Consider the following 176,870-nt stretch of genomic DNA (forward strand, 5'->3'; position numbering starts at 1 on the left):
GATTTGGTGTCGCGCAGCGTATCGCCATCTTTCAGCATCGCCGAACCGAGCTCAGGGTCGTCAAAGCCTAAATTAAGCGCCAGGAACTGCTCACCCAGCAGACCCTGGGTGCGAATCGCCAGCGAACTGGTATCTGAAATTTTATTCGCGTACTGATCGCTAATCTCCATCGTGACGCGCGGCAGCAGGGTCTTCGGTTCAAGCTCGATATCCGTCACCCGGCCAATCACTACGCCGCCGATTTTGACCGGTGAACTGGCTTTGAGGCCGCCAATATTGTCAAAGGTCGCGTAGAGTTTCCACGTCGGCTCCGTGCCCATCGACTTCAGGTCGGCGACGCGCAGACAGAGGAACAGCGCGGCGATCAGCGCCATAATCATAAAAATGCCAACCCAGATTTCGCTTTTTTTGCTTTGCATTGCATCAATTCCCAAACATCAGTGCTGTCAGCACAAAATCCAACCCGAGTACCGCCAGAGAGGCGTGTACGACGGTACGCGTTGTCGCGCGACTGATCCCTTCGGAAGTGGGAATCGCGTCATAGCCATTAAAAAGAGCAATCCAGGTCACCGTCACGGCAAAGACGGCACTTTTGATCAGGCAGTTCACCACGTCGGTGCGGAAATCGACCGCGTTCTGCATCGCCGACCAGAAGAAGCCGGGATCGATCCCCTTCCAGCTCACACCCACCAGCGCACCTCCCGCGATCCCGACCGCCGTGAAGATGAGTGCCAGCAGCGGCATGCTGATGAAGCCCGCCCAGAAACGGGGCGACACCACCCGGCGTAACGGATCGACCGCCATCATCTCCATACTGGAGAGCTGCTCGGTAGCTTTCATCAGGCCGATTTCCGCCGTCAGCGCCGAGCCCGCCCGGCCGGCAAACAGCAGTGCGGTTACCACCGGTCCCAGCTCTCGCAACAACGACAGGGCCACCAGCATACCCAGACTGGTTTCGGCGCCATAGGTGGTCAGCACCAGATAGCCCTGCAGCCCGAGAACCATGCCAATGAAGAGACCCGATACCACAATAATCAGGAGCGACAGCACGCCAACGCTGTAGAGCTGTTTGATCAGTAGTGGCGTGTGTCTGCGAAACGCCGGTTTTCCTACCAGCGCGTGAAACAGCATTAATCCTGCGCGTCCAAAACTGGCGCACGTTTCAATTCCCTGACGACCAAACGACGCCAGCGCCTTCAAGACCATCTGTTTAGTTACTCCGTGAGCCGGTTAAATCAGCGAGATAATCGCCGGCAGGAAAACGGAATGGAACCGGACCATCCGCATCGCCATCAATAAACTGGCGCACGCGCGGGTCGTTATTCTCTCGCAGTTCCGGCGTGGTGCCGTGTGCGATAATTTTTTGTCCGGCCACAATATAGGCATAGTCCGCAATGCTCAGTACTTCCGGTACGTCATGCGAGACCACGATGCAGGTCAGGCCCAGCGCATGGTTCAGTTCATCAATGAGTTTGACCAGCACGCCCATGGTAATCGGATCCTGACCGACGAAGGGCTCATCAAACATGATGAGTTCCGGCTCCAGCGCAATAGCGCGCGCCAGGGCCACACGTCGCGCCATCCCGCCTGAGAGCTCTGCGGGCTTCAGCTGGGCCGCGCCCCGCAGGCCCACCGCCTCCAGCTTCATCAGCACCGTGCTGTGTAGCAGCGGCTCAGGCAGTCGCGTATGTTCACGCAGCGGCCACGCAACGTTTTCATAAACCGTTAAGTCTGTAAACAGCGCACCCGACTGGAACAGCATGCTCATCTTTTTACGCGCTTCATACAGTCTGGCGCGCGATAATGACGGAATGTTTTCGCCACGGAAAAAAATCTCGCCGCGGGTCGGCTGAAGTTGCCCCCCAATCAAGCGTAGCAGAGTGGTTTTTCCGATCCCCGATGGCCCCATAATCGCGGTCACTTTGCCTTTCGGCACGGTCAGCGAGATGTCATCAAAGATGGTGCGATCTCCACGCGAAAAACTCACGCCACGAACCTCAACCAGATTCGTTTGCTGCTGGGTCATTATTACCTCTTGTAAGGATCGGGCGTAAACATGGGGTACGATGGTAGCCTGTTCGGTCCTGATTCACGATAGCTTTACAGAAACTTACCGCTAAGATTTGGCGAAAATGGTCATTAAATTTACTTTTGCCCCTGAGGCGGTCAAAATCAGCGCCTGTCTCGCCAAACAGAATTTTAAACCGGCCGGGAACGCATTGCCGGCCTGAGTTTTTACGCAAGGATTTTTCATGTTCGTAGCTTCTGCACTGTTGATTATCGGTTTGCTTTTACTGGCTTATGGTGCCGATCGACTGGTGTTTAGCGCCTCAATATTATGCCGCTCTCTGGGCATTCCGCCGCTGATTATCGGCATGACCGTGGTCAGCATCGGCACCTCGCTGCCGGAGATGATCCTCTCCTTTTCGGCAGCGCAGCATGGCCAGATGGATCTCGCTGTGGGCACCGCCCTCGGCTCGAATATTACGAACATTTTACTGATTCTGGGTGCCGCTGCGCTTATGCACCCGCTGAGTGTGCATTCTAATCTGATTCGCCGCGAACTGCCGCTGATGTTGCTGGTCACCCTGCTCAGCGGTTTTATGCTGTTTGACAATCAGCTTAGTCGACTGGATGGAATTGGCCTGATCGCGATTGCCGCGATTTATCTTCTGGTGGTGATTCGCATCGCACGCAAGGCCGAACGGGACAATAACGACACCCTGACCCGCGAGCAGCTGGCCGAGCTGCCCCGTGAAGAGAGCGGCAACACGGTGGCCTTTCTCTGGCTCGCCGTTGCGCTGATCATCCTGCCGATGTCGACCCGTATGGTGATCGACAACGCCACGGCCTTTGCCGACTACTTTGGCGTCAGTGAGCTGGTGATGGGCCTGACGCTGATTGCCGTGGGCACCAGCCTGCCTGAGCTGGCAACGGTCATCGCCGGTGCACTGAAAGGCGAAGATGATATCGCGATCGGTAATCTGGTCGGCGCCAACATTTATAATATTGCCATCGTGCTTGGCCTGCCGGCGCTGATCCATCCCGGCAGCATTGACTATCACGCTTTCGCCCGAGACTACTGGGTGATGCTCGGCGTGAGTGCGCTCTTTGCCCTGCTCTGCCTGCTACGGCGTCGCCGTGTTGGCAGGACGGCAGGCCTGATTTTACTCTGTGGTTTCTTCGTCTGGGTGACGCTGCTGTGGATGCAGCCGGCGTTCATGGACGGCTAACAAGGACAGACTCACTATGTCACATCAGCAACCAACAGCATTCGACTTCCAGCAGGTGGGAAAAACCGTCCTGCGCATTGAGCGTGAAGGGCTGGAACAGCTCGATCAATATATCAATGAGGACTTTGCCCGCGCCTGCGCCCTGATCTATGCCTGCCAGGGTAAGGTGGTGGTAATGGGCATGGGGAAGTCAGGTCACGTCGGCAAGAAAATGGCGGCGACCTTTGCCAGCACCGGCACGCCCGCCTTCTTTGTGCATCCGGGCGAAGCCAGCCACGGCGATCTGGGCATGGTGAGCAAAAATGATGTGGTCATCGCCATCTCTAACAGCGGGGAGTCGAACGAGATTCTCGCCCTGATTCCGGTGCTGAAGCGCCAGCACATTACGCTGATCTGCATGACCGGACGGCCTGACAGCGCGATGGGACGGGCCGCCGACGTGCATCTCTGCGTCCACGTTCCTCAGGAAGCCTGTCCGCTGGGCCTGGCCCCGACCAGCAGTACCACCGCCACGCTGGTGATGGGTGATGCTCTGGCGGTTTCGCTGCTGGAAGCGCGGGGATTTACAGCCGAGGATTTCGCCCTCTCCCACCCCGGCGGTGCGCTGGGCCGGAAACTGCTGCTGCATGTGGCCGATATCATGCACAGTGGCGATGCGCTGCCGCACGTTACCCGTGACGCCTCACTGCGCGATGCGCTGCTGGAGATTACCCGCAAAAACCTCGGTCTGACGGTGATCGTCGACGACCTGATGAAAATCGAAGGGATTTTTACTGATGGTGACCTGCGCCGCATCTTTGATATGGGCATCGATTTTCAGCGAGCCACCATCGGGGAAGTGATGACGCCAGGAGGCATCCGCGTCCGGCCAAACATGCTGGCGGTGGATGCCCTGAACCTGATGCAGACCAAAAACATTACGTCGATTCTGGTGGCCGATGACGACCATCTGCTCGGTGTGGTACATATGCATGACATGCTGCGCGCTGGCGTAGTCTGAACAGGAAGAGAAAATGCAACAGGCAACTCCCCCGATTGACACCTGCTACGGCCCGGTCAGTGCTGAGGTTATGGCGCGCGCCAGTCGCATTCGTCTGCTGATCTGCGACGTGGACGGCGTGATGTCCGACGGGGTGATCTACATGGGAAATAACGGCGAAGAGCTTAAGGCGTTCAACGTGCGGGATGGCTATGGCGTGCGTTGCCTGCTGACCTCAGATGTGGAAGTGGCTATTATTACCGGCCGCAATGCCCGTCTGATGGAGGATCGCTGTAAAACGCTCGGCATCCGTCATCTTTATCAGGGACAATCGGATAAGCTTTTGGCCTATCGCGAACTTCTGGATAAACTGTCCCTTTCCGACGACCAGGTCGCCTATATCGGCGATGACCTGATCGACTGGCCGGTCATGGCGAAGGTGGGATTCAGCGTGGCGGTGGCGGATGCACATCCCATCCTGTTGCCGCGCGCAGACTATGTTACCCGTATCGCCGGTGGACGCGGTGCGGTTCGTGAAGTCTGCGATCTGATCTTAATGGCGCAGAACAAATTTGAGGATGCCAAAGGGCAATCAGTATGAGTAAAAGCAGGCGTTGGATAACGCTGATTCTGACCTTGATTGCACTGGTTTTGATCGGCTGGAATCTTACCAATAAGGATGACGATGGGATGCCCGTCGGGACAGACAGTCAGTCTCCGACCTACACCAGTGCGGATTCGCACACGGTGGTTTATAACCCGCAGGGCGCGCTGTCCTATAAACTGGTCTCAGACAAAGTGACCTATTTCTCGGATGACGAACTGAGCTGGTTCGAGCATCCGGTGATGACCACCTATGATGAGAACAAAATCCCGACCTGGACGTTACGCGCGGATAAGGCAAAGCTCACCAAAGATCGTATGCTTTATCTTTATGGCCATGTTGAGCTCAACACGCTGACGCAGGATTCTCAACTGGAGCGGATCAAAACAGATAACGCGCAGATCAATCTGGTGACCCAGGATGTTACCTCGGATGACCAGGTGACATTGTATGGCCGCAGCTTTAACTCCACCGGCATGAAAATGCGCGGCAATTTACGGACAAAAAACGCCGAGTTAATCGAGAAGGTCAAAACCTCTTATGAAATTCAAAATGAACAAAAATAGCCTGAAGCTTTTACTGGCCAGCGTGCTGCTGGCGACCAGCGTTCCGGCGCTGGCCCTGACCGGTGACTCGGACAAACCCGTTAATATTGACTCGCAGAATCAGGCGCTGGATTTACAGGGCAATGTCGCGACCTTTACCGGTAACGTCATTGTGACGCAGGGCACCATCAAAATTACGGCAGATAAAGTCGTGGTCACCCGTCCGGGCGGCGACAGTAAGAAAACCATCGTCGACGCCTACGGTAATCCTGCCACCTTCTATCAGATGCAGGACAGCGGCAAACCGGTTCAGGGCCATGCCGCAAAACTGCATTACGAACTGGCCAACGATTTCGTTGAACTGACCGGCAATGCGTTTATTGAGCAGCAGGACAGCAACATCAAAGGCGATCGCATCACCTACCTGGTGAAAGAGCAGAAGATGCAGGCTTTCAGCCAGGGCCAGAACAAGCGCGTCACCACCGTACTGGTGCCGTCGCAACTTCAGGATAAAGCGTCGTCCAACAGCGAGAAGAAGAGTAACTGATAGCTATGGCCACATTAATCGCAGAAAACCTGGCGAAGGCCTATAAAGGCCGTCGCGTGGTAGAAGATGTCAGTCTGCAGGTGAAATCCGGCGAGATTGTCGGCCTGCTGGGCCCGAACGGTGCCGGTAAAACCACCACGTTCTACATGGTGGTCGGCATCGTGCCGCGTGACGCGGGCCGTATCGTGATTGACGATGAAGATATCAGCATCCTGCCGCTGCATGCGCGTGCGCGTCGGGGTATCGGCTATCTGCCGCAGGAGGCTTCCATTTTCCGTCGCCTCAGCGTTTACGACAACCTGATGGCGGTGCTGCAGATCCGTGACGACCTGACCGAAGAGCAACGCCAGGATCGCGCCCGCGAGCTGATGGAAGAGTTCCACATTGAGCACCTGCGCGACAGCATGGGCCAGGCCCTCTCCGGCGGCGAACGCCGCCGTGTTGAGATCGCGCGTGCGCTGGCCGCCAATCCGAAGTTCATTCTGCTGGATGAGCCTTTTGCCGGTGTTGACCCTATCTCCGTTATCGACATTAAGAAGATCATTGAGCATCTGCGTGACAGCGGCCTCGGCGTGCTGATTACCGACCACAACGTGCGTGAAACGTTAGCGGTCTGTGAGCGGGCCTATATCGTCAGCCAGGGCCACCTGATCGCGCACGGCACACCCAATGAAATTCTTGCGGATGAGCAGGTTAAGCGGGTTTATTTGGGTGAAGAGTTCAGACTCTGATAAGGTGTCGTTAAGACCGCTATTTACCTGGGAACTATCATCCTGTCTATGAAGCAAGGCTTACAACTCAGGTTCAGCCAACAGCTGGCAATGACTCCCCAACTGCAGCAGGCGATTCGTCTGCTGCAGCTCTCTACGCTTGAACTCCAGCAGGAGCTACAGCTGGCGCTGGAAAGTAATCCCCTGCTTGAGCAGACGGACCCGCACGACGAGATCGACTCCCGGGACGCTGCAGAAGCGGAGGCGCTGGATACCCGCGAAGCGCTTGAGCAAAAAGAGATGCCCGATGAACTGCCGCTGGATGCCACCTGGGATGAGATCTACACCGCTGGCACACCTTCCGGCACCGGAACGGACTATCAGGATGATGAGCTACCGGTCTACCAGGGTGAAACGACGCAGTCCCTGCAGGATTATCTGATGTGGCAGGTCGGCCTGACGCCGTTCAGTGATACCGATCGCGCGATTGCTACCTCTATCGTCGATGCTATCGATGACACCGGATATCTCACCGTTTCGCTTGAGGAGATCCTCGACAGTATCGGCAATGACGAGCTGGAGGTGGATGAGGTTGAAGCGGTGCTGAAACGCATCCAGCGCTTTGACCCGATTGGCGTGGGTGCGCGCGATCTGCGCGACTGCCTGCTGGTTCAGCTGTCACAATATGCACCCGACACGCCCATGCTGACCGAAGCACGTCTGATTGTCAGTGAGCATCTCGACCTGCTGGCCAACCACGACTTCCGTAGCCTGATGCGGGTAACGCGCCTCAAAGAAGAGGTGCTGAAAGAGGCGATGCTGCTGATTCAGTCGCTGGACCCGCGTCCCGGCCAGTCGATCAACACCGGCGAACCGGAATATGTGATTCCCGATGTGCTGGTGCGCAAGGTTGGCAGCCGCTGGACGGTTGAACTCAACGCCGACAGCCTGCCCCGCCTGAAGATCAATCAGCACTATGCGGCGATGGGCGGCACCACGCGTAACGACAGCGACACGCAGTTTATCCGCAGCAACCTGCAGGAAGCACGCTGGCTGATTAAGAGTCTGGAAAGCCGCAATGATACACTGCTGAAAGTGACGCGCTGTATCGTTGAGCAGCAGCAGGCGTTTTTCGAGCAGGGGGAAGAGTTTATGCGCCCGATGGTCCTGGCTGATATCGCTCAGGCCGTTGAGATGCACGAATCAACTATCTCCCGCGTGACCACGCAGAAGTATCTGCACAGTCCGCGCGGTATTTTTGAACTGAAGTACTTTTTCTCCAGCCACGTCAACACGGAAGGGGGCGGCGAAGCCTCCTCTACCGCGATTCGTGCGCTGGTGAAAAAATTAATTTCGGCGGAAAATCCAGCCAAACCCTTGAGCGACAGTAAACTGACCTCCATGTTGTCCGATCAGGGGATCATGGTGGCACGGCGTACCGTCGCAAAATATCGTGAGTCTTTATCCATCCCGCCATCGAACCAGCGTAAACAGCTGGTTTGACAGAAATGAGAAGGAAGACCTATGCAGCTGAACCTGACCGGGCAACACGTTGAAATTACGCCACCACTGCGTGAATTCGTCAGTGCTAAATTTGCCAAACTGGAACACTATTTTGAGCACATCAATCAGGTCTATATTGTCCTGAAAGTTGAGAAAGTCATGCAGGTGGCTGACGCAACACTCCACGTTAACGGTGGCGAGCTGCACGCCACGTCGGAAGCGGAAGATATGTACGCGGCGATTGACGGGCTGATCGACAAGCTCGCCCGTCAGCTGACTAAACATAAAGATAAACTGAAAAAACACTAACCTTCATGCTGGCTACGCGCGCCTGGCGCACTGAGCCGACAGGATGGGGCGGATAATCCGCCCCGTTTTGTCATCTGGCAGGCGTCATTTCCGTCACGTCAGAAGACGCCGGCGGTGAATGGCCTGGTGAACCCGCAAGTGAAACGATAATGAACAACGATCTTACACTGGAATTGAGCACGGTGCTTTCGCCTGACTGCACACGCAGTGGCGTACACTGCCAGAGCAAAAAACGTGCGCTGGAAATCATCAGCGAACTGGCCGCTAAGCAGCTCAACCTGCCGCACCAGACGCTTTTCGAAGCGATCCTGACGCGTGAGCGTATGGGCAGTACCGGTATCGGCAACGGGATAGCAATCCCGCACGGCAAGCTGGAAGAGGATACGCTGCGCGCGGTCGGGGTCTTTATCAGCCTCGAACAGCCGATTGCGTTTGATGCCGTCGATAACCAGCCGGTCGATCTGCTGTTTGCCTTACTGGTTCCGGCTGACCAGTGCAAAACACACCTGCACACCCTTTCACTGGTGGCAAAGCGTCTGGCCGATAAAACGGTCTGCCGCCGGCTGCGCGCTGCGCAGAGTGATGAAGAGCTTTATGCCATTATTACGGAAAACCAGACAGAGCTGTAACGCGTCTTTACCGGCCGGGTGCCGGTTTTAAAACGGGAGAGAAGGTCATGGTGCTGATGATCGTTAGCGGTCGTTCAGGCTCGGGGAAGTCAGTGGCACTCCGTGCGCTGGAGGATATGGGGTTCTACTGTGTTGATAACCTGCCGGTGGTGCTGCTGCCGGAGTTAGCGAACTCACTGGCAGAGCGGAATATTTCGGCGGCGGTCAGCATCGACGTGCGCAATATGCCTGAATCCCCCGAAATTTTTGAAACCGCACTGAATAATCTGCCCGACTCCTTTTCACCTCAGCTGCTGTTTCTCGACGCCGACCGCAACACGCTGATTCGCCGCTACAGCGATACGCGTCGTCTGCACCCCCTCTCCAGCAAAAATCTGTCGCTGGAGAGCGCCATTGATGAAGAGAGCGATCTGCTGGAGCCGCTGCGTTCGCGCGCCGATCTGATCATTGATACGTCAGAGATGTCGGTGCATGAACTGGCCGAGATGCTGCGCACCCGCCTGCTGGGCAAGCGTGAACGCGAGCTGACCATGGTATTTGAATCCTTTGGTTTCAAACATGGCATCCCTATCGACGCGGACTACGTGTTTGACGTGCGCTTTCTGCCCAATCCCCACTGGGATCCGAAACTGCGCCCGATGACCGGCCTCGATCGCCCGGTCGCCGCCTTCCTCGACCGCCACACGGAAGTGCATAATTTTATCTACCAGACACGCAGCTATCTTGAACTCTGGCTGCCGATGCTGGAGACCAACAACCGTAGCTATCTTACCGTGGCGATTGGCTGTACCGGCGGTAAACACCGCTCAGTCTATATCGCCGAGCAGCTGGCGGACTATTTCCGCTCGCGCGGTAAGAATGTACAGTCACGCCATCGCACGCTGGAAAAGCGCAAATCATGACCGTCAGACAAACTGTAGAAATCAAAAATAAGCTGGGCATGCATGCCCGTCCGGCGATGAAGTTGTTTGAGCTGGTGCAGAGCTTCGATGCCGAAGTGTTACTGCGCAACGAGGCAGGCACCGAAGCCGAGGCCAGCAGCGTGATCGCCCTGCTGATGCTCGACTCGGCAAAAGGGGGACACATTGAGATTGAAGCCAGCGGGCCGGAAGAGGTCCCGGCGCTGGCTGCGGTCATTGAGTTATTTGAAGCGGGCTTTGATGAAGAGTAAGGTCAGTTAAGCTGATTACGCTGTAAAAAGCCCTCTCCGCCCAGCTGACGCATCTGGCGCAGTATCCACTGCTGCCGCGACCTGACATAGCCTGAAGGCGCGGCGGCACGGTAACGAATCGGATTCGGCAGCACCGCCGCCAGCAAAGCAGCATCGGCCGCAGTGAGCCGGCTGGCAGGTTTGTGGAAGTAGTGCTGTGACGCGGCCTCCACACCAAAGATGCCCGGCCCGAACTCCGCGATATTGAGATAGACGGTCAGAATACGCCGCTTCGTCCAGACCGTCTCAATCCCCACCGTCAGACCCGCTTCCAGCCCCTTACGGATCCAGCTGCGACCATCCCAGAGAAAGAGATTCTTCGCGGTCTGTTGTGACAGCGTGGACGCTCCGCGCATCCGGCTGTCGCTGTTATCCAGCACCGATTCAATCGCCGCCACATCAAAGCCCCAGTGCGTGGGAAACTTTTGATCTTCAGAAGCGATAACGGCCAGCCCCATCCACGGCGAGATCTCATCATGTCCGACCCAGTCTGAGTGCGCCACATAACTGAAATCACCGCGCAACCACGCCCCCACCTGTCGCTCCACCATCACTGCGGAGAAGGGCACCGGTAAAAACGAAAAGAGTAAAATACCGGCCAGCCACACGCCCAGCCAGACCAGCAGGAGACGGCCGGCAATCCGTCTGATACGCTGTCCGGCGCTTCCTTTATGCTTGTTCATGCAATCTTCCCATACCTGTTTCAGACGTTAATCAATTACTCATGTAATCACTGCCAGAAAAATCGCCTTTTTGCGATTTTCGGTGAAAATGAACGGTGCGTTTCCAGACTTCATGCACCTATTTTGCATCAACATGCGGCAACAGATCGAAATAGTTCAAGGACTTCCGAAAAAAGGAATCGGTTCCATTCATTGCCACTGCTTAGCATCTTTCCAGATAAACACTTAATAATGGGTAATAACCGCCGGTTTAAATCATTCGCCACCCTTAACTGTTATTTTTTTCTGTTGTCGCAATGGTTCAACTCTTAACCAGAACTATTCTTATAACGTCTAAATAAACAGCAGCGGCCAGCGTAAATCCTGTCAGAAGTGGCCCTGATTTCGACCCCTGTCCCGCTGCCTGGCAGACGCAGAAAAGTACAAAGGTTGAGATTCATTTCTGCCATTCCGAATCGTTTTGGATGATTCGGTTCATTTCAGGCTGCTGGCTTGCAATATCAGCGCGTTACACTGACTGTCAGGGCAAATGAACCTGCCGGTTCGCTTTTACGCTGTACGGTCTCCGCGACACGGCGCAGCCGCGTTAAAAGTACACGAAAACCGGCAAATCTGGTTAAAATAGCAGCAACGCAACGCGGAAATTGATTCCTTGCTTGACTGTGTTGCCAAATTAATGTTTTCTGTGTTTAAACGCTGCTCAACATCACACATTTTAATGAATCTTGTCACATGAGAAGATGAATTTGCTAAGGTGATGACAGTGTTAACCAATACCCTGCGGCTGCATTAATTATTCAAATCATAGCGGCCGCAACATTTTCCCTGGTGTTGGCGCAGTATTCGCGCACCCCGGCCTCGGCTGGGGTCATTTTTTTCTGCCGTTTCACTTCTCCTGTCCGGCAACCCAGTCGCGCAGAACCTGCACATCGTGTCGCCATTCATGTTTCAGCTCTTCAATCCATTCAACCACGTTGTCCCACCACGCCGGCAGCTCCGGACTCTGGATCTGTTTCGCCAGCATCTGTAAACGCTGCAGCCCGACGGACCCGGCCGCGCCTTTGATTTTGTGCCCCTCTTCCGCAATTCCTTTCTGGTCGCGCGCCATCAGATTCGATTCCAGTACCGCAAGATAGTCCGGCATCATCTTCTCAAACATCGTCAGGCTCTGCGTAATCAGCCCCGGGCCCACCAGCTCGATATACTGTTCGAGCATGGCGACATCCAGCAACATCCGGGTTTTGTCATCGCTGACGGCGGGCGTTTCATCCTCCGTTTCTGCCTGATAGTCCCAGTACTTTTTGATCATTGCGGTCAGGGCAGGCACGGCCAGCGGTTTACTGAGCACATCATCCATCCCGGCGTCGAAATACTCTTTTTTATCTTTCAGCACGTTGGCCGTGAGCGCCACCAGCGGAGGCAGATGCGCGCCCTGATACTGCTGGCGAATCGCACGGGAGACATCCAGCCCGGTCATATCGGGCAGCTGAATATCCAGCAGCACCAGATCGAACTCAAGCGGGTCAAACATCGCCAGAGCCTCGCTGCCGGTCATGGCGACCTCCACGCTGCATCCCAGCTTCTCCAGAACGGAGCGCGCCACAATCACATTCAGTTCAATATCCTCAACCAGCAGCACATGCAGCGCAGGCAGAGGCAGGCTGTCGTCGACGCCTTCGTCAATCACTTCTTCTGCGATGCGTGGTGCTTTAATTTCGACGGTGAAGCATGAGCCCTGGCCGGGCGCACTCTGTACGCGGATATCTCCCCCCATCGCCTGGGCCAGTCGACGTGAAACCGCCAGCCCGATGCCGGTTCCGGTCGCCGGTTTCCCGCCATGCTGATCTTTAACCTGATAGTACATCGCAAAAATCTTGTCCTGCTCCTCCTGGCGGATACCCATGCCGGAGTCCTGCACCTCAAAGCGCAGTGTTTCATCCTGCTCATACGCGACGCGCACCACGATCTCGCCCTGTTGGGTGAACTTCACGGCGTTACCAATCAGGTTCCAGAGAATCTGACGCAGACGCGTTCCGTCGGTGGAGATCATGTGAGGCAGCGGCAGTTGCGGCGCGAGCACAAACTTCAGCCCTTTTGGCTGCGCCAGCAGGCCGGAGAGATTCTCTAAATCGGCAAGGAAACCGGTGAAGTCGAGCGGCTGATTATCCAGCTGAACTTTACGACGCTCGATTTTGTCCACCTCAATCACATCGTTGAAGATGTTGCCCAGCGTAATGGCCGAGACGTGGATGGTTTTCAGGTATTTCAGCTGTTCCTGATTCAGATCGGTATCCAGCAGGATGCGGCTCAGGCCGACAATGCCATTAAGCGGCGTACGCAGCTCGTGGCTGATGGTGGAGATAAAGGTGGTCTTTTCCCGGCTGGCGTTCTCTAACGCGTCCTGATAGCGCTTACGCTCGGTGATATCGCGGCCAAAGCCCATCAGCCCGCTGCGTTTGCCGACACGATCGTAATAGGGCACCTTGCGGATCTCAAAACAGGCTTTGCGCCCGTCAGGATATTGCAGCCACTGCTCATAGGTCAGGGAGACGTTATGGCGGAACACTTTTTCGTCCGTTTCCAGCACCTTGGTCGCGGCTTCATCATCGTAGATATCGCGCGGCGTCAGGCCAATCAGCTGCTTTTCGCTTTTGCCGGTCAGCAGCTCCATGGCGCGATTGCAGCCGGAGAACTGCTTGTCGATATTGCGATAGAACACCAGGTCAGGTGACGCATCCAGGAAGGAGCGCAGGAAGGATGATTGCTGCTCCAGCTCAATCTGAGCCTGTTCGCGGCGGGTGACCTCTTCGCGCAGCTTGTCCATCACCTGTTCGCGCGCCAGCTCCGCTTTTTTACGATCGCTGATCTCCTGATTCAGCTGGGTGATGGTTTCCTTCATCTGCTGATTGAGTTCCAGGTCGCGGGTGCGCATCTCTTCCAGCTTATCCACCAGCCTTGCCAGCCGCTGCCGCGACTCCTCAAGCTGATCGACCACCACCGACAGAAAATAGACGGCCCAGGGCGTAATCAGCAGCCCAAAGAAAACCGAGCGCACCACATCGATACTCTCGACGTGCCCCCGCAATACCATCGTGACCGCCATCTGGACAATCATCGCCAGCACCACCAGCGCAGAGGCCAGCAGCAGCGAGAACCTGACCAGGCCAAGTTTGACCATTAAATCGACATAGTACTGCGCCAGCAGACGAATCTGTTTCATAACGACTCCCTGGAAAAGAAACAGCCCCATGATAGCGCAGTTAGCCTGCGGACGTCGCAGCACGTCACGCGAAGATGAGGGATTGAATGCGCTTTTATGGTGCATCCGGCCTGCCGTTCGGCGACGTTTGGCACAAACCGGTTAAATCCCTTGACTGATTGTGCCAAATGAATAATCTGTAAGGCCGCCTGTGAATCGCAGATTTCACCCGACGGCCTTTTTTCAATATCCTGGCAGCGTCCTGTTGCGCAGGCTCTCTCCTTTATATGAATACTCATTCAACTTTAGTGCTGTTTTAAGCATTCCCTGCCTGATTAATTTTTCTTATAACCAACCGCTGTTTCATTCAAATAGGCCGACATAAGAAAAACAGATACATGCTATGTATCAGGGGTGCCGGACAGCATTTAATGCTGCCAGACACCCTGTCACCAGCATGGTGCAGAGATATGACGCCTGCACTACAGTGAGTCAGTTCACATTTATCGGCCGATCACCAGGTGGCAGAGTGAGACATTTTAAACCATAAAAATCAATACTTTCATATATTTATACAAGAAAAGCGCCTGATAAGCCCGCCTGGCCGCCCTATTTGACCTGATTACGCTTTCCCGATAAGTTGGAAATCCGCTGAAAGCTTTCCTGACGGGCCATTGTCTCGGCATATCTATGCAACAAGAAGACTCCCGCGTGGTTTAAGTCATCTCCTTTACGAGACCGGAAATCGAAGAGCAGCTCAATAAAGGACGTTTTACGGATGTCTGGAGAGAAATGCTCAGGGCTATGACGCGCGCTCGACAGAGCATGGCGATGAAAATGAAGCTGCGCCTCAGTTGCGCCCAGACCCTGAAACAGTGCAGGTAATGTCAAAGCAGTTTAAGGAGACCCTCAATGTCCACTAAAAAACCTCAATCCTATGGCTTGTATGATCCGACAGCAGGCAGTGACAGCTGTGGTGTAGGTTTCATTACGCGTAAGGACGGCGAGCAGACCCATGAGATTCTGCAGATGGCGCACAGCGCCCTGTGCACAGTGCCGCATCGCGGAGGTATGTCAGCAGAAGGTGTCGGCGATGGCGCAGGCGTCAACGTTGACCTTTCACTGCATTTCTTCCGCAAGATTACCGGCCAGCCACTGGAAGCGGGTCGCTTTGGCGTCGGCAACTTCTTTGTGCCGAAAGATGCTGAGCTGCGCGCGAATGCCGAACGTCTGGTGGATGAGACCCTCAGCAGTTTCGGCCTGCCGGTGATCATGAAGCGCGACATGCCGCTCGACAGCAGCGTGACGCGTCCGGCTGCCATTCAGTTTCAGTTACCGATTCTGCAGTGGATCTTCACTGCGCCTCAGGACGTGGCCGATCAGAACGACTTCGAACAACGTATCTACCGCGCCCTGTTAACTATCGAAGCACGCGCCTTTACCGAAAGCGAATTTGGCGGGCTCTATCCGCTGTCGCTGTCGTCGCGCACGCAGGTATTTAAAGCGCGCCTGAACTCCAATGAAGTGATTCCTTACTTCAAAGATCTGACCGATCCCGATCATCAGGTGCGCGGGCTCTTTTTCCACACCCGTTTCTCGACCAACACCGATCCGCATACCACTATGGCGCAGCCATTCCGCCTGATGGCGCACAACGGCGAGCTGAACACGGATCGGAAAAACCGCATCGCCGAATCGGCCCTGGCACTGGCGCGCGGCAAGAAGATCGTGCGGCCTAAAGGGCAGTCCGACAGTTCGCGTCTGGATCAGAGTATCCACAGCCGTCTGATGGAAGATAATCTCGATCTGATCACCGCCGTGGTTTCCATGATGCCGCCCGCCTGGGAAAACGACAGCTCGCTGTCAACCGAGGTACGCGACATGCTGGAGTATTTCTCTCTGTATGAAGAGAAGAACGACGGCCCTGCCGCCTTAATCTTTGGCAATGGCGAAGTCATTGGCGCACGCCTTGACCGTCTGGGCCTGCGCCCGCTGCGCTCGGTCGAAACCGCAGACTATATCGGTGCGATGTCCGAAGCGGGTCAGATCGCCTTTCCTCCTGAAAGCGTCCTGCGTCGTGGCCGTATCGAAGCGGGCGGCATGCTCTACTTCGATCACCGTGAAAAACGCAGCTACACCACGCTGCAGGCGCTGGAAAAACTGGCCGCAGAGAAAGATTACTCCGCCCTGCTGCGTGAAGCGCGCGTCGGTCTGGACGATCTGCCGGAGATCCCGGCTGAGCAACAGGGTTCACCGCTGCGCTATCGCGGCGATCTGAAAACCTATCAGCGCTTTGTCGCCTACTACTACAACCAGGAAAGCTTCAAGTTCATGATGGACCCGATGCTTAACACCGGCGCAGAGAAGATCTCCGCAATGGGTTACGGCAACGCCATCAACGGCTTATCCGATCATGAAGGCGGCATGGCGCACTACTTCTCTCAGCGCTTTGCGCAGGTTACCAACCCGCCGCTGGACTCTATCCGCGAAGTGGATGGCATGACGCTGCGTGTGGCGCTGGGGGCGAAACCGCACCTGGGCCGCAGCAAAGGCCGTCAGATTGTGGTGCCGACACCAATTCTCAGCCATCTCGATATGCTGCGTTTGCGTGAGCAGACCGTTGCCCCTTACGCCCGCTTCGAGATGCTCTATGAGCCGGTCATCGGCAAAGATCTGCTGAGCACGACCGCCAACGCGAACGCTCTGGAAAAAGCGATTGATGACCTGGCGCAGCAGGTAGTGGATTTTGCCCGGACGCAGGGCGGCATCGCCGTTCTGACCGACCGCCACATCTCCTCGAAGCACGCCGCGATCCCGATGCTGCTGGTGGTTTCCGCCATCAACCAGCGTCTGGTGCAGGAAGGTCTGCGCCTTGATGTGTCACTGGTGGTGGAAAGCGGCCAGAGCATCTCCTCGCACCACATTGCCGCGACGCTGGGCTTCGGCGCATCAGCAATCTATCCGCTGGGCGTACAGATGCGCGCAGAGGAGAAATTTGGTGAGGGTGAAGAAGGCAATAAAGCCTTTAAGCGCTATGCCAAAGCTGCGGAAAAAGCCCTGATGAAAACCATGGGCAAAGTGGGCCTCTGTACCGTTGAAAGCTACAGCAGCGGCGAGTTCTTTGAGCCTAACTTCCTCAACACCGATGACCCGGTGCTGAAAAAGTACTTCCCGAATATCAAAACGCCGGTGGGTGGCGCAGGCTTCGCGGCTATCGCGCAGATGGCCGTTGACTGGCATCAGAGTGCCCTGAAGATTCAGGGTGAATCGGACGTACCGTTGCTGGGTCTGTTTAAAGAGCGCGCAGAGGGTGCCGGTCACTCCTACGGCACGATTGCCGTACGCACCTTTATCGATATGACCGAAGAGCCGATTCGCTTTGCTGATAAAGCGCGCGAAGAGGATAACTTTATCCGTCTGATGACGCTGGCAAAACTGGATAACGCTTTTGGCATCAAGCCAGAAACCTTTAAAGACAGCAGCTTCGAGCGTATTCCGGATGAGGTGATCAACAACTTCGCAATCACGGCCGACTATCGTCAGTTCTCCAGCCTGATGTATGAGGAGCGTAAGCGTCGCCCGGCGGCCCTGCGTGACATCCTGACATTCCCGGCCGATCTGACCCATATCGACAGCGAAGCGGAGTTCCGCCGCAAACTGGGACGCTACTCACTGACCAACAACGGCTTTGCCATTCGTGGTCTGGTGTGTGAAGCGGTGGATGGCAGCCTGAATCACTTTATGCTGCGTCTGACCGATGCGATCGAAGGCCTGAAGCCAGAGAACGAGCGTCTGCAGAATCTCTCTAACGCCCTGAAGTTCCGCTTCGGCGATGATATCGAGAGCAGCGAAGTGGTGACCGGCGGTCTGAAAATAACCGCTTACGGTAAAGCGGCAGATTACCTGTCACGTATTTTCACCACTCTGCCCTCCCTGCCACTGAGCGACGTGCAGCCGGCGTGCGAAATCACCCGCACCTTTGCCTCCGGTGCGATGAGCCACGGTGCGCTGGTCGCCCCCGCGCATGAAGCGGTGGCGCACGGCACCAACATGGTCGGCGGCATGAGTAACTGCGGTGAAGGCGGCGAGCACTACTCCCGTCACGGCACCATCCGTGCCTCACGCATCAAGCAGCTGGCGTCCGGCCGTTTTGGCGTCTGGGCCGCCTATCTGGCGGATCCAATGCTGGAAGAGCTGGAAATCAAGATTGGTCAGGGTGCGAAGCCTGGCGAAGGCGGCCAGCTACCGGCGGCGAAAGTCACGGTTGAGATTGCGGCAGCACGTGGCGGTACGCCAGGCGTCGAGCTGGTCTCGCCGCCGCCGCATCACGACACCTACTCCATCGAAGATCTGGCGCAGCTGATCCATGACTGTAAAGCCGCGCGGGTGCGCGTGATTGTCAAACTGGTCTCCTCAGAAGGGATCGGCACCATCGCGGTCGGCGTGGCCAAAGCGGGCGCAGACGTCATTAACGTGGCGGGTAACACCGGTGGTACCGGCGCTGCGTCGGTGACCAGCCTGAAATACACCGGACGCGTGGCGGAAATCGGCATCGCTGAAGTTCATCAGGCGCTCTGCGCCAACGGCCTGCGTGAGAAAGTGCAGCTGCGCTGCTCGGGCGCGCAGCAGACCGGCAGCGACGTGGTGAAATCCGCGCTGCTGGGCGGCGACAGCTTCGAATTCGGTACCACTGCGCTGATGATGCTCAAGTGCGTGATGGCGAAAAACTGTAACGTCAAATGCCCGGCGGGCCTGACGACCAACGCCGAAGCCTTTGATGGCGATCCGCGTCAGCTGGCGCAGTATTTCCTCAACGTCGCCCATGAAGTGCGTGAGATCCTGGCGCGTATGGGCCTGCGTTCCCTGCGTGAAGCGCGCGGCCGGGCCGACCTGCTGCACCTGATGGATCACCCACTGGAAGTGGGCAAGCTCGACTTACGCGCCATGCTCACCGTGGTGCCGGAGCTGAAGATCGAGAAGCCGGTCTATCTGGAGAAAGATTTTGAGCTGGATGATGGCTGGGTTGAGCAGCTGAAATCAGCGCTGGTCGATCAGGGCAATACCGACGTCGCACTGGGCAACAGCATCGTGCTGAACAACCGCAACAAAAGTGTGGGGGGCCAGCTGGCGATCGACATTGAACGCATGCTGAACCATCAGCTGAGTGCGGCGCAGTTGCAGGCGATGCCTGCGGTTCTGAGCGATGACCGCGGTCGCCATTATCTGGCCCCTGCAACCGTAAAAATTTCAACTACCGGTTCAGCCGGTCAGTCATTTGGCGCCTTCTGCAACGATGGCATGCAGCTGACCCACTACGGCACCTGTAACGACGGCGTCGGCAAGGGACAGTGTGGCGGTGAGCTGTTTATCATGTCGCCGGGCGGCGGCGCGCAGGATGGCGATGGTAACGTGCTGATCGGTAACTTTGCGCTGTTTGGCGCGACCGGTGGACGCCTGTTCGTGCAGGGCCAGGCCGGTGACCGCTTCGCGGTGCGTAACTCCGGTGCCACAGCCGTGGTCGAAGGCGTAGGGGATTTTTGCTGCGAATATATGACCAATGGTGCCATCCTCAACCTGGGCACCTTCGGTAAAGGCTTTGGTAACGGCATGAGCGGCGGCTTCGCCTATCAGTATGACCCGTATGGAACACTCGCCAGCCATGCAGCCGGTGATTCAGTGCGCTTCGGTTCGATTGCCGATCAGGATGAGATGGCGCAGGTGCATAAGCAGGCCGTGCTGACCATGCTGAACTGGCATCTGGAGGCCACAAACTCACCGCGTGCCGCCTGGCTGCTGGAGAACTGGGAAACGGAGTGTCACCACTTTGTCTATGTGATGCCGCGCTCGCTGCTGCTCTATCAGGATGGCGGTGAGATCCTGAAAGCCAGAAGCCGTAAAGATCTGCTCGAAGAGCTGTCGACCGCGCTGGCCGGCCATCAGGTTGCGAAGTTCAAAGCGGCCTGGCGTCAGGGCAAGACCATTGCTGACGGTGCGGTACCCGCCTACGGCGCGACCGATACGCTGGAGATGTTTGTTCTGCTTAACAACTACACCGTTCTGAGCTTTGCTCAGCAGCTGGCCCTGAGTAAATTACCGAAAGGGACAGCGGTTGAAGATCCGGCGGTAGAAAAAGCCGTACGCAATCTGCTGATGACGGAAGACTTTTCGCTGATCAGCAAACTGCAGCGCCATGCCCGTTCCGCCATCGAAGCGTATAACGATGACGAACTGGCCAGTCTGATTGGTTCCAAACGCATGTCAGATTACAAAGCGGCGCTGACGCAGCGTAACATCCGCTCCATGGACAGCCTGGCCACCTATGGCTGGATCATGTATCAGGATGCCTGTAACCGGGAAGTGCTGGGCCATCTGCCTGATTTTGAAGAGCTGTTTGCACGTGCGGCCTTGCCTGAAATCGCCGCGGCGGTGGGCAAACTCTCCTGACAGTCACACTGTTCAGGCTGAACTGAATGTTATTCATTGATCATTGCCCGGAGTCGTCGTTGTACCGGACAGATGCAGAACCGCTCTCCCCAGCCGCACACCGCGGTGCGGGAAAGCGGAACCGCTTAAACCGGCCAGCGTTACTGATGACGGGGAAGAACGGGATTGAGTAAAAGTACCCATGAAAATTCCTTATATTCCAGAAGATGCACCTTTTAATGGCGATCAGAAATACTGGCTGGCTGGCTTTCTCGCGGGTCTTCACTCCCGTCTGCTGGTATTAGAAGACAAGCAGCAACCCGCTGCGGGCACAGGCGCAGCCGCGACCACGCAACTGCACATTCTCTACGGCTCACAGACCGGCAATGCCGAAGCGCTGGCGCAGACCGCCGCGAAATCGGCGCGTGCTAAAGGGCTGGTGCCGGTGGTTCAGGCGCTGGGCGATGTCGACCTCGACGTCTTTGCCACCATGCGCCATGTGCTGATCGTCACCTCAACCTACGGCGAAGGCGAGATGCCGGATAACGCGCAGCTCTTCTGGGATGCGATCTCTGCCAGTACCGCACCGCGCCTGGAGCAGATGCATTTTGCCGTGCTGGCAATCGGTGATACCGGCTATGACGGCTTCTGTCAGGCAGGCAAGTTCATCGATATGCGCCTTGAGCAGCTGGGAGCAAAACGCGTGGTGGATCGCATCGACTGCGATATCGACTATGAAGAGCCATCCAGCGAGTGGCTGAACAGCTCCATGCCTCAGTTTGCGGCCAGCGCAGGCAGCAGCGGCACCGTGCTGGAGAGCGCGCCTGAAGCACCGGTCATCCCGGGCAGCAACAAATCGAACCCTTACGCCGCGGCGCTAATCACCAACAAGCGCCTCTCTGGCGAGCAGTCTGCCAAAGATATCCGACATTTTGAGTTTGACCTGACCGACAGCGGCCTGAAGTATGAAGCGGGTGATGCGCTCGGCGTCATTCCGGTCAACGAGCCATCGCTGGTCAGCCTGCTGCTGACCCAGCTTAATGCCGACTACGAGACGCCGGTGCCCGGCTTTGACCGCAGCCTCGGCGACCTGCTGACCTACCAGTTTGAGATCTCTGAACCGTCGCGCAAGCTCATCGAATGGGTCGGGCAGAACACCACCAACCAGGAACTGCGTCATGTGTTACAGCACGATGACAAAGATGCGCTGGGTGTCTGGCTGTGGGGCAAAGATAGCCTTGACCTGCTGCAGCTTGACCTGACGCGCACGCTGGCGGTGCCTGAGTTTGTTGCCCTGCTGCGTCCGCTGCAGCATCGCGCTTACTCAATTTCATCCAGCTCTAAAGCCCATCCGAATCAGGTGCACCTGACCGTTGCCTCAGTGCGTTATCACAGCGGCGGCCGTAATCGTGGTGGCGTCTGCTCAACCTACCTAGCTGAGCGCGTACGTCGTGGCGAAAAGCCAGCCATCTTTATTTCGCCGAACAAAGCGTTCCGCGTCCCAGCCAATAACAGCGCTCCGCTGATCATGGTGGGGCCTGGCACCGGCATCGCGCCCTTCCGGGCTTTCCTGCAGGAGCGTCAGGCAACCGGCGCGCAGGGCAAAAACTGGCTGTTCTTCGGCGATCAGCATCAGGAACATGACTTCATCTATCAGGATGAACTGCTCGCCTGGCGGGATAATGGCTTGCTGACGCGGCTTGACCTGGCGTTCTCCCGCGATCAGGAGAAGAAGATCTACGTGCAGAGCCGGATGCTTGAGCAGGGTGCAGAACTCTATGCCTGGCTGCAGGAAGGCGCTTACTTCTATGTCTGTGGCGATGCATCACGCATGGCGAAGGATGTGGATAATGCGCTGTATGAAGTGGTTCGCCAGTTCGGTGGCCTCTCCAGCGAGCGCGCAGCGGACTATGTCGACCAGCTGAAGAAAGAGAAGCGTTACCTGCGCGACGTCTATTGATAGCGAAGGTGTGATAAAAAATCCGGTTTGCGCAGGCAGCCGGATTTTTTTATGGCTGACAGGCAAAAAAATACCCGCCGGAGAGGCGGGTATCTGTTTTAAGAATGCTGCGGTTATTTCACGACGCGCAGTGAAGGTCGTCCGCCCCGCGGCGGTGGATCGTCATCAGGCGGTGTCTCATCATCGCTGGCATCGTCGGGACGATCGCCATCAATCACGGACATCATGGTCTCTTCCTGACCTTCTGACGCCTCCTGAATATCCAGCTCGTAAGCCGGTTCCGGTTCAAACATCGTTCCGGCACCGTTTTCCCGGGCATAGATTGCCAGAATTGCCGCCATCGGCACGTTAACCTGACGAGGAACACCCCCAAAGCGGGCGTTAAACGACACCTGGTCATTCGCCAGATCGAGGTTACCGACAGCACGGGGCGCGATGTTCAGGACAATCTGACCATCACGCGCGTACTCCAGCGGCACCTGTACACCTGGCTGATTGATGTCGACCACCAGATGCGGCGTCAGCTGGTTGTCGAGCAACCAGTCATAGAAGGCGCGCAGCAGATAGGGACGACGTGCAGTAAGTTGCGACATTTCCATACGTTAAGCCCGTGCTTGCAGGCGCATTTCACGTTCAGCTTCAGTTAATGAAGCGAGGAAAGAGTCACGCTCAAATACGCGGTTCATGTAACCTTTCAGCTCTTTTGAACCAGAGCCGATCAAATCGATGCCCATTGAAGGCAGACGCCATAACAGCGGTGCCAGGTAGCAATCCACCAGGCTGAACTCTTCGCTCATGAAGTAAGGCGTGCGGCCAAACAGTGGCGCGATCGCCAGCAGCTCTTCACGCAGCTGTTTGCGTGCGGCTTCGGCTTCCTGACCACTGCTGTTCTCAACCTTCCTCATCAGGCTGTACCAGTCCTGCTCGATGCGGTGCATCATCAGGCGGCTGTCACCACGGGCAACCGGATAAACCGGCATCAGTGGCGGATGCGGGAAGCGCTCATCTAAATATTCCATGATGATGCGGGATTCATACAGCGTCAGCTCACGATCTACCAGTGTCGGTACCGTGCGATACGGATTGAGGTCAATCAGATCCTGCGGCAGGTTATCCATTTCGACCTGCTCGATCTCTACGCTGACACCCTTCTCCGCCAGAACGATGCGTACCTGATGGCTGAAAATGTCAGTAGGACCAGAAAACAGCGTCATTACCGAACGTTTGTTGGCAGCGACAGCCATGAAAACCTCCAAGTTTGTTCACAAAAAGATACTGCGAATAGCCAACCACACGGCGACTCACTTGCTTGTCGAACTCGCACGCAACCTGGTCAGCTGCGCCGTAAAACTGACGCCCCGACAGCGGGAAGGCGCATAACGCACCGGCCTGCGGGCGCAAAGTGACACAGAGTTTACCAGATTTTAGGCTGCTTGTGGGCGTGGAATGAATCTTTGCAGGTAAATTGAGCGCGGGCTTACGGTTTTCACCGTTATCAGACGGGAAGGCAGAAAATAAAAAACCCGCCGAAGCGGGTTTTTTGAGCCAATTGCCGCAGCCGGAGCTGCAAACAATTAACGCTTGGAGAACTGAGGACGACGACGTGCTTTACGCAGGCCGACTTTCTTACGTTCAACCTGACGCGCGTCACGCGTTACGAAGCCAGCTTTACGCAGCTCGCCACGCAGTGATTCGTCGTATTCCATCAGAGCGCGGGTGATACCGTGACGGATCGCACCAGCCTGACCAGAAATACCGCCACCTTTAACAGTGACGTACAGATCGAATTTACCAACCAGATCCAGCAGTTCCAGCGGCTGACGAACGACCATGCGGGCAGTTTCGCGACCGAAGTACTGTTCCAGAGAACGTTGGTTAATTACGATGTTACCGCTACCCGGCTTAATGAATACGCGAGCGGTAGAGCTTTTGCGGCGACCAGTGCCGTAGTTTTGAGTTTCAGCCATTGCCTTTAATCCCGATTAAATGTCAAGAACTTGCGGTTGCTGTGCCGCATGGGTGTGCTCGTTGCCTGCGTAAACTTTCAGCTTACGGTACATAGCACGACCCAGCGGGCCCTTCGGCAGCATGCCTTTAACCGCGATCTCAATCACACGCTCAGGACGGCGAGCAATCATCTCTTCAAAGGTCGCCTGTTTGATACCACCGATGTGGCCGGTGTGGTGATAGTAGATCTTGTCAGTACGCTTGTTGCCGGTAACAGCAATTTTTTCTGCGTTCAGAACGATGATGTAATCACCCGTATCAACGTGCGGAGTGTATTCCGCTTTATGCTTACCACGCAGACGGCGCGCCAGTTCAGTCGCCAGGCGACCCAAAGTTTTGCCCGTTGCGTCAACTACAAACCAGTCACGTTGGACGGTTTCTGGTTTAGCTGTAAAAGTTTTCATCGAAAAGCTTACCCAAATTAAGTTACACGTTGGTGAAATCCCAAACGCTTAAGTAAACGAATGAGGCTCACACGACCATTTTGACCAGCAAGCCACCCCTTCGGATAGAGTTACTGGAACACAGAGGATTTGGGAAAAAAATCCTTTGCTGTAACGTGGGGTCGCAAGATTATAGAGAAGTCGATTGCAAAAATCGAACCCTATTTCGGTATTTATCCTGATTATTCTCACGGCAGATGCGGCAGGCGCAGATACTCTTCGCTCTGCATCTCCTGAAGCCGCGATAAACAGCGCTGGTATTCAAACTTCAGCCGCGTCCCCTGATAGATCTCGGTCAGCGAGGTTTCTGCGGCCACGACCAGCTTCACGTGACGCTCATAAAATTCGTCAACCAGGGCCAGGAAACGGCGCGCCTGATCTTCAGTTTTATAGATCATTACCGGCACGTCATAGAGCAGCACGCTGTGAAAACGGCGGGAAAGCGCGATGTAGTCATGCTGGCTGCGCCCTTCCCCGCACAGCGTCGTGAAGTTGATGGCCAGCACGCCGTCGCTGACGCCCAGCGTCGGCATCTTGCGATGGTTGATTTCCAGCACCGGCGCCTCCTCCGGCTGGCTGCCCGACAGCGCCTTAAACATGCGCGCCATCTCCGTGTGGGTGGCCTCGTTGAGTGGATAGTTCCACAGATGCGCCGAGGTCAGTGTCCGCAGCCGGTAGTCGATGCCGGCATCCACATTCATCACATCACAGTGCCGTTTTATCTGCTCAATAGCCGGCAGAAAACGCGCGCGCTGCAGGCCATTGCGGTAGAGGTCATCCGGCGGAATGTTCGAGGTTGCCACCAGGGCGATGCCGCGCTCAAACAGCGCTTCCATCAGCGTGCCCAGCAGCATCGCGTCGGTGATATCGGAGACAAAAAATTCATCGAAACAGAGGATGTCAGTTTCAGCTTTGAATTTGTCCGCGATAATCAGCAGCGGGTCGCTCTGCCCCTGCAGTTGCGTCAGTTCTTCATGCACCCGCAGCATGAAACGGTGGAAGTGCAGGCGCAGTTTGCGTTCGCCAGGAATAGACTGAAAAAAGAGATCCATGACCCAGGTTTTGCCGCGCCCGACGCCGCCCCACATGTAGAGTCCGCGAACAGGCTGGGGCGCCGCATTTTTCTCTTTACCGATCAATTTCGACAGGCGACCCAGCAGGCCGGATGAGGCGGGCGCGGCAGCCTGTTGCCGGGCAACCAGCGCCTGCTGCAGGGCGTCTAAACGGGTAATCGCTTCACGTTGTACGTCATCGGGCCTGAATTCGCCCTGCGACAGCGCCTGCTCATAACGTGCAAGCGGAGATGAGGTTTGCATTGTTGTTTCAAAGTCCCTGAATAGTGTCTGATTCATACCACGGTTGCTGAAAAAAAGGCCGTTCTACACTAAGCCATGCTGCTCCGGAGTTCCACATCCATAAGATTAACGGGTATAGTGACTATTATTGAAATGGTGCAACGCCCTACGGAACAATGGAAAAAACACGGGAGTCATTATGACCTGGGAATACGGGCTAATTGGTTTAGTGGTAGGTATTATTGTCGGCGCAGTCGCCATGCGTTTCGGCAATAAAAAGCTGCGTGAGCAGCGCAGCATGCAGTATGAACTGGAAAAATCGAAGGCCGAGCTGGCCGATTACCGCGAAGAGCTGACTAACCACTTCGCCCAGAGCGCCGAGCTGCTGGACAACATGGCGCGTGACTATCGTCAGCTTTATCAGCACATGGCGAAAGGCTCTAACGATCTGCTGCCGAATCTGCCGGGTCAGCAGAATCCTTTTGCCTATCAGCTGACTGAAGCGGAAGCTGACAACGATCAGGTGCCGGTGCAGATGCCGCGCGACTACTCTGAAGGCGCATCCGGTTTACTGCGTGGCGAGCGCCCTGCCCGCGACTAATCTTTTTGGGGCGCAGCCTGTCTGCGCCCACTGTTTTTGCGAACCCTGACCACAAACGACTGTCACACTCATTAAATCCTCCCACTTTGCAGCGAGAGCGTTGTAGCAATGAAAAAACAAGCACGCCTGTTTAGCGCATTAGCCTTGAGTATCGGGATGAGCCTTGCCGCCGCGCCAGACGCGATGGCAACGCTGCCAGCACAAATTGCGGGCCAGCCGCTGCCGAGCCTGGCACCGATGCTGGAAAAAGTGTTGCCTGCCGTGGTCAGCGTTCACGTGGAAGGCACCGACTCCGGCGAACAGGCTCAGGATATCCCTGAGCCTCTGAAACGTTTTTTCGGTCAGATGCCTGGCGGGAATAATCAGCCACAGCCGTTTGAAGGGTTGGGCTCGGGCGTGATCATTGATGCCGCGAAAGGCTACGTGCTGACCAACAATCATGTGGTGAACGGTGCCGACAAAATCAACGTGCAGCTTGGCGACGGCAGTGAGTATGAAGCCAAACTGATCGGTCATGATGAGCAGACGGATATCGCCCTGATTCAGATCCAGGGCGCGAAAAACCTCACGCAGATTAAAGTGGCGGACTCCGACCAGCTGAAAGTGGGTGATTTTGCGGTCGCAATCGGGAACCCGTTTGGTCTGGGCCAGACCGCCACCTCCGGTATCATCTCTGCGCTGGGCCGCAGCGGCCTTAACCTGGAGGGGCTGGAAAACTTTATTCAGACCGATGCCGCGATTAACCGCGGCAACTCCGGCGGTGCGCTGGTCAACCTGAACGGCGAGCTGATTGGGATCAATACCGCCATTCTGGCCTCCAGCGGCGGCAATATCGGCATCGGCTTTGCTATCCCGAGTGATATGGCGATGAACCTCGCGCAGCAGCTGATCAAATTTGGCGAAGTGAAGCGCGGTCAGCTGGGTATTAAAGGCACCGAAATGACGGCCGATATGGCGAAGGCGTTCAATGTCGACGCGCAGCGCGGCGCCTTCGTTTCGGAAGTGTTGCCGCAGTCTGCCGCGCAGAAGGCGGGCATCAAGTCCGGCGACATCATTACCTCAATCAACGACAAGCCGATTACCAGCTTCGCTGAGTTGCGGGTAAAGGTAGGCACGACCCCACCAGGCGAACAGGTTAAGCTTGGCCTGCTGCGCGAAGGCAAACCGGTGACGGTCACCGTTACGCTGGAGCAGAGCGCTCAGACCACCGCCAGCGCCCAGCTGATGTCTCCGGCCCTGCAGGGTGCCACCCTGAGTGATGGACAGACCAAAACCGGCGACAAAGGCGTGAAGGTCGACACCATCGAAAAAGGGACACCGGCTGAACAGGTTGGCCTGCAGAAAGATGATGTGATCATCGGCGTAAACCGCAACCGGGTTCAGACCCTGGCTGAGATGCGCAAGATACTGGAAGGCAAACCGCCGGTTCTGGCACTGAACGTGGTGCGCGGCGATGAAAGTATCTATCTGTTGTTGAGATAAACCTCGCATTATGGCGGACACAAGCGCGTGTGTGTCCGCCGCTCTCATGTTATTCTGCCCAGCGATCTCCCCTGGCGTGATTTAACACCATGTTTCTTAAACTTTTGCGTGCCGTAGTGCTGGGCCTGATTGTGGCGGGTATTCTACTCGCAGCACTGCCTGCACTGCGTATGGGCAGCGACGCCCTCTATAACCACGACGATATCAACGACGAAACGCCCTTCAGCTTCAATCAGGGGGTGCGCCGCGCCGTGCCTGCCGTTGTAAACGTTTATAACCGGAGCGCCCACGGCAACAACAACCGTGGCATCACCACCCTGGGCTCGGGGGTGATTATGAATGCCAAAGGCTACATCCTGACCAACAAGCACGTCATCAATAATGCCGATCAGATTATCGTGGCATTGCAGGATGGCCGCTTCTTTGAGGCCACGCTGGTCGGTTCCGACGGCATGACCGATCTTGCCGTGCTGAAGATCACCGCCTCCGGCCTGCCTGTCATCCCGATCAATCCCAATCGCCAGGCGCATATCGGTGATGTCGTGATGGCGATAGGCAACCCCTATAACCTGGGGCAGACGGTGACGCAGGGCATTATCAGCGCCACGGGCCGGGTTGGACTGAGTTCATCAGGCCGCCAGAACTTCCTGCAGACCGATGCGTCAATTAATCAGGGTAACTCCGGTGGCGCGCTGATTAACTCGCTTGGCGAGCTGATGGGTATCAACACCCTGACCTTTGATAAAAGTAACGATGGCGAAACGCCGGAAGGCATTGGTTTCGCCATCCCCACCGTTTTAGCCTCGAAGATCATGGATAAGCTGATTCGTGATGGTCGGGTGATCCGCGGCTATATCGGTATTACCGGTCGTGAGCTGCCGCCGCTGCATGGACAGGGCAGCAATCTGGATCGGGTTCAGGGCATTATCGTCAGCGTGGTGACGCCGGATGGACCGGCAGACAAGGCCGGGATTCAGGCCAACGATGTACTGCTCAGCGTAAACGGTAAGCCAGCCATCTCGGCGCAGGAGACCATGGATCAGGTGGCAGAGATTCGTCCCGGTTCCGTGATTGATGTGCAGGTGCTGCGCAACGATCAGAAACTGACGCTGCCGGTCACCATTCAGGAATTTCCTGATAACAGCAACTAATCAGCGGTCCTGTACCAACAGCAATGACATAGCCGGAGGGGCGGGGATGGCCCATCTGAAGAGCAAAGCGTCCGAGCCAGGATGGCGAGGCAGACCTACAGGGATGTAGGTTTCCTTTGCGATCAGATGGGCCATCCCTGCCCTTTTCGCCCGGGCTCTTAGCAGCGATCAACCGGAAAGGCGATCACCTCACTCAGTGACTCTGCTTTTAACGCCAGCATAATCAGCCGATCAATACCCAGCGCAACCCCGGAACAGGCGGGCATACCGTGCGCCAGCGCATCCAGCAGATAAGTGTCAATTGGATGGACCGGCAGACCGCGCGCCGCACGGCGACGGTTATCCTGCTCAAACCGCTGACGCTGCTCGCGGCTGTCGGTCAGCTCACGGAAACCGTTCGCCAGCTCAATGCCTTTGTAATAGACCTCAAAACGTTCAGCTACGCGGTGATCTTCGGTGCTGATCTCCGCCAGTGCCGCCTGACTGGCCGGGAAATGATAAACGAAGCAGGGTTTGTCCTGGCCGATCTTCGGCTCCACGCCCAGCATAAACAGCAGCATCAGCAGCGTATCGCGATCCTCTTCTGCACGCGCCAGCTCGCCTTCGCCCAGCTTCTCTGCCGCTTCACGCAGCTGCGCTTTATCTGCCGACAGCGGGTCCAGATCCAGGTGACGGATAAAGGCCTGCTGATAGGAGAGCGACTCTGCGCTGTCACACTCCAGCACCTGCTGCAGCAGATCGTCCACCTCATTCATCAGGCGGTACATGTCGTAGTGCGGCCGGTACCACTCCAGCATGGTGAATTCCGGATTATGATGACGTCCCGCCTCTTCATTGCGGAAACTGCGCCCCATCTGATAGATCGGACCACTGCCCGCTGCCAGCAGGCGTTTCATATGATATTCCGGGCTGGTCATCAGCCAGAGATCGCGCCCCTGCGACGCACCAGGCCCGACAAAACGCGTCTGGAAAGGCACCAGATGGATATCGGTAATAGTGGCCTGGCTCATCGCCGGCGTATCCACTTCCAGTACGCCGCGATCGGCAAAGAAACGACGCACTTCCGCTAAAATCGCGGCGCGTTTTAACAAATTGGCGATGGATGCGCTTGGTTGCCAGCTTGCCGTTTCGCTCATGGTGATGACTCCTGATACAAATAAGGGGTGGAAGTCTACCTGCAATGCCTGCGGCAAACAATCTCATGCCGGCGATGCCAAAAACAGCGCTTCGGCTTCTATACTTAAGCAGTTAAATCACAAAGGAATCCCGCTATGTCTCTATGGAAAACCCTTGTCGCCAGCCTCAGCGCTTTTCTCTCCGTTGCCTGTAGCACCACGCCACCCAAAAACGTCACGGTTGTTGAGAACTTTGACAGCCAGCGCTATCTCGGCCAGTGGTATGAGATTGCCCGCCTCAATCATCCGTTTGAACGCGGTCTGGAGCAGGTCACGGCTAACTACAGCCCGCGTGAAGATGGCGGCCTGAAAGTGATCAATCGTGGCTATAACGTGAAAAAACAGCGCTGGCAGGAGAGCGTCGGCAAGGCCTACTTCACCGGTGAACCGCAGCGCGCCGCTCTGAAAGTCTCGTTCTTTGGCCCCTTCTATGGCGGCTACAACGTTATCGCCCTGGATCCCGACTACCGCTATGCCCTGGTGTGTGGCCCGAATCGCCACTACCTGTGGATACTGTCGCGCACACCGCAGCTGGAGCCGGGCGTCAAAGAGAAGCTGGTTGATCAGGCGCGCCGGGATGGCTTCCCGGTTGATGAGTTAATCTGGGTGAAACAGAAATAGTGCAGAGGGAATAAGCCGGTACAAAACCGTTTTCGTACCGGCTGTAATAACAGGTTACTTCGTGCTGTTCTGAATCGCCTGGCCACCCGCTTCGACGTCTTCACCCACGCCACGCGTGGTGTTGCAAGCCGTCAGCAGTGAAGAGAGCACCAGTACAGAGAAGATCGCGGCAATACTTTTCTTTAACATGACAATGTCCTTTTTGATGGATGTAAAGTACAGCGCTTTAAGCATAGCCGGATTTCCGGCGGATGCTGCCGCGGAACTTTAAAAAGGAGAAGCCGTTAAGGTCATTTTGCCGCACGCGAAATGGCACCACCTAAGTGGGAGACATCTTCGCCAAAACCGTGGAATGTGTTGCAGGCACTTAATGCAGAGGAGACCAGCAACGCGAATGCGATTAATTTTGCCAGCTTTTTCATTTTTTCTCTCAGACAAGAAAAAGGCGCATCCGGAGATGCGCCTGCGAATCTTACTTCACGCGTGACACGTATTCGCCAGAGCGGGTGTCAACTTTCACCACTTCGCCTTCCTGAACGAACAGTGGCACTTTTACAACCGCGCCGGTAGAGAGCTTGGCAGGTTTACCGCCGGTACCGGCAGTGTCACCTTTCAGGCCTGGATCGGTTTCCACGATTTCAGCTTCGATAAAGTTCGGCGGCTGAACGGCGATAGGACGACCGTTCCACAGCGTAACGATACATTCTGCGTTGTCCTGCAGCCATTTCGCTGCTTCGCCCACAGTCTTCTCTTCAACCGGGAACTGCTCAAAGCTTTCCTGGTGCATGAAGTGGTAGAACTCACCGTCGTTGTACAGGTAGCTCAGGTTGGTATCCATTACGTCTGCGCCTTCGGCGGAGTCGGTGGATTTGAAAGTTTTCTCAACGCGAGAACCCGTCAGCAGGCGACGCATTTTAACGCGTGCGAATGCCTGACCTTTACCCGGTTTAACGAACTCACTGGATTCGATGGCATACGGCTCGCCTTCGAACATGATTTTAAGACCGGGACGGAAATCGTTGCTAGAATAAGTCGCCATGAAGGCCCTCTACGAAAATTGATACTGGTACTAAGCCAAAAAAATGGCACACATTGTAACCCTAAAAATACCTTCCAGAGAAGATTGGTTGCAGCAACTTGCTGATGTTGTCACTGAACCTGATGAATTACTGCGTATTTTAGCCCTGGAACAGCATCCTGAGCTGGCCGCTGGCGCGGATGCGCGGCGGCTTTTCGCCCTGCGCGTTCCGCATGCCTTCATCAGCCGGATGAAAAAAGGCGATGCGCACGACCCGTTGCTGCTTCAGGTTCTGACGCAGCGTCAGGAATTCATCGATACGCCTGGTTATAGCACCGATCCGCTCGATGAACAAAGTAACGCGGTGCCCGGACTGCTGCATAAATACCGCAACCGGGCGTTATTGCTGGTCAAAGGCGGCTGTGCCGTCAACTGCCGCTACTGCTTCCGCCGTCACTTCCCCTATCAGGATAATCCCGGTAATAAGCGAAGCTGGCAGGCGGCGCTGGACTATATCGCCGATCATCCGGAACTGGATGAGATTATCTTCTCCGGCGGCGATCCATTAATGGCGAAAGATCATGAACTCGCGTGGCTGATTGCCGCGCTGGAAAAGATCCCGCACCTGAAGCGGTTGCGCATCCACAGTCGTTTACCGGTGGTGATTCCGGCACGCATTACCGATCAGCTCTGTGAGATGCTTCGCGCGACCCGCCTGCAGGTGGTAATGGTGACGCACATCAACCATGCGCAGGAGATTGATGATGCGCTGCGTGAGGCGATGAGCAGCCTGAAGCGGGCCGGTGTCACCCTGCTGAATCAGAGCGTGTTGCTGCGGGGCGTGAACGATAATGCGCAGACGCTGGCCACCCTGAGCAATGCCCTGTTTGATGCGGGCATTCTGCCCTACTATCTGCATGTGCTGGATAAGGTGCAGGGTGCCGCACATTTCTTTGTGTCTGACGATGAGGCGCGCCAGCTGGTGCGGGCATTACTGTCACAGGTTTCCGGCTATCTGGTGCCGAAACTGGCGCGGGAAATTGGCGGAGAGCCGAGTAAAACGCCGCTGGATTTACAGCTGCGACAGGAATAAAAACGGCCAGCACAAGGCTGGCCGCTGAGATTCGCTGTACTACCTATGCCACATTATGGGCACTTGTAGACCTGACCGGTCATTTTGCTGTCCAGAGGCGCGAACGCAGACAGCAGATTCTGTGTCGGGCTGGTGGCACCATAAATCACGTTGCCGCCCATCTCCGCGGCGCGATTGCGCAGGTCATTGGCTGCACCGCGCAGTGCGCTGGTTTCGCCGCCTGCACCGCTCAGCCAGTTGCTCTGTGAGCCGGTAAGGTTGCCCAGAAGCTGGCAGGAACTGGCAGGCTGCTGATCGGTAAACGTCACGCGCTCGCCTGCTGAAGAGAGTTGCGTAGAGCTGCTGCAGCCCGCCAGCAATAACACGCCAGCCGTCAGTCCGGGCAAGAGGTTAATCCGCATTGTAATCCCCATTTATTATCATCAGAGTCGGGTGGCAGCGTAGCAGAAAAAAAGCACTTTTTTCTGCACATTCATTGCCTTAATCCCGTTATATCCCCTCAATATTTCATGTTACGTCTCGGCGACTCTGCCTGCCTGAAGAATGAACTGAACATCAGTGAATTCAGCCGGACAACTGCAGACAGCGTGCAGACAACGGGAAATATCAGGAGGAAAGACGTACGATTGCGCCACTACTTATACTATTTTCCTGCCCAAAAGAAAAACCCCCGGCCGTTTCCGGTCGGGGGTTCTTTTGTGACTCAGGCAGTCAACGGCAATTACATCATGCCGCCCATACCGCCCATGCCACCCATACCGCCAGCGCCAGCGCCTAAATCAGGTGCGTCGCCTTTTGGCAGGTCAGTAACCATGCACTCGGTAGTGATCATCAGACCCGCAACAGAGGCCGCGTACTGCAGCGCAGAACGGGTCACTTTGGTTGGGTCCAGGATACCGAAGTCGATCATGTTGCCGTACTCTTCAGTCTGCGCGTTGTAACCGTAGTTACCGTCGCCCGCTTTCACGTTGTTCGCCACAACAGAAGGCTCTTCACCGGCGTTAGAGACGATCTGACGCAGTGGTGCTTCCATCGCGCGCAGCGCAACTTTAATACCGACGTTCTGGTCTTCGTTCTGACCACGCAGCTCTGACAGCTGTGCTGCAACGCGAACCAGCGCCACACCACCACCTGCAACCACGCCTTCTTCGACAGCAGCACGGGTTGCGTGCAGTGCATCTTCAACGCGCGCTTTCTTCTCTTTCATTTCAACTTCAGTGGCTGCGCCCACTTTCAGAACGGCTACGCCGCCTGCCAGTTTCGCGACGCGCTCCTGCAGTTTTTCTTTGTCGTAGTCAGAGGTCGCTTCTTCGATCTGCTGACGAATCTGGGTAACACGGCCCTGAATGGTGGTCTCTTCACCCACACCGTCGATGATGGTGGTGGTGTCTTTGTTGATCACAACACGTTTTGCCTGACCCAGATCTTCCAGCGCAGCTTTTTCCAGCTCCATACCGATCTCTTCAGAGATGACGGTACCGCCGGTCAGGATAGCGATATCCTGCAGCATGGCTTTACGACGGTCGCCGAAGCCTGGTGCTTTAACCGCAGCCACTTTAACGATGCCGCGCATGGTGTTGACCACCAGCGTTGCCAGAGCTTCGCCTTCAACATCTTCCGCGATGATCAGCAGAGGTTTACCGGCTTTCGCAACGGCTTCCAGCACGGGCAGCATTTCACGGATGTTAGAGATTTTCTTGTCAGCCAGCAGGATGAACGGCGATTCCAGTTCAACCGCACCAGTTTCTGGCTTGTTGATGAAGTACGGTGACAGGTAGCCACGATCAAACTGCATACCTTCAACCACATCCAGCTCGTCCTGCAGGCCGGTGCCTTCTTCAACGGTGATCACGCCTTCTTTACCCACTTTCTCCATCGCCTGAGCAATCAGCTGGCCCACGGTTTCATCGGAGTTAGCAGAGATAGTACCTACCTGCGCAATCGCTTTAGAGTCTGAGCAAGGTACAGACAGCGCTTTCAGTTTCTCAACGGCAGACACAACGGCCTGGTCGATACCGCGCTTCAGGTCCATCGGGTTCATACCCGCGGCAACGGCTTTCAGACCTTCGGTGATGATAGCCTGCGCCAGTACGGTCGCGGTGGTGGTGCCGTCGCCTGCAGCGTCGTTCGCTTTAGAGGCCACTTCTTTCACCATCTGCGCGCCCATGTTCTCGAACTTGTCTTCCAGTTCGATTTCACGCGCAACGGACACGCCATCTTTAGTGATGGTCGGTGCACCAAAAGATTTATCCAGAACCACGTTACGGCCTTTAGGGCCCAGGGTAACTTTTACTGCATCTGCCAGTACGTTCACGCCACGCAGCATTTTTACGCGAGCGTCATTACCGAATTTTACGTCTTTAGCTGCCATTTCAATTGTCCCTTAAATTCGTTTCGTTCAGTGAGTTACGCGAAAAAATTACGCTTCGACAATCGCCAGAATGTCGCTTTCAGAGATGATCAGCACTTCTTCGTTGTCGATCTTTTCGGTTTTAGCGCCGTAACCTTCGTTGAAGATCACCACGTCGCCAACCTTCACGTCCAGCGGCTTAACGTCGCCACTCTCAAGGATGCGGCCATTGCCGACAGCCAGAACTTCACCACGGGTAGATTTACCGGCTGCAGAACCGGTCAGCACGATGCCGCCAGCTGATTTAGCTTCAACTTCTTTACGCTTGACGATGACGCGATCGTGCAATGGACGAATTTTCATGTGATAGCTCTCCTTTGAGAAGTCCAATCATTCAGTTTTGGGGTTGAACACCGGGCTGCATGGCTTCCGGCCTCGTGACCTGTGAGATAGGGCCATCCCCACCCGCTTTCAAGGGGGCTAACAACAAATTTTTTCTATGGAAGCCATAAGTGATGCTTTTTTAAACAGACGACGGCACAAATAAAAAACGCAACCCGGAGGTTGCGCTTTCAGTGGTGACAATGGCGGTTAACGATCCTGGTGATCGTCGTGATGCTCAAGGCGATCGCTGTTTTTACGCTCAAACTCGCCGTCCATCGTGTAGCCGCTGTCCGGTCCGGCTCCCGGCCCGCGCCAGACGCGCAGATGGGGCATCAGCTTCAGCGTGAGATGCTTCTGAACCGGGGGCAGCAGCAGCAGCAGGCCCAGCAGATCGGTAAAGAAGCCCGGCAGCAGCAGCAGGAAACCGGCGATGATCAGCGAGACGCTTTTGATCATCTCCGTGGCCGGGCTTTCGTTACGCGCCAGCTTCTCCTGCATCAGCATGAAGTTTTTCATGCCCTGATTTTTTACCAGCGAGACCCCGATGCAGGAGGTGAACACCACCAGCAGCATGGTCAGCAGCACGCCCATGACGTGCGCGACCTGGATGAACAGTGAAATCTCAATCCAGGCCAGAACAAAAAAGACTAATAACGGTATCCAGCGCACCGTACTCTCCTGTAAGTAGAGGCTGAACGGCAGCGTGCCGGTCAGCAGAAAGCGTTCATCCTGAGGAGGATAAGAAAAGAGATGGGCACCCGCGCCGCCCTTTTCAACCGATCCTGTCAAATTTATCCTGCGGGGTTAATTTTGTAACCAACTTCACATATCGTTAACCCGGCAGCAGCATTAGCGATCTGCATGCGTGCTTTTCCCGGGCATCAGAATATGATCGCACACGCCTCTATGAAGACGGATAATATGTCGGCACGGGCACACCACGACAAAATAAACACATCCTTTGTGATGGTTAGCGGCAACAACAAGAAGGTTATCATGGCGAACAACATTCGTATCGAAGAAGACCTGTTAGGTATGCGCGAAGTTCCGGCGGATGCCTATTATGGCGTTCATACTCTGCGTGCGATTGAAAATTTTTATATCAGCAACAGCAAAATCAGTGACATACCTGAATTTGTCCGCGGTATGGTGATGGTAAAAAAAGCAGCAGCGATGGCTAACAAAGAGCTGCAGACCATCCCGCGTAACATTGCCGATACCATCATTCAGGCCTGCGACGAAGTGCTGAACAAGGGCCGCTGTATGGATCAGTTCCCCGTGGATGTCTATCAGGGCGGCGCCGGGACCTCGGTCAACATGAACACCAATGAGGTGCTGGCAAACATCGGTCTTGAGCTGATGGGCCACCAGAAAGGGGAATACCAGTATCTCAACCCCAACGACCATGTAAACAAGTGCCAGTCCACCAACGACGCCTACCCGACCGGTTTCCGCATCGCGGTTTACAGTTCGCTGCTGAAACTGCTTGATGGCATCAGCCAGTTGTCTGAAGGCTTCCAGCGCAAAGCCGATGAATTCCAGACCATCCTGAAAATGGGCCGAACCCAGCTGCAGGATGCGGTGCCGATGACTCTGGGGCAGGAGTTTCACGCCTTCAGCGTGCTGCTGAACGAAGAGACCAAAAGCATTCTGCGCACCGCCGAACTGCTGCTGGAGGTTAACCTTGGCGCGACCGCCATCGGTACCCGTCTTAACACGCCGGATGGCTATCAGCATCTGGCCGTGCAGCGTCTGGCGGAAGTCAGCAACCTGCCGGTCATTCCGGCGGAAGATCTGATTGAAGCGACCTCCGACTGCGGTGCCTATGTGATGGTTCACTCGTCGCTGAAACGCCTGGCGGTGAAGCTCTCTAAAATCTGTAACGACCTGCGCCTGCTCTCCTCGGGTCCGCGCGCCGGCCTGAATGAAATCAACCTGCCTGAGCTGCAGGCGGGCTCCTCCATCATGCCAGCCAAAGTGAACCCGGTGGTGCCGGAAGTGGTTAACCAGGTCTGCTTCAAGGTGATTGGCAACGACACCACCGTGACCATGGCTTCCGAAGCGGGTCAGCTGCAGCTTAACGTCATGGAGCCGGTGATTGGCCAGGCGCTGTTTGAGTCGATCAGCATCCTGACCAACGCCTGCTACAACCTGCTGGAGAAGTGCGTCAACGGCATCACCGCTAACCGCGCGGTGTGCGAAGCCTACGTCTTCAACTCAATTGGCATCGTGACCTACCTCAACCCCTACATCGGCCACCACAACGGCGACATCGTCGGCAAAATCTGTGCCGAAACCGGGAAAAGTGTGCGTGAGGTGGTGCTGGAGCGCGGCCTGCTGACGGAGAGTGAGCTGGACGATATCTTCTCGGTGCAGAACCTGATGTATCCGGTTTATAAAGCAAAACGCTACACCGATGAAAACGAGCAATAGGGTTTAACCCACGCGGGTTAACCAAAGGCACACCGCGATCAACATGGTGTGCCTTTTTTTTTGGTACACAGCATTCCCGGAGTTCACCGGTTAACTTTGCAGGAGTGATTCATGTTTGTGGTTGAGCTGCTTGTCGTCCTGATGGCGATCTGGCTGGGCGCACGTCTTGGCGGCATTGGTATCGGATTCGCCGGCGGGATGGGGGTACTGATCCTGACGCTGGGCTTTGGCATGGCACCCGGCGCTATCCCGTTCGACGTGATAGAGATCATCATGGCGGTGATCGCCGCCATCGCGGCGATGCAGGTGGCGGGCGGCATGGACTATCTGGTGAGCCTGGCGGAACGCCTGCTGCGCCGACATCCGCGCCACGTCACGCTGCTGGCCCCGCTGGTAACCTACCTGATGACGCTGCTGGCAGGTACCGGTCACACCGCTTTCTCGACGCTGCCGGTGATCGCGGAAGTGGCCAAAGAGCAGGGCGTGCGCCCTTCCCGTCCGCTGTCGATTGCGGTGGTGGCGTCGCAGATCGCGATTACCGCCTCTCCCATCTCCGCCGCCGTGGTCTTTTTTGCCACGCTGCTGGAACCGCGCGGCGTCAGCTACATCACGCTGCTGGCGATTGCGATCCCCGCCACGATGGTGGGCCTCTTCCTGGCCGCGCTGGTCACTAACTTCCTCGGCAAAGAGCTTAAAGATGATGAGGTTTATCAGGCGCGTCTCGCCAAAGGGGAAGTTACCCTGCGGGGTGCCAGCGTCTACCAGCCGAAGCCGGGGGCGAAACGCTCGGTGCTGCTGTTTCTGACGGGTATTATTGCTGTGGTGCTCTATGCCACCGCCACCAGCGCCAGCGTCGGGCTGATCGCCGATCCGCCGCTGCCACGTAACGAAGCGATTGTGGTGTTTATGCTGACCATCGCGACGCTGATCAGCCTGACCTGCAAACTCGACACCAGCGAAATCCTCAGCGCCAGCACCTTTAAGTCCGGCATGAGTGCCTGTATCTGTGTGATGGGTGTCGCCTGGCTGGGCGACACCTTTGTCAAAGCGCATCTGGCAGAGATTCAGACACTGGCGGGCGACACGCTGAAAACCTATCCGTGGATGCTGGCGCTGGTGCTCTTCTTTGCCTCCATGCTGCTCTACTCACAGGCGGCGACCACCAAGGCACTGATGCCGGCCGCCCTGCTGCTGGGCGTCACCCCGCTCACCGCGATTGCTTCCTTTGCGGCGGTATCGGCACTGTTTGTGCTGCCCACCTACCCCACACTGCTGGCCGCCGTTGAGATGGACGATACCGGCTCCACCCGGATTGGTAAGTTTGTATTCAACCACGCCTTTATCATTCCCGGCGTTATCGCTATCGCGCTGTCGGTGCTTTCCGGCTTCATCTTTGGCGGACTGCTCTTGTAGCACCGCCATCGTGTTATGAAGGGAGCGTGCTATCATCGGCGCTCTTTTCATCACACAGGAGTCACAGGATGAATGCCGTCGTTATCCTCTGTACTGCCCCCGATCAGGCCACGGCGCAACAGCTTGCGACCCTGGCGCTGGAAGCCAGGCTGGCGGCCTGCGTTACCCTGCTGCCCGGCGCGACCTCCTGCTATCTCTGGCAGGGCCGGATTGAGCAGAGCAGTGAAGTGCAGATGCTGCTGAAGTGCGACAGCGATCACCAGCAGGCGCTGTGCGATCTGCTTAAAGCCGCGCACCCTTACGACGTGCCCGAACTGCTGGCACTGCCGGTTCAACATGGAGACAGTGAATACTTGTCATGGCTGCACGCATCTCTCGCTTAATAACGCTTCTGCTGACGCTGTTTGTCTGTCTGCAGGCGCACGCTTCCCTCTTTTCCAGTCCGGTGACCGGCCGCTTTGTGCCCGTCGACCAGGCCTTTACGTTTGATTTCGACCAGCAGGGCGCGCAGCTCAACCTGCACTGGAAAGTGAAGTCAGGCTATTACCTCTATCGCCAGCAGATTCACATCACGCCACAGAATGCGACCCTCGCGCCGCTGACGCTGCCTGCCGGCGAGCCGCATGAAGATGAATTTTTCGGCAAGAGTGAGATCTATCCGCAGGATCTGACGCTGCCGGTGACGCTGCAACAGGCAGGCCCGGGTGCCACGCTCAGCGTGACTTATCAGGGCTGTGCTGCTGCCGGCTTCTGCTATCCGCCGGAGACGCGATCCGTGCCGCTGAATGCGGTAGCCGCAGACAGCCCGCCAGCGTCCGCCAGCCCTACGGCTGAGGTTCAGCCCGCCTCCGCCAGTCCGCTGCCCTTTTCGCCACTGTGGGCGTTGCTGATCGGCATCGGCGTCGCCTTTACGCCCTGCGTGCTGCCGATGTACCCGCTGATCGCCGGCATTATCCTGGGCGGCCAGCGCCATTATTCGCTGGGACGCCTGTTTGCCCTGGCGATGGTCTACGTGCAGGGGATGGCGCTGACCTACACGCTGCTGGGCGTGGTGGTCGCCGCAGCCGGTCTGCGTTTTCAGGCCGCCCTGCAGCATCCCTGGGTGCTCATCACGCTCTCGCTGCTGTTTATCGTGCTGGCTCTCTCCATGTTTGGCCTGTTTACCCTGCAACTGCCCGCCAGTCTGCAAACCCGCCTGACCCTGTGGAGCAATCGCCAGCGGGGCGGATCGCTGCCCGGCGTCTTTCTGATGGGAGCGCTGGCGGGATTGATCTGCTCGCCCTGCACTACGGCTCCGCTCAGCGCCATTCTGCTCTACATCGCGCAGAGCGGAAATCTGTGGGCCGGCGCCGGTACGCTGTGGCTCTATGCCGTCGGGATGGGGCTGCCACTGATCGCCGTGACCCTGTTTGGTAACCGCCTGCTGCCGAAAAGCGGCCCGTGGATGCAGACCGTCAAGGAGGGCTTCGGGTTTGTCATCCTGGCGCTGCCGGTGTTCCTGCTGGAGCGCATCGTGGGCGAGGCCTGGGGATGGCGGCTCTGGAGCCTGCTCGGCGTGGCGTTCTTCGGCTGGGCGTTCAGCCTCAGCCTGCGCGCCAGCAGCGGTAAGTGGCGCGTGGTGCAGATTGTCATGCTGGCCGCTGCGCTGATCAGTGCGCGACCATTGCAGGACTGGGCCTTTGGCGAACCGGCCACGCAGCAGGCGGTAACCCCTCTGCCGTTCCAGACCCTTCAGACGCCGCAGCAGCTCGACAGTGCGCTGCAGCAGGCCCGCGGACGCATCACGATGGTCGATCTCTATGCTGACTGGTGCGTCGCCTGTAAAGAGTTTGAAAAATATACCTTCAGTGACCGCGCCGTGCGCGATAGCCTGCGTCAGGTGCAGCTAATGCAGGCCAACGTCACCGACAACAACGCTCGCGACAACGCACTGTTACAGCATCTTCAGGTGCTGGGCTTACCCACAATTCTGTTCTTTGATGCGCAGGGCCGGGAAATCCCCGGTTCGCGTATCACCGGGTTTCTGGATGCCGCTGACTTCCGCGCGCATTTGCAGAAACTTACCCCGTAAACAACACTGGAGTCAGGTCTTTGCCCGGTAAAACAGCCGGGCCTGCATACCAGAGGAGAGTCACTTGCAGCGTGAACAGATACTCGAGCATGCATTGAATGTGCTTGAACAGAACGGCCTCGCCGCCACCCTCTCATTGGAAAACCTGGCGGGTTCCGGATTACCTTCAGAGCAGCTCCGGCTGTTCTGGCCCGACCGCGACGCCCTGCTCTACGATGCGCTGCGCTATCACGGGCAGCAGATTGAAACCTGGCGTCGCCAGATCCTGCTGGATGCGTCGCTGTCGGCAGATCAGAAGCTGATGGCACGCTACGAAGTCCTGAGTGAACAGGTCAGCAAAGGGCGTTTTCCGGGCTGCCTGTTTATCGCCGCCTGCAGCTTCTACCCGCAGCCCGATCAGCCCATTCACCAGCTGGCCGAGCAGCAGAAACGCGGCTCCTGGCAGTTTACCCATGAGATTCTGGTGGAACAGGGTCTGGATAACCCCAGCATGGTCGCCGACCAGATGGAGCTGATTCTTGAGGGCTGCCTGAGCAAGCTGCTGGTGAAGCGTAACGTGCAGGATGTCGCCACCGCTCAGCGCCTGGCGGAAGATGTTTACAACATCGCGCTGTGCCGCAAAAACGGGGCGCTGGCCTGAGGTTTTACCCCTTTTGACTGAAAAGCAGGCAATCAGTCACGTTTCCCGGGGTTTTTTAGTGAAAGCCGTTGACGGCCTGCGGCCTTTACGGTTTAATGCGCCCCGTTGCCCGAATAGCTCAGTCGGTAGAGCAGGGGATTGAAAATCCCCGTGTCCCTGGTTCGATTCCGGGTTCGGGCACCAAAATTAAAGAACCCAGCCTATGGCTGGGTTTTTGCTTTTCAGAGCGAACCCGTTATCGAAGGTTCAATAGACTCGCCACTTCCTGTGGCTCGCCCATCCCCTTCAATTCACGCTTCGTCAGGCCCACTCAGCGTCTGACTGCCGATGTTCGTAAAATAGTTCCCCTGAACCAGTTCGCTGCTGACAAAATCCACAAATGCTCTGACCTTCGAGGATAAATGGCGGTTAGAAGGCCAGATTAGCGACATCGATCCTAATGGCAGCATGTATTCAGTCAGTAAAGGGACGAGTAATTCTTTTTCAAATGCTTCTTCAGCAACATAGACCGGCAGATGAGCTACGCCTGATCCATCAATGGCTGCCCGCAACCCAGCGTGAGTATTGTTGAATATAAGATCCCTGGGAAGGTCCAGGTTTTCAAAATCGGCAGAGAAAGCCCAACTGGCGATTCGACCACTTGAGGGATATTTGAAATGTATGCAGCGATGGTGGACCAGATCAGCAGGGTTCAAAGGGATGCCATGCGTTTTTAGATACTCTCTGCTGGCACAGACGACAAAATACTGCTCTCCCAGCTTTCTGCTCACAAGGCGGTTATCTGCCAACTCACCACTTCTCACCGCGACATCTATTCCTTCCGCAATCAGATCCACCACGCGATCTTCAAAATCGATATCAAGCTGTATATCAGGGTACTTTTCAATAAAACGTGGAAGTATGGGCATCAAAAGGGAATGCCCGAAAATTTGCGGCACGCTGATATGTAATCTGCCGCAGGGCGTGATGCGCGTTTCGGCAATCAGAGCTCTGGCATCGCGAATCTCATTCAGGATGAACTTACACCGTTCATAGAAGACATTCCCTTCTTCAGTCAGACCGATGCTGCGCGTTGTCCGATGAAAAAGCCTTACCCCGAGTTCGTCTTCAAGTTTCGCCACGCTCTTTGCAATCGCTGAAGAAGAGATGCCTGACACCCTTGCCGCTGCAACATAGCTGCCCAGTTCAGCTGTATAAACAAACGCCCTGAGACCTCGCAGACTTTCCATCCCCCCCTCCAATTGTGGAATTTTTTTCCTTAGTGTAAGTACCTTTACTTATATTTACAATGATGTCACTGCATTTTAGTCTTGATGAAAATGAATTGTTAAATTACCTGAAAGGCACTGTCGCTTGTCAAATTTTCAAAATAGTAAGAGTACCTCCCCGGCTTTATTAATTCCGTTAATAAACCGGATGAAACTCTTTTTATAGCCTTCAAAAAACTGAAAGCTTGACTGTTATTTTTTGGTCAAAGGAAACCCTTATATGGAGAAGCATCGTGAGTGAATTAGTACATACCCTTTCGCCTGAAACTGTTATTGACAATGGATTGGTTATCTATTTTGCTGGTTCAATCAGAGCCGGACGGGATGATGTTCCTGTTTACGCGAAACTGATTAATAAGCTCAAGGGCTACGGTAAAGTTATTACCGAACACGTGGGTGATTACAGTTTATCTGATGGTGGTCAGTCTTTCCTGGGTGACAAATTTATTCATGACCGTGATTTGCACTGGCTGCGCCATTCCCAGGTAGTTGTCGCTGAAGTCACAACTCCAAGTCTGGGAGTAGGTTATGAAATTGCGACGGCAATCAGCTGGCGTATTCCTGTTATCACGCTCTACAGAAAAAATGAAAAAAACGTTTCAGCCATGATATCTGGCAGTGATGGATGTCGCCATTATGATTATCAGCAGGTTGAAGATGCCTTTCAGATTATCGAAAGTGAAATGGCGAAGTTAGGTTATGAGGTCGCCCATGAATCGTAATATTACGCATGCGCTGGTTAATACCGTAAATAACATCATGATGAATGGTAACGATGTTGGCTCACGCGATCAGGAGCAACGGGAAGTTCTCTCTACATTAACCAAAATCAGCCATCCCACAGAGCGATTCCTGGTATTACCCCACAGAAATAATAACGTCTTTGCGCAGGTTGCAGAAACGATGTGGGTACTCGCTGGACGGGATGATCTGCACTTCCTTAAACATTATCTTCCTCGCGCAGAAGACTATTCCGATGACTCACTGACCTGGCGAGCAGCCTACGGACCCCGGTTACGCAAATGGAAAGGGAAAGTAGACCAGTTGCAGGGAGTAGTGAATCGCCTTAGAGAAGATCCGCTGACAAAACGTGCAGTAATGAATATCTTTGATCCTGAAACGGATTATCAGGAAACAAAAGATGTTCCCTGTAATAACTGGCTGCACTTCATCCAGCGAGGCGGTTATCTTGATTTACATGTTACCGTCCGCGCGAATGATGCCATCTGGGGATTCAGCGGCATTAATTTTTTTGAGTGGAGCGTTTTACACGAAATTATTGCTAATACGCTTGGGTGGAAAGTCGGAAAGTTATCCTGGTATGTAGGCACATTCCATATCTATAACCGTCATTACTCGACTGCAGAGAAAATCAGCAGCATGAAGAACCCGGTAAGCATGTACGAATGCCAGATTAACCCGACCAAAATAACCACGTGTGCAGAAAATATTGATGAAGTGTTGGCAATGGTTTTTCAGGCTGAAGAGGCTTCACGAAACGGCAACTTTAAAAATTCGTCTGAGATCGAGAAGAATATAGCCGATCCTTTTTTCAGAAAGGCCGCGACCTTGTTGAAAATTTATAATGCGCTGCAGCTAAATGTCGATCGGGACATTATCAATAATTACCTCAAAGAGCTGGGCAATAGTGATTTCCACATTGCCGCACTTGAATATCTGAGCAGGAAATGGAAATCCCAGGAAACATTGGCAGCAGTCAGCACAATTTCAGATGAATTTTATCAGGCATTTACCTCAATGAAGAACCCGGTAAATAGCAGTCTAATCACTTAGTTTTAAAGGTCTCTGCGTGAAAACTACATTAAAAATTTCAGTGCCAAACCTAAAACGTTCCAGACTATTTGTTGCATCGACAATATTAAATGCAACGGGTGGTGGATTGATCATGGCGTTTATGATGATCTACTTTGACAGAACGACAACGCTTACGCTCTCAATAATAGGCGTAGCTATTGCCACAGGCCGTGCCCTTTCCTCTTTAGTACCTGTCCTGATAGGAAGGTTACTGGACAGACTCGGTCCTAAAAAACTGTCGATATGGGGCGATTTTATCAGCGGCGCGGGTTTTGTCATGTGTCTTTTTGCCAGAGACCCTTTTACCATAATGCTGACGCAGTTTTTTACCCAGGCAGGATCTCATATTTTCTGGACGAGCAACCGAGGGCTGGTTTCACTGGCTTCAGGTGGGAAAGGGACTCAAACCTGGTTCGGACTTATTGCGTCTATCAGGAATATTGGTCTGGGACTGGGCACCATCTTTACTTCACTGGCTTTTTCTGTTGATTCTGACAGCAGTCTGCATTTTATTGTTATTGCGTCGGCATCACTTTACTTTCTATCCTGCCTGGCACTTTTGATGTGGCATCCTGTAGCCGTGCAGACGGTAAAGAATAGCCACAAAAAAGCAGAAAGTCATAATATTAGAAAAGTGTTGAGCGATCCCAGCTATCGCCAGCTTCTGATTGTCAACTTTGGCTTAGTCATTGCTGCAATGGTTATTCCGCTCGTAATTGTTATTTATGCAACCAAACAACTTGGCCTTCCTGCTTTTTTCTCAGGCGGACTGGTCATTTTAAACACGGCCATCGTGGCGCTAATCAGCACCCATATTGCATCATGGACAAAAGAGAACGATCCCGTCCAGAACATAAAACACGCTTATTACCTGAATATTCTTTCATTCATTATTTTCTGGTGTGCCAGCATAACTTTAAATAACCAGATAGTTACTGGTGGGCTGTTAATTGTTGCGATGCTTATTTACAGCCTTGCAGAAATGTTATCTACGCCGTCGGTTAATATGCTAAGTATAAAACTAGCCCCGGAAGTAAATAATGGAAATTACATGGCTGCCTTTCAGATGACCTGGTCGGCAGGAATGACGTTGTCTCCGGCAATTTTTGGCTGGCTGCTGGATATGAATACGCATTCCACCTGGATAGTCCTGCTCTTACTGACCGCAGTCACTTTTAGTCTGGGATTCAAAAATTTAAAAGGAGGAGTTAATGAATACAACTATTAATGGAAATAAAAGCATACTGGTTATTGAGCCGATCGGTATGGGAGGAGAGCTGCTTCTTAAGGCAATACGCGCACTGGGTTATCATTCAGTCGTCGCCACAACAGAAGAAGTCTATGACTCCATGCTGCAAGAAGTCTCAGGCATGATTGATGACCTCATTTTTCTGGACTTTTCAGTGCGCCAGCTGGCCATTGAGACGCTGGTCAGCGAAGCGAAGAAGAAAGGCGTTTCCGGGGTAGTTGTCGCCTGGGAGTTCCTGACAGATATCGCAGCAGAAGTCGCACAAAGGCTCGATCTTTGCGGTCCGGATGCCTCGCTTTCCAGAGCCAGAAGAAACAAATATGACATGTACCGCACGCTGTCGAAGGCAGAGTGTCCGTTACCGGCACTGCTGGCGGTATTAACCGACAAGGATGATGTGCATCAACTTCCTCTGGAAGAGCTGGCGTTTCCTCTGGTGGTCAAACCGGCTGAAAATGCAGCCTCCTTTGGCGTTTCAGTGCTGATGGAGTGCAACGAGTTTCCTCAGGCATGTAAAGACGCATCACAATGGACACATGAATATCCACACGGTATTCCTTTCAGCAAAGAAATTCTGGTTCAGGAATATATTCCTGGACAGGAGTTTAGTGTTGAAGGCCTTTCCGTCTCAGGTCGATATGCGCCCTGGGGTGTGACAATGAAGTTCACCACGCCCGGCAAAGCTCGTGCAGAAACCGGACACATTTTCCCGGCGCCTGTTCCTGACGCCTTACGCGATGAGATTCTGAACGTTGCCACTCAGGCGGTTATTGCCCTGGGCATCACGAATGGCATAAGCCATACCGAAATCAAATTAGACAAAGAAGGAAAGCCACGCGTTATTGAGAGCTGTTCACGGCCAGCAGGTGACTATATTCCTCGCCTTGTCGCCCTTTCCACCGATCAGGACCCGCTTGAAATCTATGCCCGCCAGGCCGTCGGTATGCTGGATAGTGACTTTAAACCTGCCGTGCCTAAACGCTATTGTGCCATTCAGTTTGTCCGGCCTGACGCCGAAGGCGTTTTAAAGCAGCTTGAAATTCCTTCCAGGCTGGAAAATGCCTCCGTCATTGAAACCCGCTCTACCGTTAGTGAAAATTCACCGGTAAAACCGGGCTCAACAAATATTGAACGTCTGGGATGGGCCATTTTTACCGCTGATTCTGAGCAGTCAATACTTTTGGCTATGGATGAATTTTCACAAAGCACCAGGGTCTCTATCGTATGAGTGATTTTCCCGTACTCTGCATCCGCTCGCTGGATATAAGCCAGGCATCACCTTTTCTCGAAATGGCATGGGAAACGATCAAAAGCAGGCACAGTGATTCAAGACTGCTGCTCAAAGATCAGCCTCACTTTTCGTCTCCGATGGGGCCTGATGCCGCAATTGACGATGCCCAAAGTGAGCGTCAACCGGCTTACGTCAGCCATGTTATTTCCTGGTCTATTCCCAATGAAAGGACCATTGAAGACATCACTTTGTCAGAAGGCGTCAGCGCGGTCCCTGGCCCAATTAATGCTGTATATAAGCTCGCCGATAAAAGAGCAACCAAAATGCTTTTTGAGCAATTCGCCCTTCCTACGCCGCGCTGGGAACTTCTGGACCGAGAATTTACACATGGCGAGCTTTTAAAACCGGGCTGCAGAGACAAACTTGAGCAGGAACTGGTCAGCCATATTGCTTTTCCCGTCATTCTGAAACCTCTGTGGGATTGTATGGGGCATGGTATTGAGATAATCAGTAACAAAGACCAGCTGATCAAGACGCTGAGTCAGAATCAGCGCAAGAATATTTTAATTGAGTCCTTTATTGATGGTGCGCTTGGTTGCATAGAAATTGCTGGTACGCCGGGGAATTACTTTTTCCAGCCTCCCTGTTATACCGGCCAGAGTTCACTGGGAGTTCGCTCTGATTTTGATACGATACGCGTCTGTCATCCTGGTCTTTTCAGCAAACAGTTAACCGGTGAGGTCCAGACAAAACTGATTCTCCTATTAAATCACCTGGGGTTCAATGGTGTCTGCTGCGTCGATTTTATTGTTACGGAAAACAGCCTTTATCTTCTGGAAATTAACCCACGTATTAGCGGAATCAGTTGCCTGAGCTCAGCAGCAAGCGGCATCAATTCATTTGAGTCAACGTACCTTATTTCTTCGGGTCAATGGCAGGCACCGCTTCCTTATCAAAGTCGTCAGGGAGCCGCTCTGCAACTGGGCGGGAAATATGCAGATGAAATCAGTTCTGTTATTCGCGACGAAGGCAATAACGTCACAGTTTACCGTGACAACATCATTACGGTAGACGGAAAAGACTCACGAAATATGATTGCCGGCGGAACGATCAGCAGCATTGAGAATGTGTTGCAGTCTGTTCAGCATAGCTCGCTTAGCTTTATCGCTTCAACGCTACGCATAGCTTAGTCCCGCACAGTATTGCCTGACGTAATCAGGAGCAGGTCTGCCTGGCGTCCCGCTTTACAGGCTGATACATCCGGGATAAAAAGTTGATAATGTCGTGTGGATGCAATTATCTGGTCAGGATGTTTTTTGTCCTGCCTGTTACGGCCCTTTTCAACGGGTGATAATTAAAATGTCAGCGGCAGTGCGGTGTACTCACAGATGACGCCGCTTTCCTCAACCCGTCTCTGGCGGGTTGAGGTTTTGTTTATCACGCCCTTACCCTTCCACCCACACCGCGCCCGCCTCTGCTGATTTCACGCACTGGGCTACCCAGCGTACGCCCGCTAATCCGGCATGCACATCGGGATACCAGAAATCCTGCAGGAAAGCGGTGTCACGACGATCGGTGGCATCCATCGCCAGCGCGAAGCGGCGGTAGAGATTTGACCAGGCTTCGAATAATCCCTCGGTATGGCCTCCACCAATGCGATCCTCTTCCAGCGCGCGCGGGCTGAGATAGCCCATGCCGCGCTCCAGAATGCGAACCGGCTCGCCCTGCACTTCGTAGCGCAGCTGATTTGGCTGCTCATCCCACCACTCCAGACTGGCTTTCGATCCGACTACACGAATCTTCTGCCCGTGCATGGAACCGGCATTGACCGCCGAGGCCCAGAGCGTGCCGACCGCGCCGTTGTCATACTCCATCATCACAAAAGCGTTATCCTCCAGCGGCGCGCGCGAGGCAACAAAGCTCTGGCGCGCACAGAGCAGCCGCGTCATCTTCAGCTGCGGCAGCATGGTTTCGGCGATAAACAGCGGATGCGTGGCCAGATCGCCTAATACATAGCTCGGCCCGACAAAACGCGGGTCTACCCGCCAGCGGGTACTTTCACTCTGCAGCTCCACCGCCTCATTATGGAAACCGTGAGCAAACTGCATGTTCACAATGCGAATCTCGCCCAGCGCCCCTGCCGCAATCATCTCTCTGGCCTGATGGATCAGCTGATGTCCGGCGTAGCCGTAGGTGACGCCAATAATCTTCTGCTTCTCCCGGCTGAGCTGCTCCAGCTCATCGGCCTCGTCGACCGTAAAACAGAGCGGCTTCTCACACACCACATGCAGTCCGGCATTCAGCGCTGCCCGACAGATGGCAAAGTGGGTGTTGTTTGGCGTGGCGATGGACACCGCTTCAATCCCCTCTTCCCGCGCAGCCTCGCCGGCGAAGAGGCTGGCGTAATCGGGATAGCAGCGATCGGGCGCCACACCCAGCGCCTGACCAAACTCGCGTCCGCGCCCGGCATCAATATCAAAGGCGCCCGCCAGCAGCGTGAAGTTACCGTCACGCTGCGCCGCCGAACGGTGGATGTAGCCGATCTGGCTGGTGCCGCCGCCGCCGATCATCCCCCAGCGCAGTGAGCGATCAGCCGCTTTTTTTCCGTTAATCATGCTGTTGCCCTCAGAATCCTGTTGATCGGAGATAGTCCAGGCTGGCTTTCACATCGCGCAGGCTGGTGTCGGCATGGCGTGGGTCACGCTCCTGTTCAATGGTGATCCAGCCGCGGTAATGGCGTTCCGTCAGCAGCGCATGCACGGCCGGATAGTCGATTGCGCCCTGGCCCAGCGGGCACATGACGCCCTCCGCGCAGGCGGTGAAGAAGTCGACTCCGCGCGTGACGGCGTCCTGCCAGACCCGCAGATTCACATCTTTAAAATGGAGATAGTCGATGCGCGTCCAGTACTTTTGCAGCGCCGCCACCGGGTCCATCCCGGCGTAACAGAGGTGGCCGGTATCCAGGCACAGCCCCGCGACCTGATGCGGAATATCCCTGACCAGCTGCGCCAGCTCGTCGGCGAATTCGATGCAGCCACCCGCATGCGGATGGATCACCGGCCGCACGCCATACTCCCGCCAGGCAATGTCGCTCAGAATGGTGATGTGCTGCATCATGCGCTGCCACGCATCCGCGGAGAGCCGGGGGGCCTTCGCTGACTGACCGGCATATTTCGCCCGTTCCGGATTGCCGAAGTCGATAATCACCAGATAGGGCGCACTGGCTCCCGGGGTTTTCGCTGCTGTCGGGACACGGGCGAGCGTGCGGCAGAGGTTGTGGGTCAGCGTCACCAGCGTGGGGAAATGAGCCTCACTGACCAGATCGTCAAAGATCGTGCCCGCCACCAGCGAAAGCTGATGCGCATCGAGCTGCCGGGTCAGCTCAGCCGGATCGGTGGGCAGGTAGCCCCACGGCCCCAGTTCGATGGCCGGATAGCCCGCCTGCACGGCCTCGGTCAGGACTTTCTGCCAGGGTGGCAGCCAGGGATTGGCGGGATCGTCCACGCCCCAGCTACAGGGCGCATTAGCAATGTGAAAGGTCATCGTGTCTGCCTCTGCAGTAAGAACTGCCGGCAGTATCAAACAAACGTTTCATCTCAGACAACGATGAAAGTTTCATTTTTTGATAGAGATCGCTTTTAAAAATTGCATTAAATGATAGCTTTCTATCATTAAAAAGCTAACACCTTCTTTCTACAGGTTTTCCCGCGTCACGATCTCAAAGGGCACGGTAATCTGCGCAAAATGAGCCCGCGGCTCCATCCGCCCGTTCAGACAGGCCGAGACCACCGCTTCGGCCATCGCCTCAATACGATGGCGCAGCATCAGCGTGATGGTGCCGTCAATCAGCGCCAGCTCGTCGCCAGGCAGCGGGCCGTGGCACACCAGGTCGATCTGCGTGCGTCCGCTCTCCCGCAACGCCTGCACCACGCCCTCAATGCCGCCGCAGGGGGCATAAATCATGACCAGGTCATCATGACTCTTTAGCAGCGCCCGGGTGGCCTGGTAGCCCCCCTCTGCCGTCTCGTGCGTTTTCAGCGGCTCCAGCACGCGCTGGCTGATGCCCGACTCCCGCAGGGAGGAGCGAAAACTGATTTCGCTGCTCTCCTGACAGGTAAAGCGATGGTCGCCGATCAGCACGCCGACGCACCCTGCCCGGCGCAACAGGTGGCGGGCCATCCAGGCGGCAGTGCGTCCCGCCTTCTGGCTGTCGATGCCGATAAAGCCTGCATGTTCACAGACGGAGAAGTCGGAGAACAGGGCGTAAACCCGCACGCCGAGCCGCGAAACATCCTGAATCGCGTGACGAATCAGCGGATGATCCAGCGCCACCAGCGCGATCACGTCGCAGCACTGCGCCAGCTGCCGCACTGAACGGGCAACCGCCTCCACGTCATGAATATCATGCCAGCAGAAGACCGGTTCACTGCCCGCAGGCTGCTGCTGTTTCGCCTGCTGTTTCAGCGCCTCGCCCAGCTGCTGATAGAGCGAATAGCGCGCGGGCAGCAGGATAAAGCCAAAGCGTAAGACCTGCGCGGCGGGCGACGCGATATGCTGGCTGTGGGCCTGTGTCAGCTGATAGCCCAGCGATCTGGCGGCCGCCATCACCTTCTGCTCTGTGGCGCTGCGCACTGGTGCGCGACGGTTCAGCACCCGATCCACCGTGGCTACCCCCACTCCCGCCGCCTGGGCAACGGCGGTCATCGTCACTTTTGGCATCCTGTTTCTCCCTCTTCACGCTCTGTTGTGGTTATTGACGGTAACACTCTATCCCGGCACGCCCTTTTTCTCTCATTTATTTGATAGAAAATCTCACGCAAAGTTGATCGCTTTCGCAAAAATGAAACATCCGTTTCTTTCTGCGTTCTCTTTAAAACAGTCATTTGCTAAAACCGTTGAAAGGCTTGTGCGAAAGCGGCGCGCAGACAGGCGTCCTCTTCACTCAGGAACCGTTCCTTCAACCTTGCCGGAGCAGAGAGATGAAAATCGCTTTTGATGTGGATGTGATTAAAGAGCTGGGCATCACCCGTATGGTTCATCAGGTCGCCGACTGGGGATATCAATATATCGAACAGTCGCCGCATCCGCAGATCAACCCGTTTTATAAACATCCCAAAGCCAGCCGCGAAATCATCACCGAATATAAAAATGCGCTGCGTGCGACCGGCCTGGCGATCTCCTCGTTTATCGTCGTCTATCGCTGGTCCGGCCCGGATGAGCTGCGTCGTCAGGCGGCGGTGAAGAACTGGAAGCGGATGATTGAGATCGCGGTTGAGATGGGGGTACCGGTGATCAATACCGAACTCTCCGGCACGCCAAACGAGCCGGAAATCTGCGAAGAGATGTTCTATCGCTCAATGGAGGAGCTGCTGCCGATCCTCGAACGTGAAGGAATACGCGTCGAAATTCAGGCACATCCGTGGGATTTCTGCGAAGAGAACAACGAAACCGTGGATATCGTGAAGTCGTTCCGCAGCGATAACGTGAAGTATATCTACAGTGCGCCGCACACCTTCTTCTATGACAAAGGCAAAGGCGATGTGAAACCGATGCTGGAGTACGCCGGAGACGATCTCTCCCATATGCTGATTGCCGACACCATGAACCACACCCGCCACTGCCGCTACATCGTCAATCCGCCAGGCGTCGACGCCACTATTCATCAGCACGTCGGCGTTGGTGAAGGTGAGGTCGATTTCGACACTCTCTTCCAGACCCTGCGCGACACCGGCTTTGCCACACGCCGTTACAAAGTTGGCGGAGAGCCAATCATCGCGGCCTCGCTGTTTGGCTACCCGGAAAAGATGTCGGTTCAGGCCATTGAAACCCGCGAACGGATTGAGCGCGAACTGCTCTGATCCCCGCAGCCATGCAGCCCGGCAGTGATCCTCCGGGGCGATGCCCGCCCCGCTTTTCCTTTTTTCATCTTCCCGATCGCCCGGACATCAGCGGATTGCCGCGCGTCCTCACGCAGCCAGCAGAGTTAAACCGCCTTTTCAGCACCTGCTACACTCCAGACAAACATCACACCACGAGGCGAACGTTTATTATGTCGGAAAATGCATATCAGCCTGCAACAGTCTGGAACTGGGATCCTGAAGCCAAAGGCAACGGCGCGAAAACCAATCGTCCGTTCGCGGGTCCTACCCATGAAAAAGCGCTGCCGGTCGGTAAACACCCTTTACAGCTCTACTCACTCGGCACGCCGAACGGTCAGAAAGTGACGATCCTGCTGGAAGAGCTGCTGGCGCTGAACGTTAACGACGCAGAATATGATGCCTGGCTGATCCGTATTGGCGACGGGGATCAGTTCTCCAGCGGGTTTGTGGACGTGAATCCGAACTCAAAAATCCCGGCGCTGAGCGATCACTCCGTCACCCCGCCGCTGCGGGTGTTCGAGTCGGGCAATATCCTGCTTTATCTGGCGGAAAAGTATGGCTACTTCCTGCCAAAAGATATCGCCGGCCGCACTGAAACCCTCAACTGGCTCTTCTGGCTGCAGGGCTCTGCGCCTTACCTCGGTGGCGGTTTTGGTCATTTCTATCACTATGCGCCGGAAAAAATTGAGTACGCCATCAACCGCTTCACGCTGGAAGCGAAGCGTCAGCTCGACGTGCTGGACCGCCAGCTGGCAGATCATCGCTATCTGGCCGGTGAGGATTACACCATCGCTGACATCGCCACCTGGCCGTGGTACGGCAACATGGTGCTGAATGATCAGTATGGCGCGGCGGAATTCCTGGATGTGCAGTCCTATAAAAATGTGGTGCGCTGGGCGAAAGAGATCGCGCAGCGTCCCGCCGTTATTCGTGGCCGCAAGGTCAATCGTGTCATGGGCGACCCGGCCGATCAGCTGCATGAGCGTCATGATGCCGCTGACTTCGATACCCAGACCCAGGATAAAAAAGCGTAAGGAGCTAACCTGTGAGTGCATACGTCGTATTTATTCGTGATAACACCCTGAACCAGGACGAAATGAACACCTATTCTGAGAAAGCGGGCCAGGCACGCGGCGATCATCCGATCAATCCGCTCGCCTTTTATGGCGCGCTGGAAACGCTGGAAGGTCCGGAAGCGGAAGGCGTGGTGATTCTGGAATTCCCGACCCGCGAAGCGGCGCACGCCTGGTATGACAGCCCGGAATATCAGGCTGCCAAAGCGCACCGTCTGAAAGGGGCGAACTATCGCGTGGTGCTGGTGCAGGGCATCGACAAATAACACGCAGGGCGGCAGCGATGCCGCCTTTTTTACGCCTCCACCTTCTGCAGCGTCTGCTGCAGAAACGCCACGAACGCCGTCACGCGTGCCGGAAGCTGACGCTGCGCCTGCCAGACCGCAAAAATGTCGCCATCGGGTGCCTGCCATTCAGGCAACACCGGCAGCAGATCCCCCGCCGCGAGGCTGTGCTGCGCATCCCACCAGGAACGCAGCAGAATGCCATGCCCATCCATCGCCAGCCGCATCGCCACTTCGCCATCGTTGGTCATCAGGCTGCCGCGCACCTTCTGGCTGATGCTCTGCTCACCGCGGGTCAGTCGCCACAGGGTAAAATCGCTGTCGTGCTGACGCAGTAAAATGCAGTTGTGTTCCGCCAGCTCGCTGACCGTCGCAGGCAGGCCGTGCCGGGCAGCATAAGCGGGCGAACAGCAGAGAATACGCGGATTGGTTCGCAGCTTACGCGCCACCAGCCGCGAGTCAGGCGGCTCACCGACGCGAATATCGATATCAATGTGCGCATCGAGAAAATTCAGCGGCTGGCTGCTGAGGTGCAGAGACAGCGCAAGCTGCGGATGCAGCGCGGCAAAGGCGGAGACGCACGGCGCGATATGGCGACGGCCAAACCCGAATGAAGCGTTGATATTCAGCGAGCCGCGCAGCTGAGCGGTTTCACCGCTGACCGCTTCTTCCAGCGCCACCAGCTGATCGAGCAGCGGGCGGGCACCTGCCAGATAACGGTGGCCTTCCGGCGTCAGCTCCAGCCGTCGCGTGGTGCGGCGCAGCAGCTGCACGCCCAGACGCTGCTCCAGCTGGCTCAGACGTTTGCTGACGGCCGCCAGCGACAGACCCAGCTCACGTGCCGCTGCGGTCAGGCTCTCCAGCCCGGCCAGGCGAACAAAGAAGGCCAGGTCATCGGTGGAGGTGCGGGATTCTCTACTTTTATTCAACACTGGTTTGCGTTTCAGACTCATTATTTCCCCGGAAGCGACAGTTATACTGCGGTCACAATTCGAACATCAACCGGAAAGGTGCCCTGTGACTGAGAAAATCCATCGTATTGCCGTGATCCCCGGCGACGGTATCGGTAAAGAAGTGATGCCGGAAGGCGTCCGCGTGATGAATGCCGCCGCCGAAAAATTTAACATTCCGCTGCGCTGGGAGTGGTTTGATTACGCCAGCGCTGAGTACTGGCAGCAGCACGGCAAAATGCTGCCTGACGACTGGTTCCCGCAGCTGAAAACCTTCGATGCCATCTACTTTGGCGCCGTAGGCTGGCCGGAGGTGGTGCCTGACCACGTCTCCCTGTGGGGGTCGCTGTTACAGTTCCGCCGCGAGTTCGACCAGTACGTCAACCTGCGTCCGGTGCGCCTGATGCCCGGCGTCAAAGCGCCGCTGGCCAATCGCCAGCCGGGCGATATCGACTTCTATGTGGTGCGTGAAAACACCGAGGGCGAGTACTCCAGCGTGGGGGGCACCATGTTCCCCGGCACCGATCGGGAAGTGGTGATTCAGGAGACGGTGATGACGCGCACCGGCGTCGATCGCATTCTGAAGTTTGCCTATCAGCTGGCGCAGAGCCGGCCGAAGAAACATCTGACCTCGGCCACCAAATCCAACGGCATCGCCATCACCATGCCTTACTGGGACAGCCGTGTCGACGCGATGTCCGGCCAGTTTCCGGAGGTTCGCGTCGATAAGTATCACATTGATATTCTCACCGCCAACTTCGTGCTGCACCCGGACTGGTTCGATGTGGTCGTCGCCAGCAACCTGTTTGGCGATATCCTCTCTGACCTTGGCCCGGCCTGTACCGGTACCATCGGCATTGCCCCCTCCGCCAACATCAACCCGGAGGGTCTCTTTCCCAGCCTGTTTGAGCCGGTTCACGGCTCCGCGCCCGACATCGCCGGTAAAGGCATTGCCAATCCCATCGGCCAGATCTGGTGCGGTGCGATGATGCTGGAGCATCTCGGCTACAAGGCGGCAGGCGAAGCGGTTCTGGACGCCATTGAACGCACGCTGGCGGCGGGTGAGCACCTGACGCGTGACCTCGGTGGCTGCGCCAGTACAGAAGAGCTGGGGGCGGCCATCGCCGCCGCACTGTAAGTGAATCACGCTGCCGCCCGCCCCCGGCGGCAGCCCTCTCACCACCGCGCCACTTATTCCGGTAACCGGACGACCATCGCCGGATGCCACCCTGCGGGTAAGGGATCCGGCCGCACGATGTTCAGGTTATGCAGGTGCAGGTTCTCTACGCCGCGCGCAAACAGCCCTGGCAGCCCGCCGGGATAGGGCTCAACCCCAAATGCTTCTCCGGATGCCGGGTCAACCCGGTAGGCGTTATCCAGGCCCATGCCGGTCGGGGCGTCCGGGTTGCAGGGCGGCCGTATGTCGTAGTGCCCCTGGGGCAATGACGCCACCGCCTGCTGCATCTGAAGCTGGCTGATAACCACATCGCGTATCCAGCCCGGTTCTGCCGCATGCAGGTTAATCGCCCCCTCGGCCACGCCGGTTATGGTACTGAACTGCACCTGCTCCACGACGCCGGGTGTGATGGCGGGATCGCGGCGGCGTACCGAAATATGCAGCGGATCGGCTTTGCCCCAGTGACAGGGCGGCGCGTGGTGACAGGCAAACGTCAGATTGCTGAACAGCAGACGCCGCATGGCGCCGCCGTCGCGCGACAGAATGCCAATCCCCCGGTTCGAATCAAAAATAGTGCAGCCGGTTACCGTGACATCTTCCACATCGTCCCAGGTTTCGGTGCCAATCTTCAGGGCGCAGCTGTAGCTGCGCAGCAGGCAGTTGGTGATCATAATCTGCCGCGCCGGCCGCCGCAGCGCGGCGGGTTTATGGGTGGTTTTGATACAGATGGCATCGTCGGCGGCGCTGAAATAGCTGTTGCTGACAAACACCGCTTCGCAGCTGTCGATATCCAGCGCATCGGTGTTGGGCATCGTCATAGCGTTGTCGATGGTGAGGTGATCGATATGCACATGGCGGCAGCTCACCAGATGGACCGTCCACATCGGTGCCTGCACCAGCGTAAAGCCGGTCAGCGTCACCTGCTCACAATCTTCAAACACAATCAGGCGTGGCCGGTCAGCGTGCGGCAGGCGATAGCCCTGTGCATCACGCTCAGCGGCAAACCAGGCGTCACCCTCACCATCAATGCAGCCGGTGCCGCTGAGGGTGATATTGCGCTGGCCCAGCGCGTAGAGCAGCACGTTGTGGGATTTCTCCGCGCAGCTCAGCGCCTGCACCGCCTGATAGTCAGCCAGCTGCTGGCTGGCGATCAGCACCGCACCCGCGTCGAGATGCAGCTCAATGTCTGAGGGCAGATTCAGGCAGCCGCTGCGATAGCGTCCGGCAGGCAGGGTCAGACGGCCGCCGCCCGCCGCCGCAATCTGGTCAAGGGCGCGCTGCAGCACGGCGGTGTCCGGGGTTTCGCCGTCGGCGGCAGGATGAAAATCAGCCAGGGAAAGGTGCATGGTGCGTCTCCCGCAGGTTTGAGGAGGAAAAATTGCAGCACGAAACGGCGCAGCAAACCTTTGTCTGGTCGCCAGTTCGCCGTTTCGTGCGGGCTGTCACAGATTACTTCACGGCCCCTTCCGTCACGCCGCTGATAAATTTGCGCTGGAAAATCAGGAACACCAGGATCAGCGGCATGATCACAATCATCGCCCCCGCCATCAGCACCGGAATGTCGATGGTATTTTTATTCTGGAAAAACATCATGCCAATCGGCAGCGTCCGCAGCTCATCTTTGTTCACCAGAATCAGCGGGATCAGGAACTCATTCCAGGTCCAGATAAACAGCAGCAGCCCCAGCGTGGAGAGGGTTGGCCAGATAGCGGGTACCAGAATGCCCCACAGGATTTTCACCCGCGACGCGCCATCCATCACCGCCGCCTCCACCAGCTCTTTCGGCACCTGCTGAAAGGCGCTGGCGATCATCAGCGTGGTAAAGGGCAGCGACAGGGCAATCTGCGGCAGGATCAGCGCCAGGTAGGTGTTGGTCAGCCCCATCCAGCGCAGCTCGTGATAGAGCGGAATGATAAAAGCCTCACTCGGCAGCACCATCCCCAGCGCCAGCATCGCGGCTATCACCTTTTTGCCGGGGATCTTCAGCCAGGCAAAGCCAAATCCGGCCAGAATGCCCAGCAGCACGCTGAACAGCACCACCGGGATCACCACCAGCACAGAGTTAAGGAAGTAGACGTTGAAGTGTCCCTGCTGCCACGCGGTCAGGTAATTTTTAAAATTAAGCGAGGCGGGCAGCGTAAAGACGCCCTGAAACAGCTCCATCTGGGTTTTGAATGAGGTCATCAGCGCCATCAGAAACGGCAGAATCGTCATCAGCGCCACGATCCAGATCAGCGCGCGTGAAATGACCGGCGTGCTTCGCATCAGTAACGCTCCCTTAAGGCCAGATGGATCAGGTAGTTAATCCCCAGAACGATGATCATGCTGAACACCGCCACTGACGAGGCATAGCCAAAGTAGTGCAGATCAAAGCCCTGCTTATACATAAAGATGTTGGTGACCATGGTGGAGGTGCCCGGCCCGCCCTGGGTCATGACATAGACCAGGTCGAAGGCTTTGAGGCTGGCGATCACCGTCAGCAGCAGGGCAATCCGCAGCTCGGGTCGCAGACCCGGCAGCGTGATGCGCATAAACTTCTGGCGGCGCGACGACCCATCCAGGTCGGCCGCCTCCAGCAGGGAGGGGTCCATACGCTGCAGGCCCGCCATAAACAGCACCAGACAGAAGCCGAAGAAGTACCAGGTGGCGACCAGACCGACCGCGGGCAGCGCCCAGGTAAAATCGCCCAGCCACGACAGCGCCAGCTGGGGCAGGCCGACGGCGCGCAGTATCTGATCGATCGGGCCAAACGCCGGGTTATAGAGCCAGCGCCACACGACCCCCAGCACGGCCATCGGCATGATGTAGGGCAGGAAAAAGAGAATGCGCAGCACGCTGCGTTCCTTGTTGTTGCGCGTCTCATAGAGAAAACTGCACAGCAGCAGGCCAACGCCGATAGGCAACAGGGTATAGAACAGCATCAGGATGGCGTTATTGCCCAGCGCAATCCAGAAGACGGGATCGCTGAACATCCGCATATAGTTACTGATGCCGCTGAACACCGGCAGTGAGGTGCCGTCCCATTCGGTAAAACTGATGCCCAGCGAGGCCAGCAGCGGAAAGAGCAGAAATACCGCATAGACCAGCACCGCAGGCAGCACATAGAGAAAATTACGCCAGCCGCTTAAATTCAACATAACCCTACTCGTGACTCAGAACAGTGCTCAGGCCCGGCGCTTCGCCGGGCCTCCGGCTTAGTGTTTCAGGGTTTTCAGGTAACGCTGATAGTTGTTATCAAAGTTGACCACCATCTGATCGGCGGTCTGACGGCCCGCCAGCAGCAGCTGGACATTCTGATTCAGCTCGGCATTCATGGTCGGGGTCGCCCAGTCCACGTAATGACCTAAACCGTCATACTCATTGAGCGTCAGCCAGACCTGATACGCCTCGGCCAGCAGCGGATTGTCCGCTGGTATGGTGGCCGCTTTGTTGGTGCTGGCGGGCAGGAAACCGACCTTCAGCCAGCGGTTCGCCATGGCATCAGAGACCATATAGTTGATGAACTTCGCCGCCCCCTCCTGCTGATCTTTGCCTTTGGCGGTGCTGGTGATGGAGAACGCCAGATCGGTGCCACCCACCATCAGCGGCTGCTTCACACCTTCACCGGCAGGCATCGCCGCGAAGTGGATATCTTTGTTGTCTTTGAACTGGCCGAGGTACCAGGTACCACTGACCAGAAACGCCGCCTGACCGTTCTGGAACAGGGTGGCGGCATCGTCATGGCCAATGCCCTGGAAGCCGGGGAAGAAGTAGCCTTTATCGGTCCAGCTCTTCATCATGGTGGCGGCGTTGACCAGCTTGCTGTCCCTGAAGGTGCCGCCCACATCGTAAATCAGGTTATCCAGCGTCTTGCGGTCACGGCTCTCGATCTGGGCCTGCCACAGGGTGCTGAGCAGCTGCTGGCCCATGTTGCCGTCCAGCAGCCCCAGCATCATCGGCGCGGTGCCCTGCGCTTTGAGCTTCGCCATGGCGCTTTCCAGCTCTGCCAGCGTTTTCGGCACCGGAATGCCCGCTTTATCCAGCAGCGCTTTGTTGTAATAGAGCCCGACCATCTCCCCCAGGCTGGCAATGCCGTAGAGTTTGCCGCTGCCAAATTCACCGCTGTCTGACCAGCGGTTACGTTTCAGAATCGAGTCCGGAAAACGGGTCGTCCAGCCATAACTGGCTGCGTAGCTGTCGAGCGGCAGTAGCAGCTTATCTTTAACCAGCGAGCCCATATCCCCGCCGCCCTGGTTGACCTGCGCAATCTGCGGGCCGTCACCGGCGGTCAGCGCCAGCTTAAGCGGGATGCGGGTATCTTCAAAGGAGTGCACCGAGCGGTTGATAACAATGCCGGGATTCTGCTGAGAGAACTCTTTGATCCCCTCATCCACCGCGGCGGTCTGCTGCGGATAGTTGTAGATATCCCACTCATTAAGGGTCACGGCGGCGTGGGCGGCCTGCGAGACGCTGCCTGCCAGCAGGCCCGCTGCCAGCAGCCGACCCACATTGCGAATTCGGAACGAACGAACGGAGGAAACAGACATTATGCTCACCTTCTTCAGACCAGAATCGGCATCCCTGCATCTCACCGCCTGACATCCTGCAGGCTGAAGCCGCACACAAACACACTGATTCATACTTACTTTAATAAAAAAATAAAGTCAAACAACCTGCCGCGGGAATTGCAACGCTGTGAGCGCGCGCAAATAAACAGCAATCCGGCGTGAATATCAGCACATCACGCTGGTCTGACGCCTGTTAACCGCGGCGGCAGCGTGCCCCGCGCGCTTTTCACAGCAGGAGATCGCCAGGCTATAATGACAAAATAACACCCTGATAAACCATACGAAAATCCTATCACGCTCACACTTTTCTCTTTTTACCGGCGCTGAATCTGCCGCCAGCCGCCGCCCTGCGGGCGTGCTGGCGATCACAGTTGTGCATCATGACGCCACGAAAGATTGCTTAACCGTCAGTGTTAGTGCGATAAGGGAATTATTCTATCTTGAAAACTAAGTCCACTTTCATTAACGTAACTTTATCCTGTGGATCTGTTTACTCCCTGACCGTTTCACTCACTCATGAGAATTCACCATGGCGAATCAAGGTGTCATTCGTCCGGCCACGCCGGCGGACTTCCCGGCGCTCTACCGTATCTGCCTGGAAACAGCGGATGCCGGTGGCGATGCCCGCGCGCTCTACTCCGATCCCGACTATCCCGGCCAGCGTTTTGCCGTGCCCTACGCGCGGTTTGCGCCTGACTTCGCCTTTGTGCTGGAGCGTGACGGTGAGGTGCAGGGTTACGTTGTGGCCGTGCCTGACACCCGCGCGTTTGAGGATCAGCTCGACGCCGAATGGTGGCCGCAACTGCAGGAGAAATATCGCGACCGCAGCGCCAGCGCCCCGCTCGACAGTAAAGTGCTCGACGCCATCCGCCAGCCCGACCAGGCCGCGGAGACGCTGGTGACCCGCTGGCCCGCGCATCTGCATATCAACCTGCTGCCAGCCGCCCAGAAAGGGGGCTGGGGCCGCCGGATGATTGAGCATGAGCTGGCGGCGCTGCGGGCCGCCGGGGTCAGCGGTGTCCATCTTGGCGTCAGCCTGCAGAACGAGCAGGTGTGCGCCTTCTATACGCGTATGGGGTTCACCCCTATCCTGCGCAGTAATGCCATCTACATGGGCCAGTTACTCTGAGTGAGGTAGCCGATGACCAGCCTGCGCTTGCAGAATGTGAAGAAGTCGTATGAGCACGTCAATGTCATTCATGGCATCGATCTGACGATCAACAGCGGCGAATTTGTGGTGTTTGTCGGCCCTTCCGGCTGCGGCAAATCGACGCTGTTACGGATGATCGCCGGGCTGGAGGAGATCAGCAGCGGTCAGCTGCTGATTGAGGGGCAGGATATGACGCAGCAGCCCGCCACCGAGCGCGGCATCGCGATGGTGTTTCAGTCCTATGCGCTCTACCCCAACATGACGGTGCGCGGCAATCTGGCCTATCCGCTGGAGGTCATGAAAAAGTCGAAAGCGGAGATCAACCAGGCTATTGCGCAGACGGCAGCACGGCTGCACCTGACGGAACTGCTCGACCGCCTGCCGCGTGCGCTTTCTGGTGGACAGCGGCAGCGCGTGGCGATTGGCCGCGCCATCATTCGCCATCCGCGTATTTTCCTGTTCGATGAGCCGCTCTCCAACCTGGATGCCGAACTGCGTCTGCAGATGCGGATCGAGATCGCCCGCCTGCACGCTTCACTCGGTAACACCATGATTTATGTCACCCACGATCAGCTGGAGGCGATGACTCTGGCTGACCGCATCGTGGTGCTGCGTCAGGGCCGGATTGAGCAGGTCGGCGCGCCGCTGACGCTCTATCACGACCCGGATAATCTGTTTGTCGCCGGGTTTATCGGATCGCCGAAGATGAACTTTCTGCGCGCCGAGATCAGCGCGACGGGCGAAGGTGAAGTGCAGCTGCGGGTGCCAGAGCTGAAGATTGAGGGGCTGGTCATGCCCCTTGCGACTGCCTGCCGCGAGGGCCAGACCGTCACGCTGGGCATCCGTCCCGAGCATTTCCAGCCTGCCGCGCAGACGCCGGACGCCCTGCGTTTTCACGGCGAGCTGGCCTATGGCGAGATGCTGGGTCACACCAACTATCTCTACCTGGATATCGGACGTGAACAGATGCTGGTGGTGGAAGAGCGCGAGGCCACCCCGCGCGATCTCGGTGCGCAGGTGGAACTGGGCATCTCTGCCGCGCACTGCCTGCTGTTTGATGAGCAGGGTCTGCGCCTGCGCTAGGAGAAGCGCGGAAACAAAAACGGGCGCTTAGCGCCCGTTTTTATTCGAGTGTTAACTCAGGTGACCGGCTCTTCGTCAGCCTGGGCTGCCAGCAGATCGAGCAAGCGGTTAACGGCAAATCCCGCCGCGCCCAGCGCCCACATCCGGTTCGATTCCGTCAGAAACTGCAGCGGCGTCATCTGTGGCGTCAGTTTCAGCCGGTAGGCCTGAAAACTCTGGGTGATGTGATCGAGCAGAATGCGTGACGCCATGTGCGGCTCCATCGCCAGATAGACCACATCCGGATCGTAGGCCACCGACAGGTTCGCCAGCGAAATGCCCAGTTCACGTCCCGCCTCTTCCAGCGCCGCCAGCACCTCTGGCGTGGGCCGCTGATCCAGCGCCTGCAGCGTCACGCCCTCCGCATCCTGCTCCGCCACCCGCTGCAGAATGGCGCGCGAGGAGGCGACATCTTCCAGCAGGCGCAGCGAACCGTCACCCACCAGCCCGTTACCAATCTCGCCCGCCTTGCCGTGACGACCGCGATAGAGCTGACGATTAAGGATGATCCCCGCGCCAATCCCTTTGCCGTAGGTGGCGATTACCGCCGACTGCGCATTGCCGAGCTGACCAAACACCAGCGCGGCCATGGCCATGGCGTTGGCGTCGTTTTCGATAAAGACCGGCAGCGAGAAGCGCTCTTCAAGCAGGCGCGCAATCGGAACGTTATCCCAGCCCAGCACCTTGGAGCGGATGCAGTAGCCGTTTTCAGCATCGACCAGCCCCGACAGCGCCAGGCCAATGGCCCCCACCCGCTTCTCCTCCACGCCGCGCAGAAACTTCGCCAGCGCATCGCCAAGCTGGCGCGGCGTCAGCGTGCCTTTCGGCATCTGCTGTTCGCCCAGCAGGTTGCCGCTGAGATCGGTCATGACGATCAGGTTGCGTTCCGCATTGAGCTGAATCCCAATCACGCTGGCGCGGTCGGGGTTGAGCCCCAGCAGGGTTTTTGGCCGTCCCATCGACACGCGACGCAGTCCCAACTCCTGCACAATCTCCTGCGTCAGCAGGCGGTTGGTTGCCTGTGAGACGGTCGACATGCTCAGTCCGCTGCGAACTTTCAGATCTGACTGGCTGATTGGCGCATTTTCGACAATCAACCGCAGAATGCGCGCGGTTACGTTGGGAGCGGTCATAGATTCCTCGGGTTATCGGGCTGAGGCAGCTCAGCCCGCTTGAGATCGGTAATCGGCAGGCGTCAGCTGCTGCGCCAGGGTCAGCGCCCCGCTCAGGGCATCGCCCTGCGGCACCACCAGCCGGGCCTGAATATCTTCATCCAGCCAGCGCTGGATCGGTGCGGCCACGCCGCCCATCAGCGCCACCGGCCCGCTGCTCAGGGCGATCAGGCGTCGCACCATCAGGCCGATATCGGCGGCGGTCTGTTGCAGCAGCTCCTGAGCGTGGCTGTCACCCGCGTCGGCGGCTGCAAAAATCTTTGGCACCACGCGGGCCCAGTCAGCAGGCACCGCCGTGCGCGTCCAGAGCAGCATGGTTTCCGGGCTGTCGCCGAACTGCGCCATCAGCTGGCGGGTCAGGGAGCCGTGCGGAATGATCGACTCATGCGCCAGCAGCGCCAGACGCAGCGCGCGACGGCCCAGCTCCGCCCCCGATCCCTGATCGGAGAGGGCAAAGCCCCAGCCGCCAAGCAGCGTAAAGCGTTCGCCATCCCAGGCGGCGCCCTGACTGCCGGTGCCGATGATAAAGACCGCCCCAGGCTCGCCACCGTGCGCGCCCGCGCAGGCGATCTCCACATCGCTGACCACCTGCAACGCCGCGCAGGCGGGCTGCCAGCTGGCGAGGCGCGCCTGCACTGAGGCGACGTTAGCGCCCGCCAGCCCCGCCACCAGCGCGGTCTGTGCCAGCGCCTCTGCGGTAAGTCCCGCCTGGATAAATACCTGTTCAGTCAGCTGCCCGACGCAGGTCAGGGCCGCATCATAATCTGACCAGACGTTAGCGGGTCCCCCGATGCTTTCTGCCAGCAGGCGGCCCTGCCGATCGGTTAAGCGCGCGCGACACTGCGTTCCGCCGCCATCGATGCCAAGAAGATAGTGTGGTTGCACGCGCTTCCTTCCCTGATTAAGGGTTATAGCCATAATGAGCGAACGATAGGATAAAAAAACTTAAATCGCAATAACAAATAAATATGGTAAAAACTTCCTGAGTATTTTTCCTTAATTTACATAAATATAACAAAAACCCACCCCGCAAAACGTGCAGTGCGATGTTGACATTACTTTTTCTGCCGTAATAAGTTGATGGTCAGATTATCAGCAGCCGCGCCCGACCGCTGGCAGGCTTTGCATCATCCGATCTCAGGAGCAGGGGTTTACCATGAAAGTAGGCATTATCGGTCTCGGCTTTCGTCTGTCCCACGTCATGAAAGAGTTCAGCAAGGCTGACGACAGCTTTTCCGTCGTGGGCTATTACGATCCGGCCCCCGCCGGATTGCCGAATCTGCACAGCTTTGGTATTGCGCCCGGCCAGGCTTTTGCGTCTGTGGACGCCCTGCTGGCTCACGGCGGAATGGATGTGGTGCTGGTGGGTTCACCCAACTTTCTGCATCTGGAGCATGTGGGTCAGGCGCTGGCGGCAGGCTATACCGTCTTTACCGAAAAGCCGGTGGTAATTAATGAAGAGCAGACCATGGCGATGGCAAAGCTGGTGCGTCAGTATGGCGAGGCGCGCATTCTGGTCGGGCTGGTGCTGCGCTATTCACCGCTTTATCACGATCTGCTGGCTGCGCGCGATGCGGGCCAGCTGGGCGAAATCACCTCGATTGAGGCAACCGAACACATCAAGCCTTATCACGGTGCTTTCTTCCAGCGCGACTGGCGACGTCTGGAGAAGTATGCCGGTCCCTATATTCTGGAGAAGTGCTGCCACGACATCGATCTCTATCAGGGCCTGCTGCAGCGGCGTCCGACTCACGTCGCCAGCTTTGGTGGCCGGAAATCCTTTACCCCGGCTCACGCCCCGCAGGGGGCGATCACCCCTGAGTCGGAGCTCTATCACGTCAAACCCAGCGGCTGGTCCAGCACAGATGCGGTCTTCGACAGCGATGCCGACATTGTCGACTACCAGACCGCGCTGATTGAGTATGAGGGGGGAGCCACCCTCGCCTTCCACGCCAACCTGAACGTGCCGGATGAGTTCCGCCGTTTCTGCGTCATGGGCACTGACGGCATGGCGGAAGGCGACTTTGTGCGTAACTACTTCCGGGTGCACAACGCCCGCAGCGGTGAGAAAGAGGTCGATACCGCCTACAGCGGCAACGCTTATGATGGCCATTACGGCGCGGATGCGCTGATGGCTGAAGAGATCGTCAAACATATTAAACAGGGAACACCGCTGAAAGTCTCAGTGGTGGACGCGCTGGAAGCGGGCCTCACCGCCATCAAAATCGATGAGGCACGCAAAACCCGCAGCGTAGTGGACATGCGTGAAAGCTGGCTGACATTTGACGCCAACCTGGGAAAATCCGGGGCCTGACGGCCCCAGCCTCAGGGGCGGCCTCCCCCGCCGTCCCCGGCTTGTTACTGGCACTCTGACTGGTACTCTGCTGAACTGGCCTCCGGGCCAGTTACTTCTCAGGTGTTACGTTCGCTCAGTAAAACTGCCTTAGCGCTGACTCAATAGCCGTAACAATATCTCTTCTCTCTCAGCAGCCTGCCAGGGAGGGCGTTTTTGCGTTTTTGCGTTTTTGCGGAGGACATATGCTCCCTGAAGCCTGCGCTCAATTTATCAGCGATAACCTTCCTGACATCACAAGCGCATACAGCTGCCCTGGGTCAGACCGCATCACCCTCATTCTCCAGCTTCTGCCGCCGCCGCAGATGCGGAAACAACTTCATCCACAGCGCCACCACCACCAGCGTACCGATCCCACCAATCGCCGCCGCCGGGGCTGCGCCCATCCATGCTGCCAGCATCCCCGACTCAAACTCACCCAGCTGATTCGACGTATTGATGAAAATGGCGTTCACTGCATTCACCCGCCCGCGCATCGCATCCGGCGTATCCAGCTGCACCAGCGCACCGCGAATCACCATACTGACCATATCGAAACCGCCCAGCGCACACAGCGCAAGCAGCGACAGCCACAGCTGCGTCGAGAGCGCGAACACCAGCGTGGCAACACCAAAGCCCGCCACCGAACCAAACATAATCATCCCGACATGCTTATCCAGCTTATGCCGGCTCAGCCAGATGCCGACCAGCAGCGCCCCCACAGAGGGCGCGCCCCGCAGCATCCCCAATCCCCACGGCCCGGTATGCAGAATATCTTTGGCAAAAATGGGCAGCAGCGCGGTCGCGCCACCCAGCAGGACGGCAAAGAGATCGAGCGAAATCACGCCCAGCACATCTTTGCGTGCGCGGATAAAGTGAATCCCGGCAAACAGATTCTTCATGTTCATCGGCAGGCGCGGCTGCAACGGGCGCTCATAGCGCAGCAGACTCACCAGCGTCAGCGAAATCAGATAGAACAGTGCAGACACGCCATACACCACATGCGGTCCCGCGACATAAAGCAGCCCGCCCAGCGTCGGTCCGACGATAACCGCCGCCTCGCCGCCCACCGAGTTCATCGCCATCGCCCGCGCCAGAATCGCGGGCGGCACCAGCGACGGCAGCATTGAGGACATCGAAGGCCACTCCAGCGCTTTCGCCACCGCAATCATAAATACCAGACCCCAGAGCGTAACCCGATCGGCGGTAGAGAATAAGGTAAGCACCACTAATGCCAGCAGCGCAGCAAATTCCACCAGCTGACCGAACAGCACGATACGCCGCCGGTCATACTGATCCGCCAGATGCCCTGCAGGCAGCGCCAGCAACACCGACGGCAGAAACTGCATTAAGCCGATCATCCCTAACGCCATCGCGCTGTCGGTCAGCGCATAGATCTGCCAGCTGATGGCCACCGAAAACATCTGAAAACCAAATGATGAACAGGTTCGTGCCAGCCAGAAGGCGACGAATGCCCGATGTCGCCACAGCGGCTCTTCCGCTGCCGATGCCATAAATCCCATGTCTTATCCCAAATTTGATGAGCCGTCCCGCGTCGTTGCGCGGTGTTATTTGTGCGGTCGATGAGGAACGTCAGATAACAGAGCGGATGAAGTATAATCGCGATGGTTTCCCCTCTGCTGCTCCCGGCGATAAATCGCCTTCCTGTCCATGCAGGGCCTGAAAAATCTCTCCTGATTATTACCAGCCTATTGGTCCCGACTATTGAATATATTCCACGTCATCATCAGACGCCAAAGGAATTATTGCTTCTGTGCCGAAGCGTTTATTTACGCTCCGCGACAATAAAAGGATGATTTGGATTAAGCAGATGATCTATATTTATTCACGCGTTTGGAAAATGCGACCGTTTATATGATTGATTATCAATAAATCCTTTTTTATTGCACGCCAAAGAGATAATGAAAAACAGTTTATATAACCCTTATGTTACTGAACCTATCCATCACGTTACGCGTAATGTCACGGGCATTTGCTATAGCGTGCCATATCTTCAGCAAAATCAGGACAGCCGCAATATACTTAATACAAACAACATTATTTCATTACACAACCAAATCGCTACTGAAGCAGCATTAATGATTGTTCCGGTAGAAGACTTTCGGCTGCAGGGAATGATTGCGGTTCCGGATGCTTATTCTCATTTACAGGATGGGCGAATCAGAATTGGTATTAATTATACCAGTTTAGCCGCACACCACGCCTCACTGCTTGAATTAACAGAGAAATTTGATTTCTGGCTTTATGATTTTGCTCCGCCCGGTGCAGACTGGCGACTGCTGGAATCCTTTCCTTTTTCCGGGATTGTTTTAACCGAAGCGTTCTTTAATGACAATTATGAAAAGTTTACCTTTCCTTTTTTCATGGCGACATTCCGTGAGAAAGGGGCCGAGGTGATCGTGCGAAGTCATACGCCGCCTTTAAGCGCTGAACAGTTTGCTGAGATAAATATTAGCGGCTGGCAACAGCAACGCTCGGACGGCGACCTGATTAGCTGCTGAACCACAAATCCTGCCCTCCGGCGTTAAGGGCACACGGCGGTGCGCTTAACGTCCATTAATCCCCCATAAAATGTCGCATTACTTCATTTGTTAAGCGCTTTGAGCTAAAAAAATCAAACCTTGATCTAATTTTGCTATAACATTTAACACAAAGGGAGCGTCTGTCTTAGCGGAAGAGATTCTCAAGAACACCCTTAATCATTTGTACTTGATAACTGGAAACAGCCTATCTGGTTGTTTTCGTATGTTTTATGGCAACAAAACGAGGTCGATATCATGGGGAAAAACTCCTCATCGTTTAGCGTAATTCGTTTCCTGACGATACTGTTCGCAGTACTGACGGGCGCGTTTATGCTGATTGGCGGTGGCTGGTTAGCCGCTATTGGTGGTTCCTGGTATTACGTTTTCGGCGGTGTGGTTATGCTCATCACCGCTTATCTGCTTTCCCGCCGTAAAAGCACCGCGCTGGTTCTCTATGCGCTGCTGCTGATCGGCACCCTGATCTGGGGCGTGTGGGAAGTCGGGACGGACTTCTGGGCGCTGGCGCCACGCACCGATGTGCTGGTGATTTTTGGTGTCTGGCTGATCCTGCCGTTTGTCTATCGCAGTGTGAACGCCGGTAGCAAAGCAGCACTGGGTACCATGGCTGTGGCGCTGATTGCCAGTGCGGCCGTGCTGGCCTACGCGGTATTCAACGATCCGCAGGTCATTAACGGTTCTGTGCCGGAAACCGCTGACAATGCACAGCAGGCTGCACCGCTGAGCAACATTCCGGATGCTGACTGGCCCGCTTATGCGCGCGATCAGCAGGGAACCCGTTTCTCGCCGCTGAAGCAGATTAACCACGAGAACGTGAAAGAGTTGCAGGTTGCCTGGCAGTTCCAGACCGGCGACATGAAAACCCCTAACGATCCGGGCGAAATCACCGACGAAGTGACCCCGATTAAAATCCGCGACACCCTTTACCTCTGTTCGCCACACCAGATCCTGTTTGCGCTGGATGCGGCTACAGGTAAACAGAAGTGGAAGTTTGATCCGGCCATGAAGGTGAATCCGACCTTCCAGCACGTGACCTGCCGCGGCGTATCCTACCACGAAGTGCCGGCAGCCGCTGATGCAGCAAACAGCCAGCCTGCGCTCTGCTCACGTCGTATCTATTTACCGGTTAATGATGGTCGTCTGTTTGCACTGGACGCCGAAACCGGCGAACGCTGCCCGACATTTGGCGTTAACGGCGAGCTGGATCTGCAGCACAAGCAGCCCGTCACCACGCCGGGTCAGTATGAGCCGACCTCACCGCCGATCATTACCAACACCACCATCATCATGGCGGGTGCAGTCACCGATAACTACTCAACCCGCGAGCCTTCCGGCGTGATTCGTGGCTTTGATGTGAATACCGGTAAACTGCTGTGGGTCTTTGATCCGGGTGCTAAAGATCCGAATGCCATTCCGGCTGATGAACACACCTTTACCCTGAATTCACCGAACTCATGGGCACCGGCGGTTTACGATCCGAAACTGGATACCGTTTACCTGCCAATGGGCGTGAGCACACCGGACATCTGGGGCGGTAACCGCACACCAGAGCAGGAGCGCTACGCGAGCAGCGTGCTGGCGCTGAACGCCACCACCGGTAAGCTGGTCTGGTCTTATCAGACGGTGCATCACGACCTGTGGGATATGGATCTGCCGTCGCAGCCGACCCTGGCTGACATCACCGATAAAGATGGCAACACCGTCCCGGTGATCTACGCGCCGGCTAAAACCGGTAACATCTTCGTTCTGGATCGCCGCACCGGCAAGCCAGTGGTTCCGGCGCCAGAAACGCCAGTGCCACAGGGTGCCGCGAAAGGCGACCACGTTGCCGCCACGCAGCCCTACTCTGAGCTGACCTTCCGTCCGAAACAGAACCTGACGGACAAGGATATGTGGGGCGCGACGATGTTTGACCAGCTGGTGTGTCGCGTTATCTTCAAGCGTCTGCGCTATGAAGGTCCGTTCACGCCGCCATCTGAGCAGGGTACGCTGGTGTTCCCGGGCAACCTGGGTATGTTCGAATGGGGCGGTATCGCGGTCGATCCACATCGTCAGATTGCGATTGCTAACCCGATGGCGCTGCCGTTTGTCTCGAAACTGGTTCCGCGCGGTCCGGGTAACCCGATTGAGCCGCCGAAAGGTGCAGAGGGTGGTTCAGGGACTGAAACCGGTATTCAGCCGCAGTATGGCGTGCCGTTTGGCGTCGAACTGAATCCGTTCCTCTCTCCGTTTGGTCTGCCATGCAAACAGCCAGCCTGGGGTTACATCTCCGCGGTGGATCTGAAGACCAACGACGTCGTGTGGAAACAGCGTATCGGTACCGTTCGTGACAGCTCACCGGTTCCGCTGCCGTTCAAAATGGGTATGCCGATGCTGGGTGGTCCAATCACCACCGCAGGTAAGGTATTCTTCATTGGTGCGACCGCCGATAACTACCTGCGCGCGTTCAGCACCGACACCGGCGAACTGCTGTGGCAGGCACGTCTGCCAGCAGGCGGCCAGGCGACCCCAATGACCTATGAAGTGAATGGCAAGCAGTACGTTGTCATCGCAGCAGGCGGTCACGGTTCGTTTGGTACCAAGCTGGGCGACTATGTGATTGCCTACGCGCTGCCAGACCAGAAGTAATTCCTGCTTCGGTCAGTAACAAAAGGCGGACTCCGGTCCGCCTTTTTTGATCGCGTTACTTTTTCATTTCGCGCCAGTTGAGCCATGCGCAGAAGAGCATCACCGCGCAGGTCGCCAGAAATACCGGCCGCATCCCGAACGTCCCGCCGACCACTCCACCGAACAGCGGGCCGCTGACCTGACCCACGTATTGTGCCGAAGTAGAATAACCGAGCATCCGTCCGACCTGTGAGCCCGGTACGTTATGACGGATAATCGCCGTGATGCATGGCATCAGGCCGCCCAGCGCCATCCCCATCAGAAAGCGCAGCAGCACCAGCTGCCAGGCCGCCGTGATAAACGCCTGCGGGATCAGCAGCACGCCGCTCAGCAGTAACCCCCCTGTCAGAACCCGCCAGTGTCCGATGCGATCGGCCAGGCGACCGAGCCGCGGTGCTGCCAGCACCGTGCCCAGCGCGGCGGCGGACATCACGATTCCGGCCATCAGGGTGATCTGATGTTCACCCTGAACAAACTCGCCGACGTAGAGCGTAATAATCGGTTCAATCGACATGCTGGCAAAAATCAGCAACATGCCGGAAAGCCACATCAGCCGCACCAGGCGGTGATTGACCGGCGGCTCTGCCGGCATCGGTGAAGGACGATCGCGGGCGGTGATGCAGGCTCGCGGCTGCTCTCTGAGTAAAAAGGTGGTGGCGAGGAAGGCGAGAAAAATCACCGCGCCGGTCAGCCAGAAGGTCTGCCGGATGCCAATCAGCGGCGGCAGCAGGCCACCCAGCAGCGGCCCGACCACGTTGCCGGCCATAATGCCGGAGGAGAGGACGCCCAGCGCCCAGCCTGTCTGCGCTTTGGGCGTCTGCGCCGCCACCAGAATGGTCGACCCCGACGCGTAGCCACCCAGCAGCCCCGCCAGCAGACGCAGCGCCACCAGCTGCCACGGCGCCGTCGCCATACCAATCAGCGACATCGCAATCGCCATGCCGAGGCTGGCCCGAATCAGCATCAGCTTGCGACCGTAACGATCAGCCAGCCGACCCCACAGCGGTGCCGTCAGCGCGGCACTGAAAAAGGTCGCCCCATAGGCCAGGCCGGACCAGCGCGCAATGGCGGCGGGCTGCTCAACGCCAAGCTGCTGAACATAGAGCGGCAGAAAAGGCAGCAGCAGCGTCATCGCCACGATAGTGGTAAAAGATCCGACGACGCAGACCGCTAAATTACGTTTCCAGTGGTGAAACACTGCCGTTTCGGGTGAGTGTTGCATAGCCATATCCCTTGATTGATCAGGGATACAGGCTAACCAGGGCGGCGGGTTAACAACAGTCACGCCGCGATAGTTACTCTGTGGCGATGATTGTTGTCAGCAGGCAACAATCAGCCTGTGCTCAGCGCCGCAACCAGCGCATCGCTCAGCAGCGTGACGGGCGACGCCGTTTCCGGGGTGTCGTGCAGCAGCAGATAGCTTTGCAGACGGTCCATCTGCCACTCCGGCAACAGCTGCTGAATATCACCCCGCCCGACCGCCTCCTGCGCCATGTAGGCGGGCAGATAGGCGATACCGCTGCCGGCCAGGGCCGCATTCAGCAGCGCCATGCTGTTATTGGCGCGAAAGCGACTGCGTACATCCAGCGCCAGCCGCTGCTTATCGCGGCGGAACGGCAGCGCAGCGGTGTGGGCCGGGCCATGAAACAGCAGAAGGTCGTGACGCGGCAGCATCCCGGGGTGAGTGATGGCCGGTCGCTGTGCCAGATAAGCAGGCGCGGCATAGAGCCCCCAGTCGATATCACTCAGCAGCCGGAAGTTGCCCTGACGCGGTGCCCGGGATCGGATCACAATCGCCAGATCATCCTGATCGTCCAGCCGATCCTGGCTGCGATCGGTGAGATCGAGATCAACGTTGATATGCAGATGGCGGCGCAGAAAGCGATTAACGACAGGCACTACGCACTGACAGCCGAACGTGACGGGCGCCTGCAGCCTGACATGACCGGCGGCCTGCTGATGCAACTGCTGAACGAACGCCTCGGCGCGCTGCGCTTCCGCCAGCATACGGACACAATAGGGGTAGTACGCCTGCCCAAGCTCGGTCAGCGCCAGCCGCCGGGTGGTGCGCTGCAGCAGCCGGATACCGAGCCTGAGTTCCAGCCGGGCGATCTCCCGGCTGACATGCGATTTGGACCAGCCCAGTGCGCGAGCGGCCTCGCTGAAACTCTGTAACTCCACCACCCGTGCGAATACCAGCATGGCGGTTAAATTCGCGCCATTTTCCATGTTTCCCGACTCCGACAGTAAGGGGATGCAGGCAACAAACTAGCATGTTCAGGCGGGATGACTGTGGGGAGGAGGCAAAAAAAACAGGGCGATAACAGCCGAAGCGAGGGTAATGCGCGGAGTGACCTTTCCGTCTGCCTGCCGTGACGGAAAGGCCTTGTCAGGCATCAGCTGGCCATCGCCAGCGGGAACAGCAGTCGATCTGGCTCGACGCGACGCTGGCGGCGCAACTGGCCCGGCGTCACCATAAAGTAATTTTTGAAGGTCCGGGTGTAGGCCTGCTGGGTATCAAAGCCGTAGTTCATCGCCACCTGCAGAATCGCTTCGTTGCTGCTCAGCAGCGTGAGCGCCGACTCCGTCAGGCGACGCTGACGGATATATTCTGCCAGGGAAAAGCCGGTATGCTGGCGAAACAGGCGTTGCAGATGCCAGCGCGAATAGCCTGAGCGGCGCGCCACCTCATCCAGATGCAGATCGTGTCCTAAGTTGTTCTCTATCCAGTCCAGCAGACTCCGAATAAACTCGCGCTGATTCATGGTTCCTCCTGTTCAAGCTGATGTGCAGTGGAACCACTCTACCCGCTAAAATTTATCCCTTAATTAGCAGAAAATTAGCGCAGAATTAGCAAGGGGTGAAACGGAGGTGAGAGGGTGCGGCCAGCGGGGGCTTTGAGTAAAAATCTGTCGTGAGATTACTGTTAGAAAAGAGAGGCATTTAAAACTCATTTAGTCAGCAGCTTTTATTACATTCCTGTTTTATTAATTTTTTATATCAAAACAGGAGCCGAAGCCCCTGCACATCTAATCTCTACACTTAAGTTTTTTTACAGCTGCCAGATGCACTGAAAAACCTTGAGCACAAAAAAATAGTCAGTTTAACAAACGTAGTCAGTGTAGCGATTGTAACGACCATTTTTGATGCATTTTCTGGCATAGCATACCAGCCTTCATACGAAACGCCTGCGCCACTCAAAAACATTGCGCCCACTAATATGCTAACCAATATAGATAGATAGCGTACTATTTTTTGCATAAAACCCTCAGCCATCATTTATCATGAAGACTAATTTCACCAGGTGCATTGACCACCAATACTGTTACCAGCATTGTAGTTTCCAGAATTATTAAAACACGAACCAATACCACCACCAATCGCACTTGCCACAGCTGAGCCCGGACCACCTACTGAACCACTAATCATCCCACCGAGGATGCCATTGAGACAGCCCACCATTTCAGGATGTGCAGCCACAACCTGAATTACGCCATTACTTGGACCAAACAGATTACCGGATTGACTGGACTTATTACCATGCTGACTGGCATAAGCTGATGCCCCAGCATAGGCAGGGTCGTATGCACCGCTTGCACCAGTAACCAAAAGCAAATGACTATTTTCTAAGATCTTCATTTAACAAACTCCTTCTTTTTTTTATTAATGGCAAACCCTGTTGCCAGAAATTTATATCAATTAAATATTCCATGTGCAAAGAGTTATTACCCTTATTAAAATTTATAAAATAAATTTCCTTATCAAAGAGATGGGTGAAAAAAGATGTCATTTCTTGTTATTTCTTCCCAGATCATCCTGATAAAATATTAATATTTATCTCTTTATGTGACATAAGGCACAATTAATTTTCAGAGTTAATTTCTATTGCATAATTTTAACATCTATCTACTCAGGAATAACCTTACTAACATAGAGCCCGTATCTGATAAAAATCATTTCTATCCTGAATTAGTCATACAACAGTTAAATAGCATTATTCACGTCTGAAAAGGGTAGTATTGACCTAATGATAAAAGCGTCAAAATTTTCGTCCTCAGGCCAGTAGTTTTACTCTCGTTTACTATGAAAAATGCGGATAGAGTTCTGATGAAGCACTGCAGATGCAGCCAGCGCGGCGACAGCGGGAAGTGTGAAGGCGGATAATTCTGGCCTAACAATTGATGAGTAAACTCTCTCCCATCTTTGCAGAGGAGATCAGCCATGCGCGTGTTACTGGTTGAAGATGATGAAATGATCGGCGCAAACCTGCAGCAGGCACTGGAGGGCGCGGGCTGGTCGGTGGACTGGGTGCGCGATGGCGTCTTTGCCCACAATGCCTGGAGCGAAGGCGGCTACAGCTGCGTGCTGCTCGATCTCGGCTTACCCCGCGATGACGGGTTACAGGTGCTGCGCCGGGCGCGCGGGCGCGGCGACTCCACGCCCGTGCTGATTCTGACTGCCCGCGACACGGTGGCGCAGCGCATTCAGGGGCTCGACAGCGGCGCTGACGACTACCTGCTTAAACCGTTCGACCTCCAGGAAGTGATGGCCCGGATGCGCGCCATTACCCGACGCCGCCACGGCGCGGCAGATTCGGTGCTGGGCAGCGGGGATGTTCAGCTGGATATGATGACCCGCGAAGTGCTCTATAAGGGTCAGCGCGAGCAGCTGACCGCGCGCGAGTATGCCCTGCTCTACGCTCTGCTGGAGCGGCCCGGTGCCATTCTGTCGCGCGAGCAGCTGGAAAACCGCATCTATGGCTGGGGCGATGAAGTCAGCAGCAATGCGGTGGATGTCCTGATTCACGGCATGCGCCGCAAGCTGGATAACGACGTGATCCGCAACGTGCGTGGCCTGGGCTGGCGGGTTCCGGCCATATGAAACCCTTCACCTTTATGCGCTCGCTGCGTAATAAACTGCTCTCTACGCTGCTGATTATTCATCTGCTGATGATTGGCGGCGTCACCTGGTATTTCTTCAGCTGCTACGGCGATATGGTCGGCACGATGAAGGACGATCAGCTGGCAAAAATCGCGGACGCCTGGTCCACTAATAAGCAGATGCCCGCCCTGATGCCGATGCTGATTGCGCCGGATAAAGCGAAAAGCGCGTTTGTGGTTCAGCTGTGGGACGATCGCGGACAGCTGCGTGCCAGCTCCTGGCCGGAGCTGGCGGCCCCGTTACAGAACCAGCGGGGTTACCGCGACGTGCATGTCGGCCAGTGCGGCGACTGTGAATGGCGGATCTACACCCGGCCCGGTTTGCCCGGCAGCGCGATCAAAACCATTCAGGTCATGCACAACCTCAGCTACATGAAGTCCACGATGGTCAAGCGGGCGCTGGCGGCGATTATCCCGATGATCCTGATGATGCCGCTGTCGCTGCTGGTGATCTGGCTGGTGGTTCGCAAGATCACCCGCGATCTGCAGGTGGCTTCGCGTCAGATCGCGGCGCAGGAGACCCATCATCCGCACAACGTCTCGCCGGAGGGGCTGCCGGATGAGATTCTGCCGCTGGTGGCTGCCTATAATTCATTGCTGAGTAAACTGCGCGAGGCCTGGTCCTCTCAGCGTCAGTTCCTGGAGGACGCCGCCCATGAACTGCGCACCCCGGTAACGGCGGTGACCTTACAGCTGGAGAATCTGCGGCAGTATATCCAGCCGGGCGAAGCGAGCCGGCAGTTCAGCCAGCTGGAAGCGGGCGTCACGCGCACCCGTCATCTGGTCACACAGCTACTCAATGTGTCGCGCCAGGATGACCAGAGTGTGGTCGCCAGCGTCGAGCATATTGACCTGGAAGATCTGCTCAAGGAGAGCATTGAGCAGCTGATGGTGGTGGCAGACAAGCGCGGCATCGATATCGGCTTTAACGGCTCTGCCCAGTATCGTCTGCAGGCCAGTCGTTCTGAGCTGCGCAGCCTGTTTGACAACCTGATTGGTAACGCCATGTTGCACACGCCGGAAGGGAGTCTGGTCGATGTGCTGCTGCATCGGGTCGCGGGCAAAACGGTGGTCGATATTGTCGATAACGGGCCAGGCATGCCGGAATCCTTTATCGAGCGCGCGTTTGATCGTTTTACCCGCTCGCCTGACGTGAAAGCCCAGGGCAGCGGGCTGGGATTATCCATCGTGCGTAACGTCGCTCAGAAACATCAGATTCACGTCGCCCTTTCCAACTGTCTGACCCCACAGGGTGCCATCTGTGGTTTGCAGGTTCGCGTCACTTTTCCCTGATCCCGCCTTTTTGATCACGAACCAGACAACGTAAACGGTTGCCTGGTTCCGTTCGATCATGGTCTTAATTGTGAAGTGCATCACATTTTAGCTGAATTGTAATGCAACACTTTTTGACAAACGTGAGCAAAATCTATTTTCTATCGATCTGTTACAGGCACCCTACGCGGGCTGAATAACCGGCTGTTTTTTGCTGACATCCTCATTCCCTCCAGGGACCGATTTCTCTCTGACTGCGTCTGCTGTGCGGCGGTCAAAAGCATGTGGCTGATGATAATGAAATATAAAACGTTGATAGCAGGTGCCGTGCTGGCATGTTCACTGAGTGGTGCTGCGCAGGCCGCAGAAAGCGATCCGCAGTATCTCTCTGACTGGTGGCATCAGAGCGTTAACGTGGTAGGCAGCTACCACACCCGTTTCGGACCGCAGTTCAATAACGACGTCTATCTGGAATATGAAGCGTTTGCGAAAAAAGAGTGGTTCGACTTTTACGGCTATCTCGACGTACCTAATTTCTTCGGCGTCGGCAACAGCAACGCCAACGGCGTATTCGACCACGGTTCACCGATGTTCATGGAAATTGAGCCGCGCTTCTCGATCGACAAGCTGACCGGCACCAGTCTGGCATTTGGTCCGTTCAAAGAGTGGTATTTTGCTAACAACTACATCTACGATATGGGCCGTAACAGCGATAACCGCCAGAACACCTGGTATATGGGTCTCGGCACCGATATCGATACGCACAGCGATGTCGGCCTGTCGCTGAACGTCTATGCCAAATATCAGTGGGAAAACTACGGTGCGGCGAACGAGAACAGCTGGGATGGCTATCGCTTCAAGGTGAAATACTTCGTCCCGATCACGACGCTGTGGGGCGGTAATCTGGGCTATGTCAGCTTCACTAACTTCGACTGGGGTTCCGATCTGCGCGATAAAGGCGGCGCATCACGTACCAGCAACTCCATCGCCTCCAGCCACATTCTGTCACTGGGCTACGATCACTGGCACATCTCTGCGGTGGCGCGTTACTTCCACAACGGCGGCCAGTGGGCAGATGGTCAGGAGCTGAACTTCGGCAACGGTCCGTTTGAAGTCAAATCGACCGGCTGGGGTTACTACCTGGTGGCGGGTTACAACTTCTGATGTGAAGCGGCGGCGCTTTATCGCGTCGCCGCCTTGTGTTTCTGCTGGTATGGCGTCACGTCCTGTGACGTCCGTCAGCCGATTAATCCTGCGACTTCTCCACATTGATGCGCCACGGAATGTTGAACTTATCGATAAACATGGCGAAGCCGTTCGACCAGAAAGTCTCCTGCCACTCCGTTGTCACCTTGCCGCCTGCCGACAGTTTTTCAAACCACGCTTTACCCTCTTCGACATCGGTGGTGGAAAGGCTGACCGCATAACCGGCATGTTCCGACGCCGGTGGCTGATCGGTGTTACCGTCGCTGAGCATCAGCTCGCCGTCGCCAATACGCAGTTGCGCATGCATGATCTTCTCGGGTGGCTGCGGCGCTGCGGACTGATCGCCAACCTGCTCTCCCTGATCCGGCATATCACCAAACTTCATTTTCGCGAGCAACTCGCCCCCGGTCGCCTGCAGGTAAAAGTCGATAGCCTCTTCACAACGGCCATAGAGAAACAGATAAGGACTGACTTGCATCTTCACCTCTATATTGTCGGTTGGATTTTTACAGTACCTTAAGAGTGTAGACGATCGACTTTACTCGCTGATTTTACTGGCAATAACGGCGAAACAGCTGCGCCATATAGCTGCTCATGGGCGTCAGCGCGGTCTCCTTACGCTGAATCAGATAAAAAATCGCTTTCGGCAGGGGTTCGTCAAGCGTCAGCGCGACCAGCGACCGTCCCAGAACCGGATCGTCAATCACATCGGCTGACAGAATGCTGATGAAATCGCTTTGCGCCACCAGGCTGGTGCAGGCCATAAAGGTTTCACAGGTCACCACGATTTTGGGTGCCATGCCGCGCTCGCCAAAGAGGTCGTGCAGCAGGCGGTAATAGCTGCCTTTCGGCGTCGGCATGGTCCAGTCCGCCTGCTGCAACGCCGCCAGTGAACGGGCTTTTTCCAGCGGATGGCCTTTGCGAACCACCACCTTATATTCCCGCTCCATCACCCGCTCATACATCAGCTCCTGATCGAGATGACTCTGGTCATAGGTATTGATAGTGAAATCGAGCGTTCCCTGACGCAGCTCATGCACCATCGACACCAGCTGGCCTTCGACGATGCGCACCTTGACCAGCGGATATTCCCGATGAAACTGGTTGATCACCTGTGGCATAACGGTACGCGCCACGCTGCTGCCGATGCCGATATTCACCTGCCCCCCGCCCCGCCCCAGCCGCTGCTGGATATCCTCTTCAGCGACCCGCAGCTCCGCCAGCACCAGGCTGGCATGACGGAAAAAGTTATCACCGATATCGGTTAACACGACGCCCTGCTGGCGGCGGATAAACAGCTTTGCCCCCAGCTCACGCTCCAGTTCCTGAATCGCTTTGGTCAGCGCCGGTTGCGACAGCCCCGAAACACGGCTTGCCGCACGGATACTGCCCTGCCGCGCCACGTCAACAAACGCACGCAGTTGATGAAGTTTGAGATTAGCGGACATAACTTTTGTGATAACCGTTGTTTATCAGTCACAAGATATTCGCATCTTATGCCCGGCAATTCCATTGTGTAGATTCGAAGCAGTGCATAAAAAACCAACAACGAGGACAGAGCCGATGAAAACCCTTTCCGACCACGTCAGTGCAAGGCTGCCGCAGCTTCAGCAGTGGCGTCGTGACTTCCATCACTACGCCGAATCGGGCTGGCTGGAGTTTCGCACCGCCACGCTGGTCGCTGAAGAGCTGCATCAGCTCGGTTATCAGCTAAAGCTGGGGCGTGAGGTGATCGACGCAGAGGCGCGGATGGGCCTGCCCGACGCCGCCGTGCTGAAACAGCAGGAGGCGCGGGCGTTACAACAGGGCGCGCTGCCGCAGTGGATCAGCCACTTTTCCGGCGGATTCTGCGGCATCGTGGCGACGCTGGAAACCGGCCGTCCCGGCCCGGTGATGGGCTTCCGCGTGGATATGGACGCACTGGATCTCAATGAGAGCCAGGCCAGCGATCATCTGCCGCAGCGGGAAGGGTTCGCCTCCTGCAATGCGGGCATGATGCACGCCTGCGGTCATGATGGCCACACCACCATCGGGCTGGGGCTTGCCTCAGTGCTGATGGCGATGAAAGAGCGGCTCAGCGGCACCATCAAACTGATTTTTCAGCCTGCTGAAGAGGGTGTACGCGGCGCGAAAGCGATGGTAGCGGCGGGCGTGGTCGATGATGTGGATCGCTTCACGGCGATTCACATTGGCACCGGCGTGCCGGCGGGCGAAGTGGTGTGCGGCAGCGACAGCTTTCTCGCCACCACCAAGCTGGATGTCCACTTCACCGGCGTCGGTGCCCATGCGGGTGGCCGCCCGGAAGAGGGACGCAATGCCCTGCTGGCGGCGGCTCAGGCAACGCTGGCCCTGCATGGCCTGGCCCAGCACAGCGGCGGCGTGGCGCGTGTGAATGTCGGCGTGCTGCAGGCCGGAACCGGCCGCAACGTGGTCGCCGACTGCGCCCTGCTGAAGGTCGAAACCCGCGGCATCACCAATCAGGTTAACGACGATATTTATCAGCAGGCGCTGCGGGTAATTGCCGGTGCGGCGGCGATGTATGGTGTTGAGCAGCAGGTGACGCTGATGGGTGCGGCGCGCAGCTGCACCCCGACGCAGCCGTGGGTCGACTTCATCCACCAGCAGGCAGACGCGCTCGGTATCTTTGATTCCGTGGTCGATCGCAAAGCGCAGGCGGCAGGATCAGAAGATGCGACCTATATGATGGAGCGCGTCAGGCAGCGTGGCGGTCAGGCCTCATACGTCATTTTCGGCTGTGACCTGGCGGCGGGCCACCATAATGCCCGATTCGACTTTGATGAGCGGGTCATGCCGGACGCCATCACGCTGCTGGCGACGCTGGCGCTCAATCAGGCGCAGTATGGTGAAACACGATGATGGAAGCCTTTATTGCCGACTATATCGACCGCCATCAGCACCGTTTCAGCACGCTCAGCGACGCCATCTGGGATACGCCAGAAACCCGCTTTGCCGAAACCCGCTCCTCGGCCCTGCTGGCCGATGCGCTGGCCGAAACCGGGTTCATCGTGGAGCGCGGCGTGGGCGGCATTGACACCGCCTTTATCGCCAGCGCCGGCAGCGGCAAACCGGTGATTGCCATCCTCGGGGAGTTTGATGCGCTGGCCGGTCTCAGCCAGCAGGCCGGATGCGCCCGGCCAGAACCGCTGGAGGTGAACGGCAACGGACACGGCTGCGGTCACAACCTGCTCGGCACCGCCGGCGTGGCGGCGGCCTGTGCGGTTAAAGCCTGGATGGAGCAGCATCACGCTGGCGGAACCGTGCGTTTTTATGGCTGCCCCGGCGAAGAAGGGGGATCGGGCAAGACCTTTATGGTACGTGAAGGCCTGTTTGACGATGTGGATGCCGCCGTGACCTGGCATCCGGAAGGTTTCAGCGGCATGTTCAATCTGCGCACGCTCGCCAATATTCAGGCCGCGTTCAGCTTCAAAGGGATCGCGGCTCATGCCGCTAATTCTCCCCATCTGGGCCGCAGCGCACTGGATGCCGTCACGCTGATGAATACCGGGGCCAACTTTCTGCGCGAGCACATCGAACAGGAGGCACGTCTGCACTACGCCATCACCAACAGCGGCGGTGTCTCGCCAAATGTGGTGCAGGCCGATGCGGAGGTGCTCTACCTGATCCGCGCGCCATCGCTGCCACAGGCGCAGGCGATCTATCAGCGGGTGATCAATATTGCCCGGGGTGCCGCCCTGATGACGGACACGACCCTGACCGTGCGTTTTGACAAAGCCTGCTCTGACTATGTGCCTAATCGCGCGCTGGAAGCGGTCATGGAGCGCTATTTGCATCACTTTGGTTTGCCCGACTACAGCGACGAAGAGCGCGCGTTCGCGGCTGAACTGCGTGCCACTCTGACCGATGATGATCTGCGTAATGCCCGCCTGAACGCCGCCCGTATCGGTGGCGAAGCCGGTCACGCCTGGGCGGAGCAGCTGGGGGAGAGGCTGTTTATGGATCAGGTCGCGCCCTATGCCGTCACCCGCGACCTGCTCTATGGCTCCACCGATGTCGGCGATGTCAGCTGGGTCACGCCGACGGCACAGTGTTTTGCGCCCTGCTTTACCTTCGGCACGCCGCTGCACACCTGGCAACTGGTGGCGCAGGGCCGCACCACGATCGCGCATAAGGGCATGTTGCTGGCGGGCAAAGTGATGGCGGCGACGGTGACCACGCTCCTGCAGGATGAGCAGGCGCTGGCGGAATGCCAGGCCGAATTTCAGAAGGCACGCGCCGGGCAGCCCTATCACTGCCCGATCCCTGCGGGGATCACACCCACAAAACTGGCCGGATGAGCCAGCGGCCGCGTCGCTGACGCGGACCAGAATAAAAAGAGTGCAAACACTTCCCTGATTCTGCGGGGCCGGAACTGAACTCACCGCCTGTTGCCTGTCGCGACCGGCGTCAGCCCGCGCCGCCATCGATAAGGGGGTCACAAGACGACAAGAAGAGAACCCATACCATGGAAGCAACCTCCGAGAACCGTAGTCCTGGCCGGCTCTTCAGCTGGATCGAGCGCGCAGGCAATAAAGTGCCTAACCCGTTTTTACTGTTTGTCTATCTGATTGTGGTACTGATGGTCGCAACCGCCATTATCAGTGCGCTGGATCTGGCGGTGAAGAACCCCGGTAATGGCGAAATCGTCCGGGTCAACAACCTGCTGAGCGTCGCGGGTCTGCAGTGGATCCTGCCCAACATCATCAAAAACTTCAGCAGCTTTACCCCGCTGGGGTCGATTCTGGCGCTGGTCATTGGTGCCGGGCTGGCGGAAAAGGTCGGCCTGCTGCAGTCGCTGATGGTTAAGATGGCGTCACGCGTCAGCCGCCGTTACGCCAGCTACATGGTGCTGTTTATCGCCTTTTTCAGCCATATCTCCTCGGACGCGGCGCTGGTGGTGATGCCGCCGCTGGGTGCGCTGATCTTTCTGGCGGTGGGCCGTCATCCGGTCGCGGGCCTGCTGGCCGCCATCGCCGGTGTCGCCTCGGGTTTTACCGCTAACCTGCTGATCGTCACCACCGATGTGCTGCTTTCAGGTATCAGCACCGAAGCCGCTAAAGCGGTCAGCGATACGGTGCATGTCAGCGTCATCGATAACTGGTTCTTTATGGCCACCTCGGTGATTGTGCTGACGATTGTGGGTGCGTTACTGACCGACAAATTTGTTGAGCCGCGCCTGCCGCAGTGGCAGGGCAACGGCGAAAAGCTGGCGGGGCTGACGCCGCTGGAGAACCGCGGCCTGCGGGCCGCCGGGATCGCCGCGCTGCTGTTTATCGCCGTCATGGCGCTGCTGGTTGTGCCGGAACATGCGCCGCTGCGCAATCCCGCCAGCGGTGCCATTATCCCCTCGCCATTTATTCAGGGCATTGTGCCGATCATCATTCTGTTCTTCTTTGTGGTGGCGATTGCCTATGGTGTCGCCACCCGGCAGATCCGCCGTCCGGATGATATCCCGCAGCTGCTGGTCGATCCGATGAAAGGCATGGCGGGTTTTATCGTGATGGTCTTTCCGCTGTCGCAGTTCGTGGCGTTCTTTAACTGGAGCAACATGGGCAAATTCATGGCGATAGGACTGACCGACGTGCTGGAGAGCGCAGGCGTCAGCGGCGCGCCCGCATTTCTCGGCCTGATGTTTCTGTCGGCATTTCTCTGCATGTTTATCGCCAGCGGCTCAGCCATCTGGTCGATTCTGGCGCCGGTGTTCGTGCCGATGTTTATGCTGCTCGGCTTCCATCCCGCCTTTGCCCAGATGATTTTTCGCATCGCTGACTCGGCGGTGCTGCCGCTGGCACCGATGTCGCCCTTTCTGCCGCTGTTCCTCGCCTTTTTGCAGCGATACCAGAAGGATGCGCAGCTCGGCACCTACTATGTGCTGATCTTCCCCTATCCGCTGGTGTTCTTTATCAGCTGGATCGCGCTGCTGGTCGCCTGGTACTGGCTGGGACTGCCGATTGGGCCGGGCGTCTGGCCGCAACTGCCTTAAGGCACCGTGCCAGCGATACAGCATAAACGCTGGCACGTTTTCTGCGGCACTGCAGTTATGTCAGTGCGCAGCCAGTTCCTGAAAGAAGGCGGGATTCTTCTGGATAGTCGCCAGTACTTTAGCTGCCAGTCCGGTCGGATTGCGGCGTCCGCTTTCCCAGCTCTTTATCGTATCAAGGCTGGTTCCCAGTGCAGCCGCCATTTCACTCTGGGAGACGTTAAGCTGCGCCCGGATAGCCTTCACATCAGCCAGCGCGTAATGGGTAACACGGGCGGGTTCTCTGACACCGTTTTTTATCTCCACCGCCTCTTCCAGCGATGCTTTCAGTTCATCAAAAAAACTCATGTCATATCTCCTCTTTCAGTCTTTGTGTCAGCTTTTTCAGCACGGCTTTTTCCGCATCCGTGAGGTTCTCTTTGAGATTCTTTGGATAAGCCATGATCAGGTAAATCACCTCAGCGGTAGCCAGAAAGTAAATTACCCTTGCGCTGCTGCTTTTACCCTGATTGCCCGTCGCCATCCTGATTTTTCGCAGTCCGCCGGTTTTCTGAATAAGATCGCCTTTCTCCGGTGACTCGATAAGCTCCCTCTGAAGCTCCCGAAGCTCTTCATCCGTGGCGATTTGCTTTATCTGTCGGGTAAACATCGGGGTTTCGATAAACTCAATTGCCTGACTCATCGCTCACTCCTGCCTCTTCCATGAGGAGTACATAGTACACCCAGCCTGCTTCATGAAAAAGCCCACGGATGGCAAAACCTGCAACGTATGTTGCTAAATCGTCAGCAACGCCCCTCTCGGCAACGGCAGATGAATTGATTATTCTGCTATTTCTTCGCCTGCTAACGGTTGATGTTCTGAATAACCGCCTGCGGGTGTTTCCCACACTGCCTGAGGTTGACGCTGATATGACCACTCACTCCACCCGCCTGCCGCCGACGCACGCGTCATCGGCGGCCCGCAACAGCGTAGCCGGGCGCATTGATGCGCTGCCCGCGTCCGCTGGCTTATGGCGCTTTATCACCCTGCTGGCGCTGGGCGGCTTTTTTGAACTTTACGACCTGTTTGAAACCGGCTATATCAGCACCGGCCTGCTGGCGGCAGGCGTCTTCCACACCGGTGAGGCGGGCGTGCTCGGCTTCTCCGATCAGGCTGCGTTTGCCTCAGCCACCTTTCTCGGCCTCTTTTTCGGCGCCAGCCTGCTGGCCCCCTACGCTGACCGATTTGGCCGCCGCCTGACCTTTATGTGTGCGCTGCTCTGGTATGGGCTCTTTTCCCTGCTGATGGCCTTTCAGCAGAGCGCGGAGATGATCATTCTGTTCCGCTTTCTGGTGGGAATCGGGCTGGGCGTCGAGCTGGTGACCATTGATACCTATCTGTCGGAATGGGTGCCGAGCCACCTGCGCAGCCGCGCCTTTGCTTATGCCTTTTTCGTGCAGTTTTTATCGGTGCCTGCCGTCGCGCTGATGTCGTGGTGGCTGGTGCCGCAGACCGTGTTCGGTCTGGAAGGCTGGCGCTGGGTCGTGATCGCAGGCGCGCTCTGTTCACTGGTGATCTGGCTGGTGCGCAGAAATCTGCCGGAATCGGCACGCTGGCTGGCGCAGCAGGGGCGCTATCAGGCGGCGCATGAGGTGTTATCGGCGATGGAGCAGCGCTGCGGCATTCCGGCCGGGCCTGCTATCCTGCCCGATGACGCGGCTGCACAGCTGCCCAAACGCGGGCGCTTTCGTGAGATCTGGGCTCCCGCTTATCGCCAGCGCACCCTGATGCTGGTGGTGATGAACTTTTTCCAGGCGATCGGCTTTTTTGGCTTTGGTAACTGGCTGCCTGCGCTGCTGTCAGGCCGCGGTGCCACGGTGACGCACAGCCTGCTCTATGCCTTCTTTATCACGCTGGCCTATCCGCTGGGATCGCTGATCTGCAGCCGCTATGCCGACAAGCTGGAGAATAAGTGGCAGATTGTTCTGTCATCGCTGATGACGGTGGTATTCGGCACGCTGTTCGCCTTTCAGACGCAGCCGGTGCTGCTGATCCTCTGCGGCTTCCTGATTACCTGGTCCAACGCCTGGCTGACTTTCAGCTTCCACGCCTATCAGACCGAGATTTTCCCGACCCACATCCGGGCGCGGGCAGTCGGCTTCTGCTACTCCTTCAGCCGCCTCTCTACGGTATTCAGCAGTATTTTAATCGGGGTGATCCTGCAATACGCCGGCACACCGGGCGTGATTACGTTCATCGTGCTGAGCATGCTGATGGTGATGCTGTCGGTAGGGATTTACGGGCCGAAAACCCGCGGAATCGATCTGGAGAATATTTAAAAGAAAAGGCCGCCATCCTGATGATGACGGCCTTTTTTACGGGTTATTTGCCTTCCAGCACCCGGATGTCTGCACTGCCCAGACGATCCTTCTCATCTTTACGCAGCGACGCGACCTGTTTCGCGGTCACCGGTTCTGACGCCTTATTGCCCCAGCTGTTACGCACGAAGTTCACCACATCGGCAACCTGCTGGTCGTTCAGCCGCCAGCCAAATGCCGGCATGGTAATGGTCGATGGCGCACCGTTCACGCCAGGCAGTTGCCCGCCCACCAGCACGATGTGAATCAGCGAGGTCGGATCGTCCGCCAGTACCACCGGGTTGCCGCGCAGCGCCGGATAAAAACGCTTATAGCCGCTGCCATCAGTTTTATGGCATGCCGCACAGCTGTCGACATAGGCCGCCGCGCCGGTCTGGCTGTCATCGCCGCGCCAGAGAGCTTTGGCGGTGGCATCATCCACGCTGAAGGCCGCCTGATGCGGGTCTTTCGCGCCCAGTGACTTCAGATAGCGCGCAATCGCGGTGATATCGGCTTCGCTCAGGTGCTGCAGGCTGTGTTCCACCACATCGGTCATCCCACCAAACGCGGCAGTCTGATCGTTACGGCCATAACGCAGGAACTGACGCAGGTCATCTTCGCTCCAGCGCCCCAGCCCATCGCGGTTATCGCCACGCAGGTTGCTGGCCGTCCAGCCGTCAATCGGCGCGCTGCTGCCCGCCAGATAGTCGTTGCCTTCGGCGTTGCTCAGCACCTTCTCCTGCATGGTGAAACTGCGCGGCGTGTGACAGGCACCGCAGTGGCCCAGCCCCTCAACCAGATAGCGACCGCGCGCCAGCACCGGATCTTCCTGAGCGGCAGGCTGGAACGCTTTCACATCGGGCGCAAAAATTCCGCGCCAGATCGCCAGCGGCCAGCGCATCGACAGCGGCCACGGAATGTCGCTGTCGCGATTTGGCTGCTTCACCGCCGTCACGCCATGCATGAAGTAGGCGTAAAGCGCCTTCATATCCTCATCGCTGACGACCGCGTAAGAGGGATAAGGCATGGCGGGATAGAGGGTATCGCCATTTTTCGCCACACCATGACGCACCGCTTTCTGGAAGTCGTCGTAGCTGTACTCACCAATACCGGTCGTGCGATCGGGGGTGATGTTGGTGGAGTAGATGGTGCCAATCGGGGTGGCCATCGGCAGACCACCGGCAAAGGTCGCGCCCCCTTTGCTGGTGTGGCAGGCCACACAGTCACCGGCGCGCGCCAGATACTCTCCCCGCTTAACCAGATTGTCCTGGCTCTCATCCGCCAGCGCGGCAAAGGTCAGGGTGCCCAGAATCAGGGCCAGAATGCCATTTTTCATCGCCATATTCCTTATGCCTGCACCAGTGGACCGGGGTTCTTCAGGTAGTTTTCGCGAATCGCTTTAGCTGACCAGTAGGTCAGCGCCGCCACCATGCCGGTCGGGTTGTAGCCCAGTCCCTGCGGGAAGGCAGAGGCACCTGGCACAAACACATTCGGCACGTCCCAGCTTTGCAGATAGCGGTTAACCGCACTGGTTTTCGGATCGTCGCCCATGATCGCACCGCCACTGATGTGGGTAGTCTGATACACCGTGGAGTCAAAATGGGTACCCGGCTTTTTCGCGCCACCCAGAATCATCTTCGGATTCATCGCTTCAGCGATGTTGCGCATTTTTCCGACCATAAACTGCGCCATTTTGATGTCGTTCTCCTGCCAGTCAAAGGTCATGCGCAGCAGTGGCTGCCCATAAGCATCTTTGTAGTTGGGATCGAGATCGAGATAGTTAGCGCGGTAGGACTGATGCGCGCCGTGCGCATCCATCGACAGGTGATGGGTATAAGTATCCGCCACCGCCGCTTTCCATTTGCTGCCCCAGTTTGGCGTACCGGCAGGCACTGGCATGCCGGAGATCGGCTTGGTCCCCGCCTGGTTGACCCAGAATGGCGACCCGCCCACAAAGCCCAGCGGTCCGTGGTCGAAGTTATCGGCGTTGAAATCATCAACCGCAACGCCCGCGCCACCTGCGCCGATAAACGGGTTAGTGGTGGTGTTTTTATCAAACAGCGCCTTCAGGGTAGAGAGGTTCTGATAGGCGAAGTTACGGCCGACGGTGCCTTCGTTGGTAATCGGGTTGTAAGGCTTGCCGATGCCTGACAGCAGCATCAGATGCACATTGTGGAACTGGAAAGCGGAGAGGATCACCAGGTCAGCGGGCTGCACCTGCTCGCGCCCCTGCCCGTCCACATAGGTCACGCCGGTTGCGCGCGTTTTGTCATCGCTGAGATTGACCCGCAGGACATACGAGTTGTTACGCAGTTCAAACTTTGGCTCCTGGCGCAGGGCAGGCAGGATGTTCACGTTAGGTGACGCTTTGGAATACATGTAGCAGGCGTAGCCGCTGCAGTATCCGCAGAAGTTACACGGCCCCATCTGCGCGCCATAGGTGTTGGTATAGGGCCCGGAGGTGTTGGCGGAAGGCAGATCGTAAGGATGATAGCCGACCGACTCCGCCGCCTGCGCAAACAGCTGCGCCGAGTAGGTACGCTTCTGGGCGGGCAGCGGAAAGTTATCTGAGCGATCGGGCGCAAACGGGTTACCGCCTTTATCTTTGCCGACCACCTTGCCCTTGATACTCCAGGCGCTGCCTGAGGTACCAAAGACTTTTTCCGCCTTGTCGAAGAACGGCTCCAGCTCATCGTAGCTGACGCCAAAATCCTGAATCGTCATGCCTTCCGGGATGAAATTCTTGCCGTAACGCTCTTCGTAATGGCTGCGCATCCGCAGTTCAATCGGATCCACGCGGAAGTGGACGCCTGACCAGTGCAGGCCCGCGCCGCCGGTGCCGGTGCCGGGCAGGAATGCCGCCAGCTGACGATAAGGCACCGCCGTCTGCGAAGCATCATGACGGATGGTCACGGTGCTTTTAGAGAGATCCTGGAACAGCTTTTTGCGGATGTTGTAGGTCAGCTCATCAATGGACTGCGGATAAGAGCCGTCGGGATAGGTGTCGCGATGCGGCCCACGCTCCAGCGCCAGCACATTCAGGCCCGCTTCGGTCAGCTCTTTCGCCATGATGGCACCGGCCCAGCCGAAGCCAACAATCACCGCATCCACTTTTTTCATTTCGTTTGCCATGCTTAACTTCTCTCCCCGCGAATCGATACTGACGGGAACGGATAACGTTCACCGCGCTCTACCCAGTCCATAAAGTCGGCGCGTGCGCCAGGGAAGTTGATCAGCTTCCAGCCGACCATTCCCTGATTTCCGCCGTGGACAGGATCGCTGAAGAAGCCTTCGCGGGTGTTCTGCAGCAGAAAGGCAAAGAAGGTTTTAGCGGGCAGCTGGCTGAATTCGGCGCTGCCACTCTCCATCGCCTGCAATAGCGCATCCTGCTGCTCCACGCTGAGCTGAGCGAACACCTTACCGTGCTGCTGTTTGCTGTAGTGGTCGGCATCGGCCAGACCGAGACGATAGATCTGCTGCGGCACCAGCGGCAGCTGATAGCCCAGCTCTTTCGGCAGATCGGGATTAAACGGCCCCTGCATATACCAGTTCGATCCGGTGGCATAGGGTGTATTCATCTGGCGGTCGATGAACTCCGGCACGCCCGCTTCCACTGCGCCAGGCCCGCGTTCATCGCTGGGGATCAGGCGCGCCACGGCGGCGGTGATAAAGGCATACTCTTCGGCGGTAAACCAGGAGGGCTGATAATCACGCGCCTTCTGCGGTGCAGCCGGCGTTTCCGCCGCCTGTGCGGTCAGCGGCAGGGAGAGAGCACCCATCGCTGTGGACCCTACCGCCATTGCAGGCGCCAGGGTGATTGTCTTCAGCAAAAAATCCCTGCGTGAATGACCCTTTTTTTGTTCTGACATGACATTGCCTCATTCCCGCGCTGGATGGCGGTATGAAAAAATAGGTGGTTGCGTTGTAGTGGTTTTTATCAGCAGATACCGGCCCTGACGCCGGTTTGTTACCGGTAACAAGCCGCCATATTGTAACACTGCTATTCACAAAGATTTAGTTCCGCGAAACAAAACCGCACAATTTCATTAACATTCATCCCTGCCCTGTCATGAGCAGAAACAACAGACTACAGACAGCAAGCAACCAAAACGTTATAAAAGACCATACACAACAGCGGAGTGCCTATGTTTAAGTCTTTTTTTCCGCGGCCAGCGCTGTTTTTCAGCTCAGCGGCCGTCTGGAGTTTAGTCGCTATTTTTGCCTGGTTTGGTTTTGCTGAGCAGTTGCCCGGCATGTGGCCCATGTTCGAAACCGCTATCAAAGCGCCCCTGCCGACGACCGCAGCGCGTTTTATCGCGGCGAGTCAGATCTGGTTCTATCTCTACTACTGGATAATGGTCGCCATTTTTGCCGTGGCGTGGCGGGTGATCGACTCGCATCCGTGGCAACGCTGGTCAGTCTGGGGATCGGCACTGATCATCTTTGTCACCTGGTTTGGTGTCCAGGTCGGGGTCGCCATCAACGCCTGGTATGGCCCGTTTTACGATCTGATCCAGAAAGCGCTGACAAAAGCGGGATCGGTGCAGATTGCTGAGTTTTACCACCAGGTTGTGGCTTTTCTCGGCATCGCATTAATCGCGGTGGTGATTGGCGTACTTAATTCGTTCTTTATCAGCCACTGGGTTTTCCGCTGGCGTACCGCCATGAATAACTACTACATGCACAACTGGCAGCGGCTGCGTCATGTTGAAGGTGCCGCACAGCGTGTGCAGGAAGACACCATGCGCTTTGCGACCACGCTTGAAAACTGGGGCGTCAGTTTTATTCAGGCGATCATGACGCTGGTGGCATTTTTGCCGGTACTGGTGGCGCTCTCCCATCACGTTAAAGATATCCCGTTCCTCGGTAATATCCCTTACGCGCTGGTGATTGCCGCGGTGCTCTGGTCGGTGTTTGGTACAGGTTTGCTGGCGCTGGTCGGGATTAAACTGCCTGGGCTGGAGTTCCGCAACCAGCGGGTCGAAGCTGCCTACCGTAAAGAGCTGGTCTACGGCGAAGACAATGCCGATCGCGCCGGGCCACAGACGGTGCAGGAGCTGTTCAGTCGGGTGCGGGTTAACTACTTCCGTCTCTACTTTCACTATCTCTACTTCAACATCACCCGCATTCTCTATCTGCAGGTCGATAACGTGTTTGGTCTGTTCCTGCTGTTTCCCTCGATTGTGGCGGGCACCATCACGCTGGGCTTACTCAATCAGATCACCAACGTGTTTGATCAGGTGCGCGGCTCGTTCCAGTATCTGATCGCCTCCTGGTCGACGCTGATTGAACTGATGTCCATCTACAAACGTCTGCGCAGCTTCGAGCAGATTCTGGATGATGTGCCGCACGACGAGATGATGCGCGAAGCGTCAGAGGATGTGTAGCGCACAGGTGCTTTATTGACGTGAAAAAGCCACTCTGACAAGTGGCTTTTTTTATTCAAAGATCAAAAGCAATTCTTTTTCCTGTCGGCAGTCTGACATCAATACTTATCTCGCCTCCCAGAGCTGTAACGTAACGCTTCAGCGTAGAAAGGCGTGGATCGTTGTCAGCCTGCTCCATTCTGGCAATGGTTGGCTGCTTCACCCCCATGGCTCGCGCCATCTCTGTCTGGGATAGGTTAAGTTCTTCCCGCAACATGTTCAGGGCAATAACCTGCCGCATTTCGTCCACTTTTTCGGCAATACGCTCACGACTTTCCGGGCTTTGCTTTGCCATCAGCTCTTTTAAATTAGCCATTTTCCCCTCTTTTCAGGTGTTTGCGGAATTCAGCATCTGCCAGTTTGATCATCTCTTTATAGAATCTTTTTTCTTTAACCCCGGTTTTATCGCCAGCACATAACACAATGCCACGGCGAGCAGGATCAAACGCGAAGAAGGCCCGAATCGGATTGCCCTGATGCTGCACTCTTAATTCTTTCATATTTGGAAAGTCAGAGTCGTCTATCGTATCAGCATACGGCCTTCCTAACTGAGGACCATACTCGGAAAGGATAATCATCGCGGCGAGCATATCCTCCTTCAGCGCCTCAGTCTGGGTCTCAGTCTGGGTCTCAAACCACTCGTCAAAGAGATGGGTTGTATCGATATCCCACATCGCAACATCCTTATAGCGAATAAGCTATAAATCATACTATAGCTTATTCGCTATAAGGGCAAGTGTTGCCCTATAACCGCGACATATCCTGGCCAAAAGCGTGCTTTTCAATACAAAAAGCCACCCGTGAGAGTGGCTTTTCCGGTGACACAGCGCGGCGGTAAAACTCTTTACCTCCCCGCGCAGAGAGCATTCCTTACAGAGTTATGCGCATCACGCTATCAGGATTCGCTGGCGGCGCCTTGCGCGAGCCTGGCTGCTTCACGCTGACATAAAGCACGTTGCCATCCGCTGAGAGCGCCAGACTGTTCGGCAGGGCCGGCGTTTTTACGGTACGTTTAACCTGATAGGTGCGGGCGTCGATGATGCTGACCTCGCCCGCTTTGCGATGGGTGACATAGAGTTCATCGCGATCCGGATTGAACAGCACCGCCAGCGATTCCGGAACGGCAATCCGCTGTATGACCTGCTGACTACGCAGATCAACCACCAGCACCTGAGCCTGCTTTGAATCACTCAGGAAGGCACGCTGACCGCGCGTATCCAGCGCAATGTTCAGGAAGAAGTGCGCTTTATCGCCATCAATCTTCTGTTTTTTCTCAACGGCATTGGTGCGCGCGTTAATGGTCACCAGCTCGCCATCCGCATTGGTGACGTACACCTTCTGCGCGGCTGAATCCACTGCCAGGCCTGTGCCCATTTTGCCGGTGTTCGGGATCGTGCTGATCAGTTTCAGCGAACTGCCATCCACGACCCAGACCACGCTTTGCGGCCCCAGCCCGGTGATATAGACGCGGTCAGTTTTCACATCCACGGCCACCTGACGCGGCTGCAACGGACGCACGGTTTCGCTGCGCTTGCGGCCATCCAGCACGCGCGTGTTGAGGAGGTTGCCACTGCTGGCATCAATCGCGGTCACTGAACCGTCAAGCGTATTACCGATATAGAGCACGTTGGTTTGCGGGTTGAGCGCCGCGCCAAACGATTTCAGCGGCGTGGCGATCGACTTCTGCACCGCCAGCGTCGCGGGATCGAGACGAAACACGGTGCCGCCCTCGCCGCTGCTGTTTTGTGCTGTCGCCACGAACAGCGCCTTCTCCTTCGGGCTGACGGCCAGTTCATAGACCCCTTTGCCCACCGCCTGATTCAGATCTTCTGCCTGCACAGCCAGCCATCCTGACGCAGAAAACAGGGCCGTAGCCAGTAACAGCGGACGCAGCGTCCGGCGCGTATTGGTATTCGCTTTCATAACTTCTCCAGAGTGAATTCACCGCAGACGCAGTGAAATGAAAGCCCGACATTGCAACCAGAAACAGCTGACCAGCAGCCTGAAAGAATCTTGTTTTTGAGAATAATAATTATTTCGGAAGGAAAGGGACAGGATTATTCGCGCAGAAACGCCGCCAGGACGCCCGGAGGCGTCCTGTCAGCATGGGAGGGCAGAAAGATTATTTCAGCAGTTCAGCGGTCATATGCACGCCGTTGTTGGTGTAAGCTTCAGTGATTTTATATGAAGCACCAGCTTCCTGAGCCTGCGCAGCAATTTTCGCTTCAGCACCGTCCAGTGTAGAGTCGATGGCGGTCACAGATTGCGCGAAGCTGGCGAATGGCAGAACAGAAAGCGCGATAACAGCTGCAAAATTTTTGATAGATTTCATGGTCAATTCCTCGGTTGATTTTTATCAGGTAAGGCGTGCTGCCTTGCTGATAGAAATAATAGTCCGGAAGTTGATCAGGAAAAAGCGGAGGGTTTTGCTTATCTCTTTCAGAAAAACTGAACATAAAAAGCACGCATCGTACAGTTATCGCTCAAAAGGTTAATCACCCGATCATGAAAGAAAAGGCAGCATAATCCGCTGCCTGAAAAAGATTAACCGTGGTGCCGGACCCGGCTGAAGATGGTCAGTGCAGCCAGCAGCATCAGTACCCCGCTGGCAACAAATACGCCGCCAGCGCCGCGCAGATCGAACATCCAGCCGCCCGCCGCCGCGCCGACAGTTATCGCCAGCTGAATCGTGGCGACCAGCAGACCACCGCCCGATTCTGCATCATCCGGCACCGCACGCGAAATCCAGGTTGACCAGCCGGTTGGCATCGAACCAAACGCCATGCCCCAGATCGCCACGCCCGCTCCCACTATCCAGCTGACCCCGCCAAAAGTCACCAGCAGCAGCGCGGTCAGGCTCATTAGCAGCGCCATCCCGCTCAGCGTCAGCGACACGCTGCGGGTCACCAGAAAACCGGCCAGCGAGGTGCCAAAGAAGTTCGCCACACCAAAGGCCAGCAGCGCCAGCGACAGCTGATTAAGGTTAAACTGCGCCACACCTTCCAGGAAAGGGCGCAGATAGGTAAAGAAGGCGAAGTGGCCGGTGAACATCATGATCACGGCCAGCATGCCCCAGCGCATCACGCCGATCCGCAGCAGGGTCAGTACGCCGCCGCTGCGGGCTTTGTTCTCTGCCGGCATGGCGGGCAGGGTAAAGAACTGCCACAGCAGCGCCACCGCGCCCAGCCCGGCGGTCAGCATAAAGATGTTGCGCCAGCCCACCAGGCCACCGAGGTAGCTGCCAAGCGGCGTGGCGATAATCGTCGCCAGCGAGATCCCGCTGAAGACGATGGAGAGCGCCCGCGGTACCTGATCGACGGGAACCAGACGCATGGTGATGGCGGTTGAGAGCGTCCAGAAGCCACCTATCGCCATCCCCAGCAACACGCGCGCCAGCAATATCACCGTCAGATCGCCGGCAAACGCCACCATCAGCGCCGAGGCGATCAGCAGCAGTGAGAACACCAGCATCACGATGCGGCGATCAATACGCCGCGTGACGCTGCCGGTCACCAGGCTGGTAAACAGCGCCACCAGGGCGGTAATGGTGACGGTCTGTCCCGCCTGCCCTTCTGAAACGCCGAGACTGTGCGCCATGGGCGTCAGCAGACTCACGGGTAAAAATTCGGCGGTAATCAGGCTGAACACCCCAAACGCCATAGCAAAAACTGCGCCCCACGCGGGGTGGGTCGGCGAGGAAACCTCATCAGCCACTTCGGTTGTCAGACTCATGCTGCTTCTCCGGAAGATAAAAAAGTGTGAGAGAGCATAGAGGGAGGCGTCAGGACGATCTATGATGCTTACACCTTCATTTTTGATAATTCGTCTGGAATCGCATGAGCCACTATGGAGACCTGACCAGCGAGCTGTTGATGGGGATGCGCCTTTATGGCGTCAACTATCAGCGTATCGCCGTAAGCGCACCGTTCGGGCTGCGCTTCGATCACGCACCGGGCCGGGCGCAGTTTCACTTTGTCGGCCGCGGCTCACTGCTGGTGCGCAGCGCCTCCGGTGAGGTGTTTCCGCTTCACAGCGGCGATGCGCTACTGGTGCCGCACGGTAAACCGCACAGCCTGATCTCCGGCGAGGAGGTGGCCTGCCTGTGTGTGAAAAATATGACGAGCAAGCCGATCTGCGACAGCGTCTGCGCCATCGCCGCTCCGGAGGATGCCGGAGAGGATGAGCATAGCGTGCTGCTGTTCAGCGCCTGTATGGCATTTGAACTGGGCGGCATGCAGCCGCTGATCAATACTATGCCGGATGTGATGCTGGTGAGTACCCTGCTGTCGCAGTATCCGGAGATTCAGCCGATCCTGGCGGCGATGGAACGGGAGTCGCGCACCCGGCAGGCGGGATTTGCCGGTATTCTGTCGCGTCTGGCCGATGTGGTTGCCGCGCTGATTGTGCGCGGCTGGGTGGAGAACGGCTGCGGCCAGCAGAGCGGGCTGGTGCAGGCGATGCGCGATCCGCGGCTGAGTCAGGCGATTGCCGCCATGCACCGGGAGCCAGGCGAAAACTGGACGGTCGCGCGGCTGGCCAGCGTGGCGGGCTGTTCGCGTTCGGTGTTTGCCGGCCGTTTTCTCAACGCCACCGGCATGACGCCGTTACGTTATCTGACCGAACTGCGGATGCGGCTGGCGGTGCAGCGGATTGTGAACAATGGCGAGGCGGTGGAAGCCGTGGCTTACCATCTCGGCTACGGCTCGATTGCAGCGTTCAGCCGCGCCTTTAAACGCATCGTCGGTCAGTCGCCAGGCGCGCTGCGAGCCGGACGCGAAGGCACGCAGGCGCTGACCGCCTCATCTGCCGCTTAGCGGAATACGCTGATCGCCTCCACCAGACGGTTTGCCTGATGGGTCATCCGGCCCGACGCCTCGGCGCTTTCCGATACGCGCGCGGCGTTCTGATGGGTAATGTCATCAAGATCTTCCACCGCTGAACTCACCTCACTGAGTGCGGTGGCCTGCTCGGCGGTGGCGGCACTGATCTGGGCAATCAGTGCCGTGACATTCTGTACCTGCGACACAATATCCTGCATGGTCCGGCCTGCCGCGCTGGCATGTTCATTGCCCGATTTGACCCGGCCAGCGCTGGTTTCGACCAGCATTTTTATCTCACTGGCCGCTTTGGCGCTGCGCTGCGCCAGACTGCGCACCTCACCCGCTACCACCGCAAAGCCTTTGCCCTGTTCACCGGCCCGTGCCGCTTCCACGGCCGCGTTCAGCGCCAGAATGTTGGTCTGGAAGGCAATACCGTCGATCACGCTGGTAATATTGGCGATTCGCTTCGAGCTGTCGGCGATTTCACCCATCATCTCCATCATCTCGCTCATCACCTCACCGCCTTTGCTCGCCGCACTGCTGGTGTCGGCAGAGAGGGTATTCACCTCATGCGCGGTTTCCGTATTGCTCTTCACCGTCGCGGTCATTTCGTTCATGGTGGCCGCCGTCTGCTGCACGTTGGCGGCCGCCTGCTCGGTGCGACGACTCAGTTCGTTATTGCTGCGGGCGATAGCGTCGCTGGCGCTTAAAACGTTGATCGCCTGGCCGCTGACATCATCCACCAGCCAGCGGAACATCAGGCCGAGCTGGCCGATGGCACGCAGCGTCACGCCCACCTCATCCACGCGATCCATCTGCTCAACCTGATGGCTGGCTCCGGTCGCCACGCGCAGGGCCTGCTGACACATCCGTTCGATCGGGCGGGAGATTTGCTGCTCCAGCCAGAGGCTGCTGAGTGTCAGCAGAGCGGCCATACCGGCAGCAAAACCGGCCAGGGCCGCCGGTGTCATACCCAGCGCCCAGGTACCCGCCACCGACAGGGGCAGCAGTGCCAGCAGGGTGCTGCGGATCCGCCAGCGCAGTGGCAGCGTCTTCAGCAATGAGGCGGGTCGCCCCCAGCCGCTGCGCACCAGCAGGCCTTTGTGAAAACGTCGCCCTCTGGCGCGGCCTTCACGAAAATCCTGATAGAGCGCTTCGCTCTGACGCACCTCTTCCGGGGTGGGTTTGGTGCGCACCGACATATAGCCCTGCACTTTGCCGTCACGCACCACCGGAATGGCATTGGCCCGCACCCAGTAGTGATCGCCATTTTTACGTCGGTTCTTGACCAGCGCGGTCCAGGGCTCGCCCTGCTTCAGCGTCGCCCACATGTCAGCAAAGGCTTCCGGCGGCATGTCGGGATGGCGCACCATATTGTGCGGCTGGCCGTTGATCTCGTCGGCGGTGAATCCGCTCGCTTCGATGAAGGCGTCGTTGGCGTAGGTGATGTGGCTGTTGAGATCGGTGGTGGACATCAGTGTCGCATGATCGTCGAACAGATATTCACGCTGAGAGACAGGCTGGTTGTTACGCATCAAAAATCCTTGAAGACCCGACCTTCTGCCCGTGACAGCTTAACTGTCAGCGGGAAAACGGCAGGCTGAGAGATAACGATTACCTTTTTTTATGTTTTCGGCATGCGTCTGTACTCTCTTTAGCGATTCCATTAAATTTCTGCCGCGAAAAAAGCCACTTTGCAGCGGCTTTCACATTTTTGGGCGATTATTCATCCGTTAGCCGGATTTCAGAATTCCGGCAGTCCGTCAGCTGAGGTCAACATTTCGGGTGCCGAACCACCAGGTCAGCAGAAACCCGCCGGTCCAGGCGACCATCAGCCCGGCCAGATAGACCGCCATCCCGGCGAAGATCCCCTGTCCGGACGTCATCAGCGGCAGCGTGACCAGACCGGATGGCCCGAATACCGTATTCATCCCCACCGGTAATCCCAGCCACGCCACCAGTCCGATAAAGAAACCGCCCAGCGCTCCGCCCCCACAGGCGGTGATGAAGGGCTTAAGGCGCGGCAGGGTGACGCCGTAGATCAGAGGTTCACCGACACCCAGCAGGCCCGGCACAATGGCACCTTTGATCTGCGCCCGCAGCAGCGCCCCCTTCTCCGCTCTACACCACAGCGCCAGTGCTGCACCGACCTGCCCGGCCCCCGCCATTGCCAGAATCGGAAACAGGGAGTTAAAGCCCTGGCTTTCCATCAGCGCAAAGTAGACCGGAATAAAGCCCTGATGGATGCCGAACATCACCGCAATCAGGAACAGCCCGGCCAGCAGAGCACAGCCAAAGGGATTATTGTTGAGATGGATGAACAGCCATGACATCCCTCTGAACAGTTCACCGCCCAGCGGCATGATGAGCAGATAGGTGATGGCGCCGGTGATCACCAGCGTAAACAGCGAAGTGAGGATCATATCGAGGTTATCGGGAATGATGCGGCGCAGCTGTTTCTCAATCCATGCCCCGATAATCGTCGCCATCAGCACCCCGATAATGTTGCCGCGCGGATCGATGCTGAGGCCAAAGAAGCTCTCCATGCCGCTGTAGTAACCCGTGGTGGCGCTGGGCACATAGCCCAGCACAAACAGCGAGGCGATGATGGCACCGTTGACGCCGCTGCCGCCAAAGGCTTTCTGCGCGTTGTAGCCAATCAGGATGCTGAGAAAGGTAAACAGCCCTTTGCCGAACACTTTCATGTACGCCACGGCGTGCAGCAGCCAGGGCGCATGGTCGCCGGGCGCATTAAGGTGGAGGCTTTGCTCAATCAGCGTGGCAAAACCGAGCAGCAGGCCCGCGCCGATAAAGCCCGGAATCAGCGGGGTAAAAATGGTGGCAAAACGCGACAGAAACTGGTGAACGCCGTGGGTCTGTTTCGCCCTGAGCTGCTGCTTCTGCTCCGCCGCCCGCTGCGCCAGATCCGCCGTCTGCTGGTGGGGAGGTGGCGAGATATCCTCCTGTGACAGCAGGCGCTGCATCCCTTCTGCGGCGGTCTGCGCTTTCCCCGGACCGAGGACAATCTGAAGCTGCGCCTCGCTGTTGATGACGCCCAGCACGCCCGGCAGGCTTTTCAGGCGTGCCAGATCGGCCTGCCCGGCCTGATTGAGCGTCAGCCGCAGCCGCGTCATGCAGTGGCCGCAGGCTGCGATATTGCGCGCCCCGCCGACCGCCTGCAGGATATCGCGCAGCAGTGCTACGGTGATGCTGGCCATCAGCGTGCTCCCGCTGCCTGCAGAGCCTGACGGATAAAGCCCTGATGCTGGCTGAGCAGCGCTTTTGCCTCATCGGCGTCCAGTCCGGCCAGCACCATGAGGATGGCCGTTTTGCAGTGTCCGCCGCAGGCGGTGAGCGCGGCGCGGGCCGTGGCGTCATCGCAATCCGTGGCCTGCATGACGATGTTGACCTGGCGCTGCACCAGCTTCTGATTCGTGGCTTCCACATCCACCATGAGATTGCCGTAGACCTTTCCGCTGCGGATCATCGCGCCGGTGGTAAGCATGTTGAGCACCAGTTTCTGCGCCGTGCCCGCTTTCATGCGGGAAGAGCCGGTGACAATCTCCGGGCCGACCACCGGGGTGAGCGCAATCGCGGCAACCTGTGCCATAGCGCTGTCCGGATTACAGGTGAGCGCCACGGTGGTCGCGCCAAGTTCGTTCGCGTAAGCCAGCGCACCCAGCACATAGGGTGTACGACCGCTGGCGGCGATACCGACCAGCACATCGTGGCGGCTGAAGTGGATATCTTTCAGATCCTGCGCGCCCTGCTCCCGGTTATCTTCGGCGTTTTCAACCGCCTGCAGGATAGCGGTATGGCCACCGGCGATCAGGCCGATAACCTGTTCGCGGGGGGTGCCAAAGGTGGGCGGGCATTCGCTGGCATCCAGAATACCGAGCCGTCCGGAGGTGCCTGCGCCGCAGTAGATCAGTCGTCCACCGGCCCGGAAGGCGGCGCAGATGGCGTCAACGGCGGCAGCGATCTGCGGCAGGATAGCCTCAACCGCCAGCGCGACCTTTTTATCTTCATCATTAATGACGCGCAGCATCGCTTCGGTGGAGAGTTCGTCGATGTTCTGGCTGGCCGGGTTGCGGCCTTCGGTAATCATCTGGCTGAGGTCGAGTTTCATGGCGGGCTCCGCAAAAGGAATAAATTATTCAAACTGGAAAACATTATAAAGAATGATTAATTCTCTGGGGGAGATCTTTTTTCACTGGATGTGGGGTGAGTCATATTGCGGGGAGTGGGCTGGTCAGCCCTGACGCCCGACCCACGCGATTACGTACTTCATGGATGAGGCGAGTAACCGGCGGCCGAGGCCCCGGGGATGGCTCTACGCCGTCTTTACGCAGTCACTGCGGATATCTGCCTGAACAGAGCACTGTTTTCTCTTCAAAGACCAGGCCCGTCCTGCGTTAATTATTCAGAAGGCATAAAGTTCACGCATCGCCGTTTAAAAGCACGTTTATTTAATCAATATAAAGTTGTGACGTTCTGCAGTCATATAAAGCAGCCAGCTTCTCAAGCGTCTGTTTTTGAGGTTTCTTTCTCGACTCCAGCTTTGAAACGCCAGCCTGCGTGATGCCTAATTTATTCGCGACCTCTTCCTGTGACATTTGCCGATGTAAACGCCAGGCAACATGCAAAGGAACGGATTGTCTCCGGCTGATTTTCATTACGTCATGAGGGATGGTTTCATCGTCATCCGGAGCCGATTTATAGGGGAGAGGCTCAAACACGTCGTCTAAGTGATGATTGGCCATAAGCCTGTTAAACAACTCTATGGGGATGACGGCACCGGTGCGATTCCCGCGCTCGTCTGTCAGAAACTGTATCGCATTCATAGATCATCACTCCTTACTGCCGCGGCAGACCAGACCTGTGGTCATCTGCTGACGCGACTCAGCTAAATTCATATCTGTTTTTGACTCAGGGTTGACGCAGGCTGACCCAACCGCTTGCTAACGCTTTTTGTACGTGGTCGATGTTCTTCTTACGACTTCCAGAATAGCTATCACCACTGGCTGACCTTTCTCTATTTTCCACAACACGCGGTAGTGACCCACCACCAGCTTCATTCGCTTCTCTTTATCATCCGTCAGCTTTTCGACTTTCAGATGGGGGATATCGGGCCACTTAGTAAGCGCCTCTACAGCATCTTCGATGGCGTTACCCTCTTTCTGAGGCAGCCCATACAGCTGTTTCAACGCCTTTTTCGTCCAGTTAATTTCTGGCATCCGTCAACACTCCATGTTGTCAAAGCACGCACTCAACGCATCTCAGAACATAACCAAATCCAGTTTGCAGAGCAACTAAATGGTTTTATAAAGCACGATTTAGTTATATTTATATAACGGTCTGGAGACTGACTCCTCCTGTTAAAGCGCGCCAGAAAGCGCCACACAAAAAAAAGGGCCCAACTTTCGTTGAGCCCTTTCTGCGTGAACGAGAACGATCAGCCTGCGGTCTGCGTCCGCAGCTGCAGTTCGTACGCCTTCGCCTGTTCTGCATCGAACTGGTTTTCCCAGCGGGAAATCACCAGCACCGCCAGCGCGTTACCGACCACGTTCAGCGCGGTACGCGCCATGTCCATGATGCGGTCAACACCAGCGATAAATGCCAGGCCTTCCAGCGGAATGCCGACGCTGCCCAGGGTGGCCAGCAGCACCACGAACGACACGCCCGGCACGCCGGCGATCCCTTTCGAGGTCACCATCAGCGTCAGCACCAGCACAATCTCGTCGGTCAGTGACAGGTCAATGCCATAGAGCTGCGCGATAAAGATGGCCGCGATGCTCTGATAAAGCGTTGAACCATCCAGATTAAATGAATAGCCGGTCGGCACCACAAAGCTGGTGATCGCTTTCGGCGCGCCGTAGGCTTCCATCTTCTCCATGATGCGTGGCAGCACGGTTTCCGAACTGGAGGTGGAGTAAGAGAGGATCAGCTCATCTTTCAGGATATGCATCAGGGTGGTGATCCGCAGCTTGCAGAGACGCGCCACGCCGCCCAGTACCACGAAGGCGAAGAAGAGAATCGCCACGTAAACCAGCAGCACCAGCTTGGCCAGCGGCCAGAGCGAGGCAAAGCCGAAGTTGGCAATCGTCACCGCAATCAGCGCAAACACCCCTACCGGCGCATAGCGCATGATCATGTTCGTGACTTTAAACATCGTTTCAGAGATGCCACGGAACAGGTTCACCAGCGGATCGCGCTGTTCTGACGGCAGAGACGAGAGGCCTAAGCCAAACAGTACCGAGAAAAAGATAATCGGCAGCATGTCGCCCTTCACCATTGAGGCGAAGATGTTCTGCGGGATCAGCGACAGAATGGTGGCAACCAGGCTGTGCGGACCGCCCTGCACCTCTGCCGTTGTCGCTTCATATTTAGAGATGTCCACCGTTGCCAGCGTTGACATATCGATGCCGGTGCCGGGTTGAAATACGTTGGCCAGCGTAATACCGACCACAATGGCAAGGGTGGTGATCACTTCAAAGTAGAGAATCGTTTTGACGCCGATGCGTCCCAGCTTCTTTGCATCACCGACGCCGGCAATGCCGACCACCAGGGATGAAATCACAATCGGTACCACAATCATCTTGATGAGATGAATGAAGATATCGCCTGCCGGACTGAGAATGTTGGTGACTAACCATTCACGATTGTCTGGCTGATTATGCAACACAGCGCCCACGATGATACCAAGCACAAGGGCTGTCAGAATCTGCCAGGCCAGGCTGATTTTAAAACCTTTCATAACGTGTCATTTCCTCAGTCAAAACCCGTTTTTTCTCTGCTGCGAAGGTGCAGAAGACGATACACACAGGGAGTGAGCAAAAAGCCCGGTAAATTAGAGGGTGTCTTGAAACAGCGCCTCGTATGAAAATCTGACGATTCCCATACCCATTTTCAGACGCGGTCTGAGTTGATACCTGCAGAACAGGGGCGAGATAAGTACCATTTTCACTGTGGTAAATGCAACCCCTGGCGGATCCGATTAAAAGTTCACCACCTGAGTAGCATAAAGTGCTGCTGACGCTGAAAAACCCTAACCTGCTGTTATGAAAAGTATTACTTCGATGAATTTACGCATAGCTATGCAGGAGCGGTTAAAAAGGCTCCCGGCGCGTTTGCTTGCTTTTTATTCAGGGTGAGTGTCAAAAGGTCATGCCTGTCGCCCTTATCCCCGTCGGCTTATCCAGCAGAAATATCGGGATAGCCTCCCGCTCAGGCGGCGAAGAAATATCCCGTGATCTGTGGCGCAAAAAAGAAACAAAGGCTCAGGGCAGGCTTCAATTAACTATTGATTGACATATCATTAACATCTTCAAGGAGATCCGCCATGAGCCAAAACCACAAACATCCTGTTCCAGAGAACATTGCAGCGAATGCCCTGATCACAGCAGAACAGTATCAGGCGATGTATCAGCACTCTGTCGACGACCCGGACAGTTTCTGGGGCGAACAGGGCAAAATCCTTGACTGGATTAAGCCCTACAGCACCGTGAAAAACTGCTCGTTTGCACCGGGTAACATCAGCATTCGCTGGTACGAAGATGGCACGCTGAACCTGGCGGCAAACTGCCTTGACCGTCATCTCGCCACGCGCGGCGACCACCCGGCCATTATCTGGGAAGGCGACGACGCCAGCGAGAGCAAAACCCTGACCTTCCGCCAGCTGCATGCTGAAGTCTGTCGCTTCGCCAACGTGCTGGAGCTGCTGGAGGTGAAAAAAGGCGATGTGGTGGCGATCTATATGCCGATGGTGCCGGAAGCGGCTGTGGCGATGCTGGCCTGTGCGCGTATCGGGGCCGTTCACTCGGTGATCTTTGGCGGCTTCTCACCGGAGGCGGTGGCGGGCCGTATCGTCGACTCCAGTGCCTCGCTGGTGATCACCGCGGATGAAGGGATCCGCGCCGGCCGCAGCATCCCGCTGAAGAAAAATGTCGATGACGCATTAAAAAATCCTGCCGTCACCAGCGTGAAGAACGTGGTGGTCTTCCGGCGCACCGGTAGAGAGGTGGGCTGGGTGGAAGGCCGCGATCGGTGGTGGCATGACCTGATGCAGAACGCCAGCACCAATCACTCCCCAGCCGAAGTGGGTGCAGAAGATCCGCTGTTTATCCTCTATACCTCCGGCTCCACCGGTAAACCTAAAGGGGTACTGCACACCACGGGCGGCTATCTGGTCTATGCGGCGACCACCTTTAAGTTTGTCTTTGATTACCATCAGGATGATATCTACTGGTGCACCGCCGATGTCGGCTGGGTCACCGGTCACAGCTATCTGGTCTATGGCCCGCTGGCCTGTGGCGCAACCACGCTGATGTTTGAAGGGGTGCCGAACTGGCCCACACCGAGCCGCATGGCGGAAGTGGTCGATAAACATAAAGTGACCCTGCTCTACACCGCGCCCACGGCTATCCGTGCGCTGATGGCGGAAGGTGATAAGGCGATAGCGAACACTGACCGCAGCACGCTGCGCATCATGGGTTCGGTTGGCGAGCCGATCAACCCGGAAGCCTGGGAGTGGTACTATCAGAAAATCGGCAACAGCCGCTGCCCGATTGTGGACACCTGGTGGCAGACCGAAACCGGCGGCTTCATGATCACCCCGCTGCCGGGTGCAACCGAGCTGAAAGCCGGTTCCGCCACCCGGCCGTTCTTCGGGGTGCAGCCCGCACTGGTAGACAACGAAGGTCAGCCTCAGGAAGGTGCCTGTGAAGGCAACCTGGTGATCACGGAATCCTGGCCCGGACAGGCGCGAACGCTCTTTGGCGATCACGACCGTTTCGAGCAGACCTATTTTTCCACCTTTAAAAATGCCTACTTCAGTGGTGACGGTGCCCGTCGCGATGAGGATGGCTACTACTGGATCACCGGCCGCGTTGATGACGTACTCAATGTCTCCGGTCACCGGCTCGGCACCGCCGAAATTGAGTCCGCGCTGGTGTCGCACCCGAAAATTGCCGAAGCCGCGGTGGTGGGCATTCCGCACAGCATCAAAGGCCAGGCGATTTATGCCTATATCACGCTGAATCACGGCGAGGAGCCGTCACCGGAGCTTTACACCGAAGTCCGCCAGTGGGTACGCAAAGAGATCGGCCCGATAGCCACGCCGGATGTGCTGCACTGGACGGACTCTCTGCCGAAAACCCGCTCCGGCAAAATCATGCGCCGTATTCTGCGCAAAATTGCCACCGGCGACACCAGCAATCTGGGTGACACCTCCACGCTCGCCGATCCTGGCGTCGTAGAAAAACTGCTTGAGGAGAAACAGTCCATCAACATGCCTTAAGCGCACGCTGTCCGGCGGGAAGATCGCTTCCCGCCACCCCCGCCCCACGCAGTCTGTTTCGGTAGTCACAAATATTATAACCAGCTGAATCCGCGTCCTGACGCGAGGTTCTCCCCTGCAAGACCTCTGGAGAAAATGTGATGAATGACGCCCTTTCGAGTCAGGATGCAATCAATCAACAGATTGAACGTAATCCCCGTTTTCATGAGCTAGTCCGTAAGCGCCAGGCGTTCGCGACGCTGCTGTCGCTGATTATGCTGGTGCTCTATGTCGGTTTTATTCTGCTGATTGCGTTCGCGCCCGGCTGGCTCGGTACACCGCTGCACGCCGGCACCAACGTGACCCGCGGTATCCCGATTGGTGTCGGACTGATTGTGGTCTCCTTTCTGCTGACCGGCGTCTATGTCTGGCGCGCCAACGGGGAGTTTGACCGTTTAACCAAAGCGATCCTCAGCGAGGTGAAATTATGACCCGACTCACCTTATGGCTGCTGGCCCTGATGCTGCCCTTCTCCGCGCTGGCCGCCGATGCGATAACCGGTGCCGTGCAGCGTCAGGCAACCAACTATCAGGCGATCATCATGTTTATGATTTTCGTCGGGGCCACGCTGGGGATTACTTACTGGGCCTCCAGACGAACCCGTTCACGCAATGACTACTACACCGCGGGTGGCAATATCACCGGCTTCCAGAACGGTCTGGCGATGGCGGGAGACTTTATGTCCGCGGCGTCGTTCCTGGGCATTTCGGCGCTGGTTTACACCTCCGGTTATGACGGGCTGATCTACTCGCTCGGCTTCCTGGTCGGCTGGCCGATGATTCTGTTTTTGATCGCCGAACGGCTGCGTAACCTGGGTCGCTATACCTTTGCGGATGTCGCCTCCTATCGTCTTAAGCAGATGCCGATCCGCATCCTCTCCGCCTGCGGTTCGCTGGTGGTGGTGGCGCTCTACCTGATTGCGCAGATGGTGGGGGCCGGGAAGCTGATCCAGCTGCTGTTTGGTCTTAACTACCATGTGGCGGTGATTCTGGTCGGCATTCTGATGGTGATGTATGTGCTGTTTGGCGGCATGCTCGCCACCACCTGGGTGCAGATCATCAAAGCGGTGCTGCTGCTGTTTGGCGCCACCTTTATGGCGGTAATGGTCATGAAGGCGACCGGTTTCAGCTTTAATACGCTCTTCACCGAAGCGATGGCGGTCCATCCTAAAGGCGCCGCGATTATGCAGCCTGGCGGACTGGTCAAAGATCCCATTTCGGCGCTGTCACTGGGCTTAGGACTGATGTTTGGTACGGCTGGCCTGCCACACATTCTGATGCGCTTCTTCACCGTGGCCGATGCCAAAGAGGCGCGGAAAAGCGTCTTCTGGGCCACCGGCTTCATGGGTTACTTCTACTTCCTGACCTTCATTATTGGCTTTGGGGCCATTCTGCTGGTCGGCGCGAATCCGGCGTTTAAAGATGCGGCGGGTGCGCTGATAGGCGGTAACAACATGGCGGCGGTGCACCTGGCGAATGCGGTGGGCGGCAGCACCTTCCTCGGCTTTATCTCTGCGGTCGCTTTTGCCACGATTCTGGCGGTGGTGGCGGGCTTAACCCTGGCAGGCGCGTCGGCGGTGTCGCACGATCTCTATGCCAGCGTTTACCGTAAAGGTCAGGCCAGCGAAAAGGATGAACTGCGGGTCTCTAAGATCACCGTGCTGGCGCTGGGCGTGGTGGCGATTGCGCTGGGTATTCTGTTTGAGAAGCAGAACATCGCCTTTATGGTCGGGCTGGCCTTCTCTATTGCGGCCAGCTGTAATTTCCCGATCATCCTGCTGTCGATGTACTGGTCAAAACTCACCACGCGCGGCGCGATGGTGGGCGGCTGGCTCGGTCTGCTGACCGCGGTGATCCTGATGATCCTCGGCCCGACGGTGTGGGTGCAGGTGCTGGGCAACGCCACACCGATTTTCCCGTATGAGTATCCGGCGCTGTTCTCGATGATCGTGGCCTTTGTGGGCATCTGGATCTTCTCGATTACCGACCATTCGCCGCAGGGTGCAGAGGAGCGTTCGCGCTTCCGGGCGCAGTTCATTCGCTCGCAGACCGGCACCGGTATTGAACAGGGTAAAGCGCACTGATCGCCCTCTGAAACGGGCAGAAACAGGCCATAAAAAAAGGGCGGCTCAATCAGCCGCCCTTTTCTTTCATGTCGCGTATCAGAAACGCAGTGAAGCCCCGACATAAGGACCATCGACCAGCACGTTATCTTTGCGTCCATCTTTGTTGTTCAGCTCGATGTACTGATAACCCACGCGCAGATTAAGCAGTGAGACCGGCGTGAAACTCAGGCCGCCCGCCGCTTCCTGGTAGCTGTCCAGCTGATCGGTGAAGGACTCCGGCGCATAGTAATATTCGCCATACAGGCCCCACATGCTGTTCAGGCTGTAGTGTGCGGCACCACCCAGCGCCACCGCAAATCCATCTTTTCCATCTTCAGGATGGGTGAAGATCGCTTTTGCGGTCGGCGCCAGACGCAGCGGCCCGAAATCGACGTTGTAACCCAGACCGGCACCGTAGGTGCTGCCGTCATGGTCGCTACGCAGCCAGTTACCCTTCAGAAACAGCCCCGGCGTGGTGGTGCCCAGACCCAGATTCAGGTTGGTGTTGTGTTCACTGACATCAACACTGCCTTCGATTGCCTGAGCGGCACCGCTCAGTAAAACCAGCCCGAGGGCGCTCCCGGTAACAAGTTGCTTAAACATGATTCCACTCCATGAAAGGACAATTAATTCGGCCGCAAGGTTAACAGCCTGAAAAACGGAGACAACATTATCCGGAAAACTTTACGTAAAAATACGTGTCGCGGTCAGGAGAGTCGCCTGCGCAGAGCAGTGTAGACTATATCGTCCACATCAGGTGTCCAATCAGCGGAGCCAGAACCACGGTCACCACGCCAGAAAGCATCATCACCAGGCTGGCGACAACGCCCTCCTGCTGCCCAAGCTGATAAGCACGTGCCGTTCCGGCGCCGTGCGATGCTGCGCCCAGTCCCGCACCTTTCGCTACGCCCTGCTTAATGGCAATGCGCAGAAACAGGACGTCACCCACCGCCATGCCAAACACGCCGGTGATCACCACAAACAGCGCCACCAGATCGGGCTGTCCGCCAATCGGCCCCGCGGCGGCCAGCGCAAAGGGGGTGGTGATGGAGCGAACGGCGAGGCTGCGCTGAATAGACTCCGGTAACGTCAGCAGCCGCGCCAGCCAGACGGAACTGCAGACGGCCACCAGCGTGGCGGTCACGACGCCCGCGCTCAGCGACAGCCAGTGACGCTTAATAATCGCCACGTTCTCATACACCGGCACGGCGAAGGCCAGCGTGGCGGGCCCCAGCAGCCACAGCAGCCAGTGGTTTTCAGCGATGTAATCCTGCCAGCTGATGTGCGTCAGCAGCAGCAGCGCCACCAGCACCAGCGGCGTCATGACCAGTGGCATCAGCAGCAGCGTCCGCCAGCGCCGGTAGAGCCGTTTATTCAGCGCATAGACCAGCAGGGTCACCGCCACACAGAGCAGGCTGAGCAGAATATCACGCATGGGGGCCCTGCTTACGCGCGGCGCGCGCGACTTCATACTGATAAAGCCGATCCACGACCCAGGCGGTAGAAGCCAGCACCAGCAGGGTACTGACGCCGATCACCACGCAGATGCGCCAGCCGTCGACCCGCAGCAGATCGCCATAGTTGACCACCGCAACCACGGCCGGAATGAAGAACAGCAGCATCTCGGCCAGCAGCCAGCGTGACCCCGCTTTCACCCAGTTGAGCGGCACGACGCGCGTCACGATCAATACCAGCAGCAGCAGCATGCCGACGATGTTGGCAGGCAACGGCAGATGCAGCCACGTCACCAGCCGGTCGCAGGCGATAAACAGACCGATATAGAACCCCAGCTGCAGCGGCAGACTCAGCCATTGCGCTGCGCGGTGACTGCGTGGTGTGAGTGCTAACGCCATACCCTTCTCTCCCGATTAAATTCACCGCACCAGTATAAATCGGCGACAGAAGGTGAAAAAAATGAATTAAAATTATCGCAATCATGCCTGAAAGGAATAGTTATGGATGTCCGCGCCCTGCGTTACTTTACTGAAGTGGTTCGTCAGCAGAGCTTTACCCGAGCGGCACAGAAGCTGTTTGTGACGCAGCCGACCATCAGCAAAATGCTGCGCCAGCTGGAGGAGGAGCTGGGCTGTACGCTGCTTCTGCGCGATGGCCGTCGCCTGCATCTTACCGACAGCGGACAGGCGGTCTATCAGCGCGGGCTGGCGATCCTGCAGGAGTTTCATCAGCTGGAAGCGGAGATCGGTGACATCAACGAGCTGAAAACCGGTGAGCTGCGGCTCGGCATTCCACCGATGGTCGGGATGCAGATAGCCGGATCGATCTCCGCGTTTCGCCGCCGCTATCCGGGTGTGGCGCTGAAAATTTCGGAGTTTGGCGGGCTGACCGTCCAGCAGGCGGTGCTGGCGGGCACTCTGGACATCGCCCTGACCGCCCTGCCGGTTGACGCCGGGCTGCCGCTGAACACCCTGCCCCTGATGCACCATCCGCTCTGCGTGCTGCTGCCCCGGCATCCGGTGTGGCTTGGCCGCCAGCAGATTGGCCTGGCTGAACTGGCGCAGCATCCGCTGCTGATTTTCAACGAGGAGTTTTCGCTGAACCGTCAGCTGATGCAGGCATTTCAGCGGCTCAGTCTGACGCCGACCATAGCGGTGCGCAGCGGCCAGTGGGACTTTCTGGCGGCGATGGTGCAGGCGGAAATGGGGCTGGCGATTCTGCCGGAGCCGATCTGTCAGCGGCTGGATAAGCACTCTTTATTGTGGCTGCCGCTGGAGTCGGAGCTGAAGTGGAGTCTGGGTCTGATCTGGCGGGAAGGCAGTTATCTGTCGCGCAGTGCGCAGGCGTGGATAGCGTGCTGTCGCGAGCACTGGCCGGATCAGCCGCCGCGTCTGTCGGTGTAGCAGGCGGGCGCGCCGCGTTATCGCAGACGCGCCCGTTGCGGATTACTCCTCTTTTTCGATCAGCAGCGCTTCCAGCAGGTCCAGGTCGTGCAGTAATTTCTGCATCGTCTCATTGGAGATCTGCTGAGTGGCGCGCAGATGATAGACCTCGGCGCGTTCGGCGCGCAGCCCGGTCAGGCGGAAGCGACGCTCCAGGTTTTCAGCGAACAGCGCATGTTCGAGGTCGTTCTTGCCTTCGGCGCGACGCCGTAAGTTGCCGATCACCCGCAGGCTCACCTCTTTCAGCAGCTCCGGATCGATATTCTCTTCCGACTCCTTCTCCAGCCGCTCTTCCATTTTGTGCAGGCTCTCAATCGCGGCTCCGGCCATGACGGCACGGGCGTTCTGCAGTTCGCGGCGATGCGCACCCTTGTCGATGGTATCGATGCCGCGCAGCAGAATCGGCAGGATCACCACGCCCACCAGCAGCGAGAACAGAATCACCCCGGTCGCAATAAACACCAGCTCATAGCGCGCCGGGAAGGGCTCGCCATTGCTCAGGAACAGGGGAATGGAGAGCACACCCGCCAGGGTAATCGCACCGCGGACACCGGCAAAAGAGGCGATCAGCAGTTCGCGCAGCGAGTAGTTGGAGAACTCCAGCGGCTTCTTCTTCAGCAGGCGTTTGCTGAAGCGCTGCATAATCCACAGCCAGCCGAAACGCACCAGCATCAGCGCCAGATAGACCAGCGCGATATCAGCGAACAGCATCCAGAGTTCGACGTTGGGATCGGCCTGCGCCTGGTCAACCGAGGTCTGCAGAATGTCCGGTAACTGCAGGCCAAGCATCAGGAAAACCATGCCGTTAAAGACAAACTCCAGCATCTGCCAGACGCTGTTGGCGCGCAGACGCATCGCCAGCGGAGCCTGACGGATAATGCCGGAGCGGGTGATGGTCATACCGGCCGCCACGGCTGCCAGGATGCCTGACACACCCAGATGTTCGGCAATCAGGTAAGAGGCGAACGGCAGCAGCAGCAGCAGAACGGTCTGGGTCGCCGGGTCGTCACCGCTCCAGCGACTGAGCAGGCGCAGCGATTTCCCGTAGAGCCAGCAGACCGCCACACCCGCCACCAGACCACCGACGGCGACTTTCAGGAATTCGATGCTCGCGCCGCCCCAGGTAAAGACCATGGTGCCCATGGCGACAGCCACGGCAAACTTCAGCGACACCAGGCCCGACGCGTCGTTCATCAGTGCTTCACCCTGCACGATCGACATAATCTTTTTGGGAATGCGGCCTTCACCGACGATGCCGGAGAGCGCCACGGCGTCGGTGGGCGACAGTACCGCTGCCAGTGCAAAAGCGGGGATCAGCGGAATACCTGGCACCATCCAGTAGATGAGATAGCCGATACCAATTACGGTAATCAGCACCAGCGCCAGCGCTAAGCCGATAATTTCACGACCGTGATGCAGGAACTCACTGATCGGCGTCTTCCAGCCATCCGCGAACAGCAGCGGCGGGATGAACAGCACCAGAAACAGCTCCGGGTCAAAGTCGACATGCAGACCAAACGTCGGCCAGGCCAGCAGCGCACCTGCGGCGATCTGGACAAGGGGTAACGGGATCTGAAAAGGGAGAATGCGGGCCGCGACGCCGGAGAGCGACACGACCAGCGTCATGATGAGAATAGTAAAAAAGATTTCCATGCTTTCCTTAGGCGTCGTTTCTTTCAGTCATTGGTTAAGCGATAAAGTGTAAAACAAACGGCGATGAAGGGTGTCAGCTACGCGTGCGACGAGGAGGAAAAAAGTGAAAAATTCCGGACGCGTTGTTACACGTCCGGTTCAGCAGTCAGATCGCCCAGCCTCCGGCATAAAACGCCACCAGCGCAACGGCAATCACGACGGTGCCGACGTTGAGCCTGCGCCATTCGCCCGCGAAGAGACGGCCCACCACCAGGCTGGCAAACCCAATCATGATGCCGGTCACGATGTTGCAGGTGAGCACGATGATCACCGCCGTTAACAGACCCGACATCGCATCAACAAAATCAGCGAAGTCGATTTTTGCCACGTTGCTCAGCATCAGCAGACCCACATACATCAGGGCAGGTGCCGTGGCGTATGCCGGTACCAGGTAAGCCAGCGGCGACATAAACAGAATGGCCAGGAACAGCAGGCCGACCACAATGGCGGTCAGACCCGTTTTGCCACCCGCCGCCGTTCCCGCCGCCGACTCAATATAGACCGCCGCCGGCGACGCGCCGACCAGACCGGCGAACAGGCTGCTGACAGAGTCCGAGGTCAGGGCACGGCCGCCATTGATGATCTGCCCCTGCTTATCCAGCAGATTGGCTTGCCCCGCCACGGCGCGAATGGTGCCGGTGGCATCAAAGACCGCCGTCATGACCAGTGCCAGCACGCTCGGTAGTACCACCGGCTGCAGGGCACCCATGATATCGAGGCTGAACAGCAGCGACTGTCCCTGCGCATCACGCAGGTCAGGCAGCGCAAACAGCCCGTGATACGTCACCGCCGGGTCAAAGATCAGTCCCAGCAGTGAAATAGCGATAATCGTCAGCAGGATGCCGCCCGGCACCCGGCGCTTCTCCAGCCCGATAATCGCCGCCAGACCCAGCAGCGTCATCATCACCGGAAAGGTGGTGAAGTGGCCCAGGGCGACCGGCAGGCCGGGAGCCGGATTTTTAACGACCAGGCCCACGCCATCCGCCGCAATCAGCAGCAGAAACAGACCAATTCCGACGCCGGTGCCGTGCGCCACCCCCATCGGCAGGTTGCGCAGGATCCACGCACGGATACCGGTGACGGAGATCAGCGTAAAGAGCAGGCCCATCAGGAACACCGCACCCAGCGCGACCGGCACGCTGATGTGCTGACCCAGCACCAGGCTGAATGCGGTAAAGGCGGTTAACGAGATCGCGCAGCCAATCGCCATCGGCAGATTGGCCCATAAGCCCATCAGGATAGAACCAAAGCTGGCGACCAGACAGGTGGCGACAAAGACGGCCGTCGGGGAGAAACCGGCTTTGCCCAGCATCCCCGGCACGACGATTACGGAGTAAACCATCGCCAGAAAGGTAGTGAGTCCGGCCAGAATTTCCTGACGCACGCTGCTGCCTCGCGCCGAGATCGAGAACCAGGCGTCCAGTTTTCCACTGGCCGGGCGTGATTCAGTTGACATAATTGAGCCTCAAAAATTTTTGTTGTGTGGATCGCTCTGCGGCCATCGCTGTCCCTGGAATAAGCGGGTAGACGGTAACCCTGACCGGGCGAACCGGGCAGGCAAACGTTTACCTTGCCGCAGAGTGTGGGTCGCTAAAGGCGGCCGGATAAAAAGGCAGGCGATTATCCGGCGTTTGGCGGCACAGTTTCAACTGTCAGAGGGAGATTGTTCAGCATAAAGATCCGCAGTTCGCGGCGGAAAAGCGTGCAGCCGGGGCGAGTGCAACGCGCTGACGCATTGAAGTTAAAGCGGTTTCTGGCGGACGGGGCACCGGCATAGCCGTGAAGAGAGACGGCTCGCCGGGCGAAAAAGAGGATCAGCCTGGCAGCGAAAGCTCGCCGCCCTGAGCGATCGCGCGCTGCCAGGCGGCGCGCTGCTGTACGGTCTCTAACCATTTCCGGGTGGCGGGCATCTGATCCAGCCCGGCGCGCTGCGCCAGTGCCAGCAGCGGAAAGCTCATCTGAACATCGGCTATGGAGAAGCGCTCACCGGCAAACCAGGGATTAGCCGCCAGATGCTGTTCAATCATCTTCATGTGCGGCTTTAGCTGTTTATCCAGAAACGCCTTCTGCACCCCTTTTCCGAATGCCGCCCCGACCGGACGCAGCAGCCACGGCACCGGGGCTTTGCCCATCTGCCCGAAGATCAGCTTCATCACCAGCAGCGGCATCAGCGATCCCTCGGCGTAGTGCAGCCAGTAGCGGCACTGCAGACGTGACGCCTCATCACTGATTTTCAGCCGGAAGGTGTGATCGTAGTTCTCTTCCAGGTATTCCAGGATGGCTCCCGATTCGGCCACAACCCGGTTGCCGTCGGTAATCACCGGCGATTTCCCCAGCGGATGCACCTTTTTCAGCGCCTCCGGGGCCAGCATCGTCGGTTCGCGTTGATAGCGTTTAATCTGGTACGGCACTTCCAGCTCTTCCAGCAGCCACAATACGCGTTGCGAGCGCGATTGCTCAAGATGGTGAACGGTGATCATCATGATTCCCTGTGTTTTGACCTCTCCTCAGTATAGACGTCACTCCACATCCGGATGTTTATCATCCTGTTCCGGGTCCAGCAGCACCGCACCCGACCCCTGCTCGCCCAGCCGGTCGCCGGGATTACGCAGCGGGCAGTCGCGCATCGACAGGCAGCCGCAGCCGATACATCCATCCAGATCGTTGCGCAGGCGGGTCAGGGTTTCGATGCGCTTATCCAGCTCTTCGCGCCAGTGCCGGGTCAGCGCATCCCATTCCGGTGTCGACATCCGTTTGTCAGCCGGGATGTGATCGAGACTGTCGCTGACCGTCGCCAGCGGAATACCGATGCGCTGAGCAATCTTGATAATCGCCACGCGTCGCAGCACGTCACGACTGTATCGCCGCTGATTGCCGCTGTTACGCGTGCTGAAAATCAGCCCTTTGCTTTCATAAAAGTGCAGTGCCGACACCGCCACACCACTACGGCGCGCCACCTCACCCGGTGTTAACACCGGTTTGGGATAGTTGCGTTCTTTTTTCATCAGGCCCTTTACCTCAAGTTAACTTGAGGAATTATACTCCTTCTCTATCAAAACGACGAAACTCCCTATATCACTTATTAAGCACCAGAAGGATGAGGCCATGATGCAAGAAGAGATCATTCATTCCCTGACGCACTGGATTGACCAGAACCTCGACAAGAGTCTGTCGATCGATGAAGTTGCCGCTAAATCGGGTTATTCAAAATGGCACCTGCAGCGTATGTTCCGTACCGTGACGAAACAGACGCTGGGTGGCTATATTCGTGAGCGTCGCCTGACCCTGGCAGCAGAAGCGCTGTCGCAGACACAGCGCCCGGTTTTTGATATCGCAATGCAATATGGCTACGACTCGCAGCAGACCTTCTCCCGCGTGTTTCGCCGTCAGTTTTCGCAGACGCCAACTGCCTACCGGCATACCATGCGACGTCAGGCGATTCAGCGCCCTCGCCTGCTGAGCTTTGGCTGCAACGACGGCATTGGCAGCTATACCCAGCGCACCACCGGTGAGTGCTGTCCGGTTCGCTGACCGGCAGATGCGCCTGCAACAGGCGCATCTGACTGAATTTCCCGCATTTCCTCCCCTGCCGTTCATTTTTCCCCCGCTCCAGCTGCCATACCAGAGTCAAATTTTGTTCAAAATTTAAAATCGGGTGATATAATGTGACCCAAGTCACACTTTGAACCTGGTTTGACGGCGAAAAAGCCCCTCCTGACACGCTTTTCTGCCGCCGGTGATGTCCGCGAATTGTCAGGAATCCTTACTGATATTGAGGTCCACCGATGGCCACGTTAACCGCCAGTTTACTTGTTATGCGCTGGGAGTTGCTGAGCGCAGTTCTGATGTTTTTTGCCAGTACCCTGAAAACCCGACTGCGTCAGGATAGCCGTCATGTGATGGCATTTATGTGTGGCGGGATTGGTTTAGGTGTGACCTGCTGGTTTGTGACGGGGCTGATGGGCATTACCCTGAGCATGGAAAACGTGCATAACTTCCTGGAAATCTCAAAGCATGCGTTTATTGATGTGATGAGCCAGGCACCTGCTGACTGGCCGATGCCCTGATCGATCGCGAGAATCCCCAATCGACAGGCATAAAAAACCCCGCTGCGCGGGGTTTTTTATATTGCTGTGTGTTTAAATTTTCTTCAACATGGCAGGGATATTCACATCCTGCACTGTAACGCCCGGGCTCTGCGTTCCGCGGCGGTCCTGAATCCACATATCTCCCATCATCTGATTTAAACCGCGATCCAGTCCGGTGACCAGTCCTGCACCTGGGGTGAAGGTCAGTTCGCCAAAGTAGATCCGCTCGTCATGGATATACCAGTCCACGCGCACATAGTCGAAATCACTGGCCAGCTTCTTGCTCAGTTCGAGCGCATGTTCCAGTGACGGCATGATCGGTGAGACATCCAGCCCGGTGTCACGAATCTTGTGATACGCCTCCTGGAGGTTGTTCACGTAGAAATTCATCGACAGCAGCGGCTGGCAGCGGTTGTAGATCACCTGCAGCACATATTCAAACCGGCCATCACGCTTGTTGAACATATGGAACTTGTAATCGATCGGCGCGCTTTTGCCATCACCAATGTACTTCTCCACCAGAATACGTGGCTTGATGTAGCGATAGTGAATCTCACGCGCTTCGTTGGCGAAGTCGGTCTTCAGCCAGCGATAGCAGTCATGAATGATCTGCTGCTTGCGCAGGGCATCCGGCTCTTCCAGCAGAATCTCTACCATGTTGGAGGCGTGGTTCGGTTTGATCACCGTCCCCTTCCAGCAGGGTAAGCTGTTCAGCGTGGTCGGGTCAGTGGTTTCGTGTACCAGCGGGATCAGGTACTCATCACCGATTTTCTCAGCAATGAATTCGCGCACCGAGTACTTATCTGACAGGCGACCGTAGTTCTGGTAATCACCGAAGATAAACTTACGGTACAGCACCTTCTCGTTGAACACTTTTGGCTGACGCAGATTGGGCAGTTTTCTGAACTTGTGGAAGTAGTAGATGCGATCCTGATAAGCCCAGGGCATCTTCTTGATAAAATACTGCACACTTCTTCTGAGTTCTTCTTTCAACTTGAGCATATCTGACCTCATTTGTAGGTTTTGTAGTTGAGTGAGGAAACCTGAATCTTTTGAATGACGCCGTTTTTAAAGAAGTAATTCATTACGGTCAGGGACAAAAGTTCTGAAAGGAAAACGCTCCACGCGGCCCCCATGATGCCGTGCCCCTGGATCAACCACCAGGAGAGCGGCAAACTGATGACCATCAGACAGACGATTTTCCTCAGCAGGTAATTGAATCCTCCCTCTTTAACCATGTAGCGATAGGCTACGGTCCCCATTGCCGAAAAGCTGGTGGCTATCGACAGCAACGTAATGAGACTTCCTGACTGTGTGTATTCCGGCCCGTACAACGCGATGATGATGCGCTCGCCGAAGAGCGAGATGATCAGCAGCATCAGCAGTGAAACCGCCATAACATAGCCATTGAGCCGGGCGGCAAGCTTAATGGCGACCTCGCCGCGCTCCCTGAAAATTTCAGTGAAGCAGGAGGTGATGAGCGCCACCGGGATAAAAATCCAGGAGGCGGAAATGGTATTCGCCGCCGCAAACAGGCCGAGGTCGCGCGCCGGCGCGGTGCCTGCCAGAAACATCTGCGCCGCTTTCACCTGCACAGAGATGAAGATGCTGGAGATGGCCAGTGGCAGACCGGCATACATCAGATAACGCACATAGGTGGTACGCTTTTCGCGCGGCGGCATCTGGTCCTGATGATCCTGATAGAAGTTGTGACGCTTAATCAGGTAAGGCACCAGGGTCACCGACACAATGGAGAGCGTCAGCCAGAGCGGATTGAGGCGCAGCCAGGCGATGGTAAAGCTGATGCCGAAACTCAGCAGCATGCCTGTCGCATTGGCAACGGTATTCAGGCGCGAGGCCAGCCGCGCATTGTTGTAGACGCTGAACGTGTCCTGGGTGACAAAAACGGACGCCACAAATGAGGCCAGTGCAAATGCCAGAAAATTTTCCTGCATGTTGTACCAGACCCAGATTAAGACTGGCACCGAAGTCACCAGTAACAACACCATCCGCAGCGTCCGGGCGATGCTCATCAGACGCAGGCCTTTTGAGGCATTTTTGCTGACACGCTTAAACAGAATGGTTTCGGTGCCAAAGATGGCAACGGTTTGCACCATTGCAAATAGTGAGGTTGAAAACGCCATCTGGCCAAACACCGTTGGGCCAAAGGATTTTGCCACGTAAGACGTCACAAAAATGACGCCAAATACGGAGATGATCTTTTCAGACATCATCCAGGCGGCATTAGACATTACGCTCAATTTCATCGACTCTTCCTTAGTATTACTCAACTACAACCGCTTCGGTACAACATCCCTGTAACGAATTAATAAGCGCGCAGTAGGCCTGGCGAAAATGTAAGACTTCAGACCAAACTGGTCCGAAAATTGAGAAGTTGATCATAATCCGGAGAGTGAATTCAGGATAATTCTTATTATATCTGGCGCGAATCACTTCAAATGGAAACGATTTCAGGCTGAAAATAACCCAACCTTAAACGGCCACAACCCCCCTATTATTCGGGTCGGTCAGGCTAAATATCCGGTTTACGTTTAATTTTTCCGTATTCGGGATGCGATGAATTTATAACAAAAATCCGCCTCCAGGAAGGCGCGGCCTGCGGATAAGAATAAAATAAGATTTATCCCATGATGATATTTATTCTAAATATCTTAATTTAGGCTTCGCTATTCCATTGGCGCACTTTAATACTGCATTAATAGAATCTTACAGTGCCAGAAATTATTAAAGTCATTCTCATCCATTAATCGATAAGAAAGGTAAGAGCATTTATGAGAAAGTCACGATACAGCGAAGATCAAATCACAAATGCCATTAAAGCTTCTGAATCGGGCGTGAAAGTCAGAGAGATTTGTGAAGAGTTAGGCATCTCTGAAGCCACGTTCTACAGCTGGAAGAAGAAGTTTTCTGGGTTGTCTTCGGAAGAAGGCAGAAAAATCAAGGAGCTGGAAGAAAAACTGCAGAATGCGACGCGCGAGCTGCAGACCCTCAACTCGGATAAAGAGATGCTGCAGAGCGTGCTTAAGCACTTCTTTACCACGAATGAAAAGCGTCAGGCTGTAGACTTCCTGCAGACCACGTTTGACATCGGCACCCGCCGCAGCTGCCGCTTACTGGATATCAGCCGCAGCGTTTACCATTATCCGTCAGGCACGGAGAACCGATAACCCCCATGCTACCGCGCTTACCAGACTTAACGCTGAGATTTGTTCTTACCAGAAGAGATGAAGATCATTTAACAGGACAATTGCGGCACCCCTTTCCGCTCCATTTATAACTAATGAATGGCTTCACGGCTAAGCTTCTTTTTTTGCGGTAAAATTGATTCACAACAGCAAAAGTCTCGCATTCTACGCCGATTCTTCCCCTCCCAATCTCGTTTTAGCGGGATTGGGCCTCCTCTTTTTTTGTTAAGTGCTGCTAAACCCCACTACCAAAGCGTCTGGATAACATTAAGACGCTTTAAACTTAGAACGAAAAATAATCACACTTCTTTTAAGTTAATCCTGGCCCTAACCCAAACTTTTTGCGGTTACGCTTTAATTCCTTTGCGTGCCTTTTCCGCAATACTTTCTCCAGGATTAATCCGGCACAAATAGTTTATTGCTCCTTATCACTAACGTTATGTGGCTATCTTTTCACTCTCTTCATTGCGCATCATTGATGCCACAGATTAATCTTTAATTAAAAACGCAGCGGCGGAATTTTCTTACTCATTGAATGTGGAATGAAGTTAATAGTGGTTTTTAGCGGGCATAACTCAGGGTCACAATCCAATAAAATGCGGCGGAGAAAAGCGTAACGTCCATAATGCTGCGCTTTTTTTCCTGATTTATGGGCGCTATCTGTGCAGGAAATTGCATCCCGGAGGTAAACGATCCGCCTTCAGCGGGTGAAAAGTGCCGTTTTTTTGCTGACCGGGGGTGGATGGCAGGGGTTAACACGACGAGATTTTCCCCCTTCGCATCGCATGAAATCGATTTCGCGGCAAAAATCTGTCGGACAGAGTGCAAGTCGGGATAGGGTTTTGTCTTAAAAAGCCGGGCAAAGCGGGCTTCGCACGGCCAGTTTATTCCAGAGATCGGTGTGGGTTATCCGCTGAGGGCAACCACCCGCGGCTGCGGTTTAATACGCATTGCCCACAGCACGCCAGCCATCAGACAGGCAATGCCGATAACGGTGAGCAGAGGTGGCCAGCGTTGATGCCAGAGAAAAGTCCATAACAGACCGAACAGGATCTCAAAAACAATCAGCGGCCCCATCAGTACCGTGGGCAGACGCTGGCTGGCTGCGTTCCAGCACAGGCTGCCGAGCCAGGAGCAGAGCAGGCCAATCGCCAGCATCAGAGAGATAAACACTGACGGATGTGGCCCGAACGGCAGCGGGAAGTCAGGCTGTTGCCAGGCGATCTGAACGCTGACTAGCGCATACAGGGTCAGCGCCATCGGCAGCGTCACCAGCCCCTGCGCCGTCGCCCAGGTCGAGGGTCGCAGTGCGGGATGAGTGCGCAGCCAGCGGGCATTGCGCAGCGGATACCAGGTCCAGCAGACCACCGCCAGCAGTGCCAGCACGATGCCGGTCAGGTAACGACTAAGATCCAGCGTTGCACCCTGGCTCCGCAACTCCGCCGCATTGACGCAGAGCAACCCGGCCGCCATCATCACCAGCGCCGGAAAGAGCCGCCGCCAGGGCAGACGTCCTTCAAGATGGCCGTAACAGAGATTGGCGGTAACGGCGATCACCACCGGCAGTGTGCCGATAATCATGGTGGAGACCGGCGCGCCGGTGCGCTGAATGGCATTGGCCAGAAACGCATAATAGAAGAGGTTACCCACCAGCGAGAGTTTCACTGCCTCGCGCCAGTCGGCCCGCCCCAGCAGGCGCAACCGGCGGCGATCGTGCCAGGCCAGCGGCAGCGCAATCAGCCCGAACGCCACATAACGTCCCGCCGACTGCAGTGCACCAGGGTAGTCAGGCACCAGCAGCGGCCCGACAAAGATCAGCCCCCACATCAGCCCCGCGGTAACGGCAAACATAACACCAGCAAACATGACTTTTTCCCGTATAGCTTTTTTTCATAGTGTGGCGGGAGTGAAGGAGGAAGGCTTGTAGCAGATTGCGGTTGTGTCAGGGCTGGCGCACCTGTTTCTGATAGCGGCCAGGCGTAATGCCATAGCGGTTAGCAAAGGCGCGGGTCAGATGAGCCTGATCGGTTAACCCGACGGCCGCTGCGACACTGGCAGCGGCTTCGCCCTGTGCCAGTCGCTGTTTGGCATCATAGAGGCGGAAAGCCATCAGCATCTGATGCGGCGTGACGTGATAGTGCTGGCGGAAAGCGCGTAAAAAGTGCCACGGCGACAGCGAGGCCAGCGCCGCCAGCTCCTCCAGCCGCACCGGTTCCGCCAGATTTGCCCGCAGAAAATCACGCACCTGATCAAAGCGATGCCGTCCCTCGGGCCTGCCTGGTGACGACATCCGCGCCAGCGGGCGAATCTGCAACAGCAGTTCGGAAAGCAGACTCTGGCGCGCCAGTCCGGACTCCGCCTGCCAGAGTGCGGCCAGCGTGCGGGAGAGCGGCTGCGCGATGCGCGGATCGGTCAGCAGCGCCTCGTTAAACCACCAGCCGCGATCGCCGGTCAGTTCATCCATCAGCTGCGGCTGAATGTAGATCATCTGATAGCACCAGCCCTCGTCACAGGCTGACTCACCGGTATGCAGCTCATCCGGATTCATGGTCACCAGCGAGTTCACCGGCGCGGTATATTCGGTGCCGCGATAGCGAAAACGCTGCGCACCCGCCTCAATCGTGCCAATGCCAAAGGCTTCATGGGTATGGGGTTCAAAAGCGTAGCGGGAGATGTGAGCCTGATAGAGTTCCACACCGGGCAACGCGGCCGGTTGCTGAAACTGTGCGCGGTCTTTTTCACAGGGAAAAACAGCCGGAACACCTTCCACTTATCTCTCCTTATTTATCCGATGTCGGATTAGCATGCCTGCGACCGGGGGGAAAATGCAAAAGATTGCTATCCGCCGCGCCGCAGGTAACACTGTTTTTTTCTCATTCTGAGGGAGTCAGCATGGCACAGCGAGTCGTCATCGTCATTGATATGCAGAACGGCGTGTTCAGCACACCACGTTTCGATAAAGCAGGCCGGGTTGACCGGATCAACCGGCTGACCGATCGCGCCGATATCATCCTCTTTATTCAGCATCGTGAAGGCACGATGTGCGAGGGCGACCCCAGCTTTGATCTGCTGCCGGAACTGGTTCAGCCTGCGGGCGCGCATTACGTGACGAAAACGGCCTGCGACAGCTTCTGGCAGACAGAGCTGGCCGCGCTGTTAAAGCGTCTGGAGGTGGAGGCGTTTGTGGCGTGCGGCTGTGCGACCGACTACTGTCTGGATACCACGATTAAAACAGGGGCCAGTGCGGGCTATGCGATTACCGTGGCGGCGGATGCGCACACCACCGCCGATCGCCGCTGGGTCGGGGCCGAAGCGCTGATTAATCAGCACAACGAGGTGTGGGCCTCGCTGCTGATCCCTGGCAACGTGCCGCGCGTGCTGAGCACGGATGCCGTGCTGGCGGAATGGTCATAGCCCCGGCCGGCCGGAACCGCGCATAAAAAAAGCCCGCATAGCGGGCTTTTTAAACGCGTCAGGCCAGATGAATCAGAACGGAATATCGTCGTCAAAATCCATTGGCGGTTCGTTGTTGTTGCTGGCAGGCGCACTCTGCGGCTGCTGCGGACGGGACTGCGCGCCGCCGCTGAACTGATTGTTGTTGCCCTGCGGCTGCTGCGGCTGGCCCCAGCCATTGTTGTTGCCACCACCCTGCGCGCCTGCACCGGCATTACCGCCCTGCTGACGGCCGCCCAGCATCTGCATGGTGCCGCCGACGTTAACCACGACTTCGGTGGTGTAACGTTCCTGGCCACCCTGATCCTGCCATTTACGGGTGCGCAGCTGACCTTCGATGTAAACCTGAGAGCCTTTACGCAGATATTCACCCGCGACTTCAGCCAGTTTGCCAAACAGCACCACACGGTGCCACTCGGTGATCTCTTTGTTTTCACCGGTCTGCTTATCACGCCAGCTCTCCGACGTAGCCAGCGTAATGTTGGCAACAGCGCCACCATTTGGCATATAACGTACTTCCGGATCCTGACCCAGATTCCCGACAAGAATCACTTTGTTAACGCCACGACTGGCCATGTTGCTGTCTCCCGATGAGTTAATGCATTCAGTCTAATCCATCAATTCTAACACGTCCTGCTCACTGTTTCCCACTTTCGAGCCGCGTTCCGGTTTTAATCCTTCGCACGTCCGGACCACAGAGTACTGGATATTTATTCAGTCTATTTTTTGTGCCATAATGACACGTTTATTCTGGCCGTGTCGGCAAGGCGCGGTGAGTGCTGCTAATCCGGGAAAGGTGAATGGATAAGATCGAAGTTCGTGGTGCCCGCACCCATAATTTGAAAAACATTAACCTGACCATCCCACGCGACAAACTCATTGTGGTGACCGGCCTGTCAGGCTCCGGTAAATCCTCACTGGCGTTTGATACGCTGTATGCGGAAGGTCAGCGCCGCTATGTGGAGTCGCTCTCTGCGTATGCGCGCCAGTTTCTTTCGTTAATGGAGAAGCCGGACGTCGATCATATCGAAGGTCTGTCGCCCGCCATCTCTATTGAACAGAAATCCACCTCGCATAACCCGCGCTCGACGGTGGGAACCATCACCGAGATCCACGACTACCTGCGTCTGCTGTTTGCCCGCGTGGGCGAACCGCGCTGCCCGGACCACAACGTACCGCTGGCGGCGCAGACCGTGAGCCAGATGGTCGATCAGGTTCTGGCTCAGCCGGAAGGCCGCCGTCTGATGCTGCTGGCACCGGTGGTGAAAGACCGCAAGGGTGAGCACACCAAAACGCTGGAAAATCTGGCGACGCAGGGCTACATCCGCGCGCGTATCGACGGCGAAGTGTGCGACCTGTCAGATCCGCCGAAACTGGAGCTGCAGAAGAAACACACCATCGAAGTGGTGATTGACCGCTTTAAAGTGCGTGACGACCTGGCGACACGTCTGGCCGAGTCCTTTGAGACAACCCTGGAGCTCTCAGGCGGCACGGCGATCGTGGCGGACATGGATGACAGCGAGGCCGAAGAGCTGCTCTTCTCCGCGAACTTCGCCTGCCCGATTTGTGGTTACAGCATGAGTGAGCTGGAGCCGCGCCTGTTCTCCTTTAACAACCCGGCAGGCGCCTGTCCGACCTGCGACGGCCTGGGCGTACAGCAATATTTCGATCCGGATCGCGTGGTGCAGAACCCTGAGCTCTCTCTGGCAGGTGGCGCAATCCGTGGCTGGGATCGCCGCAACTTTTACTATTTCCAGATGCTGCGTTCGCTGGCGGACCACCTCAGTTTTGATATTGAAGCGCCGTTCGGCAGCCTGCCCGACAACGTGCAGAAAGTGATCCTGTACGGCTCTGGCAAAGAGAGCATCGAATTTAAGTACATCAACGACCGTGGCGACACCTCGGTTCGCCGTCATCCGTTTGAAGGCGTGCTCAACAACATGGAGCGCCGCTACAAAGAGACCGAATCCTCAGCGGTGCGCGAAGAGCTGGCGAAGTTCATCAGCAACCGCGCCTGTGCGAGCTGTGAAGGCACCCGTCTGCGTCGCGAAGCGCGCCATGTCTTTGTCGAAGATACGACGCTGCCGACCATCTCTGAGATGAGCATCGGTCACGCGATGTCCTTCTTTGAAAATCTGAAGCTCAGCGGCCAGCGTGCGCAGATCGCCGAAAAGGTGCTGAAAGAGATTAGCGATCGCCTGAGTTTCCTGGTGAACGTCGGCCTGAACTACCTGTCGATGTCACGTTCCGCTGAAACCCTTTCCGGTGGTGAGGCGCAGCGTATCCGTCTGGCGAGCCAGATCGGTGCCGGTCTGGTGGGCGTCATGTATGTGCTGGACGAACCGTCAATCGGCCTGCATCAGCGCGATAACGAGCGTCTGCTCGGCACCCTGATTCACCTGCGCGATCTCGGTAACACCGTGATTGTGGTTGAGCACGATGAAGATGCGATTCGTGCCGCCGACCACGTGATCGACATTGGTCCGGGTGCAGGCGTGCATGGCGGCCAGGTCGTAGCAGAAGGCACCGTGGATGAGATCATGGCGCAGGAAGCGTCCCTGACGGGCCAGTTCCTGAGCGGCAAGCGTGAAATCGCCGTGCCGGAGGCGCGGGTGAAGGGCGATCCATCTAAGGTGCTGAAGATTACCGGCGCGCGCGGCAATAACCTCAAGGATGTCACGCTGACGCTGCCGGTGGGTCTGTTCACCTGCATCACCGGTGTCTCCGGCTCCGGTAAGTCGACCCTGATTAACGATACGCTGTTCCCGATTGCGCAGCGGGCGCTGAACGGTGCCACCATCGCAGAGCCAGCCCCTTACCGCGACGTGGCGGGACTGGAGCACTTCGACAAAGTCATCGACATTGACCAGAGTCCGATTGGCCGCACGCCGCGCTCCAACCCGGCGACCTACACCGGCATCTTCACCCCGGTGCGTGAACTCTTTGCTGGCGTGCCGGAAGCGCGGTCACGCGGTTACACGCCGGGTCGTTTCAGCTTTAACGTGCGCGGCGGACGCTGTGAAGCCTGTCAGGGCGATGGCGTGCTGAAAGTCGAAATGCACTTCCTGCCGGACATCTATGTGCCGTGCGATCAGTGCAAAGGCAAACGCTATAACCGTGAAACGCTGGAAGTGAAGTACAAAGGCAAGAGCATTCACGAAGTGCTGGAGATGACCATCGAAGAGGCGCGTGAGTTCTTTGATGCGGTTCCGGCGCTGGCGCGTAAGTTGCAGACGCTGATGGATGTAGGTCTCTCCTACATTCGTCTCGGCCAGTCCGCCACCACCCTCTCCGGTGGTGAAGCTCAGCGCGTGAAGCTGGCACGTGAGCTGTCGAAGCGTGGCACCGGTCAGACGCTCTACATTCTTGATGAGCCGACCACCGGCCTGCACTTTGCCGATATTCAGCAGCTGCTGGAAGTCCTGCATCAGCTACGCGACCAGGGCAACACCATCGTGGTGATTGAGCACAACCTCGACGTGGTGAAAACCGCTGACTGGATTGTCGACCTTGGCCCGGAAGGCGGCAGCGGCGGCGGCGAAATCCTGATTGCCGGCACGCCGGAGACCGTGGCGGAGTGTGAAAAATCGCATACCGCGCGCTTCCTGAAGCCCCTGTTACAGAAGTAATGATGCCAGGCCCGCCCCGTGCGGGCCTGCTTATTTCTGCTGCCGGTTCAGCCAGAAAAATGCAGAATCAGGCAAGATTCAGACATGTATAGGCATATACGCCTTTCCCCACGCTGACTATCCTTAAGCGGTTCCTCTTTGGCACGCCCCTGGCGTCGCCCTGTTTTTTGCAGCACCACTGCGCTGCTGCACTTCATCAGAAAACACTCACGACACATCGAAACTGGAGACACCATGAATATTACGCATGCGTATGCTGCTCAGGATGCAAAATCCAAACTGGCACCGTTCGATTATAAGCCGCGTGAGCTGCGCGCCCATGACGTTCAGCTTGAGGTGCTGTTCTGTGGCGTCTGCCACTCAGACCTGCATCAGGCCCGCAATGAGTGGAAAAACACGATTTTCCCTGTGGTTCCGGGGCATGAAATTGTGGGTCGCGTCACCGCGGTGGGCCCACAGACCCAGAAATACAAAGTCGGCGATCTGGTTGGCGTAGGCTGCATGGTGGATTCGTGCCGCAGCTGCCCGAGCTGTCAGCAGGGGCTGGAGCAATATTGTGAAAACGGTTTTGTCGGCACCTACAACGGTGAAGACCGCGAGACCGGTGCGATCACCTACGGCGGCTACTCCACGGCGATGGTTGTGGATGAGAGCTTTGTGCTGCGCATTCCGGAAAACCTGGATCTGGCGGGCGTCGCGCCGCTGCTGTGTGCCGGTATCACGACCTACTCGCCGCTGCGCCACTGGAATGTCGGCCCCGGCAAAAAAGTCGGTATCGTAGGCCTGGGTGGCCTGGGGCACATGGGCGTGAAAATTGCTCACGCGATGGGGGCGCATGTGGTGCTGTTCACCACCTCGCCGTCCAAAATCGAGGATGGCAAACGCCTGGGCGCCGATGAGGTGGTGATCTCCAAAGATCCTGAGCAGATGGCGCAGCACGCCAACAGCTTCGACTTTATCCTGAACACCGTTGCCGCTCAGCACGACCTTAACCCCTTCATCACCCTGCTGAAGCTGGATGGCAATATGACGCTGGTCGGCGCACCTGAGCACGATCACCCGGCTCCGCAGGTGTTTAACCTGATCTTCAAACGTCGCAGCATCGCCGGTTCACTGATTGGCGGTATCGCAGAAACGCAGGAGATGCTCGATTTCTGTGGCGAGCACGGCATCACCTCGGACATCGAACTGATCGCGATGGATCAGATCAACGAAGCCTATGAGCGCATGCTGAAAAGCGATGTGAAATATCGCTTTGTTATCGACATCAACACCCTGCGCGAACAGTCGGCTGCCTGATCGGGTCGCCTGCACCCTCCTGCTCAGGCAGGGGGGTGTTAAAGCGCGGCCTGGCGCGCGGCGTCAACCTGCTGGAAGGAGGCATCGACCAGATAGTAGATCTGCGAATCCTTCAGCGACCCATCCAGGAACAGCGTGCTCCAGTGTGATTTATTCAGATGCTCGCTGGGAATGATGTCGCTATGCTCTTCGCGCAGCAGCTCTGCCAGCGCAGGCGTCGATTTCAGCGAAACCGCAGGCCGCCCTTTTACCTCATGTACCATCGCAAACAGCACGCCGTTGCTTTTAATCTGCGTGGCCTTCCAGTCACTGTGGACGCTCTGCTCTGCGCCCGGCTTGCTCATGCAGTAGGTCAGTAAGTCTGAGTGATTCATCACGATTCCCCTTGTAAAGTGGCGACAATCCGCCTGGCACCGCCCTCAATGCGATGCTCGCCCAGCCAGATACCCTGCCAGGTTCCCAGAACCAGACGTCCCCGCTGAACCGGCAGCAAGAGCGACACGCCCAGGGTCGAGGATTTAATGTGCGCCGGCATGTCATCACGTCCTTCGTAGTCGTGCTGATAAGGCGCATTCTCCGGCACGTGCCGCAGGAAATGCTGCTCCATATCGCTGCGCACCGTCGGATCGCAATTTTCATTTAAGGTTAATGACGCCGACGTATGCTGCAACAGCAGATGCAGCAGACCGGTTTTGATATCACGCAATCCGGAGAGCGAGTCGGTGATCTCATCGGTGATGAGATGAAAGCCGCGCGGCTTCGCGCTCAGCGTAATAGTCTGTTGATGCCACATAGCTTATTCCTGAAACGGTTACCCCGTTTAAGTGTGCAGCATGTCGCCGAAAGGTAAACCCTGAGCCATAAAAAAACCGCCAGCGCGAGGCGGGCGGTTTGTTCACAGCAGGCGTGCCGTTACATCACCGCGGCAAAGGCTTCCGCCACCTGATGCACATTTTTGCTGTTCAGACCGGCCACACACATGCGGCCACTGCCCACCAGGTAGATGCCGAACTCATTGCGCAGGCGGTCAACCTGCTGCACGCTCAGGCCGGTGTAGCTGAACATGCCGCGCTGCTTCAGCAGGTAGTCGAAGTTTTTGCCCGGCAGTGCCGTGCTCAGCACCCCGACCAGTGACTCACGCATCGCGAGAATGCGCAGACGCATCGTCTCCACTTCGTCCAGCCAGCTCGCTTTCAGCGCGTCGTCGTTGAGGACGCGGGCCACGACCTGCGCACCGAAATTCGGCGGGCTGGAGTAGTTGCGGCGAACGGTCGCTTTCAGCTGGCCTAGCACGCGCGCTGACTCTTCGGCGCTGTCACAGACGACAGAGAGCCCGCCTACGCGCTCGCCATAGAGCGAGAAGATTTTAGAGAAAGAGTTGCTGACCAGTGCCGGCAGGCCGGCTGCCGCGACGGCGCGCAGCGCATAGGCATCCTGCTGCATGCCTTCACCAAAGCCCTGATAGGCGATATCCAGGAAAGGAATCAGCTGCTGTGCTTTCAGCACCTCAATGGTTTCATCCCATTGCGCATTGGTCAGGTCAGCGCCGGTCGGGTTATGGCAGCAGGGATGCAGTAACACGATGCTCTGCGCTGGCAGCGTTTTCAGGGTATGGATAAAGGCATCAAAACGCACTCCGTGGGTTTCGGCGTCATACCAGGGGTAGCTCTTCACCTCAAAACCTGCGCCATTAAAAATCGCGATATGGTTTTCCCAGGTGGGATCGCTGACCCAGACGGCCGACTGCGGGAAGTAACGCTTAAGGAAGTCTGCCCCGACTTTCAGCGCACCCGATCCCCCCAGCGTCTGAATCGAGGCGATACGACCCGCCTGCAGCACCGGATGGTCGGCACCAAACAGCAGCGGCGCGATCGCGTTGCGGTAGCTGTTCAGCCCTTCCATGGGCAGATAGAGCGATGCCTGCTTTGGCTCGGCATTGAGCTGCTCTTCAGCAGCCGCTACGGCCTTCAGCTGCGGGATAATGTTCTGCTCGTCGTAGTAAAGCCCGATGCTCAGGTTAACTTTGTGTTCGCGCGGATCTTGTTTAAAGGCTTCCATCAACGACAGAATCGGATCGCCCGCATAGGCATCAACGTTTTGAAACACGGTGTAGGTCTCCATGATTGGTCCAGAGATAAAGAGGGCTAAACCCGATAGCGTCCCGGACGGTGGTTCATTGCAATAATCAGATTGAGGATCACGGCTCCTGCAATGGAGGCCAGCAGGATGGGGCCACTGACCACAAACAGGGACGCCAGCACGACGCAGGTGTCGACCGCCATCTGCAGCTTACCCGCGCGGATCCCAACGCGATCCTGCAGCCACAGCGCCAGAATATTGATGCCGCCCAGGCTCGCCTTATGACGAAACAACACTATAAACCCGATCCCCATGATGACGTTACCGAACAGTGTCGCATAGAACGGATTGAGATCGGAAAAGTGAACGAACAGCGGGTGCAGCTGCGTAAACAGCGACACCAGTCCGACGGCACAGAAGGTTTTCAGGGTAAATTCCCAGCCCATGCGTTTTACCGCCAGCCAGTAAAAAGGCAGGTTGATCAGGAAAAATGCGCTGCCAAAGGAGAGCGGGGAGAGGTAGCTCAGCAGAAAGGCGATACCGGCAGTGCCGCCCGTCAGGGCACCCGCCTGTTTCAGCATAATGACGCCGAACGAAACCATCAGGGTGCCCAGCACCATCGCCAGCGCATCTTCAATACGCGAATGCGGGACGCGGGAGGGTTCTGCGATGTTATCCATGGGGGTTGTCTCAGTGCAAATGATGCGGTTGCAATGCAAAAAACGCACCATTGCCGCAGCGTCAATCGGCTGCTGGCCGAAGGCTGGTGATATCCCGTTGATATCTAAGGCGCTTTATAACAGGATTTCGTGCATACCTTCCGGTTAAAACCGTCACTCCATGCGCAAAATCCCGTTACGATGCGTATTCTTTGCGCTTATGGTCGCCAGTCTGCACCAAAAACGCACAGCACGCACCTTTTTAGCGCGTTTTGTTCGCAGGCAGCATCATCAGGCCATTCTCTTTCATGCGCCCCAGTACCACGGAGGTTTTGACGTGAGACACGCTCTGATGGCCCGCCACTAACTGGCTGATAAGTGCACTGAGGGAGTTAAGATCGGCCACCGCCACCTTAAGCAGATAGTCAGCGTCACCGGTGGTTTTGTAGGCGTCGACAATCGCCTCTTCCTGCTCCACCATGCGGTGAAAGCTCTCCACATATTCGGTGGTGTGGTTGATTAAACGTACCTCTATCAGCCCCACCATCCCCAGCCCGATGGCATCGGGCGAGAGCCGGGCGTGATAGCCCAGAATCAGATTGGCCTGTTCCAGATTGATGCGGCGGCGGGAACATTGCGAGGCGGAGAGGCCAACCAGGTCGCTGAGCTCCTGGTTAGTAAGACGGCCGTTAGCTTGTAATAAAGTCAGGATTTTCAGGTCGTAATCGTCTACGTGAGTCATTCCGTTTCCACAGCGTGAGAGGCGTCGCTTTGTTACAGATAACCCGATAACCGGAGAGGTTGTCCAACACTATTTTCTGATGATGGGAGCTGTCATGCACAGATCGTGCATGACAGCACAAAGCGCAGATTATTCGTCGTCGTATTGCGGGCCGGCGTAGTTGTCGAAGCGTGACCACTGACCGTTAAACGTCAGCCGCACCGTACCGATTGGACCGTTACGCTGTTTACCCAGGATGATCTCGGCGATCCCTTTGAGATCGCTGTTCTCGTGATAGACCTCGTCACGATAGATGAACATGATCAAATCCGCATCCTGCTCGATCGATCCCGATTCACGCAGATCCGAGTTAACCGGACGCTTATCGGCACGCTGCTCCAGTGAGCGGTTAAGCTGCGACAGCGCGACCACCGGCACATTAAGCTCTTTGGCCAGCGCCTTGAGCGAGCGGGAGATCTCCGCAATCTCCAGCGTTCGGTTGTCCGACAGCGACGGCACGCGCATCAGCTGCAGGTAGTCGATCATGATCAGGCTCAATCCGCCGTTTTCACGGTAGATACGCCGGGCGCGCGAACGCACTTCAGTGGGGGTCAGGCCGGAAGAGTCATCGATGTACATGTTCTTCTTCTCCAGCAGGATACCCATGGTGCCGGAGATACGGGCCCAGTCCTCATCATCAAGCTGGCCGGTTCGGATGCGGGTCTGGTCGACGCGGGAAAGCGAGGCCAGCATACGCATCATGATCTGCTCGCTGGGCATCTCCAGACTGAAAATCAGCACTGGCTTATCCTGCAGCATCGCGGCGTTTTCACACAGGTTCATCGCAAAGGTGGTTTTACCCATCGAAGGACGGGCGGCGACGATGATCAGGTCTGAACCCTGCAGGCCAGCGGTCTTTTTATTCAGATCCTGATAGCCGGTGTCGACGCCGGTGACGCCATCGTGTGGGGTCTGATAGAGCGACTCGATACGGGAGACGGTCGATTCCAGAATCTGTTCGATGTTTTTCGGCCCGGCATCTTTATCTGCGCGCGCTTCGGCAATCTTGAAGACGTTCGATTCCGCAAAGTCGAGCAGCTCTTCGCTGTTCCGCCCCTGCGGATCATAACCGGCATCTGCGATCTCGTTGGCGACGGAGATCATCTCGCGTACGACCGCACGTTCGCGCACGATATCGGCATAGGCGCCGATGTTTGCTGCACTCGGGGTGTTTTTCGCCAGCTCAGCCAGGTAGGCGAACCCCCCCGCCATCTCCAGTTCGCCACGGGTTTCCAGTGACTCGGAGAGCGTAATCAGGTCAATGGGCTTGCTGTTTTCCAGCAACCGCTGCATCTCTGAAAAAATCAGCCGGTGCGAGCGGTTGAAAAAATCATTCGCGACGACGCGCTCAGAGACGTTATCCCAGCGCTCGTTATCCAGCATTAACCCACCGAGCACCGACTGCTCCGCTTCCAGCGAATGCGGGGGCATTTTCACGCCAGCCAGCTGGCGATCCTGCGTTTCGTTCGATTTGTTGGTGGGTTTATTTCCTGCCATAGTGAATGCATTACCGATCTTCTGTGGGGACGCGCAAGTATACCTTAGTTGGGGTGCGTGCCTCACCCTCATGATGAAACAATCACAGGAGTCAGAATGGCAAAGCGTATTCAGTTCAGCGCGCACGGCGGACCGGAAGTGTTAACGTGGACGGATTTTGACCCGGCTGACCCGGCTGAACATGAAGTACAGGTGGAACACCGCGCGATCGGGATTAATTACATCGACACCTATGTGCGCAGCGGCCTCTATCCAGTGGCGGCGTTTCCTTCGGGTCTGGGTACGGAAGCCGCAGGCGTGGTGTCGCGTGTGGGCCGTGGCGTCACCCTGTTTAAACCCGGCGATCGCGTGGTCTACTGCCTGGCGTCAATGGGGGCCTACAGCGAACTTCATAACGTGGCCGAAGATCGCCTGATGCATCTCCCGGAGACGATCAGCTTTGAGCAGGGTGCCGCCAGCTATCTGAAAGGGCTGACCACGCAGTATCTGCTGCGGCAGACCTATAAAATCAGCGCCGGCGAGACCTTCCTGTTTCATGCCGCCGCAGGCGGCGTCGGTTTAATCGCCTGTCAGTGGGCAAAAGCACTGGGCGCACACCTGATTGGCACGGTCGGCTCTGCGGAAAAAGCAACCATCGCCAGAAACGCCGGGGCCTGGGCGACCATCAACTATCGTGAAGAGAATATTGCCGCGCGCGTCAGCGAGCTGACCGACGGGAAAAAAGTGGGTGTGGTTTATGACTCTGTCGGCAAAGATACCTGGGAAGCGTCGCTGGATTCCCTGCGCCGTCACGGGCTGATGGTCAGTTTCGGTAACGCGTCCGGGCCGGTAACCGGCATCGACCTTGGCATTCTGAATAAGAAAGGCTCGCTGTTTGTTACCCGCCCTTCACTGTTTGGCTACATCACCAACCGCCAGGAGCTGGAAACGGCCAGCGCCGAACTCTTCTCGCTGCTGGCAAGCGGCGCAATCAGGGTGGAGGTACCGGAGCAGCAGAAGTTTGCGCTGAAAGAGGCCAGCAAAGCGCATCAGATTCTGGAGAGCCGCGCCACGCAGGGTTCCTGCCTGCTGATCCCCTGACCGGACAAACAAAAAGGGCTTCCCGCAGGAAGCCCTTCTCTTTTTTATTTTTTGTTCGCGCTGGTGTAGGGACAGCGGCGATGAATTCCTGTCGCGTCGATGGCACATCGCGTTGACAAAAGCCATCCTGCCAGAAAACATAAGTAAAAAATATGTTTAATTGCAGATTGCGGCTTTGCAATCTCTCACTCTGTGATCACTCCCGCAATTATCGCCAGCTTTTCCGGTCTAACCTGTTGATCTTACGTCTTAGCTTACGTCGTGCCCGCGCCTCGCTGTCGCCAAAGAAGGCGCGATGCAGCCAGACCGCGATCACGGCCAGCACCAGCCAAGGTAACACTTTGATAACAAGTGCAAACAGCCCGCCGACAAACATCACCAGGGTGGCGACCACCAGTGCTGCCAGCACGCCCAGCAGCGACACGCCGGTCAGCAACAGCATCAGGAAAAACCCCAATACAAATAAAATTTCCACGTCAGGACTCCTTTATCCACTTTCATACCAGGACAGTTACAAAAAGCGTGCCAACAGGTAACCTATTGAATAGTCGTGGTTTACGGGAAGGGGGTGTAAGATAACCTGGTGAAAAAGACCAGATGATGGCGTAAAAAAAACCAGCCTGAAGGCTGGTTTTCTGTGACGTGAGCGGATCAGGCTTCCTGTGGAATCTTATCCGCCACCAGGGCCAGCGCCGCTTCCAGAACGCGGACATCCGCCCCCGGCTTATGCGCATTTTCACTCAGATGGCGTCGCCACTGGCGTGCGCCCGGAATGCCCTGGAAGAGTCCCAGCATATGGCGCGTGACGTGGCCCAGATAGGTGCCCTTCGCCAGTTCCGCTTCAATATAGGGATACATGGCGCGTACCACCTCAACCGGGTTAGCCGCCGGATGCTGACGCCCGAACAGCTGCTGGTCGACCTGCGCCAGAATGCCGGGGTTCTGATAGGCTTCACGGCCCATCATCACGCCGTCAAGGTGCTCCAGATGCGCCTGTGCCTCTTCCAGCGTTTTTACGCCGCCATTAAGCGCAATCGTCAGATGCGGGAAATCGCGCTTCAGCTGGTAGACGCGGGGATAATCCAGCGGGGGGATTTCGCGGTTCTCTTTGGGGCTGAGGCCGGAGAGCCAGGCTTTGCGCGCATGGATGATAAATGTTTCGCACTCGCCGCGGCCCGCCACCGTGCCGATAAAGTCGGTCAGGAAGGCATAGCTGTCCAGCTCATCAATCCCGATACGGGTTTTCACCGTGACCGGAATCGACACCACGTCGCGCATCGCTTTCACGGCATCTGCGACCAGAGTGGCTTCGGCCATCAGGCAGGCACCGAAACGGCCATTCTGCACCCGATCAGAGGGACAGCCGACGTTCAGGTTGATCTCATCGTAGCCGCGCTGCTCCGCCAGCTTCGCGCACTGCGCCAGCGCCGCCGGATCGCTTCCGCCCAGCTGCAATGCAACCGGGTGTTCAGCGTCACTGTAAGCCAGATAATCCCCTTTGCCATGAATGATCGCGCCGGTCGTCACCATTTCGGTATAGAGCAGGGTGTCGCCGGTCAGCTGACGATGAAAATAGCGACAGTGCCGATCGGTCCAGTCGAGCATAGGGGCGATGGAGAAGCGTTGCGAAGAAAAAGTAGCCATGTAGCGCAGACAATCCGGTAATTAAGAGTGATGGAATTCTGTGCAAGGATAACACAAGGGCGGGCGATAGTGCATCGCCCGCCCCCGGAGAGCCGGGATAATCCGCTTAGAAGTTAAAGCCCAGCTGCATCATCGCGCCCCAGGTATTGTTAGCACCGACGGAGCCAGCCAGATCCAGATGGACAGCTTTGTTAAACGGCGACAAGCCAAAACCTGCTGTGGCCACATTTTCGTCGTTAGACCGCATATCCGCCCGATAACCTGCGCGCAGCTGCAGCCAGTCAAGTACGCGGTACTCCGCACCCACTGCCGCATACTGGCTGTTATCCTGAGTTTTGAAGCGTTTCGTTTCGGTGAGATCCACATCGCCGGTCACGGTAAACGGACCTTTATCCCAGGACAGACCGGTGGTGACCAGCGGGCGAATCTGGTAGGTGTCGCGGAACCCGTTAACCTCCCGGGTCTGCAGATCGCGTGAAACCAGGTTCTGTCCGGTCACACCCAGCGTCCAGTTTTCAGCAAAGGTGGTCGCCAGACCGGCATCAACGTTAAAGCCGGTGTCGGTGCTGCGATACTGACTGTTGTTGATGTCATTTTTGTCGTAGTTATAGATGCTGGCAGTGTAGTTATAGAGCCAGGTTTTCTGCACTTTTGGCGTCACGCCCACCGACACCGGCTGACCGGCGACAGTGAACTCATGCGCCACCGCCACACCATAATCGGTAACCAGCGCCGCTAAGCCGTTCGCGCTGGAGCGAAGGTTATTCTGATCGCCCGGAAGAGGAATCGCCCCGTTTTCTATACTACGCAGATAGTTAATATCACTCTGGACCACGTTGGCGCGGACGTGTGCCGTTCCGTAGGCTTTGGCGATAAAGGCGAAAGGCAACGTTTCATTGGGGATCGTAACAGCTATGGCCGCACCCGCATTGCCGTCGGCTTTGTTACCGCGCAAATCGCTGAGCTTATCTGCCACATCACCTGAGGCCGCACGCAGTTCAGAGTTAGCACGGAAGAAATCCGCTGGTGTGAGGTTACCCAGCACCGTGCGGTAACGATCCACGGTGTCGGTAATATCATCGACTTTATCGATCAGCTTATCTTTGTCCGTTACCTGAATGCCTGCTGAAGGAATAATAATGCTGACATTATCGTCAGATTTAGCACGCGTCATTAATGCCGGGTTCGCCAGCACTGCAGAGCCATAAACAGAAGATGCCACGCCGGTGCCGCCCATGGCGTCATTACGTGCATCATACCAGGTCCCTGCCGCCATGGCGGAAGAAGAAAGGAAAAGCGCGGTCGCTGCAGCGGAACAGATCAGCGCTGAGCGTTGAGCGGATTTTTTCACCATTTGCCTGCCATCACCTGAGAAAGTGTCGTTGATACATTCAACAACTGAATAGTTTGTCAGCCCTATTGTGAACCCTGGCTAACGCGTTATTGCTGTGAATTCAAAGGAAACAGTGTCTTAATTCAAAGGATTGGACGTTTTACGACCAGAATTAGCGTGTAATTATTAAAAACGGACCGGCTAATTTCAAATAATGTCAGACTTTTATTAAGTCTTTCTGAACATTACTTCTTAACTCAGTGAGATGCAAAGCAAAAGGACAAAAAATTCTGCTCCGGTTGATTTACAGGTGGATCGGTTTTTTCGTCAGATTTGAGATAGAGAGGAGCGAAAATTCCTCAGGCGCTGTTTTTTCAGGCTAATTGTGCTGTTTTAACAGACAGAAACGCGCTTCAGCACCCTGACAGGTTATGTGATAAAATAACATCACTTATTCAGCGGAGAATTTTCATGACTACCATGACGTCGCAGCAAATTTTGATTCAGGCCGAAAAAATGTGCCTGCAACGTGGTGTGCGTCTGACTTCGCAGCGCGCTGAAGTGTTGCGTCTGATGGCGGAACAGCCGGGCTCAATCAGTGCCTACGATCTGCTGGATCAGCTCCGGATCAGCGAACCTCAGGCCAAACCTCCCACGGTTTATCGTGCGCTCGACTTCCTGCTGGAGCAGGGTTTTGTGCATCGGGTGGAGTCCAACAACAGCTATGTGATGTGTCACCATTTCGAGGCGCCGGCTCATACGTCGGTCATGCTGGTCTGTGACCGCTGCGCCGCCGTCACCGAGAAGCAGGCGCAGGGCGTGGAAAAGATTATCGCCACGCTGGCGGGTGAAGCGCAGTTTGCCCTGCGTCACAGCGTGATCGAAGCCCATGGCTTATGCGAAAACTGCGCGGAAGCAGACGCCTGTACGCAGCATGAAAACTGCGGACATGACCATCAGGATGAGGGTAAAAAGCGAGGACGACGGGGATAAGCGGCGGAACAATCACTATCCGACGAAAGACGTTCTGCCTGCTCAGGCCGCAAACCAGCTGTGCTGACGCCAGTGCCTGCGCCAGATGAGCCACAGTGAGAGGCCGCGCAGCGCCAGGAAAACCGTTACCGCCAGCCACAAACCGTGATTGCCTAGCACCGGCACGCTCAGCAGCGTCAGAAAATAGCCTGCGGCTGCCACCACCATGCTGTTACGCATCTCACGCCCGCGCGTTGCGCCGATGAACATCCCATCCAGCAGATAACACCAGACGCCGATCAGCGGCATGATCACCTGCCAGACCAGATAGCGGTCGGCCGCCAGCTGTACTGTCTGCAGAGAGGTCAGCAGCATCACGATTTGCGGGCCGGTAAAGGCATAAACCAGCGAGAAGAAGAGCGCCACCGCCGCCGCCTGTCGGCAGGCAGAGTGCCAGACGCGCAGCAGTTTGCTGCCATCTTTTGCGCCATGCGCTTCGCCTGCAAACGCTTCGACGGCATAGGCAAAACCATCGAGCGCGTAGGCGGTAAAGGTAATGAACATCAGTAATACGGCATTCACCGCGACCACCTCCGGCCCCAGCCTGGCGCCCAGCACGGTCAGCGAGGCGAAACAGAGCTGCAGCATAAGAGAGCGCAGCATAATGTCACGGTTGAGGCGCAGCAGCCGGGCGCTGTCACCCCGCCAGCTCTGTTTCAGCAGGCTGAACGAAATGCCGCGCAGCTTCAGAACCCGCCAGACCATCATGCCGCCGACGCCCAGCGTGATATATTCCGCCAGTGCCGTTGCGGTGGCTGCCCCCGCAACGCCCCAGTGCAGCCCCATGACCAGCCAGAGGTCGAGCACGATATTCACCAGGTTCCCCACCACCAGCAGGATCACCGGCGCACGCGCATACTGCACGCCCAGCAGCCAGCCCAGAATCACCAGGTTCGCCAGTGTGGCAGGCGCACTGAGCCAGCGGATCTGAATAAACAGTCCGGCCTGTGCCAGTACCAGAGGATCGCCGCCAATCAGATGGGTGGCCAGCTGAATAATGGGGTAACGCAGCGCGACAAACAGCAGACCCGCCAGCAACGCCATGATCAGCGGCTGGATCAGGGCGCGTGCCAGCGCCGCTTTGTCGCCTGCTCCGAAGGCCTGTGCCGTCAGGCCCGTGGTGCTCATGCGAAGGAAAAGCAGCAGCATAAAGAGGAAGCTGGTGACGGTCGTCCCGACCGCGACCCCGCCAAGATAGACGGGGCTGTCGAGATGACCAATCACTGCTGTATCGACCACGCCCAGCAAGGGAACGGTGATATTTGACAGGATCATGGGCAGCGCGAGCCGCCAGAGATTTTTATCGGTTGCCGTGATAAAGCGCATTCGCCATTCCGTGCTCAGTGTCGCTGCGCAGAGGCGGCAGCGACAAAATCAGGGCAGACAGAATAGCACCAGAAAAGGCGAATGCACGCAGGCGTCAGAATCAGAGCCATTCGCCGTTGCGTACGACACCCACCGCCAGACCTTCCACGGTCAGCGACTGGGCACGCGTATCGACAACAATCGGGTCGAAGTCGCTGTTTTCAGGCAGCAGATGCACGATAGCACCCTGCTTTTTCCAGCGTTTCACCGTCACTTCATCGTCAATGCGGGCCACCACGACCTGGCCATTGCGCACATCCTGCGTTTTATGCACCGCGAGCAGGTCGCCGTCCATAATCCCGATATCTTTCATCGACATTCCGCTGACGCGCAGCAGGAAATCCGCCGAAGGTTTGAACAGGCCCGGATCGACTTTGTAATGCGTCTCGATATGTTCCTGCGCCATGATGGGCTCACCGGCAGCAACCCGGCCAATCAGTGGTATGCCTTCTGAGGCTTCTTCTTCCATTAGCAGACGGATGCCGCGCGATGCGCCGGAGACAATCTCAATGACGCCTTTGCGCGCCAGCGCTTTCAGATGCTCTTCTGCCGCGTTTGGCGAACGGAAACCCAGCTGCGCGGCAATCTCGGCACGCGTAGGCGGCATGCCTGTTGAAGTAATATGGTCGCGAATCAGGTCATAGACCTGCTGCTGCCTGCTGGTTAATGCTTTCATCCCGCCCCCTGGTTGTTTATACAGTCGCTGTGAGTATATACAGGTATTGGCGAAATGAAAACCGATTGTCAGGGAAAACGCGGCCTGAGCCGCGTTATGGAAGGTTTATCGCAAATGTGTCCAGAGCAGCGCGATCCAGACAAACAGGGCCAGTAAGATAGCCAGCAGCACCGCTGCCGAACCCATATCTTTTGCCCGGCCCGCGAGCGGATGATGCTCCTGACCGATGCGATCGACCACCGCTTCAATGGCGCTATTGAGGATTTCGACGATGACCACCAGCACCACCGACCCAATCATAAGGATGCGCGAGATCACATCAACGTCCAGCCAGCACGCGATAATGATCGCCGCCAGCGCAGCCAGGGCTTCCTGACGAAACGCCGCTTCATGTTGCCATGCGGCCCGCAGCCCCTGCCAGGAGTAACCGGCGGCTTTTACTATTCTGATAAGTCCGGTGGCATTATTTGCCATGTGTGGGAACCCTTTTATCGGATTGACGTCAATGTCTGGGCTGCGTGCATTTGGCACCACCACAGATCTTCGCTGCACTTTCTGGTATGCTTGCGGCGCTTTGCTAACAAGAGGCTTCATGTTGTCTATGTCAGGTTGGCGTAAACTTTATTATAAATTGCTTAATTTACCACTCTCGTTTCTGGTAAAGAGTAAGGCCATTCCGGCCGATCCCGTGTCTGAACATGGTCTGGATCCGACCCGACCTATTATGTATGTTTTGCCTTACGATTCGAAGGCTGACTTACTGACTTTGCGCGCGCAGTGTCTGCGGCATCATCTGCCCGATCCGCTCTCTCCACTGGAGATTGATGGTTCCCTGCTGCCTCGCCACGTCTTTATCCACGATGGCCCGCGCGTCTTCCCCTATTTTGTACCCAGCGTGGAATCGGTGAAAATTTTCCACGATTACCTGGACCTGCATCGCAATAATCCCACGCTGGATATTCAGATGCTGCCCGTCACCGTGATGTTTGGCCGCGCACCGGGACGTGAAGTCCAGGGCGAAGCCACACCACACCTGCGGGTGCTGAACGGCGTGCAGAAGTTCTTTGCGGTCATCTGGCATGGGCGCGACAGCTTTGTCCGCTTCTCGCCGACCGTATCGCTGCGGCGTATGGCCACGGAACATGGGACAGATAAGTCGATCGCGCAGAAGCTGGCCCGCGTCGCGCGTATCCATTTTGCCCGTCAGCGGCTGGCTGCGATTGGCCCGCGTTTACCGGCCCGTCAGGATCTGTTTAATCGCCTGCTGCAATCCAAAGCGATTGAAAAAGCCGTAGAAGATGAGGCGCGCAGCAAAAAAATCTCCCATGAGAAAGCGCAGCAGAATGCCGTCGAGATGATGGAAGAGATTGCGGCGAACTTCTCCTATGAAGCGATTCGCGTCACTGACCGGGTCATGGGCTGGCTCTGGAGCCGTCTCTATCAGGGCATCAACGTCAATGGCGGCGAAAAAGTGCGCCAGCTGGCGCAGGATGGTCATGAGATTGTCTACGTGCCCTGCCACCGCAGCCACATGGATTATCTGCTGCTCTCCTACGTGCTCTATCATCAGGGCCTGGTGCCGCCGCACATCGCAGCAGGCATCAATCTCAACTTCTGGCCAGCCGGTCCGATCTTCCGTCGTCTGGGTGCCTTCTTTATCCGTCGCACCTTTAAAGGCAACAAGCTGTACGCCACGGTATTCCGCGAATACCTCGGTGAGCTGTTCACCCGGGGTTACTCGGTTGAGTACTTTGTCGAAGGTGGCCGTTCACGCACGGGCCGTCTGCTGGACCCGAAAACCGGCACGTTAGCCATGACGCTGCAGGCGATGCTGCGCGGCGGCAATCGTCCCATCACGCTGGTGCCGATCTACATCGGATATGAGCATGTGATGGAAGTGGGTACTTACGCCAAAGAGCTGCGCGGCGCGGCAAAAGAGAAAGAGGGCTTCATGCAGATGGTGCGTGGCCTGCGTAAGCTGCGCAATCTCGGTCAGGGTTACGTTAACTTTGGCGAACCGCTGCCGCTGGTTAACTATCTCAACAAGCGCGTGCCGGAATGGCGTGACTCGATCGATCCGATTGAGCCACAGCGTCCCGGCTGGCTGACCCCGACCGTGAACGATATTGCGGCTCGCGTGATGGTGCGGATCAATGAAGCCGGCGCGGCTAACGCCATGAACCTCTGTGTTACGGCCCTGCTTGCCTCACGTCAGCGCTCACTTACCCGCGAACAGTTGATTGAACAGCTGGAGTGCTATACCCAGTTGCTGCGCAATGTGCCTTACTCGCCGAATGCGACCCTGCCCGATCTCTCTGCGGAAGCGCTGCTGGATCACGCCATGGGCATGAACAAGTTTGAGAGTGAAAAGGACAGCATTGGCGACATCATCATTCTGCCGCGTGAGCAGGCGGTGCTGATGACCTATTACCGCAATAACATTCATCACATGCTGGTGATGCCGTCGCTGATTGCCGCCATTGTTCAGCAACACCAGACGCTGAGCGAAGCGGAACTGCTGCGTCAGGTCAGCCTGATCTATCCGATGCTGAAGAGCGAGCTCTTCCTGCGCTGGGAGACGGATGAGCTGCCGCAACTGCTGACTGAACTGAGTCAGGAGCTGGCGCGTCAGGGTCTGATTACGCTTGAGGCCGGAGAACTGCGCTTTACCGCGGCGCGCTATCGCACGCTGCAACTGCTGGCCGCCGGTGTGCGTGAAACGCTGCAGCGTTATGCCATTACCTTCTCGATTCTCAGCGCCAAGCCGACGATTAACCGCGGCACGCTGGAGAAAGAGAGCCGGACGCTGGCACAACGTCTCTCCGTGCTGCACGGTATCAACGCTCCGGAGTTCTTCGACAAAGCGGTCTTTACCTCACTGGTACTGACGCTGCGTGATGAAGGCTATATCAGTGACAGCGGAGATGCGGATGTGGCGCAGACCCAGGCCACCTGGCACATCCTGGCTGACCTGGTGACCAGCGATGTCCGGATGACCATCGAAACGGCTGTCGCACACGACTGATACCCGCGTAAAGCAAAAAAGGCGACCTTAGGGTCGCCTTTTTTACAGGTCTGGTCCGATTCGCTGTGAGAGGGTGCCAGCTCAGGGAACACAGTCAGATCGGAAAGACGCAAAAGCCGTCATCCATGACCCGCTCGGCCCGCGCCGTCCTGGCGCGGGACGCTTTCCTCTTCTGACCGTGTTCCCTGCGTGCTGAAATTATTCATTGCTGCCGGATTCACCCGGCATCAGGCCTGGTGACATCCCGAATCGCCTTACTGCATCTGAAACTCTCCGTCAGAACAGCTGAGTGAACGGCGGCGTATTCATTAAAATGCCGAGGAACAGCACCATCCCGACATAGTTGTTATTGAGGAAAGCCTGGAAACAGGGCTGACGTTCACGCCCGGCTATCAGCTTCTGCTGATAAACAAACAAGGCGGCAGCCAGCAGCAGCGTCCAGTAGAAGGCGCTGTTCAGGTGCAGCATCGTCCCCACCCACGCCATCAGCAGCAGGGTCGCCAGTTGCAGCAGACCAATAATCAGCTTGTCGAAGCGACCAAATAAAATGGCGGTCGACTTCACCCCAATCTTCAGGTCATCGTCCCTGTCCACCATCGCATACTGCGTATCGTAAGCAACCGTCCAGCAGATGTTGGCAATGAATACCAGCCAGCAGACCAGAGGTAAGGACTCACTAACTGCACACCATGCCATAGGGATTGCCCAGCCAAATGCGGCCCCCAGTACGACCTGCGGCAGATGGGTATAGCGCTTCATAAAGGGATAGACCCAGGCCAGCGCCAGCCCCACCACGGAAAGCATGATGGTCATCAGGTTCATGGTCAGCACCAGCGCAAAAGCCACCAGCCCCAGAATCACAAACAGCAGCTTCGCTTCTCTGGCACTCACCGCGCCGCTGGCCAGCGGCCGATGTCGGGTGCGCTCAACGTGACCATCCACTTTGCGATCGGCATAGTCATTGATGACACAACCCGCCGCCCGCATCACAAAGACCCCGGCCACAAACACCACCAGCACCGGTAACGGCGGCATCGCCATGTCAGCCAGCCAGAGTGCCCAGAGCGTGGGCCACATCAGCAGCAGCGTGCCGATCGGTTTATCGATGCGCATCAGGCGGCTGTAGTCCCGCCATTTATTCATACTTAAGCTCTTTTCCACCACAAAATCCTCAGACCAGATCGCGATAGAGCGGCGATGCCGGTAAAAACAGTTCAGTCAGCAGCAGCGGCTTGCCGGAGAGGCGCAGACGCGACCGCCGTCCCCACAATGCATCAATCTGTCCGGGTTCAATAAAATCGCGGGTCAGCGTCGAAGAGGAGAAAAGATAGCGACCCAGAGGACGGGTACCCAGCTGCTGCAGCATCGCCTCAGGCCCGTTGAGGGTGCTTTCCGGCACCAGGGTGCGGCCCGCCAGCCAGGGCTGATCGTCGCCGAACAGCAGCACTTCACGCAGCCAGAAGCGTTCATCATCCGGCAACAGGGCGCGTTCCTCGCCCAACTCGCTGGCGTCGATAAAGCCTTCGCGCAATGGCTGAACCGTCACCCGCTGACAATGCTGTTCAAAACGGCGCGTCATTGAATCCTCTTCCATCAGCCAGTCGAGCAACGGCGGCGCAAGGGCTGCCTGCGATGGAGAAAGCCAGTTGAGCGCACCTAATAAGCTGAGCGCGTCTTGAGACATAGCACCACTCCCGGTAATTTTGAGGTCGGTAGTTTAGCGCAGAGACGCGATGCGAACACCTGCCGTCGTACCAGACGGCAGGTGAATTATTCGCGTTTCAGCCGGTTGCTGTTTGCCAGCCACAGCGTAATGACCAGCATCAGTATCGCCGCCGAGTAGCAGAGCGTATCGAAGGGATTTTTGTGATCGACGATAATCAGGCGGATGATCGCCGTAATGCCGATGTAGACAAAATAGCGCAGCGGAAAGTGATAGCCGGACTGAAAGTACTTCACTATCAGGGCAATAAATTCGAAGTAGAGGAAATAGATCACGATTCCCTCAATCAGCAGATAGGAAGAGGCCTGCTCGCCGGTATTAAACAGCACGTTTGCCAGATGGATCGTCTCTTTGCCTAAAAAGACGATCAGGATGATCGCCAGACTCAGCAGGCCCACATTCAGCACCCATTGCAGTGCTGTTGCAAGGTGGCGGGCCAAAGGATTTTTGTCACTCATGTTGCGCCTTAAAATGGAGTTATCAGCGCGCATCATCATGCGCGAGTGTGATGTAAATCACAATAACTCCTCAGGCTTCGACATCCACACAGAGTGCATCATAGCGCCAGTATTCACAGTCGCAGTCGATCACCGCTTTTTGCTGATTGCGGTTGATGCGGGTGATCAGCAGGCCGGGGCTGCCGGTCGCCACATTCAGCGCAGGTGCGGCAACGTCCGGCAGCGGGCCGGGCAGAATGGTAAAGCGCGCGCCACCGTAACGAATACCGTAGCGCTGGTCATAGAGGTCGGTCAGGGAGCGCGTCAGATCTTCCTCCAGCAGGCCAGGGAAAAAGTGCGGATTCAGGTAGTGTTCCACATAGAGTACCGCGCGCCCATCAATGCGCCGCAGACGGCGGATGCAGTAGACCACTGAGCCGGGGGCCAGACCCAGTGCTGTCGCCACGGCGTCCTGCGCGGCTACCTCGCCAGCCGCAATAACCTCCGTCGTCGCCCGCCGCCCCTGCTCCGTCGCCATCGCATGAAAGTGGCTGTGGTGCAGCGGGTTGTAGACCAGCCGCGGCGGCGCGATAAACCAGCCCCGACGCAGCTCGCGGTAGATCATCCCCTGCGCTTCCAGCTTGCCCAGCGCTTCACGCAGCGTGATCCGCGTGGTGCTGAAAGCCTCGCTCAGGGCGCGTTCCGCCGGCAACCGCCCGCTCTGAAACTCGCCATCCCGGATACGGCTCAGCAGTGCACTGGCGATCGCCTCCGCCGTTTTGAGTGCGATTGACTCCACAACAGTAGCCTCATTCTGGTGCGACTCCGCACTATAACTGTTCAGGTTAACGCGCCAGTGGCAGGCGGATGACCCGGGTCTGCTGCCTTTCTTCCCCCGTATCGCGCGGTTCTGTCATAAATCGTTCATATACAGGGGCTACATTGGCTCGGTTCTTGCTGGACTAGACCAGTCAGGCCCCTCAACTTACACCCGGAGCAACTGAGATGAAAGCGTTTATCGCCTCTGTAGTAGCCAGTGCTGTAGTGCTCACCCTGCCCGTCGCGCAGGCCGCCGATAACGACCTCGCCGCGCTGGAAAAAGCGGCGCGCAGTGAAGGCCAGGTCAACAGCGTCGGGATGCCGGACAGCTGGGCCAACTGGAAGGAGACCTGGAGCGATCTCAACAGCAAATATGGCCTTAAGCACAGCGACACCGATATGTCATCGGCGCAGGAGCTGGCGAAATTTGATGCGGAGAAAGATAACGCCAGCGCTGACATCGGCGATGTCGGCGCGGCCTTTGGCCCCATCGCCGTGGCGAAAGGGCTGACGCAGCCATATAAACCGACCCACTGGGATCAGATCCCGGCCTGGGCCAAAGATAAAGAGGGTCACTGGGCGCTGGCCTATACCGGCACCATCGCTTTCCTGATCGACAAGCAGCAGGTTAAGGATATCCCCCACAGCTGGGCCGATCTGAAAAAAGGTAAGTATGTGGTTACTATCGGTGATGTCGGCGTGGCAGCTCAGGCAGCCAACGGTGTACTGGCGGCAAACTACGCATTAGGCGGCGACGAGAAGAACCTGAAACCGGCGCTGGCATTCTTTGCTGACCTGGCAAAACAGGGGCGTCTTGGCGTGACCGATCCGGTGATCGCCAACATCGAAAAAGGGGAAGTGCAGATGGCGGTGGTGTGGGACTTTAACGCCCTTAACTACCGTGACCAGATTGATAAAAGCCGCTACGAAGTGGTGATCCCCTCTGACGGTTCTGTGACTTCCGGTTACACCACCCTCATCAACAAATATGCGAAACATCCTGCCGCGGCAAAACTGACGCGCGAATATATCTTCTCAGACCAGGGTCAGATCAACCTGGCGAAGGGCTATGCCCGTCCGATTCGTGCCGAGCATCTGACGCTGCCTGCGGATGTTCAGGCTCGCCTGCTGCCGCAGTCAGAGTATAAAAATGCCCGCCCGGTTAAAGATCAGGCCGCCTGGGATAAATCGTCAAAAATGCTGCCGCGCCTGTGGCAGGAAAACGTCATCATCAACATGCAGCAGTAACCTGCGGCGGGGAGAGGAAATGAAGACTATCCTGGTGGTGCTGGATGGGCTGAGCAATCAGGTCGCACAACATGCAATGGGTTATCTGCATGCCGAATGTTCGCAGGGCAACGGCTTTTACTACCGTCTGACCTGTGAACTGCCCTCGCTGTCGCGGCCGCTTTATGAGTGCATTCTGACCGGCGTCCCGCCGGTCAGAAGCGGCATTATTCACAATGGCGTCAGCCGGTTAAGTCGCGAGCGTAGCATCTTTCACTTTGCCCGTGCGGCGGGCCTGACCACCGCGGCGGCGGCCTACCACTGGGTGAGTGAACTTTATAACCGCACCCCGTTTGTTCCGGCGCGCGATCGTCATACGGACGCACCGGAACTGCCGATTCAGTATGGTCATTTTTACTCTGACGACAGCTATCCCGATTCGCATCTGTTTGAAGACGCAGAGAGCCTGCGGCTGCGTCACGATCCCGACTTCCTGCTGATCCACCCGATGAACATCGACGACGCCGGTCATAAATCGGGACTCTCCTCACCGCAGTACCGCAACCGGGCGCGCATCGCCGACGGCCTGCTGTCGCAGTGGATGCCGCTGTGGCTGGCCGAGGGCTATCAGGTGATGGTGACCGCCGATCACGGTATGAATGACGATCGCTCCCATGGCGGCATTCTGCCTGAGGAGACCACGGTGCCGCTGTTTGTCTTTGGCCGGGCCTTCTCGCTGCAGCCTGATCTGGCACCGCAGCAGACCGATCTGTGCGGCACCCTGTGCGAACTGCTTGAGGTGCCGCATGACAAACCGGTCTGCCGCGGGCTGCTGGCGGAGCCACAGAGATGAGGAAAAAAGGCTTTGCCCTGCTGCTGCTGCTGCCGTTTGCCCTGTTCTGGGTCGCCTTTCAGCTGGCACCGCTGCTGTGGATCGCCATCAACAGCTTCTGGAGTGAGATGAACAGCCAGTGGGGCTGGGATAACTATCACGACATCCTGACCTCGCCCTTTTATCAGCAGGCGTTTCGTTTTTCGCTCGATATTTCGCTCTGGTCAAGCGTCTATGGATTAGTGATTGCGCTGGTTACCGGCTATTCCCTGCATCAGCTCGGCGGCGGGCGGCTGCAGCGCTTCCTGCTCTCCTTTACCAACATGACCAGCAATTTTGCCGGTGTCCCGCTCGCCTTCGCCTTTGTGATTTTGCTGGGGCTGAATGGCTGTCTGACGCTGCTGCTGCGTCACTACGGGCTGATTGAGAGCTTCCGGCTCTTTTCGCGCAACGGCATGGTGCTGGTCTACACCTGGTTCCAGATCCCGCTGGGCGTGCTGCTGCTCTACCCGGCGTTCGACGGACTGAAGAAAGAGTGGCAGGAGTCAGCGGCTCTGCTGGGGGCCAGCCGCTGGCACTACGGGTGGCACATCGCCCTGCCGATTCTGTTTCCGGCGCTGCTTGGCACCTTTGTCATTCTGCTGGCGAACGCGCTGGGGGCGTACGCCACCATTTATGCCCTGACTACCGGAAACTTTAACGTGGTGCCGGTGCGCATCGCCGCGCTGGTCTCCGGGGATATCTCGCTGGACCCCAACACCGGCAGCGCGCTGGCGATGCTGCTGGTGGCGATTATGGCGCTGATCACCCTGGTGCAGCAGTATCTGGTGCGCCGCAGCTATCTCAACGCGAAACAGCCCTGAAGGAGCCGTCATGTCATCTGCTGAGCGCCTGTATCACCGGATAATGGTTGGGTTACTTTTTCTCCTGCTGGCCCTGCCGCTGGCGGCCACGCTGCTCTACGCGATCGCCTCTGACTGGAGTAATACCATTCTGCCGCAGGGCTATAGCCTGAAGTGGTTCATCCAGCTCTGGAGTGACCCGCGTTTTCTGACGGCGCTGGGCCATTCCCTGCTGATTTGCTTTGGTGCGCTGCTCTTCTCGCTGCTGCTGGTGCTCCCTGCCATGTTTGTAATCGCTTACTACTATCCACGGCTGGATGCGGTGATGAACATTCTGATCCTGATGCCCTTCGCCGTGCCGCCGGTGGTCTCGTCAGTGGGTTTGCTGCAGCTCTACTCTTCCTCCCCGCTGATGCTGACCGGCACACCCTGGATACTGATTGGCTGTTATTTCACCATCGCGCTGCCCTTTATCTATCGGGCGCTGGCGAACAATATGCAGGCCATCAACCTGAAAGAGCTGATCGACGCCGCGCAGCTGCTGGGTGCCAGCACCTGGCAGGCGGCACTCTGGGTGGTGCTGCCCAACCTGCGCAAAGGGATGCTGATTGCGGTTCTGCTCTCCTTCTCCTTTCTGATTGGCGAATTTGTCTTTGCTAACCTGCTGGTCGGCAACCGCTATGAAACCCTGCAGGTCTATCTCTACAACATGCGCAACGGCAGCGGTCACTTCACCAGCGCGCTGGTGATCTCCTATTTCTTTGTGGTGCTGCTGGTTACCTGGCTGGCTAACGCCCTGAATCCCGAACGAGGCTGAGTATGAGTTATCTTGAGGTCAGATCGCTGAATAAACGCTATGGGCCCACCCCCATTTTCGAGGAGATCGATTTCAGCGCGGCAGAAGGTGAGTTTGTTACCCTGCTCGGCCCCAGCGGCTGCGGTAAATCGACGCTGCTGCGCTGCCTGGCCGGTTTAACCGGCGTCGACAGCGGCGAAATCCGGCTGGCGGGTCACGATATTGTGCCGCTGGCGCCGCAGAAGCGCGCCATCGGTATGGTGTTCCAGAGCTACGCACTCTTTCCCAACATGACGGTAGAGAAAAACGTCGCGTTTGGCCTGAAGATGCAGAAGCTGCCCGACGCAGAGATCCGCCAGCGGGTGCCGGAGGTACTGGAGCTGGTGGAACTCAGCGACTATGCGCGCCGTTATCCGCATCAGCTGTCGGGCGGGCAGTGTCAGCGCGTGGCTCTGGCGCGCTCGCTGGTGACGCGTCCGCGTCTGCTGCTGCTGGATGAGCCACTGTCGGCGCTGGATGCGCGAATCCGTCGCCATCTGCGCGATCAAATCCGCCGCATCCAGCGCGAGCTGAACCTCACGACCCTTTTCGTCACCCACGATCAGGAGGAGGCGCTGACGCTCTCCGATCGTATTGTGCTGATGAACCGGGGTAAAATCGTGCAGAACGGCGATGCCGAAGCGCTCTACACCCAGCCGGCTGACCTCTTCGCCGCCGGGTTTATCGGTAACTACAACCTGCTCAGCGCTGAGCAGGCGACGCGGCTGACCGGCCAGCCTTTTCACAGCCAGGTGGCGATTCGTCCAGAATCGATGCAGTTCATGGCGCAGGGCCAGGGCATTCCTGCGGTCATCCTCAGCCACAGCCTGCTGGGCAACGTCATCCGCTACCGTATCCGGGCGCAGGATGTGGAGCTTTCGGTGGATGTGCTTAACCGATCGGCGGCGGATTTGCATCCCGCTGGCAGTCAGATTGGTCTACAATTAGCGATGTCGACTTTGCGCCAGGTGGCTTAAAACACAGGAAAAAATCAGGCAAAGCACGGCAATCCCTTTTCACAGATTGCTCTCTCCGTCAGGCTGGCAGTCTGTGCTTTAAGCCTGACTCTGGAGGAGCAACCCCCCGTGTTAACTCTGCTTAATTTACTCTCCGCTGTGGCCCTGCTGGTCTGGGGCACGCATATCGTCCGCACCGGCATCATGCGGGTTTACGGCGCCGATCTGCGCCGCGTCCTCAGCCGCAGCATAGAAAAGAAACCGATGGCCTTTCTGGCAGGCATTGGTGTGACCACGCTGGTGCAGAGCAGCAATGCCACCACCCTGCTGGTCACCTCCTTTGTGGCGCAGAATCTGGTCAGCCTGACCCCCGCGCTGGTGGTGATCCTGGGGGCGGATGTCGGCACCGCGATCATGGCGCGTATCCTGACGTTTGATCTCTCCTGGCTCTCGCCGCTGTTTATCTTTTTTGGCGTGGTCTTCTTTCTCAGCCGTAAGCAGACCCGAGCCGGACAGCTAGGCCGGGCCAGCATCGGACTGGGTCTGATCCTGCTGGCACTGCAGCTGATTGTTGAAGCCGCCCGCCCGATTACCCAGGCTGCCGGGGTCCAGGTGCTCTTCTCCAGCCTGACCGGCGATGTGATGCTCGATGCCCTGCTGGGCGCGGTCTTCGCCATTATCAGTTACTCCAGCCTGGCTGCGGTGCTGATCACCGCCACGCTGACCGCCACCGGGGTGATCTCTTTTAAGGTAGCGCTCTGTCTGGTGATTGGTGCCAACCTGGGCAGCGGCCTGCTGGCCCTCATCAACGCCAGCGGCTCCAATGCGGCGGGCAAGCGCGTGGCGCTCGGCAGCCTGCTGTTTAAGCTGATCGGCTGCGTGGTGATCCTGCCCTTTGTCGATATCGTGGCGACATGGCTGGATAAGCTGCCGGTGAACGATGAAGAGCTGGTGATCTTCTTCCACGTCTTCTACAACCTGGTTCGCTGCGTGGCGATGGTGCCCTTTGCTGACCTGATGGCGCGCCTCTGCCGTCGTCTTATCGCCGACGATGTGGACACCGCTCTGCAGCTGAAACCGAAGCATCTTGACCGCAGCGCGCTGGATACCCCGGCGCTCGCCCTGGTGAATGCCGCCCGCGAGGCGCTGCGCATGGGCGACGTGCTGGAGCAGATGCTGGAGGCGTTTAATAAGGTGATGCATGGGGAATCCCGCGAGGAGCGCACGGTGCGGCGTCTGGATGATGATGTCGATGTGCTCTACACCGCCATCAAACTCTATCTGGCGCGGATGCCGAAAGAGGATCTGCCGGAAGAGGATTCGCGGCGCTGGGGGGAAATCATTGAGATGTCGCTCAATCTGGAGCAGGCCGGTGACATCATTGAACGGATGAGCGGCGATGTGGCGGATAAGTCGCTGGCGGCGGGCCGCGCCTTCTCAGCCGAGGGACTGAAAGAGCTGGAAGGCCTGCAGGAGCTGCTGATTAGCAACCTCAGAATGAGTCTGTCGGTGTTTCTGTCGCACGATGTCACCAGTGCCAAACGGCTGCGCCGCGCGAAACATCGTTTCCGTCTGATGATTCGCCGCTACTCGCACGCGCACGTTGACCGCCTGCATCAGCAGAACGTGCAGAGTATTGAGACCAGTTCGCTGCACCTCGGTTTGCTCGGTGACATGAAGCGTCTCAACTCACTGTTCTGCAGTGTCGCCTATACCGTGCTGGAACAGCCCGACGATGAGCGTGATTATGAATAAGCGCGCAGAGGAGGGAAACCTCTGCGCGCCATCGGTGTTACGGCTTCTTGATCGGCTTTCCGGACCAGTAGCCCGCCAGCAGTGAACCTGACAGGTTGTGCCACACCGAGAACAGCGCGCCCGGCAGGGCCGCCAGCGGCGAGAAGTAGAGCTTGCCCAGCGTCGCCGCCAGACCGGAGTTCTGCATCCCGACCTCCAGCGCCAGCGTGCGGCAGGTTGACTCATCAAAGCCAAACAGCTTGCCTCCCCAGTAACCGCCCAGCAGGCCAATGGCGTTATGCAGGATCACGGCGGCGATCACCATCAGGCCCACCGATCCGATAAAGCTCTGACTGCCCGCCACGACTGCGCTGATGATCAGCAGAATACAGATCATTGAAAACGCAGGCAGCCAGGGCTCGACCCGGCGAACCACGCTGTTCATGCTGTGATGAATGATCAGCCCGAGGCTAATCGGGATCACCACGATTTTCACGATGCTCAGCAGCATTCCCACCACATCCACCTGAATATGGGTGTCCACATAAAAGCGGGTCAGCAGCGGCGTGGCGAATACGCCCACCAGCGCCGAGACGGAGGAGATCGTGACCGACAGCGCCACATCCCCCTTCGCCAGATAGATCATCACGTTGCTGGCAGTGCCGCTGGCGACGCTGCCGACCAGAATCATCCCCGCAGCGAGATCGGGCGGCATATGGAACAGTTTTGCCAGCGCCCAGGCGGCTAACGGCATCACCAGATAGTGCAGAAAGGTACCGGCAATTACGGGTGCGGGGCGGGTCAGCACGCGTTTAAAATCGTCAATATTGAGCGTCACGCCCATGCCAAACATGATCAGCATCAGCAGATACGTGACCCACGGCCCGATGCCAAGAAACGTTCCGGGCGAGTAATACGCGGCGACAGATAACAGCACGGCCCAGAGCGGGAACAGGCGGGTTAAAGTGGCGAGCATGGCCAGACTTCCTTATAAGAGTGTTGTGTTATATGCAGAGTTGCCCCTGAAGCACGCCATACAGGAACGACTGCTGACGCGGGCGGGATCATAACATTTCGTTATCACGACGTAAGGCGAACATGCGGCGGGGCGGGAAAATGCGGATCGACTGCTGCCGATCCGCTGCAAATCGACGAAATTACGCTGCTTTATCCTCTAAACTGCGGAAGATCACACCACCCACCACACCACCGATAACCGGCATCAGCCAGAACATCCACAGTTGTGAAAGTGCCCAGTCCCCCAGGAACAGGGCCACTGCCGTGCTGCGAGCCGGGTTGACCGAGGTGTTGGTCACCGGAATCGTCACCAGATGAATCAGGGTTAACGCCAGGCCAATCGTGATCGGCGCAAAGCCTTTCGGTGCACGTTCGCTGGTCGCCCCCATGATGACGATCAGGAAGATGGCGGTCATCACGACTTCGCTGATCATGCCCGCCTGCAGGCTGAAGCCGCCCGGCGAATGCGTGCCGTAACCGTTCGCCGCGAAGCCGCTGGCGGCGGCACTGAACTCGCCTCTGCCGCTGGCGATCAGCCAGAGCACCGCACCCGCCGCAATGCCACCCGCCAGCTGCGCGAGGATGTAAGGGATAGCCTGCGCTGCGGGAAAACGTCCGCCTGCCACCAGGCCCAGGGTGACCGCCGGGTTAAAATGACCGCCTGAAATGTGTCCGACCGCATAGGCCATGACCAGCACGCTCAACCCGAACGCCAGCGCCACGCCCAGAAAGCCAATGCCCAGTTGCGGAAACGCGGCAGACAGCACGGCACTCCCGCAACCGCCCGCCACCAGCACAAAGGTGCCCAGCGCTTCTGCGATTAACCTTTTCATGATATTTCCTGTGATTGGGTGAATGGATTTTGCGGCGGGATTATAAAACTACGCAGGCTGATAGCAACGCAAGTACATGAAATTGCGGGATAAAAGGGTTGCCATTTGGCAACAGGGAATAATAACCCTTTGTAAAAAGGGGATTTATCCGGGATGAGGTAACGCGGGGGAAAACCGGCCAGGGTGACCCGGCCGGACGCTTTCTCAGGCCGCGCTGAGGCGGTCTGAGAAAACAGAGAGGCTTACTCGAACAGATTGCGGTGCAGCGTACGCACCACGCTTTCTGCATCGTTGCCCGGCACCAGGAAGCAGAGGTTGTAGCTGCTGGCACCGTAGCAAATCATGCGCAGGTTGAACGGGTCGAGTACACCAAACACCTCTTTGCCAACGCCGCAGGCTTTAGAGAGCTGGTTGCCGATAATCGCCACCAGCGCCAGATCTTCTTCTACTTCTACCCGGCAGAGCGACGAGAGTTCCGTCAGCAGCGCCTGGGTCAACAGGCTGGCACTGGTAGAGGTGGAGCCGGTGGTATCGAGCGTCAGCGCCACGCTCACTTCCGAGGTGGTGATCAGATCGACCGAGACGTTGTGGCGCGCCAGAATGTTGAACAGTTCGGCGAGGAAACCAAACGTATGCAGCATGTTCAGGCTGTGCAGCGTTAACAGCGTCTGCTTGCGACGCAACGCCAGCGCCCGGAACAGCGGCGGGTTGCGGGTTTCGTTGCAGACGCGGGTTCCTCCCGCAGCCGGATCCTTGCTGGAGCCGACAAAGACCGGGATACCGCGGCGTACGGCGGGCAGCAGCGTGGCCGGATGCAGGACTTTCGCGCCAAACGTCGCCATTTCAGCGGCTTCTTCAAAGGTAATTTCATCAATACGCTTCGCGGTCGGCACCACGCGCGGATCGGTGGTGTAGATACCCGGCACATCGGTCCAGATATCCACGCGCGCCGCATGAAGGGCTTCGCCGAGCAGCGCTGCGGTGTAATCACTGCCGCCACGGCCTAATGTAGTGGTGCGTCCTTCACTTTCACTGCCGATGAAGCCCTGGGTCACAACCAGCGCCTGCGCGATGCGCGGCTGCAGCTGCTCCGTCGCCTGCGTTGCCAGCACGTCGACGTCCGGCACAGCCCGGCCAAAGCGATCGTCGGTGCGCAGCACTCTGCGGACGTCAAACCACTCCGCATTGACCTGGCGTTCACGCAGAATTTCAACAAACAGCAGGGAGGACATGAGCTCGCCGTGACTGACCAGTTCATCGGTCAGAGCACTTGAGGTGGCCAGCGAAGCGGCTTCGGAGAGCATACTGATATTGTCGATCATCCGATCGATTTCATCACGGATCACATCCGGACGCTGCAGACGATCCACAATGGCATACTGGATACGGCGGATATCATCGAGCAGAACGGCACGCTGGGCAGCGGGCTGGCCTTCAGCCAGCGAAACCAGCAGATTGGTGATGCCCGCCGAGGCGGAAAGCACCACCAGACGGGTGCTCGCATCCTGCAGCACCACATCAGCGCTGCGATTCATCGCTTCAAAATCAGCGACGCTGGTGCCGCCAAATTTTGCCACAATCAGTGTTTGAGACATGTAGTAGAACCTCGTGTCAGGTTATCTTGTTCCCGCCATTGAGAAAGGGGTCGGGAAACATTCTTTCAGCCAGGCACAAGGAAAGAGCAGAAACGGGCAGACCAGATCGGGTAGACGAGTCACCCAGAAGCGCCCCACCTTGCGAAACGTCGACTGCACGTTTCTGGTGACAACCCAGAGGATTCAGCCCCTGTAGCCGACAGGCAACACACCGCGTGCTGACCCACCTCGGCGTCGCTCCCCATCATGTGTTTTCGCCGGATACGGTTCCTCCAACACACTGCCTGGGCGACGCGCCTCTTCTGGCTTGCGCACAGGTGCGCAAGTAGGCGCATACATTTAGCCTTTTCTGGCCCTGCTGTCAATGTCAGCATGGCTGGCGCGCCGCATCAGAAAACAAATCTGCCTGCGCCACAGCGTCTAGAGTGCTGGGTGGGTTCAGCCCGGCGCGCCCTTTTTTCTGCGAAGCTTAATGGGTTCAGCCGTTGCATTCATTCCTGATTCGGCACAACGTTTTGTATGGCCTTTCGCGTCACACTCGGTCGGACGTTGTCACTGCCCTCTCCGGCTGTTCGCGCCAGTGAATGCTGGCGACAGGATGCGGGCTTTCCGCTCCCCAGCCCGGAGCGCGCTGACAAAATTTTTCCTTTCAGTTACAACTGTGGTCATACTGAAACGCTAAACGGGGTCGATGTGACCCGATGGGATGACGGTTCTTTTTATCAACAAGAGTGTTGCCATGAAAAATATCAATCCGACACAAACCGCAGCCTGGAAAGCGCTGCAACAGCATTTTGAGCAGATGAAATCGGTGGAAATTGCCGATCTGTTTGCTGAGGATGCCGATCGTTTTGCCAAATTCTCTGCCACCTTTGATGATCAGATGCTGGTGGATTTCTCCAAAAACCGCATCACCCAGGAAACCCTCGATAAGTTACAGGCGCTGGCGAGAGAGACCGATCTTAGCGGTGCCATTAAGTCTATGTTCTCGGGTGAGAAGATTAACCGGACCGAAGATCGTGCGGTGCTGCACGTCGCGCTGCGCAACCGCAGCAACACCCCGACTCTGGTGGATGGCAAAGATGTGATGCCGGAAGTGAACGCGGTGCTGGATAAGATGAAAGGCTTCTCCGAGCGTATCATCAGCGGCGAGTGGAAAGGCTATACCGGTAAAGCGATTACGGACGTGGTAAACATCGGTATCGGCGGCTCCGACCTCGGCCCGTTCATGGTGACTGAGGCGCTGCGCCCGTATAAAAACCACCTGAACATGCACTTTGTTTCTAACGTTGACGGCACCCACATCGCCGAAACGCTGAAAGATCTCAGCCCGGAAACCACCCTGTTCCTGGTCGCATCGAAGACCTTTACCACGCAGGAAACCATGACCAACGCCCACAGTGCGCGTGACTGGTTCCTGAAAACGGCTGGCGATCAGCAGCACGTGGCGAAACACTTTGCGGCGCTCTCCACCAACGCCAAAGCGGTGGGCGAGTTTGGCATCGACACCAACAACATGTTTGAATTCTGGGACTGGGTCGGCGGTCGCTATTCGCTCTGGTCTGCCATCGGCCTGTCGATCATTCTCTCTATCGGTTTCGATAACTTCGAGCAGCTGCTGAGCGGCGCGCACGCCATGGATCAGCACTTCGCCTCGACGCCTGCTGAACAGAACCTGCCGGTGCTGCTGGCGCTGATTGGTATCTGGTACAACAACTTCTTTGGTGCCGAAACCGAAGCGATCCTGCCTTACGACCAGTACATGCACCGCTTTGCGGCCTATTTCCAGCAGGGAAATATGGAGTCAAACGGCAAGTATGTGGATCGCGACGGTCACCCGGTGGACTACCAGACCGGTCCTATTATCTGGGGCGAACCGGGCACCAACGGTCAGCATGCGTTCTATCAGCTGATCCATCAGGGAACCAAGCTGGTGCCGTGCGACTTTATTGCACCCGCCATCAGCCATAACGCCCTCGCCGACCACCATCCGAAGCTGCTTTCCAACTTCTTTGCGCAGACCGAAGCGCTGGCCTTTGGTAAGTCACGCGACGTGGTGGAGAAAGAGTTTACGGATGCCGGTAAATCTGCAGAGTCCGTGGCCCATATCGTGCCGTTCAAAGTCTTTGAAGGTAACCGCCCGACCAACTCTATCCTGCTGCGTGAGATTACCCCGTTCAGCCTGGGTGCGCTGATTGCCTTGTATGAACATAAAATCTTCACTCAGGGCGCCATCCTGAATATCTTCACCTTCGATCAGTGGGGTGTGGAATTAGGGAAGCAACTGGCGAACCGCATTCTGCCGGAACTGGAAAATGATGAACAGATTACCAGTCATGACAGTTCCACTAATGCCTTAATTAATCGCTACAAGTCCTGGCGTTAATCGGCTTTAAATTAATCAGGCGGCACATTTGCCGCCTTTTTTTGTCTCTGTTTACGCCCTGTCTGGCGCTTTATGGATATACAGACCGTCACTGGCGCGGGAAAATTCCGAAAGTCACCTAAGACAATTCTGAACATTGCCGGATCATACCCGCCAATACCCAGTATAAAATGGACCTGAAAAGTGTCGTTACCCTGGGTTAACCCTTGATTCATAATCCTATTTAATTTTAGCAATCCTGAGTAAATTCTGATTATTCTTATTCCGTACCAGATATTAATAAAAGAGAACATTACGCTTTGCAATTCTTTAACCCGCAGCGAAATATCTGGCATCAGGCCGAAATATTCCGATATAAAAGGCGGTTATCTCCAATCTGACTGATTAAATCACGCCATCACCTCCTCCGCCGCCCTGGTTTTTATGGCGCTGAACTCTGATATTTTGTTGCCCTATAATGAACGCGCCCGCAATGGGACTGCCTGTCGCTCTGGTAATAGCTTGTCTGTATAGCCAGGGTCGTCAGGCGGAGATCCTTCATTCACTCAATGCAGGAAACGTTGTTATGAAAAAAACTATGGTTGCCGGTGCAGCCCTGATCCTCGTTGCCGCCTCATCCAGCGCCTTTGCCGCGCCGGAAGAAGCGGGTTCCGCAGCTGGCGCGCAGGCGGGAGCAATCTCGTCCGGCACGTCGACCGCTGTCGGTATCGGTGCGCTGGGCGCGCTGGTCGGGATTGGGATCGCCGCTTCTGGCGGTGGTGACGGTGCAAATACCGGTACAACAACCACAACCACGACGAGCACAACTCGTTGATGGAAACCCGAAACGCGTCTGATTGCTGACCGGTGACTCACGGGCAACGCTGACGTTTCAGCGACGCCACGCAGTCCGCCGTTTTGCCGCCAGACGTAACGGGCAGAGCACCTTTAAACATAACCACACGTCTGTGTGGTTATTTTTACTTTGGCATGACTTATCAGGGACACACAGTGCGCCAACTTCCTCTGCTGCTCGCTTGCCTGCTGCTGCAGGCCTGTACACAAACGCAAAAAGGTCTTGAACAGACCCTGCTGCTCGCGGTTAACGGTCCTGACGACGTCACCGTAACCGATCAACAGGTCAACAATCTGCCCTACGCCAGTCTCTATGCCCGTCTGAATGAGGGACCGCGTATTTTCGTGGTGCTGGGCTACAACGAGAATGGTCAGCAGAAATGGGTGACTCAGGATCAGGCGATGCTGGTCACACAGCATGGGCGCCTGGTAAAAACCCTGGGCTTACCGGATAACCTGCTGAGCGTCAGCAATCTGCAGCAGGACCCGCTGGCTGCCCCCCTTCACCTCAGCAATGGCGCAGGCTGGACCCGCATCGTGCAGTGGACCGAACAGGGCAAGGTTCGCGGCGCGACCGTGCGTTCCACCTTTGCGCGCGGCACCGATGAAGTCCTGACCCTCGCGGGCAACCGCATTCCCTGCCGCGTCTGGCATGAGCAGGTGAGCATCGACAGCAGTAACCGCACGTGGGAAAACACCTTCTGGATCGATAACAGCAGCGGCGATGTGGTGCAGGCCCATCAGATGCTGGCGGCAGATGCCTTCCCTGTAGACACCACTATTCTGAAGCCGGCGAAATCATGAAAAAAATAACATTTTTGCTGGCCGGGCTGAGCCTGCTCAGCAGCGCAGGCGCGCAGGCGACGGCGCAGGTGATTGTCCACGCACCGCATAATGGCGGTCAGGCTGAACTGAGCCAGATTGCCGATCTCGCCCAACTGGTGACGCTTCCTCCGCTGCAGGCGAACACGGACTGGCGTCGTACTTTTATTGCCGAGCGCGGTGCCAGCGCCGTGGCACAGCAGCACTATCAGCAGACGCTGGGCGAGCTGCGCGCGTGGCGTGCCGACAGCAGTGGCGACCGGGCGGCGGCCATTGATGAGGTGATCCGCCAGCTGAGTGCGATCAGGGTAACAGGCCGCCAGTTTACCTCGCTCGACCCGGACTGGATCCGTCTGCATCCGGCAGACAACCGTCGTCTGGAAGGCAGCTATGACCTCTGGCTGCAAACCCCGTCCGATTCCGTGCTGCTGCTCGGCGCGCTGAGTGGGGCAGGCAAAGTGAGCTGGCAACCGGGAAAATCCGTACGTGACTATCTTGCGGGGCATTCGTTACTTTCCGGGGCTGAACGCAATTTTGTTACGGTGATTGCTCCGTCGGGTGCCACGCAGCAGGTGCCGGTAGCGTACTGGAATCATCGCCATGTGGAAGTGGAGCCAGGCAGCATTATCTGGCTCGGCTTTTCATCATGGAGCCTGCCAGGTGCCTATGAAGATCTCAACGATCGCCTCCTCTCCGTACTGACTCACCGGATACCAGACTGATGAAAAAACGTTATCTCTTCAGCCTGCTGGCTGTTTCCGTGGCGGCAGCCTGTCAGGCGCAGGCTGACACCTGGCCTGCGCCGGTGGGACCTTCACAATCTGATTTTGGCGGCGTGGGCCTGATGCAGGTGCCGACCGCGCGCATGGCCAGAGAGGGGGAGTTCAGCCTCAATGCCCGCGACAACGATCAGTATCGCTACTACTCCGCATCGCTGCAGCTCTTCCCGTGGCTGGAGACGACCGTGCGTTACACCGACGTGCGTACCCGCCAGTACAGTGCGGTCTCTGAATTCAGCGGCACGCAGAGCTATAAAGATAAAGCCTTCGACCTGAAACTGCGTCTGTGGCAGGAAGGATTCTGGCTGCCGGAAGTGGCGGTCGGCACCCGCGATCTCGGCGGCACGGGCCTGTTCGACAGCGAATATCTGGTGGCGACCAAGGCCTGGGGGCCGTTCGACTTTACGTTCGGTCTCGGCTGGGGCTATCTCGGCAACAGCGGCACGGTGAAGAACCCCTTCTGTTCCTACAGCGACAGCTACTGTCAGCGTCCACGGGTCGGTGAAGCGGGTTCCATCAACGGCTCGCAGATGTTCCACGGTCCGACGGCGCTGTTTGGCGGTATTGAGTATCAGACCCCCTGGCAGCCGCTGCGCCTTAAAATGGAGTATGAGGGGAACGACTATCAGAATGACTTTGCTGGCCGTCTGGAGCAGCGCAGCAAGCTGAACGTCGGGGCGATTTACCGTGTGACCGACTGGGCGGATATCAACGCCAGCTACGAACGCGGCAACACCTTTATGTTTGGTGTTACCCTGCGCACGAACTTTAACGATCTGCGCCAGGCGCACATCGACAGCGAGAAGCCCGCCTACAATCCGCAGCCGCAGCCGCGTCTGCTGGAGCCGACCGTGGTGGGAAATCAGCTTACCGACCTGAAATATAACGCCGGTCTCGATGGCCCGCGTATTCAGACACAGGGCCATACGCTCTATGTCTCCGGTGAGCAGACCAAATACCGCGATACCCGCGAAGGCGTCGATCGTGCTAACCGCATCATCATGAATCATCTGCCGGACGGCATCGACACCATCAATGTCACCGAGTCGCGCTTCAATATGCCGCAGGTCACCACGGAAACGCAGGTCGCCAGCCTGCGTAACGATCTGCAAGGCTATCCGCTGGGCCATGAGCAGCCGCTGCAGCAGACGCGCAAAGATCCAGTCGATCCGGGCACTACTGAGCAGGGGATGTTTATCCGCAAAGATCGCCTGAACTACAGCCTGTCACCGGTGCTGAATCAGTCGGTGGGCGGCCCGGAGAGTTTCTACATGTATCAGGTCGGCGTGATGGGTAACGTCGATTACTGGCTGACCGACCACCTGCTGGTGGGGGGCAGTCTGTTCGGCAACCTCGCCAACAACTACGATAAGTTCAACTATAACGGCGCACCGGCCGACTCATCGCTGCCGCGCGTGCGTACCCACATCCGCGACTACGTCGAGAATAACGTCTACGTTAACGATCTGCAGGCCAACTATATGGGCCACCTCGGTAACGGCTTCTATGGTCAGGTCTACGGCGGTTATCTGGAGACGATGTATGGCGGCGTGGGCGGCGAGGTGCTCTATCGTCCGGTCGATGCGAACTGGGCGGTGGGCGTCGATGCCAACTACGTCCGGCAGCGTGACTGGGACAACATGATGCAGTTCAACCGCTATAAAGCCTCAACCGGCAACCTGACCGGCTACTGGCGTCCGTGGTTTATGCAGGATGTGCTGGTGAAAGCCAGCGTCGGTCAGTATCTGGCGAAAGATAAAGGCGTGACGGTTGATGTGTCCAAGCGCTTTGACAGCGGCGTGATGGTGGGGGTATATGCCACGAAAACCAACGTCTCCTCGGAAGAGTATGGCGAGGGTGACTTCACCAAAGGCTTCTATATCTCCGTGCCGATGGATCTGTTCACCGTGACGCCAACACGCGGTCGCGCGCAGGTTAACTGGGTGCCGCTGACGCGCGATGGCGGTCAGATGCTGGGTCGTAAATACCAGCTGTATGATCTGACCTCCGATCGCGACGCGCGCTTTAACTAAGCAGAAGCGGCCTCGTTCAGACGGCGGCCGGACGTAAAGCGATGGGAGCATACGCCTGAAGCAAAGCATAGCGGGCCAGGGATGGCCCGCGCTGAGCCTGCCATGGATGGCGTTAAGGCGACTTTGCGCAAGGCGTATGCTCCCTGAGCCTGCTCAGCGGTAAGCGGGTGCACGCACAGGAAACCCGGTCAGATCGGAAAGGCGCTAATGCCATCCCTGGCCGCTCGGCCCGCGCCGTCCCTGGCGCGGGACGCTTTCCTCTTCTGACCGGGTTCCCTGCGCATTGAGCTTATTCATTGCAGTAAGATTCGCCCGGATTTAAATTTCCAGCTGTCTGAAACGGCCTTCAGCCCGCTTTTTTACTCCTCGTCGTAGCCAAGATGCGGTGCCAGCCAGCGTTCCACTTCGCTGACCGACATGCCTTTGCGTGCCGCATAATCCTCCACCTGGTCACGCTGGATCTGCGCCACGGCGAAATATCGACTGTCAGGATGGCTGAAGTACCAGCCAGCGACGGCGGCGCCCGGCCACATGGCATAGGATTCGGTGAGCGTCATGCCGATCTGTTCTTCCACCCCCAGCAGCGTCCAGATGGCCGCTTTTTCGGTGTGATCCGGGCAGGCCGGATAGCCTGGCGCCGGTCGTATCCCCTGATACCGCTCGCGAATCAGCTCGTCATTGCTGAGATTTTCATTGGGGGCGAAGCCCCAGATCACCTTACGCACCCGCTCATGCAGATATTCGGCAAACGCCTCCGCCAGACGGTCCGCCAGCGCCTTCACCATAATCTTGTTGTAGTCGTCATGCTGCAGGTCATACGCCGCCGCCAGCGCATCCTCTTCCAGCCCGCCGGTCACCGCGAAAGCGCCAAGATAATCCGCTTTTCCCGTTGATTTGGGTGCCACGAAATCGGCCAGGCAGTAGTTTGCAAAGTCGGTTTTCTCTGTCTGCTGACGTAAGTGATGACTCACACACAAAACTTCATCGCGCCGCTCATCGCTATAGAGATGGATATCGTCACCGACCCGGTTAGCCGGGAAAATACCGACCACGCCACGGGGTGTCAGCAGCGACTGCTCACTTAGCCTGTCGAGCATCGCACTGGCATCGGCAAACAGACGCTGTGCCTCTTCACCCACCACCTCATCTTCCAGAATGCGGGGATATTTGCCCGCCAGCGACCAGGTCATAAAGAACGGCGTCCAGTCGATATAGTGGCGCAGCGTGTCGATACTGGCCTCAACCTGACTGACGCCGGGGCGATGCGGCACCGGTGGCGTGTAGTTTTCCCACGCGATCAGGCTGGCGTTATCGCGCGCGGCCTGCAGCGACACCGGCGGCGTGCGCGGTTTTTTGCGTGCGTGCTGGATGCGCACGGTTTCATACTCCCGTCGGGTCCGGGCAATAAAATCGGCTTTCAGCGTGTCGGAGAGCAGCGATGACACCACGCCGACGGTGCGTGAAGCGTTCTGCACGTAAACCGTCGGACCGCTGTAGTGCTGCTCGATTTTGACGGCGGTATGCGCCTTTGAGGTAGTCGCGCCGCCTATCAGCAGCGGCAGCGTAAAGCCCTGACGCTCCATCTCCTTCGCCATGTTAACCATCTCATCCAGCGACGGCGTGATCAGGCCCGATAAGCCGATAATATCCGCATCGACTTCCCGCGCGGTTTTCAGGATCTTCTCCCCTGGCACCATCACGCCCAGGTCGATAATTTCGTAGTTATTGCACTGCAGCACCACGCCAACAATATTCTTGCCGATGTCATGCACATCCCCTTTCACCGTGGCCAGCACGATTTTGCCGTTGCTGCGCCCGGCCTCTTTGCTGGCCTCGATAAAGGGTTCCAGATACGCCACCGCCTGTTTCATGACGCGTGCCGATTTCACCACCTGCGGCAGGAACATTTTGCCTTCGCCGAACAGGTCGCCGACCACATTCATGCCCGCCATCAGCGGCCCTTCGATAACCTCTATCGGGCGGGACACCTGCTGGCGCGCCTCTTCGGTATCCTGCTCAATAAACTCCGTTATTCCTTTAACCAGCGAATATTCCAGCCGCTTAGCTACCGCCCAGCCGCGCCACTCCGCCAGCTGTTTCTCATGTGCGCCGTCACTTTTGCCGCCACGATACGTTTCCGCCAGCGCCAGCAGCCGCTCGGTGTCCTCTTCGCGCCGGTTGAGGATCACATCTTCGACGGCATCGCGCAGTTCAGCGGGCAAGTCGTCATAGATAGCCAGCTGGCCAGCGTTCACAATCCCCATTCCCATGCCGTTGCGGATGGCGTGATAGAGGAACACGGCGTGGATCGCTTCGCGAACCGGTTCGTTGCCGCGAAAAGAAAATGAGACGTTGGAGACGCCACCCGAGATCATCGCATGAGGCAATTCACGCCGGATATCTTCGCACGCCCCGATAAAGTCCATCGCGTAGTTGTTGTGCTCCTCTATGCCGGTCGCTACGGCAAAGATATTGGGGTCAAAAATGATATCTTCCGGCGGAAAACCGACCTCCTGTGTGAGGATTTGATAAGCCCGGCGGCAGATCGCGATCTTACGGGCGCGGGTATCCGCCTGCCCCACTTCATCAAAGGCCATCACCACCATGGCAGCGCCGTAGCGCCGCACCTGACGGGCATGATGGATAAAGGCCGCCTCGCCCTCCTTCATCGAAATCGAGTTAACGATCCCTTTGCCCTGAATGCACTGTAACCCTTTTTCAATCACCGCCCATTTCGAAGAGTCGATCATCACCGGCACGCGGGCGATATCGGGTTCGCCCGCAATCAGATTCAGAAAACGCACCATCGCTGCTTCAGCGTCGAGCATCCCTTCGTCCATATTGATGTCGATAATCTGCGCGCCGCTCTGCACCTGCTGCAACGCGACGTCCAGCGCTTCGTGATATTTCTCTTCTTTAATCAGTCTTTTAAATTTTGCCGAGCCGGTGACGTTGGTGCGCTCCCCGACGTTCACAAACAGTGATTCGGCGCTGATGTTAAGCGGCTCCAGACCGGAGAGACGACAGGCCACCGGAATAGCCGGTGGCTTCCGCGGTGCGACGCCTTCAACAGCGGCGGCCATGGCGGCAATATGCTGCGGCGTCGTGCCACAGCAGCCGCCAATAATATTCAGGAAGCCGGCACGGGCCCATTCCCCCATCTGCCGGGCCATCACTTCCGCATCAAGATCATATTCGCCAAACGCATTGGGCAGACCCGCGTTGGGGTGCGCGCTGACGTAGCCCTCAGCGATGCGCGACAGCTCCGCCACATACTGACGCAGCTCATCCGGGCCGAGCGCACAGTTCAGGCCAAAAGAGAGGGGTTCTGCATGACGCAGAGCGTTATAAAAGGCTTCGGTGGTCTGGCCGGAGAGCGTCCGCCCGGAGGCATCGGTAATCGTCCCGGAGATCATCAGCGGCAGCGTCACGCCCAGCGCCTCCATCTCGCTCTGCACCGCATAGACCGCGGCTTTCGCATTCAGCGTGTCGAACACTGTTTCAATCATGATGAGGTCAACACCGCCCTCCACCAGCGCGCGGGTCGACTCCCGGTATGCGTCCACCAGCTGACTGAAGGTGACGTTGCGGAAGGAGGGATCGTTTACATCGGGCGAGATAGAGCAGGTGCGGTTAGTCGGGCCCAGCACGCCCGCCACAAAGCGCGGGCGATCCGGCGTTTTCGCCGTCCACGCATCGGCGCAGGATCGTGCCAGCCGGGCCGCTTCACGGTTGATTTCTGCCGAGAGGCTTTCCATGCGGTAATCTGCCATCGCAATCGACGTGGCATTGAAGGTGTTGGTTTCGAGGATGTCAGCGCCTGCGGCCAGATAGGCGTCGTGGATCTCGCGGATCACCGCCGGCTGACTCAGCACCAGCAGATCGTTGTTGCCTTTGAGATCGCAGGACCACTCGGCGAAGCGGCTGCCGCGAAAATCCGCCTCTTCCAGCCGGTAGCGCTGGATCATGGTGCCCATGGCACCGTCCAGCACCATAATGCGTTGTGCGAGCTGCTGATATAACGCGTCGATTTTCGTGCTCACCGTTGCCCCACTCACGTCAGTCTGCTGGCGAAAAAGCCTGTTTTTCATTCTGGCACAAGCTTAACTGGCGACAAAGTCACCTTATGCGGGACGGATAACGATCGCGGGCTGAGAGGTCTGACCAGAAAAGCAGCGTTTGCAAACGTCACGATTAAAACGAAAATGATTTCCACAATGCAAAAGAGGAGTTTCCCATGGCAACGCCGGTTCCCGCTAAGCGCGGCAAAAAACCCCGTAGCACACCTGTCGCCGCACCAGCGGGCGGTCAGGTCCAGTCGCTGACGCGCGGCCTGACCCTGCTGGAGCTGATTGCCGATTCACACGGCAGCGTGGCGCTGACCGAACTGGCCCAGCAGGCGGGCCTGCCAAACTCCACCACCCATCGCCTGCTCAGCACCATGCAGCAGCAGGGTTTTGTCCGTCAGGTGGGCGACCTGGGTCTGTGGACTATCGGCGCACACGCCTTTGTGGTCGGCAGCAGTTTTCTGCAAAGCCGTAACCTGCTGGCGCTGGTGCACCCGGTGCTGCGCAGGCTGATGGAGCAATCCGGCGAGACGGTCAATCTGGCGGTGCTGGATCTCAGCGATCATCAGGCCGTGATCATCGATCAGGTGCAGTGTACGCAGCTGATGCGGATGTCTGCGCCGATTGGCGGCAAGCTGCCGATGCACGCCTCCGGTGCCGGCAAAGCGTTCCTGGCACATCTGGGCGATGAGCAGGTCACGGCGCTGTTGCATCAGAAGGGCTTGCACTACTACACCGCGAAGACGCTCATGTCGCCGCAGAGCCTGAAGGAGAATCTGGCGCAGGTGCGCAAAGCGGGCTTTTCCTTTGACGATGAAGAACATGCGCTGGGTCTGCGCTGTGTCGCCGCCCCCATCTATGACGAACATGGCGACGCCTTTGCGGCGCTCTCCATCTCCGGCCCGATTGCCCGCATGACGGATGACCGCATTACTGAACTCGGCGCGCTGGTCATCCGCGAGGCGCGACAGGTTACGCTGGCGTACAGCGGTCGTTAACGGTTTCTGCCGCGTAGCAGACGCTGAAACGCTGTGTCTGCCGCCAGGCAATCACCTCTTCCACATGGCCCTGAGCGATGCGCTGCTGCTGAGCGCGCCACCAGCCGGGGTCAAAAAGTTCCGGATGCAGTTGCAGCAGCAAGGCGCCGGTCGCGGCTTCGCTGCATAACGCATAGCGGAAAGTCTCCGGAAACACATCGTCCGGTCCGACGCTGTACCAGGGCTCTGCGCTGAGTTCATCTTCCTCATAACGCGCGCGCGGCACCTCCCGGAAGTTCAGTTCGAGCATCGGGCGGATCTCATCGTAGTCATAAAAAATGACCCGGCCATGGCGGGTGATGCCAAAGTTTTTAAACAGCATATCGCCGGGAAAGATATTGGCGGCTGCCAGCTGCCGGATGGCGTTGCCATACTCCTCGATTGCATGATGCCGCTCTGCCGCGCTGGCCTGCGCCAGATAGAGATTAAGCGGCTGCATCCGTCGCTCCAGCCACAGATGACGAATAATCAGACGGTCGCCCTGGATCTCCACTTTTTCTGCCGCACAGGCGTTCAGCTCAGCCAGCAGCGCCGGTGAGAAGCGCGCCAGCGGCAGCGCAAACTGCTCAAACTCCTGCGTATCGGCCATGCGTCCCACGCGATCATGCTCTTTGACCTGCTGATAACAGGCGCGCACCTGCGCTTCCGTCACCTCTTTCTGTGGCGCGAAGCGATCCTTAATCACCTTAAACACCCGATCAAACCCCGGCAGCGTGAAAACCAGCATCACCATGCCGCGCACGCCAGGCGCGATCTCAAAGGCCGCATCACTCTCTGCCAGCGCCTGAAGATATTCACGGTAGCTTTCCGTTTTGCCATGTTTCTGGCAGCCAATTGCCCTGTACCGTTCCGCCAGGGTTTTGCCCGGCAGAATCGGTTGCAGCCAGGCGACCAGCGCAGCAGGCACCGGGGCATAGACCATAAAACAGGCGCGGGCGAACCCAAAGACAATGCTGGCGTCATTCACATCGGTGAGACAGGTGTCTATCCAGAGTTCGCCGGCGTCAGTGCGCTGAATCGGCAGCAGACAGGGAGCGATGCCTTCCGGCAGATGCAGGCGCGCCACCAGCCACGCGGTTTTGTTGCGATAAAAAAGCTCACTGTTGACCTCTAGCCAGCCCTGATCCAGACCGGCAAAGTGCGACGTCAGGTGACGGACAATCCAGCCGACATCCCGGGCGCGATGCTGCCACGGCAGGGTCAGCGGTAAATCGGCCAGAGCCTGATCCACCACGGTCCGCCAGCCTCTGTCCGGCAGATAACGTCGCGACAGGGGCCGCAAAGGGGTAACCGGCGTAGCCTGGGATTGAGAGCTGAAGATAAACAGGCGCTCCGGCTGCAGATCGGCATGGCCATGTAACCGGCAGTAGACGGAGTTAAAAAAGCTTTCGGCAATCTCATGCCGCGGGTAGCCGGGAAGCAGGCTCTGATAGTGATCCTTGATCCGCAGCCAGAATGCCTGATCCCAGTCTGCCGCGCCGTTCAGCACCCGCAGCTGGTCAGCAACCAGAGAGACATGATGGTCGTAGAGGTGGATGCGAGCCTTCATGGCGTGCTGCACCGCCTGCCATTCCGCCTGTTCAAACCGCTGCTGCGCCCCGGCGGTGATATCCAGAAAGCGGCCATACTGCGCATCTGACCCCTGCAGAATCGTGTGGGCGATTAAAGATTCACGTGGCGGCATAATCAGCTCCGGCAAAGGCCCGCCCGCAGCGTGCGGGCGGGGGATCCGTCAGGAAAGCGCGTCAGAACTGATGCTCTTCGGTCGAACCGGTCAGCGCCGTGACCGACGATTTACCGCCCTGAATGGTGGTGGTGACCTGATCGAAATAGCCGGTGCCCACCTCCTGCTGATGCGACGAGAAGCTGTAACCGCGATCGCGCGCCGCAAACTCAGGTTGCTGAACCTTTTCAACATAGTGACGCATCCCTTCGCCCTGAGCATAGGCATGGGCCAGATCGAACATGTTGAACCACATGCTGTGGATGCCTGCCAGCGTGATGAACTGGAAGCGATAACCCATGTCGCTGAGCGACTGCTGAAACGTCGCGATGGTGCTGTCGTCGAGATTTTTCTTCCAGTTGAATGACGGCGAACAGTTGTAGGCCAGCAGCTTGCCGGGAAAGCGCGCATGGATGGGCGCTGCGCCATCGCCAGGTCTGGCGTCGAGGTTTCACACCACAGGATGTCAGCATAGGGTGCATAGGCCAGACCGCGACTGATCGCCTGTTCTATCCCCGCATGGGTGCGAAAGAACCCTTCTGCCGTCCGGTCGCCCCGGATAAAGGGACGGTCGTATTCATCGCAGTCTGAAGTGATCAGGTCAGCGGCATCGGCATCGGTGCGGGCCAGCAGCAGGGTGGGCACCCCCATCACATCGGCGGCCAGCCGGGCCGCCACCAGTTTCTGAATCGCCTCCTGGGTCGGCACCAGCACCTTACCGCCCATATGGCCGCATTTTTTCACCGCAGCCAGCTGATCCTCGAAGTGAACCGCCGCGGCACCCGCCTGAATCATCGCCTTCATCAGTTCGAATGCGTTCAGCACGCCGCCAAAACCCGCTTCCGCATCGGCAACAATCGGCAGAAAGAAATCGGTGTACCGGCTGTCACCCGCTTCGATACCCGCGGACCACTGAATCTGATCGGCACGCTGAAAGGTCTGATTGATGCGCGTCACGACCTCCGGCACTGAGTTGACCGGATAGAGCGACTGGTCGGGATACATCTGCCCGGCAACGTTGGCATCTGCCGCCACCTGCCAGCCAGAGAGATAGATCGCTTCAATGCCCGCTTTCGCCTGCTGGAGGGCCTGACCGCCGCTCAGCGCGCCCAGACTGTTGATGTAGCCCTTCTTTGCCTTGCCGTTCAGCAGTACCCAGAGTTTCTCTGCACCGCGCTCCGCCAGCGTACAGGCGGGTTGTAATGAGCCGCGCAGATTAACCACCTCTGCTGCGCTGTATGGGCGGATAATCCCCTGCCAGCGTGCGGTCTGCCAATCCTGTTCAAGTTGCTCGATTTGTTGAGTGCGTGTCATGGCAATAGCTCCTCTGTTCAGGGGATCAGGCGGTAGCCTGGCAGGGTAAGAAAGGAAACCAGTTCGCGTTCGGTGGTGATCTGCGCCATCAGCTGCGCCGCGTCGTGGTAGCGACCGCCGCTGAAACGGGATTCACCCAGCGTGTTTTGCAGCAGATGCAACTCTTCGTTCAGCCAGCGCAGAAACAGTTCAGCGGTGACCGGCTGGCCGCTGTCCAGGATTTGCTGGTGGCGAATCCACTGCCAGATAGAGGTGCGCGCAATCTCCGCCGTGGCGGCATCCTCCATCAGTCCATCAATCGGCACACAGCCGTTACCGCTAATCCAGGCCTCAAGGTATTGCAGCGCGACGCGGATGTTGGCACGCATACCCGCCTCGGTGCGTTGCCCTTCACAGGGCGCAAGTAACTGCTCTGCCGTGATCGGGGCGTCCGCTTCACGCATGACATGCAGCTGATTAGGCCGATCGCCGAGAGCGGCATTGAAGACGGCCATCGCACTCTCTGCCAGGCCAGGATGCGCTATCCAGGTGCCGTCGTGTCCATTGCCCGCCTCACGCTGCTTATCTTCCGTTACGCGTTGCAATACCCAGGCATTGCACGCTGGATCTTTGTGGGGAATGAGGGCCGACATGCCCCCCATCGCAAATGCCCCCCGGCGATGACAGGTTTTAATCAGCAGTCGCGAATAGGCATCCAGGAATGGCTGCGACATGGTCACCGACTGGCGATCCGGCAATATCCGATCCGGATGCTGTTGCAGGGTTTTGATATAGCTGAAGATGTAATCCCAGCGACCGCAGTTCAGGCCGACGATATGATCGCGCAGATTCCACAGGATCTCATCCATCTGGAAGACCGCAGGCAGGGTCTCGATCAGCACCGTCGCTTTGATCGTTCCGCGCGGCAGATCGAACTGATCCTCGCTGAAACGAAAGATCTCACGCCACCAGGCGACCTCCTGCCAGCTTTCGGTTTTCGGCAGATAGAAGTAAGGGCCGCTGCCTTTCGCCAGTAAAGCGCGAACGTTGTGGAAAAAGTAGAGAGCGAAATCGAACAGGCCGCCCGGAATCGCCTTACCCTGCCAGCTGACATGTTTTTCTGACAGATGCAGACCGCGCACCCGGCACATCAGCACCGCCGGATGGGCGTTTAACTGATAGATTTTTCCCTTGTCGCTGGTGTAACTCAGCGTTCCCTGCACCGCCTCGCGCAGCGTCAGCTGACCGTCGATCAGTTTCGACCACGCCGGGGAAAGCGAATCCTCAAAGTCAGCCATAAAGACGTTCACGTCAGCATTCAGCGCGTTGATCACCATCTTCCGATCGGGTGGACCGGTGATCTCCACCCGGCGATCCGCTAAATCGGCCGGAATGGATCGAATATGCCATTCACTTTCTCTTATGGAAGCGGTTTCCATATCGAAGTCTGGCAGCGTGCCCTGATCATAGCGTTGTTGTCGCCGCTGACGGTCGAGTAACAGTGCTTCGCGTTGCGGCGCAAAGCGTGTCACCAGAGCCGCTAAAAACGAGATGGCTTCAGGGGTAAACAGGCTCTCTGCTCCCTGGTTCAGGGGCTGGCTGAAGGTCAGGGTATGGCTGATCACGGAATCTGTCATGCTGGCGCTCTCCTGTATTCAAAAGATCGAATGCAGCGGATCCACTCGCTGTTTGTTTTGTGAGCTACAGATCCAGAGCATAAGCATTTATTTTCTTAAATCAAAAACTATTTCCATTTTTTCATTTAAACGGCGATATCCCTCTGTTTCAGAACGGATTAAAGTTTTATTTTTTAAAGGAATGCTTTTCATCTGGCTTTTTACAGGCGAAAAAAAACCGTGCTGCCATCGGCTAACACGGTTCAGTTGAAGATTAAGCGGGACTATTCCAGCGTCGGATTCATGTGACGCAGATCGAACGGCGTGATCTGATAGACGTAGTAGTTGAGCCAGTTCGAAAACAGCAGATTACCGTGGCTGCGCCAGGTGGCGCGCGGTGGCAGCGCCGGATTATTCTGCGGGAAATAGTTATACGGAATCTCCGGTTTCACGCCCGCTTCATAATCGCGATGATACTCACCGGCCAGGGTCAGGGCATCATACTCCGGGTGACCGGTAACAAAGACCAGTCGCTTGTCCCTGCTCGCCATCAGATACGCACCGGTTTGTTCCGATTCAGCAAACAGCTCAAGATCGGTGTAATCCGTGATCAGCTGGGTAGGAAAATCAGCATAGCGTGAGTGCGGAGCCAGGAAATTATCATCAAAACCCCGGGTCAGTAACGCGTGCGGATGCAGTATCTGATGCTCATAGACGCCAGACAGTTTGTTCTGTCGGGTTTGTTTCGGAATACCATACAGAATATTCAGCGCAGCCTGCACTGCCCAGCAGACAAACAGGGTCGAGGTAACATGCTCATTTGCCCAGTGCAGCACGCGCTGAATCTGTGGCCAGTAAGCGACATCGTTAAAATCAACCAGTCCGAGCGGCGCACCTGTCACGATTAAGCCATCGTAGTTGTCGTGCTGAATATCTTCGAAATTGCAGTAGAAGTTGTTGAGGTGCTCGCTGGGGGTGTTGCGCGACTCACGGCTGTCGATACGCAGCAGCTGAATATCGATCTGTAAGGGTGAGTTGGACAGCAGACGCAGAAACTGATTTTCCGTTTCGATCTTCTTCGGCATCAGATTCAGTACCAGCACTTTAAGCGGACGGATCTCCTGAACACTGGCGCGCGATGATGTCATGACAAAGACATTTTCATCACGCAAAAAATTTACTGCCGGTAATTCGTCGGGAACCCTGATTGGCATAACCTGCTCACCTCATACAACCGTATAAACGTTTAGACATCTGGATGCCCAACATTAGCCTGATTGGGGTGAGTTGTCGAGGTTTCATGCAGAAAATGAAAATGTTTCAGCTTAAACTGGCAAACAGCAGACGCAAAAAAGCCCCGCACGTCG

The 176,870-nt window shown here is 56.9% G+C and carries 158 protein-coding genes, 1 tRNA gene, 1 pseudogene and 1 riboswitch (1 of these 161 only partly in view); of the genes and pseudogenes, 72 read left to right on the forward strand and 88 right to left on the reverse strand.

Annotation, left to right across the window (positions count from 1 at the left end):
- The 3 genes in view from mlaD to mlaF are tightly spaced (at most 4 nt apart) and all read right to left on the reverse strand, a layout consistent with a single transcriptional unit that may run on beyond the window.
- On the reverse strand, window positions 1-419 hold the 5' portion of the coding sequence (gene mlaD / locus OXR04_RS09660) for an outer membrane lipid asymmetry maintenance protein MlaD (RefSeq protein ID WP_009092459.1). It extends 127 nt beyond the left edge of the window; 419 of the gene's 546 nt are visible here — the first part of the coding sequence; its start codon is at window positions 417-419; its stop codon lies beyond the left edge, outside the window.
- Between the two features lie 4 nt (window positions 420-423).
- Entirely contained in the window at window positions 424-1,206 is a 783-nt protein-coding gene (gene mlaE, locus OXR04_RS09665) for a lipid asymmetry maintenance ABC transporter permease subunit MlaE (RefSeq protein ID WP_009092460.1), read from the reverse strand.
- A gap of 4 nt (window positions 1,207-1,210) precedes the next feature.
- The gene (gene mlaF, locus OXR04_RS09670; RefSeq protein ID WP_046101074.1) at window positions 1,211-2,026 is read right to left on the reverse strand and encodes a phospholipid ABC transporter ATP-binding protein MlaF; all 816 of its coding nucleotides are present in this window, start codon (window positions 2,024-2,026) and stop codon (window positions 1,211-1,213) included.
- A gap of 226 nt (window positions 2,027-2,252) precedes the next feature.
- Between mlaF and OXR04_RS09675 the strand changes: the two genes are divergently transcribed.
- The 11 genes from OXR04_RS09675 to npr all read left to right on the forward strand — a co-directional run bounded on the left by OXR04_RS09675 (window position 2,253) and on the right by npr (window position 10,230).
- On the forward strand, window positions 2,253-3,233 hold the full coding sequence (locus OXR04_RS09675; protein ID WP_009092462.1) for a calcium/sodium antiporter: 981 nt from the start codon (window positions 2,253-2,255) through the stop codon (window positions 3,231-3,233).
- Window positions 3,234-3,249: 16 nt separating this feature from the next.
- Complete coding sequence (gene kdsD / locus OXR04_RS09680; RefSeq protein WP_009092463.1) at window positions 3,250-4,233, forward strand: arabinose-5-phosphate isomerase KdsD; 984 nt, start codon at window positions 3,250-3,252, stop codon at window positions 4,231-4,233.
- Between the two features lie 13 nt (window positions 4,234-4,246).
- A complete protein-coding gene (kdsC, locus tag OXR04_RS09685) occupies window positions 4,247-4,813 on the forward strand; it encodes a 3-deoxy-manno-octulosonate-8-phosphatase KdsC (protein WP_140923239.1) in 567 nt (188 codons plus the stop codon).
- Window positions 4,810-5,382, forward strand: coding sequence for an LPS export ABC transporter periplasmic protein LptC (gene lptC, locus OXR04_RS09690; RefSeq protein ID WP_009092465.1), 573 nt, complete (start codon window positions 4,810-4,812; stop codon window positions 5,380-5,382). Before kdsC ends, lptC begins: the two co-directional genes overlap by 4 nt.
- Window positions 5,357-5,908: a lipopolysaccharide ABC transporter substrate-binding protein LptA gene (lptA, locus tag OXR04_RS09695; RefSeq protein ID WP_033736432.1), complete on the forward strand. Its 552-nt coding sequence runs from the start codon at window positions 5,357-5,359 to the stop codon at window positions 5,906-5,908. The genes lptC and lptA overlap by 26 nt, the downstream gene beginning before the upstream one ends.
- A gap of 5 nt (window positions 5,909-5,913) precedes the next feature.
- Window positions 5,914-6,639, forward strand: a complete 726-nt coding sequence (lptB, locus tag OXR04_RS09700; protein WP_009092467.1) for an LPS export ABC transporter ATP-binding protein — start codon at window positions 5,914-5,916, stop codon at window positions 6,637-6,639.
- Between the two features lie 48 nt (window positions 6,640-6,687).
- Window positions 6,688-8,121, forward strand: a complete 1,434-nt coding sequence (rpoN, locus tag OXR04_RS09705) for an RNA polymerase factor sigma-54 (RefSeq protein WP_009092468.1) — start codon at window positions 6,688-6,690, stop codon at window positions 8,119-8,121.
- A gap of 21 nt (window positions 8,122-8,142) precedes the next feature.
- Window positions 8,143-8,430, forward strand: a complete 288-nt coding sequence (hpf, locus tag OXR04_RS09710; protein WP_009092471.1) for a ribosome hibernation promoting factor — start codon at window positions 8,143-8,145, stop codon at window positions 8,428-8,430.
- A 149-nt stretch (window positions 8,431-8,579) separates the two neighbouring features.
- Window positions 8,580-9,059 (forward strand): PTS IIA-like nitrogen regulatory protein PtsN, encoded by a 480-nt coding sequence (gene ptsN, locus OXR04_RS09715; RefSeq protein ID WP_009092473.1) that lies wholly within the window; start codon window positions 8,580-8,582, stop codon window positions 9,057-9,059.
- A 47-nt stretch (window positions 9,060-9,106) separates the two neighbouring features.
- Window positions 9,107-9,961: an RNase adapter RapZ gene (rapZ, locus tag OXR04_RS09720; protein WP_003851114.1), complete on the forward strand. Its 855-nt coding sequence runs from the start codon at window positions 9,107-9,109 to the stop codon at window positions 9,959-9,961.
- Complete coding sequence (npr, locus tag OXR04_RS09725; RefSeq protein ID WP_009092474.1) at window positions 9,958-10,230, forward strand: PTS phosphocarrier protein NPr; 273 nt, start codon at window positions 9,958-9,960, stop codon at window positions 10,228-10,230. Before rapZ ends, npr begins: the two co-directional genes overlap by 4 nt.
- Window positions 10,231-10,232: 2 nt before the next feature.
- On the opposite strand, the gene mtgA is transcribed toward npr, so the two are convergent.
- Window positions 10,233-10,952 carry a monofunctional biosynthetic peptidoglycan transglycosylase gene (gene mtgA / locus OXR04_RS09730; RefSeq protein ID WP_267369715.1) on the reverse strand — a complete coding sequence of 240 codons (720 nt, stop codon included), beginning with the start codon at window positions 10,950-10,952 and terminating at the stop codon, window positions 10,233-10,235.
- 886 nt (window positions 10,953-11,838) lie between these two features.
- The gene (gene arcB / locus OXR04_RS09735; RefSeq protein ID WP_046101071.1) at window positions 11,839-14,172 is read right to left on the reverse strand and encodes an aerobic respiration two-component sensor histidine kinase ArcB; all 2,334 of its coding nucleotides are present in this window, start codon (window positions 14,170-14,172) and stop codon (window positions 11,839-11,841) included.
- An 891-nt stretch (window positions 14,173-15,063) separates the two neighbouring features.
- Between arcB and OXR04_RS09740 the strand changes: the two genes are divergently transcribed.
- A complete protein-coding gene (locus OXR04_RS09740; protein WP_267369714.1) occupies window positions 15,064-20,595 on the forward strand; it encodes a glutamate synthase-related protein in 5,532 nt (1,843 codons plus the stop codon).
- A 181-nt stretch (window positions 20,596-20,776) separates the two neighbouring features.
- Window positions 20,777-22,534, forward strand: a complete 1,758-nt coding sequence (locus OXR04_RS09745; protein ID WP_009092478.1) for a sulfite reductase subunit alpha — start codon at window positions 20,777-20,779, stop codon at window positions 22,532-22,534.
- Window positions 22,535-22,647: 113 nt separating this feature from the next.
- Here OXR04_RS09745 and sspB read toward each other — a convergent pair whose 3' ends face one another.
- The 5 genes from sspB to zapE form a co-directional block, all read right to left on the reverse strand.
- A complete protein-coding gene (gene sspB / locus OXR04_RS09750; RefSeq protein ID WP_009092479.1) occupies window positions 22,648-23,133 on the reverse strand; it encodes a ClpXP protease specificity-enhancing factor in 486 nt (161 codons plus the stop codon).
- Window positions 23,134-23,136: 3 nt separating this feature from the next.
- On the reverse strand, window positions 23,137-23,778 hold the full coding sequence (gene sspA, locus OXR04_RS09755; RefSeq protein WP_009092481.1) for a stringent starvation protein SspA: 642 nt from the start codon (window positions 23,776-23,778) through the stop codon (window positions 23,137-23,139).
- Window positions 23,779-24,108: 330 nt separating this feature from the next.
- Window positions 24,109-24,501: a 30S ribosomal protein S9 gene (gene rpsI, locus OXR04_RS09760; RefSeq protein ID WP_008925401.1), complete on the reverse strand. Its 393-nt coding sequence runs from the start codon at window positions 24,499-24,501 to the stop codon at window positions 24,109-24,111.
- 15 nt (window positions 24,502-24,516) lie between these two features.
- Window positions 24,517-24,945 (reverse strand): 50S ribosomal protein L13, encoded by a 429-nt coding sequence (rplM, locus tag OXR04_RS09765; RefSeq protein WP_009092483.1) that lies wholly within the window; start codon window positions 24,943-24,945, stop codon window positions 24,517-24,519.
- 227 nt (window positions 24,946-25,172) lie between these two features.
- Window positions 25,173-26,300, reverse strand: a complete 1,128-nt coding sequence (gene zapE, locus OXR04_RS09770) for a cell division protein ZapE (RefSeq protein WP_150028732.1) — start codon at window positions 26,298-26,300, stop codon at window positions 25,173-25,175.
- A 178-nt stretch (window positions 26,301-26,478) separates the two neighbouring features.
- Here zapE and zapG point away from each other — a divergent pair, with 178 nt between their 5' ends.
- The 3 genes from zapG to degS all read left to right on the forward strand — a co-directional run bounded on the left by zapG (window position 26,479) and on the right by degS (window position 29,513).
- Window positions 26,479-26,880, forward strand: a complete 402-nt coding sequence (zapG, locus tag OXR04_RS09775) for a Z-ring associated protein ZapG (protein WP_009092485.1) — start codon at window positions 26,479-26,481, stop codon at window positions 26,878-26,880.
- A 108-nt stretch (window positions 26,881-26,988) separates the two neighbouring features.
- Window positions 26,989-28,362, forward strand: coding sequence for a serine endoprotease DegQ (gene degQ, locus OXR04_RS09780; RefSeq protein WP_046101069.1), 1,374 nt, complete (start codon window positions 26,989-26,991; stop codon window positions 28,360-28,362).
- A gap of 89 nt (window positions 28,363-28,451) precedes the next feature.
- A complete protein-coding gene (gene degS, locus OXR04_RS09785) occupies window positions 28,452-29,513 on the forward strand; it encodes an outer membrane-stress sensor serine endopeptidase DegS (RefSeq protein WP_140923243.1) in 1,062 nt (353 codons plus the stop codon).
- A gap of 158 nt (window positions 29,514-29,671) precedes the next feature.
- Here degS and epmA read toward each other — a convergent pair whose 3' ends face one another.
- Window positions 29,672-30,649, reverse strand: a complete 978-nt coding sequence (epmA, locus tag OXR04_RS09790; RefSeq protein WP_009092488.1) for an elongation factor P--(R)-beta-lysine ligase — start codon at window positions 30,647-30,649, stop codon at window positions 29,672-29,674.
- 135 nt (window positions 30,650-30,784) lie between these two features.
- Here epmA and OXR04_RS09795 point away from each other — a divergent pair, with 135 nt between their 5' ends.
- Window positions 30,785-31,309 (forward strand): lipocalin family protein, encoded by a 525-nt coding sequence (locus tag OXR04_RS09795; protein ID WP_111208268.1) that lies wholly within the window; start codon window positions 30,785-30,787, stop codon window positions 31,307-31,309.
- A 54-nt stretch (window positions 31,310-31,363) separates the two neighbouring features.
- On the opposite strand, the gene OXR04_RS09800 is transcribed toward OXR04_RS09795, so the two are convergent.
- The 3 genes from OXR04_RS09800 to efp all read right to left on the reverse strand — a co-directional run bounded on the left by OXR04_RS09800 (window position 31,364) and on the right by efp (window position 32,348).
- Window positions 31,364-31,498 (reverse strand): entericidin A/B family lipoprotein, encoded by a 135-nt coding sequence (locus tag OXR04_RS09800; RefSeq protein WP_003848302.1) that lies wholly within the window; start codon window positions 31,496-31,498, stop codon window positions 31,364-31,366.
- A gap of 101 nt (window positions 31,499-31,599) precedes the next feature.
- Window positions 31,600-31,731 (reverse strand): entericidin A/B family lipoprotein, encoded by a 132-nt coding sequence (locus OXR04_RS09805; RefSeq protein ID WP_009092493.1) that lies wholly within the window; start codon window positions 31,729-31,731, stop codon window positions 31,600-31,602.
- 50 nt (window positions 31,732-31,781) lie between these two features.
- Entirely contained in the window at window positions 31,782-32,348 is a 567-nt protein-coding gene (gene efp / locus OXR04_RS09810; protein WP_009092495.1) for an elongation factor P, read from the reverse strand.
- Between the two features lie 43 nt (window positions 32,349-32,391).
- Between efp and epmB the strand changes: the two genes are divergently transcribed.
- The gene (epmB, locus tag OXR04_RS09815) at window positions 32,392-33,420 is read left to right on the forward strand and encodes an EF-P beta-lysylation protein EpmB (protein WP_009092497.1); all 1,029 of its coding nucleotides are present in this window, start codon (window positions 32,392-32,394) and stop codon (window positions 33,418-33,420) included.
- Between the two features lie 53 nt (window positions 33,421-33,473).
- Here the strand turns inward: epmB and OXR04_RS09820 are convergent, their stop codons facing one another.
- From OXR04_RS09820 to OXR04_RS09835, 4 genes are all read right to left on the reverse strand, one after another.
- Window positions 33,474-33,821: a DUF4156 domain-containing protein gene (locus tag OXR04_RS09820; RefSeq protein ID WP_009092500.1), complete on the reverse strand. Its 348-nt coding sequence runs from the start codon at window positions 33,819-33,821 to the stop codon at window positions 33,474-33,476.
- A 320-nt stretch (window positions 33,822-34,141) separates the two neighbouring features.
- The gene (groL, locus tag OXR04_RS09825) at window positions 34,142-35,791 is read right to left on the reverse strand and encodes a chaperonin GroEL (RefSeq protein WP_009092501.1); all 1,650 of its coding nucleotides are present in this window, start codon (window positions 35,789-35,791) and stop codon (window positions 34,142-34,144) included.
- Window positions 35,792-35,839: 48 nt separating this feature from the next.
- A complete protein-coding gene (locus tag OXR04_RS09830) occupies window positions 35,840-36,133 on the reverse strand; it encodes a co-chaperone GroES (RefSeq protein ID WP_009092502.1) in 294 nt (97 codons plus the stop codon).
- Between the two features lie 228 nt (window positions 36,134-36,361).
- On the reverse strand, window positions 36,362-36,823 hold the full coding sequence (locus OXR04_RS09835; protein ID WP_181161912.1) for an FxsA family protein: 462 nt from the start codon (window positions 36,821-36,823) through the stop codon (window positions 36,362-36,364).
- A 327-nt stretch (window positions 36,824-37,150) separates the two neighbouring features.
- On the opposite strand from OXR04_RS09835, the gene aspA reads away from it, so the two are divergent.
- From aspA to OXR04_RS09865, 6 genes are all read left to right on the forward strand, one after another.
- Complete coding sequence (gene aspA / locus OXR04_RS09840; protein ID WP_009092504.1) at window positions 37,151-38,587, forward strand: aspartate ammonia-lyase; 1,437 nt, start codon at window positions 37,151-37,153, stop codon at window positions 38,585-38,587.
- Between the two features lie 111 nt (window positions 38,588-38,698).
- Window positions 38,699-40,000 (forward strand): anaerobic C4-dicarboxylate transporter, encoded by a 1,302-nt coding sequence (locus OXR04_RS09845; RefSeq protein ID WP_009092505.1) that lies wholly within the window; start codon window positions 38,699-38,701, stop codon window positions 39,998-40,000.
- Between the two features lie 68 nt (window positions 40,001-40,068).
- The gene (gene cutA / locus OXR04_RS09850; RefSeq protein WP_009092506.1) at window positions 40,069-40,383 is read left to right on the forward strand and encodes a divalent cation tolerance protein CutA; all 315 of its coding nucleotides are present in this window, start codon (window positions 40,069-40,071) and stop codon (window positions 40,381-40,383) included.
- A complete protein-coding gene (locus OXR04_RS09855; RefSeq protein WP_267369713.1) occupies window positions 40,359-42,071 on the forward strand; it encodes a protein-disulfide reductase DsbD in 1,713 nt (570 codons plus the stop codon). Before cutA ends, OXR04_RS09855 begins: the two co-directional genes overlap by 25 nt.
- A 64-nt stretch (window positions 42,072-42,135) precedes the next feature.
- On the forward strand, window positions 42,136-42,711 hold the full coding sequence (locus OXR04_RS09860) for a transcriptional regulator (RefSeq protein WP_046101062.1): 576 nt from the start codon (window positions 42,136-42,138) through the stop codon (window positions 42,709-42,711).
- Window positions 42,712-42,818: 107 nt separating this feature from the next.
- Window positions 42,819-42,894, forward strand: a tRNA-Phe gene (locus tag OXR04_RS09865).
- A gap of 107 nt (window positions 42,895-43,001) precedes the next feature.
- On the opposite strand, the gene OXR04_RS09870 is transcribed toward OXR04_RS09865, so the two are convergent.
- On the reverse strand, window positions 43,002-43,940 hold the full coding sequence (locus OXR04_RS09870) for a LysR family transcriptional regulator (RefSeq protein WP_140028745.1): 939 nt from the start codon (window positions 43,938-43,940) through the stop codon (window positions 43,002-43,004).
- Window positions 43,941-44,212: 272 nt separating this feature from the next.
- Between OXR04_RS09870 and OXR04_RS09875 the strand changes: the two genes are divergently transcribed.
- The 5 genes from OXR04_RS09875 to OXR04_RS09895 are packed head-to-tail and all read left to right on the forward strand — an operon-like array spanning window position 44,213 to window position 49,464.
- Window positions 44,213-44,701, forward strand: a complete 489-nt coding sequence (locus tag OXR04_RS09875; RefSeq protein ID WP_161731759.1) for a nucleoside 2-deoxyribosyltransferase — start codon at window positions 44,213-44,215, stop codon at window positions 44,699-44,701.
- Complete coding sequence (locus OXR04_RS09880; RefSeq protein WP_181161909.1) at window positions 44,691-45,773, forward strand: thymidylate synthase; 1,083 nt, start codon at window positions 44,691-44,693, stop codon at window positions 45,771-45,773. The genes OXR04_RS09875 and OXR04_RS09880 overlap by 11 nt, the downstream gene beginning before the upstream one ends.
- Window positions 45,774-45,789: 16 nt before the next feature.
- Entirely contained in the window at window positions 45,790-47,022 is a 1,233-nt protein-coding gene (locus tag OXR04_RS09885) for an MFS transporter (protein WP_140922731.1), read from the forward strand.
- Entirely contained in the window at window positions 47,006-48,271 is a 1,266-nt protein-coding gene (locus OXR04_RS09890) for an ATP-grasp domain-containing protein (RefSeq protein WP_140922733.1), read from the forward strand. The genes OXR04_RS09885 and OXR04_RS09890 overlap by 17 nt, the downstream gene beginning before the upstream one ends.
- The gene (locus OXR04_RS09895; protein ID WP_140028740.1) at window positions 48,268-49,464 is read left to right on the forward strand and encodes an ATP-grasp domain-containing protein; all 1,197 of its coding nucleotides are present in this window, start codon (window positions 48,268-48,270) and stop codon (window positions 49,462-49,464) included. The genes OXR04_RS09890 and OXR04_RS09895 overlap by 4 nt, the downstream gene beginning before the upstream one ends.
- Before the next feature lie 255 nt (window positions 49,465-49,719).
- On the opposite strand, the gene OXR04_RS09900 is transcribed toward OXR04_RS09895, so the two are convergent.
- From OXR04_RS09900 to OXR04_RS09910, 3 genes are all read right to left on the reverse strand, one after another.
- Window positions 49,720-50,889, reverse strand: coding sequence for a Gfo/Idh/MocA family oxidoreductase (locus OXR04_RS09900; RefSeq protein WP_267369712.1), 1,170 nt, complete (start codon window positions 50,887-50,889; stop codon window positions 49,720-49,722).
- 10 nt (window positions 50,890-50,899) lie between these two features.
- Window positions 50,900-51,817, reverse strand: coding sequence for a TIM barrel protein (locus OXR04_RS09905; protein WP_140028738.1), 918 nt, complete (start codon window positions 51,815-51,817; stop codon window positions 50,900-50,902).
- A 150-nt stretch (window positions 51,818-51,967) separates the two neighbouring features.
- Complete coding sequence (locus OXR04_RS09910; protein WP_267369711.1) at window positions 51,968-52,993, reverse strand: LacI family DNA-binding transcriptional regulator; 1,026 nt, start codon at window positions 52,991-52,993, stop codon at window positions 51,968-51,970.
- A 260-nt stretch (window positions 52,994-53,253) separates the two neighbouring features.
- On the opposite strand from OXR04_RS09910, the gene OXR04_RS09915 reads away from it, so the two are divergent.
- From OXR04_RS09915 to OXR04_RS09925, 3 genes are all read left to right on the forward strand, one after another.
- Window positions 53,254-54,132, forward strand: coding sequence for a sugar phosphate isomerase/epimerase (locus tag OXR04_RS09915; protein WP_009092524.1), 879 nt, complete (start codon window positions 53,254-53,256; stop codon window positions 54,130-54,132).
- Between the two features lie 191 nt (window positions 54,133-54,323).
- Complete coding sequence (gene yghU, locus OXR04_RS09920; protein ID WP_009092525.1) at window positions 54,324-55,187, forward strand: glutathione-dependent disulfide-bond oxidoreductase; 864 nt, start codon at window positions 54,324-54,326, stop codon at window positions 55,185-55,187.
- Window positions 55,188-55,198: 11 nt separating this feature from the next.
- A complete protein-coding gene (locus tag OXR04_RS09925; RefSeq protein WP_009092527.1) occupies window positions 55,199-55,492 on the forward strand; it encodes a DUF1330 domain-containing protein in 294 nt (97 codons plus the stop codon).
- A 29-nt stretch (window positions 55,493-55,521) separates the two neighbouring features.
- Here the strand turns inward: OXR04_RS09925 and OXR04_RS09930 are convergent, their stop codons facing one another.
- A complete protein-coding gene (locus tag OXR04_RS09930; protein WP_009092528.1) occupies window positions 55,522-56,463 on the reverse strand; it encodes a LysR family transcriptional regulator in 942 nt (313 codons plus the stop codon).
- Between the two features lie 64 nt (window positions 56,464-56,527).
- Between OXR04_RS09930 and OXR04_RS09935 the strand changes: the two genes are divergently transcribed.
- On the forward strand, window positions 56,528-57,598 hold the full coding sequence (locus OXR04_RS09935; protein ID WP_009092530.1) for a tartrate dehydrogenase: 1,071 nt from the start codon (window positions 56,528-56,530) through the stop codon (window positions 57,596-57,598).
- 53 nt (window positions 57,599-57,651) lie between these two features.
- On the opposite strand, the gene OXR04_RS09940 is transcribed toward OXR04_RS09935, so the two are convergent.
- The 4 genes from OXR04_RS09940 to OXR04_RS09955 all read right to left on the reverse strand — a co-directional run bounded on the left by OXR04_RS09940 (window position 57,652) and on the right by OXR04_RS09955 (window position 62,163).
- Window positions 57,652-58,983, reverse strand: coding sequence for a glycoside hydrolase family 28 protein (locus OXR04_RS09940; RefSeq protein ID WP_267369710.1), 1,332 nt, complete (start codon window positions 58,981-58,983; stop codon window positions 57,652-57,654).
- 103 nt (window positions 58,984-59,086) lie between these two features.
- Entirely contained in the window at window positions 59,087-59,902 is an 816-nt protein-coding gene (locus OXR04_RS09945; RefSeq protein ID WP_058957022.1) for a carbohydrate ABC transporter permease, read from the reverse strand.
- The gene (locus OXR04_RS09950) at window positions 59,902-60,774 is read right to left on the reverse strand and encodes a sugar ABC transporter permease (protein ID WP_009092534.1); all 873 of its coding nucleotides are present in this window, start codon (window positions 60,772-60,774) and stop codon (window positions 59,902-59,904) included. Before OXR04_RS09950 ends, OXR04_RS09945 begins: the two co-directional genes overlap by 1 nt.
- A gap of 57 nt (window positions 60,775-60,831) precedes the next feature.
- A complete protein-coding gene (locus OXR04_RS09955) occupies window positions 60,832-62,163 on the reverse strand; it encodes an extracellular solute-binding protein (RefSeq protein WP_267369709.1) in 1,332 nt (443 codons plus the stop codon).
- Between the two features lie 550 nt (window positions 62,164-62,713).
- Here OXR04_RS09955 and OXR04_RS09960 point away from each other — a divergent pair.
- Both OXR04_RS09960 and OXR04_RS09965 read left to right on the forward strand, forming a co-directional pair.
- Window positions 62,714-63,313 carry a GNAT family N-acetyltransferase gene (locus OXR04_RS09960; RefSeq protein ID WP_111208280.1) on the forward strand — a complete coding sequence of 200 codons (600 nt, stop codon included), beginning with the start codon at window positions 62,714-62,716 and terminating at the stop codon, window positions 63,311-63,313.
- A gap of 12 nt (window positions 63,314-63,325) precedes the next feature.
- The gene (locus OXR04_RS09965) at window positions 63,326-64,417 is read left to right on the forward strand and encodes an ABC transporter ATP-binding protein (RefSeq protein ID WP_267369708.1); all 1,092 of its coding nucleotides are present in this window, start codon (window positions 63,326-63,328) and stop codon (window positions 64,415-64,417) included.
- Window positions 64,418-64,473: 56 nt separating this feature from the next.
- Here the strand turns inward: OXR04_RS09965 and OXR04_RS09970 are convergent, their stop codons facing one another.
- A complete protein-coding gene (locus OXR04_RS09970; RefSeq protein ID WP_009092538.1) occupies window positions 64,474-65,589 on the reverse strand; it encodes an ROK family transcriptional regulator in 1,116 nt (371 codons plus the stop codon).
- A 30-nt stretch (window positions 65,590-65,619) separates the two neighbouring features.
- Window positions 65,620-66,513, reverse strand: a complete 894-nt coding sequence (locus OXR04_RS09975; RefSeq protein WP_267369707.1) for a BadF/BadG/BcrA/BcrD ATPase family protein — start codon at window positions 66,511-66,513, stop codon at window positions 65,620-65,622.
- Window positions 66,514-66,784: 271 nt separating this feature from the next.
- On the opposite strand from OXR04_RS09975, the gene OXR04_RS09980 reads away from it, so the two are divergent.
- Complete coding sequence (locus tag OXR04_RS09980) at window positions 66,785-67,942, forward strand: Gfo/Idh/MocA family oxidoreductase (protein ID WP_140028734.1); 1,158 nt, start codon at window positions 66,785-66,787, stop codon at window positions 67,940-67,942.
- 299 nt (window positions 67,943-68,241) lie between these two features.
- Here OXR04_RS09980 and OXR04_RS09985 read toward each other — a convergent pair whose 3' ends face one another.
- Window positions 68,242-69,483, reverse strand: a complete 1,242-nt coding sequence (locus OXR04_RS09985; RefSeq protein WP_140922756.1) for an MFS transporter — start codon at window positions 69,481-69,483, stop codon at window positions 68,242-68,244.
- A 399-nt stretch (window positions 69,484-69,882) separates the two neighbouring features.
- Between OXR04_RS09985 and OXR04_RS09990 the strand changes: the two genes are divergently transcribed.
- Together OXR04_RS09990 and OXR04_RS09995 are read left to right on the forward strand one after the other, a co-directional pair.
- Entirely contained in the window at window positions 69,883-70,482 is a 600-nt protein-coding gene (locus OXR04_RS09990; RefSeq protein ID WP_033736438.1) for a hypothetical protein, read from the forward strand.
- A gap of 276 nt (window positions 70,483-70,758) precedes the next feature.
- On the forward strand, window positions 70,759-73,149 hold the full coding sequence (locus tag OXR04_RS09995; RefSeq protein WP_009092543.1) for a glucose/quinate/shikimate family membrane-bound PQQ-dependent dehydrogenase: 2,391 nt from the start codon (window positions 70,759-70,761) through the stop codon (window positions 73,147-73,149).
- Window positions 73,150-73,204: 55 nt separating this feature from the next.
- On the opposite strand, the gene OXR04_RS10000 is transcribed toward OXR04_RS09995, so the two are convergent.
- From OXR04_RS10000 to OXR04_RS10015, 4 genes are all read right to left on the reverse strand, one after another.
- On the reverse strand, window positions 73,205-74,410 hold the full coding sequence (locus OXR04_RS10000; protein ID WP_267369706.1) for an MFS transporter: 1,206 nt from the start codon (window positions 74,408-74,410) through the stop codon (window positions 73,205-73,207).
- 110 nt (window positions 74,411-74,520) lie between these two features.
- Window positions 74,521-75,417, reverse strand: coding sequence for a LysR family transcriptional regulator (locus tag OXR04_RS10005; protein WP_046101042.1), 897 nt, complete (start codon window positions 75,415-75,417; stop codon window positions 74,521-74,523).
- Between the two features lie 167 nt (window positions 75,418-75,584).
- Window positions 75,585-75,953 carry a helix-turn-helix domain-containing protein gene (locus OXR04_RS10010; RefSeq protein ID WP_009092546.1) on the reverse strand — a complete coding sequence of 123 codons (369 nt, stop codon included), beginning with the start codon at window positions 75,951-75,953 and terminating at the stop codon, window positions 75,585-75,587.
- A 532-nt stretch (window positions 75,954-76,485) separates the two neighbouring features.
- Window positions 76,486-76,827: a hypothetical protein gene (locus OXR04_RS10015; RefSeq protein ID WP_140922760.1), complete on the reverse strand. Its 342-nt coding sequence runs from the start codon at window positions 76,825-76,827 to the stop codon at window positions 76,486-76,488.
- Between the two features lie 582 nt (window positions 76,828-77,409).
- Here OXR04_RS10015 and OXR04_RS10020 point away from each other — a divergent pair.
- From OXR04_RS10020 to OXR04_RS10030, 3 genes are all read left to right on the forward strand, one after another.
- Entirely contained in the window at window positions 77,410-78,069 is a 660-nt protein-coding gene (locus tag OXR04_RS10020) for a response regulator (protein ID WP_009092548.1), read from the forward strand.
- On the forward strand, window positions 78,066-79,421 hold the full coding sequence (locus tag OXR04_RS10025; protein WP_111208666.1) for an ATP-binding protein: 1,356 nt from the start codon (window positions 78,066-78,068) through the stop codon (window positions 79,419-79,421). The genes OXR04_RS10020 and OXR04_RS10025 overlap by 4 nt, the downstream gene beginning before the upstream one ends.
- Before the next feature lie 276 nt (window positions 79,422-79,697).
- Window positions 79,698-80,564 (forward strand): nucleoside-specific channel-forming protein Tsx, encoded by an 867-nt coding sequence (locus OXR04_RS10030; protein ID WP_267369705.1) that lies wholly within the window; start codon window positions 79,698-79,700, stop codon window positions 80,562-80,564.
- 82 nt (window positions 80,565-80,646) lie between these two features.
- Here the strand turns inward: OXR04_RS10030 and yjdN are convergent, their stop codons facing one another.
- Entirely contained in the window at window positions 80,647-81,084 is a 438-nt protein-coding gene (yjdN, locus tag OXR04_RS10035; protein WP_009092553.1) for a VOC family metalloprotein YjdN, read from the reverse strand.
- A 73-nt stretch (window positions 81,085-81,157) separates the two neighbouring features.
- Entirely contained in the window at window positions 81,158-82,054 is an 897-nt protein-coding gene (locus OXR04_RS10040; protein ID WP_009092555.1) for a LysR family transcriptional regulator, read from the reverse strand.
- A 115-nt stretch (window positions 82,055-82,169) separates the two neighbouring features.
- Between OXR04_RS10040 and OXR04_RS10045 the strand changes: the two genes are divergently transcribed.
- The 3 genes from OXR04_RS10045 (at window position 82,170) to abgT (ending at window position 86,607) form a co-directional block, all read left to right on the forward strand.
- On the forward strand, window positions 82,170-83,483 hold the full coding sequence (locus OXR04_RS10045; RefSeq protein WP_009092557.1) for an amidohydrolase: 1,314 nt from the start codon (window positions 82,170-82,172) through the stop codon (window positions 83,481-83,483).
- Window positions 83,480-84,922 (forward strand): M20 family metallopeptidase, encoded by a 1,443-nt coding sequence (locus OXR04_RS10050; protein ID WP_140922766.1) that lies wholly within the window; start codon window positions 83,480-83,482, stop codon window positions 84,920-84,922. The genes OXR04_RS10045 and OXR04_RS10050 overlap by 4 nt, the downstream gene beginning before the upstream one ends.
- Before the next feature lie 167 nt (window positions 84,923-85,089).
- Complete coding sequence (gene abgT / locus OXR04_RS10055) at window positions 85,090-86,607, forward strand: p-aminobenzoyl-glutamate transporter (RefSeq protein WP_058957012.1); 1,518 nt, start codon at window positions 85,090-85,092, stop codon at window positions 86,605-86,607.
- Between the two features lie 60 nt (window positions 86,608-86,667).
- Here abgT and nadS read toward each other — a convergent pair whose 3' ends face one another.
- Both nadS and OXR04_RS10065 read right to left on the reverse strand, forming a co-directional pair.
- Window positions 86,668-86,952 (reverse strand): NadS family protein, encoded by a 285-nt coding sequence (nadS, locus tag OXR04_RS10060; RefSeq protein ID WP_009092561.1) that lies wholly within the window; start codon window positions 86,950-86,952, stop codon window positions 86,668-86,670.
- A 1-nt stretch (window position 86,953) separates the two neighbouring features.
- Window positions 86,954-87,286: a type II toxin-antitoxin system RelE/ParE family toxin gene (locus tag OXR04_RS10065; RefSeq protein ID WP_009092563.1), complete on the reverse strand. Its 333-nt coding sequence runs from the start codon at window positions 87,284-87,286 to the stop codon at window positions 86,954-86,956.
- A 227-nt stretch (window positions 87,287-87,513) separates the two neighbouring features.
- On the opposite strand from OXR04_RS10065, the gene OXR04_RS10070 reads away from it, so the two are divergent.
- Entirely contained in the window at window positions 87,514-88,923 is a 1,410-nt protein-coding gene (locus tag OXR04_RS10070; protein ID WP_267369702.1) for an MFS transporter, read from the forward strand.
- Between the two features lie 43 nt (window positions 88,924-88,966).
- Here the strand turns inward: OXR04_RS10070 and OXR04_RS10075 are convergent, their stop codons facing one another.
- Genes OXR04_RS10075 through OXR04_RS10085 form a run of 3 tightly spaced genes read right to left on the reverse strand, consistent with a single transcriptional unit; the run spans window position 88,967 to window position 92,810 of the window.
- Window positions 88,967-90,277, reverse strand: a complete 1,311-nt coding sequence (locus OXR04_RS10075; protein ID WP_267369700.1) for a cytochrome c — start codon at window positions 90,275-90,277, stop codon at window positions 88,967-88,969.
- Window positions 90,278-90,288: 11 nt separating this feature from the next.
- Window positions 90,289-92,073 (reverse strand): GMC family oxidoreductase, encoded by a 1,785-nt coding sequence (locus OXR04_RS10080; protein WP_267369698.1) that lies wholly within the window; start codon window positions 92,071-92,073, stop codon window positions 90,289-90,291.
- Between the two features lie 2 nt (window positions 92,074-92,075).
- Window positions 92,076-92,810 (reverse strand): gluconate 2-dehydrogenase subunit 3 family protein, encoded by a 735-nt coding sequence (locus tag OXR04_RS10085; protein WP_167431907.1) that lies wholly within the window; start codon window positions 92,808-92,810, stop codon window positions 92,076-92,078.
- Between the two features lie 276 nt (window positions 92,811-93,086).
- On the opposite strand from OXR04_RS10085, the gene sbmA reads away from it, so the two are divergent.
- The gene (gene sbmA / locus OXR04_RS10090; RefSeq protein WP_009092568.1) at window positions 93,087-94,328 is read left to right on the forward strand and encodes a peptide antibiotic transporter SbmA; all 1,242 of its coding nucleotides are present in this window, start codon (window positions 93,087-93,089) and stop codon (window positions 94,326-94,328) included.
- Window positions 94,329-94,383: 55 nt separating this feature from the next.
- Here sbmA and OXR04_RS10095 read toward each other — a convergent pair whose 3' ends face one another.
- The 5 genes from OXR04_RS10095 to OXR04_RS10115 all read right to left on the reverse strand — a co-directional run bounded on the left by OXR04_RS10095 (window position 94,384) and on the right by OXR04_RS10115 (window position 98,099).
- A complete protein-coding gene (locus OXR04_RS10095; protein ID WP_009092569.1) occupies window positions 94,384-94,683 on the reverse strand; it encodes a helix-turn-helix domain-containing protein in 300 nt (99 codons plus the stop codon).
- Entirely contained in the window at window positions 94,676-95,041 is a 366-nt protein-coding gene (locus tag OXR04_RS10100; protein WP_267369693.1) for a type II toxin-antitoxin system RelE/ParE family toxin, read from the reverse strand. The genes OXR04_RS10095 and OXR04_RS10100 overlap by 8 nt, the downstream gene beginning before the upstream one ends.
- Window positions 95,042-95,237: 196 nt before the next feature.
- On the reverse strand, window positions 95,238-96,290 hold the full coding sequence (locus OXR04_RS10105) for a YncE family protein (protein ID WP_167428907.1): 1,053 nt from the start codon (window positions 96,288-96,290) through the stop codon (window positions 95,238-95,240).
- Window positions 96,291-96,489: 199 nt separating this feature from the next.
- A complete protein-coding gene (locus OXR04_RS10110) occupies window positions 96,490-96,699 on the reverse strand; it encodes a DUF1471 domain-containing protein (RefSeq protein WP_098051761.1) in 210 nt (69 codons plus the stop codon).
- Between the two features lie 212 nt (window positions 96,700-96,911).
- A complete protein-coding gene (locus OXR04_RS10115) occupies window positions 96,912-98,099 on the reverse strand; it encodes an MFS transporter (protein ID WP_058957008.1) in 1,188 nt (395 codons plus the stop codon).
- 104 nt (window positions 98,100-98,203) lie between these two features.
- On the opposite strand from OXR04_RS10115, the gene OXR04_RS10120 reads away from it, so the two are divergent.
- Window positions 98,204-99,181, forward strand: a complete 978-nt coding sequence (locus OXR04_RS10120) for an AraC family transcriptional regulator (RefSeq protein ID WP_009092573.1) — start codon at window positions 98,204-98,206, stop codon at window positions 99,179-99,181.
- Here the strand turns inward: OXR04_RS10120 and OXR04_RS10125 are convergent.
- The 6 genes from OXR04_RS10125 to gltP form a co-directional block, all read right to left on the reverse strand.
- Complete coding sequence (locus OXR04_RS10125; protein ID WP_046101031.1) at window positions 99,178-100,722, reverse strand: PAS domain-containing methyl-accepting chemotaxis protein; 1,545 nt, start codon at window positions 100,720-100,722, stop codon at window positions 99,178-99,180. The genes OXR04_RS10120 and OXR04_RS10125 overlap by 4 nt on opposite strands.
- Before the next feature lie 228 nt (window positions 100,723-100,950).
- Complete coding sequence (gene murP, locus OXR04_RS10130; RefSeq protein WP_267369685.1) at window positions 100,951-102,405, reverse strand: PTS N-acetylmuramic acid transporter subunit IIBC; 1,455 nt, start codon at window positions 102,403-102,405, stop codon at window positions 100,951-100,953.
- Window positions 102,405-103,316, reverse strand: a complete 912-nt coding sequence (gene murQ / locus OXR04_RS10135) for an N-acetylmuramic acid 6-phosphate etherase (RefSeq protein WP_267369683.1) — start codon at window positions 103,314-103,316, stop codon at window positions 102,405-102,407. Before murQ ends, murP begins: the two co-directional genes overlap by 1 nt.
- A gap of 340 nt (window positions 103,317-103,656) precedes the next feature.
- Window positions 103,657-104,031 carry a helix-turn-helix transcriptional regulator gene (locus OXR04_RS10140; protein ID WP_046101028.1) on the reverse strand — a complete coding sequence of 125 codons (375 nt, stop codon included), beginning with the start codon at window positions 104,029-104,031 and terminating at the stop codon, window positions 103,657-103,659.
- Between the two features lie 117 nt (window positions 104,032-104,148).
- The gene (locus OXR04_RS10145; RefSeq protein WP_235334451.1) at window positions 104,149-104,394 is read right to left on the reverse strand and encodes a hypothetical protein; all 246 of its coding nucleotides are present in this window, start codon (window positions 104,392-104,394) and stop codon (window positions 104,149-104,151) included.
- Between the two features lie 248 nt (window positions 104,395-104,642).
- Window positions 104,643-105,944, reverse strand: coding sequence for a glutamate/aspartate:proton symporter GltP (gene gltP / locus OXR04_RS10150; protein ID WP_267369680.1), 1,302 nt, complete (start codon window positions 105,942-105,944; stop codon window positions 104,643-104,645).
- 585 nt (window positions 105,945-106,529) lie between these two features.
- Between gltP and acs the strand changes: the two genes are divergently transcribed.
- From acs to OXR04_RS10165, 3 genes are all read left to right on the forward strand, one after another.
- Window positions 106,530-108,485 carry an acetate--CoA ligase gene (gene acs / locus OXR04_RS10155; RefSeq protein ID WP_150028757.1) on the forward strand — a complete coding sequence of 652 codons (1,956 nt, stop codon included), beginning with the start codon at window positions 106,530-106,532 and terminating at the stop codon, window positions 108,483-108,485.
- Between the two features lie 140 nt (window positions 108,486-108,625).
- Complete coding sequence (locus OXR04_RS10160) at window positions 108,626-108,955, forward strand: DUF485 domain-containing protein (protein WP_267369677.1); 330 nt, start codon at window positions 108,626-108,628, stop codon at window positions 108,953-108,955.
- A complete protein-coding gene (locus OXR04_RS10165) occupies window positions 108,952-110,607 on the forward strand; it encodes a cation acetate symporter (protein ID WP_009092581.1) in 1,656 nt (551 codons plus the stop codon). The genes OXR04_RS10160 and OXR04_RS10165 overlap by 4 nt, the downstream gene beginning before the upstream one ends.
- Window positions 110,608-110,685: 78 nt before the next feature.
- Here OXR04_RS10165 and OXR04_RS10170 read toward each other — a convergent pair whose 3' ends face one another.
- From OXR04_RS10170 to OXR04_RS10180, 3 genes are all read right to left on the reverse strand, one after another.
- Window positions 110,686-111,231, reverse strand: coding sequence for a YfaZ family outer membrane protein (locus OXR04_RS10170; RefSeq protein ID WP_009092582.1), 546 nt, complete (start codon window positions 111,229-111,231; stop codon window positions 110,686-110,688).
- Between the two features lie 136 nt (window positions 111,232-111,367).
- Entirely contained in the window at window positions 111,368-112,063 is a 696-nt protein-coding gene (locus OXR04_RS10175) for an LrgB family protein (RefSeq protein ID WP_046101024.1), read from the reverse strand.
- On the reverse strand, window positions 112,056-112,481 hold the full coding sequence (locus OXR04_RS10180) for a CidA/LrgA family protein (protein ID WP_267369675.1): 426 nt from the start codon (window positions 112,479-112,481) through the stop codon (window positions 112,056-112,058). The genes OXR04_RS10175 and OXR04_RS10180 overlap by 8 nt, the downstream gene beginning before the upstream one ends.
- A 102-nt stretch (window positions 112,482-112,583) precedes the next feature.
- On the opposite strand from OXR04_RS10180, the gene OXR04_RS10185 reads away from it, so the two are divergent.
- Complete coding sequence (locus tag OXR04_RS10185) at window positions 112,584-113,486, forward strand: LysR family transcriptional regulator (protein ID WP_111208679.1); 903 nt, start codon at window positions 112,584-112,586, stop codon at window positions 113,484-113,486.
- Window positions 113,487-113,528: 42 nt separating this feature from the next.
- Here OXR04_RS10185 and OXR04_RS10190 read toward each other — a convergent pair whose 3' ends face one another.
- The 4 genes from OXR04_RS10190 to soxR all read right to left on the reverse strand — a co-directional run bounded on the left by OXR04_RS10190 (window position 113,529) and on the right by soxR (window position 118,222).
- On the reverse strand, window positions 113,529-115,178 hold the full coding sequence (locus tag OXR04_RS10190) for a Na+/H+ antiporter (protein ID WP_009092586.1): 1,650 nt from the start codon (window positions 115,176-115,178) through the stop codon (window positions 113,529-113,531).
- 145 nt (window positions 115,179-115,323) lie between these two features.
- Window positions 115,324-116,673, reverse strand: coding sequence for an NCS2 family permease (locus OXR04_RS10195; RefSeq protein ID WP_058957003.1), 1,350 nt, complete (start codon window positions 116,671-116,673; stop codon window positions 115,324-115,326).
- Between the two features lie 358 nt (window positions 116,674-117,031).
- The gene (locus tag OXR04_RS10200; protein ID WP_009092589.1) at window positions 117,032-117,697 is read right to left on the reverse strand and encodes a glutathione S-transferase; all 666 of its coding nucleotides are present in this window, start codon (window positions 117,695-117,697) and stop codon (window positions 117,032-117,034) included.
- A gap of 39 nt (window positions 117,698-117,736) precedes the next feature.
- Complete coding sequence (gene soxR, locus OXR04_RS10205) at window positions 117,737-118,222, reverse strand: redox-sensitive transcriptional activator SoxR (protein WP_009092590.1); 486 nt, start codon at window positions 118,220-118,222, stop codon at window positions 117,737-117,739.
- 100 nt (window positions 118,223-118,322) lie between these two features.
- Here soxR and soxS point away from each other — a divergent pair, with 100 nt between their 5' ends.
- Window positions 118,323-118,748: a superoxide response transcriptional regulator SoxS gene (gene soxS / locus OXR04_RS10210; protein ID WP_009092591.1), complete on the forward strand. Its 426-nt coding sequence runs from the start codon at window positions 118,323-118,325 to the stop codon at window positions 118,746-118,748.
- Between the two features lie 254 nt (window positions 118,749-119,002).
- The gene (locus tag OXR04_RS10215; RefSeq protein ID WP_267369665.1) at window positions 119,003-119,284 is read left to right on the forward strand and encodes a YjcB family protein; all 282 of its coding nucleotides are present in this window, start codon (window positions 119,003-119,005) and stop codon (window positions 119,282-119,284) included.
- 72 nt (window positions 119,285-119,356) lie between these two features.
- Here OXR04_RS10215 and OXR04_RS10220 read toward each other — a convergent pair whose 3' ends face one another.
- Together OXR04_RS10220 and OXR04_RS10225 are read right to left on the reverse strand one after the other, a co-directional pair.
- Window positions 119,357-120,307, reverse strand: coding sequence for an ATP-grasp fold amidoligase family protein (locus OXR04_RS10220; protein ID WP_033736441.1), 951 nt, complete (start codon window positions 120,305-120,307; stop codon window positions 119,357-119,359).
- Window positions 120,308-120,315: 8 nt separating this feature from the next.
- Complete coding sequence (locus tag OXR04_RS10225; protein WP_033736443.1) at window positions 120,316-121,572, reverse strand: oligosaccharide flippase family protein; 1,257 nt, start codon at window positions 121,570-121,572, stop codon at window positions 120,316-120,318.
- 525 nt (window positions 121,573-122,097) lie between these two features.
- On the opposite strand from OXR04_RS10225, the gene OXR04_RS10230 reads away from it, so the two are divergent.
- Window positions 122,098-122,493, forward strand: a complete 396-nt coding sequence (locus OXR04_RS10230; protein ID WP_009092595.1) for a transposase — start codon at window positions 122,098-122,100, stop codon at window positions 122,491-122,493.
- 924 nt (window positions 122,494-123,417) lie between these two features.
- Here OXR04_RS10230 and OXR04_RS10235 read toward each other — a convergent pair.
- Both OXR04_RS10235 and OXR04_RS10240 read right to left on the reverse strand, forming a co-directional pair.
- Entirely contained in the window at window positions 123,418-124,377 is a 960-nt protein-coding gene (locus OXR04_RS10235) for a DMT family transporter (protein WP_267369656.1), read from the reverse strand.
- Window positions 124,378-124,453: 76 nt separating this feature from the next.
- Complete coding sequence (locus tag OXR04_RS10240; protein ID WP_267369653.1) at window positions 124,454-125,281, reverse strand: AraC family transcriptional regulator; 828 nt, start codon at window positions 125,279-125,281, stop codon at window positions 124,454-124,456.
- A gap of 122 nt (window positions 125,282-125,403) precedes the next feature.
- On the opposite strand from OXR04_RS10240, the gene OXR04_RS10245 reads away from it, so the two are divergent.
- Window positions 125,404-125,925: an isochorismatase family protein gene (locus OXR04_RS10245; RefSeq protein ID WP_267369650.1), complete on the forward strand. Its 522-nt coding sequence runs from the start codon at window positions 125,404-125,406 to the stop codon at window positions 125,923-125,925.
- Window positions 125,926-125,997: 72 nt separating this feature from the next.
- On the opposite strand, the gene ssb1 is transcribed toward OXR04_RS10245, so the two are convergent.
- Window positions 125,998-126,540 carry a single-stranded DNA-binding protein SSB1 gene (gene ssb1, locus OXR04_RS10250; RefSeq protein ID WP_009092599.1) on the reverse strand — a complete coding sequence of 181 codons (543 nt, stop codon included), beginning with the start codon at window positions 126,538-126,540 and terminating at the stop codon, window positions 125,998-126,000.
- 224 nt (window positions 126,541-126,764) lie between these two features.
- Between ssb1 and uvrA the strand changes: the two genes are divergently transcribed.
- Window positions 126,765-129,593, forward strand: a complete 2,829-nt coding sequence (uvrA, locus tag OXR04_RS10255; protein ID WP_046101018.1) for an excinuclease ABC subunit UvrA — start codon at window positions 126,765-126,767, stop codon at window positions 129,591-129,593.
- A gap of 234 nt (window positions 129,594-129,827) precedes the next feature.
- Window positions 129,828-130,892, forward strand: coding sequence for an NAD(P)-dependent alcohol dehydrogenase (locus tag OXR04_RS10260; RefSeq protein WP_009092601.1), 1,065 nt, complete (start codon window positions 129,828-129,830; stop codon window positions 130,890-130,892).
- A gap of 38 nt (window positions 130,893-130,930) precedes the next feature.
- On the opposite strand, the gene OXR04_RS10265 is transcribed toward OXR04_RS10260, so the two are convergent.
- The 6 genes from OXR04_RS10265 to dnaB form a co-directional block, all read right to left on the reverse strand.
- Entirely contained in the window at window positions 130,931-131,266 is a 336-nt protein-coding gene (locus OXR04_RS10265; RefSeq protein WP_009092602.1) for an MmcQ/YjbR family DNA-binding protein, read from the reverse strand.
- Window positions 131,266-131,685 carry a secondary thiamine-phosphate synthase enzyme YjbQ gene (locus OXR04_RS10270; protein WP_009092603.1) on the reverse strand — a complete coding sequence of 140 codons (420 nt, stop codon included), beginning with the start codon at window positions 131,683-131,685 and terminating at the stop codon, window positions 131,266-131,268. The genes OXR04_RS10265 and OXR04_RS10270 overlap by 1 nt, the downstream gene beginning before the upstream one ends.
- A 119-nt stretch (window positions 131,686-131,804) precedes the next feature.
- Entirely contained in the window at window positions 131,805-132,998 is a 1,194-nt protein-coding gene (locus OXR04_RS10275) for an amino acid aminotransferase (protein WP_009092604.1), read from the reverse strand.
- Window positions 132,999-133,036: 38 nt separating this feature from the next.
- Window positions 133,037-133,651, reverse strand: coding sequence for a YitT family protein (locus tag OXR04_RS10280; protein ID WP_009092605.1), 615 nt, complete (start codon window positions 133,649-133,651; stop codon window positions 133,037-133,039).
- Window positions 133,652-133,892: 241 nt separating this feature from the next.
- Window positions 133,893-134,372 carry an Lrp/AsnC family transcriptional regulator gene (locus OXR04_RS10285; RefSeq protein ID WP_009092606.1) on the reverse strand — a complete coding sequence of 160 codons (480 nt, stop codon included), beginning with the start codon at window positions 134,370-134,372 and terminating at the stop codon, window positions 133,893-133,895.
- 129 nt (window positions 134,373-134,501) lie between these two features.
- A complete protein-coding gene (dnaB, locus tag OXR04_RS10290) occupies window positions 134,502-135,908 on the reverse strand; it encodes a replicative DNA helicase (protein ID WP_009092607.1) in 1,407 nt (468 codons plus the stop codon).
- A gap of 96 nt (window positions 135,909-136,004) precedes the next feature.
- Between dnaB and OXR04_RS10295 the strand changes: the two genes are divergently transcribed.
- Complete coding sequence (locus OXR04_RS10295) at window positions 136,005-136,988, forward strand: quinone oxidoreductase (RefSeq protein ID WP_267369637.1); 984 nt, start codon at window positions 136,005-136,007, stop codon at window positions 136,986-136,988.
- 208 nt (window positions 136,989-137,196) lie between these two features.
- Here the strand turns inward: OXR04_RS10295 and pspG are convergent, their stop codons facing one another.
- From pspG to OXR04_RS10310, 3 genes are all read right to left on the reverse strand, one after another.
- On the reverse strand, window positions 137,197-137,463 hold the full coding sequence (gene pspG, locus OXR04_RS10300; RefSeq protein WP_009092609.1) for an envelope stress response protein PspG: 267 nt from the start codon (window positions 137,461-137,463) through the stop codon (window positions 137,197-137,199).
- Window positions 137,464-137,639: 176 nt separating this feature from the next.
- Entirely contained in the window at window positions 137,640-138,632 is a 993-nt protein-coding gene (dusA, locus tag OXR04_RS10305; RefSeq protein ID WP_009092610.1) for a tRNA dihydrouridine(20/20a) synthase DusA, read from the reverse strand.
- A gap of 106 nt (window positions 138,633-138,738) precedes the next feature.
- Window positions 138,739-139,986, reverse strand: coding sequence for a conjugal transfer protein TraF (locus tag OXR04_RS10310; RefSeq protein ID WP_267369633.1), 1,248 nt, complete (start codon window positions 139,984-139,986; stop codon window positions 138,739-138,741).
- A 450-nt stretch (window positions 139,987-140,436) separates the two neighbouring features.
- Between OXR04_RS10310 and zur the strand changes: the two genes are divergently transcribed.
- Entirely contained in the window at window positions 140,437-140,958 is a 522-nt protein-coding gene (zur, locus tag OXR04_RS10315; protein ID WP_009092612.1) for a zinc uptake transcriptional repressor Zur, read from the forward strand.
- A gap of 42 nt (window positions 140,959-141,000) precedes the next feature.
- Here the strand turns inward: zur and dinF are convergent, their stop codons facing one another.
- From dinF to OXR04_RS10330, 3 genes are all read right to left on the reverse strand, one after another.
- Window positions 141,001-142,323, reverse strand: a complete 1,323-nt coding sequence (gene dinF / locus OXR04_RS10320; protein ID WP_267369630.1) for an MATE family efflux transporter DinF — start codon at window positions 142,321-142,323, stop codon at window positions 141,001-141,003.
- A gap of 100 nt (window positions 142,324-142,423) precedes the next feature.
- The gene (gene lexA / locus OXR04_RS10325; protein WP_009092614.1) at window positions 142,424-143,038 is read right to left on the reverse strand and encodes a transcriptional repressor LexA; all 615 of its coding nucleotides are present in this window, start codon (window positions 143,036-143,038) and stop codon (window positions 142,424-142,426) included.
- Window positions 143,039-143,143: 105 nt separating this feature from the next.
- A complete protein-coding gene (locus tag OXR04_RS10330; RefSeq protein ID WP_009092615.1) occupies window positions 143,144-143,512 on the reverse strand; it encodes a diacylglycerol kinase in 369 nt (122 codons plus the stop codon).
- A 127-nt stretch (window positions 143,513-143,639) separates the two neighbouring features.
- Between OXR04_RS10330 and plsB the strand changes: the two genes are divergently transcribed.
- Window positions 143,640-146,063: a glycerol-3-phosphate 1-O-acyltransferase PlsB gene (gene plsB, locus OXR04_RS10335; protein ID WP_140028890.1), complete on the forward strand. Its 2,424-nt coding sequence runs from the start codon at window positions 143,640-143,642 to the stop codon at window positions 146,061-146,063.
- A 276-nt stretch (window positions 146,064-146,339) separates the two neighbouring features.
- On the opposite strand, the gene ubiA is transcribed toward plsB, so the two are convergent.
- The 4 genes from ubiA to OXR04_RS10355 all read right to left on the reverse strand — a co-directional run bounded on the left by ubiA (window position 146,340) and on the right by OXR04_RS10355 (window position 149,022).
- Window positions 146,340-147,224 (reverse strand): 4-hydroxybenzoate octaprenyltransferase, encoded by an 885-nt coding sequence (gene ubiA, locus OXR04_RS10340; RefSeq protein ID WP_140028708.1) that lies wholly within the window; start codon window positions 147,222-147,224, stop codon window positions 146,340-146,342.
- Window positions 147,225-147,234: 10 nt separating this feature from the next.
- A complete protein-coding gene (gene ubiC, locus OXR04_RS10345; protein WP_058956993.1) occupies window positions 147,235-147,747 on the reverse strand; it encodes a chorismate lyase in 513 nt (170 codons plus the stop codon).
- 86 nt (window positions 147,748-147,833) lie between these two features.
- Window positions 147,834-148,244, reverse strand: a complete 411-nt coding sequence (gene psiE, locus OXR04_RS10350) for a phosphate-starvation-inducible protein PsiE (RefSeq protein WP_009092619.1) — start codon at window positions 148,242-148,244, stop codon at window positions 147,834-147,836.
- Between the two features lie 70 nt (window positions 148,245-148,314).
- Complete coding sequence (locus OXR04_RS10355; protein ID WP_009092620.1) at window positions 148,315-149,022, reverse strand: UTRA domain-containing protein; 708 nt, start codon at window positions 149,020-149,022, stop codon at window positions 148,315-148,317.
- Window positions 149,023-149,228: 206 nt separating this feature from the next.
- On the opposite strand from OXR04_RS10355, the gene OXR04_RS10360 reads away from it, so the two are divergent.
- From OXR04_RS10360 to OXR04_RS10385, 6 genes are all read left to right on the forward strand, one after another.
- Window positions 149,229-150,290: an extracellular solute-binding protein gene (locus tag OXR04_RS10360; protein ID WP_009092621.1), complete on the forward strand. Its 1,062-nt coding sequence runs from the start codon at window positions 149,229-149,231 to the stop codon at window positions 150,288-150,290.
- A 19-nt stretch (window positions 150,291-150,309) separates the two neighbouring features.
- Entirely contained in the window at window positions 150,310-151,122 is an 813-nt protein-coding gene (locus OXR04_RS10365; protein ID WP_046101007.1) for an alkaline phosphatase family protein, read from the forward strand.
- Entirely contained in the window at window positions 151,119-151,964 is an 846-nt protein-coding gene (locus tag OXR04_RS10370) for an ABC transporter permease subunit (RefSeq protein WP_267369617.1), read from the forward strand. The genes OXR04_RS10365 and OXR04_RS10370 overlap by 4 nt, the downstream gene beginning before the upstream one ends.
- A gap of 10 nt (window positions 151,965-151,974) precedes the next feature.
- Complete coding sequence (locus tag OXR04_RS10375; protein ID WP_046101006.1) at window positions 151,975-152,760, forward strand: ABC transporter permease; 786 nt, start codon at window positions 151,975-151,977, stop codon at window positions 152,758-152,760.
- 2 nt (window positions 152,761-152,762) lie between these two features.
- Window positions 152,763-153,755 carry an ABC transporter ATP-binding protein gene (locus tag OXR04_RS10380; protein WP_267369613.1) on the forward strand — a complete coding sequence of 331 codons (993 nt, stop codon included), beginning with the start codon at window positions 152,763-152,765 and terminating at the stop codon, window positions 153,753-153,755.
- 108 nt (window positions 153,756-153,863) lie between these two features.
- Window positions 153,864-155,489: a Na/Pi cotransporter family protein gene (locus OXR04_RS10385; protein WP_009092626.1), complete on the forward strand. Its 1,626-nt coding sequence runs from the start codon at window positions 153,864-153,866 to the stop codon at window positions 155,487-155,489.
- A 37-nt stretch (window positions 155,490-155,526) separates the two neighbouring features.
- Here OXR04_RS10385 and panS read toward each other — a convergent pair whose 3' ends face one another.
- The 3 genes from panS to lysC form a co-directional block, all read right to left on the reverse strand.
- On the reverse strand, window positions 155,527-156,444 hold the full coding sequence (gene panS / locus OXR04_RS10390; RefSeq protein ID WP_009092628.1) for a ketopantoate/pantoate/pantothenate transporter PanS: 918 nt from the start codon (window positions 156,442-156,444) through the stop codon (window positions 155,527-155,529).
- A gap of 181 nt (window positions 156,445-156,625) precedes the next feature.
- Window positions 156,626-157,321, reverse strand: a complete 696-nt coding sequence (aqpZ, locus tag OXR04_RS10395; protein ID WP_267369843.1) for an aquaporin Z — start codon at window positions 157,319-157,321, stop codon at window positions 156,626-156,628.
- Between the two features lie 239 nt (window positions 157,322-157,560).
- The gene (gene lysC, locus OXR04_RS10400; RefSeq protein ID WP_009092631.1) at window positions 157,561-158,913 is read right to left on the reverse strand and encodes a lysine-sensitive aspartokinase 3; all 1,353 of its coding nucleotides are present in this window, start codon (window positions 158,911-158,913) and stop codon (window positions 157,561-157,563) included.
- Window positions 158,914-159,032: 119 nt separating this feature from the next.
- Window positions 159,033-159,223, reverse strand: a riboswitch (Lysine riboswitch).
- A gap of 429 nt (window positions 159,224-159,652) precedes the next feature.
- On the opposite strand from lysC, the gene pgi reads away from it, so the two are divergent.
- The 5 genes from pgi to OXR04_RS10425 all read left to right on the forward strand — a co-directional run bounded on the left by pgi (window position 159,653) and on the right by OXR04_RS10425 (window position 165,767).
- On the forward strand, window positions 159,653-161,299 hold the full coding sequence (pgi, locus tag OXR04_RS10405; protein WP_267369610.1) for a glucose-6-phosphate isomerase: 1,647 nt from the start codon (window positions 159,653-159,655) through the stop codon (window positions 161,297-161,299).
- 565 nt (window positions 161,300-161,864) lie between these two features.
- Window positions 161,865-162,113 (forward strand): exopolysaccharide production protein YjbE, encoded by a 249-nt coding sequence (gene yjbE, locus OXR04_RS10410; RefSeq protein WP_009092634.1) that lies wholly within the window; start codon window positions 161,865-161,867, stop codon window positions 162,111-162,113.
- 176 nt (window positions 162,114-162,289) lie between these two features.
- Complete coding sequence (locus OXR04_RS10415) at window positions 162,290-162,937, forward strand: YjbF family lipoprotein (protein WP_009092635.1); 648 nt, start codon at window positions 162,290-162,292, stop codon at window positions 162,935-162,937.
- Window positions 162,934-163,677, forward strand: a complete 744-nt coding sequence (locus tag OXR04_RS10420) for a capsule biosynthesis GfcC family protein (RefSeq protein ID WP_009092636.1) — start codon at window positions 162,934-162,936, stop codon at window positions 163,675-163,677. The genes OXR04_RS10415 and OXR04_RS10420 overlap by 4 nt, the downstream gene beginning before the upstream one ends.
- Window positions 163,677-165,767: a YjbH domain-containing protein gene (locus OXR04_RS10425; RefSeq protein ID WP_046100999.1), complete on the forward strand. Its 2,091-nt coding sequence runs from the start codon at window positions 163,677-163,679 to the stop codon at window positions 165,765-165,767. Before OXR04_RS10420 ends, OXR04_RS10425 begins: the two co-directional genes overlap by 1 nt.
- Before the next feature lie 359 nt (window positions 165,768-166,126).
- Here OXR04_RS10425 and metH read toward each other — a convergent pair whose 3' ends face one another.
- Complete coding sequence (gene metH, locus OXR04_RS10430; RefSeq protein ID WP_267369841.1) at window positions 166,127-169,810, reverse strand: methionine synthase; 3,684 nt, start codon at window positions 169,808-169,810, stop codon at window positions 166,127-166,129.
- Window positions 169,811-170,004: 194 nt separating this feature from the next.
- On the opposite strand from metH, the gene iclR reads away from it, so the two are divergent.
- On the forward strand, window positions 170,005-170,832 hold the full coding sequence (gene iclR / locus OXR04_RS10435) for a glyoxylate bypass operon transcriptional repressor IclR (RefSeq protein WP_046100998.1): 828 nt from the start codon (window positions 170,005-170,007) through the stop codon (window positions 170,830-170,832).
- On the opposite strand, the gene aceK is transcribed toward iclR, so the two are convergent.
- The 4 genes and pseudogenes from aceK to metA form a co-directional block, all read right to left on the reverse strand.
- Window positions 170,807-172,555, reverse strand: a complete 1,749-nt coding sequence (gene aceK / locus OXR04_RS10440) for a bifunctional isocitrate dehydrogenase kinase/phosphatase (protein ID WP_111208887.1) — start codon at window positions 172,553-172,555, stop codon at window positions 170,807-170,809. The genes iclR and aceK overlap by 26 nt on opposite strands.
- A 61-nt stretch (window positions 172,556-172,616) precedes the next feature.
- Window positions 172,617-173,908 (reverse strand): annotated as a pseudogene (gene aceA, locus OXR04_RS10445) (isocitrate lyase).
- 17 nt (window positions 173,909-173,925) lie between these two features.
- Window positions 173,926-175,524 carry a malate synthase A gene (gene aceB, locus OXR04_RS10450; RefSeq protein WP_267369600.1) on the reverse strand — a complete coding sequence of 533 codons (1,599 nt, stop codon included), beginning with the start codon at window positions 175,522-175,524 and terminating at the stop codon, window positions 173,926-173,928.
- Window positions 175,525-175,787: 263 nt separating this feature from the next.
- The gene (gene metA / locus OXR04_RS10455) at window positions 175,788-176,717 is read right to left on the reverse strand and encodes a homoserine O-succinyltransferase (protein WP_009092644.1); all 930 of its coding nucleotides are present in this window, start codon (window positions 176,715-176,717) and stop codon (window positions 175,788-175,790) included.
- Between the last annotated feature and the right edge of the window lie 153 nt (window positions 176,718-176,870).

The sequence above is a fragment of the Pantoea sp. GM_Pan_3 genome (genome assembly GCF_026541045.1).
In the GTDB taxonomy this organism is placed as follows: Bacteria; Pseudomonadota; Gammaproteobacteria; order Enterobacterales; family Enterobacteriaceae; genus Pantoea; species Pantoea anthophila.

What these genes read in the sequence shown, in the direction of transcription:
- mlaE (WP_009092460.1), bottom strand. Translation starts at nt 1,206, where the DNA reads ATGGTCTTGAAGGCGCTGGCGTCGTTTGGTCGTCAGGGAATTGAAACG.
- mlaF (WP_046101074.1), bottom strand. Translation starts at nt 2,026, where the DNA reads ATGACCCAGCAGCAAACGAATCTGGTTGAGGTTCGTGGCGTGAGTTTT.
- OXR04_RS09675 (WP_009092462.1), top strand. Translation starts at nt 2,253, where the DNA reads ATGTTCGTAGCTTCTGCACTGTTGATTATCGGTTTGCTTTTACTGGCT.
- kdsD (WP_009092463.1), top strand. Translation starts at nt 3,250, where the DNA reads ATGTCACATCAGCAACCAACAGCATTCGACTTCCAGCAGGTGGGAAAA.
- kdsC (WP_140923239.1), top strand. Translation starts at nt 4,247, where the DNA reads ATGCAACAGGCAACTCCCCCGATTGACACCTGCTACGGCCCGGTCAGT.
- lptC (WP_009092465.1), top strand. Translation starts at nt 4,810, where the DNA reads ATGAGTAAAAGCAGGCGTTGGATAACGCTGATTCTGACCTTGATTGCA.
- lptA (WP_033736432.1), top strand. Translation starts at nt 5,357, where the DNA reads ATGAAATTCAAAATGAACAAAAATAGCCTGAAGCTTTTACTGGCCAGC.
- lptB (WP_009092467.1), top strand. Translation starts at nt 5,914, where the DNA reads ATGGCCACATTAATCGCAGAAAACCTGGCGAAGGCCTATAAAGGCCGT.
- rpoN (WP_009092468.1), top strand. Translation starts at nt 6,688, where the DNA reads ATGAAGCAAGGCTTACAACTCAGGTTCAGCCAACAGCTGGCAATGACT.
- hpf (WP_009092471.1), top strand. Translation starts at nt 8,143, where the DNA reads ATGCAGCTGAACCTGACCGGGCAACACGTTGAAATTACGCCACCACTG.
- ptsN (WP_009092473.1), top strand. Translation starts at nt 8,580, where the DNA reads ATGAACAACGATCTTACACTGGAATTGAGCACGGTGCTTTCGCCTGAC.
- rapZ (WP_003851114.1), top strand. Translation starts at nt 9,107, where the DNA reads ATGGTGCTGATGATCGTTAGCGGTCGTTCAGGCTCGGGGAAGTCAGTG.
- npr (WP_009092474.1), top strand. Translation starts at nt 9,958, where the DNA reads ATGACCGTCAGACAAACTGTAGAAATCAAAAATAAGCTGGGCATGCAT.
- mtgA (WP_267369715.1), bottom strand. Translation starts at nt 10,952, where the DNA reads ATGAACAAGCATAAAGGAAGCGCCGGACAGCGTATCAGACGGATTGCC.
- arcB (WP_046101071.1), bottom strand. Translation starts at nt 14,172, where the DNA reads ATGAAACAGATTCGTCTGCTGGCGCAGTACTATGTCGATTTAATGGTC.
- OXR04_RS09740 (WP_267369714.1), top strand. Translation starts at nt 15,064, where the DNA reads ATGTCCACTAAAAAACCTCAATCCTATGGCTTGTATGATCCGACAGCA.
- OXR04_RS09745 (WP_009092478.1), top strand. Translation starts at nt 20,777, where the DNA reads ATGAAAATTCCTTATATTCCAGAAGATGCACCTTTTAATGGCGATCAG.
- sspB (WP_009092479.1), bottom strand. Translation starts at nt 23,133, where the DNA reads ATGGAAATGTCGCAACTTACTGCACGTCGTCCCTATCTGCTGCGCGCC.
- sspA (WP_009092481.1), bottom strand. Translation starts at nt 23,778, where the DNA reads ATGGCTGTCGCTGCCAACAAACGTTCGGTAATGACGCTGTTTTCTGGT.
- rpsI (WP_008925401.1), bottom strand. Translation starts at nt 24,501, where the DNA reads ATGGCTGAAACTCAAAACTACGGCACTGGTCGCCGCAAAAGCTCTACC.
- rplM (WP_009092483.1), bottom strand. Translation starts at nt 24,945, where the DNA reads ATGAAAACTTTTACAGCTAAACCAGAAACCGTCCAACGTGACTGGTTT.
- zapE (WP_150028732.1), bottom strand. Translation starts at nt 26,300, where the DNA reads ATGCAAACCTCATCTCCGCTTGCACGTTATGAGCAGGCGCTGTCGCAG.
- zapG (WP_009092485.1), top strand. Translation starts at nt 26,479, where the DNA reads ATGACCTGGGAATACGGGCTAATTGGTTTAGTGGTAGGTATTATTGTC.
- degQ (WP_046101069.1), top strand. Translation starts at nt 26,989, where the DNA reads ATGAAAAAACAAGCACGCCTGTTTAGCGCATTAGCCTTGAGTATCGGG.
- degS (WP_140923243.1), top strand. Translation starts at nt 28,452, where the DNA reads ATGTTTCTTAAACTTTTGCGTGCCGTAGTGCTGGGCCTGATTGTGGCG.
- epmA (WP_009092488.1), bottom strand. Translation starts at nt 30,649, where the DNA reads ATGAGCGAAACGGCAAGCTGGCAACCAAGCGCATCCATCGCCAATTTG.
- OXR04_RS09795 (WP_111208268.1), top strand. Translation starts at nt 30,785, where the DNA reads ATGTCTCTATGGAAAACCCTTGTCGCCAGCCTCAGCGCTTTTCTCTCC.
- OXR04_RS09800 (WP_003848302.1), bottom strand. Translation starts at nt 31,498, where the DNA reads ATGTTAAAGAAAAGTATTGCCGCGATCTTCTCTGTACTGGTGCTCTCT.
- OXR04_RS09805 (WP_009092493.1), bottom strand. Translation starts at nt 31,731, where the DNA reads ATGAAAAAGCTGGCAAAATTAATCGCATTCGCGTTGCTGGTCTCCTCT.
- efp (WP_009092495.1), bottom strand. Translation starts at nt 32,348, where the DNA reads ATGGCGACTTATTCTAGCAACGATTTCCGTCCCGGTCTTAAAATCATG.
- epmB (WP_009092497.1), top strand. Translation starts at nt 32,392, where the DNA reads ATGGCACACATTGTAACCCTAAAAATACCTTCCAGAGAAGATTGGTTG.
- OXR04_RS09820 (WP_009092500.1), bottom strand. Translation starts at nt 33,821, where the DNA reads ATGCGGATTAACCTCTTGCCCGGACTGACGGCTGGCGTGTTATTGCTG.
- groL (WP_009092501.1), bottom strand. Translation starts at nt 35,791, where the DNA reads ATGGCAGCTAAAGACGTAAAATTCGGTAATGACGCTCGCGTAAAAATG.
- OXR04_RS09830 (WP_009092502.1), bottom strand. Translation starts at nt 36,133, where the DNA reads ATGAAAATTCGTCCATTGCACGATCGCGTCATCGTCAAGCGTAAAGAA.
- aspA (WP_009092504.1), top strand. Translation starts at nt 37,151, where the DNA reads ATGGCGAACAACATTCGTATCGAAGAAGACCTGTTAGGTATGCGCGAA.
- OXR04_RS09845 (WP_009092505.1), top strand. Translation starts at nt 38,699, where the DNA reads ATGTTTGTGGTTGAGCTGCTTGTCGTCCTGATGGCGATCTGGCTGGGC.
- cutA (WP_009092506.1), top strand. Translation starts at nt 40,069, where the DNA reads ATGAATGCCGTCGTTATCCTCTGTACTGCCCCCGATCAGGCCACGGCG.
- OXR04_RS09855 (WP_267369713.1), top strand. Translation starts at nt 40,359, where the DNA reads ATGGCTGCACGCATCTCTCGCTTAATAACGCTTCTGCTGACGCTGTTT.
- OXR04_RS09870 (WP_140028745.1), bottom strand. Translation starts at nt 43,940, where the DNA reads ATGGAAAGTCTGCGAGGTCTCAGGGCGTTTGTTTATACAGCTGAACTG.
- OXR04_RS09880 (WP_181161909.1), top strand. Translation starts at nt 44,691, where the DNA reads ATGAATCGTAATATTACGCATGCGCTGGTTAATACCGTAAATAACATC.
- OXR04_RS09890 (WP_140922733.1), top strand. Translation starts at nt 47,006, where the DNA reads ATGAATACAACTATTAATGGAAATAAAAGCATACTGGTTATTGAGCCG.
- OXR04_RS09895 (WP_140028740.1), top strand. Translation starts at nt 48,268, where the DNA reads ATGAGTGATTTTCCCGTACTCTGCATCCGCTCGCTGGATATAAGCCAG.
- OXR04_RS09900 (WP_267369712.1), bottom strand. Translation starts at nt 50,889, where the DNA reads ATGATTAACGGAAAAAAAGCGGCTGATCGCTCACTGCGCTGGGGGATG.
- OXR04_RS09905 (WP_140028738.1), bottom strand. Translation starts at nt 51,817, where the DNA reads ATGACCTTTCACATTGCTAATGCGCCCTGTAGCTGGGGCGTGGACGAT.
- OXR04_RS09910 (WP_267369711.1), bottom strand. Translation starts at nt 52,993, where the DNA reads ATGCCAAAAGTGACGATGACCGCCGTTGCCCAGGCGGCGGGAGTGGGG.
- OXR04_RS09915 (WP_009092524.1), top strand. Translation starts at nt 53,254, where the DNA reads ATGAAAATCGCTTTTGATGTGGATGTGATTAAAGAGCTGGGCATCACC.
- yghU (WP_009092525.1), top strand. Translation starts at nt 54,324, where the DNA reads ATGTCGGAAAATGCATATCAGCCTGCAACAGTCTGGAACTGGGATCCT.
- OXR04_RS09930 (WP_009092528.1), bottom strand. Translation starts at nt 56,463, where the DNA reads ATGAGTCTGAAACGCAAACCAGTGTTGAATAAAAGTAGAGAATCCCGC.
- OXR04_RS09940 (WP_267369710.1), bottom strand. Translation starts at nt 58,983, where the DNA reads ATGCACCTTTCCCTGGCTGATTTTCATCCTGCCGCCGACGGCGAAACC.
- OXR04_RS09945 (WP_058957022.1), bottom strand. Translation starts at nt 59,902, where the DNA reads ATGCGAAGCACGCCGGTCATTTCACGCGCGCTGATCTGGATCGTGGCG.
- OXR04_RS09950 (WP_009092534.1), bottom strand. Translation starts at nt 60,774, where the DNA reads ATGTTGAATTTAAGCGGCTGGCGTAATTTTCTCTATGTGCTGCCTGCG.
- OXR04_RS09955 (WP_267369709.1), bottom strand. Translation starts at nt 62,163, where the DNA reads ATGTCTGTTTCCTCCGTTCGTTCGTTCCGAATTCGCAATGTGGGTCGG.
- OXR04_RS09960 (WP_111208280.1), top strand. Translation starts at nt 62,714, where the DNA reads ATGGCGAATCAAGGTGTCATTCGTCCGGCCACGCCGGCGGACTTCCCG.
- OXR04_RS09965 (WP_267369708.1), top strand. Translation starts at nt 63,326, where the DNA reads ATGACCAGCCTGCGCTTGCAGAATGTGAAGAAGTCGTATGAGCACGTC.
- OXR04_RS09970 (WP_009092538.1), bottom strand. Translation starts at nt 65,589, where the DNA reads ATGACCGCTCCCAACGTAACCGCGCGCATTCTGCGGTTGATTGTCGAA.
- OXR04_RS09980 (WP_140028734.1), top strand. Translation starts at nt 66,785, where the DNA reads ATGAAAGTAGGCATTATCGGTCTCGGCTTTCGTCTGTCCCACGTCATG.
- OXR04_RS09985 (WP_140922756.1), bottom strand. Translation starts at nt 69,483, where the DNA reads ATGGGATTTATGGCATCGGCAGCGGAAGAGCCGCTGTGGCGACATCGG.
- OXR04_RS09990 (WP_033736438.1), top strand. Translation starts at nt 69,883, where the DNA reads ATGAAAAACAGTTTATATAACCCTTATGTTACTGAACCTATCCATCAC.
- OXR04_RS09995 (WP_009092543.1), top strand. Translation starts at nt 70,759, where the DNA reads ATGGGGAAAAACTCCTCATCGTTTAGCGTAATTCGTTTCCTGACGATA.
- OXR04_RS10000 (WP_267369706.1), bottom strand. Translation starts at nt 74,410, where the DNA reads ATGCAACACTCACCCGAAACGGCAGTGTTTCACCACTGGAAACGTAAT.
- OXR04_RS10005 (WP_046101042.1), bottom strand. Translation starts at nt 75,417, where the DNA reads ATGGAAAATGGCGCGAATTTAACCGCCATGCTGGTATTCGCACGGGTG.
- OXR04_RS10010 (WP_009092546.1), bottom strand. Translation starts at nt 75,953, where the DNA reads ATGAATCAGCGCGAGTTTATTCGGAGTCTGCTGGACTGGATAGAGAAC.
- OXR04_RS10015 (WP_140922760.1), bottom strand. Translation starts at nt 76,827, where the DNA reads ATGAAGATCTTAGAAAATAGTCATTTGCTTTTGGTTACTGGTGCAAGC.
- OXR04_RS10020 (WP_009092548.1), top strand. Translation starts at nt 77,410, where the DNA reads ATGCGCGTGTTACTGGTTGAAGATGATGAAATGATCGGCGCAAACCTG.
- OXR04_RS10025 (WP_111208666.1), top strand. Translation starts at nt 78,066, where the DNA reads ATGAAACCCTTCACCTTTATGCGCTCGCTGCGTAATAAACTGCTCTCT.
- OXR04_RS10030 (WP_267369705.1), top strand. Translation starts at nt 79,698, where the DNA reads ATGAAATATAAAACGTTGATAGCAGGTGCCGTGCTGGCATGTTCACTG.
- yjdN (WP_009092553.1), bottom strand. Translation starts at nt 81,084, where the DNA reads ATGCAAGTCAGTCCTTATCTGTTTCTCTATGGCCGTTGTGAAGAGGCT.
- OXR04_RS10040 (WP_009092555.1), bottom strand. Translation starts at nt 82,054, where the DNA reads ATGTCCGCTAATCTCAAACTTCATCAACTGCGTGCGTTTGTTGACGTG.
- OXR04_RS10045 (WP_009092557.1), top strand. Translation starts at nt 82,170, where the DNA reads ATGAAAACCCTTTCCGACCACGTCAGTGCAAGGCTGCCGCAGCTTCAG.
- OXR04_RS10050 (WP_140922766.1), top strand. Translation starts at nt 83,480, where the DNA reads ATGATGGAAGCCTTTATTGCCGACTATATCGACCGCCATCAGCACCGT.
- abgT (WP_058957012.1), top strand. Translation starts at nt 85,090, where the DNA reads ATGGAAGCAACCTCCGAGAACCGTAGTCCTGGCCGGCTCTTCAGCTGG.
- nadS (WP_009092561.1), bottom strand. Translation starts at nt 86,952, where the DNA reads ATGAGTTTTTTTGATGAACTGAAAGCATCGCTGGAAGAGGCGGTGGAG.
- OXR04_RS10065 (WP_009092563.1), bottom strand. Translation starts at nt 87,286, where the DNA reads ATGAGTCAGGCAATTGAGTTTATCGAAACCCCGATGTTTACCCGACAG.
- OXR04_RS10070 (WP_267369702.1), top strand. Translation starts at nt 87,514, where the DNA reads ATGACCACTCACTCCACCCGCCTGCCGCCGACGCACGCGTCATCGGCG.
- OXR04_RS10075 (WP_267369700.1), bottom strand. Translation starts at nt 90,277, where the DNA reads ATGAAAAATGGCATTCTGGCCCTGATTCTGGGCACCCTGACCTTTGCC.
- OXR04_RS10080 (WP_267369698.1), bottom strand. Translation starts at nt 92,073, where the DNA reads ATGGCAAACGAAATGAAAAAAGTGGATGCGGTGATTGTTGGCTTCGGC.
- OXR04_RS10085 (WP_167431907.1), bottom strand. Translation starts at nt 92,810, where the DNA reads ATGTCAGAACAAAAAAAGGGTCATTCACGCAGGGATTTTTTGCTGAAG.
- sbmA (WP_009092568.1), top strand. Translation starts at nt 93,087, where the DNA reads ATGTTTAAGTCTTTTTTTCCGCGGCCAGCGCTGTTTTTCAGCTCAGCG.
- OXR04_RS10095 (WP_009092569.1), bottom strand. Translation starts at nt 94,683, where the DNA reads ATGGCTAATTTAAAAGAGCTGATGGCAAAGCAAAGCCCGGAAAGTCGT.
- OXR04_RS10100 (WP_267369693.1), bottom strand. Translation starts at nt 95,041, where the DNA reads ATGTGGGATATCGATACAACCCATCTCTTTGACGAGTGGTTTGAGACC.
- OXR04_RS10105 (WP_167428907.1), bottom strand. Translation starts at nt 96,290, where the DNA reads ATGAAAGCGAATACCAATACGCGCCGGACGCTGCGTCCGCTGTTACTG.
- OXR04_RS10110 (WP_098051761.1), bottom strand. Translation starts at nt 96,699, where the DNA reads ATGAAATCTATCAAAAATTTTGCAGCTGTTATCGCGCTTTCTGTTCTG.
- OXR04_RS10115 (WP_058957008.1), bottom strand. Translation starts at nt 98,099, where the DNA reads ATGAGTCTGACAACCGAAGTGGCTGATGAGGTTTCCTCGCCGACCCAC.
- OXR04_RS10120 (WP_009092573.1), top strand. Translation starts at nt 98,204, where the DNA reads ATGAGCCACTATGGAGACCTGACCAGCGAGCTGTTGATGGGGATGCGC.
- OXR04_RS10125 (WP_046101031.1), bottom strand. Translation starts at nt 100,722, where the DNA reads ATGCGTAACAACCAGCCTGTCTCTCAGCGTGAATATCTGTTCGACGAT.
- murP (WP_267369685.1), bottom strand. Translation starts at nt 102,405, where the DNA reads ATGGCCAGCATCACCGTAGCACTGCTGCGCGATATCCTGCAGGCGGTC.
- murQ (WP_267369683.1), bottom strand. Translation starts at nt 103,316, where the DNA reads ATGAAACTCGACCTCAGCCAGATGATTACCGAAGGCCGCAACCCGGCC.
- OXR04_RS10140 (WP_046101028.1), bottom strand. Translation starts at nt 104,031, where the DNA reads ATGAATGCGATACAGTTTCTGACAGACGAGCGCGGGAATCGCACCGGT.
- gltP (WP_267369680.1), bottom strand. Translation starts at nt 105,944, where the DNA reads ATGAAAGGTTTTAAAATCAGCCTGGCCTGGCAGATTCTGACAGCCCTT.
- acs (WP_150028757.1), top strand. Translation starts at nt 106,530, where the DNA reads ATGAGCCAAAACCACAAACATCCTGTTCCAGAGAACATTGCAGCGAAT.
- OXR04_RS10160 (WP_267369677.1), top strand. Translation starts at nt 108,626, where the DNA reads ATGAATGACGCCCTTTCGAGTCAGGATGCAATCAATCAACAGATTGAA.
- OXR04_RS10165 (WP_009092581.1), top strand. Translation starts at nt 108,952, where the DNA reads ATGACCCGACTCACCTTATGGCTGCTGGCCCTGATGCTGCCCTTCTCC.
- OXR04_RS10170 (WP_009092582.1), bottom strand. Translation starts at nt 111,231, where the DNA reads ATGTTTAAGCAACTTGTTACCGGGAGCGCCCTCGGGCTGGTTTTACTG.
- OXR04_RS10175 (WP_046101024.1), bottom strand. Translation starts at nt 112,063, where the DNA reads ATGCGTGATATTCTGCTCAGCCTGCTCTGTGTGGCGGTGACCCTGCTG.
- OXR04_RS10180 (WP_267369675.1), bottom strand. Translation starts at nt 112,481, where the DNA reads ATGGCGTTAGCACTCACACCACGCAGTCACCGCGCAGCGCAATGGCTG.
- OXR04_RS10185 (WP_111208679.1), top strand. Translation starts at nt 112,584, where the DNA reads ATGGATGTCCGCGCCCTGCGTTACTTTACTGAAGTGGTTCGTCAGCAG.
- OXR04_RS10190 (WP_009092586.1), bottom strand. Translation starts at nt 115,178, where the DNA reads ATGGAAATCTTTTTTACTATTCTCATCATGACGCTGGTCGTGTCGCTC.
- OXR04_RS10195 (WP_058957003.1), bottom strand. Translation starts at nt 116,673, where the DNA reads ATGTCAACTGAATCACGCCCGGCCAGTGGAAAACTGGACGCCTGGTTC.
- OXR04_RS10200 (WP_009092589.1), bottom strand. Translation starts at nt 117,697, where the DNA reads ATGATCACCGTTCACCATCTTGAGCAATCGCGCTCGCAACGCGTATTG.
- soxR (WP_009092590.1), bottom strand. Translation starts at nt 118,222, where the DNA reads ATGAAAAAAGAACGCAACTATCCCAAACCGGTGTTAACACCGGGTGAG.
- soxS (WP_009092591.1), top strand. Translation starts at nt 118,323, where the DNA reads ATGATGCAAGAAGAGATCATTCATTCCCTGACGCACTGGATTGACCAG.
- OXR04_RS10215 (WP_267369665.1), top strand. Translation starts at nt 119,003, where the DNA reads ATGGCCACGTTAACCGCCAGTTTACTTGTTATGCGCTGGGAGTTGCTG.
- OXR04_RS10220 (WP_033736441.1), bottom strand. Translation starts at nt 120,307, where the DNA reads ATGCTCAAGTTGAAAGAAGAACTCAGAAGAAGTGTGCAGTATTTTATC.
- OXR04_RS10225 (WP_033736443.1), bottom strand. Translation starts at nt 121,572, where the DNA reads ATGAAATTGAGCGTAATGTCTAATGCCGCCTGGATGATGTCTGAAAAG.
- OXR04_RS10230 (WP_009092595.1), top strand. Translation starts at nt 122,098, where the DNA reads ATGAGAAAGTCACGATACAGCGAAGATCAAATCACAAATGCCATTAAA.
- OXR04_RS10235 (WP_267369656.1), bottom strand. Translation starts at nt 124,377, where the DNA reads ATGTTTGCTGGTGTTATGTTTGCCGTTACCGCGGGGCTGATGTGGGGG.
- OXR04_RS10245 (WP_267369650.1), top strand. Translation starts at nt 125,404, where the DNA reads ATGGCACAGCGAGTCGTCATCGTCATTGATATGCAGAACGGCGTGTTC.
- ssb1 (WP_009092599.1), bottom strand. Translation starts at nt 126,540, where the DNA reads ATGGCCAGTCGTGGCGTTAACAAAGTGATTCTTGTCGGGAATCTGGGT.
- uvrA (WP_046101018.1), top strand. Translation starts at nt 126,765, where the DNA reads ATGGATAAGATCGAAGTTCGTGGTGCCCGCACCCATAATTTGAAAAAC.
- OXR04_RS10260 (WP_009092601.1), top strand. Translation starts at nt 129,828, where the DNA reads ATGAATATTACGCATGCGTATGCTGCTCAGGATGCAAAATCCAAACTG.
- OXR04_RS10265 (WP_009092602.1), bottom strand. Translation starts at nt 131,266, where the DNA reads ATGAATCACTCAGACTTACTGACCTACTGCATGAGCAAGCCGGGCGCA.
- OXR04_RS10270 (WP_009092603.1), bottom strand. Translation starts at nt 131,685, where the DNA reads ATGTGGCATCAACAGACTATTACGCTGAGCGCGAAGCCGCGCGGCTTT.
- OXR04_RS10280 (WP_009092605.1), bottom strand. Translation starts at nt 133,651, where the DNA reads ATGGATAACATCGCAGAACCCTCCCGCGTCCCGCATTCGCGTATTGAA.
- OXR04_RS10285 (WP_009092606.1), bottom strand. Translation starts at nt 134,372, where the DNA reads ATGACTCACGTAGACGATTACGACCTGAAAATCCTGACTTTATTACAA.
- dnaB (WP_009092607.1), bottom strand. Translation starts at nt 135,908, where the DNA reads ATGGCAGGAAATAAACCCACCAACAAATCGAACGAAACGCAGGATCGC.
- OXR04_RS10295 (WP_267369637.1), top strand. Translation starts at nt 136,005, where the DNA reads ATGGCAAAGCGTATTCAGTTCAGCGCGCACGGCGGACCGGAAGTGTTA.
- dusA (WP_009092610.1), bottom strand. Translation starts at nt 138,632, where the DNA reads ATGGCTACTTTTTCTTCGCAACGCTTCTCCATCGCCCCTATGCTCGAC.
- OXR04_RS10310 (WP_267369633.1), bottom strand. Translation starts at nt 139,986, where the DNA reads ATGGTGAAAAAATCCGCTCAACGCTCAGCGCTGATCTGTTCCGCTGCA.
- zur (WP_009092612.1), top strand. Translation starts at nt 140,437, where the DNA reads ATGACTACCATGACGTCGCAGCAAATTTTGATTCAGGCCGAAAAAATG.
- dinF (WP_267369630.1), bottom strand. Translation starts at nt 142,323, where the DNA reads ATGCGCTTTATCACGGCAACCGATAAAAATCTCTGGCGGCTCGCGCTG.
- lexA (WP_009092614.1), bottom strand. Translation starts at nt 143,038, where the DNA reads ATGAAAGCATTAACCAGCAGGCAGCAGCAGGTCTATGACCTGATTCGC.
- OXR04_RS10330 (WP_009092615.1), bottom strand. Translation starts at nt 143,512, where the DNA reads ATGGCAAATAATGCCACCGGACTTATCAGAATAGTAAAAGCCGCCGGT.
- plsB (WP_140028890.1), top strand. Translation starts at nt 143,640, where the DNA reads ATGTCAGGTTGGCGTAAACTTTATTATAAATTGCTTAATTTACCACTC.
- ubiC (WP_058956993.1), bottom strand. Translation starts at nt 147,747, where the DNA reads ATGTCTCAAGACGCGCTCAGCTTATTAGGTGCGCTCAACTGGCTTTCT.
- psiE (WP_009092619.1), bottom strand. Translation starts at nt 148,244, where the DNA reads ATGAGTGACAAAAATCCTTTGGCCCGCCACCTTGCAACAGCACTGCAA.
- OXR04_RS10360 (WP_009092621.1), top strand. Translation starts at nt 149,229, where the DNA reads ATGAAAGCGTTTATCGCCTCTGTAGTAGCCAGTGCTGTAGTGCTCACC.
- OXR04_RS10365 (WP_046101007.1), top strand. Translation starts at nt 150,310, where the DNA reads ATGAAGACTATCCTGGTGGTGCTGGATGGGCTGAGCAATCAGGTCGCA.
- OXR04_RS10370 (WP_267369617.1), top strand. Translation starts at nt 151,119, where the DNA reads ATGAGGAAAAAAGGCTTTGCCCTGCTGCTGCTGCTGCCGTTTGCCCTG.
- OXR04_RS10375 (WP_046101006.1), top strand. Translation starts at nt 151,975, where the DNA reads ATGTCATCTGCTGAGCGCCTGTATCACCGGATAATGGTTGGGTTACTT.
- OXR04_RS10380 (WP_267369613.1), top strand. Translation starts at nt 152,763, where the DNA reads ATGAGTTATCTTGAGGTCAGATCGCTGAATAAACGCTATGGGCCCACC.
- panS (WP_009092628.1), bottom strand. Translation starts at nt 156,444, where the DNA reads ATGCTCGCCACTTTAACCCGCCTGTTCCCGCTCTGGGCCGTGCTGTTA.
- lysC (WP_009092631.1), bottom strand. Translation starts at nt 158,913, where the DNA reads ATGTCTCAAACACTGATTGTGGCAAAATTTGGCGGCACCAGCGTCGCT.
- pgi (WP_267369610.1), top strand. Translation starts at nt 159,653, where the DNA reads ATGAAAAATATCAATCCGACACAAACCGCAGCCTGGAAAGCGCTGCAA.
- yjbE (WP_009092634.1), top strand. Translation starts at nt 161,865, where the DNA reads ATGAAAAAAACTATGGTTGCCGGTGCAGCCCTGATCCTCGTTGCCGCC.
- OXR04_RS10420 (WP_009092636.1), top strand. Translation starts at nt 162,934, where the DNA reads ATGAAAAAAATAACATTTTTGCTGGCCGGGCTGAGCCTGCTCAGCAGC.
- OXR04_RS10425 (WP_046100999.1), top strand. Translation starts at nt 163,677, where the DNA reads ATGAAAAAACGTTATCTCTTCAGCCTGCTGGCTGTTTCCGTGGCGGCA.
- iclR (WP_046100998.1), top strand. Translation starts at nt 170,005, where the DNA reads ATGGCAACGCCGGTTCCCGCTAAGCGCGGCAAAAAACCCCGTAGCACA.
- aceK (WP_111208887.1), bottom strand. Translation starts at nt 172,555, where the DNA reads ATGCCGCCACGTGAATCTTTAATCGCCCACACGATTCTGCAGGGGTCA.
- aceB (WP_267369600.1), bottom strand. Translation starts at nt 175,524, where the DNA reads ATGACAGATTCCGTGATCAGCCATACCCTGACCTTCAGCCAGCCCCTG.
- metA (WP_009092644.1), bottom strand. Translation starts at nt 176,717, where the DNA reads ATGCCAATCAGGGTTCCCGACGAATTACCGGCAGTAAATTTTTTGCGT.